The organism is Streptomyces sp. NPDC012637 (assembly GCF_042954805.1).
Classification (GTDB): domain Bacteria; phylum Actinomycetota; class Actinomycetes; order Streptomycetales; family Streptomycetaceae; genus Streptomyces.
Genome location: NZ_JBIBDS010000006.1, coordinates 56,498 through 283,085 on the forward strand (window position 1 = coordinate 56,498; position 226,588 = coordinate 283,085).

Below are 226,588 nucleotides of genomic sequence, written 5' to 3' on the forward strand. Positions count from 1 at the left end.
GATCGGCCGGCAGGATCGTCGGCATGTGGTCGTAGACCCGGTCGGTCGACGATCCGATGCCGAGGCGCAGGATCGAGAGACCCGCCCCCTTGTCCTTGCTGAGCAGCAGGTCGAGCACCTCGCGCTGCTTGGCCGGGCCGAGGCCGCGGGCGCCGTGCAGCAGGTCGGCGCGCTGGAAGGCCATGGAGAAGCCGAATCCGTCGATGGGCTGGAGTTCGGCGTGGAAGTCGATGGCGGGACGGGCGGGGGCGGCGTGAGGAGCGGGGTCGCCGGTGGCCACTGTCGATGTGAGCACAGACAGTACGACGGCTGTCAGCGCGGTCAGACGTTTCACGGAGTCTCCTCGGGGGTGGAGGTCGTGCGGTACGGGTCAGCCCTTCGTGGCGCCCGCGGTGAGGCCGCCGATCAGCTGGCGCTCGGCGACGGCGTAGAACGCGAGAGCGGGGACCATGGCGAGCACGATGTAGGCCAGGACGAGCGCGAAGTCGGTCGAGTACTGGCCCTGGAACTGCTGGACGCCGACCGGGATCGTCTGCCATTTCGGGTCGCTGAACACCAGCAGCGGCAGGAAGAAGTTGTTCCAGCTCGCGACGACCGCGAGCACGGAGACCGTGCCGAGCGCCGGACGCGCCATCGGCAGCAGGATCTGCCAGAAGAAGCGGAACTTGCCGCAGCCGTCCATGGTCGCGGCCTCCTCGATCTCCGCCGGGATGGTCCGGAAGAAACCGCGCAGGATCACGATCGTCATGGGGAGCCCGAACGCCGCCTGCGGGAGGATCACGCCGAGCGGGTTGTCGAGCAGGCCGAAGGTGCGCAGCATCAGGAAGAGCGGCAGGACGGCCACCGCGAACGGGAACATCAGCCCGATCGTGAAGAGCGTGTAGAACAACTCCCTGCCCCGGAAGGCGTAACGGGCCAGGACGAAGGCGGCCATCGCGGAGGCGAGCACCGTGCAGACCGTCGTGCCGATCGCGATGCCCGCGCTGTTGGCGATCTGCCGCCAGAACATTCCGTCGCCGAGAATTCCGGTGTAGTTGGCGGTCTTCCACTGCTCCGGCAGCCCGAACGGGTTGTTCGTCAGTTCTGCGGTGCTCTTGAAACCGGAGATCACCGCGTAGAGCAGTGGTACGGCGACGAACGCGGCGATCAGCCAGACCACGGCGTGCAGCGAGAGTCCGCGTACGGTCCGGCGGGCGTTCATCGGTCACCTCCCGAGGTGACGGCCCCGCTCAGGTCGCGGCGGAGCACGTAACGCTGGTAGAAGAGGGAGAAGACCAGACTGATCATGAACAGCACCACGCTGATCGCGCTGGCGTAGCCGACCTGGTACCGCTTGAACCCGAACTGGAACATCGCGATCGCCATCGTCTCGGAAGAGTGGTTGGGCCCGCCCGAGGTCATGACCCAGACGAGGTCGAACAGTTGGATGGACCCGATGATCGACAGGAACACGCTGATCCGGATCGTCGGTCCGAGCAGTGGCAGCGTCACGTGCCGGAAGCGCTGCCAGGCGCCGGCTCCGTCGATGGAGGCGGCTTCGAGGACCTCGGACGGGATGCTCTGCAGCCCGGCGAGGAACAGCATCATGTGGAAGCCGAAGTACTTCCAGATCATGACGACGAACAGGGTCGGCATGACCGTCGAGGGGTCGGCGAGCCACTTGCCCTGCAAGCCCTCCAGGCCCAGGAGACCCGCGAGGTGGTCGGCCATGCCGGCGCCGGGCAGGAAGATCATCGTGAACAGGACCGCCGTGACCACTTCGGACAGGATGTACGGCGCGAAGAACAGCATCCGGTAGACGGCCCGGCCGCGGAGTCTCTGGTTGAGCAGGACCGCGGTGAACAGGGCGAACGGCAACTGCACGGTGATCGACAGGACGATCAGGTACAGCCCGCGTCCCAGATCGCCGAGGAACACCTGGTCGTCGAAGAGCTTGGTGTAGTTCGCGAAGCCGACGAAGTCGTCCATGGGGCCGATCCCGCCCCATTTGAAGAAGCCGGTCCAGACGGCGACGACGATCGGGGCGAGGACGAAGACGAGGAAGAGGACCAGGGCCGGGACGAGGAACCAGGCGACCGACGCCCAGTCCCCCCACCGGCGCAGGCCCGACCGGGCCGGGACCGGCGGGCGCGCGGGCACGGCCTCCTCCGTCCGCTCCTTCGTCAGGGTGGGCACGGAACTAGGCACTCTTCGCAGCCTCGGTGATCGACGCGGTGACCTGCTCGGGCGTCTTCTTGCCCGCGATGAGGTCGGCGACGCTGTCGTTGACCTCCTGGCCCACCGCCGGCGGGTACGCCTGGTCGAGGAAGAGCTGGAAGCCCGTCGCCTTGACGAGACTGTCCGCCACCACCTTCTTGTTGGCGTCGGTGAGCTGGCTCTCCGCGCCCTTGACCACCGGCAGGTAGCCGTTGGAGGCCAGCAGCTTGGACTCGTTCTCCAGGACGAAGAACTTCAGGAAGTCCAGTGCCTCCTTGGGCGCACCCTTGCGCAGCGCGAAGCCACCGCCGCCGCCGAACACCTCGGAGGCCTGCCCGACACCGCCGTCGACCGTGGGGAAGGGGAAGAAGCCGAGGTCCGCTCCGAGGTCGGCGCCCGCGTCCTTCTGCACCGACGGTCCCCACTGGCCCATCAGCTCCATCGCGGCCTTGCCGTTGCCCATGGTCGCGGCCTGGCCGCCCGGGGTGGCGTAGCCGGCGCCGAGGAAGCCCGGCTGGAACGGCTCGAGGTCGACGAGCTCCTTGAGGTGGGCTCCCGCCCGGACGAAGCCCGCACCGGTGAAGTCCTTGGTGGTCGCGGCCTTCTGCAGGGCGGGGAGGCCGGCGACGCGCATCGCGAGGTAGGCCCAGTAGTAGTGGCCCGGCCACTTCTCCTTGCCCGCGAGCGCGATCGGGGTGATCCCCGCTGCCTTGAGCTTCTTGACGTCCTCGAGGAACGCGGCCCAGGTGGCCGGCGGAGCGGTGATCCCGGCTTTGGCGAAGAGCTTCTTGTTGTACCAGAAGCCGACCATGCCGATGTCGTACGGGATTCCGTAGGTCCGGCCCCCGAACTGGTAGGCCTGGAGCGAGACCGGGGTGAGCTGGGACGACCAGTCGAGGAGGTCGGTGAGGTCCTCGACCAGGTCCGCGTCGACCTGCTGCTGGAGCACGCCGCCGCCCCAGGTCTGAAAGACGTCGGGGAGCTTGCCCGAGGAGGTGGTGGCGGTCAGCTTGGACTTGAAGGCCTCGTTCTCCAGCGAGGTCGTGTTGATCGCGACCTTCGGGTGGGCCTTCGTGAACGCCGTGGAGATCTCCGGGAAGAGGGATTTGCCCGGCTCGGTCGTGGCGATGTTCCACCACTCGAACGTCACCTTGCCGTCGGCCGCCGGTCTGCCACCGGAATCGCCGCCGCAGGCTGCGGTCATGGACGCGGACAGGACGGTCAGGCCCGAGAGCGCCAGGAAGCTTCGTCGGCTCGGGAGAGTGCTGGTCATGGGACCTCCGGGGGTGAGAGTGCCGGTCATCCGGCCGAAAACTTTTCGAAATACTCTCGAATTCTGTGCCGCCATAAGCTAGGAACGTGAGGCTCTCCGGTCAAGAGGTGTCACCGATTTCCCTGAAAAACACCGCCTGTTGACGGCCTTGACAGGTAGGTCACGCCGCCTCGAAACTTCTTCGAAAGTTTGCGACACCTGCCGCCGTCACGGCGTGCGGGCAGAGGAGGGAAGTTGAGCGAACGGCGTCCGACCCTGGCCGTCATCGCCGCGGAGGCAGGGGTCTCCCAGGCCACCGTGTCCAAGGTGATCAACGGCCGTTCCGATGTCGCACCCGCGACACGCCAACGGATCGAGGGCCTGCTGCGGTCCCACCACTACCTCCCGCCCGGTCGGCAGGGCAGAGCCCGCAGATCGGGCCTCGTCGACCTGATCATCGGCGGTCTGGACAGCGCGTGGGCGGTGGAGATACTGCGCGGCGTCGAGGCCGAGTGCGCCCAGCGCGGCGTCGGCACCGTCGTGTCACTCGTCCCGCCCGGCGAGGCCACGCCGTCCAGTTGGGCCGCACTGCCGGTCCTGCACCACAGCGACGGCGTCATCCTCGTCACCGCCTCGGTCACTCCCGCCCAGCGCGCTCAGGTCGAACGGGCCGGAGTGGCGCTGGTCGTCATCGACCCCATCGACCTGCCCGGCAACGACGTGCCGAGCGTCGGAGCGACCAACTGGGCGGGCGGCCTCGCCGCCACCGAACACCTGCTGGAGCTGGGGCACCGCCGGATCGCCACGATCGGCGGACGCAGGGAGATGCTCTGCAGCCGGGCCCGCATCGACGGGTACCGGACCGCCCTGGAGCGGGCCGGAATCGAGGTCGACCGCGACCTGATCCGGTTCGGTGACTTCCGGCACGAGGGCGGATTCCAGTGCGCCCGGGAATTGCTCGCCCTCCCCGAACCGCCGACCGCCATCTTCGCCGGCAGCGACCAGCAGGCGATGGGCGTCTACGAAGCCGCCCGGCAGGGCGGGCTGAGCATTCCGCGGGACCTCAGCGTCGTCGGCTTCGACGACCTGCCGATGTGCGAATGGCTGTCACCGCCGCTGACGACGGTGCGCCAGCCGCTGGAGGAGATGGGGCGGGTCGCGGCCCGCACCCTGTTCCAGGTCATGGAGGACCAGCCCCTGGTCACACCGCGGATGGAGCTCTCGACCGAACTCAAGGTCCGGCTCTCCACGGCCCCGCCCCGACGCTAGGGAAACGAGCATTCAGGGCACACGGATTCTCGAAACATTTCGAAACTCTTGACATGTTTCCTCGAGATTTCCACACTGAATTCCGAGCCGGTTTCGGTCAGCCATCTGCCCGAATCCTGGGCGCCTGCCGTGAATCACCACGCCTCGCTTTCCGCACCGATATCCCCTTTTCGCCCGTGCCTGCGGGCGTCGTCGGCGTGGATTCATTCTGCTGCGCTCAAATCCTTCCGTGATTTCCATCCTGGAGGTCCGTCATGCGCTCGAATGCCGTTCCCCCCTCCACCGTCCGCCGAAGGGCCGGCGGTCTGTGTGCGGCGCTGGTCGTCGGCGTCCTCGGTTCCGCCATCGCCCTTGTCGCACCCGCGTCGTCACAGGCCGCCGAGACCACACTCGGCAGCGCGGCGGCGCAGAGCGGCCGCTACTTCGGCACGGCCATCGCCTCGGGCAGGCTGGGCGACTCCGCGTACACGACGATCGCGGGGCGCGAGTTCAACTCGGTGACGCCCGAGAACGAGATGAAGATCGACGCCACCGAACCCCAGCAGGGCCAGTTCAACTTCACCGCCGGCGACCGCGTCTACAACTGGGCGGTGCAGAACGGCAAGCAGGTGCGCGGCCACACCCTGGCCTGGCACTCCCAGCAGCCCGGCTGGATGCAGAGCCTCAGCGGCAGCACACTGCGCCAGGCGATGACCAACCACATCAACGGCGTGATGGCCCACTACAAGGGCAAGATCGTCCAGTGGGACGTCGTGAACGAGGCGTTCGCCGACGGCAGTTCGGGAGCCCGGCGCGACTCGAACCTGCAGCGCACCGGCAACGACTGGATCGAGGTCGCCTTCCGCACCGCACGCGCCGCCGACCCGGCCGCCAAGCTCTGCTACAACGACTACAACATCGAGAACTGGACCTGGGCCAAGACCCAGGCCGTGTACTCCATGGTCCGGGACTTCAAGCAGCGCGGCGTGCCCATCGACTGCGTCGGCTTCCAGTCGCACTTCAACAGCGACAGCCCGTACAACAGCAACTTCCGCACCACGCTGCAGAGCTTCGCCGCCCTCGGTGTCGACGTGGCCGTCACGGAACTCGACATCCAGGGTGCCTCGGCCACGACCTACGCCAACGTGACCAACGACTGCCTGGCCGTCCCGCGCTGCCTCGGCATCACCGTCTGGGGTGTGCGCGACACCGACTCCTGGCGAGCGGACCAGACGCCGCTGCTGTTCAACGGCGACGGCAGCAAGAAGGCCGCCTACACCTCCGTCCTCAACGCGCTCAACGCCGTCTCCCCCACCCCCACTCCGACCCCCTCGCCCGGTGCCGGACAGATCAAGGGCGTCGCATCGGGCCGCTGCCTGGACGTGCCCGGCGCCGGCACCACCGACGGCACCCAGCTCAACCTGTGGGACTGCAACAACGCCGTCAACCAGCGGTGGACCTACACCGCCGCAGGTGAGCTCCGGGTCTACGGCGACAAGTGCCTGGACGCCGGCGGCACCGGCAACGGCGCCAAGGTGCAGATCTACAGCTGCTGGGGCGGCGACAACCAGAAGTGGCGCCTCAACTCCGACGGATCCATCGTCGGCGTCCAGTCCGGCCTCTGCCTCGACGCCGCCGCCAACGGCACGGCCAACGGCACCCTGATCCAGCTCTACTCCTGCTGGGGCGGCGGCAACCAGCGCTGGACCCGCACCTGACACACCCGCGGTTTCCCCACACCTCCGCGAAGAACCCCAAGCTCCCGTCCTGCTCGTCTATCTGTCCGCCCGTCAGGCCCTGGCTCGCCCAGGGCCCGACGGGAGTCGGAGGAAAGTGACCGAGACCGTGGCCACCCAGCCCCAAGCCCCGTACCCCGCCTGGCGCGACCCCGCGCTGAGCGCTGAAGCCCGAGTCGACGCGCTAATGCGCGAGATGACCCTGGAGGAGAAGACCGCCCAGCTCTACGGCGTGTGGGTGGGAGCCTCCGACGAGGGCGCCGAAGTCGCCCCGCACCAGCACGACATGGAAGAGCCGGTCGACCTCGACACGCTGCTGCCCGACGGTCTCGGCCAGCTCACCCGGCCCTTCGGCAGCGCCCCCGTCGACCCCGCCCTCGGAGCCCTCTCCCTGATGCGGACGCAGCAGCGGATCACCGCCGCGAACCGGTTCGGCATCCCGGCCGTCGCCCACGAGGAGTGCCTCGCGGGCTTCGCGGCCTGGGGCGCCACCGCCTATCCCGTACCCCTCGCCTGGGGCGCCACCTTCGACCCCGCGCTCGTACGGGAGATGGCCGCCGCCATCGGCCGCGACCTGCGCGCGGTGGGCGTGCACCAGGGGCTCGCCCCCGTTCTCGACGTCGTACGGGACGCCCGCTGGGGGCGCGTCGAGGAGACCATCGGCGAGGATCCGTACCTTGTCGGGACCATCGCCACCGCGTACGTGCAGGGCCTGGAGTCCGCCGGCGTCGTCGCCACCCTCAAGCACTTCGCCGGCTACTCCGCCTCCCGGGCAGGTCGCAACCTCGCCCCGGTCGGCATGGGTCCGAGGGAACTGGCCGACGTGATCCTTCCGCCGTTCGAGATGGCGGTCCGGGAGAGCGGCGTCCGGTCGGTGATGCACGCCTACACCGACACCGACGGCATTCCCTCGGCCGCCGACGACCGCCTGCTCACCGGCCTGCTCCGGGACACCTGGGGCTTCACGGGCACCGTCGTGGCCGACTACTTCGGCATCGCGTTCCTGAAGACCCTGCACGGCGTCGCCGGAACGTTCGGCGAGGCGGCCGGAGCAGCCCTCGCCGCCGGTGTCGACGTCGAGCTGCCCACCGTCAAGGCCTTCGGCGCGCCCCTCCTGGACGCGGTCCGGAAGGGACACGTGCCCGAGGAGCTCGTGGACCGGGCAGTCCGACGGGTCCTCCTGCAGAAGACCCGGCTCGGGCTGCTCGACCCCGACTGGAGCCCGGTCCCTCCGGCACTGCGCGGCGCCGACACCACGGCCGACCCCGACGCCCTGCGGGGCACGGTCGACCTGAACCCGGCCGCCAACCGCGAGCTGGCGGGCCGCATCGCCGAACGCGCAGTCGTCCTTCTCCACAACGACGGCACCCTGCCGCTCGACCCGCGCACTCCGCGCCGGATCGCCCTCATCGGTCCCAACGCCGAAGCTCCCACCGCCGTCCTGGGCTGCTACTCCTTCCCCGTCCACGTCGGCGGACAGCACCCCGCCACCCCACCCGGCATCGACCTGCCCACCCTGCGCGAGGCCCTCGTGGCCGAGTTCCCCGGCGCCGAGATCCTCGTGGCGCGCGGAACCGGCATCGACGACGCCGAGACCGAGGGCTTCGCCGAGGCCCTCACGCTCGCCCGCAGCGCCGACCTCGTCGTGGCGGCCCTCGGCGACCGCGCCGGACTCTTCGGGCGGGGCACCAGCGGCGAGGGATGCGACGCCGGGTCGCTCGACCTCCCCGGCGCGCAGCAGCAACTCCTCGACGCCCTCCTCGACGCGGGGACACCGGTCGTGACCGTCCTCCTTGCCGGCCGGCCCTACGCGCTCGGCCGCGCCGCCGACGAGTCCGCCGCGATCCTGCAGGCCTTCTTCCCCGGTGAGGGCGGGACCGGCGCGATCGCCTCCGTCCTCAGCGGACGCACCGAGCCGAGCGGCCGACTGCCCGTCAGCGTGCCCCGTCACCCCGGCGCCCAGCCCTCCACCTACCTGGCCTCCCGCCTGGGCCACGCCGGTGAGGTGTCCAGCATCGACCCGACGCCGGCCTTCGGCTTCGGACACGGCCTCACCTACACCACCTTCGAATGGAGCGACCTGGACATCGACGCCACCGAGATCCCCACGGACGGCGAGGTACGGCTCGCCCTCACCGTGGCGAACACCGGCGGCCGCGCCGGGACCGAACTCGTCCAGCTGTATCTGCACGACCCGGTGGCCTCCGTGGTCCAGCCCGTGCGAAGACTCATCGGATACGTACGGGTCGACCTGGCCCCGGGCGAGAGCAGACGGATTCACGTGACCGTCCCCGCGGACCTCGCGTCGTTCACGGGCAGGGCGGAGACGCGCGTGGTGGAGCCGGGAGCGCTGGAGCTGCTGTTCAGCGCCTCCAGCACCGACCCGCGGCTGACCGCCCGGGTCACCCTGACGGGACCGGTGCGCCGACTGGACCACCGGCGGCGCCTGCATGCCGTCTGGCACCTGGGCCCCTGGGTTCTGTCGTCGAATGTCACGGCGGCCGACACGCTCCTACCGCCGTCGTAGGCGTCGTTCACCGGGAGCGGCCGCGTGAGGGTGTCCTACGGGACACGTCATCAGGTCAGGTTCTGGACGAGGGTCGTGCCGCTGCCGTTGTCGGTGATCGCCGGGGTTCCGGTGCCGCGCGCGGTGAGGTCGTTGCCGACGAGCCAGGTACCGGTGGAGCCCGCCATCACTCCGATCGCCGCGCCCGAGGAGCCACCGGTGACCTGGTCGACGGTCGTGGACTGGACGAAGGTGCCGGCCGCGTTGCCGCCGACGCGTACGGCGTAGGTGGTGGCGCCGGTGATCCGGTTGCCGCGCAGGGTGGCTCCGTTCGCGCCGGCGCTGATGCCGTACCCGGTCGTGGTCGTGACGGTGTTGTCGGCGACGAGCGTGCCGGTGGCTCCGCTGTCGACGCCGATGCCGTCGCCCTGGATGTTCGTGACGCTGTTGCCGGTGACCAGCGCGTTCGGCGAGTTCTGGACATGGATTCCCTGGCTGTTGCCGGTGGCGGTGAGCCGCAGGGTGGAAGCGACGGTGTTGCGGGTGATGGTGAGGCCGTCGGTCTGGGTGGCGTAGATGCCGGCCTCGCCCTTCACCGACTCGACGGTGTTGCCGACGATCGAGAGGTCGCGGTGCCGGGCGCCGCCGGTGGGCACCGTCACGGAGATGCCGCCGCTGCCGTCCACACCGCGCACGGTGTTCCCGGAGACGGTGATGCCGCTCAGGGCGTTGCCCTGCGGCGAATTGAGGTAGATGCCGTGCAGGGCGATGCCGGTGAGGGTGTTGTCGGCGATGACGGAGTCCTGCCAGTCGGCGGCGCGGATGCCGAAGGCGCCGCTCTTCTCGACGGTGTTGCCGATGACCCGGATGCGCCGGTGGTGGACGCCTACGGCGCCCCAGTGGTCCCCGCACAGGGCACCGAAGGGACCGGTGGTGGTGCCGGCACGCAACGTGCAGCCGGTGATGAGGATGTCCTCGCAGGGAGTTGCGTCGTAGCCGGGCGCCGGGAGGTTGCCCTCGGTGGCGCAGGTGATCTGGATGGCTTCCTTGGTGGTGGGGCTTGCCCCGTCGCCGGGGTGGAGGCCGTCGAAGACGCAGTCGACGACGGCCGCGTCGCGGACCGCGTTGAGTTCGATGGCGTGCGCGGAGGGGGTGTCGACGAACGTGCAGTCCTTCACCAGCACACCGGAGCAGTGGGCGAAGCCGATGGCGTCGCTCTGCTTGCCGAACTGCGCGCCTCGCATGTCCCAGGTGCCGCCGAGGACGGCGATGTCGCCGGCGCCCTCGTAGCCGTAGGCGGGCGTGACGGAGTCGAAGTTCTTCAGCAGGGCACCGCTGTCCTTGATGCGGACGATCCGGGCGCCGTACGCGGAGACGGTGGTGCCGGCACCGAGGACGAGGCTCGTGCCGATCGGGTACGTGCCGGGCGGGACCAGCAGCGTGGCGCCGCCGGGTACGGCCTTGACCGCGGCGAGGGCGGCCTGGAAGGCGGACGTGTCGTCGGTCGTTCCGTCGCCCTTGGCCCCGTGGGCGGTGACGTCGACGACGACACCTCGGCCGGCGGCCGCCGCGGGCGTGGCGCCCAGCACCGTCCCGCCGCCCAGTGCCGCCACGAACCCGCCCATGCCCAGCATCACCGTTCGGCGTTCCATCCGCCCCTCCCCCGTCGTCGACGTACCGCAGGAGCGTACGTCAGGGCCTGTTCGAGCGGCGCGGCAGGCCAGCAGCGTGGACGCGGCGCGACCAGCACGTTCCCGTACGTCTGCTCGCCGGACCCTTCCCGCTCACGGAGGCGGGCTCTGGGAGGGCGACGAGACCGACCTGTCGGAGCAGGAGTTCGCGGCCCGGAGGAACGCCGTGTCGACCACGGCTCACCGCTGCTGGGCACGGACGGCTGCGGGGCACGCAACCGCGGCCTGCGTCAAGGGCGTCGAGCACTACGCTGACGCTTTGAGGGCGCACAGGAAAGAGCGGGGAGACACCCATGGATCCGGCAGTCATCGGCACCCGTCTCGCGTCGGGCGCGCTCGGCCCGCTGCTCCGGAAGCTGTTGGCCGCCGACGGCCCGGGGGCCGGCCTTCCCGGCCAGGCCCGTCGCGTACGCCTGTCCTCACTCGTCTCCTTCCGCGGCGAGAAGCGCACCCTGACCGAGAAGGACGTCCGCCGCCTCGCCGCCACCCTGGTGGAGCGGGCGACAGCGGGGCCGGGCGAGCAGCCGTTCCCCGCCGACGAGGCCGAGGCCGTCACCGACGCCCTCGCGACCACCCTCCTCGCCCTCGGCGACCTCGACATGGACGACGTCCAGGCCGTGGCCCTCGGCCACGAGGCCCTGGCGGCGCGTCTGCGCGCCGCCGCCCCGAGCCCCGACGGCCTGGCCTCCGCGTCCCTGCACTTCCTGGACGCGGTCACCGTCTGGGCCTGCCGTCACATCCTGGAGTTCTTCACCCAACGCTCCGCCTTCGTCCCCCGCACCCTCGTGGAGCAGGCCCGCGGCCAGTCGGAGCTCCACGCCAAGGCCGACATGCTCCTCGCCCGTCTCCCCCACGCCGACGTGCAGGACGCCGACTTCGAGCGCCGCTACCTCGCGCACCTGGCGAAGAAGCACGGCCGGCTCGTCATCTACGGCATCGACCTGCACCACTCGCCGGACCAGTGGCCGCTCGACACGGCGTACCTGTCGCTGGAGGCGACGGCGCCGGGACCGGTGGACGGATCGTTCCAGGAGGGCGGGGAGTGGCTCGGGTCCGGCGGCACCGGCCAGGGGCCGTCCACGGACGGCTTCGCCTACCCCACGCCCCCTGGCAGCGGTGTCGTACGCGCCGACCTCGCTCTCGCTCAGCACGACCGGATCCTGCTGCGCGGCCTCGCCGGCTCCGGCAAGACGACCCTCGTGCAGTGGCTGACCGTATCGGCAGCGACCGGGCAGCAGGCCGAGGGCATGGCCTACCTCCACGGCCGCGTCCCCTTCGTCCTGCCCCTGCGCACCCTGACCCGGCACGGTGAACGGCTGCCCGCCGCCGCGCACTTCCTCTCCTCCGCCGGCTGTCCCCTCACCGCCCCCGACGGCTGGGCCGACCGGGTCCTGAGCGCCGGGCGCGGCCTGGTCCTGGTGGACGGCATCGACGAGATTCCGGAGGCCGAACGAGGTCGGGCCCGCCAGTGGCTGCGCGACCTGCTGGCCGCGTACGGGGACGGCAACCGCTGGCTCGTGACCTCGCGCCCCAGCGCGGTGGGCGACGCGTGGCTGGCCGCGGACGGCTTCGCCGAGCTCACGCTCGCCCCCATGACGCGCACCGAGGTGACCACCTTCGTACGTCGCTGGCACCGGGCCGCCGGCCCGGCCGCCGCACCGTACGAGCAGCCGCTGCTCGACGCCCTGCGTGCCACCGAGGAGGTCGCCGGGCTCGCCACCAACCCCCTGATGTGCGGCCTCATCTGCGCCCTCCACCGCGACCGCCGGGGCTTCCTGCCGCGCGGCCGCAAGGCGCTGTACGAGGCCGCCCTATCCATGCTGCTCAGCCGCCGCGACCGCGAACGGGACATGGGCAGCCCGACGGGCATCGAACTGGGCGAGGCCCCGCAGATCCAGCTCGTCCAGCGGCTCGCGTACTGGCTGGCTCTCAACGGGCGCACCCAGATGGACCGCCGGCACGCCGAGTCGCTCGTAAGCTCCGCCGTCCCCGCGGTCCAGGAGGCCTCGGCGTACGACCCGGGGGCGGTCTTCACCCATCTCCTGCACCGCAGCGGCCTGCTGCGCGAACCGACTGCCGACACCGTCGACTTCGTCCACCGCACCTTCCAGGACTACCTGGCCGCCAAGGCGCTGGTCGAGCAGTGGGACATCGGCGTCCTCGCCGCCCACGCGGAGGACGACCAGTGGGAGGACGTCATCCGCATGGCGCTGGGCCATGCACGTCCCCGCGAGTGCGCCGAGCTCCTGGAGGAGCTCATGAAGGCCGCCGACCGCGCGGAGGACCGCCGGGGCCAGCAGCGCGTCCTGGTGCTCGCCGTCTCCGCCCTCGACCAGGTGACGGAGGTGGCCCCGCACGTGCGGCAGGCGGTACTGGACCGCGCCTCGGAGGTCTTCCCGCCCCGGACCCAGCAGGAGGCGAGGGTACTGGGCGAGGTGGGCCGCCTCGCCCTCGGCCTGCTGCCAGATCCGGAGGGCCTCGGCGACGAGGAGGCGCTGATGATGGTGACGGCCGCGAGCCACATCCGGACCGACGCGGCGATCCCCTACCTCGCCCGGTTCGCCGGGCATCCGTCCCTCAGGGTCCGGTCCCAGCTGATCTGGTCGTGGCACCGCTTCGACAGCCGGTCGTACGCCGAGGAGGTGGTCGCGCGGCTCGATCCGAGCCGGCTCCGCTACTTCGTCGCCAACGACGAACAGGCCGGGGAACTGCTGCGTCTCGGTCTCCGGCCCGCCCTGCTGGAGATCGCCGCAGGGGTGTCCGGCCCGTCGCTCGCCGAACTCCTCGGCGCCTGCGACCCCGCCCAGCTCCGCATGCGGCGCGGCGGCGGCCGGCCGGACCTGTCGGCACTCGCCCCGCTGACCCGGCTGTCGTCCCTCGTCCTCGGTCTGGACGCCGATGCCCGCTGGTCCACGACCGCCCTGCCCGCACGCGCCCCGATCGAGCACCTGGAGCTGCCGCACGTGTGGCCCGAGGACGGTCTGGGAGCGCTCGGCCGCTTCCGCGAACTGACCTCGCTCAACCTGTGGCGGGCGCCTGTCGCCGACGCCGGAACGTGGCGCTCTCTCGCCGCCCTCCCCAGCCTGCGCGTCCTCGCGCTCGACCGGATGGACCTGCCGTCATGCCCGGACGGACTCGTCCTGGACACGGTGCGGACGGTCCGCCTCGTGCACGACGGCACGGCGAAGCCGGGTGAGGTCACCGCGGTCTTTCCCCACGTGGAACGGATCGAACTGGTCGACTCCCAGGACCGGGTCCAGGTCCTCAGCCCCTGAGGCGCATCGAAGTCCGTCCCCTGAGCGCGAAGGGGCAGGGGGCGGAGGACGTGACGGACGGTGCCGTCCGACAGCCAGGTCGGCGAGTCGGCGGGGCAGCGCGTCGTCGGGTCGGCGGGAGGTCAGCGGGGGCGTGTCCGTAGCGAATGGGCCCTGAGGGCGGCGCGAGCGGCGTTGGCGCCCGGTGCGCCGTGCACTCCGCCGCCTGGATGGGCGGTCGCGGACGCCAGGTACAGGCCCCGGACGGGGGTGCGCGGGCGGCCGGTGCCGGGCAAGGGGCGGAAGACCAGCTGCTGGTGCAGGTTGGTGGTGCCCTGGTTCACGGCGCCTCCCACCAGTGCGGCGTTGCGCCGTTCCAGGTCGGGCGGTGCGAGCACCCTGCGGGCGGCGATGCCGGAACGGAAGCCGGGGGCGAGGCGCTCGATGCCGGCCTCGACGCGGTCGGCGATCGCGTCCTTCTCGCGCTGGTCCCAGCGGCCTGTGACGCCGTCGGGTCCGGCATCGCCCCGGATGTGCTGGGGCACGTGGGTGTACGCCCAGGCCGACTCCGTACCGGCCGGAGAACGGGTGGGATCCGCCGTGGTCATCTGCCCGAGCACGCTGAACGGCACGTCCGGCACCTGCTCCATCGCGAGCTGGCCGGCGAACCGGGTCAACGCGTCGACGCCGTCGGCGACATGCACGGTCCCGGCGCCCCGCGCCGCCTCGGTGGCCCAGGGGATCGGTCGGGCGAGGGCCCAGTCCACCTTGACGGTGGCGAAGTCCCACTGGAAACGGCGCAGATCCGCACGGGCCCGGGGCGGCAGGTGCTCCTCGCCGACCAGCTCCAGATAGAGCGTGGGCGCGGGGATGTCGGCGAGGACGGCGCGGCGTGCCGGGACCTCCGTTCCGTCCTCCGTGCGCACGGCGACGGCCCTGCCCGCGCGGACGACGACGCGGGCCACCGGGGCGCCGCAGCGCAGTTCGCCGCCGCATTTCCGCAGCCGGGCCACCAGCGCCTGGGTGAGCATGCCGGCGCCGCCGACCGGCACCGGGAAGCCGTACGACTGACCGAGCATGCACATCAGCCAGCCGAAACCGCCGCCCAGGGCGGATTCCGGTCCGAGGTCGGCGTGCAGGGCGTTGCCCGCGATCAGCAGCCGGCCGCCCTCGCCGGCGAAGTGCTCCTGCCCGAAGCGGCGGGCGGGCAGCAGCATGGTGCGCGCCAGGCGCAGCAGGTCCGGCCCGGTGCGGGCGGCCAGCCGCAAGCCCGGCAGGAGCGGCGGGAACGGGGTGAACAGACAGTTCACCAGGTCGTCGCCGGTCCGCTGCCACAGGCGGTCGAGGCGTTCCCACGCCGCTCCGTCACCGGGCGCGAACCCTTCCAGGGAAGCGGCGGTACGGCGCACGTCCCGTTCGAGGACCGGGCAACGGCCGTCCTCCAGAGGATGGGCGACGACCGAGGGCGCGTGGCTCCACCGCAGGCCGTGGCGCTCCAGGCGGAGCTTCGCGAGGACGGGCGAGGCGGCGGCCAGTGGATAGAACGCGCTGAACGTGTCGTGGACGTAGTCGGGATGCACGCCGCGGTCGCTGCGCACGGCCCCGCCGGGTTCGTCCTGGGCCTCGAGGACCACGACCTGCCAGCCGGCGTCGGCCAGGACGTTGGCGGCGACGAGGCCGTTGGGACCGGCCCCGATCACGACGGCGTCAGGGATGCCCATGGGACGTTCCCGCGCTCGTGCCGGCCCACCCGGCTCCCGCCGTGTGCGCGGAGGGCTCCGACTGTTCGGCCTGTTCGGCCCTTTCCTTCACCGCGCGGTCCAGCCGGGCGAGCATGTGCCGGTTGCGCCACCGGACGAGCGCGTCCAGTGCGGTGTTGTGCAGAGGGGTGGCGGGCCCGCGCAGCGGGTGTTCGTCGACCAGTACCAGGCAGTCGTCGCCCCAGCGCAGGGTCCTGAGGCCGATGCGTGCGCTGCCGAGCGGGTTGACGGCCTCCAGCTCCAGGCGCTTTCCGGGTTCGCAGAGCCGGGAGATGGTACGGCCCTTCATCGTCCAAGGTCCCAGCTTCACGGTGTAGCCGAGCTCGGACCCCACGGCGGGCCAGGCCTCGTCGCGCTCCCAGGTGTCCTGGGTGCCGACGACCCAGCGGGCGTAGAGCGAGCCGTCACCGAGGACGGCCCAGACGTCCGCCGGGGTCGCGGTGATCAGCCGGTGCCATCGAGCCATGAGAGGTCTCCTCACGGGTGGTCGGGGTGGGTTCCGGGTGGTGATGAGACGGTCCGGGTCGCGGCCCGCCCGCCGACGACGGCCACGGCTCCGGCCAGCCCGAGCATCGCGAGGCCGCGGCCGGCCGTCCGGGCCTTGGCATGACGTCCGCCCCGGACGGAGGCCGAGTCGCCGGACGGCGTCCACAGGCGGCCCCGTGTCGCGTCGGCGGAACCGTGCCGGCCGAGATAGTGGCGTTCGGTCCGCCAGGCGATGAGGCGGAGGGTGGGCCCGCGGAGGGTGGCGTAGGCGGCGGGCAGCAGCCGCGCTCCGGGCCCGACGGCCACCCGCCGCGGCGGGCGGGCTCGGGTGGCCGCGCGCCGCACGGCGGCCGCGACACGTTCCGGCGTCGCGACCGACGGCAAGGCGCGCATGGCGCGGCCGGTGTGATTGGCGGCGTGCTGGAAGAACGGAGTGTCCACCCCGGTCGGCAGAACGGTGCAGACGTGCACTCCATGGGCGCCGGCGAGCGACAGTTCCTGGCGGAGGGCCTCGTCGAGCGTCACGAGGGCCGCCTTCGAGGCGGCGTAGGGCCCCATGTAGGGCGCCTGGACGACTCCTCCCAGGACCGACGCGATGTCGACGACCACCCCGCGCCCCTGGTCGCGCATCGTCGGCAGGGCTGCCCGGGCTCCGTGCAGGGCGCCCAGGACGTTGACGTCCCACAGCCGGCGTACGTCCGCGAGTTCTACGTCGCTGAGGCGGCCGAGCACGCCCACGCCGGCGGCGTTCACCCACACGTCGATCCGCCCGAAGCGGGCGCGGGCCGTCCGGGCGAGCCGTTCCACGGCCTCGGCGTCCGTCACGTCGGCGGGCACCGCGACCGCCTCGGCCGCGGGGTGGGCGGCCCGGCACTCCCGCGCCACACGCTCCAGCACCCGCGGGCTGCGGGCACCGACCACGACCCGGGCGCCGCGCCGCGCGAAGGCCAGGGCGGTGGCGCGGCCGATGCCGCTGGAGGCCCCGGTGACCACCACCACGAGTCCAGGCTGGACACTACGTCGCAAGAGGTCCACCCCCGGCGTGTCACCCGCTTCGGGCGCGCGCATGCGTCCATGTACCGAATCGATCCTTCGCGGACCGCGAAAGGCCTGCTCACGGCGTCTGCCGGTCAGGATCATCGCGGACGGGACTTCCACCCCGGACCCTCGGCTCGCCAACAGTGCTGCTACTGCGGGTTACGAGTGGCGAGCTCGGTGCTGGTGCGGAGACCGGCGCTGATGCGGAGACCGGTGCCGGTGTCGAGACCGGTGCCGGCGCCGAGCGGAGAGGGACCAGGAGCGTTCGGCTGCATCCATGGGGCTTTCACGGGTAGGCGGGCGGTGGTGGGAAGGGACAGCGGGTACGGGTCCGGCCCTGGCACCCCCATCGGGGCCGGATCCGTACGCCGCTCGCTGTCCGCCGCCGCCGCTCGATGCCGGCGCTGTGCCGCTGCGGACGCCGGCCGGTCAGCCGATGATCGCGACGGGGGCGTCCCAGGCGTTGCGGTCGACGGTGAGGGTGTGACCGCGTCGGGTCTCCTTGCTGTTGGCCTTGTACTGGTGAGCGCGGCTGTGGTCGGTGTAGAGCTTCGGGTCCCAGGGCCAGTCCTTCGTGGTGGTGTCCTGGCCGTTCCACAGGGCGTACCAGAGGTTGCCCGGCAGGTCCGTGCGGTCCTTGGCCGTGGCGACCGCCTTGGCGCTGGAGCTGCTGAAGCCGTAGAGACCCGCGCGGTAGCTCTTGGCGCGAAGGGTCCTGGTGAAGGACCGCACGTACGCCAAGGTCGCGTCGTTACAGGCCTTGTCGGCGGTGTCGTACGCCTCCATGTTCAGGTAGATCGGACTCCCGGTCTTCATGCCGAGCGCCGAGGCCTTGGCGATGGCGTCGTTGGCGTTGCTCGCGCCGACCGAGGCCGCGGTGGCCGACGTGAACCTCTCCTTGTTGCCGCTCTTCTGGCAAGGAGGCTGGGCCCCCACGTAGAGGGGGATGATCCGCCAGCCGAGCGTGTCGACCGACTTCACCCAGGACCTGGTCAGGTTGGGCTGGGCGCAGCCTCGGTTCCTGCCGCCGACGTAGACGGCGACACCGCCGTAGTAGGCGTCCTGCTTCCATGCCTTCATGGCGGTGAGCGAGGGCGCGGTGCAGGTGTCGAATGCCCGGCCGACGTAGGTCTTCTGCGCGGGCCACGCAGAAGCGGCCATCGAGGACTGCGCCGTGATCCCGGCACCGGCGATGACGACGACGCCGGTCACGGCCAGGGCCACGTGCCGGCCTCTCCTGGACAGCCGATGCTTCGGCATTCCCCACCCCTGCTCGTATCCGGTCGAAGTCCTACGGGAGTTCGCTCACTCTATCGGCAGGTGCCGGTACCTCAGCGGCCGTGGAGGGAGGAGCGGGACGCACGTGTGCCGGGCTCCAGCGGCCCGGACGCCGACTGACCGTCAGCCGAGAACGTTCTGAGCTCCACCGGCTCGGACGCCGAGGTGCAGGCAGGCGAGCGCGCCCTGAGCTCCACCGGCTCGGACACGCACCTGCGGGCAGGCGGGCGCCTTCTGAGCTCCACCGGCCCTGACACCCACCTGCCGGCAGGCGAGAGCGGTCAGCCCAGGGCCGAGGGCTCGCCGTCAGGACGCGCGTGCGACATCCAAGTCCCGTCAGGCCGAGCACCGGACGGCGAAGACCACCTGGCACGATGGCGCTATGGCTACCAGCACGCCCCTCTCCCTTTCCGGTCCCGCAAGTGCCGCCGCCCACGCGCGCGCCCTGCACGACTCTCCGGTCGCCCACCTGGGCGAGCCTGCCGTGATCGTCGCCCCGTACCCGCCCGGGGCCGACCGCGCGACCCGGCGCGAGGCATTGCGGCCGGTGTACGAGGCGGTGGCGGCCGAGCTCGGCGAGCCCACCCTGTACGGAGGTTCAGCCGCAGGCCCCAGCGTGCGCTGGCACACCGGGCCGCACGTCGTGCTGCTGGCCGGCACCCCGCAGGGCGCCACGCTCTCGGTGCACACGGCGTCGGACCTGCACGGACGCGAGTACACCGCCGTGGAATCGGGTTCGGTCGGCTGGCGGCCGGAGCAGCCGCACGGCTTCGACGCGCTTCCCTACCTCTGGCTCCTGCACCGGGGGCCGGAGCGCAGCTGGCCGGCCTTCCGTTGGGACGGCCACCACACGGCCGCCTCCTGGGAGCACCTCGAGTCCTCGCTCGAACTGCTCCTGGACTCGTGGATGGAGCAGCTGCCGGTGCAGTTGCCGGGCGACTGGGCGTCCTTCGTCGTCGGATGCTCGCGGGACTGGCCGCGGCACCTGCGGGTCGGTTACAGCCAGAACCGGGGTCAGCTGTCGCTGATGGTGGATCACCGGACGACGGCCGCGGAGCCGGGTCTGGAGGAGATCATGCGGGAGCGGGGCTGGCAGGAGCGCGACGGCGGCTGGTGGCGGGCGGCGTTCGCCGACGAGGACCCCTCGGCGGCCAGGTCGGCGGCCCGGCTCCTGGTCGCCGACGTCCGTGGCCGTGGTTCGGCCTGTCCGGACGAGCTGGTGGCGTGGGAGCTGACGGTCAACGATCACGGCCGTCTGTGGCTGCCGGGCATCGGCATGCCGGTGAACTGAATCCGGCCGGCGCTCCGGCCGGCGCTCTGCCAGGCGCAATGCCCGACGCTCTGCCAGGCGGAATGCCCGGCTCGCTGCAAGGCGCACCGCCGTTCCCGCAGGCACCCGAGCCTCCCTCCGCAATGGCCGACGCGAGAGTCTCGGAGCACGGCGGGGTCGCTCAGGTGCCCTGCCCGAGCCGCCGCGCACCCGCAGGCCCCCGGACCTTCGGCTAGCCGATGTGCGTCTTGACCTGCTCGTAGACCGTCTGGTCCCTGTGCAGGTCAACGCCCAAGCAGGCGCTGACGTTGAGAGCACCGGAGAGGGCCACGCTCTCCCTGGGGCTGATGATCAAGTCACACGGTGAGCGCCAGGTGGCGTAGCGGGCGGAACCGGGCGTCTCGTCACCGGCGTTGAGCGAGTTCAGGAAGTCGGATGCCGGTCGCATCTCGACACAAGGGGCGCCACCGCACCAACGCGCGGTGTCCGTGCCGTGGTTGGGCCCCGCCAGCCCGACCGGCGGCGGTGTTTCACCGCAGAGATGTGACAGCCCCTCGGTCGGACCACGTCGCCACGCACTCCCGAACGCCCCGCCCCCGCATCCGGGTCCACGGCGGCCCGGGCGGCCGGTCGGTGCGCCGCCAACCGCGCGTCCCCGAGCACTCGTTCGCGCGGCACCGGCTTGCCGATCGGCCGCCCGGCCGACGCGACGAGATCCGTGCAGGCCCGCTGGCGGGTCTCAGCCTTTCGAGAGCCTCGAAGCGGGCGACGCCGGTGGGAGAAGGAGCCCAGCGAGCCGGACGGACACGAGACCTCCTGTACCGCCACACCCAGCCACGTGGGCACCGCACCTGGGGTTCGCTTGGGTAGGGTCAGGGCCTGGCGTGCCATACAAACGCCAGCACGTCATGCGGAACGGGATGGGTGGTCGTGACCTTGGATGTCGCTGTGGCCGGCGGACTCACGTACGGAGCCAGTGGGCAGCGTTTGGACGTGTACCGACCCGCGGCGGCATCGGAGGCCTCGCCCGTCGTGCTGCTCTGGCATGGAAGAGGTCCGGACGAGCGGGACGTCCTCGCGCCACTCGCCCGGGCCGCGGCTTCGCTGGGCGTCGTGTGCTTCGTTCCGGACTGGCGGCCCGACGCCGACGACGGCGGCCGGACCCACCTGCGTGAATCCGCGCTCTTCGTCCAGCAGCACGCTGCCGCATTCGGCGGGGACACCGGACGGATCGCACTCGCCGGCTGGTCCCTGGGAAGCAACGCTGCGGTCGCTGCGGCCATGGACCCGCTCGCACTCGACGGCTGGCGATCTCGTGCCGTCGTCGGCATCGCCGGCGCTTACACCCGGCCTAACCCGCTGACAGGCCGCGCCCCGATCGACGAACTGGCGAAGGCGGAGATGACGCTGTCGGCCATCCCTGTCCGACTGGTTCACGGAGCCGCCGATCCGGTCGTGGCCGTCCGGCAATCGCGCCAGTTCCACACGGCGCTACAGCGCCAGGGCTGGCCCGCCTGGCTCGACGAGCCCGAAACCGATCACGCCGGTGTGATCATGACCGAGTACGACCCGGGGTCCCAGCGTTGCCGTCCGAGCGACACCCCTCACGTCGTCGAAGCGGGAATGCGGACGGCCCGCCTCCTCGCCGACGCCGCCCACCTCACACCCCTCGAGTGCCAAGCGGCCCCTCAGCCGTCCGCCTGAGCGCTGTCGCTCGGCGTTCTCACTCCGACCCGCTCCGCCCGGCTCCGACTCATTCCGGCCCACTCCGACTCATTACGACTCACTCTGAAACGGCCCACACGGGTCTGCGGCGCGGTCGCGTCGGCCTCCTACTCCGCTGTCGCGTCCAGGCTGCCGTTCGCACCCAGGACCGAGCCCGCGGCACGACCGATACGACCGGCCGGGAGACCGGCGAGCTGCCGGCCGTAGGCAAGGAGCGCCCTCTCAGGATCAGCGCACGCCTTCCCGTACGCGCCCGGGCCGACGCGGCGCGCGTACACGGGGAGCGGTTCCCCGCTCGTCCATCTCGCGGTTCCCCGAGGTCGGCGGCCGGCCGTCAGGCGGTGTCACCGACCGGGTCGGCGGGCTGGTGGACTCGACCGCCGGGCCACGGACCATACTGGTCGGGCCCTGATCACCCACTGGACGGTTCCATGGCCAAGAGCAGCCCTTCATCGACCACTGCCCCCGACACCGCCTGGCTCGCACGTGGGCGTCACCTCGGGCCGGAAGCCGAGCGGGACGTCCGGCGCAACTTGATCGCCCTCAAGGCGGCCGGGGTGATCGACGACTTCCTGGACCTCGACCCGGTCGAGGCGGCCCGCTCGACGGATCTGTTCCCCCGGGACGCCTCCGCCGATCCCGGTCCGTCGGCCCGCCGTCTCTTCGAAGCCCGTTGGCGGGTGACCGACGGCGCCACCGTGCGCGCCCAGCTCACCACGTACGAGCCGGTGTCCCGCCGCGGCGACGGCGATGACGAGGTCGCCTGGGTGCTCGCCGCCGAGGCGGAGCGGCCGTGGGATGCGCGCTGGCTCTCCCCCGCCACCGTGTTCTGGCCCGACAGCGACCGGGTCGCCTGGGATCACGACAGCGTGTCGGGCGTGCGTCTACGGGCGGCGAATCACCTGCCGAAGGACGACGGTGAATTGCGCCGCATGCTGCGGGAGTGCGCCCGGCAGAGCTGGTTCATCCATGTCGTGGTGCACGAGGCGATGACGCCGGACGCGCTGGGGCGACGACCGGTCACGGCGTTCCTGCCGCCGGGCCTGAAGCACCGGGTGGTCGAGCACCGGGCTACGCCGGAGCAGGCTCTGATCGCCGACTTCGCGCTGAAGCGTGAGCTGGGTGTCGGGCTGCCCCGCGGCGGTGCCGTCGTCCTGCCGTCGACACCGCAGGTTGCAGGCTACGAGGCCGAGCGCTTCACCGTACGCGACGTCTTCCTCGACGGCACGGAACCGACCGAACTCCTCTGCAAGATCACGGAGTACGCCTCCCTGCCGCGGCCGCTGCCGACCGACGCCGAAGCGGCCCTGACACGCCTCCGCCAGGGCTGGCACCTGCTCACCCAGGAGGAGGAGCTGGTCCACGCTCGGGCCATGGTCACCCGGTACGCGAAGGCGCTCCAGGCCATGACGGAGTCGTGCGACCTCTACCGCGAAGCAGCCGAATCGGCGCTCGCCGCACTCGCCGAGGCAACCGGGAGAAGCGGCCCGCCCGAGACACCCGCGCCGGCTGCGGCCGACCAGGAGACCGCGCCACGGAAGGCCTTCACGAAGAGGCTCCCTCTCTTCCGAAGCCAGAACCGGTGAGGAGAGCCACGGGTGACTCCGGCGCTGTCCTCTGGGTCGTTGCTCGGTAGGTCGCGGCGGTGCGCGGGCCGACTCTCGGCCCGCGATCTGCCCTGAGGACGAGTCGCTCGTCACCAGGGCGCGGAGGGCCGTCGGTCCTCGCTGCGTCTTCGTCGACCGCTGTGCAGGTCGCCCACCACTGGTCGAGGAGGCCGGCAGGGCCGTGGCTTGCCGACGTGGACATCCGGGGGAGCTCTGACCAGAGATCGCCTGCTCGGTGACGGACGGATCCGAACGCACCGGTTGACGGGCCGTTCAGTGACGGTAGGCCGCTGCCGCGATATCGATGAAGGACCGGATCAAGGGGTTGGTGTCACCTTCGTTGCGGACCGCCACCACTCGGCTCGGCCCAATGTCCACCAGCGGCACCACGACCAGCTCCGCGGGCAGGTCGTGTCCGAGCGGGGCCAGGCCGGCCGTGCCGTTCCACAGCACGGCGTGCAGGCACTCCTGGACGGCGCGCACCAGCGGGCCCTCGCGCGGCGTGCCACCGTTCCAGTACGCCTGCCAGATCGGGTCGGTGCCCTGCGGGAACCGGAACCGGCGGCGGTCGCTCAGCTCGGCCGGCCGCAGCCGGTCCCGGCCGGCCAGCGGGTCGTCGGCGCGCAGGACCACGCCGACCGGGTCGGTTCGCAGCGTACGCGCCGTCAGGGCGGTCTCGTCGAAGGGCGCCCGGGTCAGGGCGACGTCGCCCAGTCCGGCGCGCACCCCGCACGTCGGGTCGGTCAGATCGGTGTCGCGGATGCGGATGTCGACGCCGGGGTGGGTCCGGCGGTAGACGGCGGCCAGCCACGGTGGGTGCGGCGGATCCACTGCGGCTCGACGGGCAGGCCCCCCACCTGAAGTCCTGGTCAGCCAGGTGCTTCTCGCCGTGATCGCGGACTGTACCAACGCCGGTGCGCGGGGCGGCAGATGAACCGGCTTGGGTGGGGATGGGGCGCCCCCGGCGGCAGCTCCTGCCGGTCTTCGGCCCGATTGGGCGGACGGTCTGCCCACGTTTCGCCCCGTGGAGCCGGGCGCGGCTCTGGACCCGGCTCCACCGCGTCGTCCTCGATGAGCCGGGCCCCGTGGGGCACTGGACTGCTCGCGGTGCGCGATCGACTCCGTCAGCATGCGGGCTGCAAAGGGGGCCTTGGACGGGACCGGATCCGACCGGCCGTGGCAAGCCCAGATCGAAGGATCCACTTGGATTTCCGACCGGACCGGACTGCGGCTCTCTCTTGGCACATCTCAGGCGCGAACCTGCACGGCAGCAAGTCCTGGCGGCCCCGGTGTCGGGCCGGCCAGGGCCGGGTATGCCCCGACCCGGCAACACCCGGCAAGCGGGCGGAGCGACAAGGGGCTGGCATGAGACGACGCGGGAGCGTGGACAAAGGCTGTCTGGCTATCGCGCTGGTCTTTCTGCCCTTCGCCCTCGGGCTCGGGTACGTGCTGGTGATGGTGGCCTGGCGGCTCGGGCGCTACCTCTGGACCACGGGCGGGCCACGGCTCGCCGCAGGTGACCCGGCAGCGTGGGCCGTCCTCGGCATGGTCCTCTTCTTCAGCGCGGTGATCGCGCTCATCCACTGGCACGCCGGCCGCGACGGCGGACCCAACCCCGTCCCCGGACGAGCCGTCCACCAAGGGGAAGACTGGTACTGGGAAGCCGACCCGATCGAATACCCACCCCAACAGAAATCCGACACCCGACACCCACCGCCCCCGTAACCCGCCCCCCGATCACTCCCTGAGTCATCCCCGGATCGCAGCCGCAGCCGCAGGGACGTTGCAGCGGAGGATGTAAGCCCTCTTGTCCAGGTGCTGCCGGAACGGCACGGAGAGCGCCCTGGCAGTTGGAGCGGGGAGGCGGTCGCGACCGTCATGCGCGGGGGCGAGGTGTCGGATCCGACCGGTCACGCCCAGATACCCCGGCCGGCGTGTTCCGCCGCAGCCACGCGAGGGCTTGGGCGCGACGATCGGGTGGAACGTCCGCCCCGCTGACCTCCCAGTCGATCATGCGGCGTACGGGCACCGTGTCGCCCGGGTCGGGCACAGCCAGGGTGCCGATGCCGTCCTGCCAGGTCGTCCCGACCACGCAGACGGTGCTGTCGAGTGACAGCATCGCGAATTCCGGCCGTCCTGCCCGCGAGCCGAGCAGACATTCCTCGTACCCGCTTACGGATCTGCCCCGCGGGATCGCGCACGCCGCGCCCATGACGTCCCAGGTGTCGAGAAGCCGGACCCGGCGCCACAGCCTGGGCTGGTCGACGTCTCCCCGCGGGTTGTACCGGTGGGCGGGAAGGGCGAGCAGGAACTCTCGGTTGGCATCGAACAGACCGAAGGATGTGGCCAACTCGTACCAACCCCGGTTGGCGTGCTCGATGAGGTGCGGCTCGCGGAAGTCGGTGAATGCATCTCGTCGGCCGGTCTCCTCCTGAGTGCAGCTGACCGTCGCACTCACGACGGACACCGGCAGGACCACCTCCGGCACGCCGCCTTCAAGCACCTCCACGCCCGCCCGCCGCAGCGGGGCGTACACCTTCCGGTACGTCTCCTGCCTGCCCATGCCCTCCCCTGTCACGGTGGATCACCAGCAGACGATACGCAGCCTGCCGAGTGGCGACTCCAGGGGCCGGCCGGTCCGGCGAGCGGAGCGGCCATGAGGAGTTCCAGCACAGCCGGCAGGCCTTCGCTCTTGCCGGTCTCGGGCGGGTCGAGGAAGCGATGGCCGTGGTCGAAGCCCACCCGGATCCGTGGAGCGACACCTGCATCGTCAGGTCCCGTCTCCTCAGCACCGCCGGCCACCTCGCCGCTGCTGCCGCAGAACTGCGGGACGTCGGCACGGTCAAGGCACGCGGGGAACTGTTCGAGGTCCTGGTCCGGCAAGGGAGGCTGCGGAGGCCATGGCGGCCCACCCCATGGTGGCCGAACAGCGGGCCGCCGCAGCAAGCGTCCGCCGCGGCCTGGACCTGCTGCAGAAGACGCAAACGGATCTCATCGAACGGCTCGTGCCAGACGGCCGGACACTTCCTCCCCTTCGTCGGCAGAGCCGCAACCCTCGTCCGAACACCGCCGACTCCCTCGCACTACTCTCCCGGCATGACCAACGAAGCTGCCGTTTGGCAGCGGCTCGCCGCCCTCCTGCCGCCCGACGACGCCCAGGCCGTCGTGGACTGCTGGGATATCGGCGAACAGGAAGGCGGCCTCGAACTGCTCGTCTCCGCCCTGCTGCGGCACCAGGTGCCCATCGACGAGACCACCCGGGCCGAGATCGCCGTTGTCTGCGAAGCCTGGGGCATGTGGCCGCTTCCTCTTGCTCCGCGCCTTTCCCAGTGCCCCGGCAGCGGCACCGCCTCGGTCCTGCAACTGATCGAGAACCCGGTCAGCGCGCCCCTGCCCGCGAGCACAGTCGGCCTGGGCGATCAGCTCGTCCTGGTGCCTTGGATCGGCTGCACGGCGTGCGGCCGGACTCTGGCCCGCGTCCACGTCCTCGAGCCCTGGGGCATGGCCCTCAATCCCGAGCACTACGTCATCGTGGACACCGGCCAGGGCGCCGCTGGCCGCCTCTTCGCTCAGGGAGACGGCTGGGACGCGCTGACAGCACTCCGCACTTCATGCGACAAACCGGAGCGCGCTCAGCCATGAGAAACGACTTCCAAGGCGGCTCTGGCGCAAGGACCAGCGCTACACCGACACGCTCGCAGCACGCGTGGACCGTGGCACAGTAGGTCCATGTGCGGTCGTTACGCCTCCACCCGCAGCCCCGAGGACCTGACCCGGCTCTTCCAGGTCACCGACTGGCGCCCCGACGAGACGCTGGCGCCGAGCTGGAACGTCGCGCCGACCGACCAGGTCTACGCCGTCCTCGAGCGCACCGCTCGCGAGGAGGACGGCGGCGGTGAGGTGCGCCGTGAGCTCCGCGCGCTGCGGTGGGGGCTGGTGCCGTCGTGGGCGAAGGACCCGAAGGTGGGCGCCCGCATGATCAATGCCCGGGTCGAGACGGTGCACGACAAGCCCGCCTACCGCCGCGCGTTCGCCAGACGGCGCTGTCTGCTCCCGGCCGACGGGTTCTACGAGTGGGAGCCGGTGAAGGACGAGGCGACGGGCAAGGCCCGCAAGCAGCCGTACTTCATCCAGCCCGCCGACGGGCAGCTGATGGCCATGGCGGGCCTGTACGAGTACTGGCGCAACCCCGACATCACGAACGACGACGATCCCGACGCCTGGCTGACGACCTGCACGATCATCACCACCGAGGCCACCGACGCGGCCGGCCGAATCCACCCTCGTATGCCGCTCGCCCTCGCCCCGGACCACTACGACGCCTGGCTCGACCCCCGCCACCACAACACCGACGACCTCCGCGGCCTGCTCACCCGGCCGGCCGACGGCCGACTCGACGCCCGGCCCGTCTCCACGGCCGTGAACGACGTCCGCAACAACGGCCCGCACCTCCTCGCCGAAGTCACCTGACGCACTCGTGCAGTCCCGCGCCCCGCCAGCCCCTTGGTCCCGTAGTCCCGCCGCCCCGCCGCCCCGCCGTCCCGCAGACCCGCCATCCCGCAGACCCGCCGTGCCGCCGTCCCGCCGTCCCGTCGTCCGCCAGTCCCGAGTCGCCCAGTCGCCCAATCGCCAATCGCCAATCGCCAATCGCCAATCGCCAATCGCCAATCGCCCAGTCTCGCGCTCTCGCAGTCCCAGGAGGGAGCGGCTCGGCCCTGGTCGGGCGCGACACGGACTCCGCTCAGCGCGGGCCAGGAGGCCTCCCGGGCGCGCGGCGCTGGGCTCCGGGAAACCGCTTGGCGGCGGGCGCGTACGCGCCTACCGTCGTGCGTGATGGAGATGGTCTTCCGGAAGCTGCCGGGCAATCAGCACGAGATTCTGGTCCGCGCCCGCAAGGGGCCGGACGTGAGGCTCCCCGCCCACCCGGACGGTCCGAGCATGCCGCACGACCTGGTGCACGCCGTCGTGGAGACCGCCCTCGGCATCGAGGACGGGTTCTGGGGCGCGACGGCGCGCGGTGCCACCTTTCAGGGCTTCGAGCTCGTCGCCCCGGGGCGGCACCGCCGCTCGGGGGTGAAGGTGCTGCGCCGGGGTGGCAACGCCGTCATGGCGGCCGAACTGTCGGTGAACTGGGCCTACCGGGTCTGGCGCGGCCTCCTCACGGAGGGCCGCGGTGTGGGCCCGGCGCCGCTGGACGCGCAGGCGCTGGCGAGAACGGGGCCTCGACTGGACGCGGCCGCCGTCCGCTGGGCCGCGGTCCGGGAGGGCGGGGAGCTCCTCTGGCGCTGGGGCTCGGACCACTAGAACCGAGCGCCCTGCCGGGCCAACTCGTACTCCCTCAGTAGCCTGATCCTCGGGAAACGCCCAGTCCGGCTGGTCAGGAGACGGCGGGGCTGCGGCGCTCCAGCAGAACCACGTCGCGCCACAGGAGCGTGGTGGCCTGGATGCCGGATCCGACCACGACGGCGGCCAGCGCGCCGGTCCCGACGAACTCGACCGCGGCCCGGCGTGCGAGCGACGCTGTCGCGGTCATCTCGCGCCCTCCGCGGTGGTGGCGGTGTCGGCCGGGGTCTGGAGCGGCGCGGACAGCCTGGCCAGCGCGGCGGGCAGCACCCAGTAGTAGACCCAGGTGCCGCGTCGCTCGGAGCCGACCGGGCCGGCCTCGCGCAGCACCTTCAAGTGGCGCGAGATGGTCGGCTGGGAAACGTCGAACGGGCCGGTCAGGTCACGGACGCAGGCCTCGCCGCCGTCGTGGGAGGCGATCAGGGACAGGAGCCGCAGCCGCACCGGGTCCGAGAGCGCCTTGAACATCCTCGCCAGGTCGGCGGCGACTGCTTCCACGAGCGGCTCGCGGACCATCGGCGAGCAGCACGCCGTCTCGCCGTCCTGGCCGAGCACCTGCGATCCGGGATTCGACATGCGTCTATGTTGACAGCCATCTATGCGGCGAGGGATGCTTGCTGCATAGACAGATATCGAAGCAAGACCTGGGTCAGGGAGACCGCCATGTCCCGTGTTCAGCTCGCCCTGCGCGTCGCAGACCTCGAAAGCTCCGTCGCCTTCTACTCCAAGCTGTTCGGCACCGAGCCCGCCAAGCGCCGCGACGGCTACGCGAACTTCGCCATCGCAGAGCCCCCGCTCAAGCTCGTCCTCATCGAGGGCGAGGGCGGCGAGGACACCCGCCTCGACCACCTCGGCGTCGAGGTCGCGAGCACCGAGGAGGTCGCCGCGGCGACCGGCCGTCTGCAGGAGGCCGGTCTGGCCACCTTCGAAGAGAACGACACCTCCTGCTGCTACGCGCTCCAGGACAAGGTGTGGGTGACCGGCCCCGGCAAGGAGCCCTGGGAGGTGTACGTCGTCAAGGCCGACGCCGACACCCTCGCCAAGGACGGCGCCGCGCCGGAGACCTGCTGCACCGTCCGGGAGCAGAGTCCCGACCCGGCCCGGAGCCGGGCCGGGGCGCGGGCCGCCGACGGCTGCGGGTGCGGCAGCTGACGCCGGCCACCGCTCGTTCTGCATCGCTGCTCCGTCGTGGCCGGTGACCCGGGCCCGCGCCGAACGCTTCATCGCGACGTGCCGGAAGGTGGCGGACGAAGGCACCGGGGCGCGGGGCGCCATCGGCCGAAGGCCTCCACCGCGGCGCGAAGGAGGCCGCTGTTACGATCATGGTTTCGGACAGGCGGTGGGAGACGGGAAGCGCCGGAGGGGGCCGCGCGGAGTACGCGTGGAACGAAGGCCACCCGTCCCCCGCCTGATCAGGCCATTCGGAGGGGACTTCCTTGAACATGCACGCCCGTAGAGCGTCGCTGGCCGCAGCCACCGCCCTCGGCATCACCGCCGGCATATCCGGTACGGTCGCGGCGCCCGCGGCAGCGGCCCCGACGGTCACGACCAGCACCACCGCCACCGACGAGGTGGTGATCCCGAACCCGGGCCGCGAGCAGCCGCGCGTCGACTCCCTGAAGCACGCGGGCCCGACCGGTTACGCGCACACCCTCGAAGGCACCGGAACGGTCTGGACGGACTACGCAACGGGCGCCCACACCCCGATCAGCAATGCCCAGACCACCGGTCACTCCGGTATCCACGCGACGATCAGCGCCGAGCCGTCGGACCAGCCGCGCACGGTCACCATCGCCGGCGTGGGCTCGGGGGCCAAGAAGAGCATCACGCTGCCCGGCGGCCAGGTGTGGTCCAGGACCTACAACGCCGACACCACCCTCGCCTACACCGCGGACGCGACCGGTCTCACCTCGCTCACCCTCTACCGGGCGGGCGAGGACGGCACGACGATCGCGCAGCCGATCGCCGAGGTCCCGAAGGGGCTCAGCCCGATCCTCGCCGTCAAGCAGGACCTGCGCGGCGCGATCCTCCGGCTGCGCCCCACGGCTGACAGCACGGACGGCGGCACCTATCTGCTCGACTACGCGACGGCCACGGTGAAGCCGCTGCCGGCCGCCATGGCGACCACCAGCTGGTACGTCCTCGGCGACCGCCACGTCGTGTACTACCCCGGCAACGGCAGGCCGCTGATCTCCGTACCCCGCGACAACCCGTCGGCCCAGCCGGTGGAGACCGCACTTCCGGCGCCGGTCGGCAACGAGGGACCGGGCCTGTACTTCACGGTCACCGGCGACACGGTCGTCTTCCAGCGGAACCTGCTCTACCCCGAGAACGGTTACCTCGCGGGTCACACCCTGCGCTCCGTCCCCGTCGGCGGCGGCACGGCCACCGAGCTCCTGAAGTACGCCCAGCAGGGCAGCTACGCCATCGCGCCCGACGGCAGCGTCCTCGTCGCCGGCGGCAGCAGCACCCTCGACTGGGCCCTCCACCGGATCTCGGCCAGTTCCGACGGCACGCCGCAGGCGACCCCCGTGCGCGACATCCCGCCGATGCCCCGGAAGGTGACCCACCTCGCCCTGGGCGGCGACCGGCTGCACTACCTCAGCCCCACCGACCGGGACGGCATGGTCGAACTCGCCGAGGTCGACACCAACATCGGCGGCACTCCCGCCTCGACGGCGCCGAAGACCCGTTTCCGCTTCCTCGGCGCCGCCCCGTCCGGGCTCGCCTCGCTCGGCGACGGCGACCCGGTCGTCGCGTGGCGGAACAGCGTGATGCTTCCCACCAGCACGTCCTCCTTCTGGCCGGTGGAGGGCATCCCCGACGGCGCCTCCGTCGTGGACGGCGCGGGACGCTTCTTCCTCGCGAAGGCCGGTGACACGACCTACGTCGGCGACCTCGAGAAGCGCTACGCGGGCGAGTCGGGCGTCCTGCTCACCCTGCAGAACTCCCCCGCCGCCCTGTGGGACACCAAGTTGTGGAAGCCCTCCGCGGCCACGGGCAACCTGGTCAACTCGTACGACCTCAAGACGAAGACCACCTCGACCGCGATCGACCTCACGTCCGGCTGCCGGCCGACCGAGCTCCAGGCCTCCGCGGGCCGCTGGCTGTACTGGGCCTGCGGAGCCGAGAAGGCCGGCGTCTACGACCTCACCCTGAAGAAGAGCGTCGCGGTCCCGGTCGGCGAGGCCCTGCTCGGCGACGGCTTCGTCGTCCGGCACGAGGGCGACAAGCTCAGGCTGACGGACGCGGCCACCGGGCAGACCTCCGACTTCGCGGACCTGCCCGCCTCGGCAGACGGCTCCGGCCGCAGGACCACGTGGACCGTGGACAAGTTCGGCGGCGGCGTGGCCTTCCTCGACGCGGCACGGGACGTCCACGTCAAGCGGGTCGGTCTCGCCCACCAGCCCCTGGCCATGCTCGACTCCTCCGTACCCGCCCTGTCCTACGCCGACCTGTCCGGCGTCGAGCCGGAGAGCACCTGGGAGCCGGTGTGGCGCTTCTCGCGGCCCGTCTCCTGGGAGCTCAAGGTCACGAAGGGCGACGGTCAGGTCGTCCGTACCTTCAGCGGGGCGCACGGCGCCGGTGCCGCCGTCCGCGTCGAGTGGGACGGCAAGGACTCCCGGGGCCGCGGCATCGAGTCCGGCCAGTACCGCTGGGAACTGATCGCCCGTCCGCTCGACGGCGTCGGGTCGGCGCAGTCCAAGTGGGGCGCCTTCGACGTCTACGGCAGCTCCCTGAGCACCGTCCCCGGCACGTACACGCCGGTGACGCCCGCCCGCCTCCTGGACACCCGTTCCGGGCTCGGCGCGCCCAAGGCGAAGGTCGGCCCGAACGGCACGGTCCTGCTGAAGGTCGGGGGCCGGGGCGGGGTGCCCGCCGAGGGACTCACCTCGGTGGTGCTCAACGTGACCGCCACGAACGCGACGGCCGACAGCTTCGTCTCGGTCTACCCGTACGAGACGGTGCGGACCTCGGCCTCCAGCCTCAACTTCAAGGCCGGGAAGACCGCCGCCAACCTCGTCACCGTCCCCGTCAAGGACGGCTACGTCCAGCTCTACAACAAGAACGGCTCCGTCGACCTTCTGGCCGACGTCGCCGGCTACTACGCCGATGGCACGGCCGGTTCCTCGTACGAGGCGGTCACGCCGTCCCGTCTGATGGACACCCGCACCGGGACCGGCGTGCCGAAGGCGAAGCTGGGTGCCGGGCAGACGGTGACGCTGTCGATCCCCGACCCGAACGTGACCGCCGTGGCCATGAACGTGACCGCGACGAACGCGACCGCGACGAGCTTCGTCGCCGCCTACCCGTACGGCGCCACCCGTCCCGACGTGTCGAACCTCAACTTCACCGCCGGGCAGACCGTGCCGAACCTGGTGATCGTCCCGGTCAAGGACGGCAAGGTCACCTTCTACAACCGGGCCGGCTCCGTGGACCTCATCGGTGACGTCGCCGGCTACTTCAAGCAGGGCACCGGCTCCGTCTTCACCGGCATGCAGCCCAAGCGCCTGATGGACACCCGCAACGGCACCGGCGTGCCGAAGGCCAAGGTCGGCGCGGGGCAGACGGTGAGCCTGACCGTGGGTACGAAGTACAAGGCCGTCGTCCTCAACGTGACCGCGACGAACCCGACCGAGGCGAGCTTCGTCTCCGTCTACCCGTACGGCACCACCCGCACCTCGGCGTCGAACCTGAACTTCACCGCCGGGCAGACCGTGCCCAACGGGGTGATCGTCCCGGTCAAGGACGGAAAGATCACCTTCTACAACAAGAACGGCTCGGTCGACCTGATCGCCGACGTGACGGGCTACTACACCGACTGATCCGCTCACGCGGAACCGCAGGGCCTCATGATGGACGCCATGGACGACGAACGGCGTTTTCAGGAGGCCCTGCGGTCTCTTCGTGTCCGGGACCCCGAACTGCCCGGTGCCATCCAGCGGTTCCGCCTCCTCTCCGGCACCGTGCTCACCGGCTTCCTGGGCGAGCGCCAGGAGTAGCCGGATGAACGTCGACGACCTCCTCGTGGCGACCGACTGGCTCCAGCCCCCTCAGCTGGTGGCGGGCGAGACGATGGACCCTTGGTCCTTGGGAACGGAGAGAGTGCCTGGGCACGCGGGGTCGATGACGACCACTTCGAAGGGCCCGTTCGGGGGAGGGACCTTCGCATCGATCCGCAGCGCCTTGAGCGCACGCCCGACGCAGGAAGGAGGGAGCTGCCCGGCGATGTCCGTGTCCTTGTTGACGGTGATCTCTGCCGCGGTGCCGGGCTGCCGCTCGGCGCTCTGGGCCGAACCGTCCCCGGACCCTTCGGTCGGCAGGACGTAGGCGTAGAGAGTGCCGCCGACGAGCGTCAGCGCGGCACCGGAGATCATCAGAAAGCGTGCGAGGCCGAACGTTCCGCGCATCTGCATCATCGCGGACTGGACGAGGACCATCTCCCGGTGCGCGAGGTAGGTGTCCAGTCGTGTCTGCGTCGCGGCCAGAGCACTGTCGGTGGCGGCGTACCGGCGGGCCTGTTCGGCACGCACACCCGCTGCGGCGGCGTAGGCCTCTGATTCCTGCTGGATCCGCCGGTTCAGGTCGTCGGTCAGGCGCTGCTTGTTGGGGCTCCGGTCGTCGAGTCCGCCGACGTCGTCCGCCTGCCGGCGGAGCTCCTCCAGGGTGGTCAGATGCGCCGATACCGCGGCGTCCCCGGCTCTGAGTGCCTCGCCGCGCCGAGCCGCCGCGGTCGCCTGGTCCAGCCGTTCCCTCTCCAGTTCGCCCAGCTCTTTGATGAGGGCCGAGACGCTGGCCATCCCCGGACCGAGGTGCGCTTCCTTCTCCTTGCCGTCGAGCATCGTGGCCAGCTGGATCTCGGCACGCCGACGCGGGCGCCAGCTGGTGGGAAGTTGGTCCCCTCCTGCCCCGGCGGCGTCCCCTGCGTCGCCCCTTTTCTCCTTCGCGTCCTTGACGACCTTCATGGCGGGGCCCAGGCGTTGCTCCAGTGCCCCGAGGCTCGCGTCGAGGGGTTCGGCGACGATCGAGACCGCCCAGATCGCCAGGACGATGCCGGCCGCCGCGCAGACGAGGCCGACCCCCATGAGCCAGAGGTCGGCCCCGGTGATCTTGCCGATGTTCGCGAAGGGCAGGGAGCCGAAGAGCACGAGGCCGACGACCGCGAAGGCCGCGAGGATCCAACGGCTCGTGGCCTGGTAGCTGTGCTTGGCTTGACGCGCTTGGCTCAGCAGTCCACCTGGGTCGAGCATCTGGCTCTCGGCGGCGGACCCGTTCGCCTTCCCTTCCGGCGCCGCGTTCCCGACGAGTTCGCGCGCGGCCCTGAGCAGCTCCGAGGTGGCTTTCAGCGCGGCTGCTCCGCCCGCAGGTGTGGTCATGGCGCACCGCCCTATCCGACGACGGGGCTTGCAATATGACAGGACAAGCGCCCTTACCGATCACGCCGCACCACAGGCACCGTCACGAACCCCTGCTTGGCCGATGCCGGATGAGCCGCGGGGCTTCCCGTAAGGACGACGACGAGGGTGCGTAGCGGCCAACGCTCATGTAGTCGCCGTCGAGTTCACCACCGCGGCGGCCTTGACAGGGCGGGCTCAGGCCTCGGACGGTGACGGCGCGCCGCCGCCTTGGCGCTGCCGTTGGCGGTGTTTGCGCATCGACACCTGCGAGCCGCAGCCGGTGCTGCAGTACAGCCCTCCCCCGTTGCGGGTGCGGTCGAGGAAACCGAAGTGGCACGGAGGGTTCCGGCACGCCTTGATGCGCCCCCAGTCGCTGCTCTGGGCGATCGTCGTCACGGCGGCCAGTACGGTCCCGAAGACACGCGGCACCCCCGCCTGCGGCGACGCCAGTTCGACACCGCCGGCCGTGACCACCGTCGCCAGCGGGTAGAGCGAACCCGCGCGCCGCAGGTGCCGTTCGGCACGCTGCAGCGGCTCGCCCAGAGCCTCGCCATCACCCGAATGCGCGAGCAGCACCGTCACCAGGGCGTCACGCAGCTCGCGCGCGACGGCGGCGTCAGCGTCGGTGGCCACGGTTTCGCCCCCGAACTCGTCGCGCTCCGCCAGCCACGCCGCGAACGAGCCCCCGTCTTCGAACAACTCCCGGCGACCCGATCCGTCCGCGCGGGTGTTCACGAACGCGAGGACGGTCTCGACCGTCGGCGGGACGGCGCGAGGGCTGGTTTCGGGAGATCCGGCTGCCGCACTGCTCATACGTCCACCCTACATCAGTGCCAAGCGAGCTAAGCCGACTAGTGAGCAACCCTTACAGCCAGACGGATTGACTCGTTGCGAGCTAACGGCTTACGGTCGCAACATGAATGAAACCTCCATCACCCAGCAGACCCGTTCCCGCACATGGCTGATCACCGGCGCGACGTCCGGAATCGGCCGCGAACTGACGCTCCAGGCACTGGAGAGCGGCGACGCCGTCTCCGCCCTCGCCCGCGACACCTCTCCCCTGGAAGAACTGGCGGCAGCGCACGGCGACCGCCTGCTGCTCGTCCGGGCGGACGTACGCGACGAGGACGCCGTCCGGGAAGCAGTGCAGGGCACGCTCGCGCGGTTCGGCCGTATCGACGTGGTGGCCAACAACGCGGGATACGGACTGTTCGGAGCCGTCGAGGAGGCCTCCGACGCACAGGTCCGTGCCGTGTTCGACACCAACGTCTTCGGCGTGCTCAACGTGCTCCGCGCAACGCTGCCGGTGCTCCGCGCACAGCGGTCCGGGCACATCCTCCAGGGTTCGTCGGTCTACGGGCAGTCCGCCCATCCCGGCGTCGGTCTGCTGGCCGCCACCAAGTACGCGGTCGAGGGACTGTCGGACGCGCTGGCGGCCGAGGTCGCGCCGCTCGGCATCGACGTCACGATCATCCAGCCCGGGATGACCGCGACGCCCTTCCTTGCCAACCTCGATGTCGCGGCCGGCCTGGGCGACTACGACCAGACCGTCAGAGAGGTCCAGAAGGGCATTGGCGAGATGCCCGCGTCGGCGTTCTCCGACGCGGCACGGATCGCCGCAGGCATCCGGACCGCGGTCGACAGCCCCAACCCGCCGCTCCGCCTGGCACTTGGCGCCTCCAGCGCGACGGGCATGCGCCCCGCACTGGAAGCACGCATCGCGGACCTGGACAGCTGGCAGCACGTGACCGACGGCGTCGACAGGTAGGAGCGAGCCACCGACCCCGCCGGGGGCCATGGCCAGGTCGGAGGCGTCCCGGGCCCTCGTGACCACCCGGCCGCGAGCGCCCGGCCGCGAGCCCGCCCCCGTTCGCGACCGCGCCGGCCGCAAAGGGGGGCGGACACGACCGCCGCGGACGCGACCGCCCGGCCGTGACGAGAGGTCCGGATCCAGAGGCCTGGGGCCAACAGGCGTGGGGCCAAGAGGCCTGGGACGAAGCCACGGCAGACGGGCTTCGACCCAGGCCTCTGTGCTCCCCGGCGGCGACGCCGAGCCCGGCGCTCAGCTCGCCGTGTTGACGCGGGCGATGAGCAGGGCGATGTCGTCGTCCGCGGAGGCCGGGACGAGGTGCGTGAGCAGGCGGTCGCAGAGGGCGGCCAGGGACGGGACGGGTGCGGCGAGCAGGTCGGTCAGTTCGGCCAGGCGTGAGTCGATGTCACTGTTGCGTGCCTCGACGAGGCCGTCGGTGTACAGGACGAGGAGGCTGCCGAGGGGCAGGGTGACGTCCGTGGTCGTGAAGCGGACGCCTCCGACGCCCAAGGGCAGTCCCGGCGTTGCTTCGAGCAGGCGGACGGTGCCGTCGGGGAGGACGGCCGCCGGGGGCGGGTGGCCCGCACGGGTGATGCGGCAGTGGCCGGTGGCCGGGTCGACCACGATGGAGAGGAAGGTCACGAGCATCGGTTCGGCCAGGTCGTACAAGGCGGCCTCCAGCTGGTACAGCACGTCCTCGGGGGCGAGGTCCAGGCGGGCAAGGGCTCTGACGCTCGCGGAAAGCCGCCCCATGACCGCCGCCGCCGCGGTGCCGTGCCCCATCACGTCGCCGATGACGAGCACGGCCCTGCCGTCCCCCAGCGCGATGACGTCGTACCAGTCGCCGCCGACCTCGTTGACATCGCTGGCGGGCAGGTAACGGTGGGCGACCTCGATGCCCGGGGGCGGCGTGATGTGCTGCGGCAGCATGCTGCGCTGCAGCACGGCGGCGGTGTCGTGCTCACGGTGGTAGAGGCGCGCGTTGTCGACGCAGACAGCGGCGCGGGCCGCCAGTTCCCCGGCGAGGGCCACCTCGTCGTCGGTGAAGGGGCCGATGGGGCGCGTCCGGTAGAAGGTCGCCATCCCCAGCACCACACCGCGCGCGGCGAGCGGGGTCATCATGAACGAGTGCACTCCGAGCCGGAGCAGCTCCGCGGGGGTGGTGGAGTGCCCCGCCGCTGGAGCGATGGCCTGCTCGTCGAAGACGGGCACGACGAACGGGCGGCATGCGCAGAGCGCCCGGGTGTACGGGGCGCTGGCGGGAAACGCGAGCGTGCGTCCCAGCGGGACGAGAGCGGCCGTGACGGGTGACCCGGTCAGCGGCGCCTTGGCCAGCCGGCGCAGGGTGGCGTCCCCGACCAGGCCGGCGCCGAGCTCGCCGCCGGCGGCCAGGGTGTCGAGGACGTCGACGGCGACGGCGTCCGCGAGGTCGGGTACGGCGATGTCGGCGAGTTCCTGGGCGGTGCGCTCCAGGTCCAGGCTGGTGCCGATCTTGAAGGTGGCCTCGTTGACCAGCGCGAGGTGACGCCTGCCCGCGTCGGCTTCGAGCTGTGCCCGCTGCTGGGCGGTGATGTCGATCAGGGTGGCGGCCAGCCCGACCGGGCGCCCGTCGGTGTCCTCCAGCCGCACGTACGATCCCGACCACACGTGGTCGTGGTCCGGGTCGGCCGGGGTGCGGCCCGTACGACGCGAGTCCAGGACGGGTTTCCCCTCGTCGAGGGCCCGGCGCATCGCGCGTTCCATGTCGGCGGCGTTGACGTCGGGGAGGATCTCGACGAGCCGGCGGCCGATGTGCGCGGCCTGCGGAAGACCGTTCATCGCCTCCAGCGCCGGGTTGACGCGGAGGAACCGCAGCTGGGTGTCCAGGATCGCGATCCCGACCGGGGAACGGGCGAACAGGCCGTCCCACACCGCCGACGAGCCGCGGATCCTTCGTGCCGCCTCCGCCTCCGCGGCGAACACCAGCACCGTCGTCCCGCCCCGGTGCCGGGCCGGGACCGGACACGCCCAGATCTCCAGATCCAGCGGCCGTCCTTCTCTGTGCCAGGCGGTGACGACGCCCATGACGCCGCGCCCCGTGGCCGCGCCTTCCCACAGCGACCGGCCGAGGCCGCGGTCGGCGCCGGGGTGGAGCAGGTCGGCGATGTGCCGGCCGAGCACCTCGTGCGGGGTGTAGCCGAGCAGGTCCTCCGCGGCGTGGTCCCACCGGACGATGGTCCCTTCCGAGCTGGTGGCCACCACGGCCACGGGCAGGGCACCCAGCCACCCGCCCGCGTCCCGGGCCGCATTCGTGGTCACTTCGTCGAAGGGCACCTGCTGCATCGACACCGCGATCCTTGTCCGTACGGACCCTTGGACGGCTGCTGTCATGCTCAGTATGGCCGGGTGTGCCCGGTTCGTCTCGCGCGATCCAGGCTGCCCGGCTGCTCATCACGCAGGGTCGTGACGTCTTGACTGCGGGTAGGTAACAAGGCGGCCGACCCGCGCGCGCGTCCCTGCCCGCATCCCGGCGCCACCGGCTAAGGCTCCCCGCTCGCGCGCAGGGCGCTCAGGCGCCGGCGGTACTCCTCCTCGTCGATCTCACCGCGGGCCAGCCGCTCGCCGAGGATCTGCTCGGGCGCCGTGGGGCCCTGGCGGACGGGTCGTCCCGCCGCACGGTCAAGGGATCGGAAGATCAACACGACGGCGGTGATGAGGAGGCCCCAGAACAGGACCATCCCGGCCGCCATGGCGAACCAGCCCCACCCGTTCATTCCGTCGCCGTACCAGAACATCATGGCCACTCACGCTCCCGACGGCCGGACCCGCTCGTGCAGGGCGAGGGCGCCCCTGCTCCCGGTCGGTCCGGACACCTCTCACCGTGCCGCGGTCGGGACACCGCGCACAGGGCCCGACCGGCCCCTTATGGAGGCCGGTCGGGTACGAAAGGAACATGGCCTCCCTGTGGCCGACGGTCCGGCTCCCGAGGCTGGGAACGGTGGACTCATCGCCGACGAGCCCGACGACCCGGCTCCCCGACGACCCGGCTCCCCGGCTACCCGGCCACCCCGACGACGGGAGCTGTTGCCAGGAGGACGGGGCTCGGAGGCGTACAGGATCCGCACGAAGGCCATGGCGATTCCTTCGCATCGGCTCAGCTTGGGGCGCGAGTGGTGTAGCGGTCGGGGTCCGCGTCGAAGGCCTCGGCACACTGCGCGGAGCAGAAGTGGAGGGTGCCGGCCTGGACCTCCCGGTGTTCGGGGGCGGTCCTGGGTTCGACCCTCATGCCGCACACCGGGTCGACGGCCGTCTCCTCCGCGCCGGCCCCGTCGTCGCCGCGAGCGGCCCGATCGGCCGCGGACTCGACTTCGGGCCGCCGCTGAACCACCTCGGTCTCCGGCAGCGGCACGGCTCGCCAACGGCGAAGCCTGGAGGCGTTGGTGACGACGGACAGGGAGGAGAGGGCCATGGCCACGGCGGCGATGATCGGGCTGAGCCGGATCCCCCACAGGGGATAGAGGGCACCGGCCGCGATGGGGACACCGACGGCGTTGTAGACGAGGGCGAAGAAGAGGTTCTGCTTGATGTTGCGCATGGTGGCGCGGGACAGGCGGATGGCGGTGACGACTCCGGCGAGGGAGCCGGAGATGAGGGTGATGTCGGCGGCCTCGATGGCGACGTCGGTACCGGTACCGATCGCCAGGCCGACGTCGGCCCGGGCGAGAGCGGGCGCGTCGTTGATGCCGTCGCCGACCATGCCGACGGTGTGCCCCTCGTTCTGGAGCCGTCGGATCTCGTCGGCCTTGTGCTCGGGCAGCACTTCGGCCAGCACCCGGGTGATGCCGACCTGTCCCGCGATGGCGGCGGCGGTGCGGGCGTTGTCGCCGGTGATCATGACCACGTCGACGCCCAGGTGACGAAGGGCGGCGACCGCTCGGGCGGAGTCTTCCTTCAGGGGATCGGCGACGGCGAGCACGCCGGCCGGGCGGCCGTCGATCGCGGCGTGGACGGGAGTCTTGCCGGCCACGGACAGGCCCCTGGCGACGGGGTCGAGGGCGGCGGTGCCGACGCCGGCGTCGTGCAGGAGGCGGGCGGCGCCGACCAGGACGGTGTGCCCGTCGACTTCGGCGCGGACGCCCTTGCCGGTGATCGAGTCGAAGCCGGTCACGGTGGGCGGGTGGACGCCGTCGCCGTGAGCCCGGTCGCCGTGAGCGCCGTGAGCGGCTTCGTCGCGGGCTCCTTCGCCGTGGGCGCCGCGCTCCTGGGCATGGCGCTCGCGAGCGCCGGCGACGATCGCCTGGCCGAGGGGGTGCTCGCTGTCGGCCTCGACGGCGGCGACCAGGCGCAGGAGTTCGGCTTCGGTCACGTCCTCGACGGGCCGTACGTCGGTGAGGACGGGCCGCCCTGCGGTGACGGTGCCCGTCTTGTCGAGGACGACCGTGTCGAGCCTGTGGGCGGTCTCCAGGGCCTCGGCGGAGCGGATGAGAATGCCCGCCTGGGCTCCCTTGCCCGTGCCGACCATCACCGACAGCGGGGTGGCCAGGCCGAGGGCGCAGGGGCAGGCGATGATCAGGACGGCGACGGCGGAGACCAGGGCGAGAGTGAGCTCGGGAGAGGGCCCGACGGTGTACCAGAGGGCGAACGTCGCGACGGCGATGGCGATGACCACCGGGACGAAATAGGCGGAGATCGCGTCGGCGAGACGCTGGATCGGCGCCTTCGACGCCTGGGCGGCCCGTACCAGGCGGATGATCTGGGCCAGCATCGTGTCGCTGCCGACCTTGGTGGCCCGCACCCGCAGCGAGCCGGTGGTGTTGACGGTGGCGCCGACGACCGCGTCCCCGGCGTGTTTGGTCACCGGCATCGGCTCGCCCGTCACCATGGACTCGTCCACGGCGGACGAGCCGGACAGCACCTCGGCGTCGACCGGGATCTTCTCTCCCGGCCGGATGACGATCTCGTCCCCGACGGCCACGTCTTCGATGGGGATCTCGGTCTCGGCGCCGTCGCGGACGACGCGTGCGGTACGGGCCTGCAGGCCGATCAGGGCGCGGATGGCCTCGCCGGTACCGGCCTTGGCCCGGGCCTCAAGGAGACGCCCCAGCAGGATCAGGGTGAGGATCACACCGACGGCCTCGAAGTAGACCTCCCGTACGTCCTCGGGAAGCAGCCCCGGGGCGACGGTGACGAACAGGCTGAACACGTACGCCGCGCTCGTACCCAGGGTGATCAGGGAGTTCATGTCCGCCGACCGGTGCCGCAGCGCCGCCCAGCCGATGGAGTGCACGGGCCACCCCGTGTACACCATCACCGGAGTGATCAGGGCCAGCTGGACCCAGTGGTCCAGCATCCAGCCCGGCACCCAGTCGGCGCCGAACAGTTCGTGCGCCATCACGGCGAACAGCACCGGCGCGGTGAGCACCGCCCCGACCACGACACGGCGGGTCAGGTCCTTGATCTCCGCCTGCCGCTCCGCGACGTCCGCGTCCTCCGCGGCCGTGGTGTCCTCGTGCTGCGCGGCGGTGGTGTCCTCGTGCTGCTCGGCGGCCGTGGACGCGGTCGGTGGGGCGGGCGGGGCTTCGCCCGGGCCGTCGGCGGGTTCGACCACCAGCGTGCCGTGGATCATGTTCATACCGCAGGCGAAGCCGAAGGTGCCCGACCGGTCAGGGTTCAGCCGCACGGTGGTCCTGGTGTGTGCGGGCAGCCCTGCCCCGACCCTCAGATCGGGGAAGACGACGCGCGAGGTGCATTCACCCGCTTCCCGCCGGTCGAACACCAGGTCCAGCGGCACCCCCTCCCGCACCTTGATCAGACTCGGGCTGTAGCCGCCCCGCACGGTCACGTCGACCCGCTGCACCCCGCCCTCGAGCCGGGCGGTGCCGGCCTTGCGCGGGCCGAAGAAGTACCAGCCCAGCGCGGCGATCAGTCCTGCGGCGACGACGACCACGACCACGTCCGCGACGGTCATGAGGACTCGCCTCCTCGCGTGCGTTCTGTCCTTCCACCTTCGCGCGCGGTATCCGCCCCGGCCACCCCGCCGGAGCAGGGCTGTCAGGACTCCGGCACGGGACCGTTCAGACCATCCTTGCGCGGTGCCGCGGCCGGACGATGACAGGGAAGAAGGCGGCCCGTGACGAAGCAGACCATGAGGTCTGCATGCCATCGCCGTGGCCGTGGCCGTGGCCGTGGCCGTGGCCGTGGCCGTGGCCGTGGCGAGTGTCCGACAGGGCGGACCGCGAACCGCGTACCTCTCCCCCGCCGCCTGCGAGGCCCGGCAGTTCCGCTGCTCATGCGCCCGTCCGGAGCGGCGGAGCCTATACGCGGGCACCCGAGTGCCGGTCACGCCGCGCCCCATGGATATCATCGCGCCGTGCTCATGGAACCCACGGCGGCGAGGAAGCCCCGCACGCGACGTGCGGTCTCGCGGTGGTTCCGTGTGCTGTGGCTGGGAGCGCTGCTGATCGGGCTCCTGTACGCGCACGGTCTCCACGCCGACGGCATCGCGGAACATGCCGCACCGGGCAGCATCGCCGCGGCGGCCGCCCCCGGCCATCCTGAGCACGTTCCGGCGTCGGGCGACGGCCACGACACGGACGGGGAGTCGGCCCATGCCGTACGGGACTGCGCGACCGGCCAGCCCACCGAGGCCGTCGACGTTCCTCCGCCTGCCCTGTCGTCCTTGAGCGGCGAGCCGCTGCTCTCCCGTCTCGCGCACAGCGATTCACGGGCCGCCGTCGAGCGGCCCGTGACGACCGGTGGCTCCTCAGCGGTGGTCCTGCGCATTTAGCCGACACCCGGCTCGACCGCGTCGCTCCCGTCGACACCGGCGCCCGGCTCGACCGCGTCGCTCCCGTCGACACCGCGTCCGGCCCGACCGCATCGACCGCGTCGCTGTCCTCGACGCCGGCATCCCCGTCCCAGGCCTGCCCAGGCCCCTTCGCCGCTGCCCTCATCGTCGTCCCGTCGAAGGACCACGATTCGGCGTTCCGGCTTTCCCGACCTCACGCCCGCAGGGCGGCGAGGTGGTTCGCCGCGCGCTCTCCTACCTGCTGGAAGGCACACCCTTGTCCGTTCTCACCGACCGGTCCGCCCCGCACCACCCCACGCCGCGCCCCGCACCAGGGGGACGCGGCACAACCGGACGCTCCGCGCGGTCCCGCCGCCGCAAGCGCCACACGCCCCTGGCCGGCCGCTACATCGGCTACGTCCTGTACTTCGTCGGCGCCGGCCTCATCAGCGGTGCCGTGGTCCACCACCCGCTCGACCCCGCCCGTTACACGGCGGTCGGTCTCGCCGGCGTGGGTGTCTTCCTGATCGCCACACTGGTCAACGAGTTCCTGCTCGCCCAGGACCGGCCGCCGCTCGGCCGCGGGCTGGTGGTGATCGGCGCCTCGCTGCTGCTCTCGTTCGGCATCGGCATGCTCAGCGGCGGGCTCCAGCACTTCGACGACTTCCCGGCCCGGGGCGCGGTGCTCGTCCCGCTGGGCGTCGTGGTGTCGTACGTGGCGTTCGTCATCAAAGACCCCGACACGCCGGCACGGCGCCTCCTCAGTCCCCTGGGCCTGGCGGTTCTGCTCCTGGCGGGCGGCGGATACTTCGGCCTGAGCGCCCTCGCGGCGGGCATGGGCGGCGCGTCCGCCGAAGGCGGCGGGCACAGCCACGGCGGCGGTGCACCGGAGAGCGACGAACACCGCACCCAGCCCGAGACCGCCACGCCGGACAACGGTTCCGCCACTCCGAGCGACGCACCGAGCGCGGGAACGGGCGGGGGCGGCGAAGGCTCGGACGCCGTAGAGCCCCCCGGCCACGCCGACACCGACGACGGCCACGCCCACTGAGCTCCGCTCCGGGCCCGGACACGGGTTCGCGGGCGCCCCTGCCGGATCGCGGCGGGGGCGCCGGCTCCCGGACAGGACAGCCACGGCCGTGCCGCACGCGGCGTCCCCGGCGCGAAGGCCCGGCCGGATGCCGGAAGCCGCAGGGGGCGGGCGTAGGCGATCATGATCGCCTACGCCCCCGTGCCGTTCGGTGTGCAGCGCCCGGTCGAGCTGGATGCCCGCGGTGACGAAGGTTCCTCCCTCCGGCGCCGGGGAGCCCCTCGGTACGGGTGTGCCGAGAGGCCGCGAAACGGTCGCAGTGAGGTGGGTGGCGCGGAGAAGCGGACGCGGCCATCGCTCGTTGCTGTTCCGGCGGGCGACTGATGCCGGCTCAGGCATGCCTGCTCACGGCGCCTGCTCGGCGTCGCCCATGTCGCGCCTGGCGCGAACCGTGTCAGGGAGTGCGCTCCGGGTACGCGCCCGGCGAGGGTTCGGCGCCGACGGCGCCGCACGGTGAAGAGGAGCGGCTGTGAGACGTCATCCGGCGGGCGTGCCCGGCGATCGGATCGCCGACCCGTGGGGGGACCGCACTCCCTACGGCCAGGGCGGGGAGTGGCCCGCGCGCACGGACTCCTGTCTGGCCGACGGGGTGTCCGAGGAGCAGGTCGACGCGTGGGTGCGAGCGGCTTCGCTCCTGCATTCCGACGGTGACGCGATGGACATCGCCGTCCGGGACGGACGGATCGTCGGGGTCCGTGGCCGGTCCGGCGACCGGGTCAACCGGGGCCGGCTGGAGCCGAAGGACCTGTACGCCTGGCAGGCCAACGGCTCCGCGGACCGGCTGACCCGGCCGCTGGTCCGCGAGGGCGGACGCCTCGTCGCGAGCGACTGGCCCACGGCGATGGGCCGCATCACCGCCCGCTCGCGGGAGCTCATCAGCACCCACGGGCCGGAGGCGATCGCGTTCTACACCTCCGGGCAACTCTTCCTGGAGGAGTACTACACGCTCGCCGTCCTCGCCCGTGCCGGAATCGGCACCCCTCATCTGGACGGCAACACCCGCTTGTGCACGGCGACGGCGGCGCAGGCGTTGAAGGAGTCCTTCGGCAGCGACGGCCAGCCCGGCTCGTACGAGGACATCGACCACGCGGACGCGATCGCCCTGCTCGGACACAACATCGCCGAGACCCAGGCCGTCCAGTGGATGCGCATCCTGGACCGGCTCGACGGGCCCGACCCGCCCCGTCTGTTGTGCGTCGACCCGCGGCTCACCCCCACGGCGCGCCGGGCGACCGTGCACCTCGCGCCCCGCCTCGGCACCAATGTGGCATTGCTCAACGCGCTGCTCCACGAGGTGGTCCGGAACGGCTGGACCGACCCCGGGTTCATCGCCCGGCACACGGTCGGCTTCGACACCCTGCGCGAGCAGGTCGAAGCGTGTACGCCCCGGTGGGCCGCCGGCGTCTGCGACGTTCCGGCGGCCGCGATCGAGGAGGCCGCCGAGCTGCTCGGCACCGCCGAACGGCTGGTGTCCACCGTGCTGCAGGGGTTCTACCAGTCCAACCAGGCGACGGCCGCAGCCGTCCAGGTCAACAACCTGCACCTGGTCCGCGGCATGCTCGGCCGTCCCGGGGCGGGCGTGCTCCAGATGAACGGGCAGCCCACCGCGGAGAACACCCGCGAGTGCGGAGCCGACGGGGACCTGCCGGGCTTCCGCAACTGGCAGAACGAGGACCACGTGGCCGACCTCGCGCGGGTCTGGAACGTGGAACCGTCGGCCATCCCCCACGACGGACCGCCCACGCACGCCATGGAGATCTTCCGGCTGGCGGAGCAGGGCTCGGTGCGGCTGCTGTGGATCAGCGCCACCAACCCGGCCGTGTCCCTGCCCGAACTCCCGCGGATCCGCTCCGTCCTCGCCCAGGACGGTCTGTTCACGGTCGTCCAGGACCTGTTCCTGACCGAGACCGCGCAGTTCGCGGACGTGGTGCTGCCCGCGGCGACGTGGGGCGAGAAGACGGGCACCTTCACCAACGCCGACCGCACCGTCCACCTGTCCGAGAAGGCGGTGGACCCGCCCGGTGAGGCCCGGCCGGACCTGGACGTCTTCCTCGACTACGCGGCCCGCATGGGCTTCGAGGACAAGGACGGCGGCCCGCTGGTCCACTGGAGGGGCCCCGAGGAGGCTTTCGAAGCCTGGAAGCGGTGCAGCGCCGGACGGCCCTGCGACTACACCGGCCTGAGCTACGAGAAGCTGCGCGGCCCGAGCGGCATCCAGTGGCCGTGCACCGCACAGGCTCCCGCAGGCACGGACCGCCTCTACGAGGACGGCGCGGCCTGGGCCCACCCGGACCTGTGCGAGACGTACGGCAAGGACCTGGTGACCGGCGAGCCGCTGGGCGAGGACTGGTACCGGTCCGTCAATCCCGCCGGCAAGGCCCTCATCAGGCCCGCTCCCTACGTCCCGCCGAAGGAGTGGCCGGACGGGAACCACCCCTTCCAGCTGACCACCGGACGCACCCTCTACCACTTCCACACCCGCACCAAGACAGGACGGGTGCCCCGGCTCGCGGACGCGGCCCCGGACGTGTGGGTGGAGATCGCCGACGCCGACGCGGCCCGCCTCGGTCTGGCCGAAGGCGACCTCGTCGAGGTCAGCACACGGTGCGGCAGGCTGCACGGACGGCTGCGTGTCGGCGGCTCGGTCCGTCCGGGTGTCCTCTTCGTACCTTTCCACTACGGGTACTGGGACACCCCGGCCGGCAGCGCCCCGGCCCCCGGGCATCCGGGGCGTGCGGCGAACGAGCTGATCGCCACCCTCTGGGACCCCGTCTCCAAACAGCCGCAGTTCAAGACCGCCGCAGCCGCCCTGACCCTCGTGGAACGGGCCGACGGCTCCGCCGGCTCCGGCGCCGCACCCCAGGCACCGGTTCGATGAGGCGTCAACGAGGTGGTCTCGACGCTCGGGCGGAGTTCGGCCGCCAAGTCCCGTTCCGATCATGCACAGGGCCGCATCGGTGAGGTCGGCGTCGGCCTGAAGGCGCGCTCCATGGTGCACCTGGCCAAGCGGCTGCTGCGGTCGACGGCCCCGGCCCCGGCCCCGGCGGACGGGATAGGGCACGACCATCGGGGTAGCCGGGTCACATGGACACCACCACCGAGACCACCCCGCTGCGCGCCGTCTCGCTGGTCTGCACGCTTTCGCCGTCGCCGAAGCTGTCGAGCTCGCAGTTGCTGGCGGAGCAGACCACGGCTGCCCTGGCCGGTCACGGCGTCACCGGCAAGGTGATCCGGATCGCCGACCACGACGTCAAGCCGGGCGTCGAGGTCGACATGGGGGACGGCGACGCCTGGCCGGAGATCCGCGACACGATCCTGGGCTGCGACATCCTGATCCTGTCCACACCGATCTGGCGCGGCCACCCCTCCAGCATCACCCGGCGGGTCCTGGAACGCCTCGACGCGGAGCTAGGTCGTTTCTTTCGGATCAGGGCCGGAAAGGCCGCGGCCACGACCCGGACCCTCGCCGCGAACACCGCGCACCTCGCGCGCCGCCTCAAGAGCGCCCCGTACCCGCCCTCTTCCTGACCGCCGCCACACGCGACCGAACCGGAAGGAGGCCGCGATGTCCTCCCCCGACCAGGTCCGCCAGGACCACGCGACGACGGGTTCCGCGATCGGCTCCTCCACCCACGGCCTCGCCCGGATGCTCTCCGGGCGCGGTATCCGCGCCGACGCCGTGGCGCCGGGACCGGTGCGTACCCCGCTGGTCCCGGCGGCGATCCCCGGCCCGACGAAGTCCGGCGAGCAGTCGCCGTCGGGCCGCCCGGCCCGGCCGGCGGAGATGGCACCCGCGTACGCCTTTCCCGCCTCCGGCCAGGCCTGCCACGTCACCGTCGAGATCGTCGACGCCCCCGGCGGAAGGACGCTTCCGTGATGACCCCCGACGAGGCCCTGCGCCGGATCGCCTTCCTCCTCGAATGGCGCGGGGCGTCCCCGTACCGGGTACGGGCCTTCCACACGGCGGCCGACGCCGTCCACGACCTGCCACCGGGCCCCGTGGACGCCTCGCAGGCCGCACGACTGCACGGGGTCGGCCCGGTCACCGCCGAAGTGATCGCCCAGGCGTCGACCGGCGCGGTACCGCGCTACCTCACCCGCCTGCAGGCCGAAGCCGACCCCGAGGCCCACGCGGGCTGGGACCTCGCGGCCGCGAGCACCGGGGACTGCCACCTGCACTCCGACTGGTCGGACGGCGGCAGCCCGCTCGAGGACATGGCCGCCGCGGCCGGCGCCCTGGGCCACCAGTGGGCCGTTCTCACGGATCACTCGCCGCGGCTGACGATCGCCCACGGCCTGAGCAGGGAACGGCTCGAAGACCAGTTGGAGGCCGTGGCCGCCGTGAACTCCAGGATGGGCCCGGACTTCCGGCTGCTCACCGGCATCGAGTGCGACATCCTCGACGACGGCTCCCTCGACCAGGACGAGGACCTGCTCGGCCGGCTCGACATCGTCGTGGCGTCCGTACACTCCAGGCTCCGCTCGGAACCCGAGCCCATGACCGCCCGCATGGTGGCCGCCGTCCGCAACCCGCACGTCGACGTCCTGGGCCACTGCACGGGACGGATCGTCACCGGCCGGGGGCGCCCCCAGTCCCGCTTCGACGCCGAGGCCGTGTTCGCCGCGTGCGCGGAGGCGGATACGGCGGTGGAGATCAACTGCCGGCCGGAACGGCGGGACCCGCCTGACGACCTGCTCCTGCGGGCTGCCGCCGCGGGCTGCCGCTTCGCCGTGGACACCGACGCCCACGCCCCCGAACAGCTCCACTGGCAGAGCACGGGATACGCGCGCGCCGCCCGAATCGGCCTGGGAGCGGACCGGTTGATCACGACCTGGCCGCTCGGCCGGCTGCTGAGCAGCAGAAGCGGCTCGCCGTGAGCCACCCGCCTTCCGTGCGGCCGGTGGACGTTACGGCTCGAGGTCGACGACCCCCTTGCCGCCCAGGATGTCCAGCGGCACGGAGACCTGGTCGTGCGTCACCAGCCATTCGCCGTCGATCTTCCGGAAGCAGAAGGTGACCCGGACCCACATGCCGCCCGCCGCCGTCCCATTGGGCAGCGTGCCACCGAGGCGGCCGAAGCCGTGGGTGAACGCCACGTCTTCGCCCACCGTGGGCGTCAGGTCGCGCACCTCGTAGGTCACCTCCTGGAAGAAGGTGAACACGTTCGCCCAGTTCTTGAGCTTCGCGTCGATCCCCACGTGCTGGAGCGGCGGATCGATGTCGAAGGACACGACGTCCGTCGAGTAGAGCCGCCTCAGACCCTCGAGGTCCTTGGCCCGGATCGCGTCGACGATCCCGTCGACGCGGCGGCGGATCGCGGCTTCGTCCGTCTCGCGCTGTGTGGGGGTGGCCGTCGTTCCTTCCGTGCTCTGGGCGACGACGCGGTCCAGCAGTGTGTCGAGGGCGCTGACGTGGTGGGCGCCCGGCGTGAGTGTCGCGTGGTCCTCGAAGTCCGTGTGCAGGGACAGCGAGACCTGCGGGGTCACGGCACCCATCTGGAGGAGCTCACACAGTGCCCGCAGCTGCCGGGCCGCATGGGCGCCGCCGCCGGCGCCGTAGGAGACGAACCCGACGGCCTTGTGGGTCCACTCCGCGTACAGGTAGTCGATGGCGTTCTTGAGCACGCCGGGGATGGAGGCGTTGTACTCGGGGGTGACCATGACGAATCCGTCGAAGCGGGCGATGGTGTCAGCCCATGTCCGCGTGTGCCGGTGCTGGTACCGCCCGGCGAGCGCGGGCAGCGGCTCGTCCAGATGCGGCAGCGGGTGGTCGCGCAGGTCGATCACCTCGAACGCGGCGTCGCCACGGCGGGCCGCCCGCTCGTGGACCCACCGGGCGACCTGGTCGCCCTTGCGGCCGGGGCGGGTGCTGCCGATGAGTATGCCGATCCTGGTCATCACTGTCTCCTGAGGTGTCCCACCCGGGTTCTCCGGGCCGTTGGCGTCTCTGAGCGGTATGACGAGACGACTCCACGGAACGTCAGGGAGGGTCGAAGACCTGACAATCGGACGGGCTGTCTCGTCGTACCGCCGAGGGACGATCCGAGAACTGGGAGCCACCGGAACCATGACCGATCACGCGAAGTCACGGCACGACGAGTCCGACGCAGGCCTGGACGCGATCATCAGCGAGCGGCGCCGGCTGATCGGTCTCGCCTACCGGCTCCTGGGTTCCCTGGCCGAGGCCGAGGACGCGGTCCAGGAGACCTACACCCGCTGGTACGCCATGTCCCGACGACAGCAGGACGCCATCGAGTCCCCCGGCGCCTGGCTGACGACGGTCGCCACCCGCGTGTGCCTGGACCTCCTCGGCTCGGCGCGCGTCCGGCGCGAACGTTACATGGGCGAATGGATCCCGGAGCCGCTGGCCGAGCGGACCGACTGGATCAGCGGGCGCCCAGGCACCGCCGCGACCGATCCGGCGGACCCGGCCGACCGGGTCACACTCGACGAGTCGGTGAGCATGGCGTTTCTCGTCGCCCTCGAAGCCATGACCCCGGCTCAGCGCGTCGCGCTCATCCTGCACGATGTCTTCGGGTACCCGTTCGCCGAGATCGGCGGCATCACCGGCCGCACCCCGGCGGCGTGCCGCGAACTGGCCTCCGCCGCCCGGCGCCGCGTCCGCGCCTCCCTGCCGCCCGCGGCCCCGGCGGCCCACCAGACGGGCCTCGTCAGGGACTTCAAGGAGGCCTGGGACGCGCAGGACATCAACGCCCTCGTCAGACTCCTCGCCCCCGGCGCGACGTTCACGGCGGACGGCGGCGGCGTGGTCGCCGCCGCGCTCCACCCGATCGAGGGCGGCGAAGGGATCGCGCGCTACCTCACGGGCCTCGCCGTCCGGGCGTCCGGCGGCCTGACGGTCCTGGAGCGCACGGTCAACGGCCGTGCCGGTCTGGTGATCGAACACGAAGGCGTCACCGTGGCCGTGTACGCGTTCGACGTCACGGACAACCACATCACGCACATCTGGGCAGTGCGCAACCCCGACAAACTCCGCCCGTGGACTGCGGGCCGCTCGACCTCGCGTTCGTGACGGAGGTGGAGTCGGCGACGGTCAGCGAGTCAGGCCCGTTGTCGGTTCGATGCGAGCCGCTGCGACGTCTCCGAGGTCCTTGCGGCGTCGGGGATTTGCCGGCGGATAAGGGCAGACTGGCAGTCGGAGCCCTGCGACTATCAGTACCTGGCGGCTGATCCGGCGAGCCGGATGCTCCACTCGCCGCATCGACACCATTGCCCAAGCCGTCCACACGCTGCTGACCTGCAACTATCCAGGATGAAAGAGGCCGAAGGAATCAGGCCGGCCTCCTCACCTATGGCTTCACATCGAGACGCACGAGCGCGCCGATCTCCACGAGTTGGTCCGGCAGTGCCAAGTCGGAAACGCCCATGACCGTGCTGGCGGGCCGGTGCTCCCCGAAGTACTCGGCGTGGAGGCGTGCTGTCGTGTCGAAGTTCTCCCGCAGGTTCCTCACCAGAACCGTGGTCTCCACTATCCGGCTGCGCTCGGCCCCGAACTGCCTCAGCACCAGGTCCAGATTCTCCAGCGTGGTGCGGACCTGCAGTTCGAAGTCGCCGACACCCACGAAGTTGCCGTGACGGTCATGAGACAACTGTCCCGACACATAGACCGTGTCACCGACCTGAGTGGCCTGGCTGTACCCGTACAACGACTCCCACGGCATTCCGAACCCGAATGCCTTCACCTGAGAACTCATGACTCACTCCCTTGATACAGCGCGCGGAACCGTCAGTTGCAGACAGGCCCCTTGCGCGTAGAAGTTACGGGTCCGTACAAACGATGCTTGTCTGGTAGCGCCTTCCAAGTGTTCTCTGCGCGCCCGCATTCGCGGGTCTCGGCCGCTGTCCGGCATATCTACACCTGTAACGACGCCTGGTAGTAGTCACGGATGCTTGCAGCCGTGCGCTTTCGGCGCTCGACGAGGAGGATCTGCCCGCGGTACGGCGGCGAAGCGGGAGCGTCGATCACCGCCACATTGTCACTGGCCACACCGACACGGCGCTGGGGCCTGCTGTGAAAGTCCTGGTCGCGTGAGGTTTGGCGTCCATGGGAGCGTCGTTGTCAGTGGTGCTGTGCATGATCGGCGCGTCAGCTTTTCGCGGAGGTAGGGAAGTGCCATGCCGATCACAAACCAGCAGGTAGCGGGACACGCGTTCCTGCAGCAGATGTACGACGACCCGTACTTCCCCGATCACGTGGTCGACCGGGGGAAGGCGATCCTGCTGCGGCTGTGCGAGCGCATCGAGGCCGAGCGGCCGTCGGACCTGGACAGCTTGTATGCACTCACCCAGGCTGCGACGGAGGAATTCAACCTGCTGGACAAGGAGTTCGTGGCGGCCGGAAGCGAGATCGAGACGGTGGCGCGGGAGTGCATCTGCGACGAGTTCTGCTTCGTCGCGTCGGCATACGAGTTCACGGAAGCAGGCGCAGAGGAGTTGACCGCCGGCCGGGACTGGTGAACCAGGACCGGACAGCCACCTCCGTTCAAAGCCACTCGTTGATGGACGCGACGAGCCCGGTCGCCTCGTAGCGGACGGCGAGCTTGTCGTACCGGGGGGCGACGACGCGGTGCCTCTTGAGTCGGTTGATCCCGCACTCGACCGCGTGGCGCTCGCGATAGTCGGCGGGGGCGAAATGCGGCGGCCGACCGCCGCGTGAGCCGCGCGTCCGGCGGTTGCGTGCCTGGTCGGCCTTGTCCGGGATGGTGCAGGGGATTCCACGTCGGCTCAAGTGGGCGGGGTTTCTGCGGGAGACGTACGCCTTGTCGGCCCGCACGCGGTCGGGCCGGACGCGTGGCCGGCCCGGCCCGATGCGGGCACGCGGACCTTCTCCAGCACCGATTCGAACTGCGGCGAGGCCCCGCGCTGTCCTGCCGTCACCACGATCGACATGGGCTTCTGACCCTGCTCGCCCGCCAAGTGCAACGTGGTGGTGAACCCGCCGCGCGAGCGCCCCAGTCCATGATCATGCGACTCGGTGAAGATGCCGCCCGGTGGCTCCTTCCGCAGGTCACCCCTCTTGCGGGCCCCGGCTGCATGCTGATGGGCACGGCACACCGTGGAATCGACGCTCGAAGCCACTGATCGGTCGGTGCGTGGTTGTTTCGCCTCGGGGCCGACGGGTACCCGCACGGCAGGCCGCCGGAGCACCGAGACTCCCTTGGGCGGGCCGGCGGCGGAAGCACCGTTCCCCTCACCCAAGGTGAACGGCTCCCAGAGGCGCGCCGGAGTCACGGCCCGCGTCGCCGCACTTGCGAGAGTCGGGTTCTCTGTGCCTTCCACACCACCGCCGTGCCGCAACGTCAAGGGAAGTCATCATGAAGGCAGCGGTATACGAAGGACCGCGAACGGTGAAAGTGAAGGACGTACCGGACGCGAAGATCGAGCACCCCTGCGACATCATCGTCAAGATCACCACTACCAACATCTGCGGTTCGGACCTGCACATGTACGAGGGCCGAACCTCGTTCGAGTCCGGCCGCGCAATGGGGCACGAGAACATGGGCCAGGTGGTGGAGGTCGGCTCGGCTGTCCGCAAGGTCCAGGTCGGCGACTATGTGGTCCTGCCCTTCAACATCGCCTGCGGTTTCTGCAAGCAGTGCGAGCAGGGTCTGACCAACTACTGCCTGACCATGCAGCCGGACCCCGCCCTCGCGGGAGCCGCCTACGGCTTCGCCGACATGGGCCCCTACCAGGGCGGCCAGGCGGAGCTGCTGCGCGTGCCCTACGGCGACTTCAACGCGCTGCGTCTGGGCGAGGACGCCGCCGAGCGGCAGACCGACTACGTGATGCTCGCCGACATCTTCCCCACCGGCTATCACGCCACCGAGATGGCGCACGTCAAGCCGGGCGACCAGACCATCGTCTTCGGGGCCGGTCCCGTCGGGCTGATGGCTGCCTACTCCGCTCTCCTCAAGGGCGCCGGCCGTGTCTGGGTGGCCGACCACCAGCCCGACCGGCTGCTCAAGGCTGAGGAGATCGGGGCCATCCCGGTCAACACCGCCGAGCAGAACCCGGCGGAGGTCGTCAAGGAGGCCACCCTTGGTCTGGGCGCCGACAACGGCTGCGAATGCGTCGGCTACCAGGCCCACGACGCCCAGGGACACGAGGACGCCAGCCTCACGCTCAACGGCCTGATCGACTCGGTCAGGTTCACGGGCGACATCGGTGTGGTGGGCGTGTTCCTGCCCGAGGACCCCGGCGGCGCGGAGGCCCAGGGCAAGCTGGAGGCCCAGGGCAAGGTCCCGATCGACTTCGGCATGATGTGGTTCAAGGGCCAGTGCATGGGCACGGGGCAGGCGCCGGTGAAGAAGTACAACCGGGCGCTGCGGGATCTGATCGCCGGCGGGAAGGCGAAGCCGAGCTTCGTCGTCTCGCACGAGCTCAGCCTGGACGAGGCCCCCACCGCCTACGAGCACTTCGACGCCCGTGACGAGGGCTGGACCAAGGTGGTCCTGCATCCGAACGGACACGGGAACGGCCACAAGCGGTAGGAGACCCGAGGTGCTGTCCCCCTGCTTCCCCTGGTACGCCCCGCGGTCGAAGGCTGGCGGGCGGCCACCGGATCGGCCTCTTCGCCTGCGGTTGGCGGGCTGGTCGGCGGACTGCGGAATCACTGCCCGCCGTTCCCTCGCCGACGCAGACGCGTTCGGATTGCACGCGACGAGCAGCCTTGTCGGCCAGACACCCGGCCTGGTCCTGGGTCGGCCGAGCGGCCGCGTCATCCGTAAACGGACCATGATCTCGGGGAACGCGGGCGCGTCAGCGGCCTGCCCGGGAGTGAAGACGAACGCGAGCGGCCGACGGCGGTTGTCCGTAGCCCCGCGAGTAAACAGCCCCTTCGACACAACGTCTGCCAGATGTCGTAGGAGGGGCTGTGCCATGGTCGACTCCGGTGTGCAGCCCGACGTTGCCCGAACAATCCCCGCCACGGACAAAGCCTAGGACTTGTCCGGCCGATCATGTGCGGAGCTAGATCGCGACGGTTGCCGCGGTGGCGGTGCCACCTCGCCTCCCGTACCACCTCCACCAGGCGGGCGTGCAGATTCTGCCACGGCGCTTCGTCCTGATGTTCTGGCTCTTCGGCCCCCTTTGAGCCGGGCGCCAGCGGTAAGTCGGTGCGAGCGCCCGCCGCATCCTGGTGCGCCCGCACGATGGTCGACCGAGATGTCCCAGTCGATCTCGCCTGCGGCGTCGGCCACCGCCTGGACCTGCTGGAGGAGACGTTCCCAGGTGCCGTCGGCCGACCACAGGCGGTGGCGTTCGTAGACGGTCTTCCATGGACCGAACCGTTCAGGCAGGTCACGCCACTGCACTCCGGTCCGCACCCGGTGCAGGATCCCGTCGATCACCTGCCAGTGATCCCGCCAGCGGCCACAACGCCCGTTGCTGACCGGCAGGAACGGCCGCAGCCGTTCCCACTCGGCATCACTCAGATCACCCCGCCCATGCTCCATTCAACGGCTGGGGCATACCGGCCGTCACGTGACCGGCACGACACCTTCGTGCTGGGCGTTCTTCGGCCTGGAAAGAAAGATTCGGCGGGTCGGCAGGTCGATTTCCGTGACGACGACGGTGATCTCCTCTCCGGCCTCGAAGTCTTCCACCGGACTCACCGCGGGCCGCCCGTCGATCTCTCTGGAGGGGATGAGCCCGACGAACCCGTCTCCGAGCTCGACGAAGACGCCGATGGGAACTGTCTTCTCCACTATCCCGCGGATTTCCTGACCCACCGTGCGGTCGGCGAAAGCCCGCAGGGGGTCGGGCTCCAGCGCCTTCAAGGAGAGTCTGGCCTCCAGGTTGTAGGTGTCGAACTGGAGGAACTCGCACGAGACCCTCTGGCCTATGTGAACGACATCGGTGGGAGCGTCGATGTGCCGCCAGGACAGTTCGGGGATGACGATGAACCCGACACCGGGGAAGAGCGGATGGGCAGGTCCGTCGTCCAGGGCCACGAAGACCCCGAACCGCTCGATCGCCGCAACGGTGCCAGACAAGATGTCGCCGCGGTGCAAGGTCTCCAAAAATGCCCAGAGTTCCGGGCTCTCAGACTGCCAATCCATACCGTCACCCTGGCACACGACATCGCGGGCCGACCATGAGCTCGACAGACTGAAGCCCCGCCGGGCCCCCAGCAACCGGACCCATGATCGGCCGGACAAGTCCTAAGTGATTGTTGTCTTTCTGGGCTTGAGGGCTGCGTTTCCGCTGTTCGGGCATAGGGTCGGCGGTCTCGGGGAGTGGTGGCGTGTCGTGTCGTCGCTCCGGAGGTCGGGGATGCCGTCGGTCGTGGGGCTGCTGGAGGAGCGTGAGCTGACCGCTCGCCGTCGTGCGGACGCGCTGCGGGAGGAGGCCGACCGAATCCAGGCCGAGCTGGTCGTGGCCGAGCGGGAGTGGAACGAAACGAGTGGATCATCGCCGCTCACGCGTCGACGAGGTGCTGTCCCGCGTTGCGGTCGAAGGCGAAGCGGCTGACAGCACGCGGGTGGCTGGCCGAACCGCCACCGGGCCGGTTCACGCTCGCGAAGGCCGTGGCCGGGCAAGGCGGCGGGTCATGAGCATCGTCGCCTCCCAGTAGACCATCGCCTCCGCGCTGCCCGTGCACCGTTCGAAGTCGCGCACCAGGCGGCGGCTTCGCATCAGGTGGGCGAAGAACCGCTCCACGATCCACCGCTTGGGCAGCACCACGAAGCCACGCACGTCGTCAGTGCGTTTGACAATCGCCAGCACCAGGGCGAGGACGGCCATGCAGTACCCGACGAGGCTGCCGGTGTAGCCGCCGTCACCCCAGACCAGGCCAGCCGGTGGTGCGCGGCGGCGACCCGGGCGAGCAGAACCTGGCCGGCGGTGCAGTCACCGAAGTCCGCGGCGGTGACCATCACTCCCAGCAGCAGGCCAGGGGTATCGACCACGGCATGGCGCTTGCGGCCGATGATCAGCTTGCCACCGTCGAAGCCACGGCTACCGGCGCCGACAACGGCGTCCGCCTTGATGGACTGCGATTCGATGACGCCCGCGCTCGGCACCGCGTCCCGCCCGGCTTGCTCGCGCACTCGGCGGGGAGCCGGTCGTGGAACTCCTTGGCCATGCCGTGGTCGCGCCAGCCCCGGGAGAAGGCGCAGACCCGGTCCTAAGGCGGGAAGTCCGCGGGCATGGCCCGCCACTTCGTTCCGTCGTCGACGAGGTAGCGGACCGCGTCCAGTATCGCTCCGTGGCAGGACGCCTCCGGCTGCCCGCCCCGCCCGCGCAGCCAGCCCGGCACCGGCAGCAGCGGCCGCACCACCGCCCATTCCGCGTCGGACATGTCCGTCGGGTAGCGGCGCGCACGGACCCCGCGGTCGGCGGCGTTCCCGAATCGGTGTGCCAGGCAGTCACACGCGAGAGTGACCGAAGTGGACCCCGCTCCCGCGACGCCGTAGAACTGCGACAACAGGGCCTCCTGGACCGCTCTTTGGCGTAGACGCCCTTCGAGCTGCCAAGAGGCCCTGCTTTCATGCACGACAGCCGCCGCAGTCATCCGATCGAAACTCCCGTGCGATCAGCACCCCTCAAGATCGGAACGCAACAGCCACTGAATTAGCGCCCGTCCGTATGAGCTGAATGCTGTGAAGCCGTGACCCAACTAGCCCGACCTCGTTGACGGACGGATGCCCTCAGTGGGCATCGCGCTCGCTCCCTCAACGGAAGGAACTGCCATATGGGTGTCCACCTGCGTCGCGTCACGGTGGTTGGTGCACTCCTCACGGCTGGCGCTGCCACAGCACCCGCTGCTTACGCGGACAGCGCCCCCTCGGTGCCCATCGCTCACACGAGCAGCGACTGGGGTGAAATTCTGTACCCCGACAACCCCGCCAGCAGGGAACAGATCGGACAGAAGATCAACAGCATCAAGTCCCAGCTTGGCACTATGGGGGACAATACGAACGCCGCTGTCGAAATCGCCGACGACGTTCTCGACTTCGCCACCAGTCCGATTCCGAAGGGGAACATCTCGGACGCCAATCAAGTCCTAAATGATCTTGCCCCGATCCAGAAGGGCTGACCAGAAACGGACCAACTGAACCTCTTTCATCCCGCCCTGGCGGGGCGAAATGGCTGGTCAGGATGGGTGGAGTAACAGGCGAGGCTCCTGGTCGTTGCGCTGGCGTTCTCTACGCACCATGCTTCGCCCGAGGAGCCTCGCTTGGTCCCGTGCCGAGCCATGCTCGACATCCCACACGAACTGGTCGAGTACTCCCACCTGCGCTGCCATCCGATCGAGACTCCCGTTCGATCAGCACCCCTCAAGATCGGAACGACAACAGCCACTAACCAGCCAAATGAGATGGCCCCTTACGAGGGGCCCTGTGCAGCTCTTCCCGCACACGAACGCCTCCGGCGCCGTGTCGGCCGGGATTCCCGCCAGTCGTCGATGCCACCGAGCAGCTCGGTCAGGACGAGTCCGGGATCGTCGGCTTCTGCGGACCAGCGGTCGTAGGTCGCCTCCCACAGCGGGGCGAGCTGGGAAGCCCACGGCAGGAGGTAGCGATGGGTGAAGGGCGCCTCGCCGGGCTGCTCGATGGTGAGTCGCTGTCCCAGCCAGCCGATGCGGTGCTGCACCACTGCATCGGGCCTCACCACGATCCGCCGCTCGCCGATGGTGAGCACGTGGTCGTCGCCGACTCGACAGAGCTCCGTCCGCAGGCGACCGAGCTGCCCAGACCAGAGGAGCGTTCCATGCGAACCAGCGGGTTCGGCGTCCAACGCACTTCTCCGTTCCCGTTCCCGTGAACAGCAGGACATGTGGCGCGACCCTTCGAGGCCATCGCCCGCACAGAGTGTCCCGTGTCTGCTCCAGCCGCAAGATCAGAGGAGCCGCAGCGGTCAGCCTGGGCCGGCAGCGAGCTCCGGCATGCGGTGGCCGGCGAGGAGGAGGTGGGGCAGGCCCCAGCCAGCGGAGGGAATCCGGCACTTGATGTGGCGGCCCTGGGCGGGCCTGAGCCTGGGTTCCGCCGTCACGCTCTCAGACAGAGCTGCGGGCCTCGGCATGGTCCGGCTGAGGTACCGGATCCTTCCTCCTTCCGACAGCAGGCAAGGAAAGCAGCAGCACAACTGCTCCGAAGAGCGCGATGACCGCGATCCAGCCCGCGCCGACGTGCATGGCATGGATGAACGCGTCATCGGCAGCCTGAGCAAGTGCGGGCCCGTGCATAGTGGTGGCGACATGGCGTGCCTGTTCGGCGGAAACTCGCGCCTGCTCCCGCACCGGACCGGGTGCACCCGTCAGCGAAGGCTCGATCGCACGTCGGTACATGATCGACATGATCGTGCCGCCTACTGCGATTCCGAGCACGCTTCCGGTTTGTCGCACGGTGTTGGTCACGGCCGATCCTGCTCCGGCCTGCTCCAGCGGCAGGTCGCTGATCAACGCGGCCGTGACGGGGCCGATCACCATGCCGATCGCGAGACCCTGTATCAGCAACAGGATCTCGATCCAGACGAGTGGGGTGTGGAGTCCGAGGAACCCGTACCCACCCATGGTCAGCGCGGCCACGGTCAGGGCCGGCACGGCGACAAGACGCAGCGGCAGGCGGCGAACCAGACGCGCGGCAAGGGGCGCCCCCACCAGCGCGCCGATTGCGGTCGGGATATTGGCCAAGCCCGCCTTCATCGGCGAAAGCCCGAGCGCACCCTGCAGATAGAACGCGCTATAGAAGGTGATGGCGGCGACGCCGAAGAGCAGCAATCCGAGCGCCACATTGCCGCCGGCGAACATGCGTTGCGCGAACAGTCGCGGATCAAAGCTGGGCGCCTTCAGACGTAGTTCGACGAGTACGAAAGCGGCCAGCAGAACCAGACCTGCAACGATCGGCGCCCAGACGTCGGTACGACTCCACACCGTCACCTGCCCCGCCCGGATCAGCCCGTAGGCCAACGCCACGAGCCCGCTGATCGAGAGCAACATTCCAGCGGGATCCAGCGGTCGCTGAGTGGGGCTGCGGAAATTCGGCACCAGCACGGCGAGCCCGACCAACGCCAATGCCGCGACCGGGACGTTGACCAGAAACACCGATCCCCACCAGAAATGATCGAGCAGAAACCCCGCAAGCACCGGCCCGGCAGCCATTCCGACACCGGCCGACGTCGAGAAGATGCCGATCGCGGCAGCCCGCGCGGAGCCAGTGAACGTCCACATGAGGATGGCCATCATGGCGGGCGTGATCAGCGCACTGCCCACCCCCATCGCCACGCGAGCTGCGATCAGCTGCCCCGCATCGACCGCGTAGGCCGCCCATAGCGATGACCCGGCGAAGATCACGAGTCCGCTGAAGAACACCGTCCGGTGACCGAATCGATCACCCAACGCGCCCGCTGTGAACATCAAGGTGGCGAAGGCCAGCGTGTACGAACCGGTCGCCCACTGCAGCTGACCAGGATCGGCCCCCAGTCCACGGACCGGGTCTGCAAGGGTCTCCAGTGTGGTACTGAGGACGGTATTGTCCAGCCAGATCAGCAGCGAACACAGCATCAGAACGGAAAGAATTAACCGCTGCCTGAATTTCGGCAGCGTCGTAGGGGCGCTCATATAAACCCTCGGATATCGATCGGCGGCAACCTGACCGACTGGACCATAGGCAACCTCCACGACGCCGTCAAGCTCGAAATTTCCCACAGAGAAGCTTGCGCTCACAGAGACTTTATGCCCTCTGCCGGACTTGCAGAACGAGCATTTTCGTGCCCTTCGGGGGTTGCGAGTTCAAGGATTTCATGACTTCCCGAGGGTTGCACCTGACCGAATTCCGTGCCCTCTTCCGTACGAGATTCTGGGCGTACTGAAGGCCAGGCCTTCTTCCAGGAGCCTCCGAGCTGTCACTGGACAGGCTTGCCGGCACCGACGAGACTTTGCGGGCGGGGGTGCGGGGGTTGTGACGCCTCCCGTGTGCCGATGACCAGCTCGACGTCGTCGTCTGCGCCGACAACTCGCTGCCCCACCTGCTGACAGAGCAAGATGTGAACGCCGCCCTGGTCGAGATGCACCGCGGCCTGTGTACGGACGAGCAGCTGCTGATCAGCCCACGGCCCTTCGATGACCCTGCTGCGCGATCGCCCGGCTTCGATGCCTCCGCAAGTCCACAGGATCGCCGACAGCGGGGGCGAGCGTCACCTTTCAGCTCTGGCACTGGCACGACGAGGGCGAGCACCACCGCTTGGAGCACTTCCGACTCCAACCGACAGGCGGACAAGGCGCGTGCAGGTCCGCCCGGACAACTTAGGCGTCGCCTCGACTGGTGAGGCGCCGTCGGATGAACGGTGCCGTTCCCAGGACGAGTGCGGCGAAGACGGTCAGTCGTTGAAGGCCGGGCTGTGCGGCAAAACTGCTGTGCTGGATGCCGTAGACCGCGTACCAGTTGGCGGCGAGGTCGGTCGCCATAATGGCGCAGGCGAGGTCGGTTCCCCGGCGTTTGCCCAGGATCAGCAACGCTGCGGCGAGCGCGTCGAACAGCGCCAACGACGACCAGTAGAGGTTGAGCCAGCCCGGGGCCCAGTCGTAGGGGTGCAGTCCGTGGCGGAGGAGGTCGGTGACGTGAGCGAATGCGCCGACGAAGAACAGGACGCCTGCGATGACGCAGACCGATATGACCACCCAGCGCGGGGTGTGGTGCACCCATTCGGTCATGCTGTGGATCGTCCCATCTGCGGGCGCCGCCTGTCAGGCGGTCAGCCTGCGGTAGGAGATGAGGGCGCAGGCGAGGGCGGTGAAGGCCAGAAAGTGGTGGGCCTTGCGCTCGTAGCGGCGGTGCAGGCGGCGGCCGCCGCCCAGCCAGGACATCGTGCGCCCGATCGTCCAGCGGTGCCGGCCCAGCCTCGTGGAGAATTCGACGCCCTTGCGGGCGACGCGGTGGCGGATGCCGCGCTCGCAGCTCGCGGCTGTACGGGATGACCAGGTTGCGTCTGGAAGCCGGCTTCGGCGAACACGGTGGTCCGGCTGACGGCGCTGATGATGCGGTCGACCGCGGACTTCGAAGACCCTGCGCCTGCGCCCGTGGTGCCGACCTGCACGGAGGGACGGTGACTCACCCCGCAGCCAGCCCCTTACCGTACTGCCCTCGGAGCCGCGCGACGGGGCTTGCCCGTGTTCACCCGTCATGGTGGCCCATCCGCCAGCCGCACCCGCAGGCCGGGGTCGCTCCGCGATCGTGGAGCCCATGCACTTCCGCCGCACTGTCCTCGTCTTCCTCGGCGCTGCGCTCCTGCTGGCCCTCACCGGTTGCGTTGCGGTCCCCAGCAGCCCGCCTGCCCCCGTACGCCCGCCCGCAGACCTGGCCCCAGCCAACGACCGGCCGCCCGCCCCGATCGCCAGCACTTGGCCGGCACCCCCTCAGGCGGCGCCACGCGAGGCGCTCGACGCCACCGAGACCGCCCCCGGTCACGCCGCGCCAAGCAACCCGGCCGACCGCGGCCGCAAGGCCTCCCCTACCCCGGCCGCCGAGCTCCGGCCCGCTCCCGCCACCCAGCACCGCCCCGCGAAACGCAAGGCACCGCCCACCACCAGGGCGGCGAAGAAGCCCCGCGTGACGTCGAAGACGAGAACACCGAAGCCCCGTGTCCAGCCCCGCCCGACGTCCGGAGCCGCCGACATGCGCGCCCTGTGTCGCGAAGCCGAACGCCTCAGCCTTCCGTACGGCGCCCCCTCCCTTTGCCGCAGCAGTTACGGCCGCTGAGCGAACGCCGGCGTTGAGGGCTGAGGAGCGGTGTCGGTCCGGTTCGCTGGCCGGAGCCTGCTCGCCGACGACGTCCGCGCCGATGACCAGCCTGCAGCCGGCCGAATGCCCGGGACTGCGGGGCTTGCCGTGTACCTCAGCCATGCGGGCCCGCCCTGGGCAGATCATCGGCCTGGAGTTCCCCTCCAGATCGAGCGCGACGACCAGAACGCGAGCGCCTGACGCCTGTCGGCAGTTCTCTCTGAAGCCTGACGGCAGCGCTCATGAAAGCCTGGCGCCATGGATACGTTCACGTCCCGACTGGACAGCGCATGGGCGTGGTGGTCTGCCGCCGTCGGGGAATCGCAGGAGGGGCGCTGGGTCCGTGATGCCGTGGAACGGCAGGTGATGGCAGACATCGGGGCTGCCACCAACGCCCTGCACGGCGGTCGACTGGCGCCGTTCACCGAGGACTCGTGGCACGTCCGTATCGGGCGGATCGCGAACTGGGCCGGTGTGCTCCGGCTGGCAGCCCGGGCAGGCGGGTGGCAGCTCCGACCCGTCGTCGGGCACAGCCCGACGCGCCCTGCGGGCATGGCGGAGCTGCTGTCCGGCATCTACGCGGTCGGCGAGCAGGGAGAGGTCTGGATGCAGCAGCTCCTGAAGGGCGAGCTGCCACCAGAAGACGAGATCGCGAAAGCCGAGGCCTTTCTCACGGGGCCAGGGTCCGTCGAGGACCTGGAGCTGTTCTTCTATGACTGAAAGCCGCCTCTTGTGCCAGCATGGTTGGACGGCCGTAGTGAAGTCGTGCAGGACCGGACCTCGTCGGCCTCACCAGCGGTCAGCCAGTCTCCGGCCGTGCCGGCAGTCCGCCGGCGTCGCCGGCGATATGCGATGGACGGTCGATCGGCCGTTCCTGTTACATCGACCTGCCGCCGGCCGCCACCGAATGGCCGGCAAACCTAGCCGTCGGGAGAGGGACCGTTTGCGTGACGTGCTGCTGGGGCTGGCCGAGAACCCGGCTCTGCCCGCAGGCCTGTTCGCCCGACTCGTGGCGAGCGGCGACGAGGAGGTCCTGTGCACCCTGGCCGATCGTGAGCGGCTGACGCCTTCACAGGTCAGGGACCTTCTCACCGTCGGCAACCCGACGCTCACCTGTCTTCTGGTCCGGAGCGGACTGGTGCCGTGGCCCGAGATTCCCCAGGAATATCCCGGACGGCTACTCGACGCGGTCCTCGGCGGTGTGGCGCCGGTCGCCGCTTGGCGGAAGGCCGCCACCGATCCAGACCCCGAGGCACGGCAGGAGGTCGCATACGCCCCCGACGCACCCGCCGACGTCATCGCCTCCCTCGCCCGCGACCCGGACCCGGCGGTCGTCGCCAGCGCCGCCGGGAGCCCGTACCTTCCGCCCGAGTTGCTCCCCGACCTCGCCCGCCACCCCAGCACAGTCGTGCGGCAGGCCGTCGCCGACAACGAGAACGCGCCGCCCTCGCTGCTCGCCGCCCTCCTCGCCGACGGCGGGTGGCCGGCCCCGACCCGCTGCGGTGCCTGCCACCGCCGCGAGGCGGCGTGTGCGGACCACACCCCCGGTGTCCGGCGCGTCCGGCTGGCGGCCGCCGGCCACCCGGCCGTGCCGCCTGAGGGGCTCGCTGCCTTCCTGGACGCCCCCGAGGTCTGGACGGTCACGAGGTTCGCAGCCCGCACCGACTTGCCGACCGACTTCCTGAACCGACTCGCCACACACCCCTCCTGCGACGTCCGCGCCGTGATCGCCGCGAACCCCGCTGTCCCCGAAGCCCTGCTGCGTACACTCGCCGCCGACCCCGCTCCTGAGGTCCGCCGAGCCATCGCAGAGAACCCGGCCGTCCCGCTCGACCTGCTCACCGCTCTTGCCGCTCACGAACGGTTGCCCGGCGAACCGGCACCCCGCGTCGAGTCCGCCACCGAGCTTGAACTCCGCACGCTGGCCAGGAGTCGGGTGGCGCAAGCCAGGGCGCTCGTCGCCGACCGGACCCAGCTGCCATGCGACCTCGTCGAACAGCTCGCCACCGACCCGGACATCGCAGTAGCCCAGCGGATTGCCGCCCGCCCGGAACTGGCACCTGAACGGCTCGCCGAACTGGTCGAACGGCACGGGGCGCCCGTCTTCGCCGCGGTCGCCCGCCACCCTGTTTGTCCCGCCGCCCTGCTGCACCGCATAGCGGCGAACCCGGCCAGCACCAGCCGCGTGCTGCGAGAGATCGCCCGCCACCCGGCAGCACGGTCCGAGACACTGCTGCTCTGCTTGGCTGCCCCGGATTCCGACACACGGCGCCACGCGGCCACCCACCCCGCCCTGGCCCTACCGGTCCTGGAAAGCCTCATCAACGCACGCGACGGTTCCCTCGCCCGTGCCGCCGCGAGCAACCCGGCACTGCCCGAGACAGTGATGGAACAGGTCATCACTCGAGCCCGTAGCTGAAGCCGGCCCGGCAAATCGGCTTCAGCGCCAAGTTCCAGGAGTACAGGCTGATCTCCCATGAAGACGGCACGTCGAGCATCACGATCGATTGCTGTCCTTGGTGTGGACGAGCCCGGCCCGCCGCTGGACCCTGGCTGGCCGGCGGCGTTCCCGAGTGGCATCCCTCTGCAGGCCAGCACGCGCCATGGGTGGGGAAGCAAGGTGAGCAGGTCCAGGGACCCCGTGAGCACCGGGTGGGGAAACTCAAGGCTGTGGCGGACATTTCGTGATGATCGCGATGGCGTCCGGCAGGAGAGCGGCTGCCGTATGGATCACGGTACGGACCCGCGATTTCGTGCTGAAAGACGCTTTGCTCGCCCAGGCAGACGCCGAAGGCGACCTTGACTGGGTCGTTTCGGTCGACTCCACGATCGTCAGGGCTCATCAGCACGCTGCCGGGGCTCGTCAAAAGGGGCACCGGCCGGCGAGCCGGACCATCATGCCCTGGGACGGTCCCGCGTCGGGCTGACCACCAAGATCCACCTCGCCGCCGATAGCCGCTGCCGCCCGGTCGCGTTCGTCCTCACGCCCGGCCAGGCCGGCGACGCACCGGCCTTCCCCGAGGTCATGGCCCGCTTACGGGTGCCGCGGCCGATCCGCCGCCCCAGGATCACACCGGACGTCGTGCTGGCCGACAAGGCCCACTCGTCCCGCGCGATCCGGACCCATCTCCGACGGCGCGGAATCCGGGCGGTGATCCCGCAGCCCGCCGACCAGACCGCCAACCGCAAGCGACTTGGCAGGCTCGGTGGCCGTCCGCCGGCCTTCGACCGCGAGGCCTACAAGCAGCGCAACACGGTTGAGCGGTGCATCAGCAAGCTCAAGCAGTGGCGCGGTCTGGCCACCCGATACGACAAGACCGCCACCGTCTACCTCGCCGGACTCCTCGTCGCCTCCATCTTCATCTGGTCGGCGAGGTGATCCACAAGAAGCGGCCTTCAGCTGCAGTCCCACATGAACCGGCCTTCAAGGTAGTCGGAGCTGAGGAAGAGGAAGCCACTCCCGTAACCGAAATTGAGGAAGAACGGGTCTGACTCCGGCTCGCCCCGGTCCTCGAACTGGCAGAGGAACAGCCAAGAGGAATCGATGCCGAAGACCCGGTCATTTGGGTAAATGGCCTCGCCCCCCAGGAAGTCCTTGGGTCGCTCCTCGTAGCGGTATTCGACCTCTGGTCCCTCGCTTCGCAGCCACCGGGACCAGGAAGCGGCCTGGTTCGCCGCCTCGTCGAGTTCCGGTGGCATCGGCGTCAGGTCTGTCAGCCATTCGACGGGAACCTCCGTATCGTCCGGGCCCCAACGCCACAGGGTTCGCCCCTGAGTGCTGGGAGACCCGATCGACGCGAAGGACGGTATCCGCCCGCCCGGCTGGACGAGAACGACGGCCTCGCCGTCCTCTGCTGCGTTGCCGCCCATGTCCATGCCTTCCTCGTGCAGGAACAAGTAGGCAAGGCGTACCTCGTTCCCTGGCACCCGGAACTGGCCGATGAAGACAAGCGGCTCTCCCGTACGCGGATGCACCGGCCACGCTGGACCGTCCAGCCAGACCGGCTGCCCACCGAACTTCGACACCGGGTCCGTGACCGGCCCGGGTGTGGCCCGGAAGGACATACTCAGCCGCGGCAGGAAGGCTGCGTCGTAGGGGCCCTTGGCCTGACTCGTCGGCTCGGAGATCATGCTGCCGACGCTACGGCACCCCACCGACAGGAACCCAGCTTGGGCCGTCTTCTTTGAATCCTGCCTGACCTACAAGATCCGGAAGAGACGGCCTGGTGGTGAACACCCAGATGCGATCGAGGGCGAGGGCGAGAGCGCCGTCGGCGATGGGCACCATCAGAGCGCGCATCAGCGTGATGTGGTGCGTCGTGGCGGACGGGACGGTGACGCCGAATGCCGCGAACTCTGCAGTGAGAATGTCGGCGTTGGCGCTTGCCTGCGCGAGGTTGACGGGCGGATCGAAGGTTTCGGTGAAGTCGATCATCTCGTCGACGAGGCCGGACGCCAGGACACTGGCGACCATGGTGCGATGCCGAGGATCGGGGACGGCGTCGAGGCCCTTCCGTGCGGTGTAGCGGAGGGTGTCCACGCCAGGCGGTCGAGGGTGCCTGATCGTACCGTTGCCTGCCAGGACCACACTGCGTCCTTCCGTACGTCAATTGCCGTCAGAGGCGCGTACCCGTACGGCCACGCCGGTTGTTCACGCGATGATTTTCCTCGCTGGCTGTCATCGAAGCCTCGTGAACCCGAGCGGGCGTACGCCGCGCGATCGGTTGACGCAAGCGGGACTGCCGACATCGCCGGGTTGATGGTTCGACCACGTGACCCGGCCGGGGACTGACGTGGGCCCGTGTCTTCGCCTTCGCGCCTCGAAGCGGTCGTTCACGTGGCAGGCGCGGGTGTCCCGTAGAAGAGGTAGGGCCGGCGATCTGCGGCTGGGCCGTGATCGGAAGGGGCGCCGTAGGCCTGCGGCCGGGGTCCGAAGCCCCGGCCGGTCGCCCGGGCGGCGTGTCAGAGCATGGCGAGCCGATCCACCAGGAGGTCCAGCCTCGGCTCGGCGTCCTCGGGCAGCAGGCGGCCCTCCCGGGTCAGGGTCGCCAGGCCGTGCAGGGCCGCCCAGAACACCTCGGTGAACAGCCCTGGGTGGACACCGTCGCCGGCCACCTCGCCGAGAGTCTCCAGCAGGGCGGCGAAGGCGTCCTTCAGCGGCTCCGGGGTGTCCTCCTGCGCGTACGCCAGGCCGCCGTCGAGCTGGAACAAGGCGTCGTAGACGGCCGGGTTGCGCTCGGCGAACTCGAGGTAGGTGCGGGCCAGGGCGGCGACGCGGGCGCGCGGGCCGTCCGCGGTGGAGGTCGCGGCCCGCACCGCCGCGGCCAGTTCCATGGCGCCTTCGAGTGCGACGGCACCGATGATCTCGCGCTTGCCGCGGAAGTGGCTGTAGAGGACGGGCTGGCTGTACTCGATGCGCTCGGCGAGGCGGCGGGTGGTGACCGCGTCCCAGCCCTGCTGCTCGGCGAGTTCACGGGCCGTCGCCACGATGAGGCGCTCGCGGGCCGCCCGTTCGCGCTGCTTGCGTTCCTGTACCGACATGGTTCGATTCTAGCACTGCTAGACAATCAAGCGGCAGCAGCTTTAGCGTTGCTTCGGCAGCTAGCACCGCTAGATCCATGGAGGGGTCGTCATGCTCAACGCACTCGAGGTGTTCACCACCGTGGCCGTCGGGCTGATGGTGGGGGTGGAGTTCTCCGTCGCCTTCGTCATGAACCCGATCTTCAACGCCCTCCCCGAGGACAGTGGCCAACTCGGCCGCGCTCACGGAGGCCGGATGCTCGGCGCCGTCATGCCGGTCTGGTACATCGGCTCGCTCGTCCTCGTCGCGGTCTGGGCCGTCGCCGGATGGCACGACGACGGCGCCGGCCTCGTCGTCATCGCCGGCGCACTGCTGATCCTGAGCGTGATCATGTCGGTCCTGCTCCTCGTCCCGATCAACAACCGGGGCAAGACGTGGACTCCCGAGAACCGGCCCGCGGACTGGAAGGAGCAGATGAACCGCTGGGACCGCTACCACTACTTCCGCGTCGCCGTCATCATCGCCGCCTTCACCCTGCTCGTCGCCGCCCTCGCCTGACACCAAAGGCTTTCCGACCCGAGCTGTGGGCGCCCCCTGCATGTCGACGGCTTTCGCCCCGCCGGGGTGAGCCCTACGGGACCTCGGGCTCCGGCCTTCGGACTTGGGCCGTGGAGCCTCGGCCTTCGGGCTGCTGACCCGTGGACCGGCGGCGCGCCCCCGGCGCACGCTCCCACTCCCCCGGGCGGCAGCCCGCCACCGCACTCCTGAGAGTCGGCAATACGGACTGCCGGTCAGATCCCACGACTGTGATCCCGACAAGGCCACACCCCTCGATCAGCCGCGTCCGCGCGCCCGATCAGCCCCATACGACTCGGCAAGCTCCGCGGATCTCACCAGGCTGACGAAGGCCCACAAGGAGAAGGACCATGTCACTGAAGAAGATCAACACCGTCCTGGCCGCCGCCTTCATCCTCTTCATCCTGTGGTTCGGGACGGAGTTCATCCTGCGCCCGGAGACCGTGGCGCCGGGCTTCGGCCTGCCGGGCCGGCCGTCCGGCGACGGCGGCGGCTTCCTGGTCATCAAGGGAATCCGCGACGTCGTCCTGGCCCTGGTCCTGGGCGTCCTGCTGGTGACGGGCCACCGGCGAGCGCTGGGCTGGGCGCTGTTGGTGGAGGCTCTCGCCGCGTACGGCGACATGGCCACCGTACTGGCCCACCACGGCTCCATGGCCACCGCGCTCGGCGTCCACGGTCTGACCGCGACACTGATGGTGGTCAACGGCCTGCTGATAATGCGAGAGACCCGCAAGGCCGCGCCCGCTCCGGCAACGCCCGCCCCGCAGCTCGCCTGACGCCGGCTTCGCGCGCGTCGGCCTTCGCCTGTCAGCACCCGGCAGGCCGCGTATCCCGCGGCCAACAGCGCGAGGGCAGCGCCGCGTCGGCGTCACCGCCGCCCCGGCCGGAGCGCGCCGAGCCACCGCTTCCGCTTGATCGACGGCGACACGGCACCTTGGGGGCCCTCCTGACGACCTGGCGGAGGTACGCGTGGCCAGAGCGGCGCGCCGATGCCAACGCACCCCATAGGGTGGTCGGGTGTTCGATCGCTTGGAGATCAAGGCGCTGCCGCGAGGACCTCGGTTTGCTCCCACACTGCGGTTCTGGGTCAACGGCGAGGACGTGGTCGACGAGCCGGTCGGTGTCGGCGGCCGCGGGCCGTACGCGGCTGACCTGCTGCCGCCCGACCGCCCCAGCCTTCTCCGGGCGACCGGCAAGGCGCGCCGTCTACGGATGGGGGAACCCGAGTGCACCGGAGGTTGCTGCGGCTTCCTGAGCGTGGTCGTGCGGCGGTTCGGGGAGATCGTGCAGTGGTCCGACTGGGAGGTTCCGGGGCCTGCGCACACCTCTGCGCCCCGTCCCCTGCCGGAGCTTCACTTCGACGCGAGCGTGTACGACGCCGAAGTGGCTCGCGCCGAGATGGACCGCTGGTGGCAGGTGTACCTGTAAAGCCGGCGAGGCGGGCCGAAGAGCACGGGGATTCCGCGCGCCGACGCAGGTGACTGCGGATTCTCCGGACGAATAGGCCTTGAACGCGACAGCGTCGACCACCTGCCGCGATGACGCGACCGCCCACCCCGACCGGCTGCCGCTTGCGGGGGGGGGCGATCTGCGACAACCGTCAGGCGAGTACGACGAGATGGCGCCTCCGTGCCGGGCAGCGATGCACGGGCATCCAGAAGTGGTGAGCGCCCCTTCTCGATGCCGGCGCCCCTACTTGTGCCCAGGGCCGGGTGGAATACGTGCCGATGCTGGTGGCAGCGCCGTCCGGATACCACGGGCACCCGCAAACCGTGGACTTGCTCGTGGACCACGGGACGGACATCGATGCGGTGACGAAGGGCAGGACGCCTCTGGAGTGGGCGTCCTTCTTCGAAAACGGTGCCCTGCGTGCAACCGGGGTCGAGTGCTGGACCTCCCGCGGTCAGCCTGGCCGGGGGGGGGAACCGGGCACTGCTCTTAGGATCCATGCATGGCAACAAGACTTGTGCAGATCAACATGAAGGCCCAGGACGACTCCGCGCTCGGCCGGTTCTGGGCGGAGGCCCTCGGGTGGGGCATCGACAGCGAGGCACCGGGTGTCACGAACCTCGAGCCCATCGGCTTCACGTACCCCGACCCGGCGGCCGTCTGCATCGACCTCGTCACCCGCCCGGAGCCCAAGACGGTGAAGAACCGGGTGCACCTTGATCTGGCCACCACCTCTCGTGCCCATCAGGCGCAGTTGGTCGCTCGCCTGGAGGACCTCGGCGCCACGCACGCCGACGTGGGTCAGGGCGACGTCCCCTGGACGGTCATGGCCGACCCGGAAGGCAACGAGTTCTGCGTCCTGGAGCCCCGCCCGATCTACGGGGACACCGGACCGATCGCGGCGGTGGTGGTCGACTGCACGGACCCCCGAGCGATGGCCCGGTTCTGGGGCGAGGCGACGGACTGGACACTGCACGAGGTGACCGACGACCACGCGCGCATGCGCTCCGCCAAGGGAGTCGGCCCTTACCTGGAGTTCGTCCGTACCCCCGACGCCAAGACCGTGTGGAACCGCGTCCACCTCGACGTCGCCCCCTACCTCGGCGACGACCCGGCGGCGGAGGAAGCCCGGCTGCGCGCTCTGGGCGCCACCGACCCCGGTATCGACCAGTCCGCGATCTCCTGGACGATTCTGGCGGACCCGGAAGGCAACGAGTTCTGCCTCCTCTCCCCTCGCTGACCCCGGGCAGCGGCTCCGGCCGGCAGGCCACGGGCCGACGGCGGAGGCCGGGCCATCCGTGCCGACCGGCGGAGCCAGTGCAGCCAGTCGGTCGGGTCGGTGCTGGTTGATCGGTCGGCAGGCGCCGGCCGGGCGCCGGGCCGGTGCCGACCGGCGGAGCAGTGCCAGCCAGTGGGGCCGGCCGGGCCGGGAACGTGCGAACAAGCCCGCTCAGCTGAACCTGTCGCTCGGCTCCGCCACCGGGGAGGGGCCGGCCGCCAGGCTGGTGAGGGCAGACCGTCCGGCGACAGCCAAGAGCCGGTTCTCTATCCGTTCCCGGTGCGGGTGTGTGCCGGACGCTTCGTCGGAGACCCGCTGCCGTGCGTCAACGCCGGCTCCTCCGCCAGCCGCCGAACTGATGACGCAGCCACACCCGGTGACACCTCGTCCTCGGCGGCCAAGCCGAGAGGGTGCCAGGCAACGGCCCAGCTCCTGGCCGGCTCGCGGCACCGGCCTCCTGCTCAGCTCCACGGACCGCCGCACGCAGGGCCCGCACACCGAGGAAGCCTTCCGTCGCTCTACGAGTCGCCGCGATTACTTACGGCTAGGATCGCGGCCGTTGCCGCACGCTCGCGGCAACCGAGAAAGGGGCACACGGATGGCCATCATCGTCACCTTCGACTTCCCTGACGCCGGGCAGGAGCTCTACGACACGGTCATCGACCGCATGACCGGCGGTCGGGGCTTCACCCGGTTCGCAGACCTGCCGGTCGCAGGTCTCATCTCTCACGCGGCCGGTCCGGCCGACGGCGCTTTCCGCGTGACCGAGGTCTGGGAAAGCAGGGAAGCCCTCGAGACCCACGCGAAGGCCTTCGGCCCGGTCCTGGCCGACCTCGGCCACGCCGACGTCCAGCCGACGATCATCCCGGCGCACAACGTCGTCATTCGGTAAGGACTGTTCAGGAGTAGGTGTCCGAAGCTTTTCGGCCTCAGGGCGAAGTCCGTCACCGGAGCTCCGAGCAGCTGTTCATCCGGCCGTGGTCGAAGCGGAGGAAGCCGTCGAACTGTTCGAGACGGCGCAGCCCGGGCAACCTGTCGTCGAGCAGGTCCTCAAGCGGGCCGGAGACGGCTGGTTCCCTCCGTTCGACCGCGGCTCCGGCTGCTGCACGACCGTTGACGACGCCGAGGTCCACCCGGCAGAACTGTGCTTCTGGGGCTTCACCAGAGACTGATCCGGGTTTCCCGACCGGAAAGACGACGAGCGCCGACCGGCTCGACCTCAGGCCGAAGCGACCGACAGCCGAGCCAAGCAGTCGGCCGAGGCCTGCCGCTTCTCTGAGGCGCCACGACCTGGAGTCGGCTCCGGAGAACCTCCGACTCGGAATCCGTCTGGTCGCGGGCCGCGTGCTGCTGGCAGTATCTGGGAGATGCCCCCTTCCCTGCAGGTCGGTCCGTACACCGTCATCGCGCTCGCCGACGGCGCGGGCCCCTTCTTCTCTCCCAGGGCGGAGGCTTTCCCCGATGCCACCACCGAGCAGTGGACGGCGGCCGACCGGTTCGATCCCGGGGCGCTCGATGCCGACGGACGCTGGTGGCTCCAGTTCCGGGCGTTCGCGATCCGCAGCGACCAGGGAGTGACGCTGGTCGATGCGGGGATCGGGCCGGCCGACGGCCCGGCGGCCTCATGGGCGCCCGTGCCCGGGGCGCTCCCGGCTTCGTTGGCCGCCGCGGGCATCGAACCGTCCGACGTGGACACCGTGGTGCTCACGCATCTCCACACCGACCACGTGGGCTGGGCCGTCGTCGGTGGCGATCAGGCGCAGCCGTTCTTCCCTCGCGCGGAGTACGTGTTGCAGCAGGCCGAACTCGACGCGATCGAGGAGGTCAACCCGCAGCTCCGGTCCTCGGTGATCGATCCGCTGCGGAAGACCGATCAGCTGCGGCTGCTCGACGGCGACACCCCGCTGCGAAGCGGTGAGCGCGTGATCGCCACACCCGGTCACACGCCCGGCCACCAGAGCGTGCTCGTCGGGGCCGGGCGCGAACTGGTCGCCGTCACCGGTGACCTGCTCGTGCACGCGATCCAGCTGCTCCATCCCGAACTCGCCTACGCCCACGAGATGGACCCGGGACAGGCGACGGCCGCGAGGGAACGGGTGCTTGGCAACCGGACCGCCGACACCCTCTACCTCGCCACCCCGCACCTGACGGAGCCGTTCATCGCCCGCTGATCCGCCGCGAGTTCAGCACCCGGACTTTCGCGCGATCGGCGTGACAGTCCTGGCCGTCACGGGTCATGACGGTGCCGGCGGAGGAGTCGGGGCCGCGGTGGGCGGATCATCACGGTGCCGGCGGAGGAGTCGGGGCCGCGGTGGGCGGATCATCACGGTGCCGGCGGAGGAGTCGGGACCGCGGTGGGCGGGGCGGGATCCGTGGTGGAGGGCCTGGCCCGGACCACTGCCTGGTCCCCTCGGGGGCCGAACAGGTGCAGGATCTCCACGGCGCTCGTGTCCGCCGGGCCGAACCAGTGGGGCTCGGTGGTGTCGAACTCGGCCACTTCGCCCGGCAGCAGCGTGACGTCCTGCGCCCCCAGGATGAGGCGTAGCCGCCCGGCGAGCACGTAGAGCCATTCGTAGCCCTCGTGGGTGACCAGTTCCGGTGGGCGGGGTGCCAGTACCTGCTTGAAGACCTGTACGCGGCCCGGGTATTGCGTCAGGGGTACGAGGACGCTTCCGCGCTGCTTGCGCAGGGGCCGCAGGTGCACCCGGGGGTCACCGCTCGCCGGCGCCGCCACCAGCTGGTCGAGGGCGACGCGGTGCGCCCGTGCCAGCGGGATGAGCAGGTCCAGGGTCGGGCGCCGCCGGCCCGACTCCACCCGGGACAGGGTGCTGACCGAGATCCCGGTCGTGGCGGCGAGCGCCTCGAGTGTGAGCCCCCTCTCTCGGCGCAGCCTGCGCAGCCGGGGACCGATGCCGTCGAGGATCTGCGCCAGCTCCGCGTCGGTGGTTCCTGTGTTCATGGGCCCAGTTTTGCAGTGTTCGCAAAATCAGTGGGCTCGGGGACTCGCGGAGCCGAGTCTGGCGGGGCATTGTTCCCGGACTTCAGAGGTAGACGGTGACCGCGACGACACACGACCCCACTCCCTCCACTCCCCCTGCTCCGCCTGCTCCACCCGCGCTGAGTGCGCGCAGACGCTGGACGGTCCTGGCCGTCTGCTGCCTGAGCATGTTCCTGGTGGGCCTGGACACCACCATCGTCAATGTGGGCCTGCCGGCCATCGGGCGCGGCCTGGGTGTCGGCACGCGCGGTCTGGAATGGATCGTGGACGGCTACACCCTCGTCCTGGCCAGTCTCCTGATCTCGTCCGGTGCGCTGGCGGATCGCTTCGGACGCCGCCGCGTGTTCCAGTGCGGACTGGCCGTGTTCGGTGCGGCCTCGCTGGTCTGCGCGTTCGCCCCCTCGGCCGGTGTGCTCATCGCGGCCCGAGCCCTGCAGGGGGTCGGCGCCTCGATGCTCAGCCCCGTGGCGCTCGCGATCGTGGTGAACGCCATGCCGGACCCGAAGGAACGGGCGCAGGCGATCGGCATCTGGGCGTCGGTGTTCGGGCTGAGCATGGCAGCCGGACCCGTCACGGGCGGCGCGCTGCTCGCAGGGCTCGACTGGCGGGCGCTGTTCTGGGTCAACGTGCCCGTCATCGCGGCCGCTCTGCTGCTCAGCGCGGTGTTCGTGCCGGAGTCCCGGGCGGCCCGGGTCCGGCGGCTCGACGTGCCCGGCCAGGTCCTGCTGACCCTGGTCCTCGCCCTCGTCGTCGGCGTGCTGATCGAAGGGCCGCGCGTCGGCTGGACGTCGCCCGGGGCCCTGGCCGGATACGCGGGGGCCGCCGCGGCGACAGTCGGGTTCGTGTGGGTCGAGTCCCGCCGGAAGGAGCCGCTGATGGATCTGCGGCTCTTCCGCCGCCCGGTCTTCAGCGGCGCGGTCCTGGGCGCGGTGGCGGTCTTCGTCGCCCTGAACATGACGCTGCTCCTGAACACCCTCTACCTGCAGCACACCCGGCACTGGAGCCCGTTGGCCGCCGGCCTCGCGACGTTGCCCCTGGCCGTCGGAGCGACCGTATGCGCCCCTTGGTCAGGTCGCATGACCGGCCGCACGGGGCCACGGCTGCCGCTGCTTCTTGCCGGCGGTTTCCTCACGGCCGGCGGGCTCTGCCTGGTCCGGCTCACGCCGCACACCAGCGTGCTGCTGCTCCTGGCCGCGTACTCGCTCATCGGCATCGGGTTCGGGTTCGCCAACGCCCCGATCACCAACACCGCCGTCAACGGCCTGCCAGCCGCCCGAGCCGGCGTGGCCGGAGCCATCACCTCGACAGCACGGCAACTGGGTGCTGCCCTCGGCATCGCTCTCGCCGGCGGCCTCATCACCGGCGCGGACCCGACGGGGCTCGCACAGGCGTCCCGCCCGGGCTGGATCCTGGTCGCCGGCTGTGGCGTACTCCTGTTCTTCGTCGCCCGGACATCACGCCCGAGTCAGGCCACCACGAAGGACCCCGCCTCTCCGCAGGGGCGGTAGACCGCGCGGCTCTCTCCGCGCACCGCCATCGCCATCGGCACCGGCACCGGCACCGGCTCTGGCACTGGCCCGCCATCGGCACCGGCACCGGCATCGGCATCGGCATCGGCATCGGCAGTGGCATCGGCAGTGGCATCGCCACCGACTCCAACTGCCCCTGTGTGACCTCGCATTCTGGCTTGGAACGGAATTGACAGCCAGGCGGCACGGGCAGCAGAGTCACGGCAGGTGGACACGAATGATCTTTCTCCCGCCGAACTGAGGGTGTGGCACGCCTTCCCCAAAGGGGCCTCCGTCGACCTGCGTACGGCCGACGACGAGGACGCGGCAGGCGGTGCGGACTGGGGTCCGCAGCGGACCGTACGCGCCGAGGTGCTGCGGGCCCTGCTCCTCGGCGGCCCGCTCCAGGAGACGGAGATACCCGCCCTCAGACTCGCCGGCGCGCGGATCACCGGGACCCTCGACCTCGCCCACGGCACGATCGAGCACGCACTGCACCTGAACGACTGCTACTTCGAAGACACGCCTCTGCTCTACGCCGCCAGGCTGCGCCAGCTGAACCTGAGCGGCTCCGTCCTGCCCGGCCTGGCCGCCGCCACCGTGCACGTGGAGGGCATGGTGCAGCTGTCCGACTGCCGGTTCGGCGGGCTGGTGCGGCTCGGCGGGGCCCGGATCGAGGGGGCGCTGTTCATGAACGGGTGCGACATCAGCCCGCCGGACACCACCGAGTGGCCCGCGCTGCGTCTCGGCCACGCGACGATCGGCGACAACCTGTACGCGCCCGGCCTGCGAACGCGCGGGGAGGTACGTCTCAGCGGCGCCTCGGTCGCCGGGTCCGTCACCCTCGACAGGGCAACGCTCCACCACCCGTCCGGCGCCGCCCTCGACGCGCAGACCCTCACCGTGGGCAGCGATCTCCTCATGCGGCACGTCCACGTCGAGGGCTGGATCGGCCTGCGGGGCGCCCGCGTCCCGGGGCGGCTCGACCTGTCCTACGCGCAGCTTTCGAACCCGGGCGGCACGGCGCTGCGCGCGAGCAGCTGCGCCATCGGCGAGCTCTGGCTGCGCAAAGGACCGCCCATGCAAGGCGCTCTGAACCTGCGCCGCTCCCAGGTCGACGTGCTGTTCCTGGAACCCGACGTGCTGCCGGACGAGGTGATGCTGAACGGTCTCCTCTACACGACCCTGACTCCGCACGAGCCCGCGGAGCGCCGCCTTCCCATGCTGCACAACGAGAGCGAGGGGTACCTGCCCCACGGCTACGAACAGCTCACGGGGTCCTTCCTCAGGGTCGGTGACGACCACGCCGCCCGCGTCGTGCAGCTCGCCAAACTCCGGCGGCACCGCCGCACCCTGCCCTGGCTCGGCCGGATCTGGGGACACCTCCAGGAAGCCACCGTCGGCTACGGCTTCCGGCCCCTGCTCGCGGGCTTCTGGCTCCTGTCGCTCCTCGCCGTCGGTTCGGTCGTCTACGGGCTGCACCACCCGCCACCGCTCAAGCCGGACGAGGCACCCGAGTTCCACCCCGTGTTCTTCACCCTCGACCTGCTGCTCCCCGTGATTTCCTTCGGCCAGGAGCAGGCATTCGCCCCGCGCGGCTGGTACCAGACCCTTGCCTACGGCCTCGTCGTCGCCGGCTGGGTACTGGCCACCACCGTGTTCGCCGGGGTGACCCGCACCATCAGCCGTGGAGTCGGCCCCGGAGGCAGCCCTTGACCGACGGTTCTCCGCCCGTCGCACTCGCGGCGGCTCGTTTGCGGCCGGTCACGGCGGCACCGAGCAGACCGTTTGCGGCCGGTCACGGCAGCGCCGATGAGTTTTCGTGATCCGGACGGTCTTACCAGCGTTGTCGACAACACAGGAGGAGCACATGGCCACGGAGCAGCTGCTGAGGGTCCAGAACTTCAACGTCTCGAGCGACGGGATCGGCGCGGGCGAGGACCAGAGTCTCGAGCGTCCGTTCGGTCACGTCGATCCCGGGCGACTGTTCGCCTGGGCCGGCGCAACGGCGAGCTGGCCCATGCGCACCGAACCCGGCGGCAGCCGAGGCCTCGACGACTACCTGACCCGGGACTTCAGCCGGAACATCGGCGCCGAGATCATGGGCCGCAACAAGTTCGGCCCCCAGCGGGGCCCCTGGAAGGACGAGGAGTGGCGCGGCTGGTGGGGCGACGAACCGCCGTTCCGTACACCGGTGTTCGTCATGACGCACCACAAGCGTCCTTCCTTCACGCTCTCCGACACCACGTTCCACTTCGTCGACGGTGACCCGGTCACCGTCCTCGAGCAGGCCCGGGAAGCGGCGCAGGGCAAGGACGTCCGGCTCGGCGGCGGGGTCACGACCATCCGGCAGTTCCTCGACGCCGACCTCGTCGACACCATGCACGTGGCCGTCTCCCCGGTGACGCTGGGGTCCGGCCTGCGGCTCTGGGACTCCCCCGACGAGCTGCTCGACCGTTTCCACCTCGACGTCGTCCCGAGCCCGAGCGGCGTGACGCACCACCTGTTCTGGCGGAAGTGACCGGTCGCGGACGATCCGGCATCGAGGAGGGGATGGCCGTGAACCACGTGACGAGCGAGACGACGACTCCGGACAGCGAGGTCAGGGCGCTTCTCCAGGTCCTGGACGGGCAGCGACGCCATGTTCTCGGCATCCTCGACGGGCTCGACGCGGAGGCGCTGCGTCGGCCCGTGCTGCCGTCCGGATGGCACTGCCTGGGCCTGGTCCAGCACCTCGCGCTGGACGTCGAGCGCTTCTGGTTCCGCGCGGTCGTCGCCGGCGACGAGGACATCATCCGTAGCCTGCCGAAGGACGACGAGGCGTGGAACGTGGGCCCGGAGGTGCCGGCCGTCACCGTGCTCGACCGATACCGGCAGGAGACGGAACTGGCCGACGCCGTCATCACCACAACCCGGGCCGACACGGCTCTGGCCTGGTGGCCCCACGACCTGTTCGGTGCACCGCATCTGCACACCCTGCGCGACGTCCTGCTGCACGTCATCACCGAGACCGCCTGCCACGCCGGTCACCTCGACGCAGCCCGGGAACTCATCGACGGCCGCCGCTGGCTGACCCTGACCTGAAGCCGGTCCCGTAAAGGATCTTCGAGCCGGTGCGCGCGCGAGGCCGTCCGGTGTTCGGTGTCCGCCTGTCATCCCCTACGGGTGAGGTTGTGTCAGCACGCCGCCGGGGCCCGCGAAGAAAGGGGCCCCGGTCGGCGAACCGGATGACCGTGCCCTCGAACGGTCCCGCGGCGCACTGACCACCAAGGTCCACCGCGCCGCGGACGGCCAGTGGCGCCCGCTCGTCTTCGCCATCACTCCCATCCAGGCCGGTGACGCGTCCGCGTTCGTTCCGTCCCGTCCCGCAAGGTGGTGGCCCGCCTGCGGGTGCCGCGGCCGATCGGCCGCCCCAGGACGACCGGATGAGATTTTGGCCGACAAGCCCAACTGGTCGCGTACGACCCGCACTCGACTCCGCCGGAACGGCCTGCTCAGTCGTCGAACCACACGACGAGGCGCACGTTGTCGTCACCGTACTTTTCTGCGAGTTCTTTCATGGCTTCCCAGACGGGTTGCCACTCGCCGGTTCCGGTGACGGCATCTTTGCGACGGATGGTGACTGATCTGTAGAGCGTGTCCCCGACGAGCCACTCACTTCCTTCGGGCCAATCCCGGATTTCGCCGGCTTGGAGACCGACAGCCTCGGCGAACGCGCCACTCCAGGAGGCCTTGCCCGTCATCCTGAGCCCGCTCGGCGTCTGGCGGTATTGGTGAAGCCGGCTGTCGGGCTTCTCTGCGGGCTCGTCCCAGTCGACGGCCTTCACCTCGGCCCACGTGATCCACGTGGTGCCGTGAAAGCCGTCTTCGCCATACCACTCGGTCAGCTGGGCGAACCGCGCACTCACCGTGGCCGAGGCGTCGGCAGGAAAGCCCCTGCCTGCGGCCAGGGACCGGAAGTTCGCGTAGTTGCGGACGCCGAAGAGACAACCGAACGCGTCGTAGTTACGGACATCGTTGAGGGAGCCGAGGTCGTGTGCGCCGTACCAGATCGGCTCCTGATCGTCTTGCGGCACCCGATATTCGAGAAAGCCGCCTATATCTGTACCCATGCCAGGCATTCTCCCGACGCCGTCAAATCATTTCGTCTTCACCGGATCGACGACTTGCGCATACGCGAACTGCCTGGCCTGGAGGTTCTCCTCGCCCACTGGGCGTCAGCGAAGGACGGACGACAACCGACGATCAGATGATCCAGGGAATCCGACTGCGGGTATCGCGTGATCGGCGCCCTGAGGATTGTCCTGTAAGTGATCTTGCCGCGGGATGTTCTCGCCCGTGGCTGGTGTGATCACGGCTTCTGAGCCGTTCTGGATAGCCTCGTTCGCCGGACTGAGCCCGCGTGCCTTCGGCAAGTTGATGAGGCAGCTGCGCCGCGAGGGCGGCGACGCGCCGGGCCGGGCCGTGGTGGACCGTGGAAGCTGTCCCTGAACGGGTCCGCGGCCACGTCGAGCACGCCTTCGCCCTTGAGTCGGCAGTCGCGGAGGATCTTCCAGGTCTTCATCCGAGGGAAGACGTTCTCTACTCGGGCGCGGAGCTGTTGGTGGGAACGGCTGTGCTCCTGCTTCCACGGGCAAGGTCTCGGCTGGCCGGCCGGCGGTGCGGGATGACGAGACCGGCGCCCGGGCAGCCGCCGTCCGCGATCGTCGTAGTCCGGCCGACGGCGGACTTCGCACCGGACTCGCCCCAAGCCTTGCAGTCATTGAACCGGGACCCTCACGAGTGGTGCTGCACCTTGGTCTTCCCCGTCTGACACCACCCGGCGCGACGCTCAGGTCGTGTCGCGCTCGGCGGCCGAGGGGGAGGGTGGGAGCTCGTCGCAGCTCTCCGGGGTGAAGGCGTCGCGGCGGGCGAGGGTCACCGACAGAGGCAGGCCCAGCTGCTCGGCCGCGCGTCGGCGGACACGCACCTCCGATGGGGTCCGGGGGCGGAACGAAGGGAGCCGCCAACAGCCGCAGCCGGGGCGGTGGTCGTAGGTCAGCCCCTCCGCGAGCACGGTAGCGACGACGGACCACGCCTTCGCGTCGCGTCGCCGGGGCGCGGCGAAGTCGTAGCCGGCGAAGACAAGCTCCCGACGACAGCCAGGACAGATGCGCTTCCGGATCGGCCACGTGCTGCCCTTGAAGGAGAGCCGGCATGCGACGCACACGTAGTGCCGGGAGGCGCCGTTGAACGCGCGGTAGCACATGGCCAAGAGGCTACGCGTCGCCCGCGCGCGGGCCCAAGCGGATTCGTGGCGTCCCGGTGTGGCCGGTCAGCCACCCGTCCGCCGCCGCAGCGCGAGCGAATCGCGGGACAGCCCTTAGGTATCCGCGAACCAGGAGCGGCCCTGGGCCCAGTGGGTCGCCCAGCCTGTGAATCCGGGCGTGCCCGGCATCAGGGAGGGGCCCGGTGGGGTGCCGAAGGGGATCGCGCCGTTCTCGTCGATCATCCAGACGTGACCGCGCTGCGGACCGGTGACGACCAGGTGCCAGTACATGCCGCAGCCGTCGGTGCCCAGCAGCAGTGAGCCGTGGTCGGACAGGGAGTCGTCAAGGGCCTCGGACTCCTCCTCGGACAGCTCCTCCCCGTCGTCCTCCCACAGCCACGCGGCCGTGAGCGGAAAGGACTCGGCGAGAAGGCGTACGGGGCGGTCGGAGTCCCAGTCGTCGGGGACCTGCGCGAGGGGCAGCAGGCCGTAGTAGGGCGGGCCGGCGGGCAGCCCGTCGCAGACCTCCGCCACGAACGTGCGGTACGGCTCCGGAAGCACGATGCCGTGCTCCGCCTCGAAGGACCGCACCGCCTCCCAGCCGGCCGGCGGCACCGCTTCGGGACGCGACGCAAAGATCTCGCGGAGGGCGGCCAACTCGGCCGGGTCGCAGGTTTCCGTGTTCATGCCGGCATCATGCAAGATCCGCAATCTGGTGGACGACCCGGCCACCGACGCGGTCGCGCACCTGCGCCGACTGCGCGGGCTCCTACAGGAACAACGCGACCGCGCCGCCGCCATGGTGAGGGCCATCGACGAGGAACTGAAGGCACGAGCCTTGGGGATCAGGACGACGCCGGAGGAGCAACTGAAGTTTTTCGGGGCGCAGTTGTACGAGACCATAGGGTCCGCGTACCCGGCGACGCGAACCACGGAGCCGCGGATCGCCGCGAGGATCTGGGAAGCGCTCGGGGACGCACGGACCGTATTGAACGTCGGCGCGGGCACCGGCTCCTACGAACCCCCGGACCGCGACGTCACGGCGGTGGAGCCGTCAGCGGTCATGCGGGCACAGCGTCCCGCAGACGCGGCGCCGTGCGTGGCCGCCAGTGCGCAGAGCCTCCCGTTCGCCGACCAGTCCTTCGACGCCGCGATGGCGGTCAGCACCGTGCACCACTGGCCGGACCCCATCGCCGGTCTGCGCGAGATGCGGCGCGTGGCCCGCCGCGTGGTGGTGTTCACGTACGACGCCATTACGACCGGCCGGCTGGAGCGGTTCTGACTCACCCGCGACTACCTGCCCGAATTCGCCGGCCTCCTCACCGATTGACCTTCGCCGGCCGACATGACCCGCGCGATCGACGGTCACGCCGAGCCGGTCCTCATCCCGTGGGACTGCGCCGACGGCTTCTTCGAGGCGCACTGGCGCCGGCCCGAGGCTTACTTGGACGAGCACGTCCGCCGTGCGGTTTCCGTATGGACCAGAGTCGGACCGGACGCCGAGCAGCGGGCGGTCGGCAGCCTCTGCGAGGACCTCGCCTCGGGCCGGTGGGCCGAACGCAACCGCGACCTCGTCGCCCTCGACGCGGCGGAGCTGGGCCTCCGCCTGCTCGTGGCCTGAAGGTTTTACCGCCTTGCTCCTGTCCGGGCTTGTCGTGGACAAGGACGGGCCGGGAGCAGGCGTTTTACGGCGGTGACTTGGGAGGGGCGGCCGCGGCCGGCGTCGTGGTCGGGGTGCGGGTCCAGGGCGTGTGTGAGCCGGTGTCGATGCCGGCCCGAAGCGGAGGGAGCGGCCACGCATCCCGGCGCCGGGGGTGAGTCCGGCGCGGACGGCGGTCGTCGCGGCACGCGGACGCGCTCCTGCCTCAGGCTCGGCAGAGGTCCGCAGGACAAGCGGCGAGCTCTGTGCGGGCTGCCGTCTCCTGCCTCTCCCGCGGGAACAGGCCCACAGCAGCACGAGGACCGGGCTCGCAGGCGACAGGCCTAAGCCCCGGGCTGCTGCTCCAGACGTCGAACTTCCCGACCGGTCCGCTCGGCGGTCCGACAGGCCTCCCGCAAGGCGCTCTGTGCGCGCTTCACCGCCCTGCCCGCCTCTGCCGCAGCGGCCGTGGCCTCGCGCTCGGCCTGACGCGCCTGTTCCAGCTCACGCTCCAGGCGGCTGATCTGATCGGCCGCTTCGTCCCCCTTCGTCGCGGCGGCGTGCTGCGCCTGCTGTGCCTCGCCGAGCTCGCGCTCGCGCCGGGCGACCTCGGTGTCGGCCTCCTCTGCCGCCGCACGGGCGTGCTCGAGCTCGCGCAGCCGCTGCTCGTCCTCTCGGCGCCGCTGCTCGTCCTCTCGGCGCCGCTTCTCGACCTCGAGGCGCTGCTTCTCGACCTCGCGTACGTGCTCCTTGTCCTCGCGTACGTGCTCCTTGTCCTCGCGTACCCGCTCCTCGTCCTTGCTCCCCCGCCCTTCCTTCGGCGCAGGCTTCTTCGCCGGGGTCGTGCGGACGGTCCCCTCCTCCGGTGCGACGGCGGCGAATCCGACGGCGGCCTCGGGCACCTTCGCCAACCGGCCCTTGCCCCACAGCTCGGCTACGTCCGGGTGGGCGAGTACGCCGTGGAGGATCTGCTCGATCTCGCGCAGCACCGTGTCGCTGACCGGCTGCCCGGCCTCCTGGGCCAGGACGGCGGCCGTGTGGGCGAGCGCGGTGACCAGCTGGTGCCGCCGGCGGCTCGCCGCCCGCAGCTGCTCGGCGTCGAGGGTGCGGTGTGCCTGCCGCAAGGTCTCCCCGAGCGTCAGGAACTGGCCGGCCTCCTCGGCGCGCTGACGGGCCAGGAGATTCGCGGCCCACGCCGCGAGCGGGGGGCGGCGCAGCGCGGCGATCGCCTTCGCGGTAGCGGGCTCCTTCGCTCTGCGGGCCTCGGCCACGTAGGCGTCCCGCGCCGCGGTGAACTCCGACGGCTTGAGCCCGTACAGCTCATCGGCGATCAGCTCGACATCCACCGTTCCACTGTGCGCGGCCCACACCAAGCCCCGGCGACCGCGCGGCAGCGGCTAGGCCAGATGCCCGGCCAGGTCACCCGCGCGGGCCGAGCATCGCGTCACCACCGCCCTCCGGCCCCGCCTTCCAGTCCTTCGTCCAGTCCTTCGTCGGTGAGACGGACGGGAGGGCCGGCACGAACGCGCCGCGAGTGCGCACTGGGCGTGGGCGTGACGTGCAACGACGTAGGCGAGGCCCTGACGCGAATCCGCGATCAGCGCTACGTGCCAAGGTCGGCGATCAGAACGTCAAGTACCGGTAGTGCCGCAGGCGGGAGCCGGCGGCCTTCTCGGTCATGCCGAGCGCTACGGCGACCTGGGCGATCGCGTCCTGCTCCCCGCCGCTGAGGAACCTCGTGGCCAGGGGGCCGAAGAGGGCAACGGCCGATTCGAGTTCGTTCGCGACCTTCAGCACGACGAGAGGGTGGTCCTCGACCAGCTCGTCCAGGCGTTGGTGCAGTCGGCTCAGCAGGTCGGCAACGTCCTCGGGCAGCGGCACCGTGCGCGCAGCCACCTCGTCCAGGTGAGCCTCCCAGTCCGCTTCGGGCCCGGAGACGTCGTAGGAGGACAGGTCGTCGCGGTCGACCTTCTGCCAGTCGATCGGGAAGGTGCGCGTGCCGCGCCATCCGCACGCGCAGCGGCCTCGCATCGACGTGGCGGTCGGCCTGCGTAACTGGCCGGTGTAGGCCCACCAGTCCGTCGATTCGTGGAAGTAGCCGCCGCTTCCCATGTCGAAGTAGACCGGCCCCGGCTCGCTGCCGTCCGCGAGCAGCACGCCGACCTCGCCCTCGTGCGACTCGAAACCGTCACGCTTCCAGCTCATCGAGCAGGCCCTCCCTCGTCCGTGTAGAGACGGCCCATTCGGGCCGCCCCTCATCCACGATGGAGCAGGGACGAGTAGACATGCAGAGGGATCGGCATATTCCAAAGGCAATCGGTTGCGCGCGTCACGCCACGCGCCCCCTGGCGCGACCGGCACGCGGGGCCAGGGCCGGGGCTTCGGCCCTGGCCCTGATCCCGGCCCGAAAACCTCGGAGCATGGACGGGCACAGCTGCCACACTGACACCGAAGCGCAGAGCCGCCGAAGCGCAGAGCGGCCGAAGCGCAGAGCGGCCGAAGCGCAGAGCGGCCGAAGCGCAGAGCGGCCGAAGCCCAGACCCGCACAGAGGACCCGGACATCCATGCTGAACCCACTCGACGCTCCAGACGCGGTGTCAGCCGCGGCTGAACCGCTCGAGGAGTTGCTCGACGACTGCAACCACGTGTCGTCCATATACCTGTTGCCTGTGGTCCCAGTGGCCGGGACCACATCCGGTCATGACTGGATGAAGGGTCTCGCTCAAGCCGTTTGCGACGCAGCGGCCGGTGGACACCAGGTGAGCGCGTCGGTCGACCCGTTCGAGGCACCACGTGCCTGGCGAGACGTTCTGCGTCGACAGGTCACCGAAGGGTTCATGCAACCTGCGTACAGGTACTCCGACCGCAACCTGCGTCCGTCCGCTGAGATCCGGCAGGCGGGGGAACTCGCCGATGGCGTCGCCGACCTCATCGAAGCGCATCTCGGGCCGGTCCGGGTTTCCGGCGACGTCGACGGCCCGCACATGGGCGACATGTGGTGGCGCAACTTGCTGCTGGTCACCAGCGACTGGGCCACCATCCTGCATTTCGGAATCTGCGACTGACCGAGCACGGCCCCCGGCTCAGGCTCGTGCCTACGGCTCGCCCCTCCGGCCCCCGGCCCGTCCCCCGTCTCCCCTTTGCCGGACCCCGTCTCCCGTCTCCGCCAGCTGCGAACGCCCCTCGGCGGCTCTGATCATCCATGACTCCTGTGGGAATCCTGCCGATCACGGGCGCACGGCAGGGCCGGCCTCCGACGTCACGTCCACTCTGCGTGGAGCTCAGGTCCGTGTCGCATCGGCCGGCGGCTATCCGAGCGTGAGCATCGCCTCGGTGATCTCGCCGACGGCCGCCTCAGGGATCGCGGTGGCGGCCTCCTCGAGGACGAGCAGCCGCGCCCCGGGGATCTCTCGTGCGAGCACCTCGCCGTTGGCGACGGGGAAGAACCGGTTGCGCCGGCCGTGGACGACGAGCGTGGGGACCTCGATCTCAGGCAGGCGCTCGCGCCAGCGGGGTGTGCAGTCGAGCCTGGAGAACACCGTGCCCATTTGGTTGGCCATCTGGACCGGCGGTGCGGTTCCGGGCGTGCGGTCCCAGATGCGCGCGGCGATTGCGCGCGCGACGACGGGGTCGTCGCCGAGGGTCTCCGCGCCGGCGGCCACGAACTCCGCGACTGCCTCGCGGTCGGTCCAGTCCGGCATCGGACGCGCGAACAGGCGGCTCATCGTCTCCTGGTCATGGTCGGGAAGGTCGTCGTCGGTCGGGCCGGGGGCAACGGCTCGGGTGCCGACCAGGGTGAGCGCCGAGAACGCGCCCGGATGGTCGAGCACCGCCACCTGGGCGACCATCCCTCCGACGCCGGTCCCCGCCAGGTGTGCGGGCCTCCCGCCGAGCGCGTCGGCCAGGGCCGCCGCGTCGGCTGCGAGGTCGCGCAGGGTGTAGGCGGGCGCCTCGGGGTCCTTCGTGGTCGACTGCCCGCTGTCACGCAGGTCGTAGCGCACCACGCGGCGCCCGCCGGCGGCGAGGCGTTCGCACAGCGCGTCGGGCCAGGAGAGCATCGTCGTCCCGCCCGCGAGCAGGACGAGTGGCGCGTCGGTGTCACCGAACGAATCGATGCTCAAAGAGATCCCATTGGCGTTGACTGTGGTCATCGGATCACCGGAGTACGTCGTAGGTCAGGTGCGTCGCGGTCGAGGTCGAGGTCACGCTCCGCTGCACCAGCGTGTGCGGCGCGCCGCCGGTGAACAGTGGTGTCCCGGCGCCCAGCACGACGGGCGCGAGGTGCAGCGTCAGTACGTCGACCAGCCCGGCGTCGAGCGCAGAGCGAATCGTGGCGCCGCCGCCCATGAGGACGACGTCGAGGTCCTTGCCGCTGTGCGACGACGCCGCCGCGGCTCGCTCGCGCGCGGCGGTGACGGCGTCGGGCAGACCGGTGGTGACGAACGTCCAGTCGAGGCCGGCCGTCCGCACCTCCTGTGGCGGCGAGCTCGTCACGACGACGAACGCGGGCTTGCCGACCTCGCCGGCGCCGTAGCCGGTCGTGTCGTCCCAGCCCTGCGGCCCGTCGACGATGTCGAAGAGGTGGCGGCCCAGGACGACGGCGCCCGAGCGGGCGGTGCCCTCGCGCAGGACCCGGCGGTCGTCGGCGTCGTCGGAGAACGCCCACGTGTGCAGGGCGTCGCCTCCCGTACCCAGACCGTTGTCCAGGCTCGGGTCGGGGCCGGTGACGAACCCGTCGAGCGAGACGGAGATGTCAGCGATGATGCGTGTCATGTCAAGACAGACCTGTTCCGCCGCCCGAACTCATCGCTCGCGCACGAAGCGGGTGGGCGGGCGGATGCACTGAGGGCGGCTCTCTGTGGCGGTTCGCGCGCCGGTGAGCGGACGGGAAGGGCGAACCCGAGGTGGTCGCGGGGCCGACGACACGATCCAGCCAGCATGACCCGTGGTCACGGATTCCCTGCGCGTGCTACGAGACCCGGCACCCCGAGCTGCCGAGGAACGCGTTCTCGTGCGGCAGCCGGCGCAGGCTACCCGGGTTCTGCGCCGGCCATGCCATTTCAGCGAGCTAGGCAGGCGGAAGGGAAACGTCCCAGCGCTGCCAGGCGGCGCCCGTGCAGTCGCGGAGGTTGATGCCGGCGCCCTGGCTCGGGTCCCCGGCATTCTGGATGCTCAGGCACTGGTTGTTGACCTGGGTCACGAGCTGACGACCCACGACGTCCCACCGCTGGTTGGCCTGCCCGTGGCAGTCGCCCACGACCTGGGCGGGGGCGTTGAGTTCGCCGTTGCGGACGTCCAGGCAGTGGCGTTCGGCGAGGTTCCGCAGCTTGCGGCCCTCCCAGAACCACAGCTGGCTCCCGACCCCTGCGCAGCTGCGGACCTCCACATTGTCACCGTTGGAGGTCAGACAGCGGCCGTCCAGGTCGGTGCGGATCTCGAAGTAGTCGGCCGCCCCGGCCGGCGATGCCGTCCCCGGGCCGAACACGCCCGTCAGGGCGAGCATGACGGCGGTGGTGGCGAGTCGAATACGCATGAGTGGGGCCCCTGTTCAATTGCGGTGCGCCGTCCGCACCCCAGTGGATCATTACAGAGAGACACTATCTGCACACTCTGAGTAGTCAATACCTCCCGCTTCGAGACCACCGCCTTGGCCGCTTCTCGTAGCGGGTCAGGGCGGTGGCCACGGCCGGGTCTCGGCTCTGCGAGCGGTTGCGGACCATGTACGCGATCTTGAGACCGCGAGCAGCCCATGGCAGGCTCATGCCGCATGATCGATGAATTCGCGAAGGACAACCTGCACGGGAGACTGCGGCGGGATCGGAAGGCGCTGCTCTGGAAACTCGACGGCTTGTCCGAATACGACGCCCGTCGACCTTTGACGGCGACCGGGACCAACCTCCTCGGCCTGGTCAAACACGTGGCCACCGTGGAGGCCAGGTACTTCGGCGAGGTCTTCGACCGCCCTTCCCCGGAACCGCTGCCCCGCTGGCAGGACCACGACGGCAGCGATCAGTGGGCGACGGAGGACGAGACCCGCGATCAGATCATCGGGTTCTGCCGGCGCACGTGGGAACACTCGGACGCGACGATCAGCGAGCTTCCCCTCGACGCCCCAGGCCACGTGCCGTGGTGGCCGGAGCCTCGTCCCAACACCAACCTGTTCGCCGTCATGGTCCACGTCCTCGGCGAGTCCAACCGGCATGCCGGGCACGCCGATATCCTGCGCGAGAGCCTCGACGGCCGGACCGGGCTGCGCCCCGAATACGAGCAGCAGATCGACCTGGAAGCCCGTGCGGCCTACTGCGCGAAGATCGAGCAGGCCGCCAGGTCGGCCGCACCGATCAAGGCTGAGAACTCCTGACAAGGTGATGTTCAAGGTGGTCGGATCACTCCGGGACTGATGATGCGGGTGCGGGGCGGCTCGGCCGAAGCCCTGGCAAGGCGACGACGAGTCGTGGGGGCGGTGCAGGCCGAGCCGGGGAGAACGTAAATGCGTCGACAGCGCCCCTCGGCGCCCGGCACAGTGGCCACCCGTGACGAGCAGTGAACTGTGGACCCGCGCGACCGCCGACCGCTACGACGCCGAGGAGGCCGAAGCGTCCTCGGCCGCCGCTCTCGGACCGACCCTCGCCTTCCTCGCCGAGCTCGCCGGAGACGGCCGGGCGCTGGAGTTCGCCATCGGAACCGGACGGGTGGGAGTCCCGCTCCGGGAACGCGGCGTCCCGGTGGTGGGCATCGAACTGTCCGAGCACATGGCGGCGGTGCTGCGGCGCAAGGTCGACGAGGACACGCTCCCGGTAGCCATCGGGGACATGGCCACCACCGTCGTCCCCGGCGGGTTCACCCTGGTCTACCTCGTCTACAACACCATCACAAACCTGCTCACGCAGGACGAGCAGGTCGAGTGCTTCCGCAACGCCGCACGGCATCTCGAGCCCGGCGGCCGGTTCGTCATCGAGCTGGGCGTGCCGCCGCTGCGGCTCCTGCCGCCCGGCCAGGTCGCGGTGCCGTTCGACGTCTCCGAGCAGCATCTCGGGTTCGACACCTTCGACCTGGTCGAGCAGATGCTCGTCTCACACCACTTCACCCGCGACGGCGACGACGGCCACTACCGCCGCGACAACTCCCGGCACCGGTACGCCTGGCCGGCGGAGCTCGACCTGATGGCGCGGATCGCCGGCCTCGAGCTCGAACGTCGCGTCTCGGACTGGGACGGGTCTCCGTTCACCCAGGACTCCACGAAACACATCTCCGTGTGGCGCAAGCCGGCCTGAGGCCGGCCACCGGGGGCCGTCGACGTCGGCCGACCCTGTCTTGACCTTCTATCGGAGTTCAGAGGCAGGTCGAGTGCGGATCGTCGGCAAACTTGTCCATCGACCCTGCGCGGGCTTCCCGCCGAGCGCGTCGGCCAGGGCCGCCGCGTCGCTGCGAGCGAGAGCGCAGCCTAGGTCCAATCGGCCAGGGCAGGTCTCCGACGTCGGTTTCCGACGCGAGTCGGCGATGCCGCCCACCTACGGGTCCGTGATCACGTGTCGGAGTGCCACAGCGTGTGGTCTGGCGAGTGGTCTGGCGGGTCTGGTGTGTGGTCTGGCGTGCGCCCGCAGGCCATTTCGCCCCATCCTCGCCGTCACTCGACGACGCGTACGCACCCCGGCTTGGGAAAAGGCAGCATCCCCCAGCCCGACGGCCAGCCTCGCAGGCGTTGCCCTCCTGCTTCGGCTGCCAGCGTGCGCGGAACCCGCCGATGCCACCAGCGCTGGTTCTCGTCGCCTTCGCCCGGCCAGGATGTCGTGGCCGCGCGGAAGCGGCGGTCCAGTTCGGCGAGTTCGGGGAGGCGGAGCGCCGCCACCCGCGGCGGCAAGTGTGGCCAGACCCTCGCCAGCGCGTCCCGGCACCAGAGGTCGTTGTCGAGCTCTGGCGCACACCAGGAATAGCCGTCTTCCACCTCGGCCACGACGTCTCCCCAGGCCGCGATCAGCGAGTTGAGCGTGCACGGCTGTCCGCCGGCCCAGCGTCCGGCGCCCGTCGAGACGGCGGCGCTCACCGCCTCGTACTCCTGCGTAGTCAGCGGCGTCCGGTCTGCGGGGTCAGGTGTACGGACCACGCGACGACTATTCCAGGAAACCTCCGCCGGTACGAGCCGAACCACGCAGGTGCTTACGCGGGGTCAGCCCACGCGGATCGCGAGCATGCAGGCGTCGTCTTCGTGGCCGGCCTGATCCGGCGTCGCCAGGATCCCCTCGATCAGCTTTCCGGGCTCGTTGCCGTCGGAGTGGGTCATGGCGTCGGCGAGGCGCGCGATGCCCTCGGTGACGTCCTCTCCTCTGCGTTCGACGATGCCGTCGGTGTACAGCAGGAGCAGGTCGCCCCGTCGGAGCGGGGTGTCGCGGGTCTCGTACGCGTACCCGGGCAGGGCGCCGAGCAGCGGGCCGCGCTGGTCGGCGTGCAGCGGCTCGGCCCGCCCCTGGCGCAGCAGCAGGGGCGCGGGGTGGCCGGCGTCGGCCCAGTGCAGGACGCGGTCCTCGTCGATGTGCCCGGCGATCACCGTGGCGGTCTGGCCCGAGGGCTCGCTGCACACCAGCTCGTTCAGCCAGGTCGTGATCTCCCCGGCCGAGGCACCGGTCTGCGCCAGCCCGGCCAGGGCGTGGCGCTGCTGGGACATCCGCGCCACCGCCTCCAGGCCGTGCCCGGCGGCGTCACCGATGGCCACGAGGACCTTGCCGTCCGGCAGCAGCCGGCACTTGTACCAGTCGCCGCCCACCGCCGCGTCCGGCTCTGCGGGCCGGTACGACGCCGCCACGGTCAGGCCTACGGCGGCCAGGGCCTCGGAGTGCGTGGGCAGCAGCGCCTCGCGCATGGCGTCGGCGACCCGGCGCTCTGCCTGCGCCTGGCGGCGCAGCCGGTCCGACTCGCGCTCCGTCTCGGCGAGCCGGCGCCGGCTGCGTATCTGCGGCGTGAGGTCGCGGGCCACCAGGTTGACCGCCCACGGCCGGCCGTCGGTGCCGGCGACCGGGCGTCCCATCAGGTCGAGCGTGCGCACCTCGCCCAGGACGAGGAACCGGATCCTGGTCCAGGCGGGTTCCTCGCCGGCGAGAACGGAGGTGAGGAACTCGGCGAAGGCGGTCAGGTCGTCCGGCAGCAGGGCGTCGCAGAGCTGTTCCAGCGTCCACGGCATCTGGATCTCCGTGTGGAAGATCCGGCTGAGCCCCTCCGACCAGGTCACCTTCCCCGACAGCAGGTCCCAGCTGCCCCAGCCGAGCGATGCCAGGTACTGCGCGTCGATGGTCAGCAGTTCCGTCCGGCTCTGTACGGGCCGCCAGGTCGCGAGGACCTGTTCTCCGCAGCGCGCGGCCGAGTAGAGCAGCGGAGCGCGGTGGAGTCGGCCCAGGCGCTGCTCGGTGTAGTCGACGACGCGGCCCTCCAGTGGCGTTCCTCCGGCGAGGACGTCCGTGAGGGCGGCGAGCAGTCCGCTGCCCGCGGCTCCGGGCCGTGCCTCCAGGAACCGCTGGCCCACCTGCCGGTCGGGCGCTTCCAGCCAGTCCGCGGACCGGATCCGGTTGCCCGCGACGATGCGGAAGTCCCACACGGTTCCCGTGCCCTCCTCGACGAGGGGCTCCAGTAGCAGCGCGGATGCCGGGATGGCGTCGAGCGCGGCACAGACGCCGGGGGCTCCCTGGTCGTGGATGCTGCACAGACAGCGCGGCGAGGCAGCCGCATGTCCGGCTGCGGTGGCCGACGCGGGGGCGAGCAGCTGGACGGGCGCGATCACGTCCGACGCGGGGTCCGGGGCCCGCTCCGCGGTCCGCCGTACGGAGGAGCGCAGGGCGGACACCTCCCGCCCGATCAGGTCCTTCAGCTCGTCGACGGTGTCGGGGAGCGGAAAGTTCATGATCGACTCGCCTCCCTGGCCGGCGTGCAGGCCGTCGCACCGGCGGCCTGACCCTCGTACAACCGGTTGCTCCAGCGCCGCTGCCCCGCGGGAGGCGAATCATGCGCCCGATGCCGAGGTCGTAGGCCTGGCCTGCGGCGGTCGGGCGGTGCGGCGAGCCGGTTCGCCGGCTGGTCCATCGACCAGCCCTTCGGTGGCGTCCGGAGACCCACCGACGATCGGCCGGTCCATCGGGCGGACCGCCGGCTGGTCCATCGACCAGCCCTTCGGTGGCGTCCGGAGACCCACCGGCGATCGGCCGGTCCATCGGGCGGTCCGCCGGCCGGTCCGGCTGCAGGTCCACACGCAGGCCCGTCTGCAGGTCCGCCGGGGTGGCCGTCGCTGGCGCGCTCCCCAGAGCCAAGATCGATTGTCAGTGGTGGATGAGACGGTAGGAGCATCAAGTCGGAAAGAGGGGGCCTGTCTTGTCCGTAAGCCAGAACTACATCAACCACGTCGCTCTCGTCCTGGACGCCAGCTCGTCCATGTCGCACCTGAGGAACAAGGTCGTCGAGGTCGCCGACCAGCAGATCGCCTACCTCGCCCGCCGGTCGCGGGAGCTGGACCAGGAGACGCGAGTCACGGTGTACGTCTTCGCCGACAAGGTGGAGTGCGTCATCTACGACAAGGACGTGCTGCGGATGCCGTCGCTGAAGCAGCTCTACCGGGTCGGCGGGATGACGGCGCTGCTGGCGGCCGCGCTGAAGTCCCAGCACGAGCTCGCACAGACGGCCCAACTGTACGGTGACCACAGCTTCCTGACGTTCGTGCTGACGGACGGGCAGGAGAACGCGAGCCACCGTTGCCCTGGAACCCCTTCCAGGGATCCGCGCGCTCTGACGGCGGCTGTGGCCGAGATGATCGAGACGCAGCAGGACAACTGGACGCTGGCCGTCCTCGTGCCGGACCAGATGGGCAAGCGCGAGGCCATGAGCTGCGGCTTCCCGAAGGACAACATCGCCATCTGGGACGCGACGAGCACCCGGGGCCTTGAGGAGGCCGGGCAGGTCATCCAGGAGGCCACCGAGAAGTTCATGATCGGCCGCACGAAGGGCATCCGCGGGTCGCGGACGGTGTTCTCCACCGGCGCGGAGGCGGTCAACAAGGACACCATCAAGGCCGCCGGCCTCACCCCGGTGGACGCGTCGCAGTACCAGCTGATCCCGGTCACCCGTGATGCCGCCATCCGGAACTGGGTCACCGAGTCCGGGCACACCTACCGGACCGGCTGCGCCTTCTACCAGCTGAGCAAGTCGGAGAAGATCCAGGCGCGCAAGCAGATCGCGGTGCTGGAGAAGAAGACCGACCGCGTGTACACGGGACCCGAGGCCCGGGCACTGCTCGGCCTGCCCGACGAGGAGGTCCGTATCAAGCCGGACCACAACGACGACTACACGATCTTCGTGCAGAGCACCAGCGTGAACCGCAAGCTCGTGCCGAACACCCGGCTGCTCGTCATGAGCTGACACGGCTCGGGAGCCGCGACTGGGCGGCGCTCACGGCTTGCTGGCCTGGCTCGCCGGTCGCCCCCGGGGGCCGCGGCTCGGGTGCCACGGCTCGGCGTTCACGGCTTGAAGGCCATGGCTCGAGGGCCGCGGCTCGACGCGCACGGCTCAGAGCCGCGGCTTGCACGCCATGGCTCGCCGCCTGCGCCCCGGGGGCCGCGGCTCGGCGGGCACGGCTCGGGGACCATGGGTGCCGCCCACGCCCGGGGGCCGCGGCTCGGCGGGCACGAATCGGCACCCACGGCTCGGCGGGCGCGGTCGGTCCGGGAGGCCTCGGTCTCACGGACCGTCTCGTACCCTGGCGGCATGCGCACGCGCCCTACGTTGAGCTGGACCCCGGCGGAAGACCTGCCGCCGGGCACCACGGATCTGCAGCCCGTCGCCGACGCCCTGCGCGCCGGTGGTGTGGTGGTGCTCAGCGGGGCCGGCATCTCGACGGAGTCGGGCATCCCCGATTACCGGGGTGAAGGCGGAAGCCTGAGCCGGCACACCCCGATGACCTACCAGGACTTCACCGGCAGCGTGCACGCTCGGCGCCGGTACTGGGCGCGCAGCCACCTCGGCTGGCGCACGTTCGGCCGTGCTCGCCCCAACGCGGGGCACCGGGCCGTGGCGGCGTTCGCGCGGCACGGCCTGCTGTCGGGCGTGATCACCCAGAACGTCGACGGTCTTCACCAGGCGGCCGGCAGTGAGGACGTGGTGGAACTGCACGGCAGCCTCAGCCGCGTCGTCTGTCTCTCGTGCCAGGCCCTGAGCTCACGCAGGGAACTGGCTCAGCGGCTGGAGGAGGCGAATCCCGGCTTCGAGCCGGTCGCGGCCGGAATCAATCCGGACGGCGACGCGGATCTCACCGACGAGCAGGTCGGAGACTTCCGCGTCGTGCCGTGCACGGTGTGCGGCGGCGTCCTGAAACCGGACGTGGTGTTCTTCGGCGAGAACGTTCCGGCGCCGCGCGTCGAGCACTGCCGCAGGCTGGTCCGGGAGGCGTCTTCCCTGCTGGTTCTCGGCTCGTCACTGACGGTGATGTCCGGCCTCCGGTTCGTGCGTCAGGCGGCCGAGGCCGGAAAGTCGGTGTTGATCGTCAACCAGGATCCGACCCGGGGTGACCGTCAGGCCCTCACGCGCGTCGCACTCCCCCTGGGCGCGGCCCTGACCACCGTGGCCGCCCGGCTGACCATCTCTCTCGACGGCGACTGAGGGCGGGCCGGAGGCCCCGACCCCGCAGCGCCGGTCGAGACGGCCGCTCCGGTCGGGACGGCGGCGATATTGGTTTGCCGCCGAACGACCCGGTCGGATAAGAAACTTGCATGTTGAAAGGCAGCAAGGTCGGGCTCAGGGCCCGCCACGAGGACGACATACCGATCCTGCGGACCGAGCTCTACGACGACGTGGTCAACGCATCCCGCGCCGAAGCCGGGCCGTGGCGACCGATCACGCCCGGCTCGAAGGACCCGCGGCTCGTGGTGGACGAGACCGCGCAGGGGAGCGTCTCCTTCTCCGTGATCGAGTTGGACGGCGGCACGCTGGTCGGCTCCGCGAACCTGTGGGGCATCGACACCCACAGCCGGTGCGCACACATCGGCCTCGGCCTGCTGCCGTCCGCACGCGGCAAGGGTTACGGCACCGACGTGGTCGCGACGCTGTGCCACTACGGGTTCGTCGTGCGCGGGCTGCACCGGCTGCAGATCGAGACGCTGTCCGACAACACCGCGATGCTGCGCTCCGCCGAGCGCAACGGCTTCGTCCGGGAGGGCGTCCTGCGCTCCTCGGCCTGGGTGATGGGTGAGTTCCTGGACGAGGTGCTGCTCGGGCTGCTCGCACAGGAGTGGAAGCCCGACGCGAGGGGCTAGCCACTCGCCCGGCGACTCTCGGCCCCGTACGGATCACGGACCCGTACCGGTCTTGGCCCCATACCAATCACGGCCCTGTACCACTCACTGCCCCGCACCGATCACGCCCCTCTACCGATCACGGCCCCGTACCGACCGGCGGCGAGGCGGCGCCTCCCGCCGGGTACCACGCGGCAGGTGAGCGGTTCCCGGCTCGAGGTCTGAGGACGGGAGCGGGCGCCGGGTTCCGGACCCTTGGGAGCTTCCGCTGCCCGGCCGCCCAGCTTCTATTTCGTATACGCGTTGTTCCTAGAATGGCCAGATGGAGGACATCGACGCGATCGCGGCCTTGCAGGATCCAGTGCGACGCCGCCTGTACGAATACGTGGTCGCCCAGGGCCGTGAGGTCGGGCGCAACGAGGCCGCCGAGGCGGCCGCGGTGACGCGCACGCTCGCCGCGCACCATCTGGACAAGCTGACCGAAGCCGGGTTGCTGGAGAGCGGCAGCCGACGCCTGACGGGGCGCACCGGGCCGGGTGCCGGGCGGCCCGCCAAGGTGTACACGCGGGCCGCGGGTGAGCGTTCGGTGTCGCTGCCCGCCCGCGACTACCGCACGGCCGCCGAGCTGCTCGCCGAGGCTGCCGAGCAGGCCGGGCTGGACGCCGGGCTCTGCGTGGCGGCGCGCCGGCGGGGTGAGGCCCTGCGGGGTTCGGCTGCGCCCTGCGGCGGCCTTGACGAGGCCCTGGAGATCCTGACCGCCCGCGGCTACGAGCCGTACCTGGAGGAAGCCTCCGAGGGTGGCGATCACGACGACATCGAAAGCCTGACGGGTGCGACCGGGCCGGCTGGGGCGAGCGGGCCGGCAACGGGCGCGGTCGCGCCTGTCGTCCGTATGCGGAACTGTCCTTTCCACGCCGTCGCCGAACGCTTCCCCCCGCTCGTCTGCGGCATGAACCTCGCCCTCCTCGAAGGGCTGCTCGGCACGGACGGTTCCGTCCGGGCACGCATGGACGCCCGGCCGGGGGAATGCTGCGTGGTGGTCGAGACATCTAAAAGCAATGAACGTTGACATAGAAAAGCGCTCCGTGCTGGGATGAGGCCATGACCCCCTCCGAGCCTGCCGCCCATCTCGCCCAACTCAACGTCGCCACGCTCCTTCACCCGCTCGACGACCCGCGCGTGGCGCCGTTCGTCGAGATGCTCGACCCGGTCAACGCCGCCGCCGACAGCGCACCCGGTTTCGTCTGGCGTCTCGTCGAGGACGGGGCGGCCGACGCCACCGGTCTGCGCCCGGCGGGCGAGAACGTCATCGTCAACCTGTCGGTGTGGGAGAACCAGGAAGCCCTCTGGGACTTCGCCTACCGCAGCGGTCATCTGGACGTGATGCGCCGACGCCGCGACTGGTTCGAACGGCACGTCGAGGCGCACCTGGTGCTCTGGTGGGTCCCCGCCGGGCACCTCCCGACGGTCGGTGAGGCCCTGGAGCGGCTGGCGGACCTGCGGACGCACGGGCCGTCCCCGCGCGCGTTCACCTTCGCCTCCTCCTACACCGCCGCCGAGGCCGCAGGGCACCTGCCGGCCTGACGGGGCGGAAGCGCGGACCCCAGAGCGAGGGCCAGGGGCGAGGACGGGAACGGAAGGTGGAGAACGAGGCGGACGCCGAGGCGGGCCCCACCCCATAGGCCGCTCGCCACCACGCCGTCATCTCACCCCAGGCCTCTTCCGCGCCATCACACTCCATACCCGCGCCACGCTTTGTGTGGCTCCCCCACATGCCCTGGCGTCCGTCCGCCCACCTAGCGTGAGTGCACCCGATGGCCGGACGGACGTCGGACAGCCGCGCCGTGTGCGCATGAGCGGGGAGGGGCCGGGCATGGCCGACAGACGGGGTCCGGGGCGCCGGTGGCGGCTGCGGGCCGCCCGAGTCCTGGCGGCGGTCGGGGTCCTCGCCGCGGCCGTCGTGGCGTCGCCCGCCGCCGCGAGCGGCACGGCCCCAGACACGACCACTGCCACGACCACGACCACGACCACAGACTTAGACACAGACACGACCCCTGCCACAGACACGACCCCTGCCACAGACACGACCCCTGCCACTGCCACGACCACGGCCACAGGTGTTGCCGCGGCCGCGCCGCCCTCGTACCTCACGCTCGAGGCGAGCTACGGCGCCGGAACCGTCACGAACGGCTGGGAGAGCGTCGAGCGGTATCGCGACACGACCACCGGATTCCGCACCGAGGGCTATCCGCCGGACGGCCGCGGCGATCAGGACGGCAAGCGCCTGACGTACTTCGGCGGCGTGGCCCGGCCCTCCTCGGACCGGTTCCTGCTCTACTCGGCCCCCGGCTGGAACTCCGGCAGCCGCACCACGCCCGTCCTCCTCGTGCACGGCGCGAACGACACCGCGGACCGCGCCTGGGCCAATCCCGGTGAGGCGGGCGGCTACGGCTGCGGTGCCGCCTCCTGCCCCTCGACCGGGCTGATGCAGTACCTCGCCGGGCGCGGTCACCGGGTCTTCGCCGTCGGGTTCGCGCACAAGCAGGGCGACAACCTCATGCAGGCGCAGGTCGTCGGTGACGCGATCGCCGTCATCAAGGCGAAGCTGGGCGTCGCCAAGGTGGACCTGGTCGGCTGGAGCAAGGGCCAGATGTCGACCCGCGCGTACGTGTCGTCCTTGAAGCCGAGCTGGGGTCGGGCGTACGCCGGTGACGTACGCCGGCTGGTCACCCTCGGCGGCCCGAACGGGGGCTACGACTACCCGTACGCCCATGGCTGGGCGCACGACTTCTCGATCTGGCCGGAGTGCGGAGGCAAGGTCAACGCCCCTTCCCCGCACTCCCACATGACCTGCTACGGCACGTACACCGCGCATCCGGAGTTCTCGATGACGCCGTCCGGCGGCCACGACAACTACCCGGGTCAGCGCCAGATGCTGGCGCGCTGGGACGGGGTGTACGGGGTCGACGGCGCCGCCCAGGACTGGTACACGACGTACTACGGCGGTCAGGGCTTCTACACCGCCGGCGGCGGCATCCAGGCGGCCGTGGACGCCGGTTCGCTCATCGGCCCGCTGCACAGCGCCGGAGTGCCGGCCTCCGTCACCACCTACCTCCTGGCCGGCGGATCCGCCGACGTCCTCGGCATCTTCAACGAGAACCGCGGACCCAGCGACGGCGTCGTCTTCGTCTCCAGCGCGCTGGACAGCACGGGCATCCCGACGGTGGGCGGGAAGGTCACCATCGCGGGCGCCAACCACCTCGAGCTGGGCTGGCACGGCTCGGCCGCCGCCCAGGTCGCCACCTGGCTCTCCTGAAGGACCTCGAGAATGAGCACGGGACCCGACATGACCACACTCCGCACCCGCCGCGTCGCCACCGCCAGACTGACGCAGCAGATCACCGAGGCGAGAGACGCGGGCGAGCCCGTCGTCTTCGTCCACGGCAACGTCTCCTCCTCCGCGTTCTGGCACACCACCATGACGGCGCTCCCCGACCGCTACCGCCCCGTCGCCGTCGACCTGCGCGGATTCGGCGGCACCGATCCGCTGCCCGTCGACGCCACGAGGGGCCTGCGGGACTACGCCGACGACCTCACCGCGCTGCTCGACGCCCTCGACGTCGGCCCGGTGCACCTGGTCGGCTGGTCCATGGGTGGCGGCGTGGTCATGCAGTACCTGCGCGACCACCCGGCCGCCGTACGTTCCCTGACGCTGCTCAACCCGGTGTCCCCGTACGGATTCGGCGGTACGCACGGGGTGGACGGCGTCCTCAACTCCGCGGACGGGGCCGGGTCGGGCGGCGGGACGGCCAATCCGGAGTTCGTACGGCTGCTCGCCGAGGGCGACCGCGGTGAGGACTCGCCGCTCTCACCGCGCTCCGTCCTCACGACCTGTTACGTCAGGCCTCCGCTGCGCCCCGCGCACGAGGACGCGTACGTCGAGTCGATGCTCACCACGCGCACCGGCGACGACCACTATCCCGGCGACAGCACGGCGTCCGACGCCTGGCCGGGGATCGCGCCCGGCACCCGCGGCGTGCTCAACTGCCTCGCCCCGACCCACTTCCGCGTCGCGGACCTGCACCTGGTCGATCCCAAGCCGCCGGTGCTGTGGGTGCGGGGCGAGGACGACGTCATCGTCTCGGACACCTCGATGTTCGACCTGGCGCACCTGGGCTCGATCGGCGCCGTACCGGGATGGGACGGCACTCCGGCGCAGCCGATGGTGGCGCAGACGCGGCACGTCCTGGACCGTTACGCGGCGGCGGGCGGCAAGGTGCGCGAAGTCGCCGTGGCCGGCGCCGGACACTCGGTCCACGTCGAACGCCCCGAGGAGTTCGGCGCGGCGCTGCTCGAGGTCCTGCATTCCGCTTGACCCGCGGCCGCCTGACACGCGGCCGCGACGGCCGCGGGCCGCCTCACCACGTCACCGACTCACCATGTCACCACCTCACCGCCCGACCACCTCACCGCCCGACCGCCGGCCATCCGACCGCGCGATGACGTGCCGATCTGACGGCCTGACGGCCATCCGCGCTCCCACGTCCGGCCGGTCGTGCGTGCGGTCGTGCGTGCGGGTGGCCGGGCGGGCGTCAGAGAGACATGGTCGCCGTGCCCTTGGGGTGCGCCTGCGGCTTCGCCCCCTTGGCGGCGAGGCCGCGCGCGTGGTCGAAGGCGGCGACCGGGTCGCCGGACTCGTTCCACGGGTGGGCGCCGCACCAGCGTCCGATCAGGCGGAACTGCTCGAGCGCCGCGTCATGGCTGCGCGCCTCGAGGAGGTAGTGTGCGAGCAGGTGCCGCAGCCGCGGCAGGGCCTCGTTGTCGGGCGCCACGTGTCCCAGGGACCAGGCCACGCGCTCCAGTAGCTCACGGGACTTGCGTGCCCGCGCGCCGCCGGTGCCGCCGCGGCCGTCCAGTTCCCGCAAGGCGTGCAGGTACATTCCGGCCAGTGGGCTTCCGGCGGGGGCGCGTTCGACGGCCAGCCGGGCGAAGTCCAGCATCAGCCGGTCGGAGCCGTGCCACTTGCCGCACCAGTACTGCAGGGCCTGCCAGTGGCCGGAGTAGTGGAACGGAGCGCGGGTGGTCAGCCCCGCCCACAGGGCGCGGAACTGGTTGTGGGAGTAGGACAGCGCCCGCGCCGCGGTGATCATGACGACCCAGGGGCCGGGGTTGCGGGGGTCGATGCGCGAGGCGTCGACGGCGGCGGTCATCGACTGCGGCAGCATCGCCTGGAACTGCTTCATCCGCTCGTCGGAAACCTTGTGGGCGTACTCGGCGCCGCGGATCTCCCAGGCCCGGTGCAGGAGCACGCTCGCGTGGAGCGTCGCGGCGTCGCCGTTGTCCGGCTGCTCGGCCCGCCAGGCCTCCAGCCAGTCGTCGTTCTCGCACGCGATCTGCTGGAGCACTTCGGTGCGGGACCAGCGCTCGTCCCAGTCGTCACCGGCGGCCGCGACGTACGAGGCCGCCGGGCGCCAGTCGCCGCTCCACGCGGAGTCGGCGACGGCCTGCATCTCCTTGAGACGGTGGAGCGGCTGCGCGGGTCCGGCGCGTCCGGCGTCCAGGACCTCGCGCGGGAGCAGTCCGTAGGCGGCGGGGACGAAGGAGTCGCGGACCCATGTGTCGACGGCGGGTCGAGCGGATCTTCGGGAGCGGGCGCGGATGCGGTACGTGCCGATCACCACGGCTATCAGGCCGATGATCAGGGCGGATACGAGAATAGACACGCCCGGGATCATCACCCATGCCCGCCCCGCGATCAACAGGGATCCGTGGCTGCTCAGCGCTCCTCGCGCAGGCCCCAGGGGGATCCGTACGCGGTGAGAAGGTCCAGGAACGGCCGGGGAGGCAGTGCTTCGGGGCCGAGGACGCCGCTGCCCTTCCACGTACCGGCGGCCATCAGCTCCAGGGCGATCACGGGGTTGACGGCCGTCTGCCAGACCACGGCCTGGGAACCGTACTCGCGCATCGACCACTCGTTGTCGACGACGTGGTACAGGTACACCTCGCGCGGGGCGCCGTCCTTCGTTCCCTTGACCCAGGTGCCCGCGCAGGTCTTGCCCGTCATCCGGTCGCCGAGCGTGGCCGGGTCGGGCAGGCACGCGGCGACGACGTCGCGGGGGGAGACGCGCACGGGGCCGTCGGCGCCGGGCACCGTGATCTCGGCCGTGGAGTCGAGTCCCAGTTCGTGGAGGGTCTTCAGCTTGGCGATGAAGTCGTCGCCGAGGCCGTACTTGAACGTCACCCGGCGTGCGTCGACCCAGCGCGGCATCAGCAGCACCTCCTCGTGCTCGACGTTCACGCACTCCACCGGGCCGATGCCCTCCGGGAAGTCGAAGACCTCCGGCTCGCTGAACGGGGCCGTGGTGAACCACCCGCGCTCCTTCTCGTACACCACGGGCGGGTTGAGGCACTCCTCGATCGTGGTCCAGATGCTGAAGGAGGGCGCGAAGTCGTGGCCCTCGACGCTGAGGTTCGCGCCGTCGCGGACGCCGAGCTCCTCGATGTCGTCGAAGAGTTCGTCCGCCGCGTACCGGGCGAAGACGTCCGAGAGGCCGGGTTCGACGCCCATCCCGACCAGGGCGAGGCGGCCGGCGTCCGCCCAGGCCGCGGCGAGGGCGAACTGCTCGTCGCCGAGCTTCACGCCGCACTGCTCGTACGGCGCGGTCGCGTGCGGCACGGACAGCGACATCGCCATGTCCAGGTAGTGCGCGCCGGCGGCGAGCGCCGCCTGGAAGAGGGGCATCACGAACCGCGGATCGGTCGCGTTCAGGAGCACGTCGCAGCGCTGCTCGACGAGGACGCGGCGTACGGCGGCCTCGTCGGAGGCGTCGAGTCGGCGGGCGCTGAAGCGGTCGTCCTGCGGTCCGAGCGCGGCGACGGCCGTCTCCGCGCGGGCCAGGTCGTAGTCGGCGACGACCATGTGGGTCAGGAAGTCACGGCGGGCAGCGATCCGGGTGACGGCGGTTCCGACGCCGCCCGCACCCACGAGAAGTACGCGCATGTCACACACCCTTCTGTCGAGGCGGTCCGGGCGGGCGCCCGGGCACGTCCCGATGCAACACGAGGCCGGTTGTTAAGGTCTACGGCGTTGGCGTAAGGACGGCCGGTGCGAGGGGCACGATGGCGAAGAAGGTGGTTCCGGAGGCGGAGCGGCGCAGGCGGCGGCCGACCCGGCAGGGCACGGTGCTGTCGGAGGAGCTGATCGTGCGGACGGCGCTGCGGATGCTGCGCGAGCACGGGAGTGCCGGGCTGACCGCCCGCCGGCTGGGCGCCGCCCTCGGCGCGGATCCGAGCACCCTGTACCGGTACTTCGCCGGCCTGGACGACCTGACCCGGGCCATCGGCGAGGAGCTGATGGGCCGGGCCCTGGACGGCTGGACCGCCACCGGGAAGTGGCGGGCCGACCTGCGTGCGCTGGGTCTGGCCATCCACGCCTCCTATCTCGCCCACCCGCAGGCCGCCGTGCTGACCGCGAGCCGGGTCACCGGGCGGCCGCGGGAGATCGCGGTGGACGAGACGATCCTCGGCATCCTGCGCGGTGCGGGCTTCGGCGACGCCGAGGCGGTCGGCGTCTACCACGCCTTCATCGACCTGGCGCTGGCCTTCGCCGCCCTGGACGCGGGCGCGCTGGCCATCAAGGACGAGGCCCGGGAGGCGGACGAGGACATGTGGACCTCGACGTACGCGCGGCTCCCCGCCGAGACCCATCCGCACATCGCCGCCACGGCGCACCTGCTGGCGCACCGGATGAACCTCAGCGCCTATCCGGTCGTGCTCGACACGCTCCTCAACGGGGCGGAGGCGCGGCTGGCCGAGACGGCGGCAGGGTGATCACGGGAGGGGCGGCCAGTCGGGGGCGGGGTCCTCGGGGAGCAGCGGCCGGAGGGCGCCGAGGACCGCGCCGACGCAGATGTCGCGCAACTGGGTGCGGGTGCAGGTCTCGGTGGTGAGCCAGTCGACGCAGAGGACCTGGACGAAGACCAGCCAGCTCTTCAGGACGCCGGACACGGCCTCGCGGGCGCTGTCGTCCGCGAGCGGGAGCACGGCCAGGAGCCGGGCGCGGAGTGCGTCCAGCTCGTTCGTCATGATCGTCTGGATCACGGGGTCGCCGGCGAGAACCCTGTTCGCGGCGAGGACGGCGTTGCGGTTCGCCACGAAGTAGTCGAGGTGGACGTCCATGCCCTGGATGAGCTGTTCCACCAGGGAGTCGGCGGGGTCGATCCGCGTGTCGGCGAGCAGCTGGTCCGCCGCCTGTTGGTAGACGGCCGCGAAGAGGGCGTGCTTGCTGGGGAAGTGACGGTAGAGCAGGGCCCTGGAGACACCGGCCTGTTCCGCGACGTCCTCCATCAGCACGTCGGCGTAGGGGTGTGCGGCGAAGAGCCGTGCACCGACGGCGAGGAGCTGGGCGCGGCGGTCGGCGGGAGTGAGTCGCTGGCGGGGAGGCACGGACGAAGCTTAGTTGACATGAGTCCACTAGAGCGCCCAAGGTAGTAGACGCGTGTCTACTAAGCTTCGCCGACCGGCTTGGAGGGATCATGGCCAGCGCTCTGCGCGCACTCACACAGCTGATGGGCTGGGCCTGCGTGGCGATCGGGCTGTTCCACGTGGCACTCGGCAACGCGGCGCTCCCCGGCGCCGGTTCCGCCGGGGCGACGGTCGACAGCTGGGGCCGTTTCATGGGGGCCGCCTTCGCCGGCTACGGACTGGCCTGGCTCTGGACCGCGCGGCAGCGCCCGGTCCCCGCCCGGGCGGTGCGGTGGCTGGCGGGCGTCTTCCTGCTGGGCGGCGTGGGCCGACTGGTCTCGCTGGCCGTACACGGCTGGCCGCAGTGGTTCCAGATCGCCCTGACGGTGATCGAACTCGTGCTGCCGCCGGTCTTCTTCTGGCTGTCCGACGCGGAGGAGCGGAGCCTGGGCCTGCGCGGCGACGTGGACACCGTGCCCGCCGGGCGGTGAAAGGCCGTCCTGCCCTCGCGGCCGGCGGACGGGCCGCGCGGGCAGGACGGGCTCTACCCGCTACAGGTGGACGTCCGAGACCTCGAAGGTCTGCACGGTGCGGGCGTTGAAGTAGGACCAGAACCGGTTGCCTCGTACGAAGGTGTCCGTGTGGTGCTGGTAGCGCTCGCCGCCGGCGTCCGTACCAGTGGCCCAACGGTCGACGACGGCGCCGTCCTGACCGGGCGTGGTGAACCTGGACAGGTCGAAGTCGAGCCACTGCCCTTCGCCGTGGTTCACGGCGACGATGACGAGTTTGCGACCGACGCTGTCGTAGGCCGCGACGGCGTCGGGATGGCCGGCGTCGATGATCCTCATGCCGGGGCGGATGTGGCGCATGTACTGGGCCAGGACGAAGTACTTCGGGTTGACGGCGCCGATCACCCCGTTGGTGAGGGTGATCGCCCCGTAGTTCTCCCAGTCGAGGATCTGCCAGATGACCCACGCCGTGGGGTGGAGCCAGCGCAGGTCGAAATTGAGGTTCCGGGCGAGGAACAGGCCGCTGGTGTCCCCGTCGCCGTACTCGGACATCCAGATGTTCTTGCCGTCCGCCGCCACGGCGGAGTACAGCGCGGCGCGGTCACCGTCGAATTCATAGCCGTGGACGTTCACCCGCCCCACAGCGGCGCGGGTGGCGGCGTCGAAGTCGGAGTTGTTCTTCCAGTGGTACACGGCGCTGCCGACGCCCCAGTCGTCGAGGCCCGCCACCATCATCCACTGCAGCCCTCGGGCGTCCAGCTGGGTGCGGGTCTGCCGGATGATCTCGGCCAGCTGGCGCCGGTCGTAGTGACAGCCCTCCTGTCCGCCGATGAAGCCCGCCGGATATCCGCCCCAGCTGGCCCCCGGCTCGTTGACCGGCTGGACGGAGGTGAAGTCGATGCCCCAGTGGTCGTGTGCGTACCGCGCCACCGTCGCCAGGTACGCCGCGTGGCGGCCGAAGTTCCCGTCCTGCAGGTTGCACGTCAGCGGGTCCGCCGCCCCGCGCGGATCGTCGTTCTTCAGCATCCACCACATCGGCGAATTGCTGAAGAGCTCGAACTTGTCGGCGCCCCGGTCCCTGGCCAGCCACATCATGTCGCGCTGGTTCGCGTCGGCGTACCAGTTCCAGCTCGCCGACTGCGGGTCGGCCGAGTACCAGTCGAGCTGGTAGCCCTCGATCTGCTTGAACCCGTCCAGCGTCGGCGAGGGCTTCATCGTCCTGCCGCCGATGCTGTTCGTCCCCGAGCCACCGGCGTTGTAGCGGACCACGTTCATTCCCAGGCCGGGCAGCGACTGCCCGCGGAACTGGACGGTCTTCCGGCTGAACAGCACGTCGGCCAGATCCTCCCGGGGACCCAGCTGATTGGCCCACCAGGCCAACGACGTGCCCCAGCCCTCCCAAGTCCCCCAGTCGGCCGCCGGATTCACGGTGGTGGTGAAGTCCGCCCGGGCGGTCGGGGCGGCGGCCACGGCGGCCACCGCCCCGACCGGTAGACCCACCAGACCACGCAGGACCGTACGACGTTCCATCAGACCCCCCAAACTTCCCGCGCCCGGATCTCGATGCGCGCGAACTGCATAGTGCACTACCAAGATCACCGTGGCGACACCCTCCGGGGCCTGTGCCGCTGATCCGGAGTGGTGCCGGTCGCGGAGCGGGGCATGCCAAGGCCCCGAACCCCGTCCGCTACCGGACGCCGCCACGTCGGGCGGCTCGCACCGCCTCCCGGCGCATCGCGGCGTCGGCCAAGGCGCGGAGCAGGCGCACGTACGGCGACCAGCGGGCCGGGCGTCGCACCGTACCGGTGCAGGCGAGTTCGGCGCGGTCGAGGCCGTCCTCCAGGCAGGCGTCGTGCAGCGGGCGCCAGGCCAGGGGCCAGGTCAGTCGAGCCAGACCCCTGGGCGCCATCGTGAGGGTGTGGTGCAGCCGCGTGCGGTCCGGGCCGACGGGGAGCACGGCCAGTTCGTGGAAGCCGTGGAAGCCGCGGGGCCCGGTGAACTCGAAGCGGATCCAGCGTCCGGGCGCGTACCCGGCCACGGTGTAGCGCACCGGGCCGTGGCCGCCCACCGCGCCCGGGCCCAGGGCGCGGTCGAACGCCATCGGCGACCAGGCCGCGCCGGGCCACAGCCGGTCGCCCTCCCCGCTCGCCAGGGTGTCGATGAGCGCGCCCACCTCGGATTCCTTCGCGGGCAGCAGGCGCTCGTGCACGTTGTGGACGCCCATGCGTCCTCCCCTCCACAGTATTGGAGACCCGTCTCCAATTAATTGGAGAGTACTCTCTGATTCATGGCGAGACCACCCCGGTTCGACACGGACCAGCTCCTCGACGCCGCCGTCCGACTCGCGGCCTCCGGCGGACCCGCCGCCGTGACCATGTCGGCCGTCGCCCAGGCCGTCGGCGCGCCCAGCGGCTCCGTGTACCACCGCTTCGCCGGGCGCACGGCGCTGCTCGCCGAGGTGTGGCTGCGCACGGTGGAGCGTTTCCAGGAGGGCTACTTCGCCGTCCTGACCGCTGAGCCCGACCCCCGGCGGGCGGCCCGCGCGGCCTCCCGGCACGTGGTGGCCTGGTGCCGCGAGAACCCGGACGAGGCGGCCCTCCTCCTCTACGGGGCGGCCGACTTCGGCCGCGCCGACTGGTTCGAGGAGCACGCCCGGCGCGCGGACTCCGGCAACGAACGGGTGTTCGCCGCCCTGGCCGGCCTCGCGGAAGCGCTGGGCGCGCAGGACGAACAGGCCCGGGACCGCATCACCCTGGCGCTCGTCGACCTTCCGCTGACGGTGGTCCGCCGCCACCTCCGCGCGGGTACCCCGCTGCCACCGCACGCCGAAGACCTCACCGAGCACTGCACGGCGGCACTCCTGGGCTAGGTCCTGTCGTCGAACTCCCGCCTGCCGCGCGACGACGGGAGTTCGACGACAGGACCCAGGAACCGTTGTTGCCGCAGGGCATCAAGCCAGGTCGTCCGCCGGTGTGGACACGACGGCAGTTGGCAGACGGCATACGGGGGCGCACCCGGACCGGCGCCCCCTGGCGTGACGTTCCGGCGCGGTACGGGCCGTGGGATCGGGTCCATGAGCCGTTCCGGGCCGACACGGCATGCGGCTCCCGGGGCAACCGGGGGCTCACCTGCGTCGACGCGGGATCCAGGCGACCATCCCGGTCCCTGCGGACCGGACCCGCAACCGGAAGAACCGGGGCTCACGCGGCAGCGCAGCGCGTGCCCGCGAGGGCGGAGCAGCTCTCAGCCCGGCGAGCCGCCGGCCGGTGTCCGTCTCGGGGTGGGCCGGTTCCGCGGGACGAGGGCGCCGCTGGGCGGGGCGCTGCGGACGTCAGTCCCGGAGCATGTCGTCGCGCACCGGGATCCAGTCCAGGGAGGACCGGATGCCCTCCTCCAGGGAGAACTGCGGTGCCCAGCCGAGGAGCCGCTCGGCGCGGTCGCTGTCGGTGTAGGCGCCGGCCACGTCGCCGGGGCGCGGCTCGGTGTCGACGGTGGCCAACGGCGTCTCGACGACCCGGTTGAAGGCCGCGCACAGTTCCCGCACGGTGGTGCCCGAGCCCGTGCCGAGGTTGATCGCCGTCGACGGCGTCGCCTCGGTCAGGAGGGCGTCGAAGCGGCGGATCGCCGCCACGTGGGCCCGGGCCAGGTCCCACACGTGCACGTAGTCCCGGATTCCGCTGCCGTCCCGGGTGGGGTAGTCGGTGCCGGTGACCGGGAAGGCCACGCCCTCCTGGTGACAGGAGATCATCTTGCCGAGCGCGTGGCTCGGCCGCTTCAGCTGCAGCCCCGTACGCATCTTCAGGTCGGCGCCGATCGGGTTGAAGTAGCGCAGCGACAGGACGCGCATCTGTCCGGCCGCGGCGATGTCCGCGAACATGCCCTCGCAGTGGGCCTTGGTCCTGGCGTACGGGCTCTGCGGCCCCAGCGGGGCGTCCTCGTCGACGGCAGAGCCGTCCTCGGCCTGGTAGATGGAGGCCGAGGAGCTGAAGACGAGGCGGTCGCAGCCGTTCCGCCGGAGGTGCCGGAGGAAGTCGAGGCTCTTGCCCACGTTGGCCTCGTAGTAGCCGATCGGGTTCGCGGCGGAGTCCGGCACGACGATCAGTGCCGCGCAGTGCACCACCGCGGTGATGTCGGGATGTTCGGAGAAGACGCGGTCGATCAGCGCCCCGTCGGAGATGTCGCCCTCGTAGAAGGCCCGGCCGTCCGTGAACTCCCTTCGACCGGTGACGAGGCTGTCGAGGACGACCGGGCTGATCCCCTCGTCCAGGCAGGCCGAGGCGACGGTGCTTCCGATGTAGCCGGCTCCACCGGCGATGAGGACCTTCACGTTCTTCCGGAGCCTTCCTCGAGGTGTGGGACGACGAAGGCGCAAGGCTAACGAAGCTCTTGTCAGTTCCTGGTCAGAGGCTGCGGGCGGTGATGTCGCCGTAGGAGGTGGTGGCGCGGACGGCGAGGGGTGCGGCGGTGCCTTCGGTGTTGTTGAGGCTGTTGTGGATGCGGCCGTAGGAGGTGCCGGCGTCGAGGGTGGCGGAGGTTCCGGCGACGGCGCCGATGGTGATGTCGCCCTTCTGGGTGCTGAGGGTGACGGTGCCGCGCTCGGCTTCGGCGATGTGGATGTCGCCGCGCATGGTGCTGAGTTCGGCCGGGCCGTTGAGGCGGCCGATGGTGATGTCGCCGTCCTGGAGGGTGGTGTGGAGGCTGGCGGCCTCGTCGAGCTTGACGGGGCCCTGGGCGGCGGTGACGGTGACGTCGCCGAGGCGTCCGACGCCGCGGAAGTCGGCGGCGGCGCCGTTGGCCTGGACGCGGGAGCCGGTGGGGAGCTGGACGGTGATCTCGACGGATCCGGAGGGGCCGAAGAGCTGGTTCCCGGCCTCGGGGGCGGTGATGGTCAGGACGCCGTCGGCGTAGCTGATGCGGGTGTCCTCGGCGGCCTTGACGTCGCGGCTCTTGGCCGGGTTGGCGGGCAGGACCTCGACGACGGCGTCGGTGCGGTCGGCGGCGATGACGCGGATGTGGCCGGCGGGGATGTCGAGGAGGGCGGAGAGGGTGGAGGTGGTGGCCTGGGTGGCGAACTTCTGCATGGCGGGTTCCTTGTTCTCGTCGTTGTTCCCGTTGTCGCTGTCGGTGTTTCCGACATGGGAAAAGCTACGTTGCCTTCACCCATCCGGCAACGTCCTTGTTGCGCAACAAGCGAGAAATAGCAGGTGACAGCAAGAAAATCGTTGCAACGAAATCGCGGAGAATGCAACGTGAGCCTCGATACCGTTGCAATGGATTGCAGGTGAACGCTATGCGGGGACTACAGACCCCCGCGCCGCCGGTCCTGGTCCACGCCGGTGAGCGCATCGGTGATCAGGCGGCTCGCGAAGTCGCGGTCGTCGGTGATCCGGTTGATGTGCTCCGCGAGCAGGAACGCCGTCGCCTCCAGGGGGTTCATCTCCTCGCTGGTCCAGTCCCCGAACTGCTTGCGCCACAGGCTCGGGCTCAGGCCCGTGCCCGCCGCCACGACCAGGCCCGCCATCGTGGGGATGACCTCGGGCCGGACGCTCTTGGGCATGTTCCGCATCGCGGCCACGAGGCTGGGCACCACGTACTCGATGACGTCCTTGCCGTGGTCCTCGTGCGCCAGCCGCAGCCACTTCATGAACATGAAGATGAGCGTGCACGCGCCGTCGAGGAGGTCGTGGACCTCCTTCGGCCCTAACGAGGCGACGAACTGGTCGATCAGCTGCTGCTGTTCGGGGTCGACGCCGGTCCTGCCGTCGTAGACGGCCTTGAGCCGGGAGTCGATCACCATGAGCGCCGCACCCACATCGCCGGCGGGAGCGTGCCGGGGGTCGCAGGGCGATGACACAGGAGGCCTCCTCACTGACCGCGACACACTGCGCGGCATGGCCGTACCGTAGGGCACCGATCGGACGAGAATCTGGCAAATCCTGACATCGGATCTTCTGCTGGGAGCACTCTCCGGACCGAAGAGGCCACGCGGGCCCCCGATCGGGAACTCTTCTGCGCCTTGGCGCGTTCCGGGACGTGACCTGATCGTTTGATGTGTGACTCGACGGCGCAGCCGTCGTCGGGGGAATCGAGCAACGCATGGCCATGGTGGGCCTGTTCTGGATCGCCGAGGGCGACATTTACGTGGGGGCGAAGCCGTCCGGCATGGCGCCCGGAGTACGGCTGACGGCCGACGGTGTGCTGGCGCTCGGCGACGGGCAGGACGGGCTCTACCTGTGGGAGGACGTCAACGCCCTTACGGTGTCGGACGTGCCCGTGAAGACCCTCATGCGGCAGGTCGGCGCGTTCACGGAAGCGGCACTCGACACGGTGATGAACCTCGCCGCACCCGTGGGTCCGACCCTGACGGGCGAGGCGCCGCCGCTGATGACCTTGTCCGTCGGATCGAGCGACGGCGAGCACGCCCTGAAGGCGTACGTGGCGGCGGCCGTCGGCTACTCGTCCACCGAGGTCGAGCTCTCCCGCACCCTCCTGTCGCGCCTCACGGAGGGCGCGGCCACCATGGCCACCACGCTCGCGGCGATGTCGGAGTGGGGCCGCAGCTGGGAGGGCGGTTCGCCCCGCGTGTCGCAGCGCGAGGCGCTGCTTCGGGAGTGGCTGGCCTAAGTCTCGCCCGGCGGGCGGTCGCGGGCCGGACCGGGGCGTGGGCCAGGGCAGGATGGGGGCGAGAGCCGGGGCCGGACCGGGGCGTGGGCCAGGGCAGGACCGGGGCGTGAGCCGGGGCCGGACCGGGGCGTGGGCCAGGGCAGGACCGGGGCGTGGGCCAGGGCCGGACCGAGGTGGGAGCCGAGCAATGCGCTGACGACGATGTTCGCGATCCGACTGGGTGACGACGCCGAACTGCGGCCGCTGGAGCCGTGGCGCGTGGAGGAGTTCCTGGCCCCCATGGACTGGGGCCGCGAGTTCATCGGCCGGTACATCGCACCGGCGGATGCCAACAAGGACCTCGACGCGGCCCGCGTCTTCCTGCGCGCCTACGCCGACAAGGCCGTATCCGACACCGGCCGGATCTACGGCATCTGGGCCGACGGCACCCTCGTCGGCCTGTCCGTTCCGCGCCATGGACGTCTCCCTCGGCACCGCGGAGGCCGGCTGCTGGCTGGAGCCCGCCGCCGTCGGCAAGGGCCTGGTCTCCCGCGCCGCCCGGGTGATCGGCGACTGGGCGGTCGAGGAGCGCGGCATCCACCGCGTCGAATGGCTCGTCGCCGCTGGCAACAAGGCCGGCGTCGGCGTGGCCCGGCGCCTCGGCATGACGAAGGACGGCGCGCTCCGGGAGAGCTACCCGTACCGCGGCAGGCGCTACGACATCGAGATCTGGTCACTCCTCGCCCCCAGTGGCGGGCGGCCCGCGCGGCCGGCTGACGCGGCGGGGACGGCGTCAGGGAAGGAACTGGATGCCCGTGAACGCCAGCGCGCCGGCCAGGAAGGAGCAGAGGGAGAAGATCCGCATCCTGCGCACGGTGCGGGCGCGGGACCTCAGCTCCTTGCGGACGTTCGCCATCGTCCCCATGACCACGAGCTTCGTGTCGCTCGGGTGATGGACCAGAGGGTACGGGTCGCCGAGCACGAACCCGGGGCCGGCGATCTCGTACCTGCTGTGCGTGGCGCGCTCGCCGTCCCCGGTCCTGAACTCGTAGAGGGTGTTCACGGAGCCGGGAGTGCTCGTCGGCACCAGGCTCACCAGCTCCGCCTGCGTCTCGACGCCGGAGTCGGCCAGCTCCCGCATCTGCTTCCGCTCCGCGCTCAGCACTCTGGTGAGCACCAGGCCGAAGACGCAGGCCACCGGCCCGGCGATTGCGAACAGCGAGAGCACGACGATGACCACCATGGGGACGAACCGTACGGCACCACGAAACCCTTCCGGAACCCCCACACCCTCTTCACCAGGCGGGACGGCGGCCCGTACGATCACGCGCATGTCGATCACCTCGCCCCTGCCCGTGCTCCACGGTGACCAGGACACCGAACTCCGCGGCGACGGCGAGGCGCTGACGCTGCGCCGCCCCGACGAGGAGCTGCGGATCCCCTTCGCGGCGATCGCCCGGGTCCGGGCCGAGAAGCGCCGGGTCGCCGTCGAGCTGACCGCGCCGGCCGGGGCCGCGCCGACCGAGTACCGGGTCGAGGACGTGAGCGCGGCCGCCGCCGTGATCTTCGCGGACGCGGTGAACGCCGCGCTGCCCGCCCGCGCCGCAGGCGACGAGGCCGTCGACGGCGCCACGCTCGTCGTCACCCGCAGCCTCAGGGTCGCCGTCGACGAGACCGAACTGCCGGACGACGACGCGACGCCGGCCGCGTACATCCGCGGGGGGTTCGGCGCCGCGGCTTTGGTCGCGCTCCTCGCCGCGCTCGTGTGGCCCGTCGGCGAGGACCCCAGCCGCGCCATCGCCACCCTGCTGGTCGGGATGCCCGGCGTGGCCATCGCGACCTACGCCGCCCCGGGCATCCCCATGGTGTGGCGGCGGTGGTACCTGCCCCGCCACGGTGTCACCGTGGCGGGGCGGCACGTCTACCGGCACGGCACCACCACCAACGCGTACGTGGCCACCGACGGCGTGACCCGCTACGTCCGGGGCAGCAACGGGGGCCGTTCCATCCAGGTCGCCTACGATCCGCGCAACCCGGAGCGGGCGGTCGTCCGCCGGCCGGAGTGGGTGAGGGACGAGGTGCGCCCCCTCACATTCTTCCTGGTCGTCGCGGCGCTCTTCCTCGGCGGCGCCTGCCTCCTGGCCCTGCCCGCCTTCCAGGGCTGACGCGCCGGGCACGGCCCGAGGCGTCCCTGACGACGTGGTACCCGGCGGCCCGGGGCCGGCCGTGACATGACGACGGCCGCGCGGGTTGAGTGGATTGTGACGCCCTTCTCCGCCCGCGCGGTCATGTCCCACCCTGCCTTCTGTGGCCTTGACCGGGCGCATCTCGGCGATCTGATCGAGGAATTGGCCGGTCCGAGGACGGCGCGGTGCGAAGCCGCGCTCCGGGAACGACGCGGGCGCGATCGTCAGCGGGCGGCTGGTGCCGGACCCGATCACCAGCTGGTCTTCGTGACCGGGTGCTGGTCACCCTGGTCTATCTGCGGCTGCCGCACGCGGCGCGGGCCAAGCTGTCTGGGATGACCCGGCCCACCGTCACCCGCGCGATCCACGAGATCCGTCCGCTGCCGGCTCGGCGTGGCTTCGCCGTCCCCCAGCAGCCCGGCGTGCGGCTGCGCACCTTGGCCTCGTCTTCGCCTACGCCGAGGCCGAGGGGGTCGGCCTGCGCGTTGACGGCACCGAGGTGCAAGTCCGCCGTCCCCGCGCCGGACGAGCAGGCCGCAAGGCGTTCGTGTCCGGCAAGAAGAAGCAGAACACCGAGCATGCCTGGTGTGAGCGGCGCCGAAGCCAGTCCTCCAGGCGGATCTGCGTGGAGCATGTCATCGGCGAAGAGAAGAAGTGGCGTCCGCTGCAGCGGTACATCGGACGGCGCGAGTACTACCCTGAGACGCACGCCGCCATCGTCGGCTTGGTCTCCGACCGCGCCGCCCGCAGACCGGCCCGGCGCCGCACGAGCACCGAACTGGTGCCTTACCAGCGCACGGCCGGTTGATCACCACCAGCCAATCCGCCGGGCCAGCACGCCCCGACCTCAATCGCGTACCAAGTCGTAATCGTGTTGACGGCCCCCGGCAGGCGGTGCTGGAGTCGGCACGTGGACAGCATCCCCGCCAACCGGCGGCTCTGGAACCGGATCAGCAGCGCCTACCAGCACGAGCACGACCCGCAAATCGGCGCCGCACCCCGGCTGTGGGGCATGTACTCCATCCCCGACTCGCACCTGCACGCCCTGGGCGACGTCACCGGCAAACGCGTCCTCGAACTCGGCTGCGGCGCCGGCCAGTGGTCCAGGGCGCTCGCCGCCGAGGGCGCCACCGTGGTCGGGCTCGACCTGTCCGAAGCCCAACTCGCCGCAGCGGCCCGAGCGATGGGAACGGCCCGCTACCCGCTCGTGCAAGGCGCCGCCGAACGACTCCCCTTCGCCGCCGACAGCTTCGACCTGGTGTTCTGCGACTTCGGCGGTCTCAGCTAGGCGCCCCCGCACCTGGCCGTCCCGCAGGCCGCACGCGTCCTGCGCCGAGGCGGACGCCTGGTGTTCAACGTCGCCAGCCCGTGGTTCGAAGCCTGCTACGACGAAGCCGCCGCTCGCGTGACCACGACGCTGCAACAGGACTACTTCGGGCTGGACACCATCGCCGAAGGCGACAGCGCGACCAGCTATCAGCTCACCTACGGCGACTGGGTCAGGGTCCTGCGCGGCGCGGGTCTCGTCATCGACGACCTCATCGAGCCGCGGCCCGAGCCCGGAACACCCAACGGCTACAACGAGACCGACCCACCCGACTGGGCACACCGCTGGCCGGCGGAACTGCTCTGGGTCACCCACAAACCGTGAGTTCCGCCGTGCCTCGCAGACCCAGCAGACCTCCAGGCCTCACAGACTTCCAGGCCTCACAGGCCCGGCAGACCTTGTAGGCCTTGCACCTTACAGACCTGGCGGACCTTGCAGACCCGGCAGACCTTGCACCTTGCAGATCTGGCAGACCTCGCGGTCCTGACGAGTGATGTTCGCGCGGGTCGAGGGCCGTAGGCCGGGGCGGGAAACGCTCGCGGTCGATACTCCGGCCATGAGACCCGCTCGCATCACGTCACGCCTTGCCGCGGTCACCGCCGCCACCGCGCTCCTCGCCCTCGCTGCCCTCGGCGCCCCTGCCACCGCCGAGGTCGGCGCGTCCGGCGACGGGAGGCACGACCGGCCCTGCGTCGGTTCGCGGCTGCCCGAACACGGACCGGCCCGCGACATCCTGCGGACCGCCGAGCGGGCCAAGAAGGACATGGGCCTCAAGTCCGTGATCCTGCGGGTCACCGTGGACGGGCGCGAGGTCGTCACCACCGCGCTCGGCGAGTCGATGACGGGTGTTCCGGCGGAGCCCGCCATGCACTTCCGGAACGGCAACATCGCCATCAGCTACATGGGTACGGCGCTGCTGCGGCTTGTCGACCAGGGCAAGGTCGGTCTCGACGACCCCGTCGCACGCTGGCTGCCCGGCCTCCCGCACGGCGAGCGGATCACCTTGCGCATGCTGGGCGCCTCCACCACCGGTCTCGTCGACTACGTCCGCCTGCCCGCGTTCCAGAACGCCATCTCCGCCGACCCGTTCCGCCAGTGGACGGCCAAGGAGCTGGTGAAGCTCTCGACCGACAAGCAGCGGTGGTACGAGCCAGGCACCAACTGGAGCTACTCGCACGCCAACTTCGTCCTCCTCGGCGCCGCCCTGGAGAAGATCACCGGAACCCGTCTCGACGTCCTGCTGCGGCGGGAGGTCCTGCGGCCGCTCGGGCTGCGCGAGACGCGCAACAGCTTCACGCCCGAGATCCCCGAGCCCGTCCTGCACGCCTTCACCGCCGACCGCGGGACCTACGAGGAGTCCACCTTCTGGAACCCCTCGTGGACCACCGCCCCCGGAGCCGTGGAGACCACCGACATCTGCGACCTGGAGCGCTCGGCCGTCGGCATCGGCTCGGGCGAGCTGCTCTCCCCCGCCTCCTACCAGGAGCTGCTGAACCCGGGCACGGTGGGCCTGGGCCGGCCCACCGCCACGTGTCCGGCGACGGTGTGCATCGCGAACACCAAGGCCACGCACTACGGCATGGGCCTGCTCGTCCTCGGCGACTGGATCGCCCAGCACCCCCTCTTCTTCGGCTACTCCGCCTCCCAGGCGTACCTCCCGGCCGAGCGGCTGGCCATCGCCGTCTCGACGACGAACGGCCCCGGCGCGCAGGACAGCCACTCAGCTCACCTCATCGCCCAGCGCATCGCCGCCGCACTCGCCCCGAACCACCCCATCCCCGACTTCGGCTGACCGCGGCACGACGCGGGCCGTCGCACGGCGAGGGCGCCGCGCGACGCATGCCCCCCCCGCTCAGGGCTCGTGCGGCGCCGCGTCCAGGACGCGGTCGATGAGGCCGTACGCCAGGGCCTCCTCGGGAGTGAGCCAGCGGTCGTCGGCGAAGTCCCGTACCACCTGGCCGACCTCGCGGTGGGTGAAGTCCGCGATCAGCTCGGCGACACGGTCCCTGCTGTGGCGCAGTTCCTCGTGCCGGCCGGCCTCGGCCGTGCCGGTCGGGGCCTGCGCGAAGCTCGGCAGGTGCAGCATCATCCGGGCGTTGGGGAGGGCGTAGCGCTTGCCGGGCGTACCGGCGGAGACGAGGAACTGGGCCATGGAGGCGCAGTAGCCGAGGCCGATGGTGACGACGTCGTTTCCGATGTGCCGCATGACGTCGTAGATCGCCATGCCGGCGGGTACGGACCCGCCCGGCGAGCTGATGTAGAGCGTGACCGGGCGGTCGGTCTCGGCGGCGAGGAGCAGGAGTGCGGCGGTGACGCGTTCGGCGGTCCGGTCGGTGATCGGCTCGGCGATGTGGAGGATCCCGTGACGCAGCAGCCGGTCGAGCACGGGATCCGACGCGGGGTCGGCGCTCCCGCCGGTGCCGGTGCCGGCGCCTGCGCCGGTGCCCGCGCCATTGCCCGCTCCAGTGCCGATGCCTGCGCCGGTGCCCACGCCGGGGTCCACGTCCGTGCCGCGGTCGGCGCTCGAGTCCTCGGAGGCGGAGGTCATACGGGTCTTCCTCCTGCGTATGGTCCGGCGACGAGGTGGGCAGCCGAGCGGCCGGCGACCGGGCGTGGCGTCGTACGCATGCAGCCGTTCCCGTCGTGGCGCCGTCCGTCACAGTCTGCAACCGATCGGAGTACGCGCCGGGCGCATGCCCGTTGCGGCTCTGGGAGCGCTCTCAGCATGCCGCTCGCAGCGTCTATCCTGATCGGCGTCGGACCGGCGGTGCGGCGTCGGCCGCGGAGCAGAACAGGGGAACACGGAGTGCCTGGCTTGCCCGAGCAGACCACGGGGTCGTCCCGCCCCACGCTGGAAGCCGTCGCGGCGCGTGCCGGCGTGTCGCGGGCGACGGTCTCGCGGGTCGTCAACGGCGGCGCGGGGGTGCGGCAGGCGCTGGTGGACAAGGTGCGCGACGCGGTCGAGGAGCTGGGTTACGTCCCGAACCACGCGGCCCGTTCGCTCGTGACGCGGCGTCATGGCGCGGTCGCCGTGATCATCGCTGAGCCGGAGTTCCGGATCTTCTCCGACCCGTTCTTCGAGCAGCAGGTACGGGGCATCAGCCGGGAGCTGACCGCCCATGACGCGCAGCTGGTGCTGCTCTGGGTGGAGGGGCCGGGCGACCACGGGCGGATCGCGCGCTATCTGGACGGCGGCCATGTGGACGGGGCGCTGGCCTTCTCGCTGCACAGCGACGACCGGCTGCCCGCGCTGATCGCGCGGAGCAGGGTCCCGGCGGTGTTCGGCGGCCGCCCGGCGGTGGGCTCGAACCCGGCCGTGCCGTACGTCGACTGCGACAACCGGGGCGGGGCGCGGGAGGCGGTACGGCACCTGGTGGACCTGGGGCGCCACGCGATCGCGCACCTGGCGGGGCCGCGCGACCAGACCTCCGCGCTCGACCGGATCGCCGGCTATCACGACGTGCTGGTCGACGCCGATCCCGAGCTGCTGTGTCAGGGCGATTTCACCCGGGAGAGCGGGGCGCGCGCGATGGCCGGACTGCTCGACCGGCGGCCGGACGTCGACGCCGTCTTCGCCGCGAACGATCTGATGGCCGCGGGTGCGCTGCAGGTCCTGCGGCAGCGCGGGATCCGGGTGCCGGAGGACATCGCGGTCGTCGGCTTCGACGACATGGACTCGGTGGTCCGTGACACCGATCCGGCGCTGACCACGGTGCGGCAGGACATCGAGGGCATGGGCCGGCTCATGGTCAGGCTGCTGATGCGGGTGCTCGACGGGGCGGCCGACGCGGCGTCGGCGTCCGTGATCACCTCGACGAGTCTGGTCCGGCGCGCGTCCGCCTGAGGCCGGCCCGAGTGCCTGGGCTCCGGTTGGCGCGGACGGGGCCACCTGGGTCCCTCCGCGCGTCGGTCCGAGGGCCGGCCCGAGTGCCTGCGCTGCGGTTGGCGCGGACGGGGCCACCTGGGTCCCACGGCACCCGCCTCACGGGGGACGGGACGGCGGACGCGCGGTTCGCTGACCGGCACGGCTGCCGGTCCGGTCTACATTCCGGGCCATGACGCAGCAGAATGTCGTCCCCGGCCGCAGCGCCGCCGCGCGGGTCCTCGTCCGGGCGGCCCACCACGTGGACGCCGTGCGGTCGCCGCGCAGCCCGGCCTTCGCGCTCGTGCCGGTCTGGGTCCTGACCCGGCTCGGCATGCTGTACCTGCTGGTGCAGGACGGCATCGGCGTCAGGAACGTCAACGACGAGGTGGAGTTCCTCTACCCGCGCTGGGCGATGCAACTGGCGGACGGCTCCTTCCCGGTCGACGACGTCACGTGGCAGTACCCGCCGGGCGCGGGCCTGCTGTTCCTGTCCCCCGAGGCCCTGCCGTTCCTGGACTACTTCGCGGCCTTCCTCGTCCTCACCTTCGTCGCGGACGCGCTGGTCGCGCTGGCGCTGGCCCGCCCGGGCCGGCGGCCCGCGGGGGCCTGGCTGTGGACGGCCGGTCTGCCGCTGCTGCTGAACGTGCCGCACGGCCGGTTCGACATCCAGGTGACGGCCCTCGCCGTCCTCGCGCTGCTGAGCAGCCGGCGCAACCCGCGCCTGGGCGGGGCGCTCGCCGCGCTCGGGGCCCTGGTCAAGGTGTGGCCGCTGCTGACGCTGCTGGGCCTGGAACGCGGCCGGAGCGGCAGGGACGCCTGGCGGTCCGCGGCCGTGACAGCGGCGGCGCTGCTCGCCGTCCTCGCCCTCGCCTTCCGGCACACCTTCGACTTCCTCCAGCAGCAGGGCGCCCGCGGTGTGCAGATCGAGTCCCTGGGCGGCACGGTGCTGGCGCTGATGCGGGCGTCGGGAGCGCCGATCGGCGTCGAGGCCCGGTACGGCGCCCTGGAGTTCGCCGGCCCCCACGTGGGGACCGTGGCCCAGCTGTCGCTGCTCCTGACGGCCGCCGCGTTCGGCTGGCTGATGTTCTGGCGGGGCCGGGCGTCGCGGTGGACGGAGGCGACGCCGTTCGACGCGGCCCTCGCGGCGGTGCTGCTGTTCACCGTCACGAGCAGGGTGATCAGCCCGCAGTACATGGTCTGGCTGCTCGGACTCGCGGCGGTCTGCCTGACCTCCCGGTTCACCACCCAGCGCCCGGTGGCGTGGGTGCTGCTGGCCGCGACGGCCGTGACGGCGCTCGCCTTCCCGGTCCACTACCTGGAGGTCATGCAGGGGACGGCCCTGGGCAACACGCTGATGGTCGTCCGGAACAGCCTGCTCCTCACGGCGGCCCTCCTCTCCTGCCACCGCCTGTGGCGCGAGACGACGTCCCCGGCGCTCCCGACGTGCCCGGGCCCCGAGGCAGCCCAGGCGGCTCCGGCAGGCACGGACGCCGGCCGGGGTTAGACCGCTTCTTCGGGATCAGGGCCGGACAGGACGCGGACGCGGCCGAGATCCGGAAGAGACGTCCTGGTTCCCGTCTCCGGCCGATCAGCCACAGCATCGTCACCGTGCCCTCGTTCGCCTCCTGGCTCCGGCCGTGACGCGGCGGAGAACGGGGTGGTCATCCGCGTGCGGCCCTGACACGATCCGGTCGTGACCACGTTGTTCCTGATGGTCGGCCTGCCCGGGGCCGGCAAGACCACGCGTGCGCGCCGGCTCGCCGCGGAGCACGGCGCGCTGCGCCTGACGCCCGACGACTGGATGATCCCGCTGTTCGGTGTGCCGGAAGCGGACGGGAAGCGCGACGTGCTGGAGGGACGCATGCTCTGGCTCGCCCTCGAGGCGGTGAGGCTGGGCACCGACGTAGTGGTGGACTTCGGTTGTTGGTCCCGGGCCGAACGGTCCGCGATCCGCTGGCTGGTGGAGGCCGAGGACGCGGACTTCCGCATGGTCTACCTGCCCGTGAGCGATGGGGTCCAGCGTGCCCGGATCGCCCGTCGCTGGGCAACCGCCCCGGAAGGGACGTTCCCGATGACCGAGGCGGACATCCTGGAGGGGCGGGCGTACTTCGAGGAGCCCGACACGGCGGAACTCGACGGCCGCACGGCCGACGGTCCGCCTCCCGGGTGGCCGACCTGGCGGGAGTGGGCCGCCGACCGGTGGCCGTCGTTCGCCTGACCGCCGGGGACGGCTGCGGAGCCGCCCCTCGGCCGGCTCGCCGGAACCCGTACCGCGCCGTCGGGGGGGGGGGGGGGGGGGGGCCGCGCCCCCCCCCCCCCCGGGGGGGGGGGGCCCCGCCCGGGGGGGGGGGGCCGCCCCCCCCCGGGGGGGGGGGGGGCCCCCCCCCCGCGGCGGGCCCCCCCCCCCCCGCCCCGGCGGGGGGGGGGGGGGGGGTTGGGCCCCCCCCCCCCCCCGACGGCCTGTACGTGCCGGCCGCGTCAGTCGTACGGGATGACCACGACGGCCGTGTCCGTGCCCGTCTGGAGGCGGGAGTCGGCGTTGCCGATCGCGCTCCACACCTCCAGGCGTACGGTGCCGTTCGTCAGGTTACCCAGGCCGCCGGTGGCGGCCCGGAGGCCGCGGGTCTGGTTGTACTCCTCCCAGCCCTGGACCGGGTCGGTGGCGAAGTAGTGGTACGTCTCGGTGCGGTCGAAGGTGCCGTCGCCGGTCAGGTCGTAGCTGATCCGGACCTGCTGGCCGAGTCCGACGGCGGTGCCCGCGTCCACCGGGAGGCGGAAGGCGGTCGTGCCGCCCGACCGGAGCGTGCCGTTGACGCCGCGGACCTCGTAGACGAGCGGCTTGTACGGCGTGCCGTCGTGGTTGGTGCCGCCCGCCGACGGGATGGTGTCGCTGCCGGGAGTGCCGCCGGTGGCGGTGGTGAGGACGCCACCGGAGCGGAGGCGGAAGGTGTTGCCGGTCGACGGCTTCGGGTCCGGGCCCGGGTCGGTGCCCGTGCCGGTCCCGGTGGCGGTGGACCGCGCGGGCACGGTCAGGGTCTTGCCGTCGGAGAAGGTGACCGTGCGGGCGGATGAGCCGTGGTTGTGGGCCACGTAGGTGCGGACGCCTGCCTTGGTGAAGACGGCCGAGGTCGGGATGTCGCCGGTCACCGAGGTGTCGGGGGCGCCGAGGGCGGCGAGGGTGGTGATCCAGTGGTAGGTGTGGGCCTTGGACTCGCCGGCTTCCGGGGTGTACCCGCCGTTGCCCGCGTCCCACTTCGTCTTCGCCGCCGCGGGGTCGGCGAGCGACTGGAACTCCCAGAGGATGTCGCGCCACTCGACCGCCGCACCGCCGTTCTCGCGTTCCATCTCGGCGATGTTGCGGCGGATCGCCTCCTTGTGCCCGCCGAGTTGGAGTGATCCGCCGGTCACCGGGAGCACGTTGATGCCGTGGATCTCCTCGGGGTTCGCGGTCCACCAGGTGGCGTAGGCGGCACCGCTGCCCCACACCATGCCGGCGGTGTCGTGACCGAAGGAGGCGGGGAAGACCTGCTGGTCGGCGTCGAACCAGTACTGGGCGATCGCCTCGCCCTCGGTGGCGAGCAGATAGCTGCCGAGGTCGCGCAGCGCCGTGTCGCCGGTGGCCGAGCCCCAGAGGACGAGGGCGGCGCTCAGGTTGGTCGACTCCGAGGACGACTCCTGGTTGTTGCCGGCGGCGAAGCCCTGGTGTCCGGAGGCCCAGCTGTGGCCGGCGTAGACGTCGAAGCCGCGCAGGAAGGGGAAGGCGCCGTCGGTGCGCGCGGGGTTGGCGGTGTCGCGGACGAGGGTCCTCACCATGCCGCCCCAGGCGGAGTCGGCGGCCCAGGCCTGGTCGTACTGGGCGACGATCGCGGCGGCGTACACGTAGTAGCCGTAGTGGAAGTGGTGGTCGTTGAGCTCGGTGTCGCTGCCGTACGAGGCGGGGTAGCCGGTGAGGGTCTTCCACGCCGGGTCGTACGAGAACTCGTTCGCGCCGCCCGCGGTGAACCAGTCCTGGAGCCGGCCCTTGAGGAGGGAGAGGAGCCGGTCGCGGATGGCCGTCTCACCGATCTGGTCGGCGAGCGGGACGAGCTGGGCGAGCTTGCCGAGCGCCTTGCCGGTCCAGTACGTGTCCACGGCTCCGGAGAACGGGTCGGAGGCGTAGGCGGCCTCGTTCAGCCGGGCGCGCAGCGCGGCGGTGTCGACATCGGCGGTGCGGGGCAGACCGGGCAGGACCGGCGCCGCCTTCTGGACGGTGGTGAAGGAGGCCGACTCGCGGACCTTCATGGTGCCGCGCGGCGAGACGTACGTGTACGGGGTGAGGGCGTCCGTGGTGTGCAGCCACTGGTGCCGGTAGAGGGCCTGGAGGGTGCCGCGTTCGGTGCCCTCCCTGGCCTCGGTGGTGAGGGTGTAGGTGGCGCGGACGGTGCCGCCGGTGGTGCTCCAGTCGACCCGGGACCCGGTGACGAAGCTGAAGGCGTACTTCTTGAAGGTCGCGAGGGCGTCGGTGGACGGCAGGACGGCGAGGGAGAAGTAGTTCTTGCCGCCGAGTGCGGTGCTGACGGTGGTGCCGGAGACGTTCCAGTCGGTGCCGGTCGGCGCGAACAGGGCGTAGTGGTGGCCGGCGACGGTGATGCCGAGGACGTTGCCCTGGTCGGCGAAGACGGTGGGCGTGCTCGCGGTGGTGATCTGGGCGTTGCCGCCGCTTCCCTGGGCGTACACGAACGGGCTGCCGTGGCCGATGGTGGTCCGCAGGGTGCGGGTGCCGTCGGACCAGTAGGGGGTGACGGTCCAGTCGGACCAGGCGTCCGCCTTGGTGTCGGGTGAGTTGAGGCCGGTCAGGCCGAGGGTGAGGTCGCGCTTGTGGGCGAACTCGTACTGGCGGCCCTCGCCGACGATCGCGGGGCTCGTGGGGTAGCCGACGTCGAGGCCGCCGGCGGTGGCCTGGTAGGTGAGCGGGTGGCCGTACATGGGTGTGGAGTACGGGTTGTCGCCGTAGCGCTGGAAGGCGAGCGAGGACCACCAGTCGTTGGTGGGCACCGGCTTGCCCTGGGCGGCGGGTGTGACCTTGGGGGTGACGGGCGTGCCGGTGTTGGTGGTGGGGCCGGAGGTTCCGGCGGGCCGGGTGTCGGAGTAACTTCCGGCGCCCACCGGGACGGTGGCGGCCGCGGCGGGGGTCGCGGCCGGTCCCAGTCCGGCCGCTGCCAGGGCGGCGGCGAGGACCAGCGCGGCGGCTGGGCGCGGGTGGGGGACTGCCATGGGGAACACCTCGTGTCATCACGATGGACAGGGCGGCTCGTCGGCCGTGCGGCGCGAGCGCTCATGGGCCGTACGGCGAGGGCGGGGCGGAGCGTGGGAGGTGCTGCGGCTCGGGGGTGGGGGGCGGGGTGTTGGTGCGGTGGTGCGGGTGGGGCGGTTCGGTGGGGCTGTGGGGGTGGGGCGCCGGGTCGATCGGCCGTACGAGAGGCGGTGGGTCGTGTCCGCTACTCGTATCCGAGAGCGCTCTCAGGTCGCCGGAAACGTAAGACTCCCGAAACACGAGTGTCAATACATGGCGCAGCACTGGAAGTTGAGGCCGATTCCGGCCCGTTACGTCTTCGAGTCTTGACGGAACAGCCGCGGCGCGGGCACGCTCCCCTCGCATGTTGAGAGCGCTCTCAATCACGCGTTCTCGTTCGATCCGGAGCCAAGGGAGGCTTCCCATGCCCACTGCCCGAGCCGCCAGGAGAGCCGCCGTCCGTCTGGGGGCGGTCGCTCTCGCAGGTGCCCTGCTCGCCGCCTGCGGGGGTTCGACGGAGGGTGCCTCCGACAGCGCTGGTGGAGAGGTCACGATCACCGTGGACCTGTTCGGTTCCTTCGGCTACAAGGAGGCCGGGCTCTACGCCGAGTACGAGAAGCTCCACCCCGGCGTCACCATCAAGCAGACCGACACAGAGGACGAGGCCGACTACTGGAAGTCGCTGCAGACCCGGCTGGCCGGCGGTGGCGGTCTCGCCGACGTCCAGGCCGTCGAGGTGGGGCGGATCGCGTCCGTCGCCCAGCAGCAGAGCGACAAGTTCGAGGACCTGCGCAAGCACGGCGCCGACCGGCTCAAGGGCGGGTTCGCCGAGGCCAAGTGGGCGGCAGCCACCGGCAGGAACGGCGAGGTCCTCGGCCTCGGCACCGACGTCGGCCCCGAGGCGATGTGCTACCGCACCGACCTCCTCGCGAAGGCGGGCCTGCCCACCGACCGCGAGGAACTCGCCGGGAAGTGGTCGACGTGGGACGGCTATCTGGAGCTCGGGCGGCAGTACAAGGCGAAGGCCCCCGCCAAGAGCGCCTGGCTCGACAGCGTCGGCAGCCTCTACTCCGTGATGATCGGCCAGCAGAAGGAGCGCTACTACGACGCCTCCGGGAAGCTGATCTGGGACACCAACCCGGCCCTCAAGACAGCCTGGGACACCTCGGTGACGGCCGCGCAGGACGGGCTGAGCGCCAAGCTCGACCAGTGGTCGCCGCAGTGGAACCAGGCTTTCGCCGCCGGTTCCTTCGCCACCCTGCCCTGCCCCGCCTGGATGCTCGGCTACATCAAGGGCCAGGCCGGTGAGGCCGGCAAGGGCAAGTGGGACATCGCCGCGCTGCCCGGCGGACCCGGCAACTGGGGCGGCTCGTACCTCACCGTGCCGCGCGCCGCGAAGCACAAGAAGGAGGCGTACGAGCTGATCACCTGGCTCACGGCGCCGGAGCAGCAGGCGAAGCTGTTCCTGAAGCAGGGCAGCTTCCCCTCCGCCACCGGCGCGATCGCGAAGATCTCCGGCGCGACGGACCCGTACTTCTCGGGCGCGCCGATCGGGAAGATCTTCGGCGAGGCCGCCCAGGCCGCCCCGGTACAGGTCCTCGGCGTGCACGACCAGAACGTCGCCCAGCAGATCACCAACGCCCTCGGCGAGGTCGAACGCAAGGGCACGGCGCCCGAGCGGGCCTGGGCGAACGCGAAGAAGGGCGTGGAGAACACCATCGGCTGACCGCCCGGCACCGGCGGGCTGGCGGGTCGGATACCGGAACCGGCGGGCTGCCGGGACGGATACGGGTACCCACGGCCCACGGGCTGTGCGGCACGGGCCGTTACCGAGACGCGGCGGGCTGCCGGGACGGTCGGATACCGGCACCGGCGGGCTGCCGGGACGGGGCGGCTGGGCGCCGGTCGGCTGACGGCACCGGCGGGCTGCCGGCACCGGGCCGCCGGGCACCGGTCGGCTGACGGCACCGGTCGGCTGCCGGCACCGGGCCGCCGGGCACCGGTCGGCTGACGGCACCGGCGGGCGTCGAAACCGGCGGCTACCGGCACGGGCCGGCTGGGCGCCGGTCGGCGGCCGCCACCAGTCGGATTCCGGCCGACCGGCTGCCTTTCCCCGCCGACCAACGGCTCCTCCCCTGCGCACCGACTGTCCTCCCCCTGCCGACCAACCGCCTCCGGGCCGGGCCGGGACGCCCGCCCCGCGGCCAGACCGGCCCGGACGTCACTCCTCCAGGCACCGACACCTCCCGAAGGGCCGCATCGTGACCCTGACCGCACCCACGAGACCCCTGGCACCGAGCCGGCCGCACGCGGCACGGCGCGCGTGGCAGAAGGTCTCCCCGTACGCCTACATCGCCCCCTTCTTCACCCTGTTCGCCGCCTTCGGGCTCTTCCCGCTGCTCTACACGGCGTTCGTGTCGCTGTACCGGGTCGAGCTGCAGACACCCGGCGACATGGAGTGGCGCGGGCTCGGCAACTACACCGCGCTGCTCGGCGACACGTTCTTCTGGACCTCGCTGCGCAACACCTTCACCATCGGGGTGCTCTCCACCGTGCCCCAGCTGGTGATGGCTCTCGGCCTCGCGCACCTGCTCAACTACAAGCTGCGCGGGCGGACCTTCTTCCGTACCGCGATGCTGCTGCCGTACGCGACCTCGGTCGCCGCCGCCACGCTCGTCTTCGCGCAGCTCTTCGGCCGTGACTTCGGCCTGGTCAACTACGTCCTGGGGCTCGTGGGGATCGGCCCGGTCGACTGGCAGACCGGCACGACGGCCTCCCAGATCGCCGTCTCGTCCATCGTCGTCTGGCGCTGGACCGGCTACAACGCGCTGATCTACCTGGCGGGCATGCAGTCCATCCCGCACGAGCTGTACGAGGCCGCGGAGATGGACGGTGCCTCGCGGTGGCGGCAGTTCTTCCACGTCACGCTGCCCGGACTGCGGCCCACCATCGTCTTCACCGTCGTCGTCTCCACGATCGGCGCGACCCAGCTGTTCGGCGAGCCGCTCCTCTTCGAGGGGTCCGTCTCCGGCGGCATCTCGCACCAGTACCAGACGCTCGGGCTCTATCTGTACGAGCAGGGCTGGGGCTTCTTCCACCTCGGGCGGGCCGCCGCGATCGCCTGGGTGATGTTCCTGCTGATCCTGCTGGTCGTCGGCGTCAACGCCGTGATCGCACGGCGCCGTTCACGCAAGGAGGCCGGCCGATGACCGCGCTCGCCGATCCGCCGGTCAGCCGTCCGGCTCCCGATGCCCCCACCGGGAACGCACGCCGCCGCCGCTCGCGCGCCGGGCGCACGATGCGGGGCGGGAAGCTCGCGTACGCGATCCTCGTCGTCGCCGTGCTCGTCTCGGCGTTCCCGTTCTACTGGACCGTCGTCGCGGCGAGCCGGTCCAACGCCGATCTCGCCCAGGTGCCGCCGGCCCTGCTGCCCGGGCCGAACCTGCTGCGGAACTTCGAGGCGGTGGTGGAGGAGGCGGACATCGGCAGGGCGCTGCTCAACTCCCTCATCGTCTCGGGGTCCGTCACTTTGGGGACGGTGCTGTGCTGCACGCTCGCCGGGTTCGCCTTCGCCAAGCTGCGCTTCCGCGGCCGCGGGGCCCTGCTGGCGATCACCGTCGGAACGATGATGATCCCACCGCAGCTGGGCGTCATCCCGCTGTTCATGCTCATCGCCGAGCTGCAGTGGGTCAACCAGCTCCAGGCCGTCATCCTGCCCGGACTGGTCTCCGCCTTCGGCGTGTTCTTCATGCGGCAGTACCTCATGCAGTCGCTGCCGGACGAACTGATCGAGGCGGCCCGGGTCGACGGGGCGTCCACGGCGCGGATCTTCTGGTCCATCGTCGTGCCCGTCGCCCGGCCCGGCATGGCGGTCCTCGGCCTGCTGACCTTCATGGCCGCCTGGAACGACTTCTTCTGGCCCGTCGTCGCCCTCTCCTCCTCCGAGCCGACCGTCCAGGTCGCCCTGCGGCAGCTCGGCGGCGGTTACGTCAACGACCAGTCCGTGATCATGGCGGGCACACTGCTCGGCACCCTGCCGGTGCTGCTGGTCTTCGGCCTGCTCGGCCGGCAGATCGTCGGCGGGATCATGCAGGGCGCGGTCAAGGGCTGACCCCGGCGCCCTCGCCTCTTCCTCCGCCCCTTCCTCCGCCTCTTCCTCTTCCTCCTCCTTTCTCGATCCGCTCACCATCCTGGGAGTTCCCTGCTCATGACCGTGCTCGAGACACGTCCCGACACCACCGAGACCCTCCGGTTCCCGGCCGGGTTCCGCTGGGGCACCGCCACCGCCGCGTACCAGATCGAGGGGGCCGCCGCCGAGGACGGCCGTACCCCGTCCATCTGGGACACCTTCAGCCGCACGCCGGGCAAGGTCCGCAACGGCGACACCGGCGACATCGCCGCCGACCACTACCACCGGCTGAGCGAGGACGTCGCGCTGATGCGACGGCTCGGCGTGACCGACTACCGCTTCTCGCTCGCGTGGCCGCGCATCCAGCCGACCGGCCGGGGGCCCGCCGTCCAGAAGGGCCTGGACTTCTACCGGCGGCTCACCGACGAACTGCGGGAGGCCGGCATCCGGCCGGTGGCGACCCTGTACCACTGGGACCTGCCCCAGGAGCTGGAGGACGCGGGCGGGTGGCCGCAGCGGGAGACCGCGTACCGCTTCGCCGAGTACGCGGGCCTCGCGGCCGAGGCCCTCGGCGAGCGCGTCGCGACCTGGACCACCCTCAACGAGCCCTGGTGCGCGGCCTTCCTCGGCTACGGCAACGGGGTGCACGCCCCCGGCCGCACCAGCGCGGTCGACTCGCTGCGTGCCGCCCACCACTTCAACCTGGCCCACGGCCTGGCCGTACAGGCGCTGCGCGCCGCGCTCCCCGGTCCGGCCGAGGTGTCGCTCACCCTCAACCTCCACGCGGTCCGGGCCCACAGCGACGCGCCGGAGGACCTCGACGCGGCCCGTCGGATCGACGCCGTCGGCAACCGGATCTTCCTCGACCCGGTCTTCCACGGCCGGCTCCCGCAGGACCTCGTCGCCGACACCGCGGCGGTGACCGACTGGGCGTTCGTCCGGGACGGGGACCTGCGGACGGCGTCCGCGCCGGTCGACTCGCTCGGCATCAACTACTACTCCCCCACGGCGGTCGCGGCCGGCAGCTCGGAGTCGCCCTCGCCGTGGGCGGGCGCGGAGCGGCACGTGCGCTTCGTTCCCGTCCCCGGCCCACGGACGGCCATGGACTGGCCCGTCGACGCCGACGGGCTGCACGAGCTCCTCGTCCGGCTGCGGGACGAGCTGCCGCACGTGCCGCTGGTCGTCACCGAGAACGGCGCGGCGTACGACGACTACGCCGACCCGTCGGGACAGGTGAAGGACCCCGAGCGGGTGGCCTATCTGCACGCCCACCTGGCGGCCGTGCACCGGGCGGTCGAGGACGGGGCGGACGTCCGCGGCTACTTCCTGTGGTCCCTGCTCGACAACTTCGAATGGGCGTACGGCTACAGCAAGCGGTTCGGCATCGTCCACGTCGACTTCGCGACCCAGCGCCGGACGTTCAAGGACAGCGCCCTCTGGTACGCGGACGTCATCGCGCGGGGAGGTCTGCCGGCCTGAGGGCGGAGGGGCTGCGCGCACCTTGCGCGGCCTGAAGAGCGGGGCGGGCGCGCCGGCAGGTCGCCGGGGCTGCGGAGCGGCGGGACGCCGAGGCGGCGGGATGCCCGCCAGGACGCCAGGACGCCAGGTTGGCCGGTTGGCCGGTTGGCCGGTTGGCCGGTTGGCCGGTTGGCCGGTTGGCCGGTTGGCCGGTTGGCCGGTTGGCCGGTTGGCCGGTTGGCCGACCGTACCGGCCGTGAGGTCTGCCCTTCCGGCCGGTGCGGTCTGCCCTTTCGTACCTCGCCCGCACGACGGAGCGCCAGGTACACAGGAGTGGACGGAACTTCGCACTCGGAGAGGCCCTCCCTTGCGCGACCACGACCATGACCAACTCCGTCCGCGCGCCCGCGTCCGGTCCACCGGCGCCGTACCGGAGCGCGGGGACCGGCGCGCGGAGACCGCCCGGCGCGGTCTCCTCGGGCTGCAGGGCACGGCGGGCAACGACGCCGTCGTGCAGATGTTGCGCAGGTCCGCTCTTCCCCCGGCCCAGGAGCCGCACCGGCACGGCCCGGGGTGCGACCACGGGCCGGAGGTCCAGCGATCCGCCGTGCACGACGTACTGCGGTCACCCGGAAGGCCGCTGGACGCGGAGACCCGTACCGACATGGAGGCCCGCCTCGGGGCGGACTTCTCCGACGTGCGCGTGCACGACGACGGTGCCGCCCGGGCATCCGCCGCCGAGGTCGGCGCGCGTGCCTACACCTCCGGCAGTCACGTGGTGATCGGCGCGGGCGGCGGTGACCGGCAGACCCTCGCCCACGAGCTGACCCACGTCGTCCAGCAGCGCCGGGGGCCGGTCGCCGGGACGGACGACGGCTCGGGACTCCGCGTCTCCGACCCCTCCGACCGCTTCGAGCGCGAGGCTGACGCCACCGCGCGGCGGGTCATGTCGGCACCGGCGCCGACGGTGGCGAGGGCACCGGTCCGCAGCGCAGTGTCCTCGGATGCGCGGAGGGCCCGAGGGGGACGGGAGGCCGCCGTCCAGCGCGCGAACGACCGGAGTACGAACCCGCACGCCGACACCGGTCAGGAGCACAACGGCTGGGAGCTCACCGCCCACCACATCGTCCCTCACACCGCGCTGAAGAACGCCTTGAGCCGTCTGGCCCCCGAGGAGAGGACGGCGGTGCTCATCTCGGCGGTCCCGGCGGTCATCACCAGGGACATGGCACGGCGCCTCGGGCTGCCCGAGAAGACCAACCTGAGGCAGCTGCGCGAGAAGTTGCTGGACGACCGCAAGCACCAGGAGGAGGTCGTCAACGGCACGAGCTACGACGAGGTGCGCGAGGCGTTCTTCGAATGGCAGGGCGGCAACCAGTTCCTCGGGCCGAACACCAGCATCCGGGCGGAGCCCAGCGCGGACAAGGACGGGATCGACGTGGACGGGAAGTACTTCGTCCCGCCCGCAGCCGCGAGGCTGAAGCAGGAGTTCTCCCGGCTGGTCAGTCTGGGCGGGAAGCTGAAGAAGGCGCTGAAGGACGGGGCGGCGTCGGCCGTCGTCGCCCGTCATCTGACGGACATGCTCGCGCTGACCCGCGATGTCGCGCCGGCCCCCTTCGACGGCACGGCCTGGGTCGAACTCACGGATCCGCAGCAGGTCGTGGCACTGGCCGGGGACGAGAACCTGGGCCGGAGCCACCTGGCCAAGTACTCCTTCTTCGCCTTCGACGAGGGCCTGGAGGAGCGGTGCCCGATGGTTTTCAAGGAGGGCAACGAGTACTTCCTGAAGGCGGGCGCCCACCAGGGCGGATCGCGCTGGAAGACGTACGAGGGCGGGAAGCCGCAGAAGATCGCCGAGAAGCTTCTGCAGCGGAAGGGGAAATCGGTCTACGTCAACATGCACCAGCTGCAGGACGCTCACGCGGAGCTGTACGACTACTGCGTGGCCGTGCGGGTGCCGACCTCCACCTACCTTCCGCGAGTGCTGTGCGAGAGCCTGAACGTCGCCTGAGCCCGAAGAGCGCGGGACGACGGGTGCGGCGGGCTCTCAGAACTTGCCCATGTGCCGGGCCGTGCGGTGGCCCAGACGGCGGGTGAGTTCTGCGACGAACTCGTCCGAGAGCGGCGGCCACCCCCAGAACTCGAAGGTCAGGGCTCCGAGCGCGTAGTAGTCGGGCCACTGCCAGTCGGTGACCGGTGACGCGGTGCCGCAGGCGGCGCACGTGGCTCGGGCGGCCCCGCCGGCACCCGTCGCCTCCCAGGCCTCGACGGCGGTGCGGAACGGTGCCCAGACGGCCTCGTCGGGCTCGAAGGAGGCGGGGTAGTCGATGAAGGTGGTGCGCGTGGCGCAGTGCGGGCAGACGGCGTACTCCGCGTCGTCCTCCCCCTGGCCGCCCACGTGGTGGTGGCGGCCGGTGACGACGGCGAGCGGGCCCGGTTCCCAGCCGTCGTGCACGACGGCCTCCGCCCAGCGGGGGCCGGGGACGTGGCCCTCGTCCGCGTGGATGCTGTACATGCGGCTCGCGTCGGTCTCGCGGGTCACGATGCCCTCGGTGACGAGCCAGTCGATCGCCCGGGCCGCCGCCTCGGCGGCCTCCTCCTGCGTGACCTCCAGGTCCACGACCCGCTCGAAGTAGTCCCCCAACTCCCCTGCTCCTCTCGCGCCCGCCGCCCGGTCCTGTACCGGCGTCGGAGGGTTCCCACTGTTCCACCCTGCACTGACAGCCGGTCAGGCGGACGCGCGGACAGACAGACGCGCGGACAGGCACACAGGCAGGCAGGCCGTCAGGTAGTCGGGCGGTAGGCGGTAGGCGGTCATTCGACCGGCCAGGTGTGGGCCGGGGCGTTGAGATGCATGAAGTCGATGTACTGGAGGGTCATCCGGCGCAGGGCCGCCGGCCGGTCCAGGTGGGCGATGTCGTGGAGGTGGTGGAAGGCCTCCGCCTGCCAGACGGCTCCGTTGCGGGCGCTGACGCAGCGCTGTTCGACGATGCCGAGGAGCGGCTCGCGCCAGCTCGCGTCGAGGCCGAGCGTCTCCAGGCCGCGGTGGGCGAGCGGGAGGAGCCGGCGCAGGACCAGTTCGGTGGCGGGTACCTGGCCGGTGCCGGGCCAGAAGAGCTCGGCGTCGATGCCGCGTCGGGCCGCCGCGTGGAGGTTCTCCTCGGCGGCGGCGAAGGACATGCGGGACCATACGGGCCGGTCCTCGTCGACCAGGGCGCGGACGAGGCCGTAGTAGAAGGCGCCGTTCGACATCACGTCGGCGACGGTCGGTCCGGCGGGCAGCACACGGTTCTCGACGCGGAGGTGCGGGACGCCGTCGACGACCGCGTAGACGGGGCGGTTCCAGCGGTAGACCGTGCCGTTGTGGAGGGTGAGTTCGGCGAGGTGGGGGATCTCGCCGCGGTCGAGGGTCTCCTCGGGGTCCTCGTCGTCGCAGAGCGGGAGGAGCGCCGGGAAGTAGCGGGTGTTCTCCTCGAAGAGGTCGAAGACGCTGGTGATCCAGCGTTCGCCGAACCACACGCGGGGCCGTACTCCCTGGACCCTGATCTCGTCCGGCCGGGTGTCGGTGGCCTGCTCGAACAGCGGGATGCGGGTCTCGCTCCACAGTTCCTTGCCGAACAGGAAGGGCGAGTTCGCGGCGAGCGCGACCTGGACGCCGGCGACGGCCTGGGCGGCGTTCCAGTGGGCGGCGAACTCCTCGGGCGCGACCTGGAGGTGGAACTGGGTGCTGGTGCAGGCCGCTTCCGGCGTGATGGTGTCCGCGTAGGTCCGCAGCCGTTCGACGCCGTCGACCTCGATGAGGAGGTCCTCGCCGCGTGCGGCGAAGATCTGGTCGTTGAGGAGGTGGTAGCGCGGGTTCTCGGACAGGGCGTCGCGGTTCACGTCCTCGCGTTCGAGGGTCGGGAGGGTACCGATCATGACCAGGTGCGCGCCGATGGCGGCGGCCCTGGCCTCGGCGTGGTTCAGGGCGTCACGGATCTCGCTCTCCCACGTGTCGGGGCCGCCGGCGGTGAGCCGGCGGGGCGGGATGTTGATCTCCAGGTTGAACCGGCCGAGCTCGCTCGACCACGCGGGATCGGCGATGGCCTCGAGCACCTCCGTGCTGCGCATGGCGGGCCGGGCGGTCCCGTCGACCAGGTTGAGCTCGATCTCCAGGCCCACGCGTGGCCGCTCGGCGTCGAAGCGTGACTCGCGCAGCAGCCGGGCGAAGACGTCGAGACAGACGTGCGTCCGGTCGCGGAAGCGGCGACGGTCTTCACGGGTGAACGTCAGCGCCGGGACGTCGCGTCCCATGGATCCTCCCGGGGCTCGCTTCGGAGGGGTTCTCATCGGAGCGGATCCTTCACCTCTCAGCGTGCCACCGCGAGGCCGCCCGCGACAGCGCTGCCCGGCCCGGGCGGGGCCCGGCGGCAGGGGCCGGGCGGCAGGGCCGGGCTGTCACAATGGCGGCGACCAGGGAACTTGAACGGCGATGAGGGGGAGCACGCATGGTCGTGCTGATCTTGAGCGGTGTCCTCGTGCTCGCGCTCGCGGGTTGCGGCTGCGTGGTCTGGGCCGCACGCGGCGGCCCGCGGTGGGTGCGCGCGGTGGCCACCGTGACGCTGGCCGCGGGCGCACTCGTACGCGGCGCGCAGCGCGCGGGCCGCAAGCCGAGTCCGAACGCGCCGGGCGACGGCGGAGGGAACGGCGCAGGTGAGTGAGACGGCTGTGCCGCGGTCCGGGGAGGGCGGCGCGACGGATCATCGTCTCCTCGGCATACCGGAGCTGACGGACGTTCCCCGTGTGGCCGTCGTCGTCGACGTGATGCGCGCCTTCACCGTGGCCGCGTGGGCCTTCGCGCGCGGCGCGGAGCGCATCGTGCTCGCCGCGTCGGTGGACGAGGCGCTGGCTCTGAAGGCGGGCCGGCCGGGCTGGCTGGCGCTGAAGGACGGCGCTCCGGCGGAGGGCTTCGACGCCGTGAACTCGCCGGGGCACATCGGCTCGGCCGATCTGACCGGCCGCACGGTGGTGCAGAAGACGACGGCGGGGACCGTCGGGGCGCTCGCGGTCGCCGAGGCCGACCTGGTGCTCTGTGCGAGCTTCGTGGTGGCCGGGGCGACGGCCGCGGCGCTACGGAGCGTTACCGACCGGGTCACCTTCGTCGTCACGGGTGAGGACGGCCTGGCCGACGAGGACCGCGCCTGCGCCGAGTACATCGCGGAGCGACGTCGCGCGGGGCGGGACGTCGACGCGGAGCCGTACGTACGGCGCGCGCGGGAGTCGCGCGCGGCACGCGAGCTGGCCACGGGCGTGCGGGGGGACCACCGGGCCGTCCACGAGCGGGACGTCGACCTCTGTCTGGAGGTCGACCGCTTCGGGTTCGCCATGGTGGCGCGGCGCGAGGGACCGCTGCTGGTGCTCCGGCCGTCCACCGCCTCCGCCTAGCGGGTACGGGGCCCGGGCGGGCGGGGAATGGCTCTCCTCCGCCGGCCGGGCCCTGGAGGGTGTCGAACCGCTCGTGATCGCCGCCGCCGGGAGTTTCCCGGTGAGGCGACGGGGCAGCCGCCTCGAGAGCCGGTTTCACCGGTTTCACGTCCGGACGATCGCGGAGAGGAACGATCATGACCCAGCACGAGCGCCGGCGGACCCTTCCCGCGGACGCACCGCCGCGCACGACGCCGTCCCAGGCCAAGGGCGAGAGCGGCGACGACGCGGCACGCCGGGAAGCCGACGAAGCCGTCCGCGAGCGCCACGACGACGCGGAACCCGACGCCGACGGCATGCGCGCCAAGCGCCAGTCCCCCGGCCTGGGCCGTGAGGAGCAACGCCGGCCGCACGGGCGGCGCGGCGAAGCGGAGGAACCAGGGCGCGACTGAGCAGGTTCGTGTGGATCACTTCCGCTGGCCGAGGTTGTCGTTGATGATGTTCGAGTGACCTACCGCATCAGCGCTCTGATCTCGGCCTTCGGCGTCCTTGCCAGCGCGATGCTGCTGGTTCTTGCCGTTCGTGAGTACCGTTCCGGGGCGACGTTCCTCTGGCTCGTGGCTGGAGCCGTGATCTTCCTCAGCGCTTCGTACACGCTGGTGCGGGACGTGCGGCGGCTCCGCACTGGGCCGACCGCCTGACAGCCGCACCGTTCCACGGGCACGCGATGAGGTCGTTCGCGTGATGCGCGGGGTTGGTGGGTGTTTCCTCAGAGACCTGGTCGCCATCGTCCCGCTCCTTCCCCGGAGTGGTCCACGACAGACGGCCCCGTTACGACCGCGAGCCGCCGCTCTGAGGCGGCGACACAGGTCTCCACCGCACGGCCGAGACCTCGCTACGAAGACCGTGCCTAGGACGCCCGCTCGTCCCGTCGCGCGTCGCCCGGTTCGCGGATCGGGCGGCGGAGGAGGTAGGCGGCGGCGGGGACGATCAGGGCGAGCATGCAGGCGATGAAGACGAGGCCCGCTCCTTCCAGGCCGAGGGGGTCGGCGAGGAGGCCGACGCCGATGACCGGGATGGAGATGCCCGTGTAGGCGACGACGAAGAGCGTGGAGATCACCGCCGCCCGGCGGTCGGCCGGTGCCGCCCAGGCGACGGCGGACAGGGCGGCGCGGAAGGCGAGGCCCTGGCCGATGCCGCCGACGAGGGCCGCGAGGACGATCAGGGCGAGCTGGTCGGTGTACAGCGCCCCGGCGAGGAGGACGAGGCCGGTGAAGAGAACGGCGCAGCCGAGCGGCAAGGAGCGGGCGACGCCGACGCGGCCGACGGCGAGTTGGCCCGCGGTGGAGGCGAAGAAGGCGACCGCGACGACGAGGCCGCTCACGGCGTGGTTGTCCACGTGGAGGTAGCGGGCGAGGAACGCCGGGCTGACCGAGGTGAACACCCCGAACAGGGCGAATCCCACGAAGGCGGCGATCGACGCGGGTACGAACACGGCCCGGACCTGGGGCGGCAGGGCGGGGCGCTGCGGTCGTACGGTCGAGAGCGGTCGCCGGTCGGTCACGGTTTCCGGGAGCCTCAGCAGGACGAGTGCCGAGGCGGCGACCAGGGTGAGGTGGACGGCGAAGGGCAGGAGGAGCGGCTCGGGCGCGTACTCGGCGAGCAGGCCGGCGAGCAGCGGCCCGCAACCGAGCCCGCCCATGTTGGCGGCGGTGGCCACGAGCGTCGCGCGGGAGGCGCCGCCGGGCGGGGCCAGTTCCATGACGTACGCGGTGGCCGCGCCGGTGAACAGGCCCGCCGACAGGCCGGAAAGGAGCCGTCCGGCGTACAGCCAGGTCAGGCCGTCGGCGAGCAGGAAGCACACGGCGCTCGCCGCCGCGAAGCCGAGGCCCCACAGCAGGGCCGGCCGCCTGCCGACGGTGTCGGAGGCGTTGCCGGCGAGGAGCAGCACGCCGATGACTCCGAAGGCGTAGACCGCGTAGACGACGGTGACGGTCAGTTCGGAGAAGCCGTACTCCTGCTGGTAGAGCGGGTAGAGCGGGGTCGGCAGCGTGGTGCCGGCCATGCAGACGACGAACACCGCGCCGGCGAGCAGGCACCGCAGCCACCCGTGACGATCGCGCTCGCCGTCCGCGTCCTGGTCACCGCCGCCGTCTCCGTGATCGCGCATGGCGCCGACCGTAACCCCGTCGCGGGGGCGGGGACGGTCGGCGCACCGGGGTGGCGGTCCGCTCCCCCGGTCGGCCGTTCAGGCGGTGCGGGCGTGCAGTTCCTGGGCCGTGAGGAGGTACAGCTCGGCGTCGAGCCAGAGCCGTACGGCCGGCTCGGCGCCCTGGCCCGTCAGGGCCGCCGGTATTCCGCGCAGGTGTGCGGCGGCGGTGGTCAGGCCGATGCGGGCCAGGCGGGCCGCCGCGTCGTCGAGGGCGGTGCGGGCGCCCTCGGGCAGCCGGCGCAGGCCGTGGACGGTCGCGGCGGACAGGGCGGCGAGCCCGGACGCCAGGGCGGCGGTGACCGGATCGCCCGGTGCGGGGTGTGGCGTCGGTGCGAGAGGTGTCGCGGGGGCCGGGGGCGCGAGGTCGGGGACGAGCATCCCGTCGGCGGTGAGGGCCGCGATCGGGTCGAGGACGAGGCCGTCGCCTGCGGCGCGGACCGTGCAGCTGAGGTGGCGCAGGACGCCGTGCGCGCCGCGCAGGGCGGCGGCGAGCGCGTCGAGTCCGCCGGGCGCGTACGGGTTGTGGGGAGCGGCCACCGTGGCGGGTGTGCCGTGGGCGTCGCGGACCGTGGCGGCGAGCTGCTGGCGTGCCGGGTCGTAGCCGATGTCCTCGACGGCGTGGACCTCGACCACCCTGACCGTGTCGGCCTCGATGCGGGGGCGGACGAAGCGGGGCGGCAGCTCGCGCAGTGCCGCCGCGTGGGCGGCGAAGTCCCGAACGAGCAGCGGCTCGGGGAGGTCGGCCCAGGAGGCGCCGACCGGAGTCACGCTCGTAGCGGCCAGTCTGCCGCCGCCGATCGTCACGGTGCGTCCCGGCGTGCGGGAGGCGCTCTCGCTGACCAGGTTGCCGGTGGCGACGGCGCCCAGGGTGGTGCCGAGGAGGCGGCGTGCGGCCAGTTCGTGTCCGGCCGGTTCCTGGCCTTCGGCCAGGGCCCAACGGCGGCGCAGTACCAGCGCGATGCCCGCGCCGCCGTGGGCGAGGAACACCTCCGCCGTGCGGTCGGCGGGGGTGCCGGAGACGCGGCAGCCGAGGGCGGTGAGCCGGGTGCGGCGCAGCGGGGTGTCGCCACGCTCCCCCGTGCCCAGGACCTGCGCCTGGGCGAGTCCTCCGCCGCCGGCCCGTGTCCGGGCGTCGAGCTCGGCGAGCAGGGCGGCCAGCTCCTCGGCGCGGAAACCGGCGCCGCGTCCGGCGTACTGCTCGACCTGGACGGCGACGTCCGTGAGCACGCCCGCGGGCCAGTGCAGGGCGGCGGCGGTCAGTTCGTCGCGGATCCGGCCGAGCGCGGCGGTGAGGACGGGGCCCGTGTGCGCGGCGCCGTCGAGGAGCAGTTCGGCCGCGAGGGAGGTGGCCGAGGCGAGGGCGGCGTCGCGTGCCGTCGTGGTCGTACGGCCGCCGACGTCGATCTGGCGCGGCGGGTCGTCGGGGCTCGCATCGAGCGCGGCGCGGAAGGCCCACACGGCGAGCGCGATCGACTCGCCGCGCAGGGCGTCCGCGGCGTCCGTGACGGCGTGGGCGACGCCGTCCCGTACCGGGAAGCGGACGGTACAGGTGGGCAGTTCGGCGACGGCGGCTGGCTCGTCGGGCGTGGGGTGGCGCAGCCGTGCGGTGTAGCCGCGGGCCAGGGCGCGGCGGGCGGAGGCCATGGGGCGGGCGCCGACGGCGGCGGTCAGGGTCTCGTCGTCGGTGCGGCCCGGGGACCAGGGCCGCCACGGCGGAGGTGGTGCCGTGTCCGGTCGGGTGCCGCCGACGTCGCCGGCCTGTGGAGTGGGGGTGTGGGTGTGGGTCCTCTGGTGGGCGAGGACGAGGCCGAGGAGATGGCGGCAGACGCCGGGCGCGCCGCAGCTGCACACGCCCTGGTCGAGTCCCGCGGCGGGTGCGAGGGACGCGGTGGTGCCGTCGGGGAAGGCGCCGGTGAGCGTGCCCTCGGGACCGGTGGTGACGGTGGCGCCCGCGCCGGCGTCGAGGTCCTTGACGGCGCGCTTGACGAGTCCGCGGTTGGAGAGCGCGGCGAGCGTGGTGGTGTCCAGGGCGAGCAGGTCGGTACGGGTCATCGGCCGAGCCTCTCCGCGACGAACTCGGCGAGCTGACCGGGCGTCATGGCGCCGACGTGCGCGCCCGCGTCGGCGAGGCGCTGGGCGACCTGCCGGTCGTAGGCCGGCCGGGCCTCCTCGTCGAGGGCGGCGAGGCCAAGGACGGTGGTGCCCTGTTCGACGAGCGCGCGGACGCCGCGCACCAGCCTGTGGTCGTCGCCGCCCTCGTAGAAGTCGGTGACGAGCGCGACGATGGCCCGGCGCGGGTTGTCGACGAGTCCCGTGCCGTACGCGACGGCGCGGGCGATGTCCGTGCCGCCGCCGAGCTGTACCCGCATCAGGAGTTCGACCGGATCGGTGACGTCGCTGGTCAGGTCGACCACGGAGGTGTCGAAGGCGACCAGGTGGGTCTTGAGTCCGGGCAGTCCCCACAGGCTCGCCGCCGTCACGGCGGAGTGGATGACGGAGTCGACCATGGAGCCGGACTGGTCGACGAGGAGGATCAGCTGCCACTGCTCCAGGTGCCGGCGGGTGCGGGAGTGGAAGCGGGGCCGCTGGATGAGCAGCCGGCGCTCCTCGGGCCGGTAGTGGGCGAGGTTGGCGCGGACGGTGCCGTGGAAGTCGAAGTCACGGGCGAGGGCGAGCCGGCTCGGGCGGCGCGAACGGGTGCCGGTGAAGGAGCGGCGGACCTCGGGCGTGAGCCGCTCCATCAGGCGCCGCACCACGGTCTCGACGATGCGCCGGGCGAGGCGCAGCACTTCGGGGTTCATCAGGTGCTTGGTGCGCAGCACGGCTTTGAGGAGGGCCTGGTCGGGTTCCACGCGTTCGAGGACGGCCGGGTCGGTGACGATCTCGTGGATCTCGTAGCGCTCGACGGCGTCCCGCTCGAGGCGCTCCACGGTCTCGCGGGGGAAGAGGCGGTGGATGTCGTCGAGCCAGTCCACGGGCGTGACGGCCGAGGCGCCGTCGCCGCCCTCGCGGCCGGTGCCGCGCACTCCTCGGCGGGCCTGCTCGGCGTCACGGCCGTAGAGCCAGTCGAGGGCGGCGTCCCGGGCGGCGGCGGCCGCTTCGAGGGGCCCGGTGTGGCGCTCGGCGGGCCTGCCGAGGATGAGCCGCCACCGCTCGAGCCCGGCATCGGTGGCGGGGGCGGCATCGGTGGCGGGGTAGGCATCCGTGGCGGCGGGCGCGGGCTTCGTGGGCCTCATCGGGTGGCTCCGAGGCCGAGGCGGTCGAGGGCGCGTGACACGTGGTCCTCCAGTTCCCGTGCCTGGGCGATCAGCAGCGGGTCGGCGGTGGTGCGGAGAAGGGCGCGGGAGGAGCCGCGCAGGCCGCGGCGTTCGATCAGGCGGGCGGCGATCTGCTCCCGTTCCGCGGGTGGGAAGTAGGCGAAGGCCTCCCGCAGGGACGGGAGGGCGACGAGGAAGTCGGTCTCGGTCATGGCGGCCACCAGGTCGTCGAGGGCCACGACGAGCGGGCCCCGCTCCCCCGGCGTCGCGCCGAGCTCTTCGCGGGCGACGGCGAAGAGCCCGGCCAGCCAGTCGCCGAGCACCCGGGGCTCGCTCACGGCCCGTACGGCGACGGCGGGTTCGGCCCGCTCCGGCGTGCGCCGGCCCGTGTCCGGCTCACCGGCGCCTCGGTCCGGCGTCCGGCGGGCCGGATCCAGGACGCGGCACAGGCCGAAGGCCGCGCCCCGCAGGTCCGCCGGCGCCAGGGGGTCGTTGCTGACGCGCCGGAACACGTCGACGGCCGCCTCGCGTGACACGGTGAGGAGGGTGTCGGCGTGGAGACAGGCGTCGCGGACCGCGGCCAGGGCCCGCAGCCGCTCGCGGTCGGGGCCGGTCGAGGCCGGTCCGCCGCCTGCGCCTTCGACGAGCCAGAGCACGCGGGACACGGCGGTGTCGACGACGGCTCCCAGCAGCGGGTCGCGGGCCACGCCGTACACGCGGTCGTGGCGCCAGAGGCCGAGCGCGGTGGCGAGGGCCGTGCCGAGCGGGCCCGGCCTGGCGGCCGCGGCGAGGCCCGATCGCAGTCGGGCGACCAGGGGGCCGGCCAGCTCGGTCGCACCGCACGCCACGGCGTCGAACAGGACCTCGGCCAGGCGTCCGCAGTCGGCTCCGGCGGCCGTCGCGCGGTCGCCGAGCGCCACGACGGCCGCCTCGTCGAGCCGGGCGCCGAAGCCGCCGGCCTCGATCAGCGCGGCCTCGCGGCCCGCCGACGCGCGTGGTTCCCAGCGTTCCTCGACGACCGGATCGGTGCCGTGGGACGGGCCGGAGACCCGCTCGTGGCCGGGGACCCCGAGCACTCTGAGCCGGTGCAGGACCCGGCTGCGGTCGCGCCCCGAAGGGTCGGTCAGGCGTACGGTCACGGGCTCGCCGGTGTCCAGGCCGAGGGCGGCGAGCCGGGCCGCCACGTCGTGGACGAGCGGCGGTACGGGCGTGTCCGGGTGGAGCCTGCCGGTGCGTTCGCCTCCGCACGCCGCGACCATCTCCGCCACGACCGGGTGCGAGCCGGGCCGCAGCGGGCCGCGCCGGGTCCAGGGCAGCGGCTCGTCGAGGGCCTCCGTGATCAGCGCTCCGGCGAGCCCGTCGAGCAGGTCGAGTCGGGCCGGGCCGGGGTGTCCGCGCAGGGCGGCGAGCGCGAGCGCCGACGTGCGGGCGGCGACGAGGGAGGCCGTCGACACGGGATGGCTGCGGGCCCGCAGGCGGCCGACGACCGACCGCACGAGCCGGTCGCCCGCGGCCTCGCGGCCGTGCTCCCACAGCCACTGGTGGTACGCGGGCGAGGGCATGCCCGACTCGTAGCCGGCGAAGGCGTCGAGCTGCCGGAAGGAGTAGGGCACGAGGAAGCTGCCGACCACGGCGTCCTCGGGCGCGGCGGGCACCTCGGGCCATGCCCGGTCCCGGCCGCCGGTGACCGGTCCGTCGGCGGGCGGTCGTCCGGCGAGCCGGCGGATCGCGGGGCGGTGGAAGCCTCCGGTGACCACCAGGACCGGCCGGTCGCCGGCCGCGGCACGGGCCGCGCGGACCCAGGAGGCCATGTACTCCTCGCGCGCCCGGTCCGACGGGTCGGCCTCGGTGTCGCCGCGGACGACGTCGAAGTACGTCTCCAGGCGGGCCGTCAGGTCGGCGGCGTCCGGGTCGGCCTCGACCATCCGGTCCCACAGCGCGTCCACCGAGTCCACGCCGAAGCGACGGCAGAGCCGGGCGGTCGCGTCGGCGTAGCGCGCCTCGGCGTCCGCGTACCGGTTGGCGCGGCCCTCGAACGCGGGGTGCCAGGCGGGCAGGTCGATGAACCGGACCTCGGCCCCGGCGGCACGGCCGTGCGCGAGGGCGATCCACTCGGGCGAGTAGTCGCACAGCGGGGTCCACGAGGTCGCGGCCCGCTCCGCGTCGCGGTAGTGGCTGAACACGGCGACGGGCAGCTCGTGCCCGAGCAGCAGCTCGTCGAGGCGCCCGTTGAGGTCGGACGGCCCCTCGACGAGGACGTGCGCGGGCCGCAGTTCCGCGATGGCGCGGGCGACGAGGCGGGCGCACGCGGGTGAGTGGTGGCGCACGCCGAGGTACGTGACGGTCATCAGCCCGCCAGCAGGTGCCGCGCCGCGTGCAGCGCCTTCCACTGGGCGCCGCGCCGGCCGGCGACCCGCTGCTCCAGGTACCGGCGCAGCCGGGCCAGGTCCTCGGGGCTGTCCTTGGCGGCCGTGCCCGCGAGGCAGGTGACGACGTCGGCCGCGTCGCCGGGCTCGCCACGCAGGAACCAGCCGCGGACGCCGACCGCGTGGGCGACGGAGACCGCTTCGGCCGTGCTCATGACCGCCGAGAGCCGGTCGGCGCCGCCGCCTTCGTGGGCGGCTCCTGAGCGCAGTTCGCGGAAGGTGGTGACGAGGACCTCCAGGACCTCGCGGTCGGGTGCCACGGTGACGCCCGAGCGGCGCAGCAACGCGGTCGCCTCGGCCTCGACCAGGGCGATCTCGGTGTCGAGGTCGGTGATGGGGAAGACGGTCTCGAAGTTGAAGCGGCGCTTGAGCGCGGCGCTCATCTCGTTGACGCCGCGGTCGCGGGTGTTGGCGGTGGCGATCACGTTGAAGCCCTGCCGGGCGAAGACCATGCCCTGCGGGCCTTCCAGCTCGGGTACGGCCACCACCCGTTCGGAGAGCAGGGAGAGCAGGGAGTCCTGCACTTCGAGCGGGCAGCGGGTGATCTCCTCGAAGCGGACGAGGCGTCCTTCCGCCATGCCCTTCAGCATGGGGGCGGGGACGAGCGAGCGTTCGGACGGGCCCTCGGACACGAGGAGGGCGTAGTTCCAGGAGTACTTGATGTGGTCCTCGGTGGTGGCGGCGCCGCCCTGGACGACGAGCGTGGAGTCGCCGGACACGGCCGCCGCGACGAGCTCGGACAGCAGGGACTTGGCGGTGCCCGGCTCGCCGACGAGCATGAGGCCGCGGTTGGTCGCCAGCGTCACCAGGGCACGCTCGACGAGCGCCGTGTCGCCGACGAACTTCCGGCCGATGCCGGCCTCCTGGTCGCCGGTGACGAACCGGCGCGCGGCGCGCAGGCTCAGCTGCCAGCCCGGCGGACGCGGATCGGTGTCGGCGGCGCGCAGGGCGGCCAGCTCCTCGGCGTGGCGGACCTCGGCGGGCGGGCGCTGGAGTCGCTGCTCCTGCTCGGGGAAGGTGGTCACGAGGTCAGCTCCGTGAGGTCGGCGAGGATTTCGGAGACGGTCACCGGGTCGAGGTCGGCGAAGCGCAGCTGGTGCTCGCGGGAGGCCCAGTGGTCGCAGGGCTGCTTGTCGAGCCAGACGGTGTCCAGCTTCTGGTCGGGGAACTCGCTGATGAGGCCGACGGCGATGCCCGGGTCCAGTTCGATGACCAGATAGCGCTCGGGCCCGAGTCGGCGGGAGAACCAGCGCTCCACGCCGGCGTCCTGCGGCTCGCCCCGCTCCCAGCCGCGCTTCTGCAGCCCGAGGAGCTTGCCGACGGGGACCGTGATGCCTTCGAACCGGGTCAGCCGGGCGCCCGCGGCCTCCTCCTCGGTCGCCGTGAGCACGGGCCGGCCCAGCTGCGGGAACGGCTGGACGATCTCGTAGTCGGCGAACAGCTCGGCCCAGCCGTCCAGCTCCTCCGTGAGGTGCAGCGGGTGTGGCAGGGTGACGGTGGCCGCGTCCGCGACGGTCACGGTCTCGTCGTCGACGTCCGCGTAGGTCCGGTCCTCGGCGATTCGGAAGGCGAGGGCCCGGCCCTCGTGCTCGGCGTGCCAGACCAGCCGGCGGGCGAGGTGCCACACGAGCGGGTGCTCGACGAAGAGCTGCCGGAACTCGGCGCCGGTCCAGGTGCGGCCCTCGGCCATCGCCGACTCCAGGCGCCGCACCTGGTCGGCGGCGATGGTCCGGACGTCCTTCTTGAGGGTGAGGAAGCGCTTGCGCTCGGCGGTGGCGCGTTCCGTCTCGTCGCGCGCGCCCGGCTTGGGCAGGTCCTTGAGGCGGCTGCCGGCCTCGTCGCGGACGTAGGGCTTGAGCTGCTCGTCGAAGCCGACGGTGAAGCGCCGGGTGCCGTAGTCCACGACGGTGCTGCCGTCGGGATCCAGGCCGAGGTCGGGCACCAGCCGGTCGGCGAGCTGCTCGCCGGTCAGGCCGAGTTCGGCCGCGACGTCGGCGATCTTCTCCTGGGCGCGCTGCTTGAGCGCCTTGAACTTCACCCGCTGGGAGATGCCGTGGAGGTGCGTGAGGGCCGTGTCGGTGCCGATGGCGGCGAGCACGTCGAGTCCGTCGACGGCACGCTGGTGGGCTCCTTCGCCGGGCCAGGCACGGATGACGGGGGTCAGCGCGCGCACGGTGTCGTCGTCGCCGAGCCAGCCGAGCGCGTGCAGTGCCCAGGCCTCCTTGGGCGGCATGCCGACGATGCGCCACTCCTCGAACAGCGCCCAGGCGAACTCGGCGAGCGACGCGGGTGTGCAGAGCTCGCGCAGCCGGGCGACGCCGGGGTAGGGCGCGCCGGGCTTGGAGACGGCGAGCATGGTCAGGACGTGACCGACGGCCCTGGCGGGCAGCGCGGCGCCGCCGTCCCGGAGGCGCGGCCGGGGCAGGACCCGGGGCTCGGCCCAGGCGACGGGCTTCGGCATCCGGGCGGGCAGGGCGGTCACCAGCGGGTCGGAGGCGAGCAGGGCCTCGACCGCCGCGGCGGCCTCCTCTCCGTACTCCTTCGCCGCGGTGCGCACGCTGTCCGCTCCGTGGCTGGAGGCGACGGCCCACAGCGCGCCTTCGGCGGCGGTCCTGGCGGGTCCCGGGGCGCCGACCGCGTCGGGCACGAGCAGCCGGGCGGCGTCCGCGCCGTGCCGGGCGAACCAGCCGCGGGCGGTGCGCCCGGCCGTCTTGAGGCGGTGGAGCCAGTCCGCCATCAACCGCGCGACCTCGGTGTCGAGGAAGGGCAGCAGGATCGGGGCCAGGTGGGTGGGCTCGCGGGCCGCCATGCGGAGGGCGGGCGGCAGGGCGGCCAGCCCGTGGGCGGCGATCATCGGCTTGAAGACGTTCGCTCCGTCGTAGGAGTAGTCCAGGCCCTTCCAGTCGGCGAGCAGCGGCCGGACGGTCTCGGCGGGGCCGTGGGTGAACACGCCGAGGGTGTGCCGGTCCTGGAGGGTTCCCTTGCGGAGCGCTTCGAGCAGTTTCTCCATGGGCTGGTACGGCTGCCAGCCGGTGACCCAGGACTCCGCGCGGGCCCAGCCGGCCTGTTCCTCGGGCAGCCAGTCGATGCGGGAGACGGCCGGGGGCACGAGCCCTTCGACCACCTTCGGCTTCACGGTGGTGCGCTTCGCGGTCCACGGCGGGCTGGTGAGCAGCGCGGGCAGGGCGTCCTGGGGTGCTTCGTCGGCCGGGTCCCGCTCCTCGGTGAGCGGCCGGACGGTCTCGGCGACCTCCGTGGGGAGGTCCGGGAGGACGTCGAGCACGAGCTCCCGGTGGGCGGCCACGTGCGCGGCGAGCATCCGGCGAGCCATGGGCGCGTGCGTGCCGGCGCCGTCCGCCGTCGCGGCGAGCAGCCGGAGCGCGCGGACCGGAAAGCGGCGGGCCGCTGCGGCGGCCTCGGCCCGTACGTGCTTGTCGCCGAGCCGGTCGAGGAGGGCCTGGAGGGCCTCGTCGACCGGGAGTTCGGCGAGCGCGCCGGCCATCGCCTTGGTGTCCCGGGTGTCGATGTACGACCGGTCGAGTTCGGCCGCGAGCAGCGGGGCCATCGCCGGGCCCACACCGTCGGCGACGGTGGCCACGGTGGCGGCGGTCCAGCCGTACCAGCCGAGGTCGGCCCGTCCTCCGTAGACGGCGACGTGGGAGGCGGAGCCGAGCGAGCAGAGCACCATGTCCCGTACCCACAGCTGGGAGTGTTCGCGGACGGCCGGGTCGGCGAGGCATTCCTCGACCCACTGCCGTTCGGTGGGTACGAGGTAGCTGACGGCCGCCTTGCGGCGGGGGCTGGTGCGGTGGTCGGCGAGGGCGGTGACGGCGGCGGCGTAGGTGTCGTCGTCCGTGACGGCGAGCAGTGCGCGGACGCGGTCGAGGGCGAGGTACCCGCCGTCGCGCTCCCAGTGGTTCTCGGCCTCGGGAGCGGTTTCGACGCCGACGGCGGAGGACTGGTTGCCGGGCGCCTTGGTCCACTGCCGGCGGGACTCGAGGAGTTCGACGGCGGCTCGTGCGGCGAACGGCAGGCCGTGGGCGTCGGCCCAGGCGTCGGCGAGCGCGCCGCGGTCCACCTCGTGCGGGAACAGGACGGCGATCGCCGCGGCTCCCCTGGGGTTCGGCCGGTCGCTCTCGTGGGCGCGGGCGGCGTCCACGAGGGCGGCGTCGCTGGTGGTGGCGGCGAGCGCGCGGTCGACGGTCACGGTGAACTGTCTGCGCCACCGGTGGAGGCGCGCGGCGCCGAGCCCCTCGACCGGGCGGACCGTGACCGGGGTCCCGCCGCGCCTCGGGCGGAGGTTCCGCTTCCACGCGGCGGGCAGCGTGAAGGTGTCCTCTTCGGGCCGTGCGGGCGGGGCCGCGGCGGCGGAATCGGAGGGCGTTGCGGCGGACGCGGTGACGGTGGCGCCCGGCGTGCCGGTGGCCTCGCCGACGGCGGCGTACCCCTTGCGCTCCTTCTCACCGATGGTCCTGACCAGGTAGGACTCCGCCGCGTCCGCGCTGTCGAACTCCTTGACCCGGGTCTGGCCCGCGGTGCCGATGCGCCCGAAGCGCACCGTCACCGACGTGCCGTCGGCACCGGCCTCCCAGAACTTCGCCGAACCGTCACCGGCATGCTCCCAACGCCGCACGGGCCCTCCCCTGGTACGAGATCACTTGTCCGCACGGTAACCAGCGGCACTGACATCGCCGGGCCCGGACGCCCGCGCCCTGCGTTCCCGAAGGGCAGGAACCCGGCTCCCGAGCCGTGGAATAGCACCGTGGGCCCGGGTGTTGGCGGTGGGCGAGGAGGTCGACATGGCACTTGAAGGTGTGTACGAGCCGAGTCCGGCAGCGTGGGTGCGGAACCAGGTCGAGCTGTACGAGTCGTCAGGCGGTACGAAGGGGACGACGATCCGGGGCCTGCCCGTCGTCCTCGTCACCAGCGTCGGGGCGAAGAGCGGCAAGATCCGCAAGACGCCGCTCATGCGGGTGGAGCACGAGGGTTCGTACGCGCTGGTCGCGTCGAACGGCGGCGCCGTGAAGCACCCCGTCTGGTACCACAACCTGGTGGCGGCTCCGCTGGTGGAGCTGCGCGACGGACCGAAGGTGTGGGACATGAGGGCGCGGCTCGTGTCGGGCGAGGAGCGGCGGGTGTGGTGGGAGCGGGCGGTGGCCGCGTTCCCCGACTACGCCGACTACCAGCACCGGACCGAGCGCGAGATCCCGCTCTTCGTCGTGGAACCCGTGGGCTAGGTCCTGTCGTCGAACTCCCGTCGCCGCCCGGAGGGCGGCCCTGCGGCGTCAGGTGGGAGATCTCGGCGTGCCGGGCGCAAGGCCTCGTACGGAACGTACTCGGGCTTGTGCCCGGTGCGGCGAGAGCGCGTGCACGGCGTCGCGGGGCAGGCGGGAGTGTGACGACAGGGCCGAGGGGCGTGCCTTTCGGATCACGTCGGCAAGATCCGGAAGACACGCCCCAGGTCGCCGGCCACCGGCGCACCTCGCGTCCACCCGTTCTGGCGGGTGGTCCCGGGTCCTAGGAGGGCTTGACGGAGGACCAGGCCGTGACGGTCACCTTGTCGTCGCAGAAGGCGAAGACGCCGTCGTCCATGGCGGTCTGGTGCTTCCCGGCGCCGAGCACTCCGATGACCAGCGTCGGGTAGGTGGCCGGGGTCGCGCCGGACTCGCAGTAGCCGTCCGCCTCGCCCTGGACCTGGACGAAGGTGAGCTTGGTCCACGCGCGGGCGCCCGGGGCCAGCAGCACGTCGGCCGCGGCCGGGCCCGTGTGGGTGGTGGGCAGCGGCTTGTTCTTGTCCGGCGAGCCGTTGCCCGCCGCCGCGACCGTGGGGTACCCGTACACCTTGCAGGCGGACGCGGAGGTGTTGGTGACGGAGACGACGGCGGCTCCGGTGCCCGTGCCCGGCGGGCGGACGTCGGCCTGGTGCGCCTCGGAGACCTTGATGTCGTCGATCGCGCACGGCTTCTTCGTCACGCCGCCGGTGCCGCCGGAGGAGGAGCCGCCCGAGGACGAGCCGCCGCCGGTGGAGCCTCCGCCCGACGAGGACGTGCCGCCCGTGGAACCTCTGCTGCCGCCGCTGGTCGTTCCGCCCTTGTCGCCGCCGGTGGGCGTGGGCTCGGCCGGACCCGAGGCCGCGGGCGGCGTCGACGGGTCGACGGCACCGCCGTCGCCGCCGGTCGGCTGACAGCCCGTCATCAGGGCGGCGGCCGCCAGGGCCGTCGCCAGAGCCGCCGCGGTCCGGCCGATACCTGCTGTGTACTGCATTGGGTTCTCCCCGAGGTTCACGACCGGTCCCACACCGGCACTCGCGTGCAGGTACACGGCCTCCTGGCCCGAGCGGGTTCCCGCCGCACACCGCTGTGGCGGTTCCGTGACGCACCCATGACGAACGGCGGCGGCCCGGGCGGGTTCCGGTGACGCTGCGAGGTGCCGCGCCGGGGTCACCGGGAGGTCCCGCCCTTGGAGTGGCTGACAGCCACCGCCCAATCGGTGAAAACTCCGTGGCCCCCGGCGAGTAATTCTCCGCTGCGCGCGTTGTCGGACGTGCTCTCAGTAGTCTCCGGAGGGTTACTGGTTCACGGCCGCGCCTTCTCTTGCGGCGCCGACGATTGGACAGGAATTGACCGTCGAGATCGGTGAGAAAACCAGAGAGGCAGTACCGCAGGAATCCCGGTGGAACGTCCTGTCTCGACGTGTCATCTCGTCGTATCGGCGCGCCAGGCCCGCGCTCTACGGTTACCTGGGATGCAAAGTCCTGGGGGTCGCCTGGCTGGCGATGCAATCGACCGGCAGCGACAAGTCCCTCGCCACCGTGCTGGGCTACGTATGGGACGCGCAGTGGTATCTGGGCATCGCACAGAACGGCTACGGGCAGGCGGAACTGGTTCCCGGCTACGGCGGTGGCCCGGCCGGCAGATGGCAGGACCTCGCGTTCTTCCCGTTGTATCCGGGTCTCGTGCGAGCGGTCGGCGAACTGCTGCCTACGGGCGCCGTCGGTACCGCGCTGCTGATCACCTGCGTGTCCTCCTTCGTCGCGGCGTGGGGGATCCACGATCTCGGGGCGGCCCTGCACGGCAGACGCGCCGGGGTGCTGCTCGTCATCCTGTGGGGTCTGCTGCCCCAGGCCTTCATCCAGTCCATGGCCTACCCGGAGGCGTTGTTCACCGCGCTGTCCGCCTGGGCGCTCTACGCCCTGGTGACACAGCGGCTGCTCACGGCTTCCCTGCTTGCCGTGGCCGCGGGACTGACGCGCCCGCTGGGCGTCGCCGTGGTCGCCGCCGTCGTCGTCACGGCGGTGCTCACCTCTCCGCGCGGGCGTCGGACGCTCGCCGCGGTCCTCATCGCGCCGCTGGGGTTGCTCGGCTACTTCGTGTGGGTCGGAATCTGCACCGGACGGCTGACGGGCTACTTCGACGTGCAGCGCGACTGGAACACGCGCGTCGACTTCGGCCGGTCCGTCGTCGAGGCCATCACCCGGGTGGCCGCCGGTCACGTGAGCGCGGTCGAGCAGACCTCCGTGCTGATCGTCATCGCCGGCCTCGTGCTCCTGTGGATCCTTTTGGGTTCGCGTCCGCCGGCGGCCGTCGTCGTCTTCACCGTGGTCCTGGTGGCCATGGCCGTGGGCGTGAGCGGCTTCATCCAGATCAAGCCCCGCTTTCTGCTGCCCGGATTCACTCTGCTGCTGCCCGCGGCCGTCTTTCTGGCCAAGGCCAAACCGATCTCCCTTGTCGTCACGCTCACCGCGATGGCGGCCGTTTCCCTCACGTACGGGGCCTATTTCGTCACGGCCGGCTATACGCCGTAGCCGCGTTGCCGACAGGCCCTGAGCGCTGTCCCGTAAATGAGCGTTTTCCAACCTTACGCTGATGCGTGGTGAAGGACGACTACTGCCTTCACGACGTTGGTGATGCGGTTGGTGCTGCATCGGAGTTTCCGGAGGAGTCGCCAGCCCTTGAGGGTTGCTATGGCCTGCTCGCCAAGGCAACGGATCTTGGCGTGGGTGGTGTTGTGGCGGCGCTTCCACTGCTTGAGGCGACGGCCCCGAAACGGGACCGGACGTGCCCACCGGCTCCTTGGTACGCCTTGTCCGCCCAGCACCTGAGCCCCTCTGCGGCGAGGGCGTCGATGATCCCGTGCTGCCGGGCGGCGGTCAGATCGTGGGTCGAGCCGGGCACAGCCGGCGAGGCCCAGAGCAGCCGTCCGAACGGATCGGTGAGAATCTGAACGTTCATGCCGTGGCGTTTGTGTTCCCGGAGTAGTACGGGGTGTCGGCGGCGATGCGGTCGATGGGCAGCAGGGTGCCGTCGAGGATGACGAACGCCTTGGTCTGTATGGTCTTCATCGCTTCGGTCAAGGTCGGGGCGAGGGTGGCCAGAACCTCGATGGCTTCACGTATGGAGCGGTAGACGGTGGCGATCCCGATGCCGAACCCCGCTGCGCGCTGGGCGTAGGTGTCGCCGCACCGCAGGTGGGCCAGGGCGAGCAGGGCCCGACGTGCCACGGGAAGCCGCCGCCACCGCGTCCCGATGTTCCGGCGCCTGGCCCTCAGTTCTCCGGCCAAGAACCGCAAGGTGCTGGTGGACAAGTCGATAGAGGACGGATAGACAAGCACGCGAAGCTCCTGGCGAACACGGGTGATCTTGGTCGAGAACCCATCTACCAGGAGCTTCGTCGTTGCGCACGACAGTCCAAGACGTTCAGCGCTGCCAGCTCTAAAGAGGCTCACAGACAGGGGCGTCTTGCGGCGGAAGCAGCTTGCTAGCCAGGCGTCCCGTCGCGCTGGCTTCGTCGGGCGAGGTTTCGGGCCTGCCCTTCGTGAATGTCGCTTGCCCACTCCCAGCCGGGCTTGGGCGATACGACCCGCGGGTCGCTGGACACCCGGGCGTCACGTAGGTCCTCCACGTACGCGCGATCCAGGTTGATCCTTGCACGTACCTCCTCACCCCTGGCGAGGGAGCCATGTCCGGGGATGACGACGTCGACGTCGTCCGCTACGCCCTCAAGCAGCCCCAGCCCGACCAGGTAGTTCTCAATCGGCTCAACGGTGTCGTCGAGCATGGGAACGAAGACGTCGGAGAGCATGTCACCGGCGATGAGAACTCGGCGTTCTTCGATCAACAGAGCCGCATGGCCCTGGGCATGCGCCGGATGCTCGATGATCCGCACCTTGGGGCCGTCCCAGGGAAGCTGCGCAGTTTCAGCAGGCAGACCAGTGATCAGGCCGTACAGGTCGAGCGGTGTGTCCTCGGCGATTTCCGGCGGCAACCCCTCAGCGACGCCGGCCTTCCAGTCCGCGTTCGACAACACATCCTGCATGAAGTCCGCGCAGCGGGCTGTGCCGTAACGAGGCGCTTCGCCGAGTTCGGCGTGCCAGAGCACGTGATCCCAATCAGGATGCGTCGAAAACCCTGCCACCACGGGCCGGCCCAGCTGTCGAAGGTCGTTTGCCAGGCAGGTCATTTCGGCACCGGTAATCCCGGCGTCTACGAGGAGCACGCCGTCCCTGCCCTGTACGACAACGGTGTTGTTCTCGAGCAACTCACTCTGGTGGATCAGCACGCCGTCGACGACTTGCTTCAGCATGGGTCCCTCCCCGTTTGATGTCCGCACCCTGCCAGAGGGTCCGGCGCACATCAACACGACCGGACGGGGCGCGTGATGGCGACTTTGCGGCGAGACCGTCCACAAAGGCTTCTTCAGGGGCCGGCCCGAGTCAGCTGAGGACCCGGAGATGGGACTTCAGGTTGGAAGAGGCTCAATGATCGTCGCTGAGCCGGTTCCTCGAGGACAACGTGCGGCACCGGCTGGAGGCCGCCGGGTGAGACGTGACGCCGGGCAACCGACGGGTGCACAACGGACCACACGACATGCTCGGCGAGGACCGGCTGCGCTGCCCGGACCGCGTCGCCGCCGGCACCACCGCAGCGGCCGCCGCCCATCGCAGCCGCCTCGACGCCGCCCTCGCCCTCCCTCGGGTGGAGTCCGTCGACCGTCCCCGCGGCGCTCCTGTCGCTGATGACTGCCGGTTTCTCGGCCAGAGCAGGCTTCGTCCACAGCGATGCTCGGTACCGACGTCGTGGACACAGGGGCAGGAGTTGAGCTTGTCCGCTACTTTTCGTCCGTGACGAATCAGCAGCAGGGCGGCGGCGAGGGCGAGATCCTCGACCCCAGGACGTGTGGCTGGTGCGGGGAGGAGATGACCTACCCGCGGCGGTTCTGCAGGGACAGTTGGGAGTTGTGCGCCGCGTGCGGCACGTGCTTGTGCGACGAGGAGTGCGACGCCCGCTGACGAATAGCGCAGCGGATGACCAGCGGGGATGTGGGACAGGGGGCGGTGGCGGCTGCCGGTGCGGGCCGCCCGTTCGCGCGTCGGGCCGGTCGTGCCGGCAGGTCAGAGGCGCTTGCGGCGGCGCTCCGCACTTCAATGGTCACCCTGGCGGCCGGCGAAGCTGCGGCGAAGTGACAGGTAGATCTCTGCCGTCAGGTCTGACCGGAGCCAGAGCAGCGCACCATGCGGAACGCCCGGGGCGGGTGGAGCGCTCCAAGCGCCCCGGGGTTGCGCCCGCTCTGGCACAGGGCGGAAGAGACGGCCTAGTCCAAGGGCCGACCGGGGGCGACGGCGGCGCTCGAGCGGGTGTCGGCGTCGTCGTCCGTGTCGGTGACGGTGCCGTTGGTGACGTGGCCCGCGAGGCCGAGCAGCAGGAAGAGCCAGACCAGGACCTTCGCCGGTGTGCCGAGCAGGAGTGGGCGCGTGCCGGAGTAGGCCTGCCCGGCCGCGGGGCCGGGCTCGTCGCCGAAGAGGCCCTTCGGGTAGACCGGCGTCAGCATCATCACGTACGCGCTGAACCGCATCCGGTAGCGGACGACGGCCGCCGTCGCCGCGAACACCGGTTCGGGCAGCCGCCCGAGGACGATGCCGATCAGCCAGAACACCCAGCCGACGGCGAACCAGCCGGACTGCGCGAGGCTGATCACGATCGCCGCCGGGATCATCAGGACCAGCCGGAACAGCACCGCGAGCCGGTTGAGCGGGGTGCGGCGCAGTTCGATGCGGACCGGATAGTCCGGGGCGTCGAAGGCGAACGGCGGATAGCGGTCGACGAGCAGGGTCGAACTCGCGGTGACGCGGGTCTGGTAGGCGAGGATGTCGCCGAGGACGGTCGCGATCGGGTCGGGCAGACGGCCGAGGACCAGCGCGGCGAACCAGCCGGCGATCGTCACGAAGAACGCGACGACCGAGAGCAGCACGACCGCGATGAACTGCGGCAGCAGCAGCAGCCACCGCAGGAACACCGTCCAGCGCCGCTGCCGCCCGGGAGGGGGCACGTCCAGGACCGGGCGGAACTCCCCTGCCTCGTCGTCCGCGACGGGACGCGGTCCCCAACCTGTGGTCATGACCGCCTCCGTATCCCGTGGGCTTCGTCCCGTGGTGTCGTCGTGCCTCGGCGCGCGAGGTCGTCTCGATCCTGACGCGGGACGCCGGGTCCCGCACCGCCACGGGGGCCAGGCGGGGAACCGCCGGTCGCCCGGTAGCGGGAGGCCTGCCGGAGAGGGGGCACCTTAGCAGCGCGGCACCCGTCGCCGGGCGGAGTTCGACTACTCTCCACACTCGCGCGACTTCGTGCGGTAGTCATGGAGACAGGGAGGGAACACCTTGGTCTTCAGTCTCAGTCGCCGTCGCAAGTCCGCCCCCGTCACCGCCGCAGGCCCCGTCGGCCGTGTCGCCTCCGCGGGCTCCGGTACCTGCCCGTACGTGCCTCCGCCCGCGCCCGGGCCGCCCGCGGTCGCTCCCGGCGCCGCCGGGACCCTCCGGCAGGAGGCCGAGCGTTTCGTCCGTCAGTTCCACCGGGAGCAGCCGCAGGCGGGCGACGTGGAGCGACGGCTGCGCGAGGTGCTGACCGAGATCGGCCGCACCGGTACCTACACCCACTCCCCCGCCGAGCTGGCCTTCGGGGCCCGGGTGGCATGGCGCAACGCGGCCCGGTGCATCGGCCGGCTCTACTGGCGCAGTCTCGTGGTCCGGGACCTGCGGGCGGTCAGGGACGCCAACGCGATCGCCGAGCAGTGCTTCGAGCATCTGCGGCAGGCGGGGAACGGCGGCCGGATCCGGCCGGTCGTCTCGGTGTTCGCGCCGGACCGGCCGGGACGGCCCGGGCCGCGGATCGTCAACGACCAGTTGGTGCGCTACGCCGGGCACCGCACGGGAGAGGGCCGCTGGATCGGCGACCCGCGCAGCGCCGGGCTCACCGCGCAGGCCCGTGACCTGGGGTGGAAGCGGGAGGACGAGGCGTTCCAGGTGCTTCCGCTGATGGTGCGGGAGCGGCCCGGATCACGGCCGGAGTGGTACGAGCTGCCGGACGGCGCCGTGACGGAGGTGCCGCTGCGGCATCCCGACCACGCGTGGTTCGCCGGGCTCGGGCTGCGCTGGTACACGGTGCCGGCCATCAGCGACATGGTTCTGGAGATCGGCGGCATCCGGTATCCGGCGGCGCCCTTCAACGGCTGGTACATGGGGACGGAGATAGGCGCCCGGAACCTCGCCGACACCGAGCGCTACGACCTCCTCCCGGCGGTGGCGGACCGGCTGGGGCTCGACCGGTCCTCGGAGCGGACGCTGTGGCGGGACCGGGCACTGGTCGAGCTGAACGTGGCGGTGCTGCACTCCTTCCAGGAGGCGGGCGTGACGATGGCGGACCACCACACCGAGTCCGGGCGCTTCCTGCGGCACATCGCGCAGGAGAGCCGGCACGGCCGGCCCACGCCCGCCGACTGGAGCTGGATCGTCCCGCCCCTGTCCGGCTCGGCGACCCCGGTCTTCCACCGGTACTACGACCCGGTGGACCCGTCACTGCGCCCGGCGTTCCTCGCCCGGGAGGCGTGACGGGTGACCCGGCGGTGCCGGAGATCACGGCTTAGGCTCGTGGCATGGCCGTGCACCTCTTCGCCGGAATTCCCGTCAGCGACTACGCCTCGGCGCTCGCCTGGTACGAACGGCTGCTCGGCTCGCCGCCCACGTTCGTCCCGAACGACACCGAGGCGGTGTGGGAGGTGGCCGAGCACAGGTCCCTGTACATCGAGCTCCGGCCGGGCCACGCCGGCCACGCCATGCACACCCTGTTCGTCGACGACTTCGACGCCGTGGTCGGCGACATCACCGCCCGGGGCCTGCGGCCCACGCAGCGCGAGACGTACGGGAACGGGGTGCGCAAGGCCACGTTCCGCGACCCGGACGGGAACGAGATCGGCTTCGGTGGAGCTCCCGTGCAGGAACGCCAGGGCTGAAAGCGGGCCGCGGTGCCGGGGAGGCTGCACGCCGTGGGCCCGAGGGCCCGGTGCGCACGGCGCCGGGCCCTCGGCACACCCGGACGGTCAGACCGCCGGGGAGTAGCCCGCCGGGCGGGTCGTGAAGGTGGCACGGCCCTGGGTACGGCTGCGCAGGTGCGTCGCGTAGCCGAACAGCGCGGCCAGCGGGACCGTCGCCGTCAGGACCGCCGTGTCCGCGTGGGTGGTGGAGTCGGTGATCCGGGCACGACGGGCCGCCAGGTCGCCGAGCACCGTTCCGACGGTGCTGTCGGGTGCGGTGACGGTGACCTCCACGACGGGTTCGAGCAGGGTGGTGCCACCCCTGCGCAGGGCCTCGCGCAGGCCGAGCCGTCCGGCGGTGCGGAAGGCGAGCTCGGAGGAGTCCTTCACATGGGTGGCGCCGTCGGTGAGCGTGACGCGGACGCCGGTCACCGGATGGCCGGCGAGCGGGCCTTCGGCGAGCGCGTCGCGGCAGCCCGCCTCGACCGCGCGGACGAACTCCTGCGGGACGCGTCCGCCGGTCACCGTCGAGCGGAAGACGAAGTCCCGCTCGTCCTCCCCGTCGGCGTCGTCGAGCGGCGCGACGTCGAGGACCACGACCGCGAACTGGCCGGACCCGCCGTCCTGTTTCACGTGGCGGTACGTCAGCCCGGTCACGCCCAGGGCGGGCGTCTCACGGTAGGCGACGCGCGGTCGGCCCACGGTGACTTCGAGGACGTGGGCGCGGCGCAGCTTCTCCACGGCCACCTCCAGGTGGAGTTCGCCCAGGCCGGACAGGACCGTCTGCCCGGATTCGGGATCGGTCCGCACGATGAGCGAGGGGTCTTCCTCGGTCAGGCGGGCGAGCGCCGTGGCGAGGCGTTCGGTGTCGCGGCCGAGCCGGGCCTCGATCGCGACGGAGACCACCGGGTCGGCGGAGACGGGCGGTTCGAGGCGCACGGGCGGCGCGTCGGGTGCGCAGAGGGTGGCGCCGGTGCGGGCGGCCTTCGGTCCGACGACGGCGACGATGTCCCCGGCGGCGGCGTGGTCGGCCTCGGTGGTGCGGTCGGCCTGGACGCGCAGGATGCGGGCGATCCGTTCGGTGCGGCCGGTGGTGGTGTCGAGCACGGTGTCCCCCTTTCGCAGGGTGCCCGCGTAGAGGCGGAGGTAGGTCATGCGGCCGGTGGGCGTGGTGGTCACCTTGAAGGCGAGCGCGGTGAGCGGCGCCGTCGGGTCGGCCGGCTGCTCGCCGCGTACCGGCGGCAGGTCGGCGGGTGCGGGCAGGTAGGCGACGACGGCGTCGAGCAGCGGCTCGATCCCCCGGTTGCGGTACGCGGAGCCGCACAGGACCACCACGGCCTCGCCGGCGAGGGTGAGGTCGCGCAGGGCGGCGGTCAGCGTCCGCTCGTCGAGGGTGCCGTGGGCGCAGAACTCCTCCACGGCGCCGGGGTGCAGTTCGGCGACGGTCTCGGCGAGCCGGTGTCGTCGCCGCACCGCTTCCTCGGCCAGCGCCTGTGGCACGGGGCCCGTCTCGTACGTGTCGGAGCCGGGCCGCCAGGTGTACGCGCGCATGCGGACGAGGTCGACGACGCCGGTGAAGGCGTCTTCGCGGCCGATGGGCAGCTGTACGGTCAGCGGCACGGTGCCGAGGCGGGTGCGGATCGACTCCACGGCGGTGTCCAGGTCGGCGCCGGCGCGGTCGAGCTTGTTGACGAAGGCGAGGCGCGGAACGCCGTGCCGGTCGGCCTGGCGCCACACGGACTCGCTCTGCGGTTCGACGCCCTCGACGGCGTCGAAGACGGCGACGGCGCCGTCGAGGACGCGCAGGGCGCGTTCGACCTCGTCGGCGAAGTCGACGTGCCCGGGCGTGTCGATGAGGTTGAGGCGGTGGTCGTCCCAGTCGCAGCTGACGGCCGCGGCGAAGATGGTGATGCCGCGGTCGCGTTCCTGCGGGTCGAAGTCGGTGACGGTGGTGCCGTCGTGCACCTCGCCGCGCTTGTGGGTGGCACCCGTGAGGTAGAGGAAGCGCTCGGTGAGGGTGGTCTTGCCGGCGTCGACGTGGGCCAGGATGCCGAGGTTGCGGATGCGGGTACGCATGATGTGGGTGGTCCTTCGCGTGCGATGCGGTGGCAGGGCAGCGCGATTCCCGTGACGGTGCGGGGGCCGGACGTGGCAGGCGGACGTGGTCGTACGGTGAGGTCTCGTACGGTTCGTCCCGCCGTGCGCGGGCCCGAGGGCGGGGTTCGTCGCGGGTCAGCGGTGTCGGCCGCGCAGCCGGCACCGGAGCGACGAAGAGGCCAGGATCACGTCGTACCGGGCACGGGAGACGACGGCGGCGACGGCGGTGGCCTTCGTGGCGCGCATGGTCATCTCCCTTCGGTTCATGGTCCGTTCGGCGGTACGGGCTGGAGTCTAGGCAGGGCGGGCCGGGAGAGGACACCGGTTTTCCGCGGCACCGGGTCCGTCGGGCGGGACGAAGCCCCGGCGTACGCGGAAGCCCGGACGGGCCGACCCGCGCCCGGGCGCGAAGACGCCCGGCCTCCCTCGGGCGAGGGAGGCCGGGCGGGTGACGTCGTCAGGAGCGGCCGCGGGCGCGGCGGTTTCCGCCGCCCTGGCCACCCTGGCCTCCCTGACCGCCTTGGCCTCCCTGACCACCCTGGCCGCCTCGGCCGCCGCCGCCCCGGCGGGCGCGCCTGCGGTGGGGTGACGGTACGGGAGCGACAGCGCCCCCGGCGGCCTCCGGGGACGAGAACATCATCGGCACGGCCGGAGGGGCCGGGGCCGCGGGCGCGGCCGGGGCGGCGCCTGCGGACGGCCCCGAGGGCGTCCCGGCGGGCGGTCCCGCCGTGCCGGTGGCGGCGGCCGCCGTCGCTGCGGCGGCGCGGGCGGCCAGCGAGTCGCGGGCGCCGCCCGCTCCGCCGGCTCCCGCGAGGACGCTCGCGTGGGAGATCTGCGGCGCGCAGGCCTGGCAGATCTCCGCGAGCGTCCACACCTCGGCGACGGCCGGGTTGTGAATGAGGACGAGCAGCGTACGGCCGGTGCACGTGGTGCGCGCGGCGTGGTGCCGGCAGTCGCTGGCCCCGCAGGCGCAGGCCGCGTTGGGCCGCGGTGCGGCCAGCCGGGCGTGGGCGCGCACGTGTTCCGCGGCGAAGACCCGCAGGGAGTGGAGGTCCTTGGACCGGGCCGGCATGCGGCAGCCCGGCGTGGAGCAGGTGACCGTCGCGGAGTGGTCGGGGTGACCCGTCAGTCGGATCGTCCAGGTCCTGCCTGGCACACGTGATCCAGGGAGCATGCTCAACGCGCGCGTTTCCGTTCAGGTGAGAGGGGTGTTGGCCATGGTTTTACCCCGTGCGCGTCGAAGGTTCACATCCCGGGTCCCCCTGGAGGGTCGTGGCGGCCGGATCCGGCCCCCGGACGGAGGGTCGCGGCGCGCAGTCGGCGCAGCGCGAGCGGGGCCCCGGAACCGGGCACGAGGGCGACGGTCCTGGTCGGCGGCTCGCCGGGGCGAGCCGCCGGGTGGGCATCGCGACGAGGAGACAGGCGCAGCCGTGCGCCGGGCCCAGCGGGGCGGAGCCGGGCCGCACGGGGACGGTGGCCGGATCGGTCGCCATGAGGAGGCGCGCAGCGCCTCCCGCAGCCGGCCCGGCACTCCGTCGAGCGGATCGGCGCCCAGGTCGGCTTCGGTTCCCCCACCGCGTGCCGGGACCGCTTCAAGCCCACCACGGGCGTGAGCCCGCACGGGTACCGGCGCAGCTTCGCCTGACCGCCCGGGCCGCCCGCCCGGCCACCGTCCGGACCGATGCCCCGGCACTCCGGCCCGGCGGCCCGCTCGGCGGCGCGGGCCGCCGCCGTCCACCCGCCGCCCGGGGCACGCGTGCGGCGGCCGTGCGGTGGCGGCGCGGGGACGGGGCGCGGAGCATGGAAGCGGCTCGTGATCGACGAGCGGCCGAAGTGTCTGGAGTGTGTTCCGCATGACCGAGAACGAGGCCTGGGGCGACGACGTCTACCAGCCCGACGGCAGCGAGGTGCAGGACGACGCGGGGCTGCTCGACGCCTCGGACACCCTGGAAGGTCCGCTCGACAGCCCGCTCGACGAGGGATACGTGCCCCCGGACCGGCCCCTGGCCGTCGAGCACACGGGCGTCACCGCGGCAGAGCGGCTGCGGGGCGAGAGCCTGGACCAGCGTCTCGCCGAGGAGGTCCCGGACGACGACCCGAACCTCGACTGGGACGGCATCGGGGACGCCTCGGACACCGACGGGGAGCCGCTGGACGGCGAGGTCGGCGGTCGCCGGGCCGGCCGTCTCGTCGCCCTGGACGGCGGACACGCCCTCTCTCCGCTCGAGGGACTCGCGCGTGACGTCGGCATCGACGGCGGTGCGGCCTCCGCCGAGGAAGCGGCCGTGCACCTCGTCGACGAGGAGTGACCCGGCAGGCTGCCGGTTGCCTGCCGCGGGGTCCGGGCGTGCCACCGAACCCGTACTCCTGACCCGGCTGATCCGCTTCAAACGCGCATCACCGCAGGTTGTCCGGGACTTTGACGAGACCGTCAGGTCGCCCACGAGGCGTTATCCAGCCGTTATAAACGGTCATTTTGTCCGTTCATCGCCGGATTCGCCGGGGACGAAGTGACGGACTTCCGCAGCGGTATCCGCCCGCGCACCTATCTCACCCTCCAGCCTTCGCGCAAGACCCTCGGACCAGGAAGTTCGCTCCACTGCTCGGTAGCTTCGGCGCACATGACCGCAGCACACATGACGTTCCCGAAGGCCCCGGTGACCGCCCTCGACATCGGCCCCGCCCGGCCGGACGACGGCGCCGACCTCTGGCGGATCGCCCGCGCGGCAGAGGACCTGGACCTCAATTCGCCCTACAGCTACCTGCTGTGGTGCCGCGACTTCGCCGCCACGACCGCCGTCGCCCGTGACGCCACGGGACGACCCATCGGCTTCGTCACCGGCTATCTGCGCCCGGAGGCGCCGGGCACCCTCTTCGTCTGGCAGGTGGCCGTCGACGGTTCACATCGCGGAACCGGGGTAGCCGGAGCACTGCTCGACGCCCTGGCCGCGAGGGTGGCGGCGGCCGAGCACGGTCCGATCCGGATCGAGGCGACGGTCACCCCCGGGAACGTGGCCTCGGACCGGCTGTTCCGCTCGTTCGCGCGCCGCCACGGCGCCGCCCTGACCCGGGAGGTCCTGTTCGCCGCCGACGCCTTCCCCGTCGACGCCGCCGCCCAGGTCCCCGGCGTCTCCGACGCCTCCGGCTTCGACGCGCAGGGCGCCGCGGCCCACGAGCCGGAAGTGCTCTACCGCATCGGCCCGCTGACGCGGCCCCTGCCGTAGCGCCGCGGTCCGCCGCACCACCGGATCCACTCCGCACCAGCGCGGACCCACTCACCCGGATCCGCTCCGCCCCGCCCAGACCCCTTCCGCCCCACCAAGCCCCACCGCGAAACAGAGATACGGGAGAACCGTGACCCTCACCGACATCGCCCCGTCCGTCTTCGAGACCGTCGAATCGGAGGTGCGCAGCTACTGCCGCGCCTGGCCGGTGGTCTTCGAGCAGGCCCGCGGGAGCCGGCTGTACGACGAGCACGGGAGGCCCTTCCTCGACTTCTTCGCCGGGGCCGGGTCCCTCAACTACGGCCACAACAACCCGGTCCTCAAGCGGGCGCTGCTCGACTACCTCGCCCGCGACGGCGTCACCCACGGCCTCGACATGTCGACGACCGCCAAACGCGACTTCCTGGAGACCTTCCGCTCGGCGGTGCTGGAAGCGCGCGCCCTGCCCTACAAGGTGATGTTCCCGGGCCCCACCGGCACCAACGCCGTGGAGGCCGCGCTGAAGCTCGCCCGGAAGGTCACCGGCCGGGAGACGGTCGTCTCCTTCACCAACGCCTTCCACGGAATGTCCCTCGGCTCGCTCGCCACGACGGGCAACGCCGCCAAGCGTGCGGGCGCGGGAGTGCCCCTCCCGCACGTCACGCGGATGCCGTACGACCAGTACCTCGACGGCCGGATGCCGGACTTCCTGTGGTTCGAGCGGCTCCTCTCCGACCCGGGCTCCGGCCTCGACCGGCCGGCCGCGGTCATCGTCGAGAGCGTGCAGGGCGAGGGCGGGATCAACGTCGCCCGCGCCGAGTGGCTGCGCGGGCTCGCCGATCTGTGCCGGCGGCACGAGATGCTGCTGATCGTCGACGACGTGCAGATGGGCTGCGGCCGGACGGGCGAGTTCTTCTCCTTCGAGGAGGCGGGCATCACCCCCGACATCGTCACGCTGTCGAAGTCCATCAGCGGCTACGGCCTCCCGATGGCCCTGTGCCTGTTCCGTCCCGAGCTGGACGTGTGGCAGCCGGGCGAGCACAACGGCACCTTCCGCGGCAACAACCCCGCCTTCGTCACCGCCACCGCCGCGATCGACACGTACTGGCGCGACGACGCCCTGCGCGACCGCACCCTCGCCCGGGCCACGCGGATCGAGAGCGCGCTCGGCGACCTGCTCGGCGACGACGGCCGCACGGGCGTCGCCCTCCGGGGACGCGGGCTCGTGTGGGGCCTGGAGTTCGCCGACGGGGACCGGGCCGCGGCGGTGTGCCGGCGGGCCTTCGAACTGGGGCTGCTCCTGGAGACGTCCGGACCGCACGACGAGGTCGTGAAGCTGCTGCCGCCGCTGACCGTGACGGACGACGAGCTGGACGAGGGGCTCGGCATCCTGACCCGCTCCGTCCGGCACGCCGCCGAGCGCGCCGCCTTCTGACGAGCCCTCAGGTCTCAGGACCTCAGGTCCTGAGCCTCGCGACAACCTGCCCCCAGCACCACCGAAAGGCCGACTCGCATGATCGTCCGCAGCTTCGCCGAGATCGAGAACACCGACCGCCACGTCCGTGCCGCCTCCGGCACCTGGGAGAGCAAGCGCATCGTCCTGGCCCGCGAGCGGGTCGGCTTCTCCCTCCACGAGACGGTGCTCTACGCCGGAACCGAGACGTCCATGTGGTACGCGAACCACGTCGAGGCCGTCGTGTGCACCGCCGGAGAGGCCGAGCTCACCGACAACGAGACCGGCCGCAGCTACACCATCGTGCCCGGGACCATGTACCTGCTCGACGGGCACGAACGGCACACCCTCCGCGTCAAGGAGGACTTCCGCTGCCTGTGCGTCTTCAACCCGCCGGTGACCGGCCGCGAGGACCACGACGAGAACGGCGTCTACCCGCTCCTCACCGAACCCGAGCCCGGGTCCGAGCCGCGCGACGCCTGAAAGACCGCACCCGACCCCCACGAGTCCGTACGAGAAAGGAAGGCACCGCCCGTCATGACCTCCGCCCCCACCCGTCCCGTCGACCTCTACCCCACCCGAGGCGCCCAGGAGCAGCTGATCGGCCGCAAGGACCCCGTCGTGTGGGCCGAGCCCGGAACTCCCGGGCCGTTCTGGGCCCGTGAGCTGGAGGAGTACGAGCGCGACGGCTTCGTCACCGTCGACGAGCTGGTCACTCCCGACGAGGTCACCGAGCTGCGGGCCGAGCTGGACCGACTGGTCACCGACCCCGCCGTGCGCGAGGACGAGCGGGCCGTCGTCGAGCCGCGCTCGCGCGAGATCCGCTCGGTGTTCGAGGTGCACCGGATCAGCGAGGTGTTCGCCAGGCTGGCCGCCGACCCGCGGGTCGTGGGGCGTGCCCGGCAGATCCTCGGCTCCGACGTGTACGTCCACCAGTCGCGTGTCAACGTCAAGCCCGGCTTCGGTGCGAGCGGCTTCTACTGGCACTCCGACTTCGAGACCTGGCACGCCGAGGACGGTCTGCCCCGCATGCGGACGGTGTCGGTGTCGATCGCGCTCACCGCGAACCACACCACCAACGGCAGCCTCATGATCATGCCGGGTTCCCACCGGACCTTCCTCGGCTGCGCGGGTGCCACCCCGAAGGACAACTACAAGAAGTCGCTGCAGATGCAGGACGCCGGGACGCCGTCGGACGAGGCGCTGACGACCTTCGCGGACGCGTGCGGCATCCGGCAGTTCACGGGCGCGCCCGGCTCGGCGACCTGGTTCGACTGCAACGCGCTGCACGGCTCGGGCGACAACATCACCCCGTACCCGCGGAGCAACGTGTTCCTGGTCTTCAACAGCGTCGAGAACGCACCGGAGATGCCCTTCGCCGCGCCGATACGGCGGCCCTCCTTCATCGCCGCGCGCGACGTCACCCCGGTCGGGTGAGCGTCGTGTCCCGACCCTCGTCGATGAAACGGCGCGGCTTCCTCGCCCTGGCGCCCGCCATCGGGATCGCCGGGCTCCTGACCGGGTGCAGCCGCACCGAAGTGGGCACGGGCGCACCGAAGGAGGACGCGGACCTGCTCGCGAAGCTGCGCGAGCGGGGCCACGTGCGGGTGGGCTTCGCCGGTGAGGCGCCGTACGGCTTCCAGGACGGCGACCGGCTCGCGGGCGAGGCGCCGACGCTGCACCACGAGGTGTTCTCGGCGCTCGGCGTGCCCGAACTGAGACCGACGCTCACCGAGTTCGGCGCGCTGATACCCGGCCTCCTGGCCGGCCGCTTCGACGTGGTGAGCGCCGGCATGTCGATCACGCCCGACCGCTGCGCCAAGGTCATCTTCTCCGCGCCCGAGTTCGTCTCCACCACCGCGCTGATGGTCCGCAAGGGCAATCCGAAGCGGCTCGGCGACTTCGCGTCCTGTGCGCGCGAGGGCGCGACGGTGGGTGTGCTGTCGGCCGCGGTGGAGGCCTCGTACGCGAAGGCGGCGGGCGTGCCGGACGGGTCGGTGAAGACGCTCGCCAAGCAGCAGGACGGTCTGGACGCCCTGCTCGCCGGCCGGATCGACGCCTTCGCGCTGACCGGCATCTCGCTGCGCTGGCTCGCGAGGACGAACCAGGGGGCGGCCGTGGAGGTGGCGGACCCGTTCGTGCCCGAAGTGGACGGGGTGAAGCAGTGGAGCGCGGGCGGGGCGGTGTTCCGGCCTGGCGCGCGGGCCCTGCGGGACGCCTTCGACCGTGAGCTGGCGAGGATCACGGGCGACCCGGCGCGATACGTGGGTCTGATCGGCCGCTACGGGTTCACCGAGCGGGAGGCCCCGCCGCGCGGGCTGCGCACCGCCGACCTGTGCGCGGGCCGGGGCCGGGTGTGAGCGCGTTCCTGACGGAGCTGGAGCGGGCGCTGCCGCGCCTCGGCGAGGGACTGCTCGTCACGGTGGAGGCGACGGTGCTCGGCGCCGGGCTCGCCCTTGTCCTCGCGTACGCGCTGGGGCTGATGTCCGGCGCGAGGCGGCTGCCCGTGCGGGGCGCGGCCCGGACGGTGGTCGAGTTCTTCCGCGGCACGTCGTTGTACGTGCAGCTGTTCTGGCTGTTCTTCGCGCTGCCGATGCTCGGCTTCCGGCTGGAGCCGCTGGCCTGTGCCGTGGTGGCCCTCGGTCTCAACTTCGGGGCGTACGGCGCCGAGGTGGTGCGCGGCGCGGTCGCGGCCGTGCCCCGGGCGCAGCTGGAGGCGTCGGTGGCCCTGGGCATGGGGCCCGGGTTGCGGATGCGCCGTGTGGTGCTGCCGCAGGCGCACGCGCTGATGGTCGCGCCGTTCAAGAACCTGCTGGTGCAGCTGCTGAAGGCGACGCCGCTGCTGTCCCTGGTCACGGTGCCCGATCTCACCTTCGAGATCGACCAGTTGCGCTCGGCGACCGGGGACACGGCGGCGGCGTACCTGCTGCTGCTCGCGGTGTACGGAGTGCTCGCCGGCGTGCTGAGCCTGCTGATGAACGCGTTGGAGCGGGCCGCCAGGGCGCGGCTGGGGACGGGCGGTGACGGGTGATGTGGGACGGGGAGGCGGCGTGGGCCGCGCTGCCCGCCGTACTGGAGGGCTTCGGGGTCACGCTGGTGGCGACCGTGCTCGGGTTCGGGGTGGCGCTGCTGCTCGGTCTCGTGCTCGCGCTGGTCGGGCGGGCCGGGCCGCGGTGGGTGGCCGGGCCGGTGAACGCGGCCGCCGCGTTCGTCCGCTCGACGCCCTTGCTGGTGCAGCTGTTCGCGGCGTGGGTGCTGGTCCCGGCCCTGGACGCGCTGGTGCTCGGCGTGCTCGTCCTGGGCGTGCACTACGCCGCGTACCTCTCCGAGGTGTACCGGACGGGCATCGACGCCGTACCGAAGGGCCAGTGGGAGGCGTGCACGGCGCTGTCGCTGCCACGCCGGCGGGTCTGGCGGGCGGTGGTGCTGCCGCAGGCGGTCCGCAACGTGCTGCCGCCGCTGGGGAACTACGCCGTCTCCATGTTCAAGGAGACGCCGCTGCTCTCGGTGATCACGGTGCACGAGATGGTGCACGAGGCGAGCTCGTTCGGCAGCACGCACTTCGCCTATCTGGAGAGTTTCACGCTGGCCGCCGCGGTCTTCCTGCTGGCGAGCTGGCCGACGTCCGTGCTGGTACGACGACTGGAGGCACGCCTTGCGAGAGGAGCTTGAGGACACGGTGGAAGCGGTGCGCTTCGACCGGGTGACCAAGCGGTACGGGGAGCACACCGTGCTCGACGGACTCGACCTGACGGTCGGGCGCGGCGAGCGGGTCACGCTGATCGGGCCGAGCGGCTCGGGCAAGACCACGATCCTGCGGCTGCTCATGACGCTGGAGCGGGTGACGGAGGGCGTCATCCACGTGGCCGGTGAGCCGTACTCCCACATGCCGGGCGGGCCGGGCGGGAAGCTGGTGCCGGCGAACGAACGGTACCTCGCGTCCCGTCGGCGCGGGATCGGCATGGTCTTCCAGCACTTCAACCTCTTCCCGCACATGAGCGTCCTGGAGAACGTCGTCGAGGCGCCCGTGCACGTGCTGCGGGAGGGCCGGGAGGCCGCGGACGTCCGGGCGAGGGAACTGCTCGGCATGGTCGGCCTCGCCGACAAGGTCGACGCCCGGCCGACCCGGCTCTCCGGCGGCCAGCAGCAGCGGGTGGCGATCGCCCGCGCGCTGGCGATGCGGCCGGAGATCCTGCTCCTCGACGAGGTGACGTCGGCGCTCGACCCGGAGCTCGTGGCGGAGGTCCTGGACGTGCTGCGCGACGTGGCCCGCGCCACGGACATCACGCTCCTGTGCGTGACGCACGAAATGGGCTTCGCCCGCGACGTGTCCGACCGGATCCTGATGTTCGACCAGGGCAGGATCGTGGAGTCGGGACGGGCGGACGAGCTGCTGGAGGAGCCCGGTCACGAGCGGACCAGGGCGTTCCTGAGGGCTGTGCGGTGAGGTGACGGGCCGTGACGCGCGGTGGGACGACATGCCGTGGGCGCTGTGCGGCGGGGTGACGACGGCCTGAGCGCGCTGTCGTCGGCCCGCCGTGCCTGCCGGGCGCCGCAGCGCCCCGGCAGGCACAGCGGGCCGACGTCCACTGCGAGTGGGGCGAACCGTCGGCCCGGCTGCGCCGGGCGCGCGACGCCGGCCGCGTCAGCGGGTGGGGTTGGCCGGGGCCTCGGGCAGCATGCCCTCGCGCAGTCGGGCGAGGCTGCGGGCGAGCAGCCGGGAGACGTGCATCTGGGAGACGCCGAGCCTGGCGCCGATCTCCGACTGCGTCAGCTCCTCCACGAACCGCAGGTGCAGCAGCAGCCGGTCGCGCTCGTCGAGGAGTTCGACGAGCGGCGCGAGCGTGTGGAAGTCCTCGAAGAGCTCGATCGCCGGGTCCTCCTCACCGATGAAGTCGGCGAGGGACGCGTCGGCGTCCTCCTCGTCACCGCTGCCGAGAGCGGCGTCGAGGGAGGAGGTGTTGTAGCCGTTCGCGGCGATCTGGGCCTCGATCACCTCGTCCTCGGACAGGTCCATCCGCTCCGCGAGTTCCGCGACGCGCGGTGCCCGGCCGAGGCGCGAACTCAGCTCGTCGTTGGCCTTGGCCAGTTCGACGCGGGCCTCCTGGAGGCGGCGCGGCACGTGCACGGCCCAGGTCGAGTCGCGGAAGAACCGCTTGATCTCGCCGACGATGTACGGCACGGCGAAGGTCGCGAACTCCACCTCCCGGGACAGGTCGAAGCGGTCGATGGCCTTGATCAGGCCGATGATCCCGACCTGGACGATGTCCTCCATCTCGTCGCTGCGGGCTCGGAAGCGGCCGGCCGCGTACCGTACGAGCGAGGTGTTCATCTCGATGAGGGTGTTGCGGACGTACTGGTGACCTTCCGTCCCCTCCTCCCGCCGTGCCAGCTCCTGGAAGAACACCTTCGACAGGGTGCGCGCATCCTGGGGCGCGACCTCGTGAGGAGCCTCGAGCACGGGCAGGTCGCTGGGCGTGCCGTCTGCCACGGCCGCCTTCGTCGTCGCCTTGACCATCTCGGTCCGCACGGGGACAACCTCCTGTTTCTCGCCGGACGTTCGCTTGTGGCGGATCGCCTACCCCGCCTGAGCGCTCGCACGCGTACCGGTTCGCGATTGTCGGTTCCCGCTCACGGATCGCGCCGGATATGCCTTCTGACGGTCCGCCAGTCAGGACATCGCGCATCTTTTCGGACTCGACGGGAAGGCGGGACATGCCGGAACGCGAGGTGAGGGAGGAAGGAGCCCATGATGACCACGAGGGGCGATACCTCGCCCGGGGTCCGTACGCCGGCGGAAGCTCGGCGGTCGATCCGCCGGGCTCTCGCCCCCGGCACCTCGGCACCGTCCCCGCAGGTCGACGACCTGCTGCTCGTGGCGAGTGAGCTGGTGACGAACGCGCAGCGGCACGGCGGCGGGGTCACCGGTTTCGCCCTGGACGTGCGCAAGGGGAGTGTGGCCGTCTCGGTCAGCGACGCCAGCAGGTGCCCGCCGCGCCGCCGAAGCCGGACGCGGGATCTGCGACCCGGCGGCTACGGCTGGCCGATCGTGCTGCGGTTGTCCCGTGAAGTGACGGTGGACGTACGGCCCGACGGCAAGACGGTGCGCGCGGTGGTGCCGCTCGACCGGTGACGCGGACGCTCCCGGCGCGCGGCGCCCGGGGTCACCACCAGTAGGCGGGATACCTCGGTGCACCCTTGCGGATCCGGGAGACCGCGAACTCCATCAGGACGAGCACGACCGTGGCCCCGAACAGGAGCGGTACGAAGCGGGCCGGGGCGGGCGACTGCAGGACCACCACCACGGCGGTCGCGCAGGCGGGCGAGTGCGGGGTGCGGGCGAGATGGGTCAGGGCGAGCGTGACGCCGGCCGCCACGGCGGCGGCCCAGGCGCTGGCGCCCGCCACGGCCAGCGTGGTGTAGCCCGCGGCGGCGGCGAGCAGGTGGCTGACGACGACGCTGCGCGGCTGGGAGAGCGGCAGGGTCGGCGCGCTGTGCACCAGCGCGGCGCTGGCGGCCAGCGGCGGTATCAGCACGGGCTCGTGGATCACCGCGCCGATCGCGACCAGACCGAGCAGGACGAGGGTGACGGCCCCGACGCTGTGGAACGCCGCCGCGGGCGCCGGACGGGCCGGGGGACGGCGGGGAGCGCTACGGGTCTTGGTCGCGGTGCCGGACGCGGACGCGGTTCCGGATACGGTCGCGGTTCCGGATACGGTCGCAATCCCGGATACGGCCGCGGACCCGGTCCCGGTTCGGGCCGAGGTCCCGGCTCGGGTCGTGGTCGGGGTCCTGTCCGCTGCGGGTATGACGGTGTCGGCGTTGGCGTTGGTGTCGGTGTCGGTGCTCATGGTGGGGGTGTTTCCGGGCAGGCGGCCTCGGGCCGGCGGGAGGCAGGATCAGCGGGCAGGCGTACGAGCCCTGTGGTCGACAGTCGGCCCGCCCTCGCGCCCACGCCCGCGCCGCCCGGATAGGGGCGACACGACCACGTCGATTGTATACAAATCGTTGAAAGCGCTACGGTCCGGGTCCGGCGCCGGCGCCCGGGCCGGCCCGGGCAAGGGCCGGAGGCGGCCTGTGGGAGGGTGAGGCCGTGACTTCGACCGAGACGGACGACCGCGCCGTTCAGCCCGCCGCCCAGCAGACCGCACAGCCCCTCGTGGGCACCGACCGGGTCGTCCTCGGCTGTATGGGGCTCGGGGGCGGCTGGGACCCGAGCCCCTGGGAGACCGCCGACGTCGACGCCGCGGAGGCGGTGATCGAGGCGGCGCTGGAGAGCGGGATCACCGCCTTCGACCACGCCGACATCTACCGGCACGGCAAGGCCGAGGCCGTGTTCGGCGAGGTCCTGGCCCGGACCCCGGGCCTGCGCGAGCGGATCACGCTGCAGTCGAAGTGCGGGATCCGGCTCGCCGACGGGGACCGGCCCGGCATGTACGACCTGCGCGGGCCCAGCATCGTCCGCCGGGTCGAGGAGAGCCTGGACCGGCTGCGCACCGACCACCTCGACGTGCTCCTGCTCCACCGGCCCGACCCGCTCGCCGACCCCGCCGAGATCGCCGAGGCCCTGGAGTCCCTGCACCGGCAGGGACTCGTGCGGCGCTTCGGCGTCTCCAACATGAACGCCGCCCAGATCGCACGCCTGCAGGACCGGCTCGCGCTGCCGCTGGTCGCGAACCAGATGGAGATGAGCCTGCTGCGGCGGGACTGGCTGGAGGACGGCGTGCTCGTCAACACCCCCGCGTCGGCCGCCGTGGGCTTCCCGGCGGGCACGGTCGAGCACTGTCTGAGGCACGGGATCACGCTGCAGGCGTGGGCCCCGCTGGCCCAGGGCCGCTACACCGGGCGTCAGGAGACGCCCGAGGAGCATGCCACGGCCGCGCTGGTCGCGGAGCTCGCCGAGGCCAAGGGCACCACTCCGGAGACCATCGTCCTGTGGTGGCTCCAGCGTCATCCCGCCCGGATCACCCCGGTCGTCGGCACCACCAACCCGGCGCGCGTCCGCGCCTGCCGGGACGCCGCGACCGGCGACCCGGCCGCACTCGGCCACGAGGAGTGGTACCGCCTGTGGATCACCGCACGCGGCGCAGCCCTGCCGTAGACGTCGCCCTGAGACCTTGCCGTAGGCATCGCCCTGGCGCTCTGTCGTAGGCACCGCTCTCCGCAGCGGCGACGCCCATCGCACGACCGCCCGCTCTCCACGCCCACCACCGAGGAGTCCGTCCCCATGACCGACGCCGACGCCCCCTCCTACGAGCTGCTCGCGGGAGCGCCGGACTCCCCCGTGCTGCTGCACGTGCCGCACTCCTCGCGTGTGGTGCCCCCGGAGGTGCGCGCCGGCATCGTCCTCGACGACGCCGGACTGGAGCGGGAGCTCGACCACATCACCGACGCCCACACCGAGGCGATCGCCTCCGTGGCCGCGGCGTCCGCGGACACGGCGCCCTGGCGGTTCGTCAACCGGCTCTCCCGGCTGGTCGTCGACCCCGAGCGGTTCCCCGACGAGCGCGAGGAGATGCTCGCGGTCGGGATGGGCGCCGTCTACACCCGCACCACGCACCGCGCCGAACTCCGTCCGCGCGGCTTCGACCCGGCGCCGCTCGTCGAGCGGTACTTCACGCCGTACGCGGAGGCCGTGACCCGGGCCGTGGACGAGCGGCTCGCGGCGACCGGCCGCGCGATCATCGTGGACGTCCACTCGTACCCGACGGCAGCGCTCCCGTACGAGCTCCACGGCGACGGCCCACGCCCGCCCGTCTGCCTCGGCACGGACGCGTTCCACACGCCGCCCGCGCTGCTCGCCGCCGCCCGGCGCGCGTTCGCCGGCTTCGGCGGGGTCGCCGCGGACAGTCCGTTCGCGGGCACGTACGTGCCGCTGGCGCACTACGGGAAGGACCCTAGGGTGGGCGCGCTGATGGTGGAGATCCGCCGCGACCGCTACATGACCGAGCCGGGCGGCCCGGCGGGGCCGGGGGCACGCGCCCTCGGGGTCGCGCTGGCCGCCCTGGTGGACGCCGTGACCGACGAGGTCCTCGGAAACGGCGGAACCGGGCCCCGGACGTAAAATGGTGGGGTGAGCACACACAGGTACGAGCTGGTGTTCTCCGACGGTGCGGGCGAGGTCCGCGACGTCGTGGTCGTCGAGCGGACCGCCGCCAGCGGGCCCGGCGGGCATCCCGTGTACGCCGATCCGACGGGCATCATCCGGGCCGAGATCAGCGACCACGACGAGGTGCGGGTGCTCGCCTCGGGCGGCCACCAGGAACCCGCCCAGGGCGTCGTCGCCCGGCCGCTGCCCGAAGCGCCGGACCCCGGCGTTCCGGACGTCGCCTAGGGCCCGGTTCCTTCAGGGCGGGCGGGGCCGGAGCAACAGCGGCGTCCGGTGCGGTGCGTCGCAGGGCCGGACAGGCCCTAAGCTGCCCGGATGACCAGTTTCGACCCCTCATCCGCTGCCGAGCAGTCCGCCCCGCGCTACGTGCGCGTGAACATCGAGCTCATCGCCGAGATCACCGACGAGCAGGCCCTGCGGGCCGCCGCGCTCGAGCAGGTCCGGGAAGACACCTACATGGACGACGCCGAGCGCGCCGAGTCCGTGGAGGCCATCGAGATCGACCCGTCCGGCTCCCTGGCCCACTTCATCGATCCGGTGGCCCTCCTCGGCTCCGTTCCCGGCGTCGAGCTCGCCTCCGCCACCTGGGAGTCCGCGCGGACCGAGTACGACCCGGACGACGAGACCTGGGAGGAGCACGACCTGGGCTGAGAGACTCCCCGCCCGGGGCCCGACCGCGCGGTGCCCGACTCGACCGGAGCACCGCGCGCCTGGTAGGAGAACCTCTGCACGTTCGTTTCGCTAGGGGGCAGCATGAGGCCGCTGGAAGCCGGGGACCCGGAGTCCGTCGGGGACGGAAGATACCGGTTGGTCGGACGGCTCGGCCAGGGTGGCATGGGCGTGGTCTATCTGGGCCGCTCCCGCTCCGGGCGGGCGGTCGCCGTCAAGGTCGTACGGCCCGAGCTGGGCACGGATCCCGAGTTCCTGCGCAGGTTCGCCCAGGAGGTGGCGGCGGCTCGGCGGGTCGGCGGGTTCCACACCGCTCCGGTGGTCGACGCGGACCCCGACGGGCGCCCGGCCTGGCTGGTGACCGCGTACGTGCCCGGGCCCACGCTGCGGACCGTGCTCGACGAGGTGGGCGCGCTGCCGGCGGACACCCTGAGCGTGCTGGCCGCCGGACTCGCGGAGGCCCTGGAGGCGATCCACCGGGCCGGCGTGATCCACCGGGACCTGAAGCCCGCGAACATCGTCGTCGCCGAGGACGGTCCGCGCGTCATCGACTTCGGCATCGCGCGGGCCCTGGACGGCACGACCGCCCTCACCCGGACCGGGCTCCAGGTCGGCACCCCGGGCTATCTCGCGCCCGAGCAGCTCACGGGCGGCGCGATCACGCCGGCCGTCGACATGTTCGCCCTCGGGGTCGTGCTGTGCCAGGCGTCCGGCGGCTCGCCGTTCGGCGAGGGCGGGTCCGCGGCCTGGCTCTACAAGGTCGTGCACGAGGAACCGGACCTCGGCGCCGTCCCCGAGATCCTGCGGGCGCAGGTCGCCGCGTGTCTGGCCAAGGACCCGGCGCGACGGCCGACACCCGCGGCGTTCCTGGACGGTCTGACGATCCGGTACCCGGCGGACGGCAGCTGGCTGCCGGACGACGCGACGGTGCTGCTCGCCACCGCGCCGGGGGACGCCACCACCGCCCTGACGCCAGACGCGGACGCGACGGACCGGCCGGCGCAGACGGACCGGCCGCAACAGACGGACCGGCCGCAACAGACGGAGCAGACCGACCAGAGCGAGCAGACGGAGCCGACGGGCCACGACGCCCCGCCGGAAGCCGCACCGCGTCCCCAGCCGGCACCCGCACCCCAGCCGGAGCCGACACCCGCACCAGGGCCCGGGCCCGACTACAAGCCCGTGCCGGTACCCGCACCCGATCCCGATTCCGAGCCCGTACCCGTACCCGTACCCGTACCGACTGTTCCCGTCCCCGTACCCGTCCCGGTCCCCGCCCCCGTACCGACCGCCGTACGCCCGGAAGTCACCGTCCCGGACATGCCCGTGCCCGGCACCGGACCCGTCGTACCGCCGGAGCGTCCCGAGCCGCGTCCCCGGCGGCGCGGGCTCCTGATGGCGGTCGGGGTCGCGGTGTGTGCGGCGGCGGTCGCGGGCGTCGTCATCTGGGCGCCGTGGAAGGGCGATCCCGGCGATCGGGCGGAGGGCGGGCAGGGGAGCGGCGGGCCGTCCGCGGGTGCCACTCCCGGCGCGTTCCCGACGGCTCCGCTCCTCGTACGCCAGGACGTCGCCCCCGGCTGGCCCCAGGAGTGCCACGGTGTGATCGCCGTGCGCCCCGCGGCGACGGACTCGCCACGGCAACTGGTGGAGAACGGCACCGACGGAGCTGACGGCACGTGCGACATGCTGCCGCAATGGGCGCCGGACCGCGGCTCGTTCGCCTTCACCCGCAAGTCCTCCGAAGGCGCCGCGGTGTGGACGGCGAAGGCGGACGGCAGCGGTGCGCGGCGGGTCGCCGCCATCGCCGGGGGCCGGGTGTCGTGGTCGCCGGACGGCACGCGCCTGGCGGTGCTGCGCGTGCAGGACGGCGTGCAGCAGCTGTACGAGGTGACGATTGCCGACGGCTCGGTCCGGCAGCTCACCCATGGGGAGGGCCGGGTGGAGGATCCGGCGTGGTCTCCGGACGGGACGCGGATCGCCGTGTGCCTGGAGGTGGGGAAGGACAACTGGCAGGTCCATCTCGTGGACCCGGCCGATCCCGAGCGCGCGCCGCGCCAGGTGACCCGGCTGCCGCACCCCGCTCTCGACCCGGCCTGGTCGCCGGACGGCCGAAGCTTCGCGTACACCGCCGGCACGTACCGGGGCGCGACCAAGGGGGACATCCGTCTGGTCGGCTCCGACGGCACCGGTGACCGGGCGCTGGTGGCGACCGCGGACCACGAGATGGACCCGGCGTGGTCGGCGGACGGACGCTGGGTGGCGTTCGTGCGCGGTCCGTACGAGGAGCCGGTCATCTGGGCGGTGCGGGCGGACGGCACGGGTGAGCGCCGGCTGACGACCGGCGACAAGCCCGAGGCCCACCCCGCCTGGCGCTGACGACCGCTCCCCTGCCCGGAGCCCCGGCGGCGACGCGGCGGCGGTACGGGCCCCGGGACTCCTGCCCGTACCGCCGCCGTGAGACCTCGCGGCCCGGCCTGCGACGACTCAGCTGGTGATGGAGAAGGCGTCTCCGTAGACGCTCCAGTACAGCGGGGTGTTGAGGTCGAAGTTGTTCTCGTTGAGGAAGCGGCGCTGGGCGGTGCTCACGCGGGTGGTGTCGCTGTGCGCCTCCTCCTTGCGCATCTCCTCCTCGCGCGCGTCGAGGAAGGCGTGGAGGTAGGCCTTCTCGTCGCCGCCGCGCGAGGGCGGGAGCGCCCGGGACAGGGCGACCGCGCGGATGGAGCGGAAGCCGTCCTCGCCGTGCATCACGGCGGCGTCGTAGTAGGCGAACTGGCCGAGCGCGCGCAGCCCGTCGGTCTTCGCCTGGGAGACGGCGGGGTTGAAGTAGACCCGGTCGCGCTCCTCCTCCTGCGTCTGCCGGAACACGCTGTCCTGGGCGGCCTGGCGCCAGGCGTTCGGGAAGCCGGGGTCGAGGCCTTCGTGGGAGTCGGTGCCGTTGACCGCGCGCAGGGCGGGCAGGTAGGAAGCCAGCGGGTTGCCGGGCTTCTTGGCCGTGTACCGCTCGACCAGGTCGAGCATGTCGCCGGTGCCGGAACAGAAGCCGACGATGCCCGCCGTGTAGCCGCGGCCGTCGTCGATGTCCTCGATGTACGCGAACTGGGCGCGCCAGTCGAGGGAGGAGTTCTCGAAGGAGGAGACCAGCTTCATGGCGATCTCCTTCTTGGCCGGGTCGTCGAGGCCCGTGCCGGGGGCCGGCGGCGTGGTGGTGCCGCCGTTGTACGCCTCGACCTCCCAGAGCGAGTAGCCGTACGGGGTTCCCCGCTGGGTCCCGAAGACGCGCAGGTAGCGGCCGGTGCCGTTGACGGCGAGGTCGTCGGTGCCGCCGTCGCCGGTCGTGGTCGCGTAGACCTGGCGCCAGGAGGAGCCGTCGTCGGAGAGCTCGACGCGGTAGGCCTTCGCGTATGCCGCCTCCCACTTGAGGACGACGCGCTTGACGGCGGTGCCGGCGCCGAGGTCGATCCGTATCCACTGGTTGTCGACGCCTTCGGCGCTGGCCCAGCGGGTGGTGGTGGAGCCGTCGACGGCCTTGGTGCCGGTGAGCGAGCTGGTCTCGTTCGACGAGGTGGTGACGGGCCGCCCCTGGGCGAGGTTCCCGGCCGCCGCACTGGCGGCGGGCACGAGACCGGACAGGGCGGGCAGCAGCAGCCCGGTCGCGGCACCGACGACGAGAGCGGCGGCGCGACGGCGGCGCCGCCGGAGCGCGGTGACGGTGTCTCGGGTGTCGACGGTAGGGGCGGTGTTGATGGTGGGGGGCATCTCGCTTCACTTTCCCGGGCGGTCGCGTGTGGTGCGGCGGTCCCGTGTTCAGGCGGACGGGTTCCTGAGCGAAGAGAACAGTTAGGAAAGCTTCCTAACATGCGCAGTGAGAGTATGAGGAGCCTTGGGACCGCGCAAGAGGGTGAACGACAAAGGCAGTTGAAACCCGTCGCCGGGCCGCGCCGGTGATCATGACCGGTCGGCCGGGCGGTAGGGTCGCGGGCGGGTCGTCGCAGGTGGCGGCATGGTGATGCGGGGGTTGTGTGAAGCGGGCCGTGGTCATGGGCGGGAGCTACGCGGGGCTGTTCGCGGCCCGGGTGCTGAGCGACTTCGCCGAGGAGGTCGTCGTCCTGGAACCCGACGACATCGGTGGGGACGGGTCGGGATCCCGGGTCCCGCAGCGGCGGCAGCTGCACGCCCTGCTCGCGCAGGGACACAGCCAGCTGGAGCGCTGGTTCCCCGGCGTCACCGCCGAACTGGTCGCGGACGGTGCCCGCATGGGCGAGGGCGACGACGTCCGCTTCTACGTCGACGGGCGGCTCAAGGCGCCCGCCGACGGGCAGCGGATGCTCGGGGCCAGCCGCCCGCTGCTCGACGCGGGGGTGCGCCGCCGGGTCGGCGCGCTCCCCAACGTACGGATCGTGCGTGCGCAGGCCCGCGGCCTGGTCCTGGACGGCGGCCGGGTCCGCGGCGTGACCACGGCGGAGGGAGAGGTCGTCGACGCCGGGTTCGCCGTCGACGCCACGGGCCGCTCCAGCCGGCTCGGCCACTGGCTGGAGGATGCGGGCTGGGAGCGTGCGCCGGTCGGCAGGATGCGGATCGACCTCGGCTACGCGACCGCCTCGTTCCGGCGCGGGGACGAACTGGGCACGACCGTCATCGCCCACTCCACGCCCGGCCCGCAGAGCGACTACCAGCCCGGACTCACCGAGCCCGGCGCGCTCGCGGCCGTCGAGGGCGACCGCTGGTCGGTGGTCCTCGCCGGCTACGCGGACCACCGCCCGGGCACCGATCCCGCCGACTTCCTGGCCCGCATGCGGCGCTGCGTGGAGCCACTGCGCACGGTCGCCGACGTGTGCGAGATGACCGGCGAGGTGGACGCCTTCCGCTTCACCGAGAGCGTCCGCCGCGACTACGCGCGCCTCGGCCGCCTCCCCGGCGGCCTCGCCGTGGTCGGCGACGCCCTCGCCAGCGTCAACCCCGTCTACGGGCAGGGCCTCACCCTGGCCGCCCTGCAGGCGAACTCCCTGGCCGCTCACCTGCGTTCGGGCGCCGCCTGGCACGAACCCGCCTGGGGCTACTTCCGCCGGGCGGAGGTCGTGGTCGACGCCGCCTGGCAGTTGTCGACCACCGCCGACCTCGCCCAGCCGCACGTCACGGGCCCCTACCCGCCGGGCTACCGGCTGCTGCGCTGGGCGGGCGACCGGCTCACGGAGGCGTCCGTGCTCGACTCCGCCGTCAACACCACGTACACGAACGTGCTCAACCTCATCGAGCACCCGCGCGCCCTCACCCGGCCCGCCCTGCTGCTGCGCGCGGCCCGGGTCCTGCTGGCCTCGGGGGGCCGGGTGTGAGCACGGCCGGGATGCCGCGCGTGAAGGTGCCGGGCGGTCCCGCGCTGCTGCTGCGGCCCTGGGCGTACGAGGACGTCGACGCGCTCGTACGGCACCACCGTGACCCGCTGATGCGGCGGTGGCTGGCGACCCGTCTGGCGGACGCGGAGGAGGCGCGGGCCTGGGTGGCGGAGCAGCACCGGGGCCGGCGTGCCGGTTCGCGCGTCGCGTTCGCGGTGGTCCAGGAGGACGCCTCGGGAGCGGGCGAGCCGCTCGGCCACGTGGCGTTCACGGCCGCGGCGGACGCGGTGCGCGTCGGCTACTGGACGGCGCCCGCGGCGCGAGGCCGCGGGATCGCCTCCCGCGCTCTCGCGCCGGCCACCGCCTGGGCGGCCGGCGCGCCGGACAGCCCGTTCGCGGGCCGCCGGTTCGAGCTGGTGCACGCGCTGGGCAACGAGGCCTCCTGCCGTACGGCTCTCGTCGGCGGCTTCCCCGCCGGAGGCACGCTCGCGGCGGATTCGCCCGGGCGTCCGCGGTCGATGCACCTGCACCTCTGGGCGGGAGAGGCCGCCGGGTCAGGTGCCGTACGGGAAGCGGGCTGAGGCGGCCGCGCGGGAGGAAGGACCGCAGGGCCACGAGCCCTGCGGAACGGGGACCAGCCCGGCGGGAACAGGGACCAGCCCGGCAGGAACAGGGACCAGCCCGGCAGGAACAGGGACCAGCCCGGCGGGCCGCGCCGGGGCGGCACGGCCCGCCGGGGCGGGTGGTCAGAGGCGCTGCCAGAGCGCCGGGACGTTCGGCGGCTCCCAGCCCGTCTGGGCCTGGTGTCCCTGGAGGCAGCGGTAGCTCGCGCCGCCGTAGGTGACGACCGCGCCGGCCGCGTAGACCGTGCCCGCCTTCCAGGTGCCGCCCGGCTCGGGTTCGCCGGGGCCCGGACCGGGGTCGGATCCGGTGGTCTTCAGGGTCAGGCCGTAGTTCTGCAGGATCGGGTTGAGCGGCTGGAAGAAGGTCGTGCCGCCGCTGGAGCAGTTGCCCGAGCCGCCCGAGGTGACGCCCTGCGCCTGGCTGCCGGAGATGTACGAGCCGCCCGAGTCGCCCGGCTCGGCGCAGACCGTCGTCCGGGTCACGCCGGAGATGGTCCCCTCCGGGTAGGTCACGCTGGTGTTGTGCTGCTGGATGGTGCCGCAGTGCCAGCCGGTGGTCGAGCCGGACCGGCACACGGACGCGCCGACGGGCTGCAGCACGGACCCGGTGACCTGCACGTTGACCCCGCCGGAGCCCTTGACGTAGGGAGTGGCGGTCCAGTTGGTGTTGGCGGCCACCCAGGCCATGTCGTTGCCGGGGAAGACCGAGGCCTGGAAGGTGCCCTGGGCGACCTGGTTGAAGCCGGTCGTGGCGGTGCCGGCGCGCCCGCAGTGACCCGCGGTGGCGAAGCCCTGGGTGGTGCCCCGTGTGACGGCGAAGCCCACGGAACAGCGGCCGCCGCCCATGTAGTAGGCGTCGCCGCCGCGGATGTCGTACAGCGGCCGGGGTGCCTCGGCGGTGCGGACCACCGTGACGAGAGCGCGCGGCACGCCCGTCGCGGCGAGCAGCCGTGCGGCGGCGCCGGGGCGGGTCTCCTCGACGACGAGGCGGTTGGAGCGGACGTCGACGTAGCGGACGGGAGCGTCGGCGCCCGCCGCTCCGTCGAGGCTGTCCTTGGCGCGTTCCAGGGCGGTCAGGCCGTGCGGCACCAGGCGGGCCCGGGCGCCCGCGGCCCGTATCGCGGGCAGGTCGGCGGCGCGGGTCGTGGCCACGGTGAGCGTCGCGGACTCGGGGCCGTCCACCCAGGCGCCGGCGAACGCGTCGCCGAGCCCCTGGCGGACGCGGGCGGCGGTGGCACCGGCCTCCGCCTCGTGGGCGAGCCGGCTGAGCGCCTGGGTACGGCTCAGGCCCAGGTCGCGGCGCATGGCCTGGAGCAGCTCGGGCGGTGCGGCGTGCGCGCCGAGCGCGTCGGCCGCGGTGCGGACGGCCGGCCCTGTGGCGGGTGGGGCCGCGGTGGGCGCCGCGGCGGTGGCGGGAGCGGCCTGGAGGGCGGCCAGGGCCAGTCCGGCGGCGGCCAGCACGGTGCCGGCCGTGCGGACGGAGCGTCGGAGCATGCGGATCTCCTCGGTTTGGTGGGGGACTGTCGAAACCGTAGGAATCCCGCCGCCGGTGCGGGAGTCGTCAGTCCGCCCCTGCCATCGCGTTATGGCCCCTCGTGACACTGCGGGCCCCTCGTGGCCCCGCAGTGGGCCTCGCATGGCCCTGCAGGGGCCTCTCATGACCCTCGCTCATGGCCCTCGTGGCCCTCAGGGCTCTCATGGCGCCGTCGGCGCCGGGAGGCGCGCCGCGCTGCGTGACAGGGCGTCCGCGTGCGCCGCGCGGGCGTGGGCGAGAACGTCGGGCGCGCGGCTCGCGGCGCGTCCTTCCGGGTGCCAGCCCAGCAGATGACGCCAGATCAGCGGGTTGCCGACGAGCGGCCTGGTGACGAGCCCGGGCGTGGCGGGGAAGGTGGCCCGGCACAGTCCGACGGCCCGGCCCACCTGCACCAGATGGACGCAGGAGGCGGTGTCCGTCTCGTACACGCAGACCGGCGTGAAGCCGGACCGCACGCACGCGGCGGCGAAGCAGTCACCGAAGCAGCCGTCGCCCGGCACGTCGGTCCACGCCTCCGCGGCGAGTTCGGCGAGGTCGACCTCGGAGCGGGACGCGAGCGGGTGACCGACCGCGAGCATCACGTGGACCGGGTCGCGCGCGACCTCCGTCCAGGCGAGCCGCCCGGCCTCGGGCGGACTGCTCTCGCCGCAGACCCCGACGAGGGCGAAGTCGAGCCGCCCTGCGGCGACCCCGCCGGCGATCTCCCGCTCCGACCAGGAGGTGTACGTGGTGACCGGGGCCCCCTGCCCCGCGTGGGCGAGCCGGTCGACCAGGCCGCCGAGCAGCGGCCCGTGCGTACCGCCGAGCCGGTGGCCGGCCGCGCCCTCGCGCGCGAAGCGGACCGCCTCCTCCTGGAGTTCGCACACGGCGGGCAGCACGACCCGGGCCCGGTCCAGGACGAGGTCACCGAGCGCGGTGGCCCGCACGCCGTCCCTGCCACGCTCGAACAGCGTCCCGCCCAGGGCCCGTTCGATGCGCTTGAGCTGGGCGCTGAGCGCGGGCTGGGCGAGGCCGAGCGCGGTGGCGGCCCGGGTGAGGCTGCCGGCGTCCGCGATGGCCCGGATCGTCTTGAGGTGCCTCAACTCCAAGTCCATGCACCGAGCTTGCCGTCCGCTCCCCCGGCAGGTCCAGACCAGTGCGCGAAGGGGTTGGGCAACGCCGGAAGGGTCGAAGCCCGCGAAGTCCGCCGGAGGGCGGTGGGCAGGGCAGGGGTTGAGCGAGGTGAAGGGCGGGGCGGCGGACGAGGGTGGAGGGCGAGGTGCAGGGCGAGCTGGAGGGCGGGGCCCGGACGGAGCGTGCGGCCGGGGCGGGTTCGTTGCGTGCGGGGGCGGGGGCGGCGAGGATGGCCCGCATGCGGAACATCGTGGTCGTCGACGCCCCGTCCAACCTCGGCCTCCGGCCGCCCGCGCCCGGCACCGTGCCCGGTTGCTGCAAGCTGGCCGGCGCTCTCCGCGAGAACGGGATCGTGCGGCGGCTCGGGGCCTTCGAGGGCGGCGTGGTGGTGCCGCCGCGCTACGACAGGGGCGACTGGCGGGAGGGCGACGGCGTCTTCAACGCCGCGGCCCTCGCCGCGTACACGGTCAGGCTCGCCGACCGGGTGCAGCGGCACGTGGCGGCCGGGGACTTCACGCTCGTCCTCGGCGGCGACTGCTCGATCCAGCTGGGCGCCGCGCTCGCGCTGCGCCGACTGGGCCGCTACGGCCTCGTGTCGGTCGACGCCTCTCCCGACTTCCGCAATCCTGACAACTCCGAGCGGATCGGCGCCGCCGGCGGTGAGGAACTCGCCCTGGCGACCGGCCGCGGCCAGGACGACCTGACCGATCTGGAGGGGCTGCGGCCCTATCTGCGGGACGAGGACGTCCGGGTCTTGGGCACCCGTGACGGCTACCGCGACGATCCGGAGCTCGTCCAGCTGCGCGAGCTCAAGGTGCCGGTCGTGACCGTCGGGGAACTGCGGGAACGGGGGCCCGCCGAGCTCGGCTCCGTGACCGCGGCCAGCCTGGAGACGCCGGCCCTGGACGGATTCTGGGTGCACCTGGACGCCGACGTGCTGGATCCGGAGGTCATGCCGGCGGTCGACAGTCCCGATCCCGACGGACTGCTGCCGGACGAGGTGACCGCGCTGCTACGGCCGCTCGTCCGCTCCCCGCGGTGCGTGGGCCTCAACGTCACGATCTACGACCCCGATCTCGACCCCGACGGGACCGCGGGCGCGCTCCTCACCGATCTCGTCGTCGCGGCGCTCACCGGGACCTGAAGACCGCCCGGCGGCGGCCCGCGCCCGCCCGATCCGCTCCAGGAGCTGCTCCGCGTCGGGACGGACGGCGGCCCGCAGGGGCGCCCAGTCCTCCTCGGCCCGCCCCGTGTACACGTCCCGCGCGTGGGCGAGCGCAGACCGCCGGTCGGACGGCAGGCGGTCGAGGGCCCACGCGGCGGCGCCGTCCTTCGCCCGGATCCGCCCGGTCTCCAGGGTGGTCCAGATCCGGGCGAGGGTGAGCAGCACGTTGCGGGTGTCGTCGTCGAGGTCGGCCATGAGGTCCGGAACGCCCGCGACGATCGCCCGCCGCACGTCCGCGGCGGGCACCGGATCGATGACCTCGGCGGGCGGCGGTCCGAAGAACGGGGCGTCGCCGGCCCGGGCCATCGCGAGCAGCGGGGCCAGGTCCGGCATGGGCTGCGCCCGGGGCAGTTCGCCGCGCTCGTACTCCTCCCGCAGCCACTCCCCGTAGAGGTAGTCGCAGACGGGCGGGTAGGTCCAGGGCCGGATCTGCCCGGCGACGACCACGATCAGCTCGACGGGCCGTGCGGGGCCGCCGTGGGCACGGCTGCCGGAGAGGGCGAGCAGGCCTTCCGTCAGCTCCCGCCGCTGGTCGGGCCCGAGACCGCGGTCGGCGACGACGAGGACGTCGACGTCGCTGTGCGGCCGCAGCCCGCCGAGCACGGCCGATCCGTGCGCGTACGCGCCGAGCGCCCGCTCACCGAGGACGGCGCGGACGAGCCGGACGACGGCGTCGGTCTGGGGCGTGCTCAACGGGCCTCCTGGGGGCTGGGGCGCGGCGGGATCCGAGATCGCGGCCGGGTGAGCGTACTGGGGGCGCGGACCTGGCCGCGCGGGGAATTCGGCGGGGCGGGCGGGGCGCGGGAACGAGGGGTGATCGCTGCACGGCCGGATCGGCCGGGAGCGGTCGACGGTCTCGTGAGCACGGGCGGCCATGCCCCCGGGAGCGGGCGCCCATGTCCCCCGGCAGCGGGCGGCCCCGTCCCCCGGCAGCGGGAGGACGGGGCCGGCGGTCGCGGGATCAGCCCTGGCGGGCCTTGACGCGCGGGTCCTTCTTGTTGAGGACGTAGGTCCGGCCCCGGCGGCGGACCACCTGGGAGCCGGGGCGCGCCTTCAGGGCGCGCAGGGAGTTGCGTACCTTCATCGTGGCGTCTCGCTCTCTCTCGCCCGGTCCGTCCGGTCGCTCGCGGTCAGCGTTCCTCGCGGAAGTCGACGTGCGTGCCGAGCACGGGGTCGTACTTGCGCAGGACCAGGCGGTCGGGGTCGTTCTGGCGGTTCTTGCGGGTCACGTAGGTGACGCCGGTGCCGGCCGTGGACCGGAGGGTGACCACGGGGCGCTGGGTGGTGCGTGGCATGAGTGCTCCTTCCGGCTGCCGCCGTCGAGCTCGTTTGACTCGGGCATGTCAGCCTCGCCCTCTGCAACACCGGCACCCCCCACCTCATTCCCGCAGCTGTGACCGCCTACGGTGGCCGGATGAGCGATGCCCTCCCCGCCGACCTGCCCGCCGACGTGGCCGCCGCGCTCGAGCTCCTCCTCGACGGGGACGATCCCGTCCAGGCGCTGCTCCGCCGCCAGGTGCCGCATCTGCGGGTGGCGGGCCGCTGCGACTGCGGGTGCGGCACCACCGACTTCGTGATCGACGCGTCGGCGGTCCCCGCCGCTCCGACCGGCCCCGGCACCGCGTCGGTGGCGTCGCGCACCTTCCTGGCCGAAGACGGGGCCCTCCTCGGTGACGTCGTCCTGTTCGCACAGCGCGGGCACCTCGCCTGGATCGAGGTCTGCGACCTCACCGACCTCCACGACGACACCAAGGTCACGCTCGATCTCGCGCTCCGGTGCCTCGCCCGCCCCGGGCCCGATCCCACCCGGTCACACTGACCGCCCCGCAGCGGATAGGGTGCCGGGCGAGCAACCGGGATCCTTAGTTCCGCACGGGGAGAAAGAATTGATGAGTGGTCAGCAGCCGGGCAGCGCCGGCGCCTCACCGGTCTTCCAGCCGCTCGAGGGCGACGACCCCACGACCGTCGCCGGATACCGGCTGGCCGCGCGGCTCGGATCCGGCGGCATGGGCAAGGTGTACCTGTCGTACACGCCCGGCGGGCGGCCCGTCGCCATCAAGGTGATCAGGCCCGAGTTCGGCGAGGACGCCGAGTTCCGTCGCCGTTTCGCCCAGGAGGTCCGTTCCGCGCAGCGCGTGCAGGGCCTGTTCACCGCGCCCGTCATCGATGCCGACGCCGAGGGCACGCGCCCCTGGCTGGCCACCGCGTACGTCCCCGGCCCCTCGCTCGCCGACGCCGTCGTCGCGCACGGAGCCCTGCCCGTCGAGACCGTGCTGCTGCTGGTCGCGGGCATGGCCGAGGCGCTGCAGGTGATCCACGGCGCGGGTCTCGTCCACCGCGACCTCAAGCCGTCCAACGTGCTGCTCGCCGCGGACGGCCCCCGCGTCATCGACTTCGGCATCGCCCACGCCGCCGACGCGACCTCGCTCACCGGCAGCGGCGTCACCATCGGCACGCCCTCCTTCATGGCCCCGGAGCAGGCCGCCGGCCGCCGGGTCACTCCGGCCACGGACGTCTTCGCCCTCGGGCAGGTCGCCGTGTACGCGGCGACGGGCGTGCCCGCGTTCGGCGAGGGCACCTCGCACGGGGTGCTGTACCGGATCGTGCACGAGCAGCCGGAGCTCGGCGCGGTGCCGGAGCGGCTGTCCGCCCTGGTCACCCGCTGCCTCGCGAAGGATCCCGAAGCCCGGCCGTCCGTCGCCGAGGTGATCCGGCTCTGCCAGGCGGCCAACGCGGCGACCGTGCTGCGCCGTCCCGAGGACTGGCTGCCGGGCGCCGTCTCGGCCGACATCACGGCCCGCACGGCCACCCCCGCACCGGCCGCCGCGCCCGCGGCCCCGGTTCAGGCTCCGGCGCATCCGCCGACAGCGCCGGCCGGTCCTCCGGCGGGCTACGCTCCCACCGCTCCGGCGGGGCCCGCCCCCGCCTACTCCCCCACCGCGCCCGTGCCGCCGTCGCCCGCCGGACCGCCCGCCGCCGCGCCGACGCCACCGCCGCACCCGGGCCACGCCTACGCTCCGACGCAGGGCCCGGCTCCGGCCCCGTACCCGGGCAGCGGTGCGTATCCGACCGCGCCGACGTATCCGACGCCGTACCCGAACGCGCCTTACCCGAACACGCCTTACCCGAACGGGCCGCGTCCCGGCGGCCGGCCTCCGGCGGCGCGCCAGAACCCGGCGAAGCGGACGCTGCTCGTGGGGCTCGCCGCCGCGCTCGTCTTCGGGGTGGGCGGCGCCACCACCGCTTACGTCCTGACGAAGGACGACGACAAGAACGCCTCGGCGAGCGGCAACGGCAAGCCCGGCGGGCAGAGCGGCTCGGGCGGGTCGTCCGGCGCCTCGCCCTCCGACGGCTCGGGCGGCGGCACGACTCCGTCCGGGAAGCCCTCGGCCAAGGCCGAGCCGACGCCCGTCGAGTACAAGAACATCAACCTGACGGCCGGCTACCACCTGACCTTCGGCGACCAGGTCGTACGGCCCCAGGACGGCGAGGACGGCGGCTACGACCTCTCCTACGACACCGGCGGGTACATCGACGCCGAGAGCACCGGCGGCAACATGGTGCTGCTCGACCCGGGGCAGGAGGGCACCCTCGCCGCGTGCCGGGCGGACACCCGGTTCACGCGCGAGGTGTACGTGAACAAACTGTCGCCCGGCCGGCAGGTCTGCGTCACCACCGGGACGGGTCACATGGGCCTGGTCACGGTCAAGGCGTTCTCACCGGAGGGTTCGCCCAGCACGTACATGACGCTGGACCTGACGGTCTGGCGCAACGGCGCCCCGTAACGCGCCGCCCTTGCGGACGGCGCCCTGCCGGACCTCACGAACCCGTTCGGGGCCGTGAGGTCCGCCCGCCGGCCGGGCATTCGCCGGGGCCGGGGGCGGCCGAGCGGTCAGCCGAGCGGTCGCCGGGGAGAGGCGCGGCCGAGCGGTCGGGGCTCCGGTCGCCGACCGTCGAGGTGTCGACGGACCGGGGCGCCACCTGGCGCCCGTCGCCGGTGACCGGCGGACGTTTCGCGGTCACTGCACCGGTCCCCGGCGGGTCGGGCTCGTTGCGGGCGGAGCCGGTCGACACGTCAAGCACCAGCCTCACCCAGACCCATATCGACGCGTACGGCACGGACACCACCTCCCCATGGGCCCCAACCTTCCCTGCAACTCCTCTTCGAATGGTAGTTTAGGGAATGTGAGGGAAGGAAAGGGAAGGTCGAAGGTGACGTGAACGCGGCGCAGCGGTACTACACGGTCGAGCAGATCGCCGATCTGCTCGACCTGCACGTGAAGACCGTCCGGGGCTACGTCCGTGACGGACGGCTGCCGGCGACGCGGGTCGGCCGGCAGTACCGGATCAGCCGGGAGGACCTGGAGGCCTTCACGGGAACGCCCCTCGCGCCCGCCCCCGCCCCTCGCGGGCCGCGCGCCGACGTGTCGAGCATCGTGCAGGTCGACGGGGTCGACCGGCACACCGCCGACCGGCTCGCCAACGCCGTCATGGCGACGGCGCTCGGGCGGCACGGCGGCGCGGGCGCCGATCCGGGCGGGCGGCTGCGGGTGGAGACCGTCTTCGACGAGGAGCGCGACGCGCTGAAGTTCGTGGTCCTCGGCGACCTCGACACCACCGCCGACCTGCTCAAGGTTCTCGACGCACTGATCGGAGGCACGCAGTGAGCGCCCTTCAGGACTTCCACGGCACACCTGTCTTCCTCTGTCCGGCCGAGGGCCCGCTCCTGCTCGGCGAGCGGGAGGCGCTCGACGTGATCGGCGAGGGCTCGTACGCCGGGGCGGCCTGGGTGGCGGTGCCGGTCGAGCGGTTCTCGGACGACTTCTTCCGGCTGCGCACCCGGGTGGCCGGTGACATCGTCCAGAAGTTCGCCAACTACCGGCTCGGCCTCGCCGTCGTGGGCGACATCTCCCGGCACCTGGAGCACGGTTCGGCGCTGCGGGACTTCGTCCGGGAGTCCAACCGGGGCACCCAGCTCTGGTTCGTCCCGGACACGGCCGCCCTCGCCGAGCGGCTCACTCCGGGCCGCCGAGGCCCGGCGCGGTGAACTCCGTCGGGGTGGAGTCCTCCGGCGCGGCCCCGACGGCGGTGGAGTGCGTCGCGGAGAACTCCATCGCGGCGAGCCGGTCCGGCTCGGCGACGACCTCGATCCGGGTGATCAGCCCGTCCTCCACCGCGAAGGTGAGGACCAGGCGCAGCCTGCCGTGTGGCGCCATCGCCAGGGCGAAAGCGCCGTCGACGAGGGCCAGGCCGGTGTAGCGGGCCCGACCCATCGCCGCCATGGCGCCCTGGGCCACGGCCCGGCCGCCGGCGACGACCACCGGTTCCGGCGTGGGGATGACCATCCGGTCGGCGTGCAGCACGACGTCGGGGTGGAGCAGCGCGAGCAGCGCCGCGAAGTCGCCGCCCCGGGTCGCCGCGAGGAACGCCTCGACCACCTGCCGCCGCCGGGCCGTGTCCGCGTCGGCCGCGGCGGAGCCGCCCTTCACGCGGCGGCGGGCGCGGCTCGCGAGCTGGCGCACGGCGGCCGGGGTCCGCTCCAGCATCGGGGCGATGTCCTCGAAGGGCACGGCGAACATGTCGTGGAGCACGAACGCCAGCCGCTCGGCGGGTGCGAGGGTGTCGAGGACGACGAGCAGGGCGACTCCCACGGAGTCGGCCATGACGGCCTCCTCCTCGGGGTCGCGCCCGGGCAGGTCGACGTCCGGCTCGCCCAGCCGGTCGTCGAGGGAGTCCTCGCGGCGCCGCTCGCGGGACCTGAGCATGTTGAGGCAGACCCGGGAGACGACGGTGGTGAGCCAGCCGCCGAGGTTCTCGACGCCCGCGATCCCGGCGGCGTCCGCCCGCAGCCAGGCCTCCTGGAGGGCGTCGTCCGCCTCGGCGAGCGAGCCGAGCATGCGGTAGGCGACCGCCCGCAGGTGCGGCCGGTCCCGCTCGAAGCGTTCCGTCAGCAGCGCGCCGTCGTCTTCCGCCCGCATGTCCCGCCGCTCCCCCGGTCGCCCCGCCTCCGTGAACGCCTCATGAAAGCACGCGTGTTCAGGCCTCCGGGACGGGGGTGCCCTGGTGGTAGTAGAGACGCCATCCGGTGCCGCCCGGGCCCTTGCGCCACAGGGAGCTGCGGCGGGCCCGGCGGCCGGCGATGACGCTCTCGTACGTCAGGTGCACGAGGTCCGGGGCGAGGAGCACCCCGCGCATGCCGGAGACCTCGATGCGCGGGCCGTCCGCTCCGCCGTGCAGGGTGGGCAGGGCCGCGACCATCTCGTCGTACGTCCAGCGCCGCCCGGAGGCCCCGACCTCGACGAACTCGGGATCGAACAGCCGGACGCCGTCGTCGGAGTTCCTGACGGCGGGATCGTGCAGGCGTCGTTCCCCGTCCGTCGCCGCGGCGATCGCGGCCCGGGCCTCCGGGCTGTCAGTCGTGTCGATCATGAACGCATCCTGCCGCGCCCGGAGGTCCGGGGCAACGGAATTCGGTACCGACGGGTAGGCGCGCGGCCCGTCTTGCTATACGGTCCGTCCAACAGCTTGCTAGACGCGGTGTCTAACAAGCGCCCTCCCGCCCTCCAGGTCCCGAAGGAGCCGCACCATGGCAAGCAGCACCGTCCAGCCGGCGGACCAAGGCCGGCAGCCCGAACGCGAGGCGGCCCGGCGGCTGCTCGACTCGTCCGCCAAGCTCTCCTACGATCCCGCGACGGAGGTCGACTGGGACACGCCGCTCGACGAGGACTTCCACGGGATGAGCCCCGAGTGGAGCTCCCTGTACGGCACCCGCTACTGGCAGGAACTGACCGAGGCGCAGCGCAAGGAGCTGACCCGGCAGGAGTCCGCCTCGGTGGCCAGCACCGGCATCTGGTTCGAGATGATCCTCCAGCAGATGGTGCTGCGGGACATGTACGCCAAAGACCCGACCGACCCGCGCTTCCAGTGGGCCCTGACCGAGATCGCCGACGAGTGCCGGCACTCGATCATGTTCGGGCGCGGCGCCGCCAAGCTCGGCGCCCCGGCCTACCGCCCGCCGCGCTTCGTGCTCGAACTCGGCCGCGCCTTCAAGACGCTGGCGGTCGGCGAGGCCGCGTACGCGTCGATCCTCGTCGCCGAGGAGGTGCTCGACGTCATGCAGCGCGACTGGATGCGCGACGAACGGGTGGTCCCCTTCGTGCGGACCATCAACAACATCCACGTCGTCGAGGAGTCGCGGCACATGAAGTTCGCCCGCGAGGAGACCCGCGCCCGGCTCCGCAAGGCCGGACCGCTGCGGCGTCAGGTCCAGGCCCTGGTCGTCTCGATCGCCTCGTACTTCATCGTCACCAGCATGGTGAACCGCGAGGTGTACGCGAACGCCGGGCTCGACACGGAGCGGGCGCTCGCCGAAGCGCGGGCCAACGAGCACCACAAGTCCCTGATGCGGTCGAGCTGTTCGGGCCTGATGGAGTTCCTGGCCTCCGCCGGACTGCTGACCCGCCCCGCCGTCGCGGTCTACCGGCGCGCCCACCTCATCTGAGCCTCGGGACCGCCGAGCCCCGCACCGTCCGATCGGCGAACCGATCGAGCCGTTCGGGCCGTTCGAGCCGTTCGAGCCGTTCGGGCCGTTCGAGCCGATCCACCCGGTCCACCCCGATCCAGCTGTTCGACCCGATCGACCCGATCGACCCGCACCCGTCCCCGTCCCGGAGCCCCGCGAGCTGACGACGCCATGACCTACGCGATCACCCAGACCTGTTGCAACGACGCCACCTGCGTCGCCGTCTGCCCCGTCAACTGCATCCATCCGACGCCCGACGAGCCGGACTTCGGCCGCACCGAGATGCTCTACGTCGACCCCAGGTCGTGCATCGACTGCGGCGCCTGCGCCGACGCCTGTCCGGTCGACGCGATCTTCCCGGTGGACGCGCTGACCGACGGGCAGAAGGAGTACGCCGCCGTCAACGCGGCCTTCTACGAGGAGCGCGCGCCGCGCCCGGCGCCCGAGGGCGGGCCCGTCTTCCACGCGTGGGGCGCGCCGTCCTTCCCGCGCACCCTGCCCTCCGACTTCGCGCCGATCCGGGTCGCCGTCGTCGGCACCGGCCCGGCCGGCATGTACGCCGCCGAGGACCTGCTGCTGCACACCAACGCCGAGGTCACCCTGGTCGACCGGCTGCCGGTGGCGGGCGGACTCGTCCGCTACGGCGTGGCGCCCGACCACCCCGCCACGAAGCGGATCGGCGACACCTTCGCCCGTTTCCACACGCACCCGCGCGTGCGGATGTACCTCGGCGTCGACGTCGGAACGGACATCACGGCGGAGGAGCTGGCCGCGCACCACGACGCCGTCGTCTACGCCGTCGGCGCCGCGGGCGACCGGCGCCTCGGCGTCCCCGGAGAGGAGCGCACCGGCAGCGTCCCGGCGACGGCCTTCGTCGCCTGGTACAACGCGCACCCCGAGGTCGCACCCGACGCGATCGACCTGTCGGACGCCGAGCGGGTGGTGGTGGTCGGCGCCGGCAACGTCGCCCTGGACGTGGCCCGCATCCTCGTCGCGGATCCCGAGACGCTGGCGGGGACGGACATCGCCGACCACGCGCTCGCCGCACTGCGCGCATCCGCCGTGCGCGAAGTGGTGCTGCTCGCCCGGCGCGGTCCCGAGGACGCCTCCTGCACCGCGCCCGAACTCCTGGCCCTCGGACGGCTCCCGGGCGTCCGCCTCGTCGTGGACGACCACGATCCGCGCGTCTGGGAGGCCGTCGAGGCGGCCGGCCCCCGCGACAAGGCCGCGCTGCTGCGCGGCGCGGTCCGCGAGCGGGTGGACTGGAGCCGGCCCCCCGGCCCGGAGCGGCGCATCGTCTTCCGCTTCCGCTCCGCGCCCGAGGAGGTCCTCGACGGGGCGGTGCGCGTGACGGGCGGGGCCGGGTCCGGACCCGTGGAGGTCCGGGCCGGCATGGTGCTGCGGGCGGTCGGCTACCGCGGACTGCCGGTCGCGGGGCTGCCGTACGACGAGTCCACCGGCACGGTGCCGCACCGCGGCGGACGGGTCGAGGACCGGCCCGGCACGTACGTGGTCGGCTGGATCAAGCGTGGCCCGTCCGGCGGCATCGGCGCCAACCGCACCTGCGCGGCGGAGACCGTGGGCACGCTCCTGGCCGACGCGGTCGACGGCGCCCTGCCGGCGCCGACCGGAACGGCGCGGGCCTTCGACCGGCTCGCCCGCGGCCGGGCCCGGCACGTGGTCGACGCGCGCGGGCTCGCCGCGATCGAGCGGGCCGAGCGGACGCGCGGCGAGGAGACGGGGCGGCCCCGGGTCAAGCTGGGGACCGTGCCGGAGCTGGTCGCCGCGGCACGGGGCCGGCGTCGGGCGGCGCGCTGACCCCGCCGGGCCCGTGCCTCGTCGGCGGGCTCCCGGCGTGGCAGCCGTGCCGGGCTGGATGATCCCGATATGAGTGCGAGGCATGAGTGAGAAACCAGCTGTTGTCGTAGGGGTCGACGGTTCCGAACACAGCCTGCGGGCTCTGGAGTGGGCGCTGCAGACGGCGCGGAGCCTGGAGGCACCACTGACGGTCGCCCACGTCCGCTCGGAGGCGCTGCAGCTCGGCAGCGCCCGGATCGAGTCGCTCGGACCGGCCCCGGAGCTTCCCGACACCGTCGTGGACGCCCTCGCCGCCGAGGTCGGGCCCCGGGCCGAGGGCGTCGACGTGCGGTACGCCTCGCTGGACGGCTCCGTGGTCGACGCCCTGACGGAGGCGGCCCGGGGCGCCCGGCTCCTGGTGGTCGGTTCGCGCGGGCGGGGCGGCTTCGCGAGCCTGCTCGTCGGGTCGAACAGCCGGGCCCTGGCGGCGTCGGCGCCCTGCCCGGTGGTCGTCGTGCCGCACGAGGCTCGGGCCGCGTCCCTCGAGAGCGGGGCGGAGGCGGGCCGGGTCCTGCTGGGGCTGCACATCGAGGAGACCGCCGACGAGGTCGTGGAATTCGCCTTCGAGGCGGCCGCACGGCGCAAGGTGCCGCTGGAAGTGGTGACCGCCTACCCGGTGCCGCCCTCCCCCGCCCTGCTGATCGGCGCGCCCGCCCCCGCGCTCCAGGTGCCGCCGCCGCTGCCGGACGAGACGCCGGAGCTGGTGGACACCACGACCCGGCGCCAGGAGGAGCGGCTGCGGCCGTTCGCCGAGCGCCATCCGGATGTCCGGGTGGTCCCGGCGATCACGCCCGCCGACGCGGCGGCGCGGCTGGTCGAGGACTCCGCCGAGGCCGGACTGCTCGTCGTGGGGCGCCATCGCCGGCACCGGGTCGAGACGCTGCTCGTGGGCTCCGTCGCGCACGCGGTGCTGCACCACGCGTCCTGCCCGGTCGCGGTGGTGCCGCCCGCATCGAAGCGCTGAGCGGGCCAATATGCCTCGTTTTCACCTCTTCGGGTGATGGCGGATGTGGAGAAACGTGTCTGCCTCGGTAGGGGCCGCGAACCTCGATGCACGGGGACCGATCCAGTGGAGCGTGTCCATGCATCTGATCCGACGCGGCGATCCGCACCTCGCCGTCCGGTCGAGCGAGGGTCTGACGACGGTCGAGCTGTACGGAGAGCTCGACCTGGTGCTGGTGCAGCGCGTCCGGCCCGAACTCGACGTGCTGGCCCGCGAGGCGTCCGCACTCACCGTCGACCTGCGACACGTCACGTTCTGCGACGCGTCGGGGCTCGGCCTGCTGGTCCGCTGCGCGCAGCGCGTCCAGGGCCGGGGCGCGGCCTGGCGGCTCGTCTGCGACCAGCCGATGATCCTGCGCCTCGTACGGCTCGCGGCGCTGGACGACGTCCTGCGGCCGTCGCCACCCGCACCACCGCCGGACGACGAGGACCCGCCGATACCGCACCCGAGCCTGCCGGGGCGGCTGCCGGTGTGAGGGCCGGTGCCGACCCGGGCCAGGGCCGACCAGACCGATGCCGACCGGGCCAGGGGCCGAGGCCAGGGCCGACCGGGCCGGTGCCGACCGGGCCGGTGCCGACCAGGCCGGGCGCCGGGTGCGTTGATGGCGCGAGCGCGGGCGACGGGTCCGTCGGATTGTGGGCGGGCTCCCGCCCGCGGTCCGACGGCGCGGTCGCCCGCGCCCGTGGTGTCACGCGGCCCGACCGGTCGGCGCCCGCGCCCGCCGTCCCGCGTTCAGGCCGGCAGCAGTTCGCCCGCGCCGCCGTGCTCCAGGGTCTGGCCCGGGAAACCCGCCGCCGGGAGGCCGGCCGGCGGGCGCAGGCCCGGGAGGCGGAGCTCGATGATGCCGCGGACGGCCGGCCACTCCTCGTCGAGGACCGAGTAGAACGCGGTGTCGCGGACCACGCCGTCCAGGCCGCGCGAGTGGGCCCTGCGTACCCCTTCGCAGGTCGCGCCGAGGCGCTCGATGGCGACCCGGGAGCGGGTGTTGCGGGCGTCGGCCCGCATGGAGATCCGGCGCACGCCCCAGGACTCGAACGCGTGGCGCAGCATGAGGTACTTGGCCTCGGTGTTCACGCCGGTTCCGCGGGCCTCGCTGGAGATCCAGGTGTTGCCGATCTCGGCGGCGTCGGGCACCGAGGTCAGCGGGTCGCCGTTGGGCACCCCGGTGACCGGCGGCCAGATGACGGGTCCGCGCCAGTAGTCGAGTTCCAGGAAGCGGGTGGAGCCGAGCACCCGGCCGGTATGCGGGTCGACCATGGCGAAGGGCAGGGCCCGTCCCGCCGCCTGTTCGGCGAGGGCGCGGGCGATGTAGTCGCAAGAGGCGTCAAGGCCGTGGGGCACGGAGGTGTAGGCATACGCCGCACGATCCAGTGCGCCCGCCCAGGCGATGCCCTCGGCGTGGCGCATGGCCAGCGGTTCCAGGCGCACGGTGCGCCCGGGCAGGACTACAGGTACTGGCACGGGACCTCGGGTCTTTCACGGGCAGGGGTCATCGCGCGCCGGATCGCGGCGACGATGAAAGGGAGGGGTTCCCGCCCGGTGCCGACCGCTTCGCCCAAGGGTGAAAAGGGCAAGTGAAACGGTTCGCCATCGGTGGCGGGAGGAACAGTATGCAGCCCCGACGGCCCCGAGAACAGAACCCCACACGAACCCGCGCGCACAGCTGAGTGAATGTCCGGTTTACCCCATCCCTCGTTCGGCCCAGCGGGGCCCGGACGGGCCCCCGACAGGGCCTTTCACCCGCCCCCGCCGAGGCCCTCGGCGCACAGTCGGGCGAGGCCCCGCGCAGGCTAGGAAGCGGCTCCCGCGCAGGCCGGATGGCCCCAGCCGTCGGGGTTCTTGGTGATGATCTCGCCCTTGCCGTACGGCTGTCCGCAACGGCAGCGGCCGGGGAACCTGGCCTTGAGCGTGGGGGCGGTGGAACCGGAGCGCGCACCGGCGCGCGCGGGGCCGGAGGCGCCGGTCGCCTTGCGGGGCCTCTTGGCGGCGGCGGGGCGGGCGGAGGCGGGCTCCGGCGGGGGCAACGGGGAGCCCGCGGCGGACCCGGCGGACTGCTGGCTGCGGGCGGTGTGACTGGCAGCGCGGTCGGCGGCGTCGTTCAGCGGGTCGCCGTCGACCTGGTGGGCGGGTGTGTAGACGAACTCCACGCGCCGGTCGGCGAGCAGTTCGTCGATGCGCACCACCAGCTCCTTGTTGGCGACGGGGGTGCCGGCCGCCGTCTTCCAGCCCTTGCGGCGCCAGCCGGGCAGCCAGGTGGTGACGGCCTTCATCGCGTACTGCGAGTCCATCCGCACCTCGGCGGGCACGGCGGGGTCGAGGCGCTCCAAGAGGCGGAGGAGCGCGGTGAGTTCGGCCACGTTGTTGGTCGCGGTGCCGAGCGGCCCGGCCTCCCAGTGGGCGATCTCGCCCGCCTCGGTCCCGATGACCCAGGCCCAGGCGGCGGGCCCGGGGTTCCCCTTGGACGCGCCGTCGCACGCCGCGATGATCTTCTCTGTCATCCCTCGATCCTGACATGCGCCGGGACCGGTCACGGACCACCCCGCGCGGCTCCGAGCCGCGCCACCTCGGCGTCGAGGGCGTCCCGGCCGATGGCCTCGGCACGGGTCGAGGGCACGGTGCAGGCGTAGGCGCCGGCCACGCTTCCGTACTGGGCGCAGGTGCGGGCGGGCGCGCCGGAGAGCCAGGCGTGCAGGAACCCGGCGGCGAAGGCGTCACCGGCGCCGTTGCTGTCGACGACCGGGGCTGCCGGGGCGACGGCGGGCACGTGGACGAGCTCGTCGTCGGCGCCGGTCAGCAGGTACGCGCCGGCGGCACCGGCGGTGGCGACGGCCACGGACGCACGGCCCCGGGCGACGATGTCGCGGAGGGTGCGCTCGGGGTCGCCGAGGGCGGCGGCCGAGACGAAGACGAGGTCGGCACCGAGGGCGAAGGCTTCGTGGTAGGCCGCCTCGCCGTCCCAGTCGTGCAGATCGGTCGACACCGTCACCCCGGCGGCACGCAGCTCGGGCAGGGCGTGCGCGCAGGGCTGGGTGACCGAGACGTGGGCGTGCCGGCTGCGGGCGGCGAGGGCGCGCACGGTCGCCGGCGGCAGCCGGTCGTCGTCATGCCCGCGGGTGGCGTCGTAGAGGGACAGCCGCCGCCCGTCGGGGCCGACGAGGTTGACGGCCCGCTTGGTTCCCGAGGCCTGCCGCACCTCGGTGAGGGGGATGCCCTGCTCACGGTGGAAGGCGCGGACCAGGTCGCCCTCGGGATCCGCGCCGAGCATGTCGAGGTGGTGGACGCGCATCCCGAGCCGGTGCAGCCCGAGCGCGACGAAGTCCCCGGTCTGCCCGGCCCGGGTCACGATCCCGGTGCCGATCATGTGGCTGTCGGCGAGCGGCAGGGGCAGCTCGGGGACGTAGACGATGGTGTCGACCCCGGCTCCGCCGAGGACGAGGACGTCGATGTCGATGTCGATGTCGATGTCGGTCGCGCGGTCGAAGGCCGCGGCGTGGGCGGAGGCGGTGGCGGTGGCCGCGGGGTCGCCTGCCGTGGCGGTGTCGCTGCTCATGCGGGCAGTCAAACAGCGCCCCGAGCCGCCCCGCAAGATCTTGCAGGAACTTTCTGCAAGTGCGGGGCGGCGGGAGTGCGGGGCCGGCTCAGCGGCCCAGTTCGCCGTCCAGCCACTGCAGGACCTCCGGCGTCACCGCGTCGGTGATGTCCGCGAACTCCTCGTGCTTCTTGAGGAACTTGGCGACGTACGGGCAGACCGGGACGATCCGCATGCCGGAGGCGCGGACGTCGTCCAGCGCCCGCTGGACGAGGACCGAGGCGAGGCCCTGTCCCGCGTAGGCGTCGTCGATCTCGGTGTGGAAGAACACCCGGCGGTCGTCACGGTCACGGTAGGCGGTGAGACCCGCCCGCTCGTCGTCGACCACGATCTCGTAGCGGTGGCACGCGTCGACGCGACGGACGACGGGCGCGGCCGATCGCCCGGCCCCGTCCGCACCGTCGGGCTGCTCCACGTGCTCGGACTGCTCGGTCTGCTCGGTCATGGCGGGCCTTCCGGTCGGGGCTGCGGTGACGACGGCCAAGTATCGCAGGACGGGCCTCCGTCACCGCGTCGGCGAACCCGCGGAGCGGGCGGTGAGGAGGTCAGCGGGTCAGTGCGGCGACGAGTTCGTCGCGGCCCTCGGCCGCCGTCTTGCGGAACGCCGACGTCCGGTGGTCGTCGACCGTGTACGGGGACGGTCCGAGACGCCGGGCGATCCGCTTGACGCCTTCTCCCGCGCGCAGTTCGGCGACGGTCTCGCCCTCGCGCGGCGTGAGCCCGTACCAGCCGCGGAACGACGGCATGACGAGGCCTCCCGCCGCCCCCCGGAGGACGACGGCGACGTCGCCGGCACCGTCCCCGCCGAGCGGCTCGGCCTGGGCCGACAGCCGGCGGACGGTGTCCGCCGTGCCGTCGGTCCTCCCCGGTCCCGGCGCGCCGGGAGCACACTGGCAGGAGGGGGCGGAAGGCCGGCGAGGGAAGAGGTGCCCCTGATGCGCACAAGCCGCTCGCTCACGCGGTCGCGCTACGCCCCCGACCGGGGGCTCACCGCCCGCATGACGACGACCATGTTCCTGATCGGGCTGTTGTACGTGGTCTTCGTCGGCGTCCTGATGGTTCTGCTGCGCGGGTCCTGGCCGGTCGTGCTGCTCATCGCGGGCGCCCTGTTCGTCGGACAGTTCTGGTTCAGCGACCGGATCGCGGCACTGGGCATGGGGGCGCGTGAGGTCAGCCGGGAGCAGGCGCCCGAGTTGCACGGCACCGTCGACCGGATCTGCGCGCTCGCCGACATGCCGAAGCCGAAGGTGGCGGTCGCCGACAGCGACGTGCCCAACGCCTTCGCCACCGGGCGGGGCGAGAAGACCGCCCTGGTCTGCGTCACGACCGGGCTGCTGCGGCGCCTGGAGCCGGAGGAGCTGGAGGGAGTGCTCGCGCACGAGATGTCGCACGTGGCCCACCGCGACGTCGCGGTGATGACCATCGCCTCCTTCCTCGGCGTGCTGGCCGGGATGATGACCCGCGTCGCGCTCTACAGCGGTCTCGGGCGCAGCCGGGACAGCAACGCGGCGGCCGCCATGATCCTCGTGCCCGTCGTCAGCGGCGCCGTCTACGTGCTCAGCTTCCTCCTCACCCGGGTGCTGTCCCGCTACCGCGAACTGGCCGCCGACCGGGCCGCCGCGCTGCTCACCGGCCGGCCGTCGGCGCTGGCCTCGGCGCTCACCAAGGTGAGCGGTGAGATGGCCCGGATTCCCACCCGGGACCTGCGGAAGGCGGAGCCGTACAACGCGTTCTGGTTCGCGCCGGCCTTCTCCTCGAAGGAGAGCCTGGGCCGGCTGCTGTCCTCCCACCCCACCCTGGAGCAGCGGCTCGACCAGCTCTCCCGGATCTCGGCGCAGCTCGGCGGGGCCTGAGGACGGTGGGCATCCTCGACAGCATCCTCGGCCGCAGCAGGCCGGTGCGTCCCGACCTCGACCGGCTCTTCGCGCTGCCCGCCGCCGCGCTCACCCTCCGGGCGGACACCGGGTACGCGCCGACCGGCGCGGGGTCCGTGTGCTTCGCCGGGGTCGAGGGCGGTGCCTTCGCCCGGCTGAAGGAGGACGTGCGGGAACTGCTCGACGTCGACGAGCGGGCGGGGGCCGCTCCGGTGGCGTTCGGCCATGACGCGTACGGCTACACCTGGCTCTCCGCCCGCCGCCCCGCCGACGACCTCGTCTCGCTCGTGAACGACCTCCACGCGGTGAACACCCTGCTCCAGGAGGCCGGCTTCGGCCCGCACCTGCTCTGTTCCCTCACGGTGTTCCGCGCGCCCGAGGCCGCCCACGACCTCGCGCTGGTCTATCTCTACAAGCGCGGGACCTTCTATCCCTTCGCGCCGTGCTCGGACGGCACCGAGGCCCGCGACAACGCCCTGGAGCTCCAGGTCAGAGGCCTGCTCGCGGGTGACCTCGCGATGGAGGCGGACCTGGAGCGCTGGTTCCCCGTCTGGGGCGCGCCGGGGCTCGGCGGCGCGGGGTGACGGCTCCTGTCCCGTCCCGGGAAAGGACCTCTGACCAGCGCCGACGGAACCGGAGCGGTCCGCGGGGGCGTCCTGGGCATCGACCGTCGCTTCCGAGCCCAGCAGAGGAACAGCCCGCATGACCTACCGACTGCGCCCCATCAGCCGTGCGGAGCACCTGGCCTTCGTCGCGGCCCGCCCGTCGGTGAGCCACATGCAGGTCCCGTCCTGGGCGGACGTGAAGCCGGACTGGCGGGCGGAGAGCCTGGGCTGGTTCGACGAGGGCGGGCAGCTGGTGGGAGCCGGTCTCGTGCTGCTGCGTCCGCTGCCGAAGCTGCGGCGGTACCTGGCCTACCTGCCGGAGGGCCCGGTGATCGACTGGGACTCGGCGGACCTGGCGCAGTGGCTGCGGCCGATGCTGGCGTACCTGAAGGGCCGGGGCGCCTTCTCGGTGAAGATGGGCCCGCCCGTGGTGGTCCGGCGCTGGAGCGCCGAGGCGGTCAAGGACGCGATCGCGGACCCGGCGGCCCGGCGGCTGCGGGACGTGCCGGCCACGGAGCAGGAGGCGCGGGCCTTCGGCATCGCCGACCGGCTGCGGCACATGGGCTGGCAGCAGACGGAGCCGGGCGGCGAGGACGGCTTCGCGGCCGGCCAGCCCCGCTACGTGTTCCAGGTGCCCTTCGCCGGCCGGACGATGGAGGAGGTCCGGCGGGACTTCAACCAGCAGTGGCGCCGCAACATCAAGAAGGCGGAGAAGGCCGGCGTCAAGGTCGTCCAGGGTGGCTACGAGGACCTGGCGGACTTCCACCGGCTCTACGTCGAGACCGCCGAGCGCGACCGCTTCATCCCGCGCCCCCTGGCGTACTTCGAGCGCATGTGGACGGCGCTGACCTCCGAGCACCCCGACCGCATGCGGCTTTACCTCGCCCACCACGAGGGCGAGGTGCTCGCGGCCGCGACGATGCTGACCGTCGGAGAGCACGTCTGGTACTCGTACGGCGCCTCCACCAGCCGCAGGCGCGAGGTGCAGCCGAACAACGCCGTCCAGTGGCGGATGATGTGCGACGCCCACGAACTGGGTGCGGGCGTCTACGACTTCCGGGGCATCACCGACACCCTGGACGAGGGCAACCACCTGCTGGGCCTGCTCCGATTCAAGGCCGGCACGGGCGGACAGGCCGTCGAGTACCTCGGCGAGTGGGACTTCCCGCTGAACAGGCTCCTGCACAAGGCCCTCGGGCTGTACATGTCCCGGCGGTAGGACGTGTCTTTCGGACCAGGCCGGGCGGGCGCCGGGACGCGGGCAGGATCCGGGAGACACGCCCCGGGGCTCAGCACGCGGTGTCCCACTCGTGGAGGGCCCGGAGGGCCGCCGTGCGGAGGGTCGGGGTGACGGGCGTGACGGGGGTGGGGGTGAGGAGGTAGTCGGCCACGGGCGTCAGGAGCAGGGGCGTGTCGGGAGCCGGGGTGAGCAGCCGGGACTCGTCCCAGGTGTGACGGATGACCGTGCGGCGCAGGAGCGTGCCGTGCCGGGTGACGAGGCGTCGGGTGGTGGCCTCGGCGCGGCGGCGCCGTTCGGGGCCGAGCTCGGGGGCGAGTTCGGCGCGGACGGCGGCCAGCGGGCCGAGCGGCAGGTGGCCGGCGGCGTGGTCGAGGAGGATGGCGGCCTCGGGGGCCAGACGGTAGGCCGCCAGGACGGCGGCGGTCTCGGCGGGTTCGAAGGGCCGGCCGGTGAGGCCGGCGATGTCGAGGACGGTGACGGGTCCTGGCGTGAGGGCGGGTTCCCGCAGCAGGGTCTCGGCGAGGGCGATGAGGCACTCGACGTGCTCGTCGGCGACCAGGTACGGCCGGACGGGCACGGTAGAGCCGTCGCCCGGCAGGGCCGCGGTGCTGAGGTGGACGCGGAACCAGGGGTCGACCAGGGGGTCCTCGGCCGGCCAGTGGACGGTGACGGCCGTGTGGTGGGGCCGGTCCCCGAGCAGGGAGACGTCGATGTGCTCCACCGGGTGTTCGGTGACCAGCCGGATGACGGCCTGCCACAGGGCCGCCTGGTCGGGTGCGACGAGGTCGAGGGTGTCCAGCGGCCGGAGCAGTCCGGCGGGGTAGTAGCCGGCGAGCGGCAGGCCGCGGATGGCGCGGACGCCGGTGGAGCGGGCGAGTTCGGCCGCCAGGCGCGTGTAGTGGGCGGCGCGGTCGCGGGCGCGGCGGAGTTCGGCACGGGCGGCCTCGCCCATCCGTACGCCGTCGCGGGCCAGGGCGGACAGCACCAGGTGCGGCAGGTGACGGCCGGCCCGGGCGCGGTGGAGCAGTTCGGCGGGCCCGTCCGCCGGGTCGGTGTCGAGCAGCCGGTACAACAACGCGGTGTTCACGGGCATCGGCCTCCGAATGTATGGTCGGCCCCGGCGCCACCGGCGGTCGAGGGGACGGGCGGGCGGTGCCGTTCCGTCTCCGGCGGGCCCGCGGCACGACGATTCTGACCTTCGGGGTTCAACACCTGATCACCACAGGCTCAACAGACTCGACAGGCTCTCGACACCGAGTGCGACGCTGTGGTTAAAAAGGTCACACAAAGACTGACATGTGCGCCGAACGGGGCGGCCACTGTGTTCTGGGGCGGGTGGGGGCAGGATATGGGCGATCTCCGTTTCTCGTTACTCGGTCTGATGCGGGCTCACCGTGGGGGGACTCCGCTGAAGGTGGGAAGTCCACAACAGCAGGCGATGCTGGCCGTTCTCCTGCTGCGGCCGGGGTACTCGGCGAGCGCCACCGACCTGATCGGCGCGCTGTGGGGCGAGGAGCCGCCGAGCGCGGCGATGACGACGGTGCGGACGTACGCGTGGCGATGGCGCAAGATGCTGGACGCGGGCGACCCGGGTGCGGAAGAGGAGGGGGCGAGATCCGGCCAGGGCGGTCGGCCCGCGTCGAGCGTGCTGGTGTCGATGGGCGACGGGTACCGGCTGGTGCTGCCGAAGCTCGCCGTCGACGCGGCGCAGGCGGAGTCGCTGGCCGCGGAGGCGGAGCGCACCGCGCGCACCGAACCGCTGCGCGCCCGCGACCTGCTCAACCAGGCGCTGGAGCTGTGGCAGGGCGAACCGCTGACGGGCATTCCCGGGCCGTTCGCGGAGCGGCACCGGCAGCGCCTGGAGGAGCTGCGGCTGACCCTCCTGGAGGAACGGATCGGGCTCGACCTGACCCTCGGCCGCCACTCGCGGTGCATCCCCGAGCTGACCGCGCTCACCACCGAGCACCCGCTGCACGAGCGGGCGTACGGGCTGCTGATGCGGGCGCTCTACCAAGCCGGGCGTCAGGCGGACGCGCTGGCGGTCTACCGCGGGGCCCGGCAGTTGTTCCTCGCCGAGCTGGGCGTGGCGCCCGGCGCGGAGCTCGACCAGCTGCACCGGAGGATCCTGGAGGGCGATCCGGCACTCGCCGCACCGGAGCCGAGCCCGGCGACGGGACCGACGGAGCCCGGGCTTCCCGCGCGGGCGGAGGTCCCGGCGGACGGGGACACGGGGGCCGTCCGGGGCGGCACCGGCGACGACTCGTCCCCGGACACGGCCGGTTCCCGGGCGGACGCGTCGGACCCTCCGGAGGAGAGGGACGGCCGGTACGAGCGGGAGGGCCGGGAGACGGCTGCCGCCCGGTCCTCCGCCGCGCCGCCGCGACCCGCCCAACTCCCCCCGGACGCCGCCGACTTCACCGGCCGGACCGCGCCCGTCCGGGTGCTGCACGAGGCGCTCGGGGCGCCGTCGGCACAGGCGCTGGTGATCGCCACCGTGGTCGGCATGGGCGGCGTCGGCAAGACGGCACTCGCCCTGCACGTGGCGCACCGGGTGCGGGAGTCCTATCCGGACGGCCAGCTGTACGTGGACCTGCGCGGCTCCGACCCCGTCCCGGCCGATCCGGAGGCGGTGCTCAGCGGGTTCCTCGTGGCGCTCGGGGTGTCCGGCGACGCGGTGCCGGACGGTCTTGACGCGCGGTCGGCGCTGTTCCGGTCCGTGGTGGACGGGCGGCGGCTGCTGCTGGTGCTCGACAACGCCAAGGACACGGCGCAGATCCGGCCGCTGCTCCCGGGGTCGGTCGGCTGCGCGGTCCTCACCACCGGGCGCACCCGGCCGGCCGGGCTGCCGGCCACCGTCCAGGTCGACCTGGACGTCTTCCAGCCCTCGGAGGCCCTGGCCCTGCTCGGCCGCACCATCGGCGAGGAGCGGCTGGCCGCCGAGCGGGAGGCGGCGCTCGACCTCGTGGTGGCCTGCGGGTACCTGCCGCTGGCGGTCCGTATCGTGGCCGCCCGGCTCGCGGCCCGGCCGGGCTGGACGGTGGAGACGCTGAGCCGTCGGCTGCACGTGGAGCGGCGGCGGATCGACGAGCTGCGGATCGGCGATCTCGCGGTCGCCGCCGCCTTCGAACTGAGCTACCGCCAGCTGACCGAGGACCAGGCGCGGGCGTTCCGTCTCGTCGCCTCGGTGGACGGGCCCGACATCGGGCTGCCGGCCGCGGCGGCGCTCCTCGACCTCGACGAGTACGACGCCGAGGACCTGCTGGAGGCGCTGGTGGACGTGGCGATGGTGGAGTCGCCCTTCCCGGGGCGCTACCGGTACCACGACCTGCTGCGGGCGTTCGCCCGACGGCGCCCGACGGAAGGGGGCGGCCCCTCGTCGGCGGGCGAGTCGACGGCGGGCGGGGAGACCTTGGCGGCCCGGGACCGGCTCCTCGACCATCTGCTCGCCACCGCCTGCACCGCGTTCCAGCACGCGGTGCCCGGCGATCCGGCGGCGGGCGCGCTGGGTCCGGCCCGCTCCCCCGGCGTCCCGCTGGCCGGCTGGGACGCCGCACGCGAATGGGTCGTGGCGGAGCGTGCGGGCGCGGCGGCGCTCGCGGCCCAGGTGGCCGCGGACGCGGGAGAGGCCACCCAGGGAGCGACGGGGAGCACGGCGGTGGGCGCGGCGGTGGCGGACGGGATGCGGGGAACGGCCCTGCGTGCCGCGATCGACCTGCTGATCGCGCTGACGCCGTTCGTCCTCACCCCGCCGAGCCGCCAGCTCGCCACCACCGCCGACGCGCTGGCGGAGGCGGCGATGCGGCACGGTGACGTGCGGGCCGCCGGACGGGCGCATTTCCTGCGCGGGAACGTCGCCCTGGCGGCGACGCGCCTCGACGCGGCCGAGGCCGCGGCACGGCAGGCGGTGGACGCGGCGCGGACGGCCGGCGACACGGTGATCCTGCGGCAGGCGCTCAACGACCTCGGGCTGATCTGCCAGTTCCTCAGCCGCTTCGACGAGGCGGTGAACCACTACGACGAGGCCCTGCTGCTCGCCAACGAACTGGGGCACCGCTCCGGTGCCCTGGTGACGACCGTGAACGCCGCGCTGGCGCGGGTGCGCAGCGGTCGGGCGGCCGAGGCGGTGGAGATCTGTCACGAGGTGCTCGCCGAGCTGCGGACCCGGCAGGACGATCCCGGTCGTGCGTACACGCTGTACGTCCTCGGCCTGGCGCTGCACGGACTCGGGCGGCACGAGGAGGCGGTGACCTGGTTCGGGGAGTGTCTGACGGTGGCGACGGGAGCCGGTCTGCGGGACCGGGCCGCGCACGCGCGCTACCGGCTGGCGGACAGTCTCCGCTCGCTCGGGCGGGCCGACGAGGCACTCGACCACGCCGGTCAGGCGCTGGTGCTGTGCGAGGAACTGGGGGCGGAACGGGACCAGGCCCACGCTCTGGTGGTGCTCGGCCGCTCGCTGGCGGACCTCGGGCGCGGGGCCGAGGCGGCGGCGCGGTTGCGGCAGGCGTACGAGATCTTCTGCCGGCTGGGACTTCCGGAGGCCGCCGAGGTGGCCGGGCTCCTCCAGGAGCCGGCGTTCGCGCTGGTCGATCCCTGAGATCTTGGAAAAACGGTACTGCTGGGTGGTGCGGCGGCCGTTCAGGAGCCGGTGCTGTTCCAGTCCGTGTCGTCGGTCGGGGTGGGGGTCGGGGCCGGCGCCGGCTGGGTGCTCGACGTGCCGGTCGCGTCGGCACCGTCGGCCATGGCCGTACCGGCCGCGCCGAGGGCGATCACCGCTCCGAGGCCGAGGGCCGCGAGGGCCAGGCGGATCCGGGTGGCACCGAGGGTGTTCGCACGCTTCGCCATGACTGCTCCCTAGGACGTCTTCCCTGATGGGAAGGGGTTTCGCGGGGCTTTCCCGGAGTGTTCCGGGCTGATGGGACCAGCATGGCAAGGCGCGTTCAACGGCCGATCGACGTACGAGCACCGTACGTCGACCGGCATCGTTGATCGGGGCGTTGAACGGGGCGTCGATGGGCCTGTGGACCGGGGCGCCGGCCCGAGCGTCGGTCGAGGACGGACCGGGGCGTCGACCGGGTTCAGGACGCCTCGCGGATCTCCAGCGTGCAGCACTTCACGCTGCCGCCACCCTTGAACAGTTCGGAGAGGTCCATCCCGATCGGCCGGAACCCCCGCTCGCGCAGCCTGGCCGCCACTCCGGTCGCGGCCTCCGGCAGCACCACGTTCAGGCCGTCGCTCATCACGTTGAGCCCGAACGCCTCCGCGTCCGCCTCCTCCACGAGGACCGCGTCCGGGAACAGCCGGCGCAGCACCGCGCGGCTGCCCTTCGAGAACGCTCCCGGGTAGTACATGACCTCGTCGGTGTCGAGCACACTGAGCGCCGTGTCCAGGTGGTAGAAGCGCGGGTCCACGAGGTCGAGGCCGATCACCGGGCGGCCGAGGAACTCCTGCGCCTCCGCGTGTCCGGCGGAGACGCTGCGGAAACCGCGCCCGGCCAGCAGGTAGCTGCCCGTGAGGAGCAGGTCGCCCTCGCCCTCGTTGACGTGGACAGGGTCGTGGGTGGTGAAGCCGTTGGCCCGGAACCACTCCAGGTAGGCGGGGCCCTCGGCGGCGCGCTCGGCGTTGCGGAACCGGGCACCGAGCACCTTGCCGTCGACGACCGTCGCGCCGTTCGCCGCGTAGACCATGTCGGGCAGGCCGGGCATCGGATCGATCAGGTCGACGCGGTGGCCGAGTTCGGCGTACAGCTCGTACAGCCGCTCCCACTGGAGGACGGCGAGGTCGGTGTCGACCGGCTTGGCCGGGTCCATCCAGGGGTTGATCGCGTAACTGACCTCGAAGTGGGTCGGACGGCACATCAGGAAGCGGCGGGGGCGGGCGGTGCGGGTCACAGGAGGCTCCGGAGGGTGGAAGGGTGAAGGTGAGGTCGAGGGTGAGGGTGGATCCACGAACAGGGGTGGACCCACGAGCGGGGTGGATCCGGGGGCGCGGTGGATCCGCGTCCGAAGGGGATCCGGGGGCGGGGACGAATCTGGTCGGCGGGGGTGAATCCGAGGGGTGGGCTCACGAGTGGCGGCGGAGAACAGCGGGCGGCGGCTGGGCTCCGTCCGGCGGACCGGCGCCGCGGACCCGGTCCTGATCCGCCGGACGGACCCTGGGTGCGATCAGGACTCCGCAGGGCGTTCGGGGAAGCTCCGCATGGCGCGCAGCGGGCTCGCGAGGAGCACCGCGCCGGCCGAGAGCAGCACGCTCGCCATGATCCAGATGGTGGTGCGGGCGCCGAGCACCTCGCCGAGCCAGCCGCCGAGCAGGGCTCCCAGCGGGATGGCGCTGAAGTTGACGGTCGAGGCGCTGGCCCGGATCCGGCCGATCATCGCGGGCGGGCAGTACGCCTGGTAGAAGCTGCCGGCGATGACGTTGCCGGCGATCACACCGCAGACCGCGACCGCCCAGGCCACGGCGCTCGCCGCCAGCGGCAGCCGCTCCCCCGCCAGCGGCAGCAGGAGGATGAACGGCGCCCCCACCAGCTCGCACAGGAGCAGTCCGCGGGCCGTACCGAAGCGGCGCGCGATCCGGCCGGCGAGCGCCGCTCCGGCCAGTCCGCCGACCGACACGACCGCGAACACGGCCCCGACGCCGCCGGGCGTGACGCCCACACTGCGGATGAGGAAGACGGTCTGCACCGCCTGGATGCCGTTGAGGCCGAGGTTGCCGACGGCCGCGAAGCTCGCGAGCGTACGCAGGTACGGGTCGCGCACCAGGAAGCGGACGCCTTCGCCGATCTCGCGGAGGATCCCGCGCCGTTCGGAGACCGCAGGCGGCTTCTCCTCGACGCGGAGGGAGCCGACGCAGACCGCCGCGACCAGGTAGGTGACCGCGTCGGCGAGCAGTCCGCTGACCGCCCCGAACGCCTGGGACAGCAGGCCCGCCAGGCCCGGTCCGGCGATCTCCGCCGCCGCGTCACCGGAACGCAGCTTGACGTTGGCCTCCAGGAGGTCCTGCTTGGCGACCAGAGCGGGCAGTACGGCGCTGTTCGCCGTGGACAGGAACACCTTGACGGCGCCGGCGAGCAGGGCCACGACCACCAGCTGGCCCATGGTCAGCACGCCCAGCCAGGCGGCCACCGGCACGCTGCCGAAGAGCACCAGCAGCAGGAGGTCGCAGACCAGCATCACCTTGAGCCGGGGCCAGCGGTCCACCCAGGCGCCCGCGAACAGGCCGAGGAAGAGCCACGGTACCCATGCGGAGGCGGTCAGCAGGCCGACCGTGAACGGCGAGGCCTCCAGGGTGACGACGGCCACCAGGGCGAGCGCGACGTTGCCGACCGCGGTGCCGAGGCCGCTGGTGGTCTCACCGATCCAGAGCCTGCGGAAGTTCGCCTGTGCCCAGAGGCCCCAGCGGCTCCTCCGCGGCGGTTCCGTCGCCGGCGGCGAGGAGGGGCCGGGGGACGGCGGCTTGACGGAGGCTGTGGTCATGGCGGGTCACTCTCCAAGCTTCTCGGCCAGCACGGCGGCGATCCGTGCGAGGGGCTCCGGCCGCGTCATGGCGCCGTGCGTGCAGGGGATGCGGTGCTCCTCGACGCGGCCGTCGACGTACGGGCCCCAGGCCGCCCCGTAGGGCCAGTCGGCGGGCTTGTCGAGGGTGGCGCCGAAGAACACGGCGTCGCCCCGGTAGTGGTCCGGCACGTGCTCGGCCATCAGCTTGCGGTGCAGCTCGAACACGTCGGGCAGGACGCCGGCGGCCTCGCCGAGGAGTGCGGTGAGGTCGGCCTGGCCGCGCCCGTCGGCGGGGTCGTGGCCCAGCGAGGCGAGCAGTTCGGCGAGGGTGTCGACCGGGTCGTCGCCGTTCTCCGGTGCGCCGCCGGCGGCGTACCGGGCGGGGTCGGCGGGCAGGCCGTCGAGGAGGGCGAGCAGGGCGACCTCCTGGCCGTCGGCCTGGAGGTCGACGGCCATCGCCTGGGCGACGACTCCGCCGAAGGACCAGCCGAGCAGGTGGTACGGGCCTTCCGGCTGGACGGCGCGGATCTGCGCGACGTAGTCCTCGGCGATCTCGGCGACGGAGGACGGTGGGGTCGCCCCGCTCAGTCCGCGCGCCTGGAGTCCGTGGACCGGGCGGTCCGGGTCGAGGTGGCGCAGCAGTCCGGAGTAGACCCAGCTGACGCCGGCGGCCGGGTGGACGCAGAACAGCGGGGCCCTGGTGCCGCCGGCGCGCAGCGGGAGCAGCACGTCGAGGGCGCTGCGGGCGTCGGTGGCGGCCGTGTCCGAGAGGTCCTGGGCGAGGCGTCGGGCCAGTGCGGCCACGGTCGGGGCTTCGAAGAGGACCCGTATGCCGAGGTCGGCGCCGAGCGCGGTGCGGATCCGGCCGAGCAGCTTCATCGCGAGGAGGGAGTGGCCGCCGAGGTCGAAGAAGCCGTCGTCGACGGAGACCGGACCGGGGAGGCCGAGGACCTCGGCGAAGAGGTCGCAGAGCAGTTCCTCGTGCGCCGTCCGGGGCGTGCGGCCCGTGGGCGAGGAGAGGAAGTCGGGCGCGGGCAGCGCGCGCCGGTCGACCTTTCCGCTGGCGGTCAGGGGCAGCGCGTCGAGCGGGACGACGGCGGCCGGGAGCATGTAGCCGGGCAGCGACTCGGCGGCGAAGGCGCGGAGTTCGGCCGGGTCGAGCGGTCCGTCCGCCACGACGTGGGCGACCAGGCGGGGGCCGGTGGTGTCGTCCTCGTGGACGGTGACGGTGGCGGCGTGGACCCGGGGGTGGCGGGTCAGCACGTGCTCGATCTCGCCGGGTTCGATGCGGAACCCGCGGATCTTGACCTGGTGGTCGGTACGGCCCAGGTAGTCGATCCGCCCGTCGCGGGTCCGGCGGACCAGGTCGCCCGTGCGGTACATCCTCTCCCCCGGCGCGTACGGGTCGGCGACGAAGCGCTCGGCGGTCAGCGCGGGCCGGCCGAGGTAGCCGCGGGCCAGGCCGGCGCCCGCCAGGTAGAGCTCGCCGGGGACGCCCGGCGGGACGGGGTTCAGGTGCTCGTCCAGGATGTAGGCGCGGGTGCCGAGGACGGTCCGGCCGAGGGCCGGGCGGTCGGTGGCGGCGAAGGGCTGGGTGAGCGCGTCGACGGTGGACTCGGTGGGTCCGTAGAGGTTGTGGGCGACGGTCGCCGGTGCCTCGCGCAGCCGGGTCCACAGGGACTGGCCGACCGCCTCGCCGCCGAGCAGCACCACCCGAGGCGCGTCCGAGGGCCGTGGAGCGTCCAGCAGCCCCTCGTCCACGAGCTGTTCGGCGTAGGACGGCGTGACCTCCAGGACGTCGATCGACTCCGTGCGGACGTGCCGGACGAGGGCGGCGGCGTCGCGGCGGACCTCGTCACCGATCAGGTGCAGCTCGTGCCCGGCGGCCAGCCAGAGCAGGCCGTCCCAGGAGGCGTCGAAGCAGAGCGAGGCGGTCAGCGCGACCCGACGGCGGCCGTGGCGACGCTCGGTGGCGCCGATGGGTCCGGTGGCGGAGCGGTGCGAGGCCAGCAGCGCGGCGATCGAACCGTGGCTCACCACCACGCCCTTGGGACGGCCGGTGGAGCCCGAGGTGTAGATGACGTACGCGGCGTCGGAGGCGGTGGGGCGGCGCTGCGGGCCGCCTGCGCCGGCGCGGCGGTCCGCCTCGTCCGCCGGGCCCGTGCCCGCCGTCGGGTCCGTCTCGGCCGTCGGGTGCGTCGCGGCCGCCGGGTTCGTCTCGGCAGTCGGGGAGGCGGTCAGGACGGGCAGGCCGGCGAGCAGTTCGGGCAGTGGCCAGCCGTCTCCGGTCACGGCCAGGGCGGGCGCCGCGTCGGCGAGCATGGCGGCGGTACGGTCGGCCGGGTACTCGGCGTCCAGCGGGAGCGAGGCGGCACCGGCCTTGAGTACGGCGAGCAGCGCGACCACGGTGTCCGCGGAGCGCGGCAGGGCCAGGGCGACCACCGAGTCGGGCCCGGCGCCCGCGGCCGTCAGCCGGTCGGCGAGGCGCTCGGCACGGTCGTCCAGTTCGGCCCAGCTCAGTCGGGCGTCCCCGGCGACCAGGGCGGTCGCGTCGGGGGTACGGGCCGCCTGGGCCGCGAAGACGGCGGGCAGCAGCGGCACCTCCGACGGCAGTGCGTCGCCACCGGCGACGAGCTCCGTGCGTTCGGCGGCGGAGAGGAGGTCGATGCGGCCGACGGGCCGGTCGGGGCGGGCGGCCGCGGCCGAGAGCAGGCGGCCGAGGCGGACCGCCAGGGACTCGACGGTTTCCCGGTCGAAGAGGTCGGTGGCGAAGTCGATCGCGCACTCGAGTCCGGCGGGCGCGCCGTCGGCGTCGAAGGACTCGCCCATGGCGATGGAGAGGTCGAACTTGGCCACGTGCCCGCCGACCGGTTCGACGGTGGCGGCGAGCCCGGCCAGGTCGAGCGGCGCCGCTTCCGGGTCGCCCTGGGCGCTGCCCTGGAGCAGCAGCATCACCTGGAAGAGCGGGTGGCGGGCCAGCGAACGGGCCGGGTTGAGCTCTTCGACGAGGCGCTCGAAGGGCACGTCCTGGTGGGCGTGGGCGTCGAGCTGGGTCTCGCGGACGCGGTGGAGCAGTTCGTCGAAGCTCGGGTCGCCGGAGGTGTCGGTCCGCAGCACCAGCGTGTTGACGAAGAAGCCGACGAGGTCGTCGAGGGCCTCGTCCGAGCGGCCGGCGACCACCGAGCCGATCGGGATGTCGGTGCCCGCGCCGAGCCGGGTCAGCAGCGCGGCAAGCCCGGCCTGCAGGGTCATGAACATCGTGACCCGGTGCTCGCGGCTCAACTCGGCCAGGGAACGGTGGAGTTCGGCGCCGAGCGGGAGGACGACGCGGTCGCCGCGGTGGCTGCTGTCCGCGCGGCGGGGGCGGTCGACCGGCAGCGACAGCTCCTCGGGGAGCCCGGCCAGGGCGTCGCGCCAGTAGGCGAGCTGCCGGGAGGCGAGGCTGTCGGGGTCGCTCTCGTCGCCGAGCAGTTCGCGCTGCCAGAGCGCGTAGTCGGCGTACTGCACCGGCAGCGGCTGCCACTCCGGCGCGCGGCCGTCGCGACGGGCGCCGTAGGCGGCGGCCAGGTCCCGCAGCAGCGGGTCCATGGACAGGCCGTCGCCGGCGATGTGGTGGAGGACGAGGACGAGCAGGTGCTCGTCGTCGGCGAGCGGGAACAGGTGGGCCCGTACGGGCGGTTCGGCGGCGAGGTCGAAGGGGGCGGCGGTGCATGCGGCCAGGGCGGCCGCGGGGTCGGCGGGCCGTGTGGTGCGGTGGTCGAAGGTGACCCGGGCCTCGGCGGGCGGGGTGATCCGCTGCCGGGGCTCGCCGTCGTGCTCGCTGATCAGCGTGCGCAGGATCTCGTGGCGGGCGACCAGGTCGCCCAGGGCGAGTTCCAGGGCCGTCGGGTCGAGCGGGCCGGTGACGCGCAGGGCGAGCGGCAGGTTGTAGAGGGCGCTGGGGCCCTCCATCCGGTCGATCAGCCAGAGCCGCTGCTGGGCGAAGGAGAGCGGAAGCCGTTCCGGGCGCTCGCCGGCCGTGAGCGCGGTCCGCGTGCCGGTGCCGTCCAGACGCTGGGCCAGACCGGACACCGTCGGCGCCTCGAAGACGTCGCGGACGTCGATATCGGCGGCGAAGACCGTGCGGACGCGGCTGACCAGCTTCATGGCCAGCAGCGAGTGCCCGCCGAGGGCGAAGAAGTCGTCGTCGACGGCGAGCGGCCCCGGGGCGCCGAGCACCTCGGCGAACAGGCCGCAGAGCAGTTCCTCCCGTGCCGTGCGGGCGGCCCGTCCGCCGGTGAAGAGCTGGAAGTCGGGGGCGGGCAGTGCGCGCCGGTCGACCTTGCCGCTGCCGGTCAGCGGCAGCACGTCGAGGGTGACGACGGCCGCGGGGACCATGTACGCGGGGAGCGAGTCGGCCACGAACCTGCGGAGTTCGAGCGCGAGTTCGGGGCTCGGGGCGGTGACCGCGCAGTGGGCGACCAGACGGCGGTCGCCGTCCGCGGTCTCGTGCGGGGTGACCACGGCCTGGCGGACGGCGGGGTGCCCGGTCAGCACCTGCTCGATCTCGCCGGGTTCGATGCGGAACCCGCGGATCTTGACCTGGTGGTCGGTACGGCCCAGGTAGTCGATCCGCCCGTCGCGGGTGCGGCGGACCAGGTCGCCGGTGCGGTACATCCTCTCGCCCGGCGCGTACGGGTCGGCGACGAAGCGCTCTGCGGTCAGCGCGGGCCGGCCGAGGTAGCCGCGGGCCAGGCTGTCGCCGGAGAGGTAGAGCTCGCCGGGGACGCCGGCGGGGACCGGGTTGAGGTGCTCGTCCAGGACGTGGGCACGGGTGCCGAGGACGGTGTGTCCCATGGTGGGGCGCTCCGCGTCGCCGTACGCCTGGAGCAGGGTGTCGACGGTGCACTCGGTGGGCCCGTAGAGGTTGTGGCCGGTGGTGGCCGGGGCCTCGCGCAGGCGGTCCCACAGCGCCTGGGCGACCGCCTCGCCGCCGAGCAGCACCACCCGCGGCGCGGGCTCGTCCAGCAGGCCTTCGGCGACGAGCTGTTCGGCGTAGGTGGGGGTGAACTGGACGGCGTCGATGCCGGTGGTACGGAAGTGGCGGACGAGGGCGGCGGGGTCGCGGCGCAGGTCCTCGCCGATCAGGTGCAGCTCGTGCCCGGCGACCATCCACAGCAGGCTGTTCCAGGAGGCGTCGAAGCAGAGCGAGGCGGTGAGGGCGGCGCGCAGCCGGCCGTGGTTCCGCTCGGGCTCGCCGAAGGTCTCCGCCCGGTGGGCGGCGAGCAGGCCGGCGATCGAACCGTGGCTCACGACCACGCCCTTGGGACGGCCGGTGGAGCCGGAGGTGTAGATCACGTACGCGGCGTGGGACGCCGTCACGCGGACGGGCGGGGCGTCGGCGGGCTGATCGGCCCAGTCGTCCTCGGCGGCGTCCAGGACGAGGAGACCGTCCAGGGCTTCGGGCAGCGGCCAGCCGGCGCCGGTGAGGACGGCCGCCGGGCGGGCGTCGGCCAGCATGTGGGCGGTGCGCTCCACCGGGTACTCGGCGTCCAGCGGCAGGAAGGCCGCACCGGCCTTGAGGACGGCCAGCTGCGCGACCACGGTCTCCGCCGAGCGGGGCAGGGCGAGCGCGACGACGTCCTCCGTACCGATGCCGGCGGCGTTCAGACCGTGCGCCAGGCGGTTGGCGCGGGCGTCGAGCTCGGCGTAGGTGAGCCTGGTGTCCTCGAAGACGAGGGCCGTGAGGTCGGGCGTGGCCTCCGCCTGGGCCGCGAAGGCGGCGGGGACGAGCGGCAGTCCGGCGGGCAGCGGGCGGTGTCCGGAGAGGAGCGCGGCGTGCTCGCCGTCGGCCAGCAGGTCGGCGCGGCCGATCCGGTCCTGGGGGCGCGCGGTGACGGCCGCGAGGAGCCGGCCGAAGCGGGCGGCGACGGACTCGACGGTCTCCCGGTCGAACAGGTCGGTGGCGAAGTCGATCGCGCAGTCCAGTCCGGCGGGCGCGCCGTCCGGGCCGAAGAACTCCTCCAGGGTCACGTTGAGGTCGAACTTGGCGACTCCGGTGTCCGCGGGCAGCGCCTCCGCCCGCAGGCCGGCCAGTTCCGACTCGGCTCCGTCGTTGGACTGGAGGACCATCGCCACCTGGAAGAGCGGGTGGCGGGCCAGCGAACGGGCCGGGTTCAGCTCTTCGACGAGGCGCTCGAAGGGCACGTCCTGGTGGGCGTAGGCGCCGAGGCCGGTCTCCCGCACGCGGCCCAGGAGTTCGGCGAAGGTCGGATCGCCGGAGGTGTCGGTGCGCAGCACCAGCGTGTTGACGAAGAAGCCGACGAGGTCGTCGAGGGCCTCGTCCGAGCGGCCGGCGACCACCGAGCCGATCGGGATGTCGGTGCCCGCGCCGAGCCGGGTCAGCAGCGCGGCGAGTGCGGCCTGGAAGGTCATGAACAGGGTGACCCGGTGTTCCCGGCTCAACTGGACCAGGGCGCGGTGCAGTTCGGCGTCGATCGGCAGGGCGACCCGTTCGCCCCGGTGGTCGGCGCGGGCACCGCGCGGCCGGTCGGCGGGGAGCGTCAGCTCCTCGGGGAGGTCGGCCAGGGTCTCGCGCCAGTAGGCGAGCTGGCGCGCGACCACGCTGTCGGGGTCGTCCTCGTCACCGAGCAGTTCGCGCTGCCAGAGCGCGTAGTCCGCGTACTGCACCGGCAGCGGCTGCCACTCCGGTGCGCGGCCGTCGCGACGGGCGCCGTAGGCGGCGGCCAGGTCCCGCAGCAGCGGGCCCATCGACCAGCCGTCACCGGCGATGTGGTGCAGGGCGACGACCAGGACGTGCTCCTCTGGAGCGACCCGGAGGAGGGTGACCCGTACGGGGGGTTCGGCGGCCAGGTCGAAGGGGCGGCGGGCCGCCCGGTCGACCTCGGCGTCGACCGACTCCGCGGCGCAGTCGAGCGGTTCCACCGGGAGCGGGGCGTCGGCGGGGGTGAGGACCAGCTGGTGGGGCTCGCCGTCGTGCTCGGCGATCACGGTGCGCAGGATCTCGTGGCGGGCGACCAGGTCGCCCAGGGCGAGTTCCAGGGCGGCCGGGTCGAGCCGGCCGGTGAGGCGCAGGGCGAGCGGCATGTTGTAGAGCGCGCTCGGTCCCTCCATGCGGTCGATCAGCCAGAGCCGCCGCTGCGCGGAGGAGAGCGGCAGGCGCTCGGGACGGTCGCCGGCGGTGAGCGCGAGCCGCGTCCCGGCACCGTCCAGGCGCTGGGCCAGGCCGGCCACCGTCGGCGCCTCGAAGACGTCGCGGATGCCGAGCTCGGCGCCGAGCACCGAGCGCACCCGGCTGAGCAGCCTGGTGGCGAGCAGCGAGTGCCCGCCGAGGGCGAAGAAGTCGTCGTCGGCCGAGACCTGGCCGGTCACGCCGAGCACCTCGGCGAACAGACCGCAGAGGATCTCCTCGGGTGCCGTACGGGCCGCGCGGCCGCCGGTGGCCACGGCGAAGTCGGGAGCGGGCAGCGCGGAGCGGTCGAGCTTGCCGTTGACGGTGAGCGGCAGCGCGTCGAGCGTCACGAAGGCCGCCGGGACCATGTGGTCCGGCAGGGCGGCGCTCGCGTGGGCACGCAGTGCGGCCGGGTCGAGCGGGGTCCGCGCGACGACGTAGGCGGCGAGGCGCAGGCCGGCCGTGCTGTCGTCGTACGGCAGCACCGCGGCCTGCAGGACGTCGGGGTGGGCGGTCAGGACGGTCTCGATCTCGCCGAGCTCGATCCGGAAGCCGCGCACCTTGACCTGGTGGTCGGTGCGGCCGAGGTACTCGATCCTGCCGTCGGGGCGGCGCCGGACGAGGTCGCCGGTGCGGTACATCCTCCCTCCTTGCCCGCCCCCGGGCAGGAGGGGATCGGCCGGCGCGAACGGGTCGGCGACGAAGCGCTCGGCGGTCAGCGCGGGCCGGCCGAGGTAGCCGCGGGCCAGGCCGGCACCGCTCAGGTACAGCTCGCCGGGGACGCCGGGCGGTACGGGCCGCAGGCCGGCGTCCAGGACGTGCGCGCGGAGGTTGGGCAGCGGGCGGCCGATCAGGGGGCGCGGGTCGCCGGAGAGCCGGTGGTGGAGGGCGTCGACGGTGCACTCGGTGGGGCCGTACATGTTGAGCACGACGGTGTCGGGGGCGGCGGTGAGCGCGGTCCAGAAGCTCTGGCCGATGGCCTCGCCGCCGACCATGAGGAGGGCGGGCGGGCAGCGGTCGAGCAGACCCTCCTCGACCAGTCGCCGGCCGTGGCCGGGGGTGACGTCGAGGACGTCGACGCCGGTGTCCTCGGCGTAGCGGACGATCGCGGCGGCGTCGCGGCGCAGGTCGTCGTCGAGCAGGTGGAGTTCGTGTCCCGCGACCATCCAGAGCAGCGTTTCGAGGGCGGTGTCGAAGGAGAGGGAGGCGGTCTGGGCGAACCGGAACCTGCGGCCCGGGCGGGCCTCCCGGGCGGCGGCGATGGTGACGTCGCGGTGGAAGGCGAGCAGGTTGGCGAGGCCGCCGTGGCGGACCACCACGCCCTTGGGGCGGCCGGTGGAGCCGGAGGTGTAGATGACGTAGGCGGCGTGGGACGGACCGACGCGGACGGGCGGGGCGTCGGCGGGCCGATCGGCCCAGTTCTCCTCGCCGGCGTCGAGGACGGTCAGGCCGTCGAGCACCTCGGGCAGCGGCCAGCCGGCACCGGTGAGCACGGCCGCCGGGCGGGCGTCGGCCAGCATGTGGGCGATCCGGTCGCGCGGGTACTCGGCGTCCAGCGGCAGGAAGGCCGCACCGGCCTTGAGCACGGCGAGGACGGCGACCACGGACGCGGCGGACCGCGGCAGGGCGAGCGCGACCACGTCCTCCGGTCCGACGCCGGAGGCGATCAGGCCGTGGGCCAGACGGCTGGTGCGGGCGTCGAGCTCGGCGTACGTCAGGCGGGTCCCGCCGAAGACCAGCGCGGTGTCGTCCGGGGTCGCGGCGGCCTGGGCGGCGAAGGCGGCCGGGACGAGGACGTCGTCACCGGGCCGGGCGGTGTCGTGCCAGGCGGCGAGCGCGGCCCGGCCCTCCTCGCCGAGGACGTCGAGCTCGGCGACCGGGCGGTGCGGCTCGTCGGCGACCTGGGCGAGCAGGCGTGTCAGGGCCTTCGCGAGCCGTTCGGCGGTGGCACGGTCGAACAGGTCGGTGGCGAACTCCAGGCCGCCCTCCAGGCCGGCCGGGCTGCCGTCCGCGTGGTGGCGCTCGGACAGGTTGAGGGTGAGGTCGAAGGCCGTGGTGGGCAGGCCGAGCGGCTCGTAGGCGGTGCGGGTGCCGGGGAACTCGGGGCCGCCGCCCGCGGTGTTGTCGAACGCGATCATCACCTGGAAGAGCGGGTGCCGGGCCAGCGTGCGGACCGGGTTGAGCTCCTCGACGAGACGCTCGAAGGGCACGTCCTGGTGCGCGTAGGCGGCCAGGTCGGACTCCCGTACCCGGCCGAGGAGTTCGGCGAACGTGGGCCGGCCGGTGAGGTCGGTGCGCAGCACCAGGGTGCTGGCGAAGAAGCCGACCAGCTCGTCGAGGGCGGGGTCGAGGCGGCCGGCCAGCGGGGTGCCCACGGGCAGGTCGTCGCCGGCGCCGAAGCGGTGCAGCAGGGTCGCGTAGGCGGCCTGGAGCACCATGAAGAGGGTGGCTCCGTGTGCGGCGGCCAGCTCGGCGAGCCGCGCGTGCAGCTCGGCGTCGAGCTCCAGCGGCACGACGTCGCCGCGGTGGCTGGCGACCGCCGGGCGCGGCCGGTCGAACGGCAGCGGCAGTTCGTCCGGGAGTCCGGACAACGCCTCCCGCCAGCGGGCGAGTTGGCGCGAGAGCGGGGACTCGGGATCGGTGTCGTCACCGAGCAGCCGGTACTGCCAGAGGGTGTAGTCGGCGTACTGGACGGGCAGCGGCTCCCATACCGGCCGCTCGCCGCCGAGCCGGGCGGTGTAGGCCTCGGCGAGGTCGCGGAAGAGCGGCCGCAGCGACCAGCCGTCGCTGGCGATGTGGTGCATCACCAGGAGGAGGACGTGCTCGTCGGGCGACTCGGGGCGCAGGTAGGCGTGCAGCGGGACGTCGACGGCCAGGTCGAACGTGTGGCCGACCAGCTCCTGCACCGGGCGGTCGGTGACGGTGAGCAGCGGGGCCGGGGCCGCGGGCAGGACGCGCTGGTACGGGACGCCGTCGTGCGCGCCGAAGACGGTGCGGAGCGATTCGTGGCGGGCGACGACGTCGCCGAGCGCGCTCTCCAGGGCGGCCGGGTCGAGCGGGCCGGTGAGCCGGAGGGCGAGCGTGACGTTGTAGGTGGTGGCGGGGCCCTCGGCCTGGGCGAGGAACCACAGCCGGCGCTGGGCGAAGGAGACCGGCAGCCGCTCGGGCCGGGGCTCCGGGCGCAGTGCGGGCCGGGCCGGGTCGGTGGCGAGCCGGGCGGCGAGGGCGGCGACGGTCGGGGCCTGGAAGAGGTCGCCGATGGCGAGTTCGGCGCCGAGCTCGGTGCGGGCCCGGCCGATGAGGCGGGTGGCGAGGAGGGAGTGACCGCCGAGTTCGAAGAAGTCGTCGTCGATGGTGATGTCGTCGATGCCGAGGATCTCGCCGAAGAGGTCGCACAGGGCGCGCTCGCGCTCGTCGCGCGGGGCGCGGCCGGCGCTGTCGGCGGCGAGGTCGGGCGCGGGCAGCGCGCGCCGGTCGACCTTGCCGTTGGCGTTGAGCGGCAGGGCGGGCAGCACGACGACGGCCGAGGGGACCATGTAGCCGGGGAGGGTCGCGGCGGCGAACTCCTTGAGGTCTGCGGCGAGTTCGGTGTTCCCCTCACGTACGGGGTCGGGGACCGCGCAGTAGCCGACGAGGCGGGTGTCGCCGGGGCGGTCCTCGCGGGGGATCACGATGACCTGGCGGACGGCCGGGTGACGGGAGAGGACGGCCTCGATCTCGCCGAGCTCGATCCGGAAGCCGCGCAGCTTGACCTGGCCGTCGACGCGGCCGAGGAACTCGATCGCGCCGTCGGCGCGGCGGCGCACCAGGTCACCGGTGCGGTACATCCTCCCTCCTTGCCCGAGGGGCCCGGCCAGCGCCGTCGGTTCGGCGACGAACCGCTCGGCGGTGAGCGCGGGACGGTTCCAGTAGCCGCGGGCCAGGCCGGCGCCCGCCACGTACAGCTCGCCGGGGACGCCGGGCGGGACGGGCCGCAGCCGGGCGTCGAGGACGTGGGCGCGCATGTTGTCGAGCGGGGCGCCGATCGGCGGCCGCGGGCCGGCCAGGTCGGCGGGGACGAGGGGGTGGTGGGTGGCGAAGGTGGTGGCCTCGGTCGGCCCGTAGACGTGGGCGAGGAGCAGGTCGGGGCAGTGGTCGAGGACGCGCCGCATCAGGGTGCCGGAGGCGGCCTCGCCGCCGGTGCAGACGGTGCGCAGGGCGCGGAAGGTCTCCGGGGCCTGCTCGGCGACCAGGTCGAAGAGCGCCTTGGTGAGGAAGACCGCGGTCACCTCGTGCCGGGTGACGACGGCGTGCAGGGCGGCGGCGTCCAGGCTGCCGGGCGGGGCGACGACGACCGTGCCGCCGGACAGCAGGGGCGTCCACAGTTCGTAGGTGGCGGCGTCGAAGGCGTGCGGGGAGTGCAGCAGGATCCGCCGGTGCCGGCCGTCCTGCCAGCGGCGGTCGGCGGCGAGGTCGACGACGTCGCGGTGCCGGACCGCGACGCCCTTGGGCGTGCCGGTGGAGCCGGAGGTGAACATCACGTAGGCGAGCCGGTCGGGGTGGACGGCGACGCCGGGGTCGTGCGACGGGGCTGCCGTCTCGTCGCCGGGGCGGACCACGGCGGCCGTGTGCGGGAAGCCGGGGTCGGTGCGGTCGGTGAGCAGGACGGGAGCGGCGGTGTCGGCGAGCAGCGCGGCCATCCGCTCCGGCGGCAGGCTCGCGTGCATCGGGACGTAGCAGCCGCCGGCCTTGAGCACGGCCAGGGTGGCGACGACCAGGTCGACCGAGCGTTCCATCAGCAGGGCGACCGGGGACTCGGGGCCGACACCGCAGGCGATCAGGTGGTGGGCGAGCCGGTTGGCGCGGGCGTCGAGCTCGGCGTAGGAGACGGTGCCGGCGTCGTGGGCGAGGGCCACGGCGTCCGGGGTACGGGCGGCCTGGGCCGCGAACAGCTCGGGCAGCGAGCCGTACGGGACGGGCGCGGCGGTGGCGTTCCAGTCCTCGCGCAGGCGGTCGTGCTCCTCGGGCGTGAGGATGTCGAGGGTGCCGATCGGCGCCTCGGGGTCGGCGGCCGCGGCGGCGAGGAGCCGGCCGAGGCGCTCGAACAGGGCGGTGACGGTGGCGCGGTCGTAGAGGTCGGCCGCGTACTCGACGGAACCGGTGAGGCCGGCGGGGGCGCCGTCGGCGGTGCGCCGCTCGGTCACGCCGATGTTGAGGTCGAACTTGGCCACCCGCAGGCCGAGCGGCTCGGGCTCCGACTCCAGGCCGGGCAGGCCGAGTTCGCCCTCCTCGTGGTTCTGCAGCACGAGCAGGGTCTGGAACAGCGGGTGGCGGCCGAGGGCGCGGGCCGGGTTGACCTCCTCGACGAGGCGCTCGAAGGGCACGTCCTGGTGGGCGAACGCGTCGAGCTGGGCCTCCCGGACCCGGCCGAGGAGTTCGGTGAAGGCCGGGTCGCCGGAGGTGTCGGTGCGCAGCACCAGGGTGTTGACGAAGAAGCCGACCAGGTCGTTGAGCGCCTCGTCGGAGCGGCCTGCCACGCCGGTGCCGAGCGGGATGTCGGTGCCGGCGCCGAGCCGGGTGAACAGCGCGGCGAGACCGGCCTGGAGGACGGAGAACAGGGTGGAACGGTGCCGACGGGCGAGGTCGGCGAGGGCGGTGTGCAGCTCGGGGCCGTAGTGGAACGGTACGGCGTCCGCGGCGCCGGTCGGCGCGGGCGGCCGCGGCCGGTCCACCGGCAGCTCCAGTTCCTCCGGCAGTCCGGACAGGGCTCCTCTCCAGTAGTCGAGCTGCCGGCTCATCAGGCTGTCGGGGTCGGTCTCGTCGCCGAGGAGTTCGCGCTGCCAGAGCGTGTAGTCGGCGTACTGGACCGGCAGCGGCTCCCAGTCGGGTGCGGAGCCGTCGAGGCGGGCGGTGTAGGCGGTGGCGAGGTCGCGCAGCAGCGGGCCGAGCGACCAGCCGTCACCGGCGATGTGGTGGAGCACGACGAGCAGCACGTGCTCGGTGGACGGTTGCGGGCGGGGCCCGGTGGTGGGTGTGTCGGCGGGTGTGAGCGAGAAGACCGTGACCCGGACGGGCAGTTCGGTGGCCAGGTCGAAGGTGCGGGCGGCGGCCCGGTCCCGCAGGGCCGGGTAGTCGCCGGGTGCGCAGCTCACCGACTCGAAGGCGATCCGCGCCTCCGCGGACGGCAGGATCCGCTGCACCGGGACTCCGTCGGCCACCGGGAACACGGTGCGCAGGGCCTCGTGCCGGGCGACCACGTCGGCCGTCGCCGCGCGCAGCGCCTCGATGTCGGGCGTGCCGCGCAGGCGGACCGCGAACGGCAGGTTGTAGAGCGCGGTCGGCCCTTCGATCTGGTCGATCAGCCAGAGACGCTGTTGTGCGTACGAAACCGGGATCACGGTGCTTCCTCTGCTCACGTCACGGCGTGGATGGTGGTCGGGTCGCCTCAGGCGGGGACTGCGGTGGACGGGTCCACCGTGCGGTCGACGGTGGGGTCCACCGTGGGCCTGCAGTCCAGGAGGTCCACGGGCCGGCCCATCGCGACGGCGATCTTCCGGTCGCCCCGGTACGGGTCGCGGCCGTGCGCGCAGAGCACGTTGTCGACCAGCATCACGTCGCCGACCTGCCAGGTCTCGCGGACGGTGGCCGCGTCGTAGGCCGCGTTGAGGGCGTCCACGTCCTCGCGTGAGAGCGGCTCGCCGTCGCCGAGGCCGGTGTTGAACGGGAGCCCGTCCGGGCCGAACTCGTCGACCATGGCCTCGCGGATGTCCGGGTCGAGCGACCACTCGTTCCAGAAGGCCAGGTGGTTGAACCAGACCTCCTCGCCGGTGTGCGGGTGGTGGACCGTGGCCGACCGCAGCTGGCTGGTGCGGAGGTTGCCGTCCGGCTGCCACTCCCAGGAGATGCCGTTCTCCCGGCAGTACGCCTCGACGTCGGCGCGCTCCTCGGTGCCGAAGGCGGTGCGCCAGCCGAGCGAGACGTAGTCCGAGTAGTTGCGGGTGAGCGTCCAGCCGGAGGACCGGCCGCGCGCCGCCAAGTGGTCGGGGAGCCCGGCGAGTACCTTGCGGACGTCCGCGGTCGGGGTGGCGCCGCCGGTCTCGGGCGCGGTGAGGCAGGCGAAGAGCAGCCGGCCGGGGAAGGTCAGGGTGTAGCTGTTCTCGTTGTGCATCCGGATCGACTGGGCGGGCGGCAGGTCGGTGGACGAGAAGACGCCGTCACCGAAGTCGCTGCGCGGGGTGGCCTTCTCCCGGTACGGGGTGGGCTCGGGGATCAGGACGTCGCGGACGGCGGCGACGTCCGCCGCCTGCGCGACCGGCAGGCCGCGCAGGAAGATCGTGCCGTGCTCGTGCAGGGCGGCGGTCAGCGCGGTCTCGTTCTCGCGCAGCCAGTCGCAGGCCTCGGCGAGGTCGGCGGCGGGCGGCACGTGGGTGAGGGCCGGGCGGCCGGGGTTCAGCTCCCAGGTCGGCATGGCGGCGCTCACCGCTGGTCGAGCGTGGCGAGCAGGCTCGCCGGGCGGATGTCGGTCCAGTTGGCCTCGATCCAGTCGAGGCACTCCTGGCGGGGGGCCTCGCCGTGGACGGTGGTCCAGCCGGCCGGCACGTCGATCCAGACCGGCCAGAGCGAGTGCTGGTTCTCGTCGTTGGCCAGGACCAGGTAGCCGGCGTTGTCGTCCTCGAACGGGTTGCTCATGGTGGTCTCCGTAGGGTGATCGGTGATCCGGGGTGCGATTCGAAGGTAGGCGCGCCGCGGCGGCGGGAGCGGCACAAGCTCCGGCAGGTGAGCGGCAGTTGGCGCACTGCCGGAGGGCGCGGTACCTGCGCACCCCGCGCCGGCCCACGGCGCCCGGGGTGTCGGGGCGGGCGGCTCATCGGCGGACGAGGCGCACCGGGAAGCGGTCGAGACCGAAGTTGATGATCGAGCGGTTGTGGTCGACCGGCCCGGCGGGCTCGATGCGGGCCGCCTTCTCCAGCGCCGCCGAGTAGAGGGCGCTGAGCTCGGCCTTGGCCAGCGGGGCACCGATGCAGTAGTGGGCGCCCAGGCCTAGCGCCAGGTGCTTGTTGGGCGAACGGTCGAGCAGGATCTCCTCGGGCCGTTCGAAGGCCTCCGGGTCCCGGTTGGCGGACCACACCCACACGGCGACCCGGTCGCCGCGACGGATCTGCCGGCCGCCCAGCTCGATGTCCCGGGTGGCGGTGCGCAGCGTGTGCAGGCCCACCGAGGTCCAGCGCAGCAGCTCGTCCACGGCGGAGTCCATGGACACCTCGCCCTGCTGCAGCTTCCGCCACAGGTCGGGGCGCTGGACGAGGGTGTGCAGGCCCATGGCGGCGGTGTGGCGGACGGTCTGGACACCGCCCACCACGATGTTGTCCAGGTTGAGCACGACGTCCTCCACGGGCAGGAGCCGTCCGCCGACCTTGTACGTGGCCATCATGGAGATCAGGTCGTCGCGGGGGTCGGAGCGGCGCAGCATCACCTGGTGCAGGAGGTACGGGATCAACTGCTGGTGTCCGGCCCGGCGTTCCTCCGGTGTGCGCCCGAGGAAGGCGACGTCGCAGACGCGTACCACCATGTCGCGGTCCTTCTCGGGCACGTCGAGCAGGTCGCACATGACGGCCAGCGGCAGCGCGGAGACCACGTCGACGAGGTCCACCTCGCCCTGCTCGACGGCCCGGTCGAAGAGCTCGCCGGCCCGCTCCGCGATGGAGCGGGCGGCGCCGCGCACACCGCCCTTGGAGAAGAACGGGTTGGCGGGGGCGCGCAGTTCGCGGTGGCGGGGCGGGTCGGTGAGAGCCATCATCCGGCCCGAGCCGACCGGCACGTTGCCCTCACCGGCGCCGAGCAGCGAGCCGGACTCCGAGCTGAACACGGCGGCGTTGCGCAGCACGTCCGCCGACTCCTTGTAGGTGAGCACCGACCAGACGGGGCCGTCGTCGACGGTGTCGGTGAGGTGGACGGGCGCCTCGCGGCGCAGTTCGGCGACGAGCTCCGGCGTGTCGGGCCGCGCCCACAGGCCCGGGTCGGTGAGGTCGACGGCGGTCGTGGTGAGGGTGGTCGTCATCAGTGCTCCTTGGAGGTGTCGGAGGACGGGGCGGAGGCGGGACCGGCGGGGAGGGAGGGGGAACCGTCGCCCCGCGCGGCGAGCGGCACGGAACCGGGTCCGGAGACCTGGCGCTTGGCCAGGAGGGAGGTGAGGAGGTCGACCGGTCCCGGCCGGTCGACGGTGGCGAGCAGGTGCCCGCCGGGCACGACGCGCTGGTCGAAGGCACCGCGGGTGTGAGCGGCCCAGCCGGACAGGCCGGTGGTGGCCAGCATCGGGTCGTCGGATCCCGCCAGCGCGTGGAGCGCGGAGCCGATCGGCGCGTGCGGGCGGTGACGGTAGGTGGCGCTGACGGCGAGGTCGGTGCGGATGGCGCCGAGCGCCAGCTCGATTAGGTCCGGATCGGCGCGGACCAGTTCCTCCAGACCGGTGAGCCTGAGGAGTTCGGCCGCGTCCAGGTTTCCGGTCTCGCGCGCCGCCCACTCGGCGGGGCTGGGTGCGCCGGCCACGACGACCAGCTCGGGGCGGCGGGCGGCGGGCAGCGCGCGGGCGACCTCGTAGGCGAGGAGGGCGCCGAAGCTCTGGCCGTAGAAGGCGAACCTGCCGCCCTCGCCGCCGGTCAGGTGCGGGGCCAGCGCCTCGGTGACGGCGGCTACAAGGGCGTCGAAGTCGGGCGGCATCGCATGCCGGCTGCGGCCGCCCCTGGCCGGCGGGCGCAGCGCCCACACCTCGGCCACGGGAGCGAGGGCGCGGGCCAGCGGGGTGTACGCGGTGGCGTCGCCACCGGCGTGCGGGAAGCAGAACAGGCGGACGGGACGGTGGGGCTGGGGCGCGGGGACCAGCAGCCAGTCGCCCTCGACGCGGGGGCGGGCGGTCCGGGGAGCCGGAGTGCCGAACGCGGTCGTCAGGGTGGTCATCGGACGGCCGCCCGGCGGGCGGTGAGCGCGGGGCGTGCGGCGGCGGGGCCGGCCGCGGCGGCGCGGCGGACGGCGGCGGTGAAGTCGGCCAGGTCGACGGCGTCGAGGAGGTGCCGGAGCTGGAGCTCGACGCCGAGCTTGCGGCGCAGGAGGTGGACGACGCGGAGGGCGGCGAGCGAGTGGCCGCCGAGGGAGAGGAAGTCGTCGGTCGGCTCGACGGCGGGCACCCCGAGCACGGTGCGCCAGACCTCGGCGACCTGCTCGTCCACTCCCCCGTGCGCCTCCGGTGCGGCCGCGTCCGAGGCCGAGGCCGAGGCCGAGGCCGAGTCGGAGGCCGCGGCCGGGGCGGGGGCCGGAACGGGCAGGGCACGGTGGTCGACCTTGCCGTTCGGGGTGAGCGGCAGGGCGTCGAGCACGGTCACGGTGGACGGCACCAGGTGGGCGGGCAGGGTGCGGCGGAGCTCGGCGAGCAGGTCGGCGGGGCGGACGGCCGCACCGACGGCGGAGCCGGTGACGTAGCCGGCGAGGCGGTGGTCACCGGGCGCGGCCTCGTGCACGGTGACCGCGGCGGCGGTGATCCCGTCCAGGGCGGCGAGCGCGTGCTCGACCTCGCCCAGCTCGATCCGGAAGCCGCGCAGCTTGACCTGGCGGTCCACCCGGCCGACGTACTCGAGCAGACCGTCGGCGGAGCGGCGGGCCTGGTCGCCGGTGCGGTACATCCGGGCGCCGGGCTCCGGAGCGAACGGGTCCGCGACGAACCGGCCCGCGGTGAGGCCCGGGTGCCCCGGGTATCCGTGCGCGAGGCCGGGTCCGGCCAGGTACAGCTCGCCGACCGCGCCGTCGCCCGTCACCGGCGCGA

194 protein-coding genes and 18 pseudogenes (2 of these 212 cut by a window edge) are annotated in these 226,588 nt (G+C 72.4%); 112 read left to right on the forward strand and 100 right to left on the reverse strand.

Going from position 1 to position 226,588, the window contains the following annotated elements; all coding sequences use genetic code 11:
* The 4 genes from ACFY8W_RS23445 to ACFY8W_RS23460 form a co-directional block, all read right to left on the reverse strand.
* Positions 1-295, reverse strand: partial view of a glycoside hydrolase gene (locus ACFY8W_RS23445; RefSeq protein ID WP_391108429.1) — the beginning only. 1,064 nt of this gene lie to the left of the window's left edge; the window shows 295 of its 1,359 coding nt (coding positions 1-295); the start codon lies at positions 293-295; the stop codon falls past the left edge of the window.
* 75 nt (positions 296-370) lie between these two features.
* On the reverse strand, positions 371-1,201 hold the full coding sequence (locus ACFY8W_RS23450; RefSeq protein ID WP_391108432.1) for an ABC transporter permease subunit: 831 nt from the start codon (positions 1,199-1,201) through the stop codon (positions 371-373).
* The gene (locus ACFY8W_RS23455) at positions 1,198-2,175 is read right to left on the reverse strand and encodes an ABC transporter permease subunit (RefSeq protein ID WP_391108435.1); all 978 of its coding nucleotides are present in this window, start codon (positions 2,173-2,175) and stop codon (positions 1,198-1,200) included. The genes ACFY8W_RS23450 and ACFY8W_RS23455 overlap by 4 nt, the downstream gene beginning before the upstream one ends.
* Positions 2,176-2,179: 4 nt before the next feature.
* Positions 2,180-3,469, reverse strand: a complete 1,290-nt coding sequence (locus ACFY8W_RS23460; protein ID WP_391108438.1) for an extracellular solute-binding protein — start codon at positions 3,467-3,469, stop codon at positions 2,180-2,182.
* A gap of 234 nt (positions 3,470-3,703) precedes the next feature.
* On the opposite strand from ACFY8W_RS23460, the gene ACFY8W_RS23465 reads away from it, so the two are divergent.
* From ACFY8W_RS23465 to ACFY8W_RS23475, 3 genes are all read left to right on the forward strand, one after another.
* Positions 3,704-4,717: a substrate-binding domain-containing protein gene (locus tag ACFY8W_RS23465; RefSeq protein WP_391108440.1), complete on the forward strand. Its 1,014-nt coding sequence runs from the start codon at positions 3,704-3,706 to the stop codon at positions 4,715-4,717.
* A 254-nt stretch (positions 4,718-4,971) separates the two neighbouring features.
* Positions 4,972-6,414 (forward strand): endo-1,4-beta-xylanase, encoded by a 1,443-nt coding sequence (locus tag ACFY8W_RS23470; RefSeq protein WP_391108443.1) that lies wholly within the window; start codon positions 4,972-4,974, stop codon positions 6,412-6,414.
* A 115-nt stretch (positions 6,415-6,529) separates the two neighbouring features.
* Positions 6,530-8,959 (forward strand): glycoside hydrolase family 3 N-terminal domain-containing protein, encoded by a 2,430-nt coding sequence (locus tag ACFY8W_RS23475; protein ID WP_391108446.1) that lies wholly within the window; start codon positions 6,530-6,532, stop codon positions 8,957-8,959.
* 50 nt (positions 8,960-9,009) lie between these two features.
* Here ACFY8W_RS23475 and ACFY8W_RS23480 read toward each other — a convergent pair whose 3' ends face one another.
* Entirely contained in the window at positions 9,010-10,590 is a 1,581-nt protein-coding gene (locus ACFY8W_RS23480; RefSeq protein ID WP_391108449.1) for a right-handed parallel beta-helix repeat-containing protein, read from the reverse strand.
* Between the two features lie 332 nt (positions 10,591-10,922).
* On the opposite strand from ACFY8W_RS23480, the gene ACFY8W_RS23485 reads away from it, so the two are divergent.
* On the forward strand, positions 10,923-13,904 hold the full coding sequence (locus ACFY8W_RS23485; protein WP_391108452.1) for an NACHT domain-containing protein: 2,982 nt from the start codon (positions 10,923-10,925) through the stop codon (positions 13,902-13,904).
* Between the two features lie 122 nt (positions 13,905-14,026).
* On the opposite strand, the gene ACFY8W_RS23490 is transcribed toward ACFY8W_RS23485, so the two are convergent.
* From ACFY8W_RS23490 to ACFY8W_RS23510, 5 genes are all read right to left on the reverse strand, one after another.
* Complete coding sequence (locus tag ACFY8W_RS23490) at positions 14,027-15,604, reverse strand: FAD-dependent oxidoreductase (protein WP_391108454.1); 1,578 nt, start codon at positions 15,602-15,604, stop codon at positions 14,027-14,029.
* Complete coding sequence (locus ACFY8W_RS23495; RefSeq protein ID WP_391108457.1) at positions 15,591-16,109, reverse strand: SRPBCC family protein; 519 nt, start codon at positions 16,107-16,109, stop codon at positions 15,591-15,593. Before ACFY8W_RS23495 ends, ACFY8W_RS23490 begins: the two co-directional genes overlap by 14 nt.
* Positions 16,110-16,120: 11 nt before the next feature.
* The gene (locus tag ACFY8W_RS23500) at positions 16,121-17,128 is read right to left on the reverse strand and encodes an SDR family NAD(P)-dependent oxidoreductase (protein ID WP_391108460.1); all 1,008 of its coding nucleotides are present in this window, start codon (positions 17,126-17,128) and stop codon (positions 16,121-16,123) included.
* A 188-nt stretch (positions 17,129-17,316) separates the two neighbouring features.
* On the reverse strand, positions 17,317-17,442 hold the full coding sequence (locus ACFY8W_RS23505) for a hypothetical protein (protein ID WP_391108463.1): 126 nt from the start codon (positions 17,440-17,442) through the stop codon (positions 17,317-17,319).
* 154 nt (positions 17,443-17,596) lie between these two features.
* Positions 17,597-18,427: a glycoside hydrolase domain-containing protein gene (locus ACFY8W_RS23510; RefSeq protein WP_391108466.1), complete on the reverse strand. Its 831-nt coding sequence runs from the start codon at positions 18,425-18,427 to the stop codon at positions 17,597-17,599.
* 400 nt (positions 18,428-18,827) lie between these two features.
* On the opposite strand from ACFY8W_RS23510, the gene ACFY8W_RS23515 reads away from it, so the two are divergent.
* Entirely contained in the window at positions 18,828-19,736 is a 909-nt protein-coding gene (locus ACFY8W_RS23515) for a hypothetical protein (RefSeq protein WP_391108469.1), read from the forward strand.
* A gap of 211 nt (positions 19,737-19,947) precedes the next feature.
* Here the strand turns inward: ACFY8W_RS23515 and ACFY8W_RS23520 are convergent, their stop codons facing one another.
* Positions 19,948-20,163 carry a hypothetical protein gene (locus ACFY8W_RS23520; protein WP_391108471.1) on the reverse strand — a complete coding sequence of 72 codons (216 nt, stop codon included), beginning with the start codon at positions 20,161-20,163 and terminating at the stop codon, positions 19,948-19,950.
* A 545-nt stretch (positions 20,164-20,708) separates the two neighbouring features.
* Between ACFY8W_RS23520 and ACFY8W_RS23525 the strand changes: the two genes are divergently transcribed.
* The gene (locus ACFY8W_RS23525) at positions 20,709-21,419 is read left to right on the forward strand and encodes an alpha/beta fold hydrolase (protein ID WP_391108474.1); all 711 of its coding nucleotides are present in this window, start codon (positions 20,709-20,711) and stop codon (positions 21,417-21,419) included.
* A 452-nt stretch (positions 21,420-21,871) separates the two neighbouring features.
* Positions 21,872-23,026, forward strand: a complete 1,155-nt coding sequence (locus tag ACFY8W_RS23530; RefSeq protein WP_391108477.1) for a hypothetical protein — start codon at positions 21,872-21,874, stop codon at positions 23,024-23,026.
* A 294-nt stretch (positions 23,027-23,320) separates the two neighbouring features.
* On the opposite strand, the pseudogene ACFY8W_RS23535 reads toward ACFY8W_RS23530, so the two are convergent.
* Positions 23,321-23,854: pseudogene (locus ACFY8W_RS23535) on the reverse strand (LysR substrate-binding domain-containing protein); the annotation flags it as partial.
* Between the two features lie 558 nt (positions 23,855-24,412).
* Here ACFY8W_RS23535 and ACFY8W_RS23540 point away from each other — a divergent pair.
* On the forward strand, positions 24,413-24,772 hold the full coding sequence (locus ACFY8W_RS23540; RefSeq protein ID WP_391108480.1) for a hypothetical protein: 360 nt from the start codon (positions 24,413-24,415) through the stop codon (positions 24,770-24,772).
* Positions 24,773-24,923: 151 nt separating this feature from the next.
* Here the strand turns inward: ACFY8W_RS23540 and ACFY8W_RS23545 are convergent, their stop codons facing one another.
* A complete protein-coding gene (locus ACFY8W_RS23545; RefSeq protein ID WP_391108483.1) occupies positions 24,924-25,610 on the reverse strand; it encodes a hypothetical protein in 687 nt (228 codons plus the stop codon).
* Positions 25,611-25,621: 11 nt separating this feature from the next.
* Positions 25,622-25,930 carry a hypothetical protein gene (locus tag ACFY8W_RS23550; protein ID WP_391108486.1) on the reverse strand — a complete coding sequence of 103 codons (309 nt, stop codon included), beginning with the start codon at positions 25,928-25,930 and terminating at the stop codon, positions 25,622-25,624.
* Positions 25,931-26,143: 213 nt separating this feature from the next.
* On the opposite strand from ACFY8W_RS23550, the gene ACFY8W_RS23555 reads away from it, so the two are divergent.
* The 3 genes from ACFY8W_RS23555 (at position 26,144) to ACFY8W_RS23565 (ending at position 28,351) form a co-directional block, all read left to right on the forward strand.
* On the forward strand, positions 26,144-26,689 hold the full coding sequence (locus ACFY8W_RS23555) for a hypothetical protein (protein WP_391108489.1): 546 nt from the start codon (positions 26,144-26,146) through the stop codon (positions 26,687-26,689).
* Between the two features lie 87 nt (positions 26,690-26,776).
* Positions 26,777-27,517 carry an SOS response-associated peptidase family protein gene (locus tag ACFY8W_RS23560; protein ID WP_391108492.1) on the forward strand — a complete coding sequence of 247 codons (741 nt, stop codon included), beginning with the start codon at positions 26,777-26,779 and terminating at the stop codon, positions 27,515-27,517.
* Between the two features lie 363 nt (positions 27,518-27,880).
* Positions 27,881-28,351 (forward strand): hypothetical protein, encoded by a 471-nt coding sequence (locus ACFY8W_RS23565; RefSeq protein ID WP_391108495.1) that lies wholly within the window; start codon positions 27,881-27,883, stop codon positions 28,349-28,351.
* Between the two features lie 73 nt (positions 28,352-28,424).
* Here ACFY8W_RS23565 and ACFY8W_RS23570 read toward each other — a convergent pair whose 3' ends face one another.
* Together ACFY8W_RS23570 and ACFY8W_RS23575 are read right to left on the reverse strand one after the other, a co-directional pair.
* Entirely contained in the window at positions 28,425-28,580 is a 156-nt protein-coding gene (locus ACFY8W_RS23570; protein ID WP_391108498.1) for a hypothetical protein, read from the reverse strand.
* Positions 28,577-28,966, reverse strand: coding sequence for a metalloregulator ArsR/SmtB family transcription factor (locus ACFY8W_RS23575; protein ID WP_391108501.1), 390 nt, complete (start codon positions 28,964-28,966; stop codon positions 28,577-28,579). The genes ACFY8W_RS23570 and ACFY8W_RS23575 overlap by 4 nt, the downstream gene beginning before the upstream one ends.
* Positions 28,967-29,053: 87 nt before the next feature.
* Here ACFY8W_RS23575 and ACFY8W_RS23580 point away from each other — a divergent pair, with 87 nt between their 5' ends.
* The 3 genes from ACFY8W_RS23580 to ACFY8W_RS23590 all read left to right on the forward strand — a co-directional run bounded on the left by ACFY8W_RS23580 (position 29,054) and on the right by ACFY8W_RS23590 (position 33,393).
* A complete protein-coding gene (locus ACFY8W_RS23580) occupies positions 29,054-29,542 on the forward strand; it encodes an ArsI/CadI family heavy metal resistance metalloenzyme (RefSeq protein WP_391108503.1) in 489 nt (162 codons plus the stop codon).
* 290 nt (positions 29,543-29,832) lie between these two features.
* Positions 29,833-33,216, forward strand: coding sequence for a hypothetical protein (locus tag ACFY8W_RS23585; RefSeq protein WP_391108506.1), 3,384 nt, complete (start codon positions 29,833-29,835; stop codon positions 33,214-33,216).
* A gap of 39 nt (positions 33,217-33,255) precedes the next feature.
* Positions 33,256-33,393 (forward strand): hypothetical protein, encoded by a 138-nt coding sequence (locus tag ACFY8W_RS23590; RefSeq protein WP_391108508.1) that lies wholly within the window; start codon positions 33,256-33,258, stop codon positions 33,391-33,393.
* A gap of 51 nt (positions 33,394-33,444) precedes the next feature.
* On the opposite strand, the gene ACFY8W_RS23595 is transcribed toward ACFY8W_RS23590, so the two are convergent.
* Entirely contained in the window at positions 33,445-34,767 is a 1,323-nt protein-coding gene (locus ACFY8W_RS23595; RefSeq protein WP_391108510.1) for a hypothetical protein, read from the reverse strand.
* A 216-nt stretch (positions 34,768-34,983) separates the two neighbouring features.
* Positions 34,984-35,601: a CGNR zinc finger domain-containing protein gene (locus tag ACFY8W_RS23600; protein ID WP_391108513.1), complete on the reverse strand. Its 618-nt coding sequence runs from the start codon at positions 35,599-35,601 to the stop codon at positions 34,984-34,986.
* 103 nt (positions 35,602-35,704) lie between these two features.
* Between ACFY8W_RS23600 and ACFY8W_RS23605 the strand changes: the two genes are divergently transcribed.
* Positions 35,705-36,556, forward strand: coding sequence for an SDR family NAD(P)-dependent oxidoreductase (locus tag ACFY8W_RS23605; RefSeq protein WP_391108516.1), 852 nt, complete (start codon positions 35,705-35,707; stop codon positions 36,554-36,556).
* A 294-nt stretch (positions 36,557-36,850) separates the two neighbouring features.
* On the opposite strand, the gene ACFY8W_RS23610 is transcribed toward ACFY8W_RS23605, so the two are convergent.
* From ACFY8W_RS23610 to ACFY8W_RS23620, 3 genes are all read right to left on the reverse strand, one after another.
* Positions 36,851-38,920 (reverse strand): SpoIIE family protein phosphatase, encoded by a 2,070-nt coding sequence (locus ACFY8W_RS23610; protein WP_391108518.1) that lies wholly within the window; start codon positions 38,918-38,920, stop codon positions 36,851-36,853.
* Between the two features lie 197 nt (positions 38,921-39,117).
* Positions 39,118-39,375, reverse strand: a complete 258-nt coding sequence (locus ACFY8W_RS23615; protein WP_391109634.1) for an SHOCT domain-containing protein — start codon at positions 39,373-39,375, stop codon at positions 39,118-39,120.
* 356 nt (positions 39,376-39,731) lie between these two features.
* Positions 39,732-42,545: a heavy metal translocating P-type ATPase gene (locus ACFY8W_RS23620; protein WP_391108521.1), complete on the reverse strand. Its 2,814-nt coding sequence runs from the start codon at positions 42,543-42,545 to the stop codon at positions 39,732-39,734.
* A gap of 402 nt (positions 42,546-42,947) precedes the next feature.
* Here ACFY8W_RS23620 and ACFY8W_RS23625 point away from each other — a divergent pair, with 402 nt between their 5' ends.
* The 6 genes from ACFY8W_RS23625 (at position 42,948) to ACFY8W_RS23650 (ending at position 49,332) form a co-directional block, all read left to right on the forward strand.
* Positions 42,948-43,364, forward strand: a complete 417-nt coding sequence (locus ACFY8W_RS23625; protein ID WP_391108523.1) for a hypothetical protein — start codon at positions 42,948-42,950, stop codon at positions 43,362-43,364.
* Positions 43,365-43,641: 277 nt separating this feature from the next.
* Complete coding sequence (locus tag ACFY8W_RS23630) at positions 43,642-44,415, forward strand: hypothetical protein (RefSeq protein ID WP_391108525.1); 774 nt, start codon at positions 43,642-43,644, stop codon at positions 44,413-44,415.
* Positions 44,416-44,923: 508 nt separating this feature from the next.
* A complete protein-coding gene (locus tag ACFY8W_RS23635) occupies positions 44,924-47,332 on the forward strand; it encodes a molybdopterin-dependent oxidoreductase (protein ID WP_391108528.1) in 2,409 nt (802 codons plus the stop codon).
* Positions 47,333-47,538: 206 nt separating this feature from the next.
* Positions 47,539-47,982, forward strand: coding sequence for an NAD(P)H-dependent oxidoreductase (locus ACFY8W_RS23640; RefSeq protein WP_391108530.1), 444 nt, complete (start codon positions 47,539-47,541; stop codon positions 47,980-47,982).
* Positions 47,983-48,019: 37 nt separating this feature from the next.
* Positions 48,020-48,331, forward strand: coding sequence for an SDR family oxidoreductase (locus tag ACFY8W_RS23645; RefSeq protein ID WP_391108532.1), 312 nt, complete (start codon positions 48,020-48,022; stop codon positions 48,329-48,331).
* Positions 48,331-49,332 carry a PHP domain-containing protein gene (locus tag ACFY8W_RS23650; protein WP_391108534.1) on the forward strand — a complete coding sequence of 334 codons (1,002 nt, stop codon included), beginning with the start codon at positions 48,331-48,333 and terminating at the stop codon, positions 49,330-49,332. Before ACFY8W_RS23645 ends, ACFY8W_RS23650 begins: the two co-directional genes overlap by 1 nt.
* A 30-nt stretch (positions 49,333-49,362) precedes the next feature.
* Here ACFY8W_RS23650 and ACFY8W_RS23655 read toward each other — a convergent pair whose 3' ends face one another.
* Positions 49,363-50,352, reverse strand: coding sequence for an NAD(P)H-dependent oxidoreductase (locus tag ACFY8W_RS23655; RefSeq protein WP_391108537.1), 990 nt, complete (start codon positions 50,350-50,352; stop codon positions 49,363-49,365).
* A gap of 169 nt (positions 50,353-50,521) precedes the next feature.
* Between ACFY8W_RS23655 and sigJ the strand changes: the two genes are divergently transcribed.
* The gene (gene sigJ / locus ACFY8W_RS23660) at positions 50,522-51,487 is read left to right on the forward strand and encodes an RNA polymerase sigma factor SigJ (RefSeq protein WP_391108539.1); all 966 of its coding nucleotides are present in this window, start codon (positions 50,522-50,524) and stop codon (positions 51,485-51,487) included.
* Positions 51,488-51,764: 277 nt separating this feature from the next.
* Here sigJ and ACFY8W_RS23665 read toward each other — a convergent pair whose 3' ends face one another.
* Positions 51,765-52,169 (reverse strand): Rid family hydrolase, encoded by a 405-nt coding sequence (locus tag ACFY8W_RS23665; RefSeq protein WP_391108542.1) that lies wholly within the window; start codon positions 52,167-52,169, stop codon positions 51,765-51,767.
* A 421-nt stretch (positions 52,170-52,590) separates the two neighbouring features.
* Between ACFY8W_RS23665 and ACFY8W_RS23670 the strand changes: the two genes are divergently transcribed.
* Positions 52,591-52,932, forward strand: a complete 342-nt coding sequence (locus tag ACFY8W_RS23670) for a DUF5713 family protein (protein ID WP_391108545.1) — start codon at positions 52,591-52,593, stop codon at positions 52,930-52,932.
* Between the two features lie 25 nt (positions 52,933-52,957).
* Here the strand turns inward: ACFY8W_RS23670 and ACFY8W_RS23675 are convergent, their stop codons facing one another.
* A complete protein-coding gene (locus ACFY8W_RS23675) occupies positions 52,958-53,203 on the reverse strand; it encodes a hypothetical protein (protein ID WP_391108548.1) in 246 nt (81 codons plus the stop codon).
* Positions 53,204-53,789: 586 nt separating this feature from the next.
* Between ACFY8W_RS23675 and ACFY8W_RS23680 the strand changes: the two genes are divergently transcribed.
* Positions 53,790-54,965 carry an alcohol dehydrogenase catalytic domain-containing protein gene (locus ACFY8W_RS23680; protein WP_391108550.1) on the forward strand — a complete coding sequence of 392 codons (1,176 nt, stop codon included), beginning with the start codon at positions 53,790-53,792 and terminating at the stop codon, positions 54,963-54,965.
* A gap of 605 nt (positions 54,966-55,570) precedes the next feature.
* Here the strand turns inward: ACFY8W_RS23680 and ACFY8W_RS23685 are convergent.
* The 5 genes and pseudogenes from ACFY8W_RS23685 to ACFY8W_RS23705 form a co-directional block, all read right to left on the reverse strand.
* Positions 55,571-55,928 (reverse strand): annotated as a pseudogene (locus tag ACFY8W_RS23685) (IS5 family transposase); the annotation flags it as partial.
* Positions 55,929-55,952: 24 nt separating this feature from the next.
* Positions 55,953-56,534 (reverse strand): S1 RNA-binding domain-containing protein, encoded by a 582-nt coding sequence (locus tag ACFY8W_RS23690; RefSeq protein ID WP_391108553.1) that lies wholly within the window; start codon positions 56,532-56,534, stop codon positions 55,953-55,955.
* Positions 56,535-56,985: 451 nt separating this feature from the next.
* Positions 56,986-57,219, reverse strand: coding sequence for a hypothetical protein (locus ACFY8W_RS23695; RefSeq protein WP_391109708.1), 234 nt, complete (start codon positions 57,217-57,219; stop codon positions 56,986-56,988).
* Positions 57,111-57,635, reverse strand: a complete 525-nt coding sequence (locus tag ACFY8W_RS23700) for a transposase (RefSeq protein ID WP_391108556.1) — start codon at positions 57,633-57,635, stop codon at positions 57,111-57,113. The genes ACFY8W_RS23695 and ACFY8W_RS23700 overlap by 109 nt, the downstream gene beginning before the upstream one ends.
* Positions 57,602-57,775 carry a transposase gene (locus ACFY8W_RS23705; protein WP_391108559.1) on the reverse strand — a complete coding sequence of 58 codons (174 nt, stop codon included), beginning with the start codon at positions 57,773-57,775 and terminating at the stop codon, positions 57,602-57,604. Before ACFY8W_RS23705 ends, ACFY8W_RS23700 begins: the two co-directional genes overlap by 34 nt.
* 393 nt (positions 57,776-58,168) lie before the next feature.
* Between ACFY8W_RS23705 and ACFY8W_RS23710 the strand changes: the two genes are divergently transcribed.
* On the forward strand, positions 58,169-58,513 hold the full coding sequence (locus tag ACFY8W_RS23710; protein WP_391108561.1) for a hypothetical protein: 345 nt from the start codon (positions 58,169-58,171) through the stop codon (positions 58,511-58,513).
* Positions 58,514-58,803: 290 nt separating this feature from the next.
* Here the strand turns inward: ACFY8W_RS23710 and ACFY8W_RS23715 are convergent, their stop codons facing one another.
* The 3 genes from ACFY8W_RS23715 to ACFY8W_RS23725 all read right to left on the reverse strand — a co-directional run bounded on the left by ACFY8W_RS23715 (position 58,804) and on the right by ACFY8W_RS23725 (position 62,128).
* Complete coding sequence (locus tag ACFY8W_RS23715; RefSeq protein WP_391108564.1) at positions 58,804-59,118, reverse strand: hypothetical protein; 315 nt, start codon at positions 59,116-59,118, stop codon at positions 58,804-58,806.
* A gap of 355 nt (positions 59,119-59,473) precedes the next feature.
* Positions 59,474-61,141 carry an MFS transporter gene (locus ACFY8W_RS23720; RefSeq protein WP_391108567.1) on the reverse strand — a complete coding sequence of 556 codons (1,668 nt, stop codon included), beginning with the start codon at positions 61,139-61,141 and terminating at the stop codon, positions 59,474-59,476.
* A 579-nt stretch (positions 61,142-61,720) separates the two neighbouring features.
* Positions 61,721-62,128 (reverse strand): hypothetical protein, encoded by a 408-nt coding sequence (locus ACFY8W_RS23725; protein ID WP_391108568.1) that lies wholly within the window; start codon positions 62,126-62,128, stop codon positions 61,721-61,723.
* Positions 62,129-63,452: 1,324 nt separating this feature from the next.
* On the opposite strand from ACFY8W_RS23725, the gene ACFY8W_RS23730 reads away from it, so the two are divergent.
* From ACFY8W_RS23730 to ACFY8W_RS23745, 4 genes and pseudogenes are all read left to right on the forward strand, one after another.
* Positions 63,453-63,914 carry a hypothetical protein gene (locus ACFY8W_RS23730; RefSeq protein ID WP_391108571.1) on the forward strand — a complete coding sequence of 154 codons (462 nt, stop codon included), beginning with the start codon at positions 63,453-63,455 and terminating at the stop codon, positions 63,912-63,914.
* Between the two features lie 232 nt (positions 63,915-64,146).
* Complete coding sequence (locus ACFY8W_RS23735) at positions 64,147-65,613, forward strand: hypothetical protein (RefSeq protein WP_391109637.1); 1,467 nt, start codon at positions 64,147-64,149, stop codon at positions 65,611-65,613.
* A gap of 14 nt (positions 65,614-65,627) precedes the next feature.
* Entirely contained in the window at positions 65,628-65,882 is a 255-nt protein-coding gene (locus ACFY8W_RS23740) for a DUF6980 family protein (protein ID WP_391109640.1), read from the forward strand.
* A 77-nt stretch (positions 65,883-65,959) separates the two neighbouring features.
* A pseudogene (locus ACFY8W_RS23745) lies at positions 65,960-66,573 on the forward strand (IS5 family transposase); the annotation flags it as partial.
* A 17-nt stretch (positions 66,574-66,590) separates the two neighbouring features.
* On the opposite strand, the gene ACFY8W_RS23750 reads toward ACFY8W_RS23745, so the two are convergent.
* The 3 genes from ACFY8W_RS23750 to ACFY8W_RS23760 all read right to left on the reverse strand — a co-directional run bounded on the left by ACFY8W_RS23750 (position 66,591) and on the right by ACFY8W_RS23760 (position 68,735).
* Complete coding sequence (locus tag ACFY8W_RS23750; RefSeq protein WP_391108574.1) at positions 66,591-67,325, reverse strand: hypothetical protein; 735 nt, start codon at positions 67,323-67,325, stop codon at positions 66,591-66,593.
* Between the two features lie 10 nt (positions 67,326-67,335).
* Complete coding sequence (locus tag ACFY8W_RS23755; RefSeq protein ID WP_391108577.1) at positions 67,336-67,734, reverse strand: hypothetical protein; 399 nt, start codon at positions 67,732-67,734, stop codon at positions 67,336-67,338.
* A 422-nt stretch (positions 67,735-68,156) separates the two neighbouring features.
* Positions 68,157-68,735, reverse strand: a complete 579-nt coding sequence (locus ACFY8W_RS23760) for a WHG domain-containing protein (protein WP_391108580.1) — start codon at positions 68,733-68,735, stop codon at positions 68,157-68,159.
* Between the two features lie 91 nt (positions 68,736-68,826).
* Between ACFY8W_RS23760 and ACFY8W_RS23765 the strand changes: the two genes are divergently transcribed.
* From ACFY8W_RS23765 to ACFY8W_RS23800, 8 genes are all read left to right on the forward strand, one after another.
* Positions 68,827-69,273 carry an anthrone oxygenase family protein gene (locus tag ACFY8W_RS23765; protein WP_391108583.1) on the forward strand — a complete coding sequence of 149 codons (447 nt, stop codon included), beginning with the start codon at positions 68,827-68,829 and terminating at the stop codon, positions 69,271-69,273.
* A 368-nt stretch (positions 69,274-69,641) separates the two neighbouring features.
* Complete coding sequence (locus ACFY8W_RS23770; protein WP_391108586.1) at positions 69,642-70,067, forward strand: DUF4267 domain-containing protein; 426 nt, start codon at positions 69,642-69,644, stop codon at positions 70,065-70,067.
* A gap of 241 nt (positions 70,068-70,308) precedes the next feature.
* Positions 70,309-70,719, forward strand: a complete 411-nt coding sequence (locus tag ACFY8W_RS23775; protein ID WP_391108589.1) for a hypothetical protein — start codon at positions 70,309-70,311, stop codon at positions 70,717-70,719.
* A 299-nt stretch (positions 70,720-71,018) separates the two neighbouring features.
* A complete protein-coding gene (locus ACFY8W_RS23780; RefSeq protein ID WP_391109643.1) occupies positions 71,019-71,273 on the forward strand; it encodes an ankyrin repeat domain-containing protein in 255 nt (84 codons plus the stop codon).
* Positions 71,243-71,980: a VOC family protein gene (locus ACFY8W_RS23785; RefSeq protein ID WP_391108592.1), complete on the forward strand. Its 738-nt coding sequence runs from the start codon at positions 71,243-71,245 to the stop codon at positions 71,978-71,980. Before ACFY8W_RS23780 ends, ACFY8W_RS23785 begins: the two co-directional genes overlap by 31 nt.
* A 637-nt stretch (positions 71,981-72,617) precedes the next feature.
* Positions 72,618-72,911: a hypothetical protein gene (locus tag ACFY8W_RS23790; protein ID WP_391108595.1), complete on the forward strand. Its 294-nt coding sequence runs from the start codon at positions 72,618-72,620 to the stop codon at positions 72,909-72,911.
* Between the two features lie 85 nt (positions 72,912-72,996).
* Positions 72,997-73,191 (forward strand): hypothetical protein, encoded by a 195-nt coding sequence (locus ACFY8W_RS23795; protein WP_391108598.1) that lies wholly within the window; start codon positions 72,997-72,999, stop codon positions 73,189-73,191.
* A 195-nt stretch (positions 73,192-73,386) separates the two neighbouring features.
* Positions 73,387-74,190, forward strand: a complete 804-nt coding sequence (locus tag ACFY8W_RS23800; protein ID WP_391108601.1) for an MBL fold metallo-hydrolase — start codon at positions 73,387-73,389, stop codon at positions 74,188-74,190.
* Between the two features lie 152 nt (positions 74,191-74,342).
* On the opposite strand, the gene ACFY8W_RS23805 is transcribed toward ACFY8W_RS23800, so the two are convergent.
* Positions 74,343-74,978 carry a helix-turn-helix domain-containing protein gene (locus ACFY8W_RS23805; RefSeq protein ID WP_391108604.1) on the reverse strand — a complete coding sequence of 212 codons (636 nt, stop codon included), beginning with the start codon at positions 74,976-74,978 and terminating at the stop codon, positions 74,343-74,345.
* A gap of 95 nt (positions 74,979-75,073) precedes the next feature.
* On the opposite strand from ACFY8W_RS23805, the gene ACFY8W_RS23810 reads away from it, so the two are divergent.
* The 5 genes and pseudogenes from ACFY8W_RS23810 to ACFY8W_RS23830 all read left to right on the forward strand — a co-directional run.
* The gene (locus tag ACFY8W_RS23810) at positions 75,074-76,525 is read left to right on the forward strand and encodes a DHA2 family efflux MFS transporter permease subunit (protein ID WP_391108607.1); all 1,452 of its coding nucleotides are present in this window, start codon (positions 75,074-75,076) and stop codon (positions 76,523-76,525) included.
* A 228-nt stretch (positions 76,526-76,753) separates the two neighbouring features.
* Positions 76,754-78,241, forward strand: coding sequence for a membrane-associated oxidoreductase (locus ACFY8W_RS23815; protein ID WP_391108609.1), 1,488 nt, complete (start codon positions 76,754-76,756; stop codon positions 78,239-78,241).
* A 154-nt stretch (positions 78,242-78,395) separates the two neighbouring features.
* On the forward strand, positions 78,396-79,046 hold the full coding sequence (locus tag ACFY8W_RS23820) for a dihydrofolate reductase family protein (protein WP_391108612.1): 651 nt from the start codon (positions 78,396-78,398) through the stop codon (positions 79,044-79,046).
* A gap of 47 nt (positions 79,047-79,093) precedes the next feature.
* Positions 79,094-79,609 (forward strand): DUF664 domain-containing protein, encoded by a 516-nt coding sequence (locus ACFY8W_RS23825; protein ID WP_391109645.1) that lies wholly within the window; start codon positions 79,094-79,096, stop codon positions 79,607-79,609.
* An 84-nt stretch (positions 79,610-79,693) separates the two neighbouring features.
* Positions 79,694-80,018 (forward strand): annotated as a pseudogene (locus ACFY8W_RS23830) (IS5/IS1182 family transposase); the annotation flags it as partial.
* 1 nt (position 80,019) lies between these two features.
* Here ACFY8W_RS23830 and ACFY8W_RS23835 read toward each other — a convergent pair.
* Positions 80,020-80,637: a hypothetical protein gene (locus tag ACFY8W_RS23835; protein ID WP_391108615.1), complete on the reverse strand. Its 618-nt coding sequence runs from the start codon at positions 80,635-80,637 to the stop codon at positions 80,020-80,022.
* Between the two features lie 226 nt (positions 80,638-80,863).
* Here ACFY8W_RS23835 and ACFY8W_RS23840 point away from each other — a divergent pair.
* Positions 80,864-81,015: pseudogene (locus ACFY8W_RS23840) on the forward strand (IS5/IS1182 family transposase); the annotation flags it as partial.
* A 23-nt stretch (positions 81,016-81,038) separates the two neighbouring features.
* On the opposite strand, the pseudogene ACFY8W_RS23845 reads toward ACFY8W_RS23840, so the two are convergent.
* From ACFY8W_RS23845 to ACFY8W_RS23855, 3 genes and pseudogenes are all read right to left on the reverse strand, one after another.
* Positions 81,039-81,289: pseudogene (locus tag ACFY8W_RS23845) on the reverse strand (transposase family protein); the annotation flags it as partial.
* A gap of 67 nt (positions 81,290-81,356) precedes the next feature.
* Positions 81,357-81,773, reverse strand: coding sequence for a hypothetical protein (locus ACFY8W_RS23850; protein WP_391108617.1), 417 nt, complete (start codon positions 81,771-81,773; stop codon positions 81,357-81,359).
* A 114-nt stretch (positions 81,774-81,887) separates the two neighbouring features.
* Positions 81,888-82,460: an SMI1/KNR4 family protein gene (locus ACFY8W_RS23855; protein WP_391108620.1), complete on the reverse strand. Its 573-nt coding sequence runs from the start codon at positions 82,458-82,460 to the stop codon at positions 81,888-81,890.
* 13 nt (positions 82,461-82,473) lie between these two features.
* Between ACFY8W_RS23855 and ACFY8W_RS23860 the strand changes: the two are divergent.
* Positions 82,474-83,394: pseudogene (locus tag ACFY8W_RS23860) on the forward strand (class I SAM-dependent methyltransferase); the annotation flags it as partial.
* Between the two features lie 362 nt (positions 83,395-83,756).
* Here ACFY8W_RS23860 and ACFY8W_RS23865 read toward each other — a convergent pair.
* Together ACFY8W_RS23865 and ACFY8W_RS23870 are read right to left on the reverse strand one after the other, a co-directional pair.
* Positions 83,757-84,758: a hypothetical protein gene (locus ACFY8W_RS23865; RefSeq protein WP_391108623.1), complete on the reverse strand. Its 1,002-nt coding sequence runs from the start codon at positions 84,756-84,758 to the stop codon at positions 83,757-83,759.
* A gap of 277 nt (positions 84,759-85,035) precedes the next feature.
* Complete coding sequence (locus ACFY8W_RS23870; protein WP_391108626.1) at positions 85,036-85,617, reverse strand: hypothetical protein; 582 nt, start codon at positions 85,615-85,617, stop codon at positions 85,036-85,038.
* 359 nt (positions 85,618-85,976) lie between these two features.
* Between ACFY8W_RS23870 and ACFY8W_RS23875 the strand changes: the two genes are divergently transcribed.
* Entirely contained in the window at positions 85,977-86,477 is a 501-nt protein-coding gene (locus ACFY8W_RS23875) for a hypothetical protein (RefSeq protein WP_391108629.1), read from the forward strand.
* A 243-nt stretch (positions 86,478-86,720) separates the two neighbouring features.
* Here the strand turns inward: ACFY8W_RS23875 and ACFY8W_RS23880 are convergent, their stop codons facing one another.
* The 3 genes from ACFY8W_RS23880 to ACFY8W_RS23890 all read right to left on the reverse strand — a co-directional run bounded on the left by ACFY8W_RS23880 (position 86,721) and on the right by ACFY8W_RS23890 (position 88,945).
* Entirely contained in the window at positions 86,721-87,563 is an 843-nt protein-coding gene (locus ACFY8W_RS23880; RefSeq protein WP_391108632.1) for an alpha/beta fold hydrolase, read from the reverse strand.
* A gap of 4 nt (positions 87,564-87,567) precedes the next feature.
* A complete protein-coding gene (locus ACFY8W_RS23885) occupies positions 87,568-88,185 on the reverse strand; it encodes a dihydrofolate reductase family protein (protein ID WP_391108635.1) in 618 nt (205 codons plus the stop codon).
* Positions 88,186-88,480: 295 nt separating this feature from the next.
* Complete coding sequence (locus tag ACFY8W_RS23890; RefSeq protein WP_391108637.1) at positions 88,481-88,945, reverse strand: ricin-type beta-trefoil lectin domain protein; 465 nt, start codon at positions 88,943-88,945, stop codon at positions 88,481-88,483.
* A 234-nt stretch (positions 88,946-89,179) separates the two neighbouring features.
* On the opposite strand from ACFY8W_RS23890, the gene ACFY8W_RS23895 reads away from it, so the two are divergent.
* Together ACFY8W_RS23895 and ACFY8W_RS23900 are read left to right on the forward strand one after the other, a co-directional pair.
* Positions 89,180-89,773 (forward strand): DUF664 domain-containing protein, encoded by a 594-nt coding sequence (locus ACFY8W_RS23895; protein WP_391108639.1) that lies wholly within the window; start codon positions 89,180-89,182, stop codon positions 89,771-89,773.
* A gap of 172 nt (positions 89,774-89,945) precedes the next feature.
* Entirely contained in the window at positions 89,946-90,686 is a 741-nt protein-coding gene (locus ACFY8W_RS23900) for a methyltransferase domain-containing protein (RefSeq protein ID WP_391108642.1), read from the forward strand.
* A gap of 353 nt (positions 90,687-91,039) precedes the next feature.
* On the opposite strand, the gene ACFY8W_RS23905 is transcribed toward ACFY8W_RS23900, so the two are convergent.
* Positions 91,040-91,456, reverse strand: coding sequence for a hypothetical protein (locus ACFY8W_RS23905; RefSeq protein WP_391108645.1), 417 nt, complete (start codon positions 91,454-91,456; stop codon positions 91,040-91,042).
* A 123-nt stretch (positions 91,457-91,579) separates the two neighbouring features.
* Positions 91,580-93,301 (reverse strand): SpoIIE family protein phosphatase, encoded by a 1,722-nt coding sequence (locus ACFY8W_RS23910; protein WP_391108648.1) that lies wholly within the window; start codon positions 93,299-93,301, stop codon positions 91,580-91,582.
* Positions 93,302-93,765: 464 nt separating this feature from the next.
* Here ACFY8W_RS23910 and ACFY8W_RS23915 point away from each other — a divergent pair, with 464 nt between their 5' ends.
* From ACFY8W_RS23915 to ACFY8W_RS23945, 7 genes are all read left to right on the forward strand, one after another.
* Positions 93,766-94,806: a vWA domain-containing protein gene (locus ACFY8W_RS23915; RefSeq protein WP_391108651.1), complete on the forward strand. Its 1,041-nt coding sequence runs from the start codon at positions 93,766-93,768 to the stop codon at positions 94,804-94,806.
* 345 nt (positions 94,807-95,151) lie between these two features.
* Positions 95,152-96,042, forward strand: coding sequence for an NAD-dependent protein deacetylase (locus ACFY8W_RS23920; protein ID WP_391108654.1), 891 nt, complete (start codon positions 95,152-95,154; stop codon positions 96,040-96,042).
* A 110-nt stretch (positions 96,043-96,152) separates the two neighbouring features.
* Entirely contained in the window at positions 96,153-96,695 is a 543-nt protein-coding gene (locus ACFY8W_RS23925; protein ID WP_391108657.1) for a GNAT family N-acetyltransferase, read from the forward strand.
* 301 nt (positions 96,696-96,996) lie between these two features.
* Positions 96,997-97,743 carry a helix-turn-helix domain-containing protein gene (locus tag ACFY8W_RS23930; protein ID WP_391108660.1) on the forward strand — a complete coding sequence of 249 codons (747 nt, stop codon included), beginning with the start codon at positions 96,997-96,999 and terminating at the stop codon, positions 97,741-97,743.
* 32 nt (positions 97,744-97,775) lie between these two features.
* Positions 97,776-98,258 (forward strand): DUF3291 domain-containing protein, encoded by a 483-nt coding sequence (locus tag ACFY8W_RS23935; protein ID WP_391108663.1) that lies wholly within the window; start codon positions 97,776-97,778, stop codon positions 98,256-98,258.
* A 289-nt stretch (positions 98,259-98,547) separates the two neighbouring features.
* Positions 98,548-99,990: an esterase/lipase family protein gene (locus tag ACFY8W_RS23940; RefSeq protein ID WP_391108666.1), complete on the forward strand. Its 1,443-nt coding sequence runs from the start codon at positions 98,548-98,550 to the stop codon at positions 99,988-99,990.
* A 12-nt stretch (positions 99,991-100,002) separates the two neighbouring features.
* The gene (locus tag ACFY8W_RS23945; protein WP_391108669.1) at positions 100,003-101,049 is read left to right on the forward strand and encodes an alpha/beta fold hydrolase; all 1,047 of its coding nucleotides are present in this window, start codon (positions 100,003-100,005) and stop codon (positions 101,047-101,049) included.
* Positions 101,050-101,266: 217 nt separating this feature from the next.
* On the opposite strand, the gene ACFY8W_RS23950 is transcribed toward ACFY8W_RS23945, so the two are convergent.
* Together ACFY8W_RS23950 and ACFY8W_RS23955 are read right to left on the reverse strand one after the other, a co-directional pair.
* A complete protein-coding gene (locus tag ACFY8W_RS23950; RefSeq protein ID WP_391108672.1) occupies positions 101,267-102,397 on the reverse strand; it encodes a hypothetical protein in 1,131 nt (376 codons plus the stop codon).
* A 53-nt stretch (positions 102,398-102,450) separates the two neighbouring features.
* On the reverse strand, positions 102,451-103,674 hold the full coding sequence (locus ACFY8W_RS23955; RefSeq protein WP_391108675.1) for a saccharopine dehydrogenase C-terminal domain-containing protein: 1,224 nt from the start codon (positions 103,672-103,674) through the stop codon (positions 102,451-102,453).
* Between the two features lie 119 nt (positions 103,675-103,793).
* Here ACFY8W_RS23955 and ACFY8W_RS23960 point away from each other — a divergent pair, with 119 nt between their 5' ends.
* Positions 103,794-104,504: a TetR/AcrR family transcriptional regulator C-terminal domain-containing protein gene (locus ACFY8W_RS23960; protein ID WP_391108678.1), complete on the forward strand. Its 711-nt coding sequence runs from the start codon at positions 103,794-103,796 to the stop codon at positions 104,502-104,504.
* On the opposite strand, the gene ACFY8W_RS23965 is transcribed toward ACFY8W_RS23960, so the two are convergent.
* Positions 104,505-105,119, reverse strand: a complete 615-nt coding sequence (locus ACFY8W_RS23965) for a TetR family transcriptional regulator (RefSeq protein ID WP_391108680.1) — start codon at positions 105,117-105,119, stop codon at positions 104,505-104,507.
* Between the two features lie 89 nt (positions 105,120-105,208).
* On the opposite strand from ACFY8W_RS23965, the gene ACFY8W_RS23970 reads away from it, so the two are divergent.
* A complete protein-coding gene (locus tag ACFY8W_RS23970) occupies positions 105,209-105,628 on the forward strand; it encodes a DUF4345 family protein (RefSeq protein WP_391108682.1) in 420 nt (139 codons plus the stop codon).
* Positions 105,629-105,688: 60 nt separating this feature from the next.
* On the opposite strand, the gene ACFY8W_RS23975 is transcribed toward ACFY8W_RS23970, so the two are convergent.
* Both ACFY8W_RS23975 and ACFY8W_RS23980 read right to left on the reverse strand, forming a co-directional pair.
* Complete coding sequence (locus tag ACFY8W_RS23975) at positions 105,689-107,176, reverse strand: glycoside hydrolase (RefSeq protein ID WP_391108685.1); 1,488 nt, start codon at positions 107,174-107,176, stop codon at positions 105,689-105,691.
* Positions 107,177-107,333: 157 nt separating this feature from the next.
* Positions 107,334-107,870, reverse strand: coding sequence for an SRPBCC family protein (locus ACFY8W_RS23980; protein WP_391108686.1), 537 nt, complete (start codon positions 107,868-107,870; stop codon positions 107,334-107,336).
* A 63-nt stretch (positions 107,871-107,933) separates the two neighbouring features.
* Here ACFY8W_RS23980 and ACFY8W_RS23985 point away from each other — a divergent pair, with 63 nt between their 5' ends.
* On the forward strand, positions 107,934-108,515 hold the full coding sequence (locus tag ACFY8W_RS23985) for a TetR family transcriptional regulator (protein WP_391108689.1): 582 nt from the start codon (positions 107,934-107,936) through the stop codon (positions 108,513-108,515).
* A 101-nt stretch (positions 108,516-108,616) separates the two neighbouring features.
* Positions 108,617-108,676 (forward strand): annotated as a pseudogene (locus tag ACFY8W_RS23990) (hypothetical protein); the annotation flags it as partial.
* 301 nt (positions 108,677-108,977) lie between these two features.
* Here the strand turns inward: ACFY8W_RS23990 and galE are convergent.
* The 3 genes from galE to ACFY8W_RS24005 form a co-directional block, all read right to left on the reverse strand.
* Positions 108,978-109,973 (reverse strand): UDP-glucose 4-epimerase GalE, encoded by a 996-nt coding sequence (gene galE, locus ACFY8W_RS23995; RefSeq protein WP_391108692.1) that lies wholly within the window; start codon positions 109,971-109,973, stop codon positions 108,978-108,980.
* A 73-nt stretch (positions 109,974-110,046) separates the two neighbouring features.
* On the reverse strand, positions 110,047-110,727 hold the full coding sequence (locus ACFY8W_RS24000; protein ID WP_391108694.1) for a DUF4097 family beta strand repeat-containing protein: 681 nt from the start codon (positions 110,725-110,727) through the stop codon (positions 110,047-110,049).
* A gap of 218 nt (positions 110,728-110,945) precedes the next feature.
* The gene (locus tag ACFY8W_RS24005) at positions 110,946-111,500 is read right to left on the reverse strand and encodes a hypothetical protein (RefSeq protein ID WP_391108697.1); all 555 of its coding nucleotides are present in this window, start codon (positions 111,498-111,500) and stop codon (positions 110,946-110,948) included.
* Between the two features lie 242 nt (positions 111,501-111,742).
* On the opposite strand from ACFY8W_RS24005, the gene ACFY8W_RS24010 reads away from it, so the two are divergent.
* Positions 111,743-112,270, forward strand: a complete 528-nt coding sequence (locus tag ACFY8W_RS24010; RefSeq protein WP_391108700.1) for a hypothetical protein — start codon at positions 111,743-111,745, stop codon at positions 112,268-112,270.
* Positions 112,271-112,471: 201 nt separating this feature from the next.
* A pseudogene (locus ACFY8W_RS24015) lies at positions 112,472-113,026 on the forward strand (GNAT family N-acetyltransferase).
* 16 nt (positions 113,027-113,042) lie between these two features.
* On the opposite strand, the gene ACFY8W_RS24020 reads toward ACFY8W_RS24015, so the two are convergent.
* Positions 113,043-113,492: a DUF3592 domain-containing protein gene (locus ACFY8W_RS24020; RefSeq protein WP_391108702.1), complete on the reverse strand. Its 450-nt coding sequence runs from the start codon at positions 113,490-113,492 to the stop codon at positions 113,043-113,045.
* 88 nt (positions 113,493-113,580) lie between these two features.
* Here ACFY8W_RS24020 and ACFY8W_RS24025 point away from each other — a divergent pair, with 88 nt between their 5' ends.
* The 4 genes and pseudogenes from ACFY8W_RS24025 (at position 113,581) to ACFY8W_RS24040 (ending at position 117,554) form a co-directional block, all read left to right on the forward strand.
* A complete protein-coding gene (locus tag ACFY8W_RS24025; protein ID WP_391108705.1) occupies positions 113,581-114,414 on the forward strand; it encodes a hypothetical protein in 834 nt (277 codons plus the stop codon).
* 123 nt (positions 114,415-114,537) lie between these two features.
* Positions 114,538-115,243 (forward strand): annotated as a pseudogene (locus ACFY8W_RS24030) (hypothetical protein).
* A gap of 102 nt (positions 115,244-115,345) precedes the next feature.
* Positions 115,346-116,086, forward strand: a pseudogene (locus ACFY8W_RS24035) (class I SAM-dependent methyltransferase).
* 232 nt (positions 116,087-116,318) lie between these two features.
* Positions 116,319-117,554 (forward strand): serine hydrolase, encoded by a 1,236-nt coding sequence (locus tag ACFY8W_RS24040; protein WP_391108707.1) that lies wholly within the window; start codon positions 116,319-116,321, stop codon positions 117,552-117,554.
* A 60-nt stretch (positions 117,555-117,614) separates the two neighbouring features.
* Here ACFY8W_RS24040 and ACFY8W_RS24045 read toward each other — a convergent pair whose 3' ends face one another.
* Entirely contained in the window at positions 117,615-118,310 is a 696-nt protein-coding gene (locus ACFY8W_RS24045; protein ID WP_391108710.1) for an ATP-dependent Clp protease proteolytic subunit, read from the reverse strand.
* Positions 118,311-118,577: 267 nt separating this feature from the next.
* On the opposite strand from ACFY8W_RS24045, the gene ACFY8W_RS24050 reads away from it, so the two are divergent.
* The 3 genes from ACFY8W_RS24050 to ACFY8W_RS24060 all read left to right on the forward strand — a co-directional run bounded on the left by ACFY8W_RS24050 (position 118,578) and on the right by ACFY8W_RS24060 (position 121,845).
* Positions 118,578-119,606, forward strand: coding sequence for a substrate-binding domain-containing protein (locus tag ACFY8W_RS24050; protein WP_391108712.1), 1,029 nt, complete (start codon positions 118,578-118,580; stop codon positions 119,604-119,606).
* A gap of 211 nt (positions 119,607-119,817) precedes the next feature.
* Positions 119,818-121,131 (forward strand): glycosyltransferase 87 family protein, encoded by a 1,314-nt coding sequence (locus ACFY8W_RS24055; protein WP_391108714.1) that lies wholly within the window; start codon positions 119,818-119,820, stop codon positions 121,129-121,131.
* A gap of 189 nt (positions 121,132-121,320) precedes the next feature.
* A complete protein-coding gene (locus ACFY8W_RS24060; protein ID WP_391108717.1) occupies positions 121,321-121,845 on the forward strand; it encodes an AAA family ATPase in 525 nt (174 codons plus the stop codon).
* Positions 121,846-122,105: 260 nt separating this feature from the next.
* Here the strand turns inward: ACFY8W_RS24060 and ACFY8W_RS24065 are convergent, their stop codons facing one another.
* Complete coding sequence (locus ACFY8W_RS24065) at positions 122,106-124,880, reverse strand: glycosyl hydrolase (protein WP_391108720.1); 2,775 nt, start codon at positions 124,878-124,880, stop codon at positions 122,106-122,108.
* Between the two features lie 443 nt (positions 124,881-125,323).
* Between ACFY8W_RS24065 and ACFY8W_RS24070 the strand changes: the two genes are divergently transcribed.
* From ACFY8W_RS24070 to ACFY8W_RS24085, 4 genes are all read left to right on the forward strand, one after another.
* Positions 125,324-126,625 carry an extracellular solute-binding protein gene (locus ACFY8W_RS24070; protein WP_391108723.1) on the forward strand — a complete coding sequence of 434 codons (1,302 nt, stop codon included), beginning with the start codon at positions 125,324-125,326 and terminating at the stop codon, positions 126,623-126,625.
* Between the two features lie 535 nt (positions 126,626-127,160).
* A complete protein-coding gene (locus ACFY8W_RS24075) occupies positions 127,161-128,108 on the forward strand; it encodes an ABC transporter permease subunit (protein ID WP_391108726.1) in 948 nt (315 codons plus the stop codon).
* Positions 128,105-129,010: an ABC transporter permease subunit gene (locus ACFY8W_RS24080; RefSeq protein WP_391108729.1), complete on the forward strand. Its 906-nt coding sequence runs from the start codon at positions 128,105-128,107 to the stop codon at positions 129,008-129,010. The genes ACFY8W_RS24075 and ACFY8W_RS24080 overlap by 4 nt, the downstream gene beginning before the upstream one ends.
* A gap of 96 nt (positions 129,011-129,106) precedes the next feature.
* Entirely contained in the window at positions 129,107-130,507 is a 1,401-nt protein-coding gene (locus ACFY8W_RS24085; RefSeq protein WP_391108732.1) for a GH1 family beta-glucosidase, read from the forward strand.
* Here the strand turns inward: ACFY8W_RS24085 and ACFY8W_RS24090 are convergent.
* Positions 130,393-130,716: pseudogene (locus ACFY8W_RS24090) on the reverse strand (PT domain-containing protein); the annotation flags it as partial. The gene ACFY8W_RS24085 and the pseudogene ACFY8W_RS24090 sit on opposite strands and share 115 nt — an antisense overlap.
* A pseudogene (locus ACFY8W_RS24095) lies at positions 130,653-130,871 on the reverse strand (PT domain-containing protein); the annotation flags it as partial. The pseudogenes ACFY8W_RS24095 and ACFY8W_RS24090, both read right to left, overlap by 64 nt.
* On the opposite strand from ACFY8W_RS24095, the gene ACFY8W_RS24100 reads away from it, so the two are divergent.
* A complete protein-coding gene (locus ACFY8W_RS24100) occupies positions 130,854-132,497 on the forward strand; it encodes a DUF4157 domain-containing protein (protein WP_391108736.1) in 1,644 nt (547 codons plus the stop codon). The pseudogene ACFY8W_RS24095 and the gene ACFY8W_RS24100 sit on opposite strands and share 18 nt — an antisense overlap.
* Positions 132,498-132,533: 36 nt before the next feature.
* On the opposite strand, the gene ACFY8W_RS24105 is transcribed toward ACFY8W_RS24100, so the two are convergent.
* Positions 132,534-133,130, reverse strand: coding sequence for a hypothetical protein (locus ACFY8W_RS24105; RefSeq protein WP_391108739.1), 597 nt, complete (start codon positions 133,128-133,130; stop codon positions 132,534-132,536).
* 170 nt (positions 133,131-133,300) lie between these two features.
* Entirely contained in the window at positions 133,301-134,779 is a 1,479-nt protein-coding gene (locus tag ACFY8W_RS24110) for a glutamate-cysteine ligase family protein (RefSeq protein WP_391108742.1), read from the reverse strand.
* Between the two features lie 194 nt (positions 134,780-134,973).
* Between ACFY8W_RS24110 and ACFY8W_RS24115 the strand changes: the two genes are divergently transcribed.
* The 4 genes from ACFY8W_RS24115 to ACFY8W_RS24130 all read left to right on the forward strand — a co-directional run bounded on the left by ACFY8W_RS24115 (position 134,974) and on the right by ACFY8W_RS24130 (position 136,590).
* On the forward strand, positions 134,974-135,186 hold the full coding sequence (locus tag ACFY8W_RS24115) for a hypothetical protein (protein WP_391108745.1): 213 nt from the start codon (positions 134,974-134,976) through the stop codon (positions 135,184-135,186).
* The gene (locus ACFY8W_RS24120) at positions 135,179-135,910 is read left to right on the forward strand and encodes a 2-phosphosulfolactate phosphatase (RefSeq protein ID WP_391108748.1); all 732 of its coding nucleotides are present in this window, start codon (positions 135,179-135,181) and stop codon (positions 135,908-135,910) included. The genes ACFY8W_RS24115 and ACFY8W_RS24120 overlap by 8 nt, the downstream gene beginning before the upstream one ends.
* 176 nt (positions 135,911-136,086) lie before the next feature.
* The gene (locus tag ACFY8W_RS24125; RefSeq protein WP_391108751.1) at positions 136,087-136,341 is read left to right on the forward strand and encodes a hypothetical protein; all 255 of its coding nucleotides are present in this window, start codon (positions 136,087-136,089) and stop codon (positions 136,339-136,341) included.
* A gap of 54 nt (positions 136,342-136,395) precedes the next feature.
* Positions 136,396-136,590 (forward strand): hypothetical protein, encoded by a 195-nt coding sequence (locus ACFY8W_RS24130; RefSeq protein ID WP_391108753.1) that lies wholly within the window; start codon positions 136,396-136,398, stop codon positions 136,588-136,590.
* Positions 136,591-136,799: 209 nt separating this feature from the next.
* On the opposite strand, the gene ACFY8W_RS24135 is transcribed toward ACFY8W_RS24130, so the two are convergent.
* The 6 genes from ACFY8W_RS24135 to ACFY8W_RS24160 all read right to left on the reverse strand — a co-directional run bounded on the left by ACFY8W_RS24135 (position 136,800) and on the right by ACFY8W_RS24160 (position 148,417).
* A complete protein-coding gene (locus ACFY8W_RS24135; protein ID WP_391108756.1) occupies positions 136,800-138,059 on the reverse strand; it encodes an MFS transporter in 1,260 nt (419 codons plus the stop codon).
* 78 nt (positions 138,060-138,137) lie between these two features.
* Positions 138,138-140,153 carry a hypothetical protein gene (locus ACFY8W_RS24140; RefSeq protein ID WP_391108759.1) on the reverse strand — a complete coding sequence of 672 codons (2,016 nt, stop codon included), beginning with the start codon at positions 140,151-140,153 and terminating at the stop codon, positions 138,138-138,140.
* Entirely contained in the window at positions 140,150-141,337 is a 1,188-nt protein-coding gene (locus ACFY8W_RS24145; RefSeq protein ID WP_391108762.1) for a VWA domain-containing protein, read from the reverse strand. The genes ACFY8W_RS24140 and ACFY8W_RS24145 overlap by 4 nt, the downstream gene beginning before the upstream one ends.
* Entirely contained in the window at positions 141,334-143,706 is a 2,373-nt protein-coding gene (locus ACFY8W_RS24150) for a DUF5682 family protein (protein WP_391108764.1), read from the reverse strand. Before ACFY8W_RS24150 ends, ACFY8W_RS24145 begins: the two co-directional genes overlap by 4 nt.
* Positions 143,706-144,809: an AAA family ATPase gene (locus ACFY8W_RS24155; RefSeq protein WP_391108767.1), complete on the reverse strand. Its 1,104-nt coding sequence runs from the start codon at positions 144,807-144,809 to the stop codon at positions 143,706-143,708. Before ACFY8W_RS24155 ends, ACFY8W_RS24150 begins: the two co-directional genes overlap by 1 nt.
* Positions 144,806-148,417, reverse strand: coding sequence for a DUF4132 domain-containing protein (locus ACFY8W_RS24160; RefSeq protein WP_391108770.1), 3,612 nt, complete (start codon positions 148,415-148,417; stop codon positions 144,806-144,808). The genes ACFY8W_RS24155 and ACFY8W_RS24160 overlap by 4 nt, the downstream gene beginning before the upstream one ends.
* A 166-nt stretch (positions 148,418-148,583) precedes the next feature.
* Here ACFY8W_RS24160 and ACFY8W_RS24165 point away from each other — a divergent pair, with 166 nt between their 5' ends.
* Positions 148,584-149,021, forward strand: a complete 438-nt coding sequence (locus tag ACFY8W_RS24165) for a nitroreductase/quinone reductase family protein (protein ID WP_391108773.1) — start codon at positions 148,584-148,586, stop codon at positions 149,019-149,021.
* Between the two features lie 280 nt (positions 149,022-149,301).
* Here the strand turns inward: ACFY8W_RS24165 and ACFY8W_RS24170 are convergent, their stop codons facing one another.
* Positions 149,302-150,048 carry a DUF4232 domain-containing protein gene (locus ACFY8W_RS24170; RefSeq protein WP_391108775.1) on the reverse strand — a complete coding sequence of 249 codons (747 nt, stop codon included), beginning with the start codon at positions 150,046-150,048 and terminating at the stop codon, positions 149,302-149,304.
* 355 nt (positions 150,049-150,403) lie between these two features.
* Here ACFY8W_RS24170 and ACFY8W_RS24175 point away from each other — a divergent pair, with 355 nt between their 5' ends.
* The gene (locus tag ACFY8W_RS24175; RefSeq protein WP_391108778.1) at positions 150,404-151,588 is read left to right on the forward strand and encodes a hypothetical protein; all 1,185 of its coding nucleotides are present in this window, start codon (positions 150,404-150,406) and stop codon (positions 151,586-151,588) included.
* Between the two features lie 53 nt (positions 151,589-151,641).
* Here ACFY8W_RS24175 and ACFY8W_RS24180 read toward each other — a convergent pair.
* Positions 151,642-152,395, reverse strand: a pseudogene (locus ACFY8W_RS24180) (transposase family protein).
* A gap of 146 nt (positions 152,396-152,541) precedes the next feature.
* The gene (locus tag ACFY8W_RS24185) at positions 152,542-153,366 is read right to left on the reverse strand and encodes an MBL fold metallo-hydrolase (protein ID WP_391108782.1); all 825 of its coding nucleotides are present in this window, start codon (positions 153,364-153,366) and stop codon (positions 152,542-152,544) included.
* A 538-nt stretch (positions 153,367-153,904) separates the two neighbouring features.
* Here ACFY8W_RS24185 and ACFY8W_RS24190 point away from each other — a divergent pair.
* Positions 153,905-154,072, forward strand: a complete 168-nt coding sequence (locus ACFY8W_RS24190; protein WP_391108785.1) for a hypothetical protein — start codon at positions 153,905-153,907, stop codon at positions 154,070-154,072.
* A gap of 302 nt (positions 154,073-154,374) precedes the next feature.
* Here ACFY8W_RS24190 and ACFY8W_RS24195 read toward each other — a convergent pair whose 3' ends face one another.
* Positions 154,375-155,178 (reverse strand): DUF4389 domain-containing protein, encoded by an 804-nt coding sequence (locus tag ACFY8W_RS24195; protein ID WP_391108788.1) that lies wholly within the window; start codon positions 155,176-155,178, stop codon positions 154,375-154,377.
* 358 nt (positions 155,179-155,536) lie between these two features.
* Between ACFY8W_RS24195 and ACFY8W_RS24200 the strand changes: the two genes are divergently transcribed.
* Complete coding sequence (locus tag ACFY8W_RS24200) at positions 155,537-156,664, forward strand: nitric oxide synthase oxygenase (RefSeq protein ID WP_391109648.1); 1,128 nt, start codon at positions 155,537-155,539, stop codon at positions 156,662-156,664.
* Positions 156,665-156,708: 44 nt separating this feature from the next.
* Positions 156,709-157,065 carry a VOC family protein gene (locus ACFY8W_RS24205; protein WP_391108791.1) on the forward strand — a complete coding sequence of 119 codons (357 nt, stop codon included), beginning with the start codon at positions 156,709-156,711 and terminating at the stop codon, positions 157,063-157,065.
* 87 nt (positions 157,066-157,152) lie between these two features.
* Here ACFY8W_RS24205 and fusA read toward each other — a convergent pair whose 3' ends face one another.
* Positions 157,153-159,162: an elongation factor G gene (gene fusA, locus ACFY8W_RS24210; protein ID WP_391108794.1), complete on the reverse strand. Its 2,010-nt coding sequence runs from the start codon at positions 159,160-159,162 to the stop codon at positions 157,153-157,155.
* Between the two features lie 478 nt (positions 159,163-159,640).
* Positions 159,641-160,339 carry a hypothetical protein gene (locus tag ACFY8W_RS24215; protein WP_391108797.1) on the reverse strand — a complete coding sequence of 233 codons (699 nt, stop codon included), beginning with the start codon at positions 160,337-160,339 and terminating at the stop codon, positions 159,641-159,643.
* Positions 160,340-160,708: 369 nt separating this feature from the next.
* Here ACFY8W_RS24215 and ACFY8W_RS24220 point away from each other — a divergent pair.
* The 10 genes and pseudogenes from ACFY8W_RS24220 to ehuA form a co-directional block, all read left to right on the forward strand.
* A pseudogene (locus ACFY8W_RS24220) lies at positions 160,709-160,828 on the forward strand (AraC family transcriptional regulator); the annotation flags it as partial.
* Positions 160,829-161,036: 208 nt separating this feature from the next.
* Positions 161,037-161,492, forward strand: a complete 456-nt coding sequence (locus tag ACFY8W_RS24225) for a DUF5709 domain-containing protein (protein WP_391108800.1) — start codon at positions 161,037-161,039, stop codon at positions 161,490-161,492.
* A 312-nt stretch (positions 161,493-161,804) separates the two neighbouring features.
* Complete coding sequence (ectA, locus tag ACFY8W_RS24230; RefSeq protein WP_391108803.1) at positions 161,805-162,407, forward strand: diaminobutyrate acetyltransferase; 603 nt, start codon at positions 161,805-161,807, stop codon at positions 162,405-162,407.
* 130 nt (positions 162,408-162,537) lie between these two features.
* Complete coding sequence (gene ectB / locus ACFY8W_RS24235) at positions 162,538-163,821, forward strand: diaminobutyrate--2-oxoglutarate transaminase (RefSeq protein WP_391108805.1); 1,284 nt, start codon at positions 162,538-162,540, stop codon at positions 163,819-163,821.
* Positions 163,822-163,899: 78 nt separating this feature from the next.
* Positions 163,900-164,322, forward strand: coding sequence for an ectoine synthase (locus ACFY8W_RS24240; protein WP_391108808.1), 423 nt, complete (start codon positions 163,900-163,902; stop codon positions 164,320-164,322).
* A 54-nt stretch (positions 164,323-164,376) separates the two neighbouring features.
* On the forward strand, positions 164,377-165,276 hold the full coding sequence (gene thpD / locus ACFY8W_RS24245; RefSeq protein WP_391108811.1) for an ectoine hydroxylase: 900 nt from the start codon (positions 164,377-164,379) through the stop codon (positions 165,274-165,276).
* Positions 165,277-165,299: 23 nt separating this feature from the next.
* Entirely contained in the window at positions 165,300-166,199 is a 900-nt protein-coding gene (ehuB, locus tag ACFY8W_RS24250; protein ID WP_391109651.1) for an ectoine/hydroxyectoine ABC transporter substrate-binding protein EhuB, read from the forward strand.
* Positions 166,196-166,870: an ectoine/hydroxyectoine ABC transporter permease subunit EhuC gene (ehuC, locus tag ACFY8W_RS24255; RefSeq protein ID WP_391108814.1), complete on the forward strand. Its 675-nt coding sequence runs from the start codon at positions 166,196-166,198 to the stop codon at positions 166,868-166,870. Before ehuB ends, ehuC begins: the two co-directional genes overlap by 4 nt.
* Complete coding sequence (gene ehuD, locus ACFY8W_RS24260) at positions 166,870-167,511, forward strand: ectoine/hydroxyectoine ABC transporter permease subunit EhuD (RefSeq protein ID WP_391108817.1); 642 nt, start codon at positions 166,870-166,872, stop codon at positions 167,509-167,511. The genes ehuC and ehuD overlap by 1 nt, the downstream gene beginning before the upstream one ends.
* Positions 167,495-168,286 (forward strand): ectoine/hydroxyectoine ABC transporter ATP-binding protein EhuA, encoded by a 792-nt coding sequence (gene ehuA, locus ACFY8W_RS24265; RefSeq protein ID WP_391108820.1) that lies wholly within the window; start codon positions 167,495-167,497, stop codon positions 168,284-168,286. Before ehuD ends, ehuA begins: the two co-directional genes overlap by 17 nt.
* Positions 168,287-168,484: 198 nt before the next feature.
* Here ehuA and ACFY8W_RS24270 read toward each other — a convergent pair whose 3' ends face one another.
* Positions 168,485-169,357 (reverse strand): SigB/SigF/SigG family RNA polymerase sigma factor, encoded by an 873-nt coding sequence (locus ACFY8W_RS24270; protein ID WP_391109654.1) that lies wholly within the window; start codon positions 169,355-169,357, stop codon positions 168,485-168,487.
* A 231-nt stretch (positions 169,358-169,588) separates the two neighbouring features.
* On the opposite strand from ACFY8W_RS24270, the gene ACFY8W_RS24275 reads away from it, so the two are divergent.
* A complete protein-coding gene (locus ACFY8W_RS24275; protein ID WP_391108822.1) occupies positions 169,589-169,972 on the forward strand; it encodes an ATP-binding protein in 384 nt (127 codons plus the stop codon).
* A gap of 31 nt (positions 169,973-170,003) precedes the next feature.
* Here ACFY8W_RS24275 and ACFY8W_RS24280 read toward each other — a convergent pair whose 3' ends face one another.
* Positions 170,004-170,690 carry an HPP family protein gene (locus tag ACFY8W_RS24280; protein ID WP_391108825.1) on the reverse strand — a complete coding sequence of 229 codons (687 nt, stop codon included), beginning with the start codon at positions 170,688-170,690 and terminating at the stop codon, positions 170,004-170,006.
* 242 nt (positions 170,691-170,932) lie between these two features.
* Between ACFY8W_RS24280 and ACFY8W_RS24285 the strand changes: the two genes are divergently transcribed.
* The 5 genes from ACFY8W_RS24285 (at position 170,933) to ACFY8W_RS24305 (ending at position 175,993) form a co-directional block, all read left to right on the forward strand.
* Positions 170,933-171,940 carry an aldo/keto reductase gene (locus ACFY8W_RS24285; protein WP_391108828.1) on the forward strand — a complete coding sequence of 336 codons (1,008 nt, stop codon included), beginning with the start codon at positions 170,933-170,935 and terminating at the stop codon, positions 171,938-171,940.
* 126 nt (positions 171,941-172,066) lie between these two features.
* On the forward strand, positions 172,067-172,903 hold the full coding sequence (locus tag ACFY8W_RS24290; RefSeq protein ID WP_391108831.1) for an N-formylglutamate amidohydrolase: 837 nt from the start codon (positions 172,067-172,069) through the stop codon (positions 172,901-172,903).
* Positions 172,904-172,912: 9 nt separating this feature from the next.
* On the forward strand, positions 172,913-173,173 hold the full coding sequence (locus ACFY8W_RS24295) for a DUF6296 family protein (RefSeq protein ID WP_391108834.1): 261 nt from the start codon (positions 172,913-172,915) through the stop codon (positions 173,171-173,173).
* Between the two features lie 90 nt (positions 173,174-173,263).
* Positions 173,264-173,599 (forward strand): hypothetical protein, encoded by a 336-nt coding sequence (locus ACFY8W_RS24300; RefSeq protein WP_391108837.1) that lies wholly within the window; start codon positions 173,264-173,266, stop codon positions 173,597-173,599.
* A 156-nt stretch (positions 173,600-173,755) separates the two neighbouring features.
* Positions 173,756-175,993, forward strand: a complete 2,238-nt coding sequence (locus tag ACFY8W_RS24305; RefSeq protein ID WP_391108840.1) for a protein kinase — start codon at positions 173,756-173,758, stop codon at positions 175,991-175,993.
* Positions 175,994-176,101: 108 nt separating this feature from the next.
* Here ACFY8W_RS24305 and ACFY8W_RS24310 read toward each other — a convergent pair.
* Positions 176,102-176,809, reverse strand: a pseudogene (locus tag ACFY8W_RS24310) (chitosanase); the annotation flags it as partial.
* Positions 176,810-176,857: 48 nt separating this feature from the next.
* A pseudogene (locus ACFY8W_RS24315) lies at positions 176,858-177,373 on the reverse strand (discoidin domain-containing protein); the annotation flags it as partial.
* 263 nt (positions 177,374-177,636) lie between these two features.
* Between ACFY8W_RS24315 and ACFY8W_RS24320 the strand changes: the two are divergent.
* Together ACFY8W_RS24320 and ACFY8W_RS24325 are read left to right on the forward strand one after the other, a co-directional pair.
* Positions 177,637-178,947, forward strand: coding sequence for an FAD-dependent oxidoreductase (locus ACFY8W_RS24320; protein ID WP_391108843.1), 1,311 nt, complete (start codon positions 177,637-177,639; stop codon positions 178,945-178,947).
* Positions 178,944-179,528: a GNAT family N-acetyltransferase gene (locus ACFY8W_RS24325; protein ID WP_391108846.1), complete on the forward strand. Its 585-nt coding sequence runs from the start codon at positions 178,944-178,946 to the stop codon at positions 179,526-179,528. Before ACFY8W_RS24320 ends, ACFY8W_RS24325 begins: the two co-directional genes overlap by 4 nt.
* Positions 179,529-179,693: 165 nt before the next feature.
* On the opposite strand, the gene ACFY8W_RS24330 is transcribed toward ACFY8W_RS24325, so the two are convergent.
* On the reverse strand, positions 179,694-181,064 hold the full coding sequence (locus tag ACFY8W_RS24330) for a carbohydrate-binding protein (RefSeq protein ID WP_391108849.1): 1,371 nt from the start codon (positions 181,062-181,064) through the stop codon (positions 179,694-179,696).
* Positions 181,065-181,265: 201 nt separating this feature from the next.
* Entirely contained in the window at positions 181,266-182,198 is a 933-nt protein-coding gene (locus ACFY8W_RS24335) for a LysR family transcriptional regulator (protein WP_391108852.1), read from the reverse strand.
* Between the two features lie 257 nt (positions 182,199-182,455).
* On the opposite strand from ACFY8W_RS24335, the gene ACFY8W_RS24340 reads away from it, so the two are divergent.
* Entirely contained in the window at positions 182,456-183,361 is a 906-nt protein-coding gene (locus ACFY8W_RS24340) for an arginase family protein (protein ID WP_391108855.1), read from the forward strand.
* A gap of 51 nt (positions 183,362-183,412) precedes the next feature.
* On the opposite strand, the pseudogene ACFY8W_RS24345 reads toward ACFY8W_RS24340, so the two are convergent.
* The 3 genes and pseudogenes from ACFY8W_RS24345 to rpmG form a co-directional block, all read right to left on the reverse strand.
* A pseudogene (locus ACFY8W_RS24345) lies at positions 183,413-184,318 on the reverse strand (aminoglycoside adenylyltransferase domain-containing protein); the annotation flags it as partial.
* An 85-nt stretch (positions 184,319-184,403) separates the two neighbouring features.
* The gene (gene ykgO / locus ACFY8W_RS24350) at positions 184,404-184,526 is read right to left on the reverse strand and encodes a type B 50S ribosomal protein L36 (RefSeq protein ID WP_384412625.1); all 123 of its coding nucleotides are present in this window, start codon (positions 184,524-184,526) and stop codon (positions 184,404-184,406) included.
* 46 nt (positions 184,527-184,572) lie between these two features.
* On the reverse strand, positions 184,573-184,737 hold the full coding sequence (rpmG, locus tag ACFY8W_RS24355) for a 50S ribosomal protein L33 (protein WP_384412628.1): 165 nt from the start codon (positions 184,735-184,737) through the stop codon (positions 184,573-184,575).
* 119 nt (positions 184,738-184,856) lie between these two features.
* Between rpmG and ACFY8W_RS24360 the strand changes: the two genes are divergently transcribed.
* The 4 genes from ACFY8W_RS24360 to ACFY8W_RS24375 all read left to right on the forward strand — a co-directional run bounded on the left by ACFY8W_RS24360 (position 184,857) and on the right by ACFY8W_RS24375 (position 188,489).
* Complete coding sequence (locus tag ACFY8W_RS24360; protein ID WP_391108859.1) at positions 184,857-185,261, forward strand: hypothetical protein; 405 nt, start codon at positions 184,857-184,859, stop codon at positions 185,259-185,261.
* Between the two features lie 70 nt (positions 185,262-185,331).
* The gene (locus tag ACFY8W_RS24365; protein WP_391108862.1) at positions 185,332-187,227 is read left to right on the forward strand and encodes a protein kinase; all 1,896 of its coding nucleotides are present in this window, start codon (positions 185,332-185,334) and stop codon (positions 187,225-187,227) included.
* Between the two features lie 432 nt (positions 187,228-187,659).
* Positions 187,660-188,109 carry a helix-turn-helix domain-containing protein gene (locus tag ACFY8W_RS24370; RefSeq protein WP_391108864.1) on the forward strand — a complete coding sequence of 150 codons (450 nt, stop codon included), beginning with the start codon at positions 187,660-187,662 and terminating at the stop codon, positions 188,107-188,109.
* Positions 188,106-188,489: a DUF4180 domain-containing protein gene (locus ACFY8W_RS24375; protein WP_391108867.1), complete on the forward strand. Its 384-nt coding sequence runs from the start codon at positions 188,106-188,108 to the stop codon at positions 188,487-188,489. Before ACFY8W_RS24370 ends, ACFY8W_RS24375 begins: the two co-directional genes overlap by 4 nt.
* Here the strand turns inward: ACFY8W_RS24375 and ACFY8W_RS24380 are convergent.
* Together ACFY8W_RS24380 and ACFY8W_RS24385 are read right to left on the reverse strand one after the other, a co-directional pair.
* A complete protein-coding gene (locus ACFY8W_RS24380; RefSeq protein WP_391108870.1) occupies positions 188,458-189,420 on the reverse strand; it encodes a sigma-70 family RNA polymerase sigma factor in 963 nt (320 codons plus the stop codon). The two genes, ACFY8W_RS24375 and ACFY8W_RS24380, sit on opposite strands and share 32 nt — an antisense overlap.
* A 58-nt stretch (positions 189,421-189,478) precedes the next feature.
* Positions 189,479-189,871: a DUF4440 domain-containing protein gene (locus tag ACFY8W_RS24385; RefSeq protein ID WP_391108873.1), complete on the reverse strand. Its 393-nt coding sequence runs from the start codon at positions 189,869-189,871 to the stop codon at positions 189,479-189,481.
* Between the two features lie 157 nt (positions 189,872-190,028).
* Between ACFY8W_RS24385 and ACFY8W_RS24390 the strand changes: the two genes are divergently transcribed.
* The 4 genes from ACFY8W_RS24390 (at position 190,029) to ACFY8W_RS24405 (ending at position 194,299) form a co-directional block, all read left to right on the forward strand.
* Positions 190,029-190,943 (forward strand): diiron oxygenase, encoded by a 915-nt coding sequence (locus ACFY8W_RS24390; RefSeq protein ID WP_391108875.1) that lies wholly within the window; start codon positions 190,029-190,031, stop codon positions 190,941-190,943.
* A gap of 192 nt (positions 190,944-191,135) precedes the next feature.
* Entirely contained in the window at positions 191,136-192,782 is a 1,647-nt protein-coding gene (locus ACFY8W_RS24395) for an FAD-dependent oxidoreductase (RefSeq protein WP_391108878.1), read from the forward strand.
* 82 nt (positions 192,783-192,864) lie between these two features.
* Complete coding sequence (locus ACFY8W_RS24400) at positions 192,865-193,785, forward strand: universal stress protein (protein ID WP_391108880.1); 921 nt, start codon at positions 192,865-192,867, stop codon at positions 193,783-193,785.
* A gap of 118 nt (positions 193,786-193,903) precedes the next feature.
* Positions 193,904-194,299: an anti-sigma factor antagonist gene (locus ACFY8W_RS24405; RefSeq protein WP_391108882.1), complete on the forward strand. Its 396-nt coding sequence runs from the start codon at positions 193,904-193,906 to the stop codon at positions 194,297-194,299.
* 257 nt (positions 194,300-194,556) lie between these two features.
* Here ACFY8W_RS24405 and ACFY8W_RS24410 read toward each other — a convergent pair whose 3' ends face one another.
* The 5 genes from ACFY8W_RS24410 to ACFY8W_RS24430 all read right to left on the reverse strand — a co-directional run bounded on the left by ACFY8W_RS24410 (position 194,557) and on the right by ACFY8W_RS24430 (position 198,159).
* Entirely contained in the window at positions 194,557-195,285 is a 729-nt protein-coding gene (locus ACFY8W_RS24410) for a GNAT family N-acetyltransferase (RefSeq protein WP_391108884.1), read from the reverse strand.
* Positions 195,286-195,614: 329 nt separating this feature from the next.
* Positions 195,615-196,322 carry an RNase H family protein gene (locus ACFY8W_RS24415; protein WP_391108887.1) on the reverse strand — a complete coding sequence of 236 codons (708 nt, stop codon included), beginning with the start codon at positions 196,320-196,322 and terminating at the stop codon, positions 195,615-195,617.
* Positions 196,323-196,351: 29 nt separating this feature from the next.
* The gene (locus tag ACFY8W_RS24420; protein WP_391109657.1) at positions 196,352-197,281 is read right to left on the reverse strand and encodes a PfkB family carbohydrate kinase; all 930 of its coding nucleotides are present in this window, start codon (positions 197,279-197,281) and stop codon (positions 196,352-196,354) included.
* Between the two features lie 181 nt (positions 197,282-197,462).
* Complete coding sequence (locus ACFY8W_RS24425) at positions 197,463-197,858, reverse strand: GNAT family N-acetyltransferase (RefSeq protein ID WP_391108890.1); 396 nt, start codon at positions 197,856-197,858, stop codon at positions 197,463-197,465.
* A gap of 100 nt (positions 197,859-197,958) precedes the next feature.
* Entirely contained in the window at positions 197,959-198,159 is a 201-nt protein-coding gene (locus tag ACFY8W_RS24430; RefSeq protein ID WP_391108893.1) for a LuxR C-terminal-related transcriptional regulator, read from the reverse strand.
* Between the two features lie 189 nt (positions 198,160-198,348).
* On the opposite strand from ACFY8W_RS24430, the gene htpX reads away from it, so the two are divergent.
* The 3 genes from htpX to ACFY8W_RS24445 all read left to right on the forward strand — a co-directional run bounded on the left by htpX (position 198,349) and on the right by ACFY8W_RS24445 (position 201,111).
* On the forward strand, positions 198,349-199,266 hold the full coding sequence (htpX, locus tag ACFY8W_RS24435; RefSeq protein ID WP_391108896.1) for a zinc metalloprotease HtpX: 918 nt from the start codon (positions 198,349-198,351) through the stop codon (positions 199,264-199,266).
* A 5-nt stretch (positions 199,267-199,271) separates the two neighbouring features.
* Entirely contained in the window at positions 199,272-199,871 is a 600-nt protein-coding gene (locus ACFY8W_RS24440; protein WP_391108898.1) for a hypothetical protein, read from the forward strand.
* Between the two features lie 118 nt (positions 199,872-199,989).
* The gene (locus tag ACFY8W_RS24445; protein ID WP_391108901.1) at positions 199,990-201,111 is read left to right on the forward strand and encodes a peptidoglycan bridge formation glycyltransferase FemA/FemB family protein; all 1,122 of its coding nucleotides are present in this window, start codon (positions 199,990-199,992) and stop codon (positions 201,109-201,111) included.
* 70 nt (positions 201,112-201,181) lie between these two features.
* Here the strand turns inward: ACFY8W_RS24445 and ACFY8W_RS24450 are convergent, their stop codons facing one another.
* Complete coding sequence (locus ACFY8W_RS24450; protein WP_391108904.1) at positions 201,182-202,225, reverse strand: hypothetical protein; 1,044 nt, start codon at positions 202,223-202,225, stop codon at positions 201,182-201,184.
* A 345-nt stretch (positions 202,226-202,570) separates the two neighbouring features.
* On the opposite strand from ACFY8W_RS24450, the gene ACFY8W_RS24455 reads away from it, so the two are divergent.
* Positions 202,571-205,726, forward strand: coding sequence for a BTAD domain-containing putative transcriptional regulator (locus ACFY8W_RS24455; RefSeq protein ID WP_391108906.1), 3,156 nt, complete (start codon positions 202,571-202,573; stop codon positions 205,724-205,726).
* Between the two features lie 41 nt (positions 205,727-205,767).
* Here ACFY8W_RS24455 and ACFY8W_RS24460 read toward each other — a convergent pair whose 3' ends face one another.
* From ACFY8W_RS24460 to ACFY8W_RS24500, 9 genes are all read right to left on the reverse strand, one after another.
* Positions 205,768-205,974 carry a hypothetical protein gene (locus ACFY8W_RS24460; RefSeq protein ID WP_391108909.1) on the reverse strand — a complete coding sequence of 69 codons (207 nt, stop codon included), beginning with the start codon at positions 205,972-205,974 and terminating at the stop codon, positions 205,768-205,770.
* 233 nt (positions 205,975-206,207) lie between these two features.
* Positions 206,208-207,020, reverse strand: a complete 813-nt coding sequence (gene ddaH, locus ACFY8W_RS24465) for a dimethylargininase (RefSeq protein ID WP_391108912.1) — start codon at positions 207,018-207,020, stop codon at positions 206,208-206,210.
* A 273-nt stretch (positions 207,021-207,293) separates the two neighbouring features.
* On the reverse strand, positions 207,294-208,604 hold the full coding sequence (locus ACFY8W_RS24470) for an MFS transporter (RefSeq protein ID WP_391108915.1): 1,311 nt from the start codon (positions 208,602-208,604) through the stop codon (positions 207,294-207,296).
* Between the two features lie 6 nt (positions 208,605-208,610).
* A complete protein-coding gene (locus tag ACFY8W_RS24475) occupies positions 208,611-222,173 on the reverse strand; it encodes an amino acid adenylation domain-containing protein (RefSeq protein WP_391108917.1) in 13,563 nt (4,520 codons plus the stop codon).
* Positions 222,174-222,220: 47 nt separating this feature from the next.
* On the reverse strand, positions 222,221-223,243 hold the full coding sequence (locus tag ACFY8W_RS24480; protein WP_391108920.1) for a TauD/TfdA family dioxygenase: 1,023 nt from the start codon (positions 223,241-223,243) through the stop codon (positions 222,221-222,223).
* Positions 223,244-223,251: 8 nt separating this feature from the next.
* Positions 223,252-223,464, reverse strand: coding sequence for an MbtH family protein (locus tag ACFY8W_RS24485; protein WP_189978420.1), 213 nt, complete (start codon positions 223,462-223,464; stop codon positions 223,252-223,254).
* A gap of 175 nt (positions 223,465-223,639) precedes the next feature.
* A complete protein-coding gene (locus ACFY8W_RS24490; protein ID WP_391108923.1) occupies positions 223,640-224,833 on the reverse strand; it encodes a cytochrome P450 in 1,194 nt (397 codons plus the stop codon).
* Positions 224,833-225,729: a thioesterase domain-containing protein gene (locus ACFY8W_RS24495; protein ID WP_391108926.1), complete on the reverse strand. Its 897-nt coding sequence runs from the start codon at positions 225,727-225,729 to the stop codon at positions 224,833-224,835. The genes ACFY8W_RS24490 and ACFY8W_RS24495 overlap by 1 nt, the downstream gene beginning before the upstream one ends.
* Positions 225,726-226,588, reverse strand: the end of a protein-coding gene (locus ACFY8W_RS24500; RefSeq protein ID WP_391108929.1) for an amino acid adenylation domain-containing protein. Its footprint extends 1,018 nt past the window's final position; only the last 863 of its 1,881 coding nucleotides appear in the window; its start codon lies off the right edge, out of view; it ends in the stop codon at positions 225,726-225,728. The genes ACFY8W_RS24495 and ACFY8W_RS24500 overlap by 4 nt, the downstream gene beginning before the upstream one ends.

Bases quoted from the DNA above. Each gene is read 5' to 3' on its own strand.
- ACFY8W_RS23450 (WP_391108432.1), bottom strand. From the start codon at position 1,201: ATGAACGCCCGCCGGACCGTACGCGGACTCTCGCTGCACGCCGTGGTC.
- ACFY8W_RS23460 (WP_391108438.1), bottom strand. From the start codon at position 3,469: ATGACCAGCACTCTCCCGAGCCGACGAAGCTTCCTGGCGCTCTCGGGC.
- ACFY8W_RS23470 (WP_391108443.1), top strand. From the start codon at position 4,972: ATGCGCTCGAATGCCGTTCCCCCCTCCACCGTCCGCCGAAGGGCCGGC.
- ACFY8W_RS23480 (WP_391108449.1), bottom strand. From the start codon at position 10,590: ATGGAACGCCGAACGGTGATGCTGGGCATGGGCGGGTTCGTGGCGGCA.
- ACFY8W_RS23485 (WP_391108452.1), top strand. From the start codon at position 10,923: ATGGATCCGGCAGTCATCGGCACCCGTCTCGCGTCGGGCGCGCTCGGC.
- ACFY8W_RS23490 (WP_391108454.1), bottom strand. From the start codon at position 15,604: ATGGGCATCCCTGACGCCGTCGTGATCGGGGCCGGTCCCAACGGCCTC.
- ACFY8W_RS23495 (WP_391108457.1), bottom strand. From the start codon at position 16,109: ATGGCTCGATGGCACCGGCTGATCACCGCGACCCCGGCGGACGTCTGG.
- ACFY8W_RS23505 (WP_391108463.1), bottom strand. From the start codon at position 17,442: ATGCAGCCGAACGCTCCTGGTCCCTCTCCGCTCGGCGCCGGCACCGGT.
- ACFY8W_RS23510 (WP_391108466.1), bottom strand. From the start codon at position 18,427: ATGCCGAAGCATCGGCTGTCCAGGAGAGGCCGGCACGTGGCCCTGGCC.
- ACFY8W_RS23515 (WP_391108469.1), top strand. From the start codon at position 18,828: ATGGCTACCAGCACGCCCCTCTCCCTTTCCGGTCCCGCAAGTGCCGCC.
- ACFY8W_RS23520 (WP_391108471.1), bottom strand. From the start codon at position 20,163: ATGCGACCGGCATCCGACTTCCTGAACTCGCTCAACGCCGGTGACGAG.
- ACFY8W_RS23530 (WP_391108477.1), top strand. From the start codon at position 21,872: ATGGCCAAGAGCAGCCCTTCATCGACCACTGCCCCCGACACCGCCTGG.
- ACFY8W_RS23540 (WP_391108480.1), top strand. From the start codon at position 24,413: ATGAGACGACGCGGGAGCGTGGACAAAGGCTGTCTGGCTATCGCGCTG.
- ACFY8W_RS23545 (WP_391108483.1), bottom strand. From the start codon at position 25,610: ATGGGCAGGCAGGAGACGTACCGGAAGGTGTACGCCCCGCTGCGGCGG.
- ACFY8W_RS23555 (WP_391108489.1), top strand. From the start codon at position 26,144: ATGACCAACGAAGCTGCCGTTTGGCAGCGGCTCGCCGCCCTCCTGCCG.
- ACFY8W_RS23560 (WP_391108492.1), top strand. From the start codon at position 26,777: ATGTGCGGTCGTTACGCCTCCACCCGCAGCCCCGAGGACCTGACCCGG.
- ACFY8W_RS23565 (WP_391108495.1), top strand. From the start codon at position 27,881: ATGGAGATGGTCTTCCGGAAGCTGCCGGGCAATCAGCACGAGATTCTG.
- ACFY8W_RS23570 (WP_391108498.1), bottom strand. From the start codon at position 28,580: ATGACCGCGACAGCGTCGCTCGCACGCCGGGCCGCGGTCGAGTTCGTC.
- ACFY8W_RS23575 (WP_391108501.1), bottom strand. From the start codon at position 28,966: ATGTCGAATCCCGGATCGCAGGTGCTCGGCCAGGACGGCGAGACGGCG.
- ACFY8W_RS23580 (WP_391108503.1), top strand. From the start codon at position 29,054: ATGTCCCGTGTTCAGCTCGCCCTGCGCGTCGCAGACCTCGAAAGCTCC.
- ACFY8W_RS23585 (WP_391108506.1), top strand. From the start codon at position 29,833: ATGCACGCCCGTAGAGCGTCGCTGGCCGCAGCCACCGCCCTCGGCATC.
- ACFY8W_RS23590 (WP_391108508.1), top strand. From the start codon at position 33,256: ATGGACGACGAACGGCGTTTTCAGGAGGCCCTGCGGTCTCTTCGTGTC.
- ACFY8W_RS23595 (WP_391108510.1), bottom strand. From the start codon at position 34,767: ATGACCACACCTGCGGGCGGAGCAGCCGCGCTGAAAGCCACCTCGGAG.
- ACFY8W_RS23600 (WP_391108513.1), bottom strand. From the start codon at position 35,601: ATGAGCAGTGCGGCAGCCGGATCTCCCGAAACCAGCCCTCGCGCCGTC.
- ACFY8W_RS23605 (WP_391108516.1), top strand. From the start codon at position 35,705: ATGAATGAAACCTCCATCACCCAGCAGACCCGTTCCCGCACATGGCTG.
- ACFY8W_RS23610 (WP_391108518.1), bottom strand. From the start codon at position 38,920: ATGCAGCAGGTGCCCTTCGACGAAGTGACCACGAATGCGGCCCGGGAC.
- ACFY8W_RS23615 (WP_391109634.1), bottom strand. From the start codon at position 39,375: ATGATGTTCTGGTACGGCGACGGAATGAACGGGTGGGGCTGGTTCGCC.
- ACFY8W_RS23620 (WP_391108521.1), bottom strand. From the start codon at position 42,545: ATGACCGTCGCGGACGTGGTCGTGGTCGTCGTCGCCGCAGGACTGATC.
- ACFY8W_RS23640 (WP_391108530.1), top strand. From the start codon at position 47,539: ATGGACACCACCACCGAGACCACCCCGCTGCGCGCCGTCTCGCTGGTC.
- ACFY8W_RS23645 (WP_391108532.1), top strand. From the start codon at position 48,020: ATGTCCTCCCCCGACCAGGTCCGCCAGGACCACGCGACGACGGGTTCC.
- ACFY8W_RS23650 (WP_391108534.1), top strand. From the start codon at position 48,331: ATGACCCCCGACGAGGCCCTGCGCCGGATCGCCTTCCTCCTCGAATGG.
- ACFY8W_RS23655 (WP_391108537.1), bottom strand. From the start codon at position 50,352: ATGACCAGGATCGGCATACTCATCGGCAGCACCCGCCCCGGCCGCAAG.
- sigJ (WP_391108539.1), top strand. From the start codon at position 50,522: ATGACCGATCACGCGAAGTCACGGCACGACGAGTCCGACGCAGGCCTG.
- ACFY8W_RS23665 (WP_391108542.1), bottom strand. From the start codon at position 52,169: ATGAGTTCTCAGGTGAAGGCATTCGGGTTCGGAATGCCGTGGGAGTCG.
- ACFY8W_RS23670 (WP_391108545.1), top strand. From the start codon at position 52,591: ATGCCGATCACAAACCAGCAGGTAGCGGGACACGCGTTCCTGCAGCAG.
- ACFY8W_RS23680 (WP_391108550.1), top strand. From the start codon at position 53,790: ATGAAGGCAGCGGTATACGAAGGACCGCGAACGGTGAAAGTGAAGGAC.
- ACFY8W_RS23690 (WP_391108553.1), bottom strand. From the start codon at position 56,534: ATGGATTGGCAGTCTGAGAGCCCGGAACTCTGGGCATTTTTGGAGACC.
- ACFY8W_RS23695 (WP_391109708.1), bottom strand. From the start codon at position 57,219: ATGGCCGTCCTCGCCCTGGTGCTGGCGATTGTCAAACGCACTGACGAC.
- ACFY8W_RS23705 (WP_391108559.1), bottom strand. From the start codon at position 57,775: ATGTCCGACGCGGAATGGGCGGTGGTGCGGCCGCTGCTGCCGGTGCCG.
- ACFY8W_RS23710 (WP_391108561.1), top strand. From the start codon at position 58,169: ATGGGTGTCCACCTGCGTCGCGTCACGGTGGTTGGTGCACTCCTCACG.
- ACFY8W_RS23725 (WP_391108568.1), bottom strand. From the start codon at position 62,128: ATGACCGAATGGGTGCACCACACCCCGCGCTGGGTGGTCATATCGGTC.
- ACFY8W_RS23730 (WP_391108571.1), top strand. From the start codon at position 63,453: ATGGATACGTTCACGTCCCGACTGGACAGCGCATGGGCGTGGTGGTCT.
- ACFY8W_RS23750 (WP_391108574.1), bottom strand. From the start codon at position 67,325: ATGATCTCCGAGCCGACGAGTCAGGCCAAGGGCCCCTACGACGCAGCC.
- ACFY8W_RS23760 (WP_391108580.1), bottom strand. From the start codon at position 68,735: ATGTCGGTACAGGAACGCAAGCAGCGCGAACGGGCGGCCCGCGAGCGC.
- ACFY8W_RS23765 (WP_391108583.1), top strand. From the start codon at position 68,827: ATGCTCAACGCACTCGAGGTGTTCACCACCGTGGCCGTCGGGCTGATG.
- ACFY8W_RS23770 (WP_391108586.1), top strand. From the start codon at position 69,642: ATGTCACTGAAGAAGATCAACACCGTCCTGGCCGCCGCCTTCATCCTC.
- ACFY8W_RS23780 (WP_391109643.1), top strand. From the start codon at position 71,019: ATGCTGGTGGCAGCGCCGTCCGGATACCACGGGCACCCGCAAACCGTG.
- ACFY8W_RS23785 (WP_391108592.1), top strand. From the start codon at position 71,243: ATGGCAACAAGACTTGTGCAGATCAACATGAAGGCCCAGGACGACTCC.
- ACFY8W_RS23790 (WP_391108595.1), top strand. From the start codon at position 72,618: ATGGCCATCATCGTCACCTTCGACTTCCCTGACGCCGGGCAGGAGCTC.
- ACFY8W_RS23800 (WP_391108601.1), top strand. From the start codon at position 73,387: ATGCCCCCTTCCCTGCAGGTCGGTCCGTACACCGTCATCGCGCTCGCC.
- ACFY8W_RS23805 (WP_391108604.1), bottom strand. From the start codon at position 74,978: ATGAACACAGGAACCACCGACGCGGAGCTGGCGCAGATCCTCGACGGC.
- ACFY8W_RS23820 (WP_391108612.1), top strand. From the start codon at position 78,396: ATGGCCACGGAGCAGCTGCTGAGGGTCCAGAACTTCAACGTCTCGAGC.
- ACFY8W_RS23835 (WP_391108615.1), bottom strand. From the start codon at position 80,637: ATGGGTACAGATATAGGCGGCTTTCTCGAATATCGGGTGCCGCAAGAC.
- ACFY8W_RS23850 (WP_391108617.1), bottom strand. From the start codon at position 81,773: ATGTGCTACCGCGCGTTCAACGGCGCCTCCCGGCACTACGTGTGCGTC.
- ACFY8W_RS23855 (WP_391108620.1), bottom strand. From the start codon at position 82,460: ATGAACACGGAAACCTGCGACCCGGCCGAGTTGGCCGCCCTCCGCGAG.
- ACFY8W_RS23870 (WP_391108626.1), bottom strand. From the start codon at position 85,617: ATGAGCTGGAAGCGTGACGGTTTCGAGTCGCACGAGGGCGAGGTCGGC.
- ACFY8W_RS23875 (WP_391108629.1), top strand. From the start codon at position 85,977: ATGCTGAACCCACTCGACGCTCCAGACGCGGTGTCAGCCGCGGCTGAA.
- ACFY8W_RS23880 (WP_391108632.1), bottom strand. From the start codon at position 87,563: ATGACCACAGTCAACGCCAATGGGATCTCTTTGAGCATCGATTCGTTC.
- ACFY8W_RS23885 (WP_391108635.1), bottom strand. From the start codon at position 88,185: ATGACACGCATCATCGCTGACATCTCCGTCTCGCTCGACGGGTTCGTC.
- ACFY8W_RS23890 (WP_391108637.1), bottom strand. From the start codon at position 88,945: ATGCGTATTCGACTCGCCACCACCGCCGTCATGCTCGCCCTGACGGGC.
- ACFY8W_RS23895 (WP_391108639.1), top strand. From the start codon at position 89,180: ATGATCGATGAATTCGCGAAGGACAACCTGCACGGGAGACTGCGGCGG.
- ACFY8W_RS23910 (WP_391108648.1), bottom strand. From the start codon at position 93,301: ATGAACTTTCCGCTCCCCGACACCGTCGACGAGCTGAAGGACCTGATC.
- ACFY8W_RS23920 (WP_391108654.1), top strand. From the start codon at position 95,152: ATGCGCACGCGCCCTACGTTGAGCTGGACCCCGGCGGAAGACCTGCCG.
- ACFY8W_RS23925 (WP_391108657.1), top strand. From the start codon at position 96,153: ATGTTGAAAGGCAGCAAGGTCGGGCTCAGGGCCCGCCACGAGGACGAC.
- ACFY8W_RS23930 (WP_391108660.1), top strand. From the start codon at position 96,997: ATGGAGGACATCGACGCGATCGCGGCCTTGCAGGATCCAGTGCGACGC.
- ACFY8W_RS23935 (WP_391108663.1), top strand. From the start codon at position 97,776: ATGACCCCCTCCGAGCCTGCCGCCCATCTCGCCCAACTCAACGTCGCC.
- ACFY8W_RS23940 (WP_391108666.1), top strand. From the start codon at position 98,548: ATGGCCGACAGACGGGGTCCGGGGCGCCGGTGGCGGCTGCGGGCCGCC.
- ACFY8W_RS23945 (WP_391108669.1), top strand. From the start codon at position 100,003: ATGAGCACGGGACCCGACATGACCACACTCCGCACCCGCCGCGTCGCC.
- ACFY8W_RS23955 (WP_391108675.1), bottom strand. From the start codon at position 103,674: ATGCGCGTACTTCTCGTGGGTGCGGGCGGCGTCGGAACCGCCGTCACC.
- ACFY8W_RS23960 (WP_391108678.1), top strand. From the start codon at position 103,794: ATGGCGAAGAAGGTGGTTCCGGAGGCGGAGCGGCGCAGGCGGCGGCCG.
- ACFY8W_RS23970 (WP_391108682.1), top strand. From the start codon at position 105,209: ATGGCCAGCGCTCTGCGCGCACTCACACAGCTGATGGGCTGGGCCTGC.
- ACFY8W_RS23975 (WP_391108685.1), bottom strand. From the start codon at position 107,176: ATGGAACGTCGTACGGTCCTGCGTGGTCTGGTGGGTCTACCGGTCGGG.
- ACFY8W_RS23980 (WP_391108686.1), bottom strand. From the start codon at position 107,870: ATGGGCGTCCACAACGTGCACGAGCGCCTGCTGCCCGCGAAGGAATCC.
- ACFY8W_RS23985 (WP_391108689.1), top strand. From the start codon at position 107,934: ATGGCGAGACCACCCCGGTTCGACACGGACCAGCTCCTCGACGCCGCC.
- ACFY8W_RS24000 (WP_391108694.1), bottom strand. From the start codon at position 110,727: ATGCAGAAGTTCGCCACCCAGGCCACCACCTCCACCCTCTCCGCCCTC.
- ACFY8W_RS24010 (WP_391108700.1), top strand. From the start codon at position 111,743: ATGGCCATGGTGGGCCTGTTCTGGATCGCCGAGGGCGACATTTACGTG.
- ACFY8W_RS24020 (WP_391108702.1), bottom strand. From the start codon at position 113,492: ATGGTGGTCATCGTCGTGCTCTCGCTGTTCGCAATCGCCGGGCCGGTG.
- ACFY8W_RS24025 (WP_391108705.1), top strand. From the start codon at position 113,581: ATGTCGATCACCTCGCCCCTGCCCGTGCTCCACGGTGACCAGGACACC.
- ACFY8W_RS24040 (WP_391108707.1), top strand. From the start codon at position 116,319: ATGAGACCCGCTCGCATCACGTCACGCCTTGCCGCGGTCACCGCCGCC.
- ACFY8W_RS24045 (WP_391108710.1), bottom strand. From the start codon at position 118,310: ATGACCTCCGCCTCCGAGGACTCGAGCGCCGACCGCGGCACGGACGTG.
- ACFY8W_RS24055 (WP_391108714.1), top strand. From the start codon at position 119,818: ATGACGCAGCAGAATGTCGTCCCCGGCCGCAGCGCCGCCGCGCGGGTC.
- ACFY8W_RS24065 (WP_391108720.1), bottom strand. From the start codon at position 124,880: ATGGCAGTCCCCCACCCGCGCCCAGCCGCCGCGCTGGTCCTCGCCGCC.
- ACFY8W_RS24070 (WP_391108723.1), top strand. From the start codon at position 125,324: ATGCCCACTGCCCGAGCCGCCAGGAGAGCCGCCGTCCGTCTGGGGGCG.
- ACFY8W_RS24080 (WP_391108729.1), top strand. From the start codon at position 128,105: ATGACCGCGCTCGCCGATCCGCCGGTCAGCCGTCCGGCTCCCGATGCC.
- ACFY8W_RS24085 (WP_391108732.1), top strand. From the start codon at position 129,107: ATGACCGTGCTCGAGACACGTCCCGACACCACCGAGACCCTCCGGTTC.
- ACFY8W_RS24110 (WP_391108742.1), bottom strand. From the start codon at position 134,779: ATGGGACGCGACGTCCCGGCGCTGACGTTCACCCGTGAAGACCGTCGC.
- ACFY8W_RS24115 (WP_391108745.1), top strand. From the start codon at position 134,974: ATGGTCGTGCTGATCTTGAGCGGTGTCCTCGTGCTCGCGCTCGCGGGT.
- ACFY8W_RS24125 (WP_391108751.1), top strand. From the start codon at position 136,087: ATGACCCAGCACGAGCGCCGGCGGACCCTTCCCGCGGACGCACCGCCG.
- ACFY8W_RS24135 (WP_391108756.1), bottom strand. From the start codon at position 138,059: ATGCGCGATCACGGAGACGGCGGCGGTGACCAGGACGCGGACGGCGAG.
- ACFY8W_RS24140 (WP_391108759.1), bottom strand. From the start codon at position 140,153: ATGACCCGTACCGACCTGCTCGCCCTGGACACCACCACGCTCGCCGCG.
- ACFY8W_RS24145 (WP_391108762.1), bottom strand. From the start codon at position 141,337: ATGAGGCCCACGAAGCCCGCGCCCGCCGCCACGGATGCCTACCCCGCC.
- ACFY8W_RS24150 (WP_391108764.1), bottom strand. From the start codon at position 143,706: ATGACCGTCACGTACCTCGGCGTGCGCCACCACTCACCCGCGTGCGCC.
- ACFY8W_RS24165 (WP_391108773.1), top strand. From the start codon at position 148,584: ATGGCACTTGAAGGTGTGTACGAGCCGAGTCCGGCAGCGTGGGTGCGG.
- ACFY8W_RS24170 (WP_391108775.1), bottom strand. From the start codon at position 150,048: ATGCAGTACACAGCAGGTATCGGCCGGACCGCGGCGGCTCTGGCGACG.
- ACFY8W_RS24185 (WP_391108782.1), bottom strand. From the start codon at position 153,366: ATGCTGAAGCAAGTCGTCGACGGCGTGCTGATCCACCAGAGTGAGTTG.
- ACFY8W_RS24195 (WP_391108788.1), bottom strand. From the start codon at position 155,178: ATGACCACAGGTTGGGGACCGCGTCCCGTCGCGGACGACGAGGCAGGG.
- ACFY8W_RS24205 (WP_391108791.1), top strand. From the start codon at position 156,709: ATGGCCGTGCACCTCTTCGCCGGAATTCCCGTCAGCGACTACGCCTCG.
- fusA (WP_391108794.1), bottom strand. From the start codon at position 159,162: ATGCGTACCCGCATCCGCAACCTCGGCATCCTGGCCCACGTCGACGCC.
- ACFY8W_RS24225 (WP_391108800.1), top strand. From the start codon at position 161,037: ATGACCGAGAACGAGGCCTGGGGCGACGACGTCTACCAGCCCGACGGC.
- ectA (WP_391108803.1), top strand. From the start codon at position 161,805: ATGACCGCAGCACACATGACGTTCCCGAAGGCCCCGGTGACCGCCCTC.
- ACFY8W_RS24240 (WP_391108808.1), top strand. From the start codon at position 163,900: ATGATCGTCCGCAGCTTCGCCGAGATCGAGAACACCGACCGCCACGTC.
- thpD (WP_391108811.1), top strand. From the start codon at position 164,377: ATGACCTCCGCCCCCACCCGTCCCGTCGACCTCTACCCCACCCGAGGC.
- ehuB (WP_391109651.1), top strand. From the start codon at position 165,300: ATGAAACGGCGCGGCTTCCTCGCCCTGGCGCCCGCCATCGGGATCGCC.
- ehuD (WP_391108817.1), top strand. From the start codon at position 166,870: ATGTGGGACGGGGAGGCGGCGTGGGCCGCGCTGCCCGCCGTACTGGAG.
- ACFY8W_RS24270 (WP_391109654.1), bottom strand. From the start codon at position 169,357: ATGGTCAAGGCGACGACGAAGGCGGCCGTGGCAGACGGCACGCCCAGC.
- ACFY8W_RS24275 (WP_391108822.1), top strand. From the start codon at position 169,589: ATGATGACCACGAGGGGCGATACCTCGCCCGGGGTCCGTACGCCGGCG.
- ACFY8W_RS24280 (WP_391108825.1), bottom strand. From the start codon at position 170,690: ATGAGCACCGACACCGACACCAACGCCAACGCCGACACCGTCATACCC.
- ACFY8W_RS24290 (WP_391108831.1), top strand. From the start codon at position 172,067: ATGACCGACGCCGACGCCCCCTCCTACGAGCTGCTCGCGGGAGCGCCG.
- ACFY8W_RS24300 (WP_391108837.1), top strand. From the start codon at position 173,264: ATGACCAGTTTCGACCCCTCATCCGCTGCCGAGCAGTCCGCCCCGCGC.
- ACFY8W_RS24330 (WP_391108849.1), bottom strand. From the start codon at position 181,064: ATGCTCCGACGCTCCGTCCGCACGGCCGGCACCGTGCTGGCCGCCGCC.
- ACFY8W_RS24335 (WP_391108852.1), bottom strand. From the start codon at position 182,198: ATGGACTTGGAGTTGAGGCACCTCAAGACGATCCGGGCCATCGCGGAC.
- ACFY8W_RS24340 (WP_391108855.1), top strand. From the start codon at position 182,456: ATGCGGAACATCGTGGTCGTCGACGCCCCGTCCAACCTCGGCCTCCGG.
- ykgO (WP_384412625.1), bottom strand. From the start codon at position 184,526: ATGAAGGTACGCAACTCCCTGCGCGCCCTGAAGGCGCGCCCCGGCTCC.
- rpmG (WP_384412628.1), bottom strand. From the start codon at position 184,737: ATGCCACGCACCACCCAGCGCCCCGTGGTCACCCTCCGGTCCACGGCC.
- ACFY8W_RS24360 (WP_391108859.1), top strand. From the start codon at position 184,857: ATGAGCGATGCCCTCCCCGCCGACCTGCCCGCCGACGTGGCCGCCGCG.
- ACFY8W_RS24365 (WP_391108862.1), top strand. From the start codon at position 185,332: ATGAGTGGTCAGCAGCCGGGCAGCGCCGGCGCCTCACCGGTCTTCCAG.
- ACFY8W_RS24380 (WP_391108870.1), bottom strand. From the start codon at position 189,420: ATGCGGGCGGAAGACGACGGCGCGCTGCTGACGGAACGCTTCGAGCGG.
- ACFY8W_RS24385 (WP_391108873.1), bottom strand. From the start codon at position 189,871: ATGATCGACACGACTGACAGCCCGGAGGCCCGGGCCGCGATCGCCGCG.
- ACFY8W_RS24390 (WP_391108875.1), top strand. From the start codon at position 190,029: ATGGCAAGCAGCACCGTCCAGCCGGCGGACCAAGGCCGGCAGCCCGAA.
- ACFY8W_RS24395 (WP_391108878.1), top strand. From the start codon at position 191,136: ATGACCTACGCGATCACCCAGACCTGTTGCAACGACGCCACCTGCGTC.
- ACFY8W_RS24400 (WP_391108880.1), top strand. From the start codon at position 192,865: ATGAGTGAGAAACCAGCTGTTGTCGTAGGGGTCGACGGTTCCGAACAC.
- ACFY8W_RS24405 (WP_391108882.1), top strand. From the start codon at position 193,904: ATGCATCTGATCCGACGCGGCGATCCGCACCTCGCCGTCCGGTCGAGC.
- ACFY8W_RS24415 (WP_391108887.1), bottom strand. From the start codon at position 196,322: ATGACAGAGAAGATCATCGCGGCGTGCGACGGCGCGTCCAAGGGGAAC.
- ACFY8W_RS24425 (WP_391108890.1), bottom strand. From the start codon at position 197,858: ATGACCGAGCAGACCGAGCAGTCCGAGCACGTGGAGCAGCCCGACGGT.
- ACFY8W_RS24430 (WP_391108893.1), bottom strand. From the start codon at position 198,159: ATGCCGTCGTTCCGCGGCTGGTACGGGCTCACGCCGCGCGAGGGCGAG.
- htpX (WP_391108896.1), top strand. From the start codon at position 198,349: ATGCGCACAAGCCGCTCGCTCACGCGGTCGCGCTACGCCCCCGACCGG.
- ACFY8W_RS24445 (WP_391108901.1), top strand. From the start codon at position 199,990: ATGACCTACCGACTGCGCCCCATCAGCCGTGCGGAGCACCTGGCCTTC.
- ACFY8W_RS24450 (WP_391108904.1), bottom strand. From the start codon at position 202,225: ATGCCCGTGAACACCGCGTTGTTGTACCGGCTGCTCGACACCGACCCG.
- ACFY8W_RS24455 (WP_391108906.1), top strand. From the start codon at position 202,571: ATGCTGGCCGTTCTCCTGCTGCGGCCGGGGTACTCGGCGAGCGCCACC.
- ACFY8W_RS24460 (WP_391108909.1), bottom strand. From the start codon at position 205,974: ATGGCGAAGCGTGCGAACACCCTCGGTGCCACCCGGATCCGCCTGGCC.
- ACFY8W_RS24470 (WP_391108915.1), bottom strand. From the start codon at position 208,604: ATGACCACAGCCTCCGTCAAGCCGCCGTCCCCCGGCCCCTCCTCGCCG.
- ACFY8W_RS24480 (WP_391108920.1), bottom strand. From the start codon at position 223,243: ATGCCGACCTGGGAGCTGAACCCCGGCCGCCCGGCCCTCACCCACGTG.
- ACFY8W_RS24485 (WP_189978420.1), bottom strand. From the start codon at position 223,464: ATGAGCAACCCGTTCGAGGACGACAACGCCGGCTACCTGGTCCTGGCC.
- ACFY8W_RS24490 (WP_391108923.1), bottom strand. From the start codon at position 224,833: ATGACGACCACCCTCACCACGACCGCCGTCGACCTCACCGACCCGGGC.
- ACFY8W_RS24495 (WP_391108926.1), bottom strand. From the start codon at position 225,729: ATGACCACCCTGACGACCGCGTTCGGCACTCCGGCTCCCCGGACCGCC.